Origin of the sequence: Bradyrhizobium sp. HKCCYLRH3073, assembly GCF_051167995.1 — a bacterium.
Classification (GTDB): domain Bacteria; phylum Pseudomonadota; class Alphaproteobacteria; order Rhizobiales; family Xanthobacteraceae; genus Bradyrhizobium.
Window position 1 is genome coordinate 335,700 of the sequence record NZ_JBNPUD010000003.1, and the last position, 226,659, is coordinate 562,358.

Sequence of the window (226,659 nt, forward strand, 5' to 3'; positions counted from 1 at the left end):
CATCGCGCTGGCGCAGAGCGGCAGCGGCTCCTCCGCCGGCACCGGATCGAAGAGCGGCATGCCGCCGCAGGCGCCGATCGGCCATCGCCAGGTGCGTCCCAGCGACCTGCCGAAGGCCGAGCAGACCGAAGACAATTCGATGAGCGGCATGACCAAGGAAGACCGCGACCTCGATCGCAAGATCAAGGGCATCTGCCGCGGCTGCTGAGTCCGACCAGCGGCGCGCCCGACGCGCGCCGCCTTATTGGTTCGTGAGCGTTACGCCGAGCGCTCGTGTGGGGAGTTGCGAAGCGCCGCACGCCGGGCGGCGACGGCTTCGGCGAGCTGCTCCAGCACCTCCACCGTCGTGTCCCAGCCGATACAGCCGTCGGTGATGCTCTGGCCGTAGGTCAGCGGCACGCCCGGCTTGACGTCCTGCCGTCCCGCGACGAGGTGGCTCTCGATCATCACGCCCATGATGCGCTGCTCGCCTGCGGCGAGCTGGCGGCCGACATCGGCGGCGACCAGCGGCTGGTTCTCCGGCTTCTTGCTCGAGTTGGCGTGGCTGGTGTCGATCATCAGGCGCGCCGGCAGTCCGGACTTGATCAGCTCGGCCGCGGCCTGCTCGACATGGGCGGCGTCGTAATTGGGGCCGCTGCCGCCGCGCAGGATGATGTGGCAGTCCTCGTTGCCCGTGGTCGCCGCGATGCCCGAGCGGCCGCCTTTGGTCACCGCCATGAAATGATGCGGATGGGCGGCCGACTTCACCGCATCCGCGGCGATGCGGATGTTGCCGTCGGTGCCGTTCTTGAAGCCGACCGGGCACGACAGGCCTGAGGCCAGCTCGCGGTGGATCTGGCTCTCGGTGGTGCGCGCGCCGATCGCAGCCCAGGCGACGAGGTCGGCGATGTATTGCGGGGTCGTCATGTCGAGGAATTCGCATCCCGCCGGCAGGCCGAGATTGTTGACGGCAGACAGCACGCTGCGCGCGAGCCGCAGGCCCTTGTTGATGTCGAAGGAATTGTCGAGGCCGGGATCGTTGATCAGGCCTTTCCAGCCGACGGTCGTGCGCGGCTTCTCGAAATAGACCCGCATCACGATCTCCAGGCGGTCGGCGAGGCGCTCGCGCAGGGCAGCGAGGCGGCCGGCGTAGTCGATCGCGGCGGCGGGATCGTGGATGGAGCAGGGGCCGACGATGACCAGCAGGCGGTCGTCGCTGCCGGTCAGGATGGCGTGGATCGCATTGCGCGCGGCCATCACCACACGGGTGGCAGTGAGGGTGCGGGGGATTTCACCCATCACCTCCGCCGGCAGGCTCAATTCCTTGATTTCCTTGATACGAAGATCGTCTGTGGTGCTCAGCACGGCGGGCTCCTGGGTCTCTTGGGTGGGCACCTGCCGGCAATAAAAAAGCCGCCAGGTCTGGCGGCTCGTTCGGATATCTTGCTGCAATGTGTCAGATTGAGCGCGATCCTCCCGCCGCCAGCGAGCTGTCGTAGCTAAAGTACCAATAGTAGCTGGTGGCGGCGTTGATCATGGTCGCTCTATAGCGGCCGCGCGGCCGCTTGTCATCTCGAAAATCGCAACCCTCGGACTCAGGCGTTGCGGGCGGCGAGCGCCATGCCGATCATCGACAGCCCGCCGAACAGCAGGTTGATGCCGACCAGCAGACCGATCGCCCACATCGCCGTGCCGGGCAGGCCCGAAATGATGATTCCGGCGATCGCGATGTCGACGACGCCCGAGATTGCCAGCCACGACCAGCGTCCGGACAGCTCGCGGCGGTGCTCCAGCGCATACATGATGGTGGCGACGCCCTCGGCGAGGAAATAGACGCCGATCACGATCGTCAGCGTCACCGTCCCCTGGACCGGCTGCGCCACCAGGATGATTCCGGCGACGATGGCGAGCACCGCCGACAACAGCGACCACCAGAAGCCGGGCATGCCGCGGGCCCAGAAGGTGAGCGCGAGCCCGGCGATGCCCGAGATCAGGAACATCCAGCCGAGGAAGATCGTGACCGCGAGGCTCGCCAGCGGGGTGAGGATCATCGCCAGCAGGCCGAGCACAGCGAGCAGGATGCCCTCGATCAGGAAGGCCTTCCAATGCGCGCGCATGGCCGCCCCCATTTGCGACCTCATGCGTTCGAGCTCGGGCGGAATCGTATCCTGGGGAAGGGTCATGATCGTCACTCCGGGCAAGGTCACGCGCTCAACGCCGCGGCCGCCTGCCCACGCACATGGTGAGGACCTGCGGCCCGGACAAGCGCGCGATGCGTGTTTCGTTGCTCTGCCGGCCGCAGCAGGCCGGGACTAGGCCGTCGTCCGCATCCGGTTGCGGCCGAAAACATAGACCGTCGTTGTGACAATCAGAAGGGCCATGCCGACGATGATCGCGGTGAGACCGAGTGGAACCAGCACGGCGGCGACGTTGCGGTCGGGGTTGAGAAGCCAGTGCCGAATGGAGGTCAGCACGAATCCGAGCCCGACGAAGCCGGCGGCGCCGCCGAACAGCAGCAGCGCCCACATCCTGCGCAGCTGGCTCAGCCTTGCCCGCGCTACCTCGGTGCGCGGCGTGTGGTGATGGGCGACCCGGCGCACCAGCCGCACGGCAAGGCCGATCGAGGAGAACCCGATCAGCACGCTGACGCCGCCGAGCCAGAGGCGCGCGGCGGCGTCGAGGGTCGACGCCCGCTGCAGCAGCAGCAACGGATAGTCGAAGGCCGCATGCAGCATCACCGGAGCGGCCAGCACCAGTGCCCAGCTCGACAGCCGCGCCCCTTCGCGATTGTGGCGGTTGGCGCCGAGCGCCGTACTGGTGCGGGCGATCGCGAGATAGGCACCGGCAATGATGCCGAGCGCACCATGAAACGGCACGGTGAGCACGCTGCGCAGCACCGCCAGCGAGCGCCACATCTCGGCATGCTGGACGAGATAAGCCAGGTTCTCGTAAGCCGCGAAGCCGAGCCCAACGGCGGCGCCGTAGAACACCGTGTCCATGGCATTGCCGACCTGCCGGCGCCGCGACCAGAGCGCGGCGATCACCGCGACCTTGGCGAGCTCTTCCGGCAAGGCGACGCCGAACAGAGCCCGGACCGCTTGCGCGATCCAGGGATTCTCCAGCGTCAGCCCGACATGCTGGAACGGGATCCGGACGATGCCGAGCAGCAGCACGCTGGCGGCACCCAGCAGGAAGGCGGTCCAGATCTTGAGCGGGGGGCCTGAATTGTCACCCGCGGCGACCACCAGCCAGAGGATCAGCAGCGCGGGCGCGATCGCGGCGGTGCCGATCACGGTCGCGAGGGCTTCGAGCAGGTTCATTTGCGATGGCAAGTAAGCCATGGTCTCCGATCATCCAATGCGGCGGGGCCGAACCGGCCGCCACCACCCGCACGGGGGATGGATTTGACATCGGTCCGTGGCCGCACGGCAAGATCTACATGTCGGCAGAATGAGCCGCCCTTCAAGGGAAAGAACCCCGTCCGGATGCTCGATTGGGGAGGGACCGCTGTGCGGCCGCAGTCCGCGGCCGCACGGCAGGGCTCAACGGGGCCGGGGTCCTCTTGGCGTCGCCGTATCGCTGTCGCGCGCCGGCGCCTCCTGGCGCGGCTCGCCCGGGGTCCAGGCGTCGGTGCGGGAGGGGCTCGGCGCCTGGGCGGTCGTCGGCGTTTCCACGCAGCTCAAGCGCGGCGTCGGGTCGGCTACGCGCCGGCACTCCAGACCCTCAGCAAAAGCGGTCTGGCTGATGGCGCACGCAACCAGGACAATCGAAAGAACAACTCTCATGGTGCCCCTCGGAGCAGGCTCGGCTCGCCCGTGATGCAGGCTCGACTCGGTCGTATTGGCCGATCATCTCCAGCTTGGTCGCAAAAGCGTGCATTTGTTTGACCATTCTCGCCGTCATTCAAAAAAAACTTCCGAAAATCGCTTGCATTATCGGAAGGTTGCAAGTCGTGCGCGAGTTCTGGCCGGCGAAATGAATGCGCGGTTGCGCTCGCTCTCGAACGGCGCCAAGTGCGCGGCCGGCGCCGAGCCGCTGCCGGACCATTTGCCCCCAGCTTGCGCGGCATGAACGGTCGGCCGGGCTTGATGTGGCGGATGGATCATGGTCGGTTGCCGCGATGAATTCGCCGCCTTGGTCAGCTTCCGACAGAGCCTGTGGTCCACGCTATCGCCGTGGCTGGGTCGACGACGCCGTAGCGGCCATCGAGGCCGACCAGTGCCGGACCGCCGACACGCATCTGATCCGGCTGATCGTGCCCGCGCTCGCCGGCATCGACATCTACCTGAAGGACGAATCGACCCACCCGACCGGGAGCCTCAAGCATCGGCTGGCCCGATCGCTGTTTCTCTATGCGCTGTGCAACGGCCATATCCGGGAAGGCACGCCGGTGGTCGAGGCCTCCTCCGGGTCGACAGCGGTCTCGGAGGCCTATTTCGCGCAGATGATCGGCGTGCCGTTCTACGCGGTGATGCCGCGCACCACCTCGGAAGAGAAGATCGCCGCGATCACGCATTACGGCGGCAATTGCCACCTCATCGACGACGGCCGGTTTCTCTATGCCGAGGCGGCCGCGCTCGCAGGCCGGCTCGGTGGCCATTACATGGACCAGTTCACCTTCGCCGAGCGCGCCACCGATTGGCGCGGCAACAACAACATCGCCGAGTCGATCTTCAACCAGTTGCAGGGCGAGCGCTGTCCGCTGCCGGAATGGATCGTGATGGGCGCAGGGACCGGCGGCACGTCGGCGACGATGGGCCGCTATCTGCGCTACCGCCGCCACCCGACGCGGCTGTGCGTCGCCGATGTCGAGCATTCGGCCTTCTTCGACGCCTTCTGCAACGGCGACAGCGCCCGGACTTGCGAACGGCCGTCATTGATCGAAGGCGTCGGCCGTCCGCGCTGCGAGCCGTCCTTCGTGCCTGGCGTGGTGGACCGGATGATGAAGGTGCCGGATGCCGCGTCCGTGGCGGCCATGAACGTGCTGACGCGGCGGCTGCGGCGGCCGGTCGGCGGCTCGACCGGAACCAACTTTCTGGCGCTGTGCCGGCTGGCGGCGGAGATGCGGCAGCAGGGACAGACGGGGTCGCTGGTCACGCTGATCTGCGATTCCGGGGAGCGCTACCGCCAGACCTATTACGAGCCGCAATGGCTGTCCGCGCGCGGTCTCGACCCCGCGCCGTACGAGGCCGATCTGTCCGCCTTTCTTGATAGCGGGGCGCCGCTACGGCTCGATATTGCCGATGCGGGGAATCCGCTGTCCGCCTGAATGCCTCCGCGCGCGTCGCGATGAGAGCCGCGGCGAGCGGTGTCCGGATGCCCGGCAATGTGCGCGATCCCTGATCTGGATCAACGAAGAAGGCGCCGGATTGCGCTTTGGTCCGACCCCGAGCAGGGCTCCAAGGGCGCGCCGGAACGCAGGTTCGGGACGCGGGCAGGGGAAGGACGGATCAGGTGATGAACTACGACAGCTATTTCGACCGTGCCCTCGACCAGTTGCACCAGGAGCGGCGCTATCGCGTCTTTGCCGATCTGGAGCGCCTCGCCGGCCGCTTCCCGCGCGCGATCTGGCATTCGCCGGAGGGGCCGAAGGATGTCGTGATCTGGTGCTCCAATGACTATCTCGGCATGGGCCAGCATCCGAAGGTGATCGGCGCCATGGTCGACGTCGCCGCGCGCATGGGCACCGGCGCCGGCGGCACCCGCAACATCGCCGGCACCAACCATCCGCTGATCGAACTCGAGCGCGAGCTCGCCGATCTCCACGGCAAGCAAGCGGCGCTGGTGTTCACCTCGGGCTACGTCTCCAACGAGACCGGCATCTCGACCATCGCAAAACTGCTGCCGAACTGTCTGCTGCTGTCGGACGCGCTCAACCACAATTCGATGATCGAGGGCGTCCGCAAGGCCGGGAGCGAGAAGCAGGTCTGGCGGCACAACGACCTCGCCCATCTCGAAGAGCTGCTGCGGGCGGCCGATCCCGACCGTCCCAAGCTGATCGTCTGCGAGAGCCTGTATTCGATGGACGGTGACGTCGCGCCGTTGCACCGGATCTGCGATCTCGCCGAGCGTTATGGCGCGCTCACTTACGTCGACGAGGTCCATGCGGTCGGCATGTACGGCCCGCGCGGCGGCGGCATCGCCGAGCGCGACGGCGCGATGGCCCGCATCGACATCCTCGAGGGCACGCTCGCCAAGGCCTTTGGCTGCCTCGGCGGCTACATCGCTGCCAATGCCAATCTGATCGATGCCGTCCGCTCCTATGCGCCGGGCTTCATCTTCACCACCGCCTTGCCGCCGCCGGTTTGCGCCGCGGCGACCGCCGCGATCCGCCACCTCAAGACCTCGCAGTGGGAGCGTGACCGGCACCAGGATCGGGCGGCGCGGCTCAAGGCCGTACTGAACGCCTCGGGGCTGCCGGTCATGCCGTCCGACACCCACATCGTGCCGGTGCATGTCGGCGATCCCGAGAAGTGCAAGATGGCGTCCGACCTGCTCCTGTCCGAGCACGGCATCTACATCCAGCCGATCAACTATCCGACCGTGCCGCGCGGCCTGGAGCGGCTGCGGATCACGCCATCGCCCTACCATGATGACGGCCTGATCGACGCCCTGGCCGAGGCGCTGGTCGACGTCTGGGACCGGCTCGGCCTTGCACGGGCGCCGCAGGCGCTGGCCGCGGAGTGAGCCCGTTCCGCTGACCTGTCACATCGGCCTGTCAGTTTGATCTGCCGCAACGCCGCCCGCGCCCGCGCGGGCGTAGTCTTTTGCGTTCAGGGAAAATGCCGGTTCGGCAAGGCCCGGCCGGCGCACAGGCGAGGGCGGCCATGGCAAGGATCATCGAAGCGCTGCTGCAGGAGCACGAGAATCTCGAGAAGCTTCTCTCGGTGCTCGAGCACGAACTGGAGCTGTTCGATCACAATCGGCGGCCGGACTACGACATTCTGCAGAGCATCATCGCCTATTTCGAGGACTATCCGCAGCGCTGTCATCATCCCAAGGAGGAGATGATCTTCGGCAAGCTGCGCGAGCGCGATCCAGCCGCGGCCGCGGCCTATGGCGACGTCGACGACGAGCACGAGACCGAGGCGCGGCGGCTGCGCGGCTTTGCCGACGCCGTGAACGCGGTGCTGTCGGACCAGGAGATCCTGCGCGAACGCTTCCACGCCGCCGTGCATGAGTTCATCGACAGCCAGCGCGAGCATCTGCGCAAGGAGGAGACCCTGCTGTTTCCCGCGGCGCTGCGTACCCTCCAGGCGGAGGATTGGGCCGACATCGACGCCCGCATGTCCGACCGCAAGGACCCGCTGTTCGACGGCGACGTCGCCGAGAAATTCCACAATCTCGAGCGGACCATCCTGCGCTGGGAACAGGAGGCGGAGCAGGCGCGCGCCACGGCCGGCTGATGGCATTTTGCCCAATTGCGCCCCGCGAGCCGTGGACTATAGTTTCAGCTCGGGGGCAGGCATTCGTCTCGGAGTTGGCTATGACCGCTTTGAACACAGGGCTCGAACCGGCCCGAGGTTCGCAGGATGCAGGTGCCGTCGACGCGACGGGCAGGCCTGCGCAGGTCCCGATGGCGCAGCAGAACGCCTTCGGCAGCCACGGCTATGACATGTATCCGCAGAAGCTCATCCGGCTGTCGGGCTGTCAGGAGCGCGCGCTCCGTCGCGAGAAGAAGCTCCCGTTGCTGCTGAGCTGACGGTGCTGCCCCGTAAGCATACGGTTGGCTGGCTTGTATTAAGACATCGTTAACCAGGCCGCGCGACCCTGTTCGCATGCTCCCCCAGGAGTGCGACGGAACCGGACGGCCGGAGCCGGCAGTCGCGACAAGAGGCCGGCGGCGTAACGCCCGCCGGCCTTTTTGCGTGGGCGGGGTGTCTTGGAATCCCCCTCGATCAGTTGCGTCGCGCCAGCGAGCGCAGGAAGCCCTGATATTCCTCGTTCAGCTCCATATCGACGGCGGGTGCGAGCCGCAGCAGCACGTTGGCGATGAACGCCTGATCGTTGCGGGGGTCCGCCAGCACCTCGCGCAGCACCGGGACGTTGTCCTCGATGTGGTGCAGGAAGGCGACGCCTTTCTCCGCCGTCTCGGTCCAGCGCGCCCGCGTCCATTTCGCCAGCGGATACATGATCTCGTGGACGAAGTTCGATTTGCGCGCCTTCTCGAAGAAGCGCAGTCCGGCGCTCCAATTTTCCTTGGCGCGCAGGGGCGGTGGGGACAGATCGCCGGTCAGCATCTTCCTGCCGGCCTGGCCGACGAAATCGTCCAGCGTGGTCGGCGCATCGATCGTGGCGCGGAAGTGCCACAGCGCGAACGAGCCGGGAAAATCCTTGCCCATGCCGTCGAGCAGGGCCGTCTCGACCTTGTCGACCGCCGCCTTGTCGCCCTTGAGCGACGCCGTCATCGCGAAGGCGAACAGCGCGTCGTTGCCGACCTCATGGACGCCGCCGTTCTTCAATTGCGCCGCCGACAATGCGGGCGTCTTGCCGTCGGCAGGCACCGTGGCCTCGCCGGCGCGTTGCGCCTTGATGAAGGCGGTGATCTCGAGCCAAGCCGTGAGGTTGGCGATGAAGGCGTCGGGATCGACATGCACGATGGCGAGATTGAGCGGCTCCTTGCGCGTTCTCAGCTCGGTCATGTCGGTCATGTCGCACTCCGCAGCAGCTCGCCGCCGAACGGTCTGTCGCCTTTGCGACATGATGGCTCGTTCGACGAAGATGCCGGGAAGGGCAGCAAGAAGGGTGCCACGGTCTTGTCGGGCTCGCGGGCACGGCGCGATCCTCGGAACGAGTCTTGCTCGGGCTGCTTCGCGTGCGATGTTCGCAACGGAAAGCATGAGGCCAGTGAATGTTCACCCGTGTCTGCAAGGCCGACACCATCGACGAAGGCGGCATGCGCCTCGTGATCGCCGATGCCCAGCTCATCATCCTGGCCTGGCCCGACGATGGCGAGCTCAAGGCGTTCCAGGGCGTCTGCCCGCACACCGCGGCGCCGATGGAGGAGGCCGGCTTCGACGGCCGCGTGCTCAGTTGCCCCGTGCACAATTGGACGTGGGATGCCCGTACCGGCGCACCGCTCCACCCTCCGGAGAGTGCGTTGGCCGCGTATCCGGTGAAGGTCGAGGACGGCGTGGTCTACATCGACACGGACGGCATCTCTCCGCTGTTTGCGGCCCGTTGAGCATGCGGGACCAGACTGGAAAGACCGGCACGGGGTGGCTTGCCCGGCCGGCGAAACGCCTCTATACGTTCGGCGCGCGGCACGGAATCACCGTCGGTGGTTCAGCCGACCTCGCAGATCATCGCCTCAAGCGGCTGATTTGCTGAAGGTTTTGCCGAAACGTGCAAGCGGCGATGGCACCGGGGCCTCGTGCCCTCTGGCATCGTGCGTATTGCTCCCTTCGTCTATCGGTCAGGACGCCACCCTTTCACGGTGGAGAGAGCGGTTCGATTCCGCTAGGGAGCGCCATTCCGCGCCGGCTTTCCTTCCATCTCCGATCTTGAAACGGACGGTTTGCGCCGAGACGTGTCGGCGCGGGGTCCTGCATCCATGAATCGCACGCCCAGTCCGTGATCCGGTCAACCGTCCATTAGGGTCCTTGCCGTACTGCAGCGGGCGAGCAGGAGCAGGATGATGGCCGCGCCCAAGAAGCGGGAAGCCCGCAAATCGATGAAGCAGCCGGCGTGGATCACGCTGGATGGCGGGTTCGCCGTGCGCCATTGCCTGGTTCAGGACATTTCCAGCGCCGGCGCCAAGCTGACCTTGCAGGACGCGGCGGCGCTGCCGGCGACCATCCGGCTCGCCTTCGCGCGCGACGCAAGAACCGGCCGGCAGTGCCAGGTGGTGTGGCGCCGCGGCGCCTCGGTCGGCGTCAAGTTCATCGGCAAATAGACCAGTATCGCTTCACTGCCGCAGACGCGCTAACAAGCGGCATGTGTCGATCTCTCATCCTGGGCGTCCTCGCGGCGTTCGCCGCCGTGACCGTGGCAGTCGCCGGCTCGCCGGGGTCATCGCTTCTTGGGCCATCGCTTCCCGGGCCGAATAAGGCTGGGCCGAATAGGGCCGCACCCCGTTCAGGCGCCGCCACCAACAATCCCTGCGCGTCATACGGTGCGAACTTCGTACGCGTCGAGGGAACCGATACCTGCGTGAAGGTCGGCGGCGCCCTGGGCGTCGAGATGGGCACCTCGGCCGGCCGCTGAGGCGCTCACGACAGCGGCGGCGCGATGTGGCGGATGAAGGCCGGGCGTTGCGCGATCTGTCCGTACCAGCGCGCGAGACTCGGCAGCTCCGGCTTGACAACACCTTCGACTCCGAACCAGCGCCGCGCATAGGCGCCGAGCGCGATGTCGGCGAGCGTGAAGCGCTCGGCCTCGACATGGCTGCGTGTGGCCAGATGCGCGTCGAGGATGCGCCACATCGCCGCGGCGTCGTCGGCCGCCTTCTGCAAGGCGGGCATGTCGCGCTGCTCCGGCGGCGTACGCACCAATCCCCAGAACAGCGGACGCTCGATCGGCTGCACCGTCGACAGCGTCCAGTCCAGCCAGCGCTCCACCGCGGCGCGGTGCCGCGGCGTCGTCGGGTAGAGCGGCGTGCCGTCGCCGTGAGCGAGGCAGAGGTAGCGCATGATCGCGTTGCTCTCCCACAGCACGAAATCACCCTCGACCAGGGTCGGGATGCGGCCGTTCGGATTCATCGCGAGATAGTCCGCTTCGTTGTTGCGGCCGTACTGCATCCCCGCGTCGATCCGGTCATGGGCGACATCGAGCTCGGCGAGACACCACAGCACCTTCTGCACGTTCACCGAATTGGGGCGGCCCCAGATCGTCAGTCTGTTGTCGGCGGACACGTTCGGCTCCTCTCTGGCGAGCGTCATCATTAGCGCATGTTACGCAAAAAGCCCCGCTCGTTGGCGGGGCTTTTCGGTCGAACGCGTCGTTCGCGGGATCAGCGGCCGAAGAACAGCCACAGCAGAATGATCACCGGAATCGGCACGCCCAACAACCACAATAGAATTCCACGACCCATCTCGGCCTCCTCGTATCCTCACCGTCAATCGGAGCGACAACGCGAGGGTGGCCTCGATGTTCCGGCCGGAATCACGCGGGCAGATGACTCACCAATGTCCGGTGTTCGGCATCGACAGCCAGGGCTCGGCGGGCGCCTTCGGCTCTCCCTTCTGCAACAGCTCGATCGAGTGCAGGTCGGGCGAGCGGACGAACGCCATGTTGCCGTCGCGCGGCGGCCGGTTGATGGTGATGCCGAGCTTCATCAGCCGGTCGCAGGTGGCGTAGATGTCGTCGACCTCATAGGCGAGATGGCCGAAGAAGCGGTCCTCGCCATAGCTCTCCTCGTCCCAATTGTAGGTGAGCTCGACCAGCGGGGCGCCGCGCGTCGGCGGCAGGCTCTTCAGCAGGTGTTCATCCTCGGGTGCGCAGAGAAACACCAGTGTGAAGCGACCCTTGTCGTTGTCGATCCGGCGCACCTCCTTGAGGCCGAGCGCATCGGAATAGAATTTGAGCGCGGCGTCGAGATTGCGCACGCGCAGCATGGTGTGGAGATAACGCATCGTTTCTTCTCTCCCTGAACTCGAAGCGGATGGTCAACGGCCGCCTGCGGACGCCGATCCATAGCAGCAATTCGTTCGCCCGTGTATCGAGCCTGATGCTGCGGCGATGCCGGCTCGCGCGGATGTGCGGTGCGCGCGGCGACGCATTCGATGGGCTGCGCGGTGTTGCGAAAGCCTCTCCGCATGCCCGCGAATCGCTGTTTTGGCAGTGATTCGCGGTGGGGATGAACGGGCGCGATGCGACCGCATGCAGGTATTTCAGCGTGTTTCGCCTGCAATGTGCGGCCAAAATCACGCAGGACCGTCGAAAATGCCTAGAAATATAGGGGAAAATGAATCGCATGCTCCGTTCGATCGCCATCGCAGCTTGACTTCTGCGCGCTCCGTTGGAATTTTGGCGCCGCTGTGGGTGCTTCGGGGCCCCTTGAAATGCAGGAGAATCCCGAAAATCGCGGGGTGATACGCCACCAGACGACTGAAGTCCCGGCTGTGCAATGCAGCCAGAAAGCCCCGACCAGTCTGCGCAGCAATGCGCTGATAGCCGCGCAGTCGTCACGTCATTCACCAGTATCAATCACAAGGAGATACGATGGCTACCCAACTTTCCAAGTCGCAACTGATCGAGAAGATTGCGACCTCGACCGAGCTGTCCAAGCGCGACGTCAAGAACGTCATGGAGACGCTCACCGACGTCGGCCACAAGGAGCTGAAGAAGAACGGCGTGTTCCTGGTGCCGGGCTTCGCCAAGTTCGTCGTCGTCAAGAAGCCCGCCGTGAAGGCGCGCAAGGGCACCAACCCCTTCACCGGCGAAGAGATGATGTTCAAGGCCAAGCCGGCCCGCAAGATCGTGCGCGCGCGCCCGGTCAAGGCCGCCAAGGACGCGGTTGCCTGATCTGACCGTCAGTCACGGTCGTGATCACGTCAAAGGCCTCCCGGAAGGGAGGCCTTTTTCGTTGCGGCTATGTGGTTGCAGCGCGGCTGAGCGTTGCGGTCGCCGAAGCGCCGCCGTCCCCGGATCGCGAAGGTTGGCACCACGGGGGCCCGAAAAACGACAGCAGCGCCAGCGCGACGGAATATCTTCGTCGCGTGGCGCCACCCTCGAGCACTGGGCCCTGAAATCCCCAGTACTGATCTGTCTCGGGGTGGCGCAGGCAGGTTCAAAGGATTTTGCGGGAAAATTGACCGGCCCGTGCGACCTCCGGCCCGCGCAGGAGCGCCGTCGCGCGTGCTGGGGAGAAGCCGGTGGATATGGCGCAGCAAGCCGTTGATCAGCAATCCGGAGAGTCCAGGCGAGGAGCTGTGGACAAGCGTTGGATCGACTGTGGATGAAGGCCCGGCGATCGCCGCAAAGCTCGGCTCTAGCGGCGCTCGCCGTTCAGATCCGCGCCGTCGTCCGCTCCTGTTTCAGGCGCTACACCGGCCGCCTCGGTCCTGGGATGACAGGACGCAAGCACGACGAATCCGCCATAGCCGATGATGTTGAACAGAAGTTCCAGCCAGGATGCCATCGCGGATTCCCCCCATGGCAGTGAACGTGTGGCGACGGTGACGGTTCCAGACGCGCGCGGCGGGGAGCCGGCCTGCAACCAACTCCCCAGCATCTGCGTTGTTTGGACGCACGGGAATTGGAGGACATTCGATCATGAGAAAGACATTGGCTGTTCTGGCGACCGCGGGCGCCGTCGCCATCACCGCACTGGCGGCACCCGCTCCGGCACAGGCGCGCGGCATCGGCCCGGGTCTCGCATTCGGCCTCGCGGCGGGAGCGCTGACCGCCGGCGCGATCGCGGCGTCGCACCCGTATTACTATGGTCCGGGCTACGGCTACTACGACTACGGCCCGCGTTACGTCTACGCGCCCGGGCCGTATGCCTATTACGGCGGACCGTACTATCATCGCCACCACCACTGGCGTCATCACTGGTAAGCGCCAGTCGTAAGGAGGAGGGCACGGATGGCGAAAGCCTCCGGGCTCTTCTCTCATCCCTGCTATTCCGCGGCCTCGCCGCGCTGTGCCTTCTTCCACGCCAAGCGGGCATATTCCTCGCGTTCGCGCGCGAACTTCTCCTGGGTCGACTTGAACCGTGCAATCCTTGCGGTGATGTCGGCGCGCTCCTTCGCGCGGCGGTCGTCCTGCGTCTCGTTCTGCCTCACGGATCCTCTCTGCTCCGGTCGCTATCCGGCGAGCCTCGCCCTGAGACGCGTGACAAACTTCCTGGCGAATCGCTGGCGCGATGTGGGTGTCCGATTGAGGCGTGATTGCGGACGCCCGGCCCCGCTGCAGGCGGGTCGCGCGTTTTGCTGGGGAGAGAAGGCGAGCACCGCCAACGTCTTCCGGTAGACACGAAACGATCCGACTCGTCTTGCTTGCAGTTGCGTCGTTCACGGCTGGTTCCGGAGGATGCGGAGTAGCGCAACGACGCAGCCGGGCCGGACATGCTCGGAGGCGGGAGCCAGCTTGCCGTGCTATGAAGGGAGGACAATGATGGTGCGAGGTTTCATGGTTCGGGGCCGCCGCTGATGATTGCATCCGATCTGCACGACGGGGTGAACCGCCTGGGAGACATGATCGCTGCGGCGCGTGTGATCGTGCCCTTCACCGGCGCTGGAATATCGACCGAGACGGGCATTCCGGATTTCCGGTCTCCCGGCGGTCTATGGACGCGCAACCGGCCGATCCATTTCGACGAATTCGTCGCCAGCCAGGAGGCGCGGGACGAGGCCTGGCGGCGGCGCTTCGCGATGCAGGAGACGTTTGCCGCGGCGCGGCCCGGCCGCGGACACCTGGCGCTTTCGTCGCTCTACCGTGCGGGGAAAATTCCGGCCGTGATCACTCAGAACATCGACAACCTGCACCAGGACTCCGGTTTCGCGCCGGATCACGTCATCGAACTGCACGGCAACACCACCTACGCGCGATGCATCGGATGCGGGCAGCGCTATGAGCTCACCTGGGTGCGCGAGCGCTTCGAGGCCGACGGGGCCGCGCCGGATTGCCCCGATTGCGCGGAGCTGGTGAAGACCGCGACGGTATCCTTTGGTCAGTCGATGCCGGAGCATGAAATGCAGCGCGCCACCGAGCTCGCGCAGCACTGTGATCTGTTCGTCGCGATCGGCTCGTCGCTGGTTGTGTGGCCGGCCGCTGGCTTTCCATTGATGGCAAAGCGGGCTGGCGCGCGACTCGTGATCATCAACCGGGAACCGACCGATCAGGACGACGTTGCCGACCTCGTTGTCCACCACGAGATCGGCGAAGTACTCGGATCGTTCGTCCGTAATTGAACGGAAATTGATGCATTTTTGTCGGCATCTCTGTTCATATGCCTCAGTGAAACCGATTTTTATCTATGCGCGGCACGAGGGAATGTTATCTTTGATTCGAGAGATTCGCGTGACTCATCGTGGGTATAGGTGGTGAGCACGTGTATGAGGGCGCCGTTGCAGGGGTGGCGGCTCACAATTCATATGTGAGGTCCGGGGTTATGGGGTCGGACGGATTTGAGTCCAAGAAGCTTGGGGTGCCGGTCGTTGGTGGTTCGACACCAACCCGGCTCGGGGCGGAATATCAAACCGGCGTCGCGCGCGACTCGGCAATCGATGCGATGACCGGTCTTGGCGAGAACCTCGTCGAAATCAGCGGCGTCATCAAATGGTTCGACGCCTCGAAGGGATACGGTTTCATCGTTCCCGACAATGGCTGGCCGGACGTGCTGCTGCACGTCACGGTGCTCAGGCGCGACGGCTACCAGACCGCCTATGAAGGGGCTCGCCTGGTGGTGGAGTGCGTGCAGCGCTCCAAGGGCTACCAGGCCTTCCGCATCGTCTCGATGGACGAGTCGACGGCGATCCATCCGGCGCAGATGCTGCCGCCGCGCACCCATGTCACGGTGACGCCGACCAGCGGGCTGGAGCGAGCCCAGGTCAAGTGGTTCAACCGCCTGCGCGGCTTCGGCTTCGTGACCTGCGGGGAAGGGAGCCCGGACATCTTCGTCCACATGGAGACCCTGCGCCGCTACGGCATGACCGAGCTGCGCCCCGGCCAATGGGTGCTGGTCCGCTACGGGCCCGGCTCCAAGGGCATGATGGCGGCCGAGATCCACCCCGAGACGGGCTCGCCGGCATTGTCCTCGCACTGAGTTGCTTGCGATCACTGCACTTGACGGCCCTGGAAAGGTGCTTTCCGGGGCCGTTTTCATGTCGGCTCCATCTTCACGGCCAGGCCGCGGTCTTGCTGCCGAGGCCGCGACCGTGTAGTGACGGGTTCGTCGAGGACAATCGTCCCTTGAGAACATCGGGGTATAGCGCAGCCTGGTAGCGCGGCAGTTTTGGGTACTGCAGGTCGTTGGTTCGAATCCAGCTGCCCCGACCATCTCCGCAGCAACGTGGCCTCGCAGGTGAGACCTGATAGCTGGCGCGAACTGCGCGACGAGGCCGATAAAAAATTCGGATGCTCCCGCAGCGGCAAAACCCGGGAGCATCCGAAGTGTGCGGGTGAATCCGGGGAAGGAACATCCGCTGGCCGCCAGCATCCTCTGAATCGGAATCTCGCGTCTTTGCGCTAGATCAAATCGGGCGTGGGCGGCGGTTCGCGCGTCGGCCGTGCCGAGGTCGCGGCAGGCGGATCAGCGCGCCAGCTCGTCCTGCGCCAGCCGGCCGTCGATGATGTGCACGCGCCGTTGCATCTGAGCGGCGAGGTTGAGGTCGTGCGTGACCGCGACCACCGTCTTGCCGCGCAGGGTGACGAGATCGCGCAGGATGCCGAACACCTGCGCGGTCGCGGCGGTGTCGAGGCTGCCGGTCGGCTCGTCGGCGAGGATGACGGGAGGATCGTTGGCGAGCGCGCGCGCCACCGCCACGCGCTGGCGCTGGCCGCCCGACAGCTTGTCCGGCGTCTTGCGCAGATGCTCGGCGAGGCCGAGCGAGCTCAGCAGCTCCTCGGCGCGCGTGGTGATGGCGCGCGGCGACAGCCGTGCCAGCGCGCGCATCGGCAGCGCGACGTTCTCGGTGATCGAGAATTCCGGCAGCAGGAAATGAAACTGGAAGACGAAGCCGAGCCGTGACAGCCGCACCTCGGCGCGCTCGTCCTCGTTCATGCCCGTCGTCGAGCGGCCGTCGATCAGCACGTCGCCCTGGCTCGGCAGGTCGAGCAGGCCGAGCAGATAGAGCAGCGAGGATTTTCCCGAGCCCGACGGTCCGGTGATGGCGATGAGCTCGCGCGGATGGATCACGAGATCGATGTCGGCGACCAGCGTCACCGGCACCTCGCCGGGCAGCACCTTCGTCACTTGCCGCGCCTCGATCAGGGGCGGGCTCACGTCGCGCCCCGGATGATGTCGACCGGATGCAACCGCGCCGCGGCGCGGGCCGGAAAGTAGCCGGCGACGGCGCTGGAGATCAGCGCGACCGCGCCCGCCAGCAGATAGTGCTTCAGCGAATACAGCACGGGCAGATGATTGTAGTCGGAGAACGGCGTCTTGAACTCGAGCGAGGCGAGCCCGCGGGTGAGCAGGTAGCCGAGCGCCCAGCCGAGAGCGGCACCGGTCAGGCCGATGAACAGCGCCTCGACGATGAAGATGGTGCGGACCGTGCGGTCGCGGAAGCCGAGCGACTTGAGGATGGCGATGTCGCGGGTCTTCTCGTGGGTGATGGTCGAGATGATGTTGTAGGTGCCGAAGCTCGCGACCAGCAGGATGGCCCCGACGATGGTGTACATCAGCACGTTGCGCAGCGTGATCGCCGCCAGCAGGTCCTCCTGCGCCTCCTGCCAGGAGACCGCCTTGTAGCCGGTCTGCTCGCCGATGCGCTCGCTGATCAGGCGCGCCTGCATCGGATCGTTGGTGCGGACGCGGATCTCGTTGATGATCCCGGTCTGGCGTTCCAGGATCTGCGCGGTGCGCAGCAGGACGTAGCCGGTGGTCTCGTCGGTGCCGCGGAAGCCGGAATGGAAAGTGCCGACGACGGTCGCATTCATGCTGACGCCCTGGGCCGAGGCGAGGGTGATGTTGGAGTTGACCCGCGCACCGATCTTGGCCGCGAGCCGGTCGCCGAGCAGGATCGCGTGCGAGGACCGGTACAACGAATTGAGGCTGCCCTGCCGCATGTGGCTCGCCAGCGTCGAGACCTGGCCCTCCGTGCGCGGATCGATGCCGATGATCGCGACCGTGAGGTTGCGGCCGGCGAAGCGCAGCACGGCCTTGGACTGCACCGACGCCGTCAGCGCGCCCGGCACCCAGCCCTGCAGCGAGGCGATGGTGGCCATCGGGTTCTTGATGCCAGGACGGCGGACCTTCGGGGTCAATCGGCGGAATTCGGCTGCCGCATAGATCAGGTCGGCCGGCTGGCGGGTCGGCTGGCGCAGCTCGTCGGTGATCGAAATGTGCGGCAGCGCGTCGACCAGCGTACGGATGAAGTCGTCCTGGGAGCCCTCCATCATCGCCGCCATCATCACCGAAAACGCCACGCCGGTCATCACGCCGGCGACCGCGACCAGCGTCTGGCGGGCGCGATGGCGCACATGGGTCCAGGCGATGCTCAGGACGAGGCTCATGGCGCCGACGTCTCGGGGGCGATCGCGCGGATCCGCTCGCCGTCCTTGATGTCGGCGGTCGCGGGCGCTGCGACCAGCTCGCCCTCGCGGGCGCCGTCGAGGATCTCGACCGCCGCGGAGCCGCGGATGCCGATCCGCACCGCACGCCGCCGCACACGGCCGCCTTCGACCACCATGAGGCTGCCGTTGACGACGGCATTGGCCGGCGCGAGCAGGGTGTCGGCCGTCTCCCGGCTGACAATGTTGGCCTCGACGCTCATGCCGACGCGCAGCGGCGTGTCGTCCGGCAAGCCGATCCGCACGCGGAACGTCTTGGCCACGGGATCGCCCGCCGGCGTGATCTGCTTCACCGTCCCGGGCAGGGCCTGGTTTCCGAACGCATCGGCGCGCAGCAGCGCCTTCTGCCCGACCTGGACACGGGGGATGTCCTCCTCGTTGACGTCGGCGACGACCCAGAGCGGCTTCTCCAGGCCGACGCGGTAGAGGATGGTGCCGGGATCGACCATGTCGCCGACCTCGCCGTCCTCCTTGAGGACGACGCCGTCCATCGGCGCCACCAGCTTGAAGTAGTCGAGGCGCTGGGTCTGGGCCGCGATCTGGGCACGGATGCGGGCGAGATCGCTTTCGGAGCGCTGGTAGGCTTGCGAGGTGGCCGCCCCGCGGGCCAGCAACTGCGACTGTCGCTCGAACTCGTGGCGCTGGAATTCCTCCTGTGCACGCAGATCGTTCAAGGTGGCCAGCGCCTCCTTGTCGTCGAGCCGCGCCAGCAAGTCGCCGGCCTTGACCGACTTGCCCTCGCAGCGGCAGCGCTCGATGATGCGGCCGCGGACCAGCGGCGTGCTCCGCGACCACGTCTCCGGCTCCACGGCGCCGGTCGCATACACGATCTCGGCCGCCGTGCCGCGGGTGATGCGGGCGGTCGCAATCAGCGGTCCACGCCCCCACCATGCGGCAAGCCCAGCCAGTGCGCCGGACAGCAGGATGATCGAGAGCAGGCCGCGCCACGGAAAACGACGCCGGCCGCGATCGACGGCCGGCGTGGCAGCAATGGCGTTGGATTGGTCCGGCGTCAGCATGTCCATGATCGAACGGACCCTGCGACGGGAGAAAGGCTATACTTAGCCCGTAGTGCCCGTCGCCACGCGGGGCGGAGCCATCTTGAAGTGCTGCTTGGCATAGGCGACGATCTGGCGATCGGTCGGGTGATCGGCGGCTTCGACGCCGACGATGCGCTTTCCGACCGCAGGATGCTTCTCGTGCAGGTACTTGGCAAGCTCGGTCTTGGCGCCGGCCGGGCCGATGATCAGGATCTCGCCGGCGTCATCGAGCGCGTGCGCGACCTCTTCGAGGAAATTCTTGTCGGGCGCCGCGTGGCCGCTGCCGATCTCGTTGGCCTTGTGGTGCAGATGCTTGGTCTGCAGGTGCGGATGCAGCGTCAGCTCGTCGGCACCGGTCAGTCCGATGTGGAACACCTTGGCCTCGCTGTGATCGAGCCACACGACGGCATGGAAATGGGTCGGCATGATCTGGTCCTTGTCAGCAAATCACCGCTTGCGCAGCCTCGCGCGTTCGCAAGCGAACGCGCGCCGCGGGAAGCGGCTCCGTTGGTGATGCAAACCTTAGCGAGCCCGATCGGGCCCGGCTTGATGCAGGTCAACGGAGGCGGGGCGCGACCACGCGCCCCCAATGGCGCGAAGTCTACTTCGGCGCGGGCGGCTTCGGCAGCGGCTTGTCCTGCCGCTTCGACCAGGAGATGTAGTAGGCGACGGTTGTCATGATCGCGATGCCCGCCGCGCTGACCAGGATCTGCGCCAGCAGCGAGCCCGAGCTCAGCATCAGGGTGAAGTGGCCGATGAAGGACAGGAACACGCCGACGCAGAACACCGCCAGCGACTGTTGGCCGCAGACGATGAGGGGATCGAACGCCTTCCACTCCAGGCCCGGCCATTCCTTCGGCACGAACCGGATGACCAAAATGACGATCACCACGAAATGCAGGAAGCGGTACGGCGCGAGATTGGTCTTGTCGTTCGGGTTGAAGGCCGCATAGAGCCAGTTCGGAAACATCGATCCGAGCTCAGGGAAGCGGCCGGCCATCGTCATGACCAGTGCGAGCACCATGTAGGCGATGCAGAAATAGAGCGTGGCCGGCGCCATGATGATGCCCATCGAGCGGCGGGCGCCGCCGAGCGCGCACCAGGAGCCGAACACGAACAGCACCTGCCAGCAATACGGATTGAAGTACCAGGTGCCAGCCGGATAGGCCGCGAAATTCCAGCCCATCTGTCGCGCCACGAGCCACAGCACGATCGAGGCGATCATGGTCAGGTCGGGCTGGCGCAGCATCATCCACAGCACCGGCGGGAAGAAGCCCATCAGCACGATGTAGAGCGGCAGCACGTCGAGATTGACCGGCTTGAACTTCAGGATCAGTCCCTGCGCCAGCGTGTCGCTGGCGTGGTCGACGAGGCCCGCGACGTTGAACTCGTCAATGATCTCGGAGACGCCGAACCGCGTCGCCAGATAGCTGATGGCCACGATATAGATCACGAACAGCACGATGTGGGCGACGTAGAGCTGCCACACCCGCTTGAACAGCCGGGTGGCGCCGACGATGAAGCCGCGGTCGATCATCATGCGCGCATAGACGAACGAGGCAGTATAGCCGGAGATGAAGACGAACAGGTCGGCGGCGTCGCTGAAGCCGTAATTCCGCGTGGTGATCCAGTTCACCACATTGTCCGGGATGTGATCGAGAAAGATCGCCCAGTTGGCGATTCCGCGAAACAGGTCGAGCCGCAGGTCGCGCCCGCGCTCGGGCAGCGTGGCATTGATTTTCATGGCCGCTTCAACGCACTGTTTTGAATGGAAAACGTTCGGGGAGCAGAGGCGCCGTGGCAGTCGACCGAGATTGTCACGGGACGGCAGAATGACTATACGGAGCACGATAGACGGTCACGTCCTGGATGGGAATCACCGTTCCGTGCTGGATCTTGCCTGTACCCCATCCCTGCCGTTTCCGCCAAACGCATGACGACCTCAGCTTCCAGGGGCTCTTCCAGCCATGACCGCACGCATTTTCAAGCCCGCCAAGAACGCGATGCAATCGGGCAAGGCCAAGACCAGGGACTGGCAGTTGGATTATGAGCCGGAGCAGCCGCGTTCGGTCGAGCCGCTGATGGGCTGGACGTCCTCCTCGGACATGAAGCAGCAGGTCACCTTGCGCTTCGATACCAGGGACGAGGCGATCGCCTATTGCGAGCGCAAGGGCATTCCCTACCAGGTGATCGAGCCGAAGGAGCCGGTGAAGCGGCAGATCGCCTATGCCGACAATTTCTCGTTCCGCCGCGGCGAGCCTTGGACACACTGATTTGGACGCATTGAGGGGCCGGCTCGGCCGTCATCCGTTCAACCTGTTTGAGGCGGCCCGCCGGGGATGGGCAGCGGCGCGTCCTTGGACAGGCCGAGCACCGGGAAGCTCCTGATGGCCCGGACGCCGGACAGGGCGGCGAACTGGCGGAGCTGGCGGCTCATGCCTTCGACCCCGGTCGACACGCATTTCAGCAGAAAATCCGCATCTCCCGACAGCCGCCAGCATTGCTGGACCCAGGGCAACGTCACGATCGCGGCCTCGAACGATTCCAGCGCCGTCTGGTGCTGGCTGTCGAGCTGAATCGACACGAACGCGACCACCTCATAGCCCAGCGACCGTTCATCGATGCTGGCGCGGATGGACTTGATCACGCCGCTGCTGCGCAGCGTCCGCACCCGGCGCAGGCAGTTCGGATGCGAGATCCCCACCCGGTCGGCGAGCTCGTTGATGCGGATCCGGCCGTCGGCCTGGAGCTCCGCCAGGATCCTGCGATCGATCGCGTCGAGCTCCGGGCTGCCAGCCATCGGCGCGGCCCGTTCAGCCGGTCGGGTGATCAGGCCGGCCACCGCCGGCCTGATCAGGCCCGGCGGTGCGCGGCATGACGCCCGAGAGCACGAGCTTCTCGTGGGCCGCGATGATCGCCTCTCTGGTGAGCCGTCCGCCGGGACGGTACCAGCTGCACAGCCCGGTCAGGAGCGCGATGATGGCAAAGGTCGCGACCTGGATGTCGTCGACGTCGAACACGCCTTGCGCCACACCGTCGCTGAGGATGTCGGCCAGCCGGCGCTCATAGGCGCCGCGCAGCGCCACCACCGCCTCATAGTTGCGGGGATCAAGGCTGCGCAGCTCCGAATTGGCGATGAAGACCTCGCGCTTCCGGGTCATGTGATAGCTGACGTGGAAGGCGACGAACGCCCTCAGGCGTTCGACTGGACCCTGGGTGTCGCGCAGCGCCTGGTCGAGCTCGCGCAGGAGGTCGTTGATGTGGTCCTGGATCAGCTCCGCCAGCAGCTCCTGCTTGGTGCTGATGTGATTGTAGAGCGAGCCTGGCTGGATGCCGACCTCGGCGGCGAGCTGGCGCAGGCTCATGGCCTCATAGCCGTGCTGGAAGATCAGCCGCAGGCCCGCCTTGCGGATCGCCTCCATCGTCGTCGGACCATGTGACCCGATCGTGCGCGCCATCTCGTCCTCGCTGGACCGTCCCGGTGCCGATGGCGGCGGATCCGCCACGGTAGGGGGTCCCGTAGTGAAGTCTGAAAATTCCGTGGTCTCAAGCAAATGCTGCTCGCCCCGGACCCTACAACAATCCGCTTGAGAATAGAATTTAAAAACGTATGATCGTTTAATTCGAGAAGGACCGATGGCCGCAAACCGGGCCGTCGGCGGGCAGGGAGGACAGCATGCGGGCAAAGATGGTACACCCGGGCTCGCAGCGGCCTGAACGGCCGCGACCGCTCTGACGCGTGCTCCCACGGCTTCCCCCTCCAGCCCCGCAACGAAGACGCCGGTCATGACGCTTCACTCCACGATCGATCCATCGTCCTCCGATTTCGCCCGCAATGCCGACGCCATGCGCGCGCTGGTCGCCGACCTCAGAACGAAGCTGGGGCAGGTCGCCGAGGGCGGCGGCGAGGCCTCGCGCAAGCGGCATTTGTCGCGCGGCAAGATGCTGGCGCGCCAGCGCGTCGACCTGCTGCTCGACCCCGGAACGGCGTTCCTGGAGCTGTCGCCATTGGCCGCGCACGGGCTCTATGGCGGCGACGTCCATTCGGCGAGCATCGTGACCGGCATCGGCCGCATCGCGGGGCGCGAATGCGTCGTCGTCGCCAACGACGCCACCATCAAGGGCGGCACCTACTACCCGATGACGGTGAAGAAGCATCTGCGCGCCCAGGACATCGCGCGGCAGAACAATCTGCCCTGCGTCTACATGGTCGATTCCGGCGGCGCGTTCCTGCCGCTGCAGGACGAGATCTTCCCGGACGAGCGGCATTTCGGCCGGATCTTCTACAACCAGGCGCAGATGTCGGCGCAGGGCATTCCGCAGATCGCGATCGTGATGGGCTCGTGCACCGCCGGCGGCGCCTATGTGCCGGCGATGTCGGACGAGAGCATCATCGTGCGCAACCAGGGCACGATCTTCCTCGGCGGTCCGCCGCTGGTGAAGGCGGCGACCGGCGAGGTCGTCAGCGCCGAGGAGCTCGGCGGTGCCGACGTGCATTCGCGACAGTCGGGCGTGACCGATCACTACGCGCAGAACGATGCCCATGCGATCGGCATCGCCCGCCGCATCATCGGCACCCTGAAGCCGCCGGGCGCGCGCACCGTGCTCAACATGCGCGAGGTGCGCGAGCCGCGCTATGCCGCGGAAGAAATCTACGGCGTCGTGCCGGTCGACGGCCGCAAGCCGTTCGACGTGCGCGACATCATCGCGCGGGTGGTCGACGGCTCGGAGTTCGACGAGTTCAAGAAGCTCTACGGTCAGACGCTGGTGTGCGGCTTCGCCCACATCTGGGGCCATCCGGTCGGCATCATCGCCAACAACGGCATCCTGTTCAGCGAGAGCTCGCTGAAGGGCGCGCACTTCATCGAGCTGTGCTGCCAGCGCAACATTCCGCTGGTGTTCCTGCAGAACATCACCGGCTTCATGGTCGGCAAGAAATACGAGGCCGGCGGCATCGCCCGCGACGGCGCCAAGCTGGTGACGGCGGTCGCGACCGCGTCGGTGCCGAAGTTCACCGTCGTGATCGGCGGCTCCTACGGCGCCGGCAATTACGGCATGTGCGGCCGCGCCTATGCGCCGCGTTTCCTGTGGATGTGGCCGAATGCCCGCATCTCGGTGATGGGCGGCGAGCAGGCGGCGATGGTGCTGAGCCAGGTCCGCCGCGACGGCATCGAGGCCAAGGGCGAGAGCTGGCCGGCGGAAGAGGAAGAGAAATTCCGCAGCCCCATCCGCGCGCAATACGAGGCGCAGGGCAATCCGTACTACGCGACCGCGCGGCTGTGGGACGACGGCGTGATCGATCCCGCCGATACCCGCCTCGTGCTCGGACTTGGATTGTCTGCCGCCGCCAATGCCCCGGTCGAGCCGACCAAGTTCGGCCTGTTCAGGATGTGATCATGGCTCGTCCCGGATTGTATCGTCGTTTTCGCAAGCTCCTGATCGCCAACCGCGGCGAGATCGCCGTGCGCGTCATCCGCACGGCGCGCGCCATGGGATTGAAGACCGTCGCGGTCTATTCGGAGGCCGACCGCAACGCGCTGCACGTCGCCCTGGCCGACGAAGCGGTGCTGCTCGGCCCTGCGCGCGCCCGCGACTCCTATCTCAACATCGAGCGGCTGATCGAGGCCGCCAAGCAGACCGGTGCCGAGGCCGTTCATCCCGGCTATGGCTTCCTGTCCGAGAGTGCCGAGTTCGCACAGGCCTGTCTCGATGCGGGGCTGGTGTTCGTCGGGCCGACCGCGGCGATGATCACGGCGATGGGGTCGAAGTCCGGCTCGAAGTTTCTGATGGAGCAGGCGGGCGTGCCGCTGGTGCCCGGCTATCACGGCGAGGCGCAGGATGACGCCACGCTCGCCAATGAAGCCGCGCGGATCGGCTTTCCCGTGCTGATCAAGGCGTCCGCCGGCGGCGGCGGCCGCGGCATGCGCGTGGTTCACGCGGCCGGCGACCTCACTGATGCCGTCACCAGCGCCAAGCGCGAGGCCAAGGCGGCGTTCGGCGACGACCGCGTGCTGATCGAGAAGTTCGTCGAGAGCCCACGTCACATCGAGGTGCAGATCGTCGGCGACAGCCACGGCAATCTGGTCTCGCTGTTCGAGCGCGAATGCACCCTGCAGCGCCGGCACCAGAAGGTGGTCGAGGAGGCGCCGTCGCCGACGTTGACGCCGGCGCAACGGGACACGGTGTGCGCTGCGGCGCGTCGCGCGGCGGGCGCGGTGAACTATGTCGGCGCCGGCACCATCGAGTTCGTCTCCGACGGCCGCGACGTGTTCTTCATCGAGATGAACACGCGTCTGCAGGTCGAGCATCCCGTCACCGAGTTGATCACCGGGGTCGATCTCGTCGAATGGCAGTTGCGCGTCGCCTTCGGCGAAGAGCTGCCGCTGACGCAGGACCAGATCCGGTTGCATGGCCATGCCATCGAGGCGCGCGTCTACGCGGAGAATCCCGCCAAGAACTTCATGCCCTCAGTCGGCACGATCAAGACCTGGCGGCTTCCCGCTGAAACCGGCGGCCTGCGCATCGATGCCGGCTATCGCGAGGGCGATGCGGTCTCGCCCTATTACGACGCGATGCTCGCCAAGATGATCGCCTGGGCGCCGACCCGCGAGGTCGCGATCGAGCGGCTCAACCGCGGCCTTGACGACACCGACGTCCGAGGCATCGTCAGCAACATCCCGTTCCTGTCGTCGCTGCTGACGCATCCCGACGTCGTGGCGAACGCGATCGACACCGGTTTCATCGAGCGCCATCTGACGCATTTGACCCAGTCAGGAGCGGTGGCCGGCGACCTCGAGCTCTGTGCCGCGGTTGGGGCCATTCTCATCGGCGAGCAGATCGCGGCTGCGAAGGAGCAAGGCTCGCCGTGGCGCGCATCCGGCTGGATGCCGGTGGGACTGCGACAGCGCGTGTTCTCGTTCCGCCAAAGCGCGGGTAATGAACCGCGGACCGCCACGCTGGCCTATGGTTCCGGCGTACAGCGCCTGTCGATCGAGGGGCGTGAGACCTCGTTCTCGGCTATTCCGACTGATGACGGCGGCTTCGACCTTGTGTGCGACGGCGTCAAATCCCATGTGGTGGCCGTCATCGAGGGCCATGAGCTGTACCTGCGGACCCGCAACGGTCGTTTCGATCTGCATTGGATCGATCCGTTCGGCGGAGACGACGAGGAGCAGGCCGGCGAGGACAAGATCGTGGCGCCGTTGCCGGGGACCGTCGTGGCGCTGCTTGCGCAGGAAGGCGCCGTCCTGGAGAAGGGTGCGGCGATCCTGACGCTCGAAGTCATGAAGATGGAGCAGACCCTGCGGGCGCCGTTCGCAGGCCGGCTCACGGCGATCAAGTGCAAGGTCGGCGACATCGTGCAGGAAGGCGTCGAGCTGGCGGACCTCGAACCGTCCGCCTGATCCTCGAACCGGAGAGGTCGGCATGAGCGAGAGCGTGCGCATCATCGAAATGGGCCCGCGCGACGGCCTGCAGAACGAGAAGACGTTGGTCGGCGTGGCCGATCGCATCGCCTTTGTCCGCGCGCTGGTGAACGCCGGCCTGGCCACCGTCGAGGTCGGCGCCTTCGTCTCGCCCAAGGCGATCCCGCAGATGGTGGGATCGGATGAGGTGATGCGCAGCGTGTCTGCGCTGCCCGGCGAATTCCATGTGCTGGTGCCCAATGTGAAGGGCTATGAGGCCGCGCGCGCTGCGGGCGCCAGGGTGATTTCCGTGTTCACGGCGGCCTCTGAGAGCTTCTCCCGCGCCAACATCAACTGTTCAATCGCGGAGTCGCTGGAGCGCTTCAAGCCGGTGATCGCCCACGCCAGGACCGACGGCGTCAAGGTGCGCGGCTACGTCTCCTGCGCGCTCGGCTGTCCCTATGAAGGCGAGATCAAGCCGCAGGCGGTAGCCGGCGTGGCGAAGGCGCTGTGGGACCTGGGCTGCTACGAGGTCTCGCTGGGCGACACGATCGGCGTCGGCACGCCGCTCAAGGCCAAGCAGATGCTGCGCGCCGTCTGCGACGATGTGCCGGTGATGCATCTTGCGATGCATTTCCACGACACCTACGGCCAGGCGCTGGCCAATCTCTATGCGGGTATGGAGGAGGGCGTCCGCGTCATCGATGCCGCCGCCGGCGGCCTCGGCGGCTGCCCGTTCGCTCCGGGCGCGACGGGAAATGTCGCGACCGAGGACGTCGTCTACATGCTTGAAGGCATGGGCATCCGCACCGGCGTCGACATGACGAAACTGCTGGCCGCCACCAACGAAATCAGCCGGCTGCTCGGCCGGCCCCCGGTCAGCCGCGTTGCCGGCGCGCTGAATGCGAAGAACAGGCGAGCAGCGAATGGCGAATAGCGAACGGGGGCTGAACCTATCGCCAATCCCTATTCGCTACGTCCTAGTCGCCATTCGTCGCTGCGTCAGCGGCTGAGATCCGGCCCCATCACGAGATCCGGCAGCGCCGTCGAGATCTGCGGCACGAAGCAGAGCAGCAGCACGGCGGCCATCATCAGCAGGACGAACGGCAGCGTGCCCCAGATCACCTCGCGCAGCGGGATGTCCGGCGCGACGTTCCTGATGACGAAGATGTTGAGACCCACCGGCGGGTGAATCAGGCCCATCTCCATCACGATCGTCATCACCACGCCGAACCAGATGATGTCGAAGTTTGCTGCCCGCAACGGCGGCAGGATGATCGGCGCCGTCATCAGGATGATCGATACCGGCGGCAGGAAGAAGCCGAGCACGACCACCATCAGCAGGATCGCGAACAACAGTTCCCAGCGCGGCAGGTGCATCGCCACGATGGACTCCGCCACCGACTGCGAGATGTGCAGGTAGCTCATCACGTAGGAGTACAGCAGCGACATGCCGATGATCAGCATCAGCATGGTCGATTCGCGCAGCGTCGCCTTCATGATGGGCGCGAGATCGGCCGGGCTCCACACGCGGTAGATGATCGCGATCAGCACGAGCGCGAGGATGCCGCCGAGACCGGCTGTTTCCGATGGCGTGGCGAGGCCGCCATAGAGCGCGACCATGACGCCGGTCAGGAGCAGCACGAACGGAATCACGCGTGGCAGCACGGAGAAGCGCTGCGCCATCGTAAAATCGTCCTTGGTCAGGATGTCCGACCACGCGCCCGACTTCTCATAGACGGCTTTCGCGCGCGCATATTCCTGCCGGAAGCGCACCACCGAATAGACGCCGAACAGGGTCACCAGCAGCAGCCCGGGGCCGATACCGGCCAGGAACAGCCGTCCCAGCGATTTCTCCGCCGCGATCGCGAATAGGATCATCGTAATCGAGGGCGGAAGCAGAATGCCGAGCGTGCCGCCGGCGGCGATGATGCCTGCGGCGAAGCCGCCGGAATAGCCGCGCTTGCGCATCTCGGGAATTCCGGCCGAGCCGATCGCCGAGCAGGTCGCGGGGGACGATCCCGCCATCGCCGCGAACAGCGCGCAGGCGAACACATTGGCGACGCCCAATCCGCCGGGCACGCGATGCAGCCACGCATGCAGCGCCGAGTAGAGGTCCTGGCCTGCGCGGGAGCGGCCGATCGCCGCGCCCTTGAGGATGAACAGCGGGATCGACAGCAGCGTGATCGACGCCATTTCCTCGTAGACGTTCTGCGTCACCGTATCGAGCGACGCGGTCGGCATGTAGATGGCCATGAACACGACGGCGACGGCGCCGAGCGCGAACGCGATCGGCATGCCCGCGAACATCGCAAACAGAGTCGAGAGTCCGTAGGCAACCCCAATTCCGAACACGCTCATCGACGCGCTCCGGTCAGCGGAGCCACGATCTGCAGCAGCATCTGCAGGCACAGCAGGGTCATTCCCGCGGCCATCAGGCCGTAGGGAATCGCCAGCGGCGGCGACCACATCGAATTCGAGACCTGACCATCGACCCAGGCCTCATGTGTCAGGGTCCAGGATTTCCAGGTGAAGAAGGCACAAAACAAAAAGCTCGCGACGTCGACCAGCCAGAGCCTGATCTTGTTGGCGAGCGGCGACATCAGCCCAACGAAGGCTTCGATGCTGACGTGGCCGCGATGCTCCTGCACATAGGCTGCAGTCATGAAGGTTGCGCCGACGAGCAAGAACACGGCGGCTTCGTCCTGCCAGTAGTTGGCGGCCTTGAACAGTGCACGGCCCGCCACGCTGTAGCTCAGGATGAGGCAGGCAGCGACCAGTGCGAACGCGGCCAGAACGACGATGATGCGATTGAGCAGCGAGACAACACGCTGGAGCGGCGCCAGCGGACCGCTGGCGCCGATGGCTGTCGTGGCCTCGGTATCGATAACGGGCGCGTGCATCAATCAGGCCGCGACGTCGGAGGCGAGCTTGAGGAGCTTGGCGCAGTTCGCGGACCTGCCGCCATAGTCCTTCCAGGCCGTGTCACGGGCAATGTCGCGCCATTTGTTAACGGTCTCGACATCGAGCTCCGTAACCTTGGCGCCGGCCTTTTCGTAGACCTTGGCAACTTCGATGTCGTCGTCCTGCGCGCCCTTGCGCCCGAACGCCTCCATCTCCGCGCCGACCGCGAGGATGATGTCCTGTTGGTTCTTCGGCAGCTTGTCGAACGAGGCCTTGGACATCATCAGCGGCTCGAGCATGAACCAGTACGACGCCTTGGCTCCGGAGGTGAGGGCCTTCGACACCTCTTCCAGCCGGAACGAGATCAGGCTGGTCGACGAGGTAATGCCGGCATCGCAGGCACCGGTCTGCATTGCGGTGTAGATTTCATTCGACGGAACCGACAGCACCGAGGCGCCGGCGGTCTGCAGCACCATGTCCATCTCGCGCGAGCCGCCGCGCACCTTCATGCCCTTGGCATCCTCGGGCGCCACCAGCGGCCGCGATCGGCTGGCGACCCCGCCCGCCTGCCAGACCCAGGTGAGCAGGATGATGCCCTTGTCGGCCAGAAAATCGCTCAGCGTCTTGCCGACCGGCTCGTTCTTCCAGCGCATCCCCTGGTCGTAGGTCGTGACCAGACCCGGCATCAGCCCGATGTTGGTCTCGGGCACCTCGCCGCCGGCGTAAGGCATCGGATAAAGGCTGATGTCGAGCGCGCCCTTCCGCATGGCCGAGAATTGCGCGACGGTCTTGATGAGCGAGGAGTTCGGATAGATCTCGGTCGCGATCTCGCCGCCGGAGCGCTTCGCAACCTCCTCGGAGAACACCCGGCAGAGCCGGTCGCGGAAATCGCCCTTGTCGATGGTGCCGCCGGGAAACTGGTGAGAGATCTTCAGCGTCGTTGCTGCATGGGCCGTGCCGGTTCCAAAACGCAGAATGGCCGGCGCAGCGAGCGCGGATGCGATGACATGACGGCGTGTGAGCATGAGATTTCCCCTGGACAACTTCTGGTTGGGTTCCCGACCCGGGTTCGTTGGCGTGAGTTATACCAACCAATCTACCGGACTTACCTCTAGCCGAACTAGGCAGTTCGTTCGAGGCCAAATGCATGGGAAGCGACATATTGCTGCGGCGCACGTACCGGCCTGTGAATCCCTTGCCCGGGTTGTACTAACATGATCTTGCCGGGCAAAATTGTGTCCTCGATTCCGGAACGGGACGCATTCGAGTCAAATTTGATCGAACAAAAATTCTCGCCCGCGCTCGTAACAATCGCCTTCATCGGAACGTCGATATCCAGGAACGGCGCGTCCGTCGCCGTCGAACCCCGTCATACGAAGGAGCGATCATCATGACCAATCGTAGCCGCCTCATCCTCGGAATCTCCGCCGCCGCCCTCGCGTTCAACGTGGCCGTCGCGCCGGTGGCCTTCGCGGAGGACAAGATGAGCAAGGACGATGGGATGAAAAAGGGCGCGATGTCCCACGACGGCATGAAGAAGGATTCGATGGCCAAGGACGGCATGAAGAAGGACGATGCCATGTCCAAGGACGGGATGAAGAAGGACGACGGCATGATGAAGAAGAACTAAGTCGTCTCGCCCGGCATCGTGCGATGGGACGACCGTATCAGTCCCATCGCCGATGAAGTGAGGAGCCGCGCGATGCCGGACGCGACGGCACGCAGGTCTCGTGGCGGCGGCGTTGCTGCTTACTTCTTCTTTCCGCGGGCCTTGCGCGCGGCGTAGCGCGCATCGCGCTTCGCCTTCTGCTCGGCCTCCATCTCGGCCAGGCGAGCGGCTTCGTCTTCCGCCTCGCGCGCGAGCCGGGCAATCTCGGCAGCTTTGGCCTCTTCCTCGAGGCGCTTCTGCTCCGCCTTGGCGGCCTCGCGCTCCAATCGCTGCTGCTCGCGGCGGGCGGCGGCAGCTTCGCGCTCCTGCCGTCGCTTCACGACTTCGGGATCGTCCGGTCCCGGCTGCGATTTGAACTTCTGCACGATGCTCTGGCGGGCCTGCTGCGCGGCCTTCTGCCGATCGGCAAATCCAGGTTCCTTGAATCCTCTCATGGAGACGTCGTCACTTCGCTATTTGGGTGTTCGATCAGGGTGTGGTCGGTCAGGGGCTGCACGCGCCGCCAGGCAATTCTTCCACGAGATCGTGAACACGAGCGGAGGCCGACGCGAGCCCGTGTGTATAGGATCGCATGCGTCGATGACAAATGCTTTATCGCCGCTCCTCCACATCCGACCTGCCTAGCGCTTGCATGGCGCTCGCCGGAGGCTATGTAAGCACCCCCGTCGCTGACGCAGGTCGGCCGGCTGTGAGTCGCTTCACGCCTCGCGGGCACCAGCGCACCGCCCGGGTGCGACGTCCAACGGAGTTGACCAGCATGATCTCTGTTCGCCGCGGGCGCATGGCGCTCGGCCTCGCGCTCGTCGCTCTCGTGGTCAGCGCATGCGTGATGACCGCGGTCCTCGCCCGCCCGCGGCCCGTTTCGGCCGGTGTGCTGGGTTCCGAATGGGAATGCGGGCAGCTGTTCTGGGTGACGAGCTGCACCCGTATCGAATCGATCTCTCCGGCATCTCGCCAGCAGCAGCAACCGCACGGTGAGGCCGCTGGCCTGCGTGCCGCCTAGGCGCACCGGCGATGAGTAAGCAGGGGCCGGATAGACGCGGTGCCATGGCGGCACTGGTGTTCGCGGCGCTCGTCGTGGCCTTCGGCGTGTGGCTGGCCCGCAGCCTGACCTCGGCAAGCCAGATGCAGGATTGCCTGATGTCGGGACGAACCAACTGCAATGTGATCGTGCCCGACCGGTGACCGCCGATCAGCTCGTACCGGATCAGCAAGACCGCGCCAGCAAGGTTGCATGATCGGAGCGGCGAATCAGCCGGCATCTCGGTTAACCTGACGGCAGCAGGTCGACCTGGCCGCAAAATAGTCGGGATTTTACCCGTTTGTCGCGGAAACTATGGTGCGCCCGGACCATACGCGCCAAAGCCGGCGATCCGGGATCATCAATCCGCATCACACCTCGCGTGCGCGGCAACCGGCGGGCGATCAAGGGTAGGGGAGAATGACGTTGTCCAACCAGAGCACACGGTGGCTGCCCGCGATCGCAATCCTGACCGCAGTCGTGATCCCCGCCCAAGCCTGGGCGCAAACCCAGGACCAGGCTGGTCCCGGCGCCGGGCATTCGCCCCAGGCCCGCCCGCCCGGTGTCATTCGCCAGGCGCCGGCCCAGGGTGGGCAGCCGGGCGGCCAGCCCCATGTCCAGATTCCGCGGCAAGTCGGTCCCATGGCCGGCCAGCCGCAGGGAGCACAGCCGGGCGCACCGCCGCGGGCTGCCATTGTCCCTCAGGGACGTCAGCCTGCGCCGGTGGCGCAGCAGGGACGTCCGCCGGGAGCCGGTCAGGGCTACGCAGCGGGTCACGGCCCGGGCCCTGGTCCGGCGATGGTCGGGCGGGGACCGGATGCGCGTTATACGCACGGCCGGGTCGCGGTGCGCGACTATGGTGGGCAGTCTTATCGCGGCCGGGTCGGCTGGGAGGGCGGCCGATGGCGGCACGAGGTTCACAATGGCCGTCCGGGCTGGTGGTGGGACGTTGGTGGCGTCTGGTACTATTATCCCGAGCCCATGGAAGGACCGCCGACCTACGTGTCGGAGGACTATGCTGACGATGTGGTCTATGCGCCGTCGGCGGCCTACGAGGCGCCCCCGCCGGTCGCCTACGAGCCGGCGCCGCCTCCGGCCGAAGTCGATCCGGGTGCCAGCGCGCTCGGGGGCGCGATCATCGGCGGGGTGCTCGGCGGTATCCTCACCGGCAAGGCGGGCGGTGCCGCGGCGGGCGCCGTGCTTGGTGGTGCCACCGGGGCGATCGCCGGCGCTACGGCTGCGGCGCGACCGGGCTATTATCTGTCGCAGGGCAATTGCTACTATCGATATCCGTCGGGAGAGTATGTCGCGGTCGATCCGCGCTCCTGCTACTGAGCCGCCGCCGGCGGTCGGAGCGCTGCGCTGAGCTTGGTTGGCCGCTGCGGAGTTGTGGCCGAATCTCCGCAAAGCTCCGGAGCAGGAGTGGGAGCGAATCTTGATAGACTCCGCTTCATCGTTCGAGAGGTGAGAGCTCCTGGGCCATGACCAAGGCGTCCAAGCTGGTTGCCGCCAAGGGCGGAAGGGTTCTCCTGGTCCGGCGCCGGGCCGACGGTCGCTGGATGTTTCCGGGTGGCCGCAAACGCGCGCAGGAGACGGCGAAGGACTGCCTGAAGCGCGAGATCAAGGAGGAGCTTCCCAAGCTCAAGCTCGGCCGGCTGCGGCTATGGAAGGAAGTCACCGCCAAGAACAAGCGCTCGGGTCGCAAGATGAGCGATGCCATCTTCATCGCCAAGTATGCCAAAGGGCGCCTGGAGATCGGAGACAAGAAGGAGATCGACCGCGCGGTGTGGCAAAAGCCCTACGGACTCAGCCTGACGCCGACGTCGCGCTACATCCGCGACCAGCTGTTTCCACGAAAGCCGGACTGAACCGTCGCGGGCTGGGAACATCCCGGCCGCCTGGGCGTTATCTGCCCATGCCTTACGATAACACAGACAGACAGCCTCGCGTCCTCACGCCGGAAGAGCGTCGAGCGCGCGACGCCAGCCGCAGGGCTGATGCCGAACAAGCCATGCGCGAGCATGAGGCGGCCCAGCGCGCCTTTTACGCCAACCGCGAGCGGCTCCGGGCCGAGCGTCTGGCCCGGGAGGCCGCCGCCAAGTCGGGCTGACGGGAGTTCCTGTCAGCTCGCCTTGCGGCTCCGGAATGCGTTCGCCATCCGCAGAAACGCTTGATCCAGCAACGCATACATGTCGCCCGTGATGTCGCAATCGAACATCGCGCGGCGCATGCACGTCATCCATTCGTCGCGCTCGGCGTCGCCGATCGGATACGGACGGTGCGCGGACATGATGCAGCGATGTTCGGCCCGCTCGAAATAAAGCGCCGGCCCGCCCAGCCAGCCACTGAGAAATTCGAACAGCAACTGCTTGATCGGACCAAGATCGGCGTCGTGCATCGCGCGGATGCGGCTGGCGCCGGGCTCCTGGTCCATGATGGTGTAAAAGCGCTCCGCCAGACGGCGCACGCCGGCCTCGCCGCCTACGAGCTCATAGGGCGTCGCCTCGTTCACAACTGCTTCTGCTTCGTTAGCCGAATTCGCTGCCGTCATCGCATCTCGTTTCCGCTCGCCCCTCTGCAGCCAACAAGCGGCAGAGGTATGGCGCCTTGATCTGGATCAAGCGGGAAAACGCGCGTGCGTTCGGGCTAGCGGATGCTGGCTTTGACGAGGCGCTGCCGGTCGGTGTCGGCGGCGATCTGGCGCAGCGTCTGTCGGAGCAGAGCGAGATCGACCGGCTTGGAGAACGGCGGATAGACGTTCAGGCCGAGGATCTTGCCGGCGCGGACCGTGACGTCGCGGGTCTGATCGTCGGAGCCGCTGATGATCAGCACCGGCGTGCGGGACTTGATGTCCGCCAACAGCTGCAACACCTCGGTGCCGGAGCGCTCACCGAGATTGAGGTCGAGCGTGATGCATTCGAAGTTGCGCCGGCGCAGCACGTTCATCGCGCCGTCGACCGAGTTCACGCCGGTCGTCGCAAAGCCCGCCTGCACGGCGATCTTGCGCAGGATCGACAGATGAACGTCGGCATCTTCGATCACGAGAAGTTCGTTCAGCATGGTCCCCGCGCGGCTGGTGTGTCGGCTACAGATGGACCTGCGGAACTTAAGAGGGGGTTTCTGATTTCCTCGTAAACATCGGGTCCCGTAGAACAACGGAAAATCTGCACGCTATCCGCCATTGCCGGCGCCCGCGCGGAACAGCTCAGAACGGCCGACGGCTCGGCATGGCTTTGGAGGAGCCCCGCAGATCGGTCATCTCTGTCGAATCGGCCGGAGGCAGGCGCCCGCCCGGCCGGCGCCAGTGCTCGACGTGCAGAAGGATGCCGGCCACCAGCAGCGGCGCGACGGCGGCCACCGCCAGCAGCGGCGACAGCGGCTTGGGCGTGATCATCTCCATCGTCATCTCGCAGACCATCCAGATGGCTGCGGACGCCAGCACGAAGTCGCGGGAGGGGATGCGGAGCCAGTACAGGAAGCCGGTGATGATCGCGGCCGGCGCAATGATCGGGCCGATCATGTAGAAGTTCAGCTCGGGCGGCGTCACGGCGTCCAGGACCATCGATGCCAGCAGCCACAGGCTGAGGAACATCACAACGCCGTCGACGTATCTCATGGCTAACCTCCGCCGCGACATTTTGGCGCAATCTTTGTCCGGTTTATGGCTGTTCCGTCAAGGGCCATGGCGTCCCGGGCCGATTTGCAGCCCGATCCGGTGGATTATCGCCCGCGGCCAGGGATGCCGACCAGTTCCTGGTTCCACGACCATCCCCTGCTCAATCCGCCGAAAATCCGAACGGAACCGACGACGTCCTGAAATCGTCCGGCAGGATCTCGCGCCCGATCGGCGGCGCCGAGCGTGCCGCGCATTTCGGCCGGTGGCAGACCCGGCAGGCGACCCCGATCGGGGTCGGCGCGTCGGCATCCGGGCCATGGCCGTCGCGGGTATAGATCAGCTGCCCCGCATGCTCGGCGGCGCAGCCGACCGCAATCGCCCGCTCGACGCGCACCGCGCCATAGGAGCCGCCGCCGGCGGTCACCGTGCGGGCGATCGAGAAGAACCGGCGGCCGTCGGGCAGCTCCAGCCATTGGGTCACGATCTGGCGCGGCGTCTTGAAGATGCCGTGCACCGACCACAGCGGGCAGGCCCCGCCATGGCGGGCGAACGGGAAGCCGGCGCCGTCGAGCAGCTTTGACACGTTGCCGGCGGGATCGACCCGGATCAGGAAGAACGGGATCCGCTCCGCGCCCGGCTTCTGCAGGGTGGTGACGCGATGCGCCGTCTGCTCGAAGCTGGTGCCGAACTGCCGCGCCAGCGCCTCGAGATCGTAGGCCCTGGCATCGACGGCTTTGGCGAAGATCGAATAGGGCATGATGATCGCAGCCGCCGCGTAGGCCGCGAGCGCGCGGCGCGCCAGCAGCTCGGCGGTCTTGCTGGCGAACTTGCCGTCCTCCAGTGCCGCTCCGATTTCGGTGTCGAGCTCGAGATAAGCGAGCTGCCGGGCGAGCTCGAATTTCAGGCTCGCGCTGTCCAGCGAGTCCTCGATCAGCAACTGCCGGCGGTGCAGGTCGAGCCGCCTCAGCGAGCCGAGCATCACGTTCGGCGGCATGTAGCGGACCTGGAGATTATGCCGGGCGCGAAAGCGCTCGATGAAGCCGGCCGGCCCGGCGGAGACCTGCGGAGCCCCCGTCGGCGCCCCCTGGAAGATGGCCTGCGCCAGCCGCTCGGCGGCATCGTCGAGCTGGGCAAAGTTGTTGCGGCGGGCGGCGAGGAAGCGGCGGACATCGGCGACGGGATCGTTGGCGTCGAAGCCGTCATTGCCAACGCGCGGCGCGCTGCCGGCCGGCACCGGAGCGCGCTGCTCGGCCAGCGCGAGCTGCTCCTCGCGATACGCCGTGTAGAGCCGCAGGAACGCTTCGGTCATGCCGGGATAGCTGACGGCGAGATCGCTGATCTCCAGCGCGGGGATGTCGATGTCGGAGAACATCGGGTCCTTGAGGACCGACTGCATCCGTGCGGTGTGGTCGGCCCCGCCGTCGCCGGCGAGATCGGCGAGGTCGATCTTGTAGGTCCGCGCCAGACGCAGCAGCATGTCGGCGGTGACCGGCCTCTGGTTCCGCTCCAGGAGCGCCACGTAAGGCGCTGAAATTTCGAGGTCCGCGGCCATGTCGGCCTGGGTCAGGCCGAGCTCGCGCCGCAGGCGGCGCAGGCGCGGGCCCATGAAGATCGATCGTGCCGTGGCGGTGGTCATGGCCATATCCCGGTCTTGTAATCTCCTTACAGCTATACACGAGAACTTTGTAAAGTGTGACAAGTTTTCCGCGCAATGTCTGGGTCCGCCGCCCCAGGCTGCTTACAACAGGTCCCAGGTTGTCCTTAACCAAGGGATCACGGACATGAACTTCCAACCGCGTGGACTGAACGACCAGGCCCTCCAGGGCCCCGCGTCCTACCAGGCCGAGGTCGAGGCGGCGCGCGCGCTGCTCGAGACCCAGCCGACCTGGAACGGCGTCACCGCCGAGGCCGTGGCGCGCATGCGCCTGCAGAACCGCTTCAAGACCGGTCTCGACGTTGCCCGCTACACCGCGGCCGTGATGCGCGCCGACATGGCCGCCTATGACGAGGACAGCACCAAGTACACCCAGTCGCTCGGCTGCTGGCACGGCTTCATCGCGCAGCAGAAGCTGATCTCGATCAAGAAGCACTTCGGCAAGACCGACCGCCGCTACCTCTATCTCTCCGGCTGGATGATCGCGGCGCTGCGCTCGGAGTTCGGCCCGCTGCCGGACCAGTCGATGCACGAGAAGACCTCGGTGCCCGCGCTGATCGAGGAGCTCTACACCTTCCTGCGCCAGGCCGACTCGCGCGAGCTCAACGATCTCTTCCGCACGCTGGACGCGGCCCGCAAGGCCGGCGACAAGGCGAAGGAGAGCGAGATCATCGCCAAGATCGACGGCTTCCAGACCCACGTCGTCCCTGTTATCGCCGACATCGACGCCGGCTTCGGCAATGCGGAAGCGACCTATCTGCTCGCCAAGAAGATGATCGAGGCGGGCGCCTGCGCGCTGCAGATCGAGAACCAGGTCTCCGACGAGAAGCAGTGCGGCCATCAGGACGGCAAGGTCACGGTGCCGCATGACGTCTTCCTGGCCAAGATCCGCGCCTGCCGCCACGCCTTCCTGGAGCTCGGCGTCGAGGACGGCATCATCGTCACCCGCACCGACTCGCTCGGCGCCGGCCTGACGCAGCAGATCGCCTTCTCGAGCCAGCCGGGCGATCTCGGCGACCAGTACAACAGCTTCCTCGACTGCGAGGAGGTGACGCCCGCGACCGCGCGCAGCGGCGACGTCATCATCAACCGCGACGGCAAGATGATGCGCCCGAAGCGGCTGCCCTCCAACCTCTACCAGTTCCGTCCCGGCACCGGCGAGGACCGCTGCGTGCTCGACTGCATCACCTCGCTGCAGAACGGCGCGGACCTGCTGTGGATCGAGACCGAGAAGCCGCATATCGAGCAGATCGCCAAGATGGTCGACCGCATCCGCAAGGTGATCCCGAACGCCAAGCTCGCCTACAACAATTCGCCGTCGTTCAACTGGACCCTCAACTTCCGTTGGCAGGTCTATGATGCGATGAAGGAGGCGGGCCAGGACGTCAGCAAGTACAACCGCGCCGAGCTGATGAAGGCGGAGTACGACGACACCCCGCTGGCGAAGGAAGCCGACGAGCGCATCCGCACCTTCCAGGCGGACTCGGCCAAGCGCGCCGGCATTTTCCACCACCTGATCACGCTGCCGACCTACCACACCGCCGCGCTGTCGACGGACAACCTCGCCCGCGAGTATTTCGGCGAGCAGGGCATGCTGGGCTACGTCAAGAACGTCCAGCGCGCCGAGATCCGCCAGGGCATCGCCTGCGTCAAGCACCAGAACATGGCCGGCTCCGACATCGGCGACGACCACAAGGAGTACTTCGCCGGCGAGAAGGCGCTGAAGGCCGGCGGCGCGCACAACACGATGAACCAGTTCGGCTGATTTCCGCCGGGTGAATCGCTGAACTGACAGGACCCGTCTGGAGCTGACAGCTTCAGGCGGGTCTCGCTTTTTGGGGACGCGCCTTGTAGCTGTCGCCGATCGTGAGCCTGGAAGCTTGAGGTCGCCTCTCTCCACGCCGTCATGGCCGGGCTTGTCCCGGCCATCCACGTCGTTCGGCGGACGTGGATCGACGTGGATGCCCGGGCCTTCGCCGCGCCGAAGCGGCTTCGGCCGCGCAGGCGGGACAAGCCCGGGCATGACGAGCAACAAATTGGTGCCGGACCGTCTGGCTGAGGACGTCATTCTCCTACGCGACCCTCTCGCCCCGTCGCGCGGTGCCCTCAGCGCTCCGCCAGCGCCAGCCGCGCACCAAGCAACGCAAAGCCGCCGGCAAAGGCGCGGCGCAGCCAGGTCCTGACGCGGGGGCGGCTGACGACGCGGTCGCGCACGGCGGCGGCGAACAGGCCGTAGAGCACGAACACCGCGAACGTCATCGCCATGAACGCGGCCGACAGCTCCAGCATCAGCGCCAGCGGATGGGCGGCATCGGCGGCGATGAACTGCGGCAGGAAGGCCAGGAAGAAGATCGACAGCTTTGGATTGAGGATGTTGATCAGGAATCCCGTCAGCACCACCCGCCAGGCCGAGCGCGCATCCGCATCGTCCTTGCCCTCGACCGACAGCGCGCCGCGCTCGCGAAGCGTCTGCCACGCCATGTAAAGCAGATAGGCGACGCCGCAATATTTCAGCGCCGCAAATGCCAGCGCGCTGGTGTGCAGGACAGCCGCGAGCCCGACGATCGCGGCCAGCATCGCCGGCAGGATGCCGAGCGTGCAGCCGAACGCGGCGGCGATGCTCATCCGCGAGCCCTTCGTCAGCGCCACTGCGAGCGTGTAGAGCACGCCGGTGCCAGGCGAGGCGACCACGATCAGCGAGGTCAGCAGGAAGGCAGTGGACATCGGCGGGCTCCCAGGGTCGCGGTTGTTCAGGCAAAGGGCAGTCGGCGCATCTCAAATCGGCCTCCATCATTCCACGGCGCAGCGGCGGACGATAGAAGGGCACGGGACACGGGTCGGTGACGACCGGGCGCGCCATCGTGTGCGTCGTCGTCGAGGGCGCGCAGCGGGTCATGCGGGCAGGGGGCGCGTTCATTCGTCATCGCGACGCCTGTCGCGCCCGAACTGTTGCGGTCGTTTCGCCCCCCAGCAAACAGAGGGCGCGGGGAATGCCGGGCTGCAGGCCGCAACCCATGGCCCGCCTGCAGAAGAAAAAGCAGGCGGCAGTCACCACAGGTTCAGCCGGATCAACCCGGCATTCCCCGCGCGATGGTCTTCACGCTTATACGCGATCTCCCCGGTGTCCGGCTTGATAGCCACCGTCGCCCGTGGGGGTCATCATCCCCCAGGACTTGGCGCCAGCTTCGGGGCGCCAGGACCACGCGATTTCACGTCCGCAAGGAGCCGTTCGTCCGCGCACTATCCAAGCGCGCTGCGATTCACCTGCGGCCACCGCATCCCGCGCCCAACGTCCGTGACGATCGCGATCCGCCCCTCTCGAGGAGCACGGGACGGGGACAGTCAATCATGAGTTTCGGAAAAAGGGAAGAGGAATATTTTTGCGCCGATGACTGGACAGGGGTGATCGTCTTGAGCGGCCTGCTGAAATAAGTTTCGCCGCGCATCCTCACGGCTCATGCTGCCGGCAAGCGCAGCGCCGTCGCGCCATGATCCGGTTTCTGCGCCGTGAGGACCTCCCGGACACTGCAACCTGTGCGGGTACTGAACGCATCGCCCTGCCAACGACCTGCTTGATGCCGGGGACGGCAACGGCTGTGTCCTGCCCGCAACGTGGTCGGTTTTTGATAGTTCCACCATTCCCCTCGAGGTTGCGGCTATTGTTCCCCAGATCGGCCCCTGCTACCGCTACTCAACGACAGTTGGGGATGCCGTGGGGGCTCAAATGAAGTGTTTGCGTTGGCCTGCCGGCTGGCTGGCCATCCTGGGAGTCGCGTGTCTTGGCGGGTGTGCTGCGCCGCTTGCGGTCAACAATGTAACCGACATCAGGTCGACGACGGGCAGCCGAGGGATCGACGTCTACGAGGCGAAGCGCCGGACCGATCCGAGCGTGCCCGAGTTCGCGGGCGACCAGCTCGTGGAAGTGCGGACGTTTCACAATCCCGGCGGGGGAGGCGAGGTCGAGATGGCCGGAGCGTCCTGCTCACTGGAAGCCTCCGGCTTCACGGCGACCATGACGAGCCCCGCGAAGGTGCGCGTACCGCTCTATCGCGGACAGTCGAGCACGCTGGCCGTGTCCTGCCAAAAGCCTGGCTATCAGAAGCGGATGATCACGGTCGCGCCGATCGATGCGACGCGCCAGGCTCGTCTGGCCAGCGGCATCAATGGCGGCATCCTCGGTGCGGTCATCGTGGCAGGTATCGATGCCGCCGCCGACAACACGAAGAACGACTGGCGCTATCCCGTCGCGAAGGTCGTGCTGGAGGCCGATCCCCCGGGGTAGGTGGTGGACGGATCTTTTGGCATGGCGGTGAATGCGGTTGCGGTGACCGTGCACTTAGCTCGTTCGATCGATCGCCTGTCGAGATCAAAGGTTCGAGGGGACGCTAGTGCCGGCCACAATTGCAGAACGGTCGGTGAGCGCACGCTACGGCGGACTGCCGGTGGCACAGAGGCCATCAACCGCGGGAAATTTGAGCTGAGAGCTCGTTAAGGATTTCAACGTCGGAGTCGAATGTCATGAGAGCTCTCGCGCTGATCCCACTGATCGCCTGCCTCGCTGGCTGCGGGATGGTCGACGCCGTCCAGAACGGGCTGGCCTACAGCCGCGCCGTCGAAGCCGACCTCCTCGCCGAAACCGGCGTCAAGCCCGCCGTCGGCTTCAACTGGAACAACGGCACCCTGACGTCGGTGATGGTGACCTTTCCGAAGCTCTACACCGACAAGCCGCTGCCAGAGCTGGCGGAGAAGGTCCGGGCCGCAGTGCTCAAGGAGTTCAAGCAGAGCCCGCGGCAGCTGGTGCTTGGGTTCGCGGTCAGTGGGTGAGGGCAGCGCGGCTGCTCCAACTGACGTCCACGGAATTTCGTGCGCCGTCACCGTAACTCCGCAAGCTCCAGCTTGGCGCGTTCGGACGCGAAGACCTCCATCGGCGTTTGAAAGCCGAGATAGGCCCTCGGGATTACGGTGACAGTGCTGGACTGCACCCCTCAAGTGAGACACGATAATCTCAGTGACAATGGGTAAATTCATCGCATCGTGTTTTGCTTGAACGCGGCTTCGAACTCAAGGGGAGATCGATAGCCGAGGGCCGAATGCAAGCGCTCCTTATTGTAGATCTCGGCGATGAAGCTGTTGATCCGGCGCCGGGCGTCGTTGACGTCGGCAAAGCTCTTGCCGTTGATCTCCTCGGCCTTGAGCGTCTTCATGAAGCTTTCGGCCTTGGCGTTGTCGAACGGGTTGCCGGGACTGCTCATGCTGATCTTGATGTCGCGCTTGGCCAGCCGCTCCCGATAGGCGATCGAGGAGTATTGCACGCCGCGGTCTGAGTGGTGGATCAGGCTGCCGGGCTTGGGGTTCCGAGATTGAAGCGCTTTGTCGAGAGCCGCGATCGCGAGGGAGGCGTCGAGGGTGTTGTCGAATGCCCAGCCGACCGCCTTGCGGGAGAAGCCGTCGAGAATGACGGCGAGATAGGCGAACGTCTTGGCGAGATGGACGTAGGTGATGTCAGCGACCCAGATCTGATCCGGAGCCGATGGCGCTAGGCCACGGATCAGGTTGGGGACGACGATCACGTCAGTCGGCCTTGCAGTCGGCGGCTTCAGGAAGGGCGTCTTGCGCTGCGCGAGAAGATTATCCTGACGCATGAGGCGCAGGACTTTCTTGCCATTGACGACCATTCCCAGACGCCGAAGAGCGGCGGTCACCCGTCGATAGCCGTAGAACGGATGCTTCAGGCAGATGCGCTGGAGCTGGTCGCGCAACTCGCACTCGGCTTCGGCGCGGCTACGTCGATTGAGATGCCGGTAATAAGTCGCTCGAGGCAGCCTTGCCAAAGCGCAGAGGCGCTGCACATGAGCGCTGGAGTCGGCTGTCTCCGCGGTCATGCTTTTGATGACTTCGATGATGCGGATACGGGTTTGCCTTGCGCTGCCGGCCGCTCCAGTGCGCGCAAGGCTTGCCGAAAAAAATCGAGGTCCATCTGCTGACGGCCGACCAGCCCTTCGAGCTCGGCAATGCGAGCATTGGCCCGTGCCAGTGCGGACCGCTTATCGTCATAGGTCGCCACAGATTTGAGCTTCCGGGGACCAGGCTTCGGTCCCGGCTTGCGGTTCAACCCGTCCGGCCCTTGCGCCCTCCAGGCCTTGATCCAGTCATGAAGGATCTTGCGCGATATCCCAAGGTCCCGAGCCACAGGCAGAACGCCTTCGCCTCGTTCGACACGCTTGATCGCCTTCAGTTTATAAGCCGTCGGAAACCGACGGGTCTTCCCTCTTGCTGCCACAGGTCATCCTCGGAATGCCTGTCACTGAGATTATCGTGTCTCACTTGAGGGGTGCAGTCCAGCACTGTCACCGTAATCTCCTAGGCTTCAGTGCAGAAGTGAATAGAGGCCGTCGGGAGGTTACCTTTAGGCGGGCAACGCCCTAGGTGATAATTGAGGTGGCCTTGATGGCCACCTGCGAATAGATGAACGCCGGGATCATCGCAACCGTCGCACATGAACTGTCTCTCCCTCGTCTACATTGATGATCGTGAAATCACACACGACCACATCTGAGGGCGCAAGCCACAAAGCAGAATCCACTGTGTCTGCAGGATCAACCTTCCACATGCTGCCGTCTTCGAGCTTTAGGATTTGCCCGTCAGCAAGCACTTCCTCTATCCAATGACCGTCCTCGCAGGCGAATGCGTGACCAAGCGTCCCGGCGAGTAGGAACAATGCAGTTGGGTAGATGCGTATCATAGACGCTCCCTTTCCTCACCAGTTCCGGTCCAAATGGTTAGCCTAGACGGCTTTGAAGATCGCAAATGAAGTTTGCTCAATTGCGTCGGTCAGGCAATCGGTCAGTCGTGAACGGCACGGCACCCGATTAACTTGATGATCCGATAATGCTCTTGCGCTGCAGGTCGTCGAAAATTGCAGCAACTGAGCTGGAAGCGTTTGCGCCGTCGCCGACGAAGAGAAGACCGCCGGCATTGACCTGACCATTGCCGACCCAGAGAGTCCGGCCGGTGCTTGCCTCCAGAAGCCGGGCCGTAAACGTGGTCTGACGTCTGTAGCGGTAGGTCGGAGTGGCGGTGGCGACCATCGTGCCAGACGTTGTGCCATTCATGGATATGGTCGAGGTGTTGCCGAACGTATTGACGGTCCCGCTCGCGCTGGATGTTCCGGAGTATTGGCCCGAGAAGATCGTCCCGGCGTATTGTTGCTGCACACCGCTATCGCCCACGCCGATGACCAGGACGCCTTCGATGGCGTCGCGCGCAAGGCCCTGTTGGACTTCGGCGTTGGTGTAGGTCCGTGTTGGAGGAAACAGCATCAGCGCGTCGTCAGCGACTACGCCGCGTTTCCGGGCCTCCTCAGCGATGTTGGCCTGAATGCTTGATACGAGGGGGCCGGGTCCGGAGACATAAGCGACCATGCGGCCGATCGGTTTTGTCGGCAGTTGTCGGTCTGCATATCCCTGCATTGACGTCGTGATGCAGCCCGACAAGGCAATGGCGGCCAACACAACGCCGACGACTGTTCTTGCCCAACTCATCGAAGCGCCCCGCAAAAAAATCTGCAACGCCCGATTGTGCCTTGGATTCAGTAAGCACGCCAGCAGGCATGTGGACAAACTGGTCGTCCAAGCGATCCGGCAACAATGATCGACGATCTCTCGTAGGTAGAGCAGTATTGATCTGATCTTGGTGAGCGCGCCGGGACTCGAACCCGGGACCCCATGATTAAAAGTCACGTGCTCTACCGGCTGAGCTACGCGCTCGCTCCCAAGGAAGCGGTGTGACGGCTGGACCGTCACTGTCCGGATCGTCGACAGGATACCATCAGAACGCTTGCGGCGTGGCCGTGGTTCACTGCGGGCTGCGGGAACGGGGGTGAACCCCTGGCCCGTGGGCCGCATGCTGTCGTGCGGGGTGTGTAGGGGGTGGGTGCGGTCGGGTCAATAGGGCGGAAGGGGCAAACCACAGCGGGGTGGGATCATGGCGGACGCGTCAGCGGCCCGACCGAACGCAATTTGAGGCACGTCATGCCCGGGCTTGTCCCGGGCATCCACGTTTGGCGTCTTGCGCTGCCATTCCGACGTGGATGGCCGGGACATGCCCGGCCATGACGGTGTGTGGGGGGAGCAGCCGGGTAAAAAGCGACGTCCGCGCGCCCGCCGGTCTCGGACCTACACCTTCTCCGCCACCTTCGTCGCCGCCGCGCTCAGCGGCGCCGGCTGCATGCCCGGACCCGCCAGCTCCGGCACCCAGACCGGGCGCAGGCCGATCAGCTCGGCGGTGCGGACGGTGGCGTGGCGCCAGAACTCGAAGGAGTTGATGCGGGACATCTCCAGCAGCGCGATCGCGACCGCGGACAGGAACGGCAGGCTCTCCAGGATCAGGACGGCGGCGAAGATGTAGAGCTCGGTGATCTGCAACGTGTTGGTCACGATCAGGATGGTGGCGCCGATCAGGAGCAGAGCGCCGATCACGGCCTCCCAGAATGCCTGGAACTCGATCGACATCCTGGAGAGACCGCCCTTGGACGTGCGGGCGAAGGCGAGGTGCTCGGTGATCAGGCCCTGCGCCACGGCGCGGCTGACCGTCCATTGCACGCTCATCGCGGCGATCATCGCGCCCAGCATCTGCCACGGCTTCACCGCCACCCGCAGCCGGTAGAGGATCAGGAAGTGGGCGAGCGAGACCACGAAGGCGGCGAGGATCGGGATGGTCAGGATCTTGTCGGGGATGGCGATGCCGGCGAAGGCCACGATCGGCGTCCAGATCAGGTTGAGGATCGCGACGACGACGCCGAGGCTCTCGGCGCCCAGCCAGTTGAGCCAGCCGAGCGAGAACTCGCGCTTCTGGTCCGCCGTCAGCCGGCTCCTGCCGGGCAGGAAGCGCTGCCAGTGCTTCTTGACGATCTGGAAGCCGCCATAGGCCCAGCGATGGCGCTGCTTCTTGAACGCCTCGTAGGTGTCGGGCAGCAGGCCCGAGCCGTAGCGGGTGGCGGTGTAGTGGGTCTGCCAGCCGAGCTCCTGGATGGCGAGGCCGAGATCGGTGTCCTCGCAGATCGTGTCGCTCGACCACCCCCCGGCCATGTCCATCGCCGCGCGCCGGATCAGGCACATCGTGCCGTGCACGATGATCGCGTTCTCCTCGTTGCGCTGGACCATGCCGATGTCGAAGAAGCCGGCATATTCGCCGTTCATGATGTAGTGCATCAGCGACAGGTCTTCGTCGCGATGCTCCTGCGGCGCCTGCACCAGGCCGACGGTGGGGTCGGCGAAGGCCGGCACGAGGTCGGAGAGCCAGTCCGGCGTCACGACGTAGTCGGCGTCGATGATGCCGATGATCTCGGCATCGACGGCGGTGCGCTCCATCGCGATGCGCAAGGCGCCGGCCTTGAAGCCCTTGACCTTCTCGGCATTGATGAACTTGAAACGCTCGCCGAGCATGCGGCAGTGATCCTGGATCGGCTGCCAGAACGCCGGATCGGGCGTGTTGTTGATGATGCAGACGACCTCGTAGTTCGGGTAGTCGAGCCGCGCCAGCGCATCCAAGGTCTGCTTCATCATCTCGACCGGCTCGAAATAGGCCGGCACGTGGATCGAGACCTTCGGGCAATAGCCTTGGGGCATGGCGGCGCGGTCGCGCGCGACCTTGTCGCGGGTCAGGAGACGGCGCGGCTCGCGGCCGAAGGCGATCGCGGCGATCTCCTCGATGCGGGCCATCGCGATCAGGATCAGGGGAACCAGCAGGATCAGGCCCAAGGTCAGCGCGAAGGTCGAGCCCCAGACGAAATAGTGCACGTTCCAATAGGCGAAGACGGTGGAGACCCAGGCGCCGACGCCGTGCGCCGTGATGGCGAGCATCATCGCCTGCAGCACGGTCGGCTGGCGCAGCCGCACGATCGGCAAGGACAGGAGCACGCCGACCAGCAGCGCGATGGTCGCGAGCTTCCAATAGTCGGGATTCACGATCGGGCCGGTCCAGGCGAATTTCGCCTCGCGCGAGGCGTTCAGCACGCCCCAATACGGGCCGACGCCGCCCTCGAAATATTTCCAGGGCTGATCGATCGCCTCGACGATGTTGTACTCCATGCCGATCGAGGCGGCCTGGGCGAGGAAATTGCGCAACACCTTGGCCTGCCGGAGCGGGCCCGGCACGGCGGGGCCGCGGCCGTCGCCGCTGCGGCTGTAGCCCTGGCTCGGCCAGCCGAACTCGGCGATCATGATGCGCTTGCCGGTGAACTGCTTCTTCAGGAGCTGATAGCGATCCACCGCCTGGTCGACGGCCTGGTCGTCGGTGAAGAACTCCCAATAGGGCAGGACGTGCGCGGCGATGAAGTCGACATTGGCGGCGAGCTCGGGGTTGTCGCGCCAGGTGTTCCAGACGTCGCCGGTGGTGACGGGCACGTTGACCGACTTCTTCACGCGCTTGATCTTCTCGATCAGCTCATCGACCTTCTGGGTCGCCGTGAGGATGGTCTCGTTGCCGACCACGATGCCGATGACGTTGCTGTTGCGGCGGGCGAGGGTGATGGCCGACTGGATCTCGCGCTCGTTGCGGTCCGGATCCTTGTCGATCCAGGCGCCGAGCATCACCTTCAACCCCGCCTCCGCCGCCAGCGGCGGTACGATCTCGAGGCCGCCGGTCGACGAGTAGAGCCGGATGGCCCGCGTCATGGTGGCGAGCTTCTTCATGTCGGCGCGGATGCGTTCCGGCGAGGCCACGGTGTTGGCGCCGGGGGCCCCGGTACCTTCATGCGGATCGTAGGAGACGCTCTGCAGCAGGCCGGTGAAACTGGGGGCCTCCTGCTTGTCCTGCAGCAGTCCCCAGAGGGCGGCGTGCACGGCGGTGACGAGGAGCAGGACGGCGACGACGGCACGCATGGGAGGGGCAACCATTCCTAGGATCAAGTCAGCGGTGAAGCGGAGCGGTCGATCGCCGTTCCATCTCGGGTATGCGATGCTACCGGGATCGTGTTCACGCGTGCGTTCGACGGCGAACGGCGAAGGCGATCAGTCTCACGCCGTCACAGCCGAAGGCCGCGACGTCATACGTCATCCCAACAGAGCCCAATCCTGCTGAACGCTGCCTGAACCGGGGCGAGGCTCAGGCGCTCGTCGACGACCTCGATCATATCTCGGCCGTATCCTGCCACGCGATCGGAGCGCTGTCATGCCGCACGCCGCGCATGGCGCCCGGTCGGCGGGATCGTGCGTCCTGCCTGCCGTCAGGCGCCGGTCACTTCGCCGGAGGCTGCGGGGGCGCCGGCGAGGCCGGGGGGGCGGGCTGCTGCGCCGGCGCCGGCGAAGCCTGCGCGGCCGGGGTCGAGGCCGGGCCCGGCGCAGGCGCCGCAGCCACCTGCGGCTTGGCATCCGGATTGATCCAGCAGCCATGGACGTGGTTGTTCAGCGAGTTCGGCACCTTCGGATCGATCTGCGGGATGAAACGCGTCAGGCAGCGGAAGGCGGCCTGGACGTGGCCACCGGGGCAGCCGAAGCGGTCATAGAGATCGAGGTGGCGGAAGGCGGTATCGAGGTCGTCATTGTACATCAGCTGGACGACGCGGCGGCCGAGCCAGACGCATTCGGGATTGCCGGCCGGCCCGCCAGAGAGCGCCTGGGACGCTTCGGTGAATTCGTCGGCCTTGCGCTGGTTCTCCTTCGACACGTCGGCCGGATTGGCCGCCTGCGGCTTTTGGTCCTGGGGATGGTCGCTGCCGCTCTGGGCGAGCGCGCCGGGGGCGCCGATGAGCAGCACGAGGCCCAGAGCCGCCGACAGGCGCGAAACCGAAAACTTGGAGTGGAGCACGCGTCGACCCATAAATTCCCCGATTGTTGCCTTCGTGCCGTCCCCTGACGGACGCAGTGTTGATGCCGATCAAATCAGCCCCGATTGCGGCGGGAGATTGATTCCGACTGTCGCAGAGCGTTCCTAACGGGCGCTTGCGCAGGGGTCCAGAACCTGGGTTGCGACGGCCGGGGTCAACCGGGATTCCCAATGACCGGAATCTCGGATTTTGTCCAGCAACGTACCAACTTTCTCGCGTCATCGTAAAAGGGTGATTTGGAGCGGGTACGCCCGGTGCGCCGTCGGGCCCGATCGCCTACTTGGCAGATCGCCGCCGACCGGGTAATCGACACCACCCTGCCTGGAGAACGGAACTGAAATCCCTCCCTACGCCGCTGGCGCTTCTGCTCATATCCTTGGGTGTCATCGCCGCCGCGTGGTGGTGGCTGGCCAAGCCGATCACGCTCGCGCGCGCGCCGATCGAGCCGGCCTCGAAGCTGCAGTGCGTATCCTATGCGCCGTTCCGCGGCCAGCAGAGCCCGCTCGATCCGACCACGCATATCGACGCCGAGCAGATCGAGCAGGACCTGGTGCAGCTCGCCAAGATCTCCGAATGCGTGCGCACCTATTCGATCGAGAACGGCCTCGACCAGGTGCCGGGAATCGCCGCCCGGGTCGGCATCAAGGTGATCCAGGGCATCTGGCTCGGCTCAAACAAGCTGAAGAACCAGCAGCAGATCGGCATCGCGGTCGACCTGATCAAGCGCTATCCCGGCGTCATCACGGCGGTCGTGGTCGGCAACGAGGTGCTGCTGCGCGGCGAGATGACGACCGCCGACCTCGCCGCCACCATCCGCAGCGTCAAGGCGCAGGTCACGGTTCCTGTGACCTATGCCGACGTCTGGGAGTTCTGGCTGCGCAACCGCGAGCTCTACGACATCGTCGACTTCGTCACGGTTCATATCCTCCCGTATTGGGAGGACATCCCGGTGCGCGCGAAATTCGCCGCCTCCCATGTCGACGCCATCCGCCAGCAGGTCGGCGTCGCCTTTCCGGGCAAGGAGATCCTGATCGGCGAGACCGGCTGGCCGAGCGAGGGGCGCATGCGCGAGGGCGCGCTGCCGTCGCGCGCCAACCAGGCCCGCGTGGTCTCGGAGATCCTCTCGCTCGCCAAGCGCGAGAATTTCCGCGTCAACCTGATCGAGGCCTATGACCAGCCCTGGAAGCGCAAGCTCGAAGGCACCGTCGGCGGCTATTGGGGCCTGATCAGCGACGACACGCGCGCGCTGAAATATCCGCCGGGCCAGCCCGTCAGCAACTATCCGCTGTGGAAGCTGCAGATGGGCGGCGGCATGATCCTGTCCTTCGCGGTGTTCCTCGCCGGCTGGCTGACGGTACGGCGCCGGCCCTGGCCGCCGCACATCTCGGCCTGGATCGGCGTCGGCATTTCCGCGACCACGGCCGGCGTGCTGTTCGGCATGGCCGCCGACAAGATGTTCTACGAGAGCCTCGGTGTCGGCGGCTGGCTGCAATGGGGCGCGCTGCTCGCCGCCGGCGTGCTGGCGCCGATCCTGGCCGCCAATGCGGCGATGGCCGGGCGGCCGCTGCCGACCTTCCTCGACCTGCTCGGACCGAATGACGGCCGCAAGCAGCTGAAGATCACCTACCTGCTGGCCCTGGTCCTGGTCGTGACCGTGCTGATCGCGGCCGAGACGGCGCTCGGCTTCGTGTTCGACCCGCGCTACCGCGATTTTCCGTTCGCCAGCCTGACCATGGCGGTGGTGCCATTCGCGATGCTGCTCGGCAACCGTCCGACGCAGGGCCCGCGGCCGATCGCCGAGGCATGCTTCGCCGGACTGCTGGCGATCTCCTCGGTCTACGTGATCTACAACGAGGGCCGCGACAACTGGCAGGCGATGTGGACCTGCGCGATGTATCTGCTGCTGGCGTTCACGCTGTGGCGGGCGCGGGCCGCGCAAAGCCGAGGATGAGCAGGCCGATCGCCAGCCCCGACAGCACGATGTTGTAGAGCACGATGCCGAGGCCGGCGGCGATCAGCCCGCCGGTCAAGAGCACGATCGACGGCCGCATCACGTGCAGCACCGCGATCACCAGCGCGGTGGCGCCAAACACCGAATTCTTGAACAGCGGGGTCGCAACCGCCCGGCTCTTGCAGGCCAGCGTCTGCAGGCCGGCGTCGCAGGCGAGCGCGACGCTCGACAGCTCGATCGCCAGATAGCGCAGATAGAGGGCATAGCCGACGGTGACGAAGCCGACGATCAGGAGCCATTGCACCTGATAGGGCGAGAGGCGGAACGGGGTCTTTTTCATGCGCCGGACTATGCTGCGGAAAGGACGTGCGGACAAGCCGCAAAGCCGGTTCGCGGACTGCTTTCACAATCCGTCCCAACCGGCTTTGACCGCTCGCTGATTTGAGACTCAGGAGCGGCGGAAGAACGACGACAGCGCCGACGGCTGCTCGGGCTTGGGCGCCTCGGCCGGCGGCGGCGACGGCGCGGCTGCCGTGGGCGGCGGCTCCTCGCGCTTGCCGTGGCGCTGCTGCTGGGCCTGCGGCTGATAGGTGCGCCGGCGCTGCACCGGCTTCGGGGCGGCGGCCGCGGGAGCGCCCGGCTTGGCCGCCTCCGGCTCCTCGCGGACCGCGAGGCGCTGGCCGTCATAGACGGTGGTCTCGCAGGCGCGCTGGCTCTCGGCGAGCACCGCGCAGATCTTCGCCGCCGTCGCCGCGTCACTCAACGGACCGGCGCCGAGCCGCAGCTGCATGCCCGGACCGCCTCGGCCTTCCTTGAGAATGACGATCGGCCTGAGCGAGGCGAGGTCGGCATGGGTTCTTACGAGGTCCCGCCACAGCGCCCGCAAGCCGCCGAGCGAGTTGGCCGCGCCGAGATCGACGGCAAATTCGGTCTTCTGGACCGCCGTGACCGCGGCGTCGGTGCTGTCACTGCCCTTGGCGCCGGCGGCCTCGGCGGGTTCAGCTCTTGCGAGCTTGTCGGTCTCGGCCGGCTTGCCGGCCGGGTCCGGTGCGCCAGCGGGCAGCGGCTTGGAACCAGCTGCTGCGACCGCAGGGGCGGGCGAGGCAGATGGTGTCGGGGACGGGGCCGCAGACACAGGCGATGACGAAGCTCCCGAGGCCGGCTCCTGCTTCGTCTTGTCGGCGCTCGCGGCAGCCGACGGAGCCACCGGCTGAGCCGGATTGGGTCCGGCCGCTCCGCTGGGAATCGGCATGAACGGGGACGCGTTCGCGAATGCCGGCAGGGGGCTCGGCGCCACGGAACTCGACGGAACCGCAGCCGGGGCGAGGGATTCCACGGCTGCGATCTGCGGCACGGGCCCGGCCCTGCTGGCGGGATTCGGGGACGCCTGGGCGCTCTGCTTGGCCAGCGCGCCGGTCACCGAGTCCAATCCCTGCTCGAGCACGGTCACGCGCGCGTACAGCCGGTCCCGGTCGGTGTTGAGCGTCTCGATGGCCGCGCCGAGCTGGCGCGCCTCGCCCTGGGTCTCACGGGCCAGCGACTGCAGCAGTTGCGCCTGGCGCGACAGGTCGGCCGCAGAAACACGGTCCTGCCGCCATCCCTGTGCGGCCTGATTGGTGAAAACGGCCAGGCCGACGGCGCCGACGGCGCCAGCCCCCCACCAGCCGAGCCGCCACAGCGCGCGGCGATCGAACTCGTTCTCGTCGGCAAACAGTCCAGACAGAGTCGTGCCCGTCTTCTCAGCTGCATTTGCGCCGGCGGATTTGCGGGAGTCCTTAGCCATGAACCTGCCTTAATCGAATCACGAAGCGAACATTAACAGGAAAACCACCAGGGGCTTCAGCCGGTGCGGTTTGCCCCGCGCAGAAAACGCATTATGACAGCGCGACCTATGCGCTCCCTTCATCCCAGGTGTTTCATGACCGCTCGATCCAGTCTGACCATCGTGCTTGCGGCAGGCGAGGGCACCCGGATGCGCACGAGCGTGCCCAAGGTGTTGCATCCCGTCGCCGGCGAATCACTGCTGGCGCACGTCCTGGCGGCGGCGCCGCATGGGGATGGCGCCCGCGTCGCGGTGGTGGTGGGGCCGGGGCACGAGGCGGTCGAGAAGGAAGCCCGGCGCCTGCGCCCGGATGCGGATATCTTCGTCCAGCGCGACCGGCTGGGGACGGCGCATGCGGTGCTGGCGGCGCGGCAGGCGATCGCGCGCGGCGCCGACGATCTGCTGGTCGCGTTCGGCGACACGCCGCTGATCACGGCCGAGACGTTCGCGCGGCTGCGGGCGGCGCTCGCCGAAGGCGCGGCACTCGCCGTGCTCGGCTTCCGCGCCGCCGATCCGACCGGCTATGGACGCCTGCTGCTCGACGGATCGAAGCTGGTCGCGATCCGCGAGCAGGCCGATGCGAGCGAAGCGGAGCGGGCGATCACGCTGTGCAATGCCGGGGTGATGGCGATGGACGGCCGTCGCGCGCTGGGGATCCTCGACAGGATCGGCAATGCCAACAGCAAGGGCGAGTACTATCTGGTCGATGCGGTGGCGATCGCGCGCGAGCAGGGGCTCGATGCGGTCGTGATCGAAACCTCCGAGGACGAGGTGCGCGGCATCAACACCAAGGCGCAACTCGCCGAGGCCGAGGCGGTGATGCAGACCCGGCTGCGCCGCGCGGCGATGGATGCGGGCGTGACGCTGATCGCGCCGGAGACCGTCTATCTCGCCGCGGATACGACGTTCGGCAAGGACGTGACCATCGAGCCGTTCGTCGTGATCGGCCCCGGCGTGTCGATCGGCGACGGCGCGGTGGTGCATTCATTTTCGCACATCGTGCAGTCCAAGCTCGGCCGCAACAGCCTGCTCGGGCCGTTCGCGCGGCTGCGGCCCGGAACGTCGCTCGGCGACGGCGCCAAGATCGGCAATTTCGTCGAGGCCAAGGCTGCGGTGCTGGAGCCGGGCGTGAAGGTCAATCACCTGTCCTATATCGGCGACGCCCATGTCGGCGCCAATGCCAACATCGGCGCCGGCACCATCACCTGCAATTATGACGGCTTCAACAAGCACAAGACGAACATCGGCGAGGGCGCCTTCATCGGCACCAACACTTCGCTGGTGGCGCCGATCAACATCGGCGCGCGCGCCTATATCGGCTCGGGCTCGGTGATCACGCGCGACGTGCCCGACGATGCGCTGGCGCTGGAGCGCAGTCCGCAGACGACGCGCGAAGGCGCCGCGGCGCGATTCCGGAATGCCAAGCAACGCCACAAAAAATAGGCGCGAGCCGGGGCAGGGCAGCTTGGATTTCGGTCAACTGCTGTTCGATCTCGTAGGTGCGATTCTGACTGCGATCGTACGGCTAGCCATGTTTTCTGGCCGCGTCGTTTACGCCACGCTTGGTACAACTCCCCCTTTGGAGATCATGTTGCTGACCGGGCTCGGCATATGGGCCCTGATCGGTGCGATCGCCGCTTGGGTCTTTCTATAGGCGCCACGCGCTTGTTCACTCTTCGTCGTCCTGGAACTCGGCGAACATCGCGCGCGTCAGGCGCCAGCCGCGGCGGGTGGCGTGCTTGACCGGCTCGTTCTTGCTCTGATGCTTGATCGGCATCGGCTTCAGCTCGTGACTCAGCGTCGGCGGCGGCCAGTGCGCCAGATGGCTCCCGGACGCCGGATGTGACAGGCTGAGCGAGCTGGTTCCCTTTGGATCAGTTGGGCGGCGGTAAAAGGCCATGGGTCATCTCCGACGCGATAGTCTTGTGCGAAAGCGTTGACCGCACGTTAAGCCCGCTCCGAACCGACCTCCGTGTCGAACCGGAGCTGCCGGCCTGCCGCGTGGTTAAGCCTTGCGTGAAGTCTTGCACTTAACCCTGTCGCAATCCGCAATAATTATTGAATCCTGAAAGCGCGCGGTTTTCGTTAAGACAATGCCACGCTTTTGAATCTCTCTCGACGATTTGGGGACTAGCGCTGATGTGCGGAATCATCGGGATCCTGGGACGCGGGCCGGTTGCCGAGCATCTCGTCGATTCCCTGAAACGTCTCGAATATCGCGGCTACGATTCCGCGGGTGTCGCCACGCTCGAGGGCGATCATCTGGACCGGCGACGCGCCGAGGGCAAGCTGAAGAACCTCGAGAAGCGGCTCGAGCAGCAGCCGCTGAAGGGGCACGCCGGCATCGGTCATACCCGCTGGGCCACCCACGGCAAGCCGACCGAGAGCAACGCGCATCCGCACGCAACTGACAATGTTGCCGTGGTGCATAACGGCATCATCGAGAATTTTCGCGAACTACGCGCCGAGCTCGAAAAGCAGGGCGCCAGGTTCGCATCCGAGACCGACACCGAGACCGTCGTCCATCTGGTCAATTCCTATCTGCTGAAGGGCCACACGCCGCAGCAGGCGGTCGCTGCGTCGCTGCCGCAGTTGAAGGGCGCCTTCGCGCTGGCCTTCCTGTTCAAGGGCCACGGCAATCTCCTGATCGGCGCCCGCAAGGGCTCGCCGCTGGCGCTCGGCTATGGCGACGGCGAGATGTTCCTGGGCTCGGACGCGATCGCGCTGGCGCCGTTCACCGACACGATCAGCTATCTCGACGACGGCGACTGGGTCGAGATCACCCGCGATTCCGGCATCATTCACGACGCCTCGGGCGCGGTGGTGAAGCGCGAGGTGCTGAAATCCGGCGCGTCGTCGTTCCTGGTCGACAAGGCCAATTATCGCCACTTCATGGCCAAGGAGATCCACGAGCAGCCGGAGGTCGTCGGCCACACCCTGGCGCGCTACGTCGACATGGGCACCGAGCGCGTGATGCTGCCGGCGCGGCTGCCGTTCGACTTCAAGGACATCCAGCGCATCTCGATCACCGCCTGCGGCACCGCGAGCTACGCCGGATTCGTCGCCAAATACTGGTTCGAGCGCTTCGCGCGGGTGCCGGTCGAGCTCGACGTCGCCTCCGAGTTCCGCTACCGCGAGGCGCCGCTTCGCAAGGGCGATCTCGCCATCTTCATCTCGCAGTCCGGCGAGACCGCCGACACCCTGGCCGCGCTGCGCTACGCCAAATCGCAGGGCGTGCATACGCTCTCCGTCGTCAACGTGCCGACCTCGACGATCGCGCGCGAGAGCGAGATCGTGATGCCGACGCTGGCCGGTCCCGAGATCGGCGTCGCCTCGACCAAGGCCTTCACCTGCCAGTTGATGGTGCTGGCGGCGCTCGCCATCGCCGCCGGCCGCGGCCGCGGCGAGCTGTCCGAGGCCGACGAGACCAAGCTGGTCCACGGCCTGGTCGAGGTGCCGCGTCTGATCGCGGCGGCGCTGACCACCGAGCCGCAGATCGAGAAGCTCGCCCGCGAGATCGCCAAGTCAAAGGACGTGCTCTATCTCGGCCGCGGCACCTCCTATCCGCTGGCGCTGGAAGGCGCGCTGAAGCTGAAGGAGATCTCCTACATCCATGCCGAGGGCTACGCCGCCGGCGAGCTCAAGCATGGGCCGATCGCGCTGATCGACGAGACCATGCCGGTCGTCGTCATCGCGCCGTATGACCGCGTGTTCGAAAAGACCGTGTCGAACATGCAGGAGGTCGCCGCGCGCGGTGGCAACATCATCCTGATGACCGATGCCAAGGGCGCCGAGGAGGCGACGGTGGACTCGCTGGTCACGATCACCATGCCGGACATGGCCGCGACCTTCACGCCGATCGTCTACGCCATCCCGGTCCAGCTGCTGGCCTATCACACGGCCGTGGTGATGGGCACCGACGTCGACCAGCCGCGCAACTTGGCGAAGTCGGTCACGGTGGAGTAGATACGCCGCCGCTTGCCGCGTCCAAGCGATGCTCTCGCGTCGCCTTGAGAACCAGTTGGGCGTGAGTTGCGACGCGGCCTCTGCACATTCGCTGTCATCCCGGCGAACGCCGGGATCCATAACCACCTCACTTCGTGGCTGGCAGCTCCAGCGAGGCCCAAACCACCTCCCGGGACGACGGCCGAGTTTGCCTGTGCTGTGGCGCAACTGATTGACAGGGATTCCGATGGCACTCGACACTTGGCTGCTGTTCCTGCTCACGAGCATCGGAATCTCCCTGACGCCCGGACCCAACGGCCTGCTCGCCCTGACGCACGGGGCGCTGCATGGCGGTCGCAGGACATTGTTCACGATCGCGGGCGGCCTGATCGGCTTCATCCTCGTCATCGCGCTGTGCATGTTCGGCATCGGCGCGCTGGTGCAAGCGTCGATCACCTGGCTCGTGGTCCTGAAGTGGGTCGGCGGACTCTATCTCGCCTGGCTCGGGATCAAGCTCTGGTTCGCGCCGCCGGTGGGCGTCGATCTGGCCGGCCAGACCGTGGCGGCGCGCCCGCACGCGCTGTTCCGCCAGGGCTTCCTGACCGCGGCCACCAACCCGAAATGCCTGCTGTTCTTCAGCGCCCTGCTGCCACAGTTCATCGACCCCGATCGCAGCCTGGCGGTGCAGTTCGCCGTCGTGGCCGTCACCTATACGGTGACCGAGTTCGTCACCGAATACGCCATTGCCAGCGCGGCGGCCCAGGTTCGTCCGTGGCTCGCCCGGGTCGGGCGGCGCTTCAACCAGGTCTGTGGCGGCATCTTCGTGGCGGTCGGCCTGGCCCTGCCGCTGCGTAGCGCCTAGGCGCGGCGGGTTTGCCCTTTTGAGTGGCTCCTCGCCGCCGCAGGGATCGAAATCGACGGCTTGCGCGCTGACTTGGGGCCCGACTGCCGGGCCACAGGTCAGCGGCAAAGCGCGCCTGTGTCGGAAAGAGGGCCTTTGCCCTTCAAAAATCTGCTAAGACCCCTAGGTGAGATTTGATCCGACCCGGAAGTTCGCATGAGTTCCCGCGACGACCTGCCGCCTGAGACCGATCCCTTGGCCGATGCTCCGGCCGAGACGCCCCACCATGGGCTGATGTTCAGGTTTCGCAACTATTTCCTGACCGGCCTCGTCGTCGCCGGACCCGTTGCCATCACGCTCTACATCACCTGGTGGTTCGTGACCTGGGTGGACGGGCTGGTCCGGCCGTTCGTGCCGCTGGTCTATCGTCCGGAAACCTATCTGCCGTTCGGCGTGCCCGGCTCCGGCCTGATCGTGGCCGTGATCGGACTGACGCTGCTCGGCTTCCTGACGGCCAACCTGATCGGCCGCACCCTGGTCGACCTCGGCGAGCGGCTGCTCGGCCGCATCCCGGCGGTGCGGGCGATCTATCGCGGCCTCAAGCAGGTGTTCGAGACGCTGTTCTCGGGCAAGGGTTCGAGCCTGCGCCGTGTCGGCCTGGTCGAGTTTCCGTCGCCCGGCATGTGGTCGATCGTGCTGATCTCGCAGCCGCCGAGCGCGGAGATTTCGAGCCGGCTGCCCGGTGACGACGAGCAGATCTCGGTGTTCTTGCCGTGCGCGCCGAACCCCACCACCGGCTTTTTCTTCTATCTGCCGCGGAGCAAGATCATCGAGGTGGACATGAGCGCCGAGGACGCGGCGACGCTGATCATGTCCTGCGGCGTGGTGCAGCCGGGATCGGACCAGCAGAAAAAAGTCGCGGCGCTGGCCAACATGGCCAACGCCGCGCGCCTCGCCAACGCACCCGCGCAGCCATCGCCGCACCGCGAGCCCGAGCCGGCCAAGGCCGACTAGGCTGAAGGGCCGACTGGCGCGAAAGGCCAGCCACTGCGGAAGAGCTAGGCCGCATCCTGCGGAACGAACACGCGCAGGCGATGTCCATCCGGATCGAGCGCGACGAACGTCGTTCCGAAATCCATCCGCGTCGGCGCCTGCGCGATCGAAAGTCCGCGCGCCTTCCAGTCGTCGTGCAGCCTTTGGACCTCGCCGGCATCGCCGACCGCGAACGCGACCTCGCCGAAGCCTGCTGCGCCGGCCGCTGGCGGCTCGACCGTGTGCCGCGACCACAGGCCCAGCATGACGCCCTCGCGCAGCGGCAGCATGGCGAACGTCGGCGATTGTTCGATCACGGGCCGGCCAAGCAGATCCGCATAGAAGGCCGCGCTGCTCGGCGGGTTGTCGACGTAGAGGATCAGGAAATTGAACTCGGGCATCGTCTTTTCTCCGGTGGCGGCGCCGGCTGCGGCGCGTCAGCCACACGACTAGCCGAGCTCCCTGCCAGATTCTGTCAGCAGCCTTCGCGAGCACGGTCGGCGGCGGTCCGGTCCGCCCAGCGGGCAAACGTGCGCATCGCGGCACTTTGCACTGCATGATGATGCGAGGAAGGCACAGCCACGGATGTCGTCGTTCCTACAACCAGCGGGCGGTGGTGTTTCGAATGGTCACCATGGAAACATCGGGCAAACAAAAGTATGACGTTGGGGAAGCGCGTATGAGGCCTGTGAGTAGAACGACGTTGTTGTGCGTGGTCGCGCTGTCCGTAGCGTCGCTGCAACTGACCGGGCCGGCGGCAGCCCAGACCACCTATACGCGCATTCAGGCATTTGGCGACAGCTACGCCGATACGGGCAATCTCTGGACCTTCACCGGCGGGGCCGGCAAGCTGCCGCTCTATCCCACCGGCCGCTTCAGCGGCGGCACCAATTTCGTCGACACGACATCGGCGCTGCTCGGCATTCCCCAGCTCAACTACGCGATCGGCGGCGCCATGGCCGGCAACACCAACGTAGTGGCGCCCGGCATTCCCGGCTTCTTCCAGGAGTGGAGCGGACTGACCGGCTTCTCCGGCAGGGTCTCATCGACCGACCTCGTCGAAATTTCCGTCGGCGGCAATGACGCACGAGCCTACTACCGCGCCGGTGGCTCGCTCGCTGGAGCGCCGACGGCCGCGGCCGTCACGGCTCAGCAGGCCATGGCCGGCATCAACGCGCTGGTCGGGGACGGCGCGCGCAGCATCGTGTTCACGGCCGGCGATGTCAGCACCTTGCCGGAGGCCGTCGGCAACGCCAATGCTTCAGCCGGCAAGGCCTACAGCACGACCTACAACAGCCTGATGCAGCAGTCGCTCGCCGGCGTCGCGCGTTCGGGCGTACGTGTCGAGTATGTCGACACCGGACTGGTGGGGACGCTGATCCAGGCCAATCCGTCGCGCTATGGCTTCACCAATGTCGGCGCCTGTCCGATCGCCTGCATCGGCAATCCTGCGCTGCAGAACCAATACCTGTTCTATGTCGATGGCGTGCACCTGACGTCACACGGCTTCGAGGTGCTGGGCCAATATATCGTCAACCGCCTCAACGCGCCGCTGACCTTCGCGCCGCAAGGCGAGGTGGGGTCGATCACGGCGATGGGCTTCGCCTCGACCCTGTTCGGCAAGCTCGACATGTTCCGCGAGACCGCGGGCTTTGCTCCATCGACGATGAACGCCTATGGGGCAATGGGCCGCCCGCCCCACACCAAGGCGCCGCCGCTCGCGTCGGTCAGTCCATGGTCGTTCTACATGCAGGGCAATGGCGGCGTCAGCGACCGCCAGGGCAGCGCCGCCTCGAACGGCTTCAATCTCGACAGCATCGGCGGCACGATTGGCGTCGAGTACCGGCTGTCGGCGAACGCCATGATCGGCACCGCCTTCGACTACTCCAACCCGAAGGCGAGGCTGTTCAACAGCGCCGGCACCACGGATGCCAACTCCTATCAGTTCGGCCTCTACGGCGCCTGGGCCAGCAGCAACCTGTTTGCGGAAGCGCTCGCGACGATCGGCCATCAGGACTATCGCAACACGCGGCCGGGCGTCGTCGACACCATCACCTCCAATCCCGGCGGCACGACCTTCGTCGCGGCCGGCAAGGCCGGTTACCTGTTCGATGCCGGCACGGCAAAGCTCGGCCCGATCGGCGGGCTGACCTATGCCCGCGCCCGTGTCGACGGCTTCACCGAGACCGGCGATCCTGCGCTCACGCTCGCGGTCGGCTCGCAGACCGCCGAGACCCTGATCGGCAGCGTCGGCGTGCAGCTGCGCACCCCGTTCCAGGTGCAGGGCAACGTCATCAATCCGTACCTGAACCTGACGCTCGATGACGACATCATCGGCAACGGCCGCCTGATTCAGTACAGCGCGACGTCGGCGCCCGTCATCGTCAACAACTGGACCGTTCCGAACGGCACCTCGCACGACGTCTACGGCCGGGTGAGCGCCGGCGTCGTGGCGCCGTTCTGGAGCAATGTGGCGCTGACGGCGACCGTGTCGCGCACCATCGGACGCACGGGTGGCGACGATTTCTTCGGCAGCGGAGGATTGAAGATCGCGTTCTGAGGTCTGCCGCGGCGGCCAGCGTTCTCGGGGGCTCTGAGGGGAGCGTTGAAGTTGCGGCCAAGGCGAGGGCAGCCCGGAAGGGCTGCCCTTCGTTTTCGTGCCTTCAATTTTGTCACGGGGTGCGCATAGTCTTCGAGACTATCGTTGGAACCGGAGCCGTCCTCATGCCCCCCAGCATTGCCGTCATCGCACCGGGCGCAATGGGCGGCGCGATCGCTGCCCGTCTCGTGGAGCACGGCTGCAACGTCCTGACGTCGCTCGAGGGGCGCAGCGCGGCGACGCGGGCGAGAGCGGCCGCATCCGGCATGATCGGCGCCAGCGATGCCGAGATCGCCAATGCGGACATCATCCTGTCGATCGTGCCGCCGGGCGAGGCCGTGGCGCTGGCGGAGCAGCTCGCGACGGTCATCAACCGGAATTCGAGGAAGCCCATCATCGTCGACTGCAATGCCGTCAACGTCGAGACCATCCGGAAGATCGAGGACATCGTGCTGTCGTCGGGCGCGCGCCTGTTGGATGCCGCCATCATCGGCCTGCCGCCGAAGCCCGGCACGAAGGGACCGGCCTTCTATGTGAGCGGCGAGGCGTCCGCCGATGTCTCCGTGCTGGGCCAACTCGGGCTCGATCTGCGACGGATCGAAGGACCCATCGGCGCGGCTTCGGCGCTGAAGATGTCCTATGCCGGCATCAACAAGGGGCTGACCGGGCTCGGCGCCGCGATGGTGCTGGCCGCCACCCGCGCCGGCGCAGCGGACGCGCTGCGCGATGAGCTGGCTCTGAGCCAGCCGCACGTGCAGGCGCGGCTCGGCAATGCGCTGCCGGACATGCTGCCGAAGGCCTATCGCTGGGTTGCCGAAATGCGCGAGATCGCGGGCTTCCTGGGAGAGGATCATCCGGCGGCGCTGATCTACGAAGGTTTCGCGCGGCTGTTCGAGCACATCGCGGCGGACGTGCAGGGGGAGGGGGCAGAGGCGGCGCAACTGGTGGCCTTCGCCGAGAGCTGCAAGGCGAAGAAGTAGCCGGAACCTCTCCCCGCGTCATTGCGAGCGCAGCGAAGCAATCCAGAATCCCGCGACGACTCTGGATTGCTTCGCTGCGTTCGCAATCACGGCGTTGGTCTATCCCGCGGTCAACAGCGGGATCGCTTCATCCCGTTCGTACAGATACAACAAACAGCGCAGCGCGTCGCTGCGCGGACCCTTCAGCTTCGGATCCTCTTTCAGGATGCGCAGCGCCTCGTCGCGCGCCTTGGTGATCAACTGGGCGTGCACCTCGGGCCGCGCGATGCGATAGCCGGGCAGGCCGCTCTGGCGGATGCCGAGCACGTCGCCTTCGCCGCGCAGCTTGAGATCCTCCTCGGCGATGCGGAAGCCGTCGGTGGTCTCGCGGATCACCGCGAGCCGCGCCTTCGACATCGGCCCGAGCGGCTCGTGATAGAGCAGGATGCAGGTCGAGGCCTCGGAGCCGCGGCCGATGCGGCCGCGCAGCTGGTGCAATTGTGCGAGGCCGAAGCGCTCGGCATTCTCGATCACCATGATGCTGGCGGCCGGCACGTCGACGCCGACCTCGACCACCGTGGTGGCGACCAGCAGGCGCAGCTCATGCGCCGCGAAGCGGCCCATGACCTCGTCCTTCTCGCTGCCCTTCATCTTGCCGTGGACGAGGCCGACCTTGTCGCCGAAGCGCTCGCGCAGGCTCTCGAAGCGATCCGTCGCGTTGGTGAGATGATCGATGCCCTCGGCCTCGGATTCCTCGACCAGCGGGCAGATCCAGTACACCAGCTTGCCGGCATCGAGCGCGCGGCCGACGGCGTCGATGACCTCGCCGAGCCTGGTATCGGCCACCGCGCGGGTGTCGATCGGCTGGCGGCCGGCCGGCTTCTCGCGCAGCTCGGAAATGTCCATGTCGCCGAAATAGGTCAGCACCAGGGTGCGCGGGATCGGCGTCGCCGACAGCACGAGCACGTCGACGGCCTCGCCCTTCGAGGTCAGCGCCAGCCGCTCGCGTACGCCGAAGCGATGCTGCTCGTCGACGATGGCGAGCGCCAGCGACTGGAAGACCACGTCGTCCTGGATCAGCGCGTGGGTGCCGATGAGGATGTCGATCTCGCCGGCTTCGAGCCGGGCGAGGATGTCGCGGCGCTCCTTGCCCTTCTCGCGTCCGGTGAGGATGACCACGTTCATGCCGGCGCGCGCGGCGAGCGGGGCGATGGTCTTGGCATGCTGGCGCGCCAGGATCTCGGTCGGCGCCATCAGCGCCGCCTGCTTGCCGGCCTCGGCGACGGCGGCTGCGGCCAGCAGCGCCACCACCGTCTTGCCGGAGCCGACGTCGCCCTGCAGCAGCCGCAGCATCCGCACCGGCTTTTCGAGATCGGCGGCAATCGCGGCCATCGCCTCGGCTTGCGAGTTCGTCAGCGCATAAGGCAGGGCGTCGATGATCCTGCGGCGCAGGCGGCCGTCGCCGGCATGACGGTTGCCCGCGGGCCGGCGCAGCTGCGCCCGCACCAGCGCCAGCGCCAATTGCCCGGCGAGCAGCTCGTCGAAGGCGAGGCGCGACCAGAACGGGTTCTCCGGCAGGATGTCGGTCAATTCCTGCGGGACGTGCACCCGCGTCAGCGCCTCCCTCAAGGACGGGAAGTTGCAGCGGCTGAGCACCTCCGGGCTGATCCATTCCGGCAGGTCCGGCAGCTTGGTCAGCGCGGCGGCGATCGCCCGCCGCAGCGAGCCCAGCGCGAGGCCTTCGGTCAGCGGATAGACCGGGTCGATTCCTGACAGTTTTGCAAACCCCGCCTCATCGAGGATGCGGTCGGGATGCACGATCTGCGGCACGCCGTCGTACATCTGCACCGTGCCGGAGACGTAGCGCTTGGCGCCGACCGGCAGGATCTTCTCGATGTAGTCGCCCTTGGGGCGGAAGAACGTCAGCACGACGTCGCCGGTCTCGTCGCTGGCGTAAACGAGGTATGGCGCGCGCGCGTTGCGCGAGGGACGGTGGCGGTCGACCGTGACCTCCAGCGTCACGATCGTGCCGACCTCGACGTCGCGGACCTTCGGCCGGTTACGGCGGTCGATCACGCTGGCCGGCAGATGCAGCAGCAGGTCGACCAGCCGCGGCGTCTCGCTGCAGCCGAGCAGGTAGCGCAGCAGCTTGTCCTGCTTCGGCCCGACCCCGGAGAGGGCGGTGACCGGCGCAAACAGGGGATTGAGGATGCTGGGGCGCATGGAGCGAACACTTAAAGCGGTTTGGGAGCCGGGATAGCCGCGAATGCCGAGACATCCACGTCTTTTTCTCAGTTTTCAGGTGCCGGGCATGCCGGTTCTGCAGTCCCGAGGGCTGACAGGGACGCCGCGCACCGCTATATCAACCGCGCCCGGCACCGTCCGGGCTTTTGGCGTTGTACTGCAGGATGCCGCGATGACTGGAACGACCCGATCGAGCCAAGGCCTTGACGACCGCCGCAAGCGGCTCCTGTTCCGCTGCTGGCATCGCGGCACCCGCGAGATGGATCTGATCCTCGGCCGCTTTGCCGACGCCGAGATCGGCAGCCTCAGCGAGAGCGAGCTGGCCGAGCTCGAGCAACTGCTCGAAGTCCCCGACCCGGACTTTTATGCCGCGGTCACCGGCGCCCGACCGCTGCCGCCGGAGCAGACCCCGGCGCTGTTCGCTCGCATCAAGGCGTTCCGCGCGGTGGACGCCGACTGATGAAGAGCCCGGTCAAGTCGCCTGCCGAGCATCTCGCGCCGGGGCGCGCGCTGACGCTCGCCAACGTCGCCGAGGGCGCCGAAGGCCTCGTCGTCTCCGACCTCGCGCGTGCCATTGCCGCCAAGCCGAAGCCGTCGGCGGTGAGCCTCGCCGTGGTCTGCCGCGACGGCGCACGCATGCAGCAGCTGGCGCGGGCGCTCGACTTCTTCGCGCCCGATCTTCCTGTCATGCAGTTCCCCGCCTGGGACTGCCAGCCCTATGACCGCGTCTCGCCGCATGGCGGCATCCTGGCCCAGCGCGTCACGACATTGGCGCGGCTGTCGCGCCTCGCCGGCAGCGACAAGCCGCTGATCGTGCTGACCACCGTGAATGCCATCGTCCAGCGCGTGCCGTCGCGCGACACCATGGCCGGGCAGGCACTGTCGGTCGCGCCCGGCCATGTCGTGCCGATGGACTCTGTCGTCGCCTGGTTGGAGCACAACGGCTACCACCGCTCGTCGACCGTGCGCGAGAGCGGCGAATATGCCGTGCGCGGCGGCATCCTCGACCTGTTCCCGGCGGGCCTCGACCAGCCGGTGCGCTTCGACTTCTTCGGCGACAGCCTGGAATCGATCCGCACCTTCGACGCCGAGACGCAGCGAACCCTGCTCGACATGCGCTCGCTCGATCTGGTGCCCGTCTCCGAATTCCAACTGGTCACCGACACCATCCGCCGCTTCCGCATGGGCTATGTCGCCGAGTTCGGCGCGCCCGAGCGCGACGATGCGCTGTACGAGGCCGTCAGCGAGGGCCGGCGCTATCCCGGCATGGAGCACTGGCTGCCGCTGTTCCACGACAAGATGGAGACCTTGTTCGACTACCTGCCGAACACGCCGGTCGTGATCGAGCCGCAGGGCGAGGATGCCGCGCGCGAGCGCTTCAAGCAGATCATCGATTATTACGACGCGCGTCGCGAGGCCATGGAGCATCCCGGCGGCGGCGCGATCTACAAGCCGCTGACGGTCGACCGCCTGTATCTGACGTCGTCCGAATGGGCTGAGCGGCTCGCAGCCGTTCCGCTGGCGCGGGTGACGCCCTTCGCCGTGCCGGAAGGCACCGGAGTCGTCGATATCGGCGCGCGGCAGGGCCGCAGCTTCGCACCCGAGCGCAACGACGCCGCGGTCAACGTGTTCGAGGCCGTCGTCGCCCATGTCCAGGCGTTGCAGTCTATGCGCAAGAAGGTCGTCATCGCGCTGTGGAGCGAAGGCTCGCGCGACCGCATGGCCAGCATGTTGAAGGATCACAAGCTGATCCACGTCACCAGCGTCAACACCTGGCGCATGGTGCAGGCGACGCCGCGCAACGAGACCATGCTCGCGGTGCTCGGCCTCGAGACCGGCTTCGAGACCGATCAGATCGCGGTCATCTCCGAGCAGGACATTCTCGGCGACCGCCTGGTGCGGCCGCGCCGGGCGAGCCGCAAGCTCGACAATTTCATCTCCGAGGTCACGAGCCTCGGCGTCGGAGACATCGTCGTCCATGTCGATCACGGCATCGGCCGCTTCGTCGGTCTGCAGACGCTCGAAGTCGCCGGCGCGCCGCATGACTGTCTCGAGCTGCGCTACGCCGGCGAGACCAAGCTGTACCTGCCGGTCGAGAACATCGAGCTGTTGTCGCGCTACGGCTCCGACCAGACCAGCGTCGAGCTCGACAAGCTCGGCGGCTCCGGCTGGCAGACCCGCAAGGCCAAGCTCAAGAACCGAATCCGCGAAATGGCCGGCGAGCTGATCAAGATCGCCGCCGAGCGCATGCTGCACGAGGCGCCGAAGCTGCCGGTGCAGGCCGGCCTCTACGACGAGTTCTGCGCGCGCTTCCCCTATGACGAAACCGAGGACCAGCTCGCCGCGATCCAGGCGACGCTTGCGGACCTCGAAGCGGGACGACCGATGGATCGGCTGGTCTGCGGCGACGTCGGTTTCGGCAAGACCGAGGTGGCGCTGCGCGCGGCGTTCGCGGTCGCGCTCGACGGCAAGCAGGTCGCCGTGGTGGTGCCGACCACGCTGCTGGCGCGCCAGCATGCGAAAACCTTCACCGAGCGCTTCAAGGGCTTTCCGGTCAACGTCGCTCAGGCCTCGCGCCTCGTCTCGACCAAGGAGCTCAACCAAGTCAAGAAGGGGCTCGCCGACGGCTCGGTCGACATCGTCGTCGGCACCCATGCGCTGCTCGGCAAGTCGATCAAGTTCCGCGATCTCGGCCTCGTCATCGTCGACGAGGAGCAGCATTTCGGAGTCGGCCACAAGGAGCGGCTGAAGCAGCTGCGCGCCGAGGTGCATGTGCTGACGCTGTCGGCAACCCCGATCCCGCGGACCTTGCAACTTGCTTTGACGGGCGTGCGCGAGCTGTCGATCATCGCCTCGCCGCCAGTCGATCGTCTCGCGGTTCGCACCTTCGTCGCGCCGCATGACCCCGTGATGATCCGCGAGGCTCTGCTGCGCGAGCGCTATCGCGGCGGCCAGGCGTTTTACGTCGTGCCGCGCATCGACGATCTCGCCGAGGTCAAGGAGTTCCTCGACAAGACCGTGCCGGAGATGAAGGTCGCGGTCGCCCATGGCCAGATGGCGCCGACCGTGATCGAGGACATCATGTCGGCGTTCTACGACGGCAAGTTCGACGTCCTGCTGTCGACCACCATCGTCGAGTCCGGCCTCGACATTCCTCGCGCCAACACACTGATCGTGCACCGCGCCGACATGTTCGGCCTTGCCCAGCTCTATCAGCTGCGCGGCCGCGTCGGCCGCTCCAAGCTGCGCGCCTATGCGTTGTTCACCCTACCGTCGACCCACAAGATCAGCCCGCAGGCCGAGAAGCGCCTGGGTGTGCTGCAGTCGCTGGAGACGCTCGGCGCCGGCTTCCAGCTCGCCAGCCACGACCTCGACATCCGCGGCGCCGGCAATCTCCTGGGCGACGAGCAGTCCGGCCACATCAGGGAGGTCGGCTTCGAGCTCTATCAGTCGATGCTGGAGGAAGCGATCGAGAACCTCAAGGCCGGGATCACCGAGCCGACCGTCGACCGCTGGTCGCCGCAGATCACCATCGGCATGCCCGTGCTGATTCCCGAGGACTACGTCTCCGACCTCTCCGTGCGGCTGTCGCTGTACCGAAGGCTCGCCGATCTCGAGACCGACGACGAGATCGAGAATTTTGCCGCCGAGCTGCGCGACCGTTTCGGCAAGCTGCCGGACGAGACGCGCTATCTCTTCAAGGTCGCGGCAATCAAGAACTACTGTCGCCGCGCCAATGTCGAGAAGGTCGACGCCGGCCCGAAGGGCGCCGTCATCGCCTTCCGCGACAACAGCTTTGCCTATCCCGAGCGCCTGGTGGCCTTCATCAAGCGCCACGGCCAGGCCGCCAAGGTGCGCCCCGACATGAAGGTCGTGTTCCTGCAGGTCTGGGAGACGCCGGAGGAGCGGCTGGCCGGCACGACGGATATCCTCAAGGAGCTGGCCGAGCTCGCGGAGAAGAAGAAGGCGGCGTGAATCGCGGCCGGCTGTGCATCAGCGAAGTTGCCAGCCGAAATGCAGGGCAAGGCTGGCGATCAGGAAGACCGAGACGATTGCAACAACGCTGACCCAATCGGTCTCGTCGCGTGATTGCCGGTTGTGCATGACGCATGCTCCGCTTGCTGAGATGCCCCCGAGTCGAGCTTGGATCGCACCACACGAGTGGGGCAAATACGCGATCTCAACATGCACGTGTTTGGATGAGATCGTGGCCGAAGGAACGAACGTCCGGCGTGGAACACGAGATCTCGTAGGGTGGGCAAAGCGGCCGCCGTCAGGCGGCAGCGTGCCCACCGTCGGCCGGCATACTAAGCGGTGAGACGGTGGGCACGGCGCCATCTAATAGATCGCATGTAGCGAGACCGTGCATGCGCCTTTGCCCACCCTACGCAGCACGACTCTTGGTTCGAACCAGCGCAGTGATGACGCAAAACATGTAGTTTATTACGACGCCGCGCGCTGCGCCTCGCCATAGACCCGGGCCAGCAGGGTGCGCGCGGTGTCAGTCGGCTGCAGCGCGGCGACGGTGATCGACGGCTCGGTGCGGGTGTCGCGCTTGCCGTGCGAGGTGTGGCGCATCACGCTGGAGAGGCGGCGGGCGATGGCATGGGCGGAGCGGAGGTCGGTCTCGGCGAAGACGACCACGACGGAGCCGTTGTCCTCGTGGGTGCCGAAATCCATCCGCCGCATCAGGCGGCTGATGATGCGGGCGCCGTCATATTGCGCGCGCGGGTTGACAGGGTCGAAGGCGAACCGAGCTACCGCGAGGCTGCCGCCGCTCTTCTGCGTCTGGCTGACCGCGGTGGCGAAGTCGCGCGCGAAGGCGTTGCGGGTGAGCAGGCCGGTCTGCGGGTCGAGCATGCCGCCGGCTTCGATGGCGCGCAGCGTGCGGTTGAGGCGGGCTTCGAAGGCGTGCAGGCGGATCAACGGCAGCGCGCTGGCCGCGATGTGCGCGGGAGCGCCGGCGATGATCTCGAGATTGGCGAGTTCCTGCAGCGGCGCCGGCTGGTTGGCAGTGACGACAACGGCAAGGTTGCGGAAGCGGGTGTCCTCGGCGAGCACCGCGAGGAACGCGTCGACCACGCGCGGCGAAAACCCTTCGCCGAGCACGATGCCGTCGATGTCGCGGCTCGACAGATGCTTGGCGGCGGCTTCGATGCTCAGCGCGCCGACGACCGCCATGCGTTCGCCGAGCGCGACCGACAGGCCGGGCAGGGAGCTGCCGCGGCCGAGCAGCAGCACGGTCGCGTCATCCAGGGGATCTGTTTCCGGCAGGGTGGCGCCGGGTGCCTTCTTCTCATCGAGACGGCGCAGCACGGTGGTGTGCAGCGTGCGGACACGCAGCGCCGCGCGCAGCCGCGCCAGCAGCCGCTCGTGATTGTCGCTGCCATGCAAGGGAATGGCGTGGTCGGGCAGGACAGCGCCACCGGGCGCGATGGCGATCAGCGGCACGTAGGGCTTGCGCGCACCGACATGACGCGAGACCGCCGCCAGCTCGGTTGCATCAGCATCCTCGACGACGGCGACGACCGCGGCCGGCTGAACCCGGGACATCGTGCTGATCGCATCAGCCCAGCGCGTCTCGACGGAGGGGAGAATTTGCGCCACCGCGAGGGCCGCACTCAGCGAAGGCCGCGTGGACGAGGAGACGATGAGAAGCGGGCCTTGTGGGGACATCCAGGAAACTCAGGATACGCTGGGCGATACGTCGCGATCCTAGGTCCCTCCCGTTAACGCAGCGTCAACACTGTTCCAAACATGACGGTTCCTTAGTGGTCCGGACAGCAGGATCAGCCGCCCGGGCCGGCGCGGTCGCGGAAGGCCTCGACCATCAGCGGATTGAGTCCGAGCTCGGCGAGCGCTTCCCGCGCGCGCGCATTGTCCATCGCGCGGCCCGCGAGGCGGTGACCGCTGAGACGGTCGGGCAGAGCGGTCAGCAGCGCGCCCTGGCCGAGCCGCCGCGACCATTCGTGCAGGTCCTGCGCAAGGAAGCGGTAGCCGCCAACGGCCATCACGCCGGCCGGCGGCGCCGTGATCGAGATCGTGTCCTGGGCACGGTCGAGGCGCACCGCATACTCGGTGTCGACGTAGTCGCGCGGCGCTGCCGGCATCAGCGAGTCGCTCGGCGGCGGCGGAGGGGCGTAGGCGGCGAGCACGACCATCGGCCCCCGCAGCCCGAGCGTGCCCTTCGGCGTCACCAGGATCTCGCCGGCGATCGACGAGCCCGGCTGTTCGCGCGGCGCGCCCTGGCGGCCCGGTTTGACCGGGCCGGGACTGCCATCGGCCGCGGTGCGGCGCACGGCGAACAATCCGGCTTCGCCGAACAGATAGACGTCGGTCATCTCGATGTCGCGCGTCTTCCACGATGCGCTCGACGCCACCTGCTCGGGCGCGCGCCACATGCCGAGCACGTAACGCAGGTTCGGCAGCCGCGAGGCGAGGTCGCCCTCGTCGAGACGCAAGGCGAGTTGGGCCGGCGCGATCAGCGTATCGCAGGCCAGCTCCGCGAGCTGCTGTTCCAGCGCGTCGGCGTCGAACGGGTGGTGCAGCGCAAGGGTGCCGCCGGACAACAGCCAGGTCACGACCGAAGCGGCAAGGCCGGCGAATGACGACGGCAGGAAGGCCGACATCATGTTCACGCCCTGCGGCAGATCGCTCTCGAGCGAGACGGCGAGCCCCCCGGCGATCAGGCTCAAATGGGTGCGCGGGACGGCGCGGAAGCCGTCGGCGGTCACGTCGAACGAGACGATCGCGGCCTTGCGGCCGTCCGGCATCAGCCCGCGCGTCGAGCGCGAAGGTTTCGCGATCGACTGGTCGAGCGAATACATCCCCTCGGGCAGGTCGGAGCCGAAGCCGCAGACGTGGCGGATCGAGAACGCCTCCGCCGCCGCATTCATCGCGAGATCGGAGTGAATCACGCCGTCGATCTTCGACATCGTGACGATGGCGCGCGCGCTGGTGCGGTTCAGCGCCGCCACGAGCTCCGACTGACGCCACAGCAGTGGGAACACGGCGACGACGAGGCCGGCGCGATGCGCGGCCAACACCGTCAGCACGAACTCGATCGTGTTGGGCAGCTGGACCGCGATCACCGAATGGGCGGGCAGGCCGGCGTCGATGAAATGCGCCGCCAGCGCCGAGATCACGCGATCGGCTTCGGCATAGGTCAGGCGCATCGGCGGCCGCCCGGTGACGCGCTGCTTGTTGATGGGATCGACCAGCGCGACCGCATCCGGCTTGCGCGCCAGGATGCGTTGAAACAACGCGTCGAGCGTCGGCGACGTATTGGCCTGATTCACCTGTTGCCCCGTACTTTCACGGACCCGGCCACGACCAATTGCCCCGATTGGTCACTTCCGTGCCGGCTCCGGCCGCTGCCACCAGCTCTCCGGGAGCGCTCCCGTCAAAGCCGTCCTCTTTGGCCGTTCTATACGATTCCACCGCGCGATCCATTCCTCGGCGGCATTGAGCACTGGAATAGCGTAGAACCCCGCCATAAGAGTACGGTCCAATGCGCGAACCGTCGAGATAAATTCCGGCCTGTCGCGGGCGCGCAACAGCGCCGCGATCATGGCGTCGATCGCCGGGTCCCTGGCCCCCATGTAGTTGCGGGTTCCGGTGCGGTCGGCGGCCTCGCTGCCCCAGTAGAACGCCTGCTCGTTGCCGGGGGATAGCGACTGGTCCCAGCGGTTCTGGATCATGTCGAACTCGAAGCTCAGGCGGCGCTGGTCGAACTGCACGGGATCGACCACCCTGATCGAGGCATTGATGCCGGCCCGCTTGAGACTGCCGGCGTAAGCCAGTGCGATGCGCTCCTGATCGCGCGTCGTGACCAGGATCTCGAAGGCGAGGGGGGCCCGCGTGGTCCGATGCCGCAATACCGTCCCGTCGAGGCCATATCCGGCCTCGTTAAGCAGATCGAGCGCCGCCTTCAGCGTTGCGCGGTCGCGGCCGGATCCGTCGGTGATCGGCAACCGGTAGCTGCCGTCCATGATGTCGGCGGGGATCTGCGTGGCGTAGGGCTTCAACAGCTCAAGCTCGGTCGCGTCGGCCGGACGTCCATAGGCGGACAGCTCCGAGCCGGCGAAATAGCCGCCGCTGCGGCGGTACAGCCCGAAGAAGTAGTTGCGGTTGATCCATTCGAAATCGAACAGCAACGTCAGCGCACGGCGCACCTTCACGTCGGCGAACACCGGCCGCCGCGTGTTGAACACCAGGAACTGCGAGGGCTGCGGCATCCCCGAGGTGAAGCTGTCGCGGATGACCTCGCCATTGCGTGCGGCCGGGAAGTCATAGCCGTCGTGCCAGCGCAGCGGCTCGGTCTCGACGCGGAAGTCGTACAGCCCGCGCTTGAAGGCTTCGAACTGTCCGTTGGACTCGCGGTAGTAGTCGAGCCTGACCTCGTCGAAGTTCCACAATCCGCGGTTGACCGGCAGGTCGCGTCCCCAATAGTCCGGATTGCGGGTGAGGGTGACACTGGATCCCGGCTGCACCGCGGTGACCCGATATGGGCCTGACCCGAGCGGCGCGGTCATCGTCGTGTCCTCGAAGCTCGGCACGTCCGTCGCGTGTTTCGCCAGAATCGGCATCAGGCCGAGGATCAGCGGCAGCTCGCGGTCTTCCGTTCCACCGAAATCGAACCGGATGGTCAGCGGGTCGAGCACGTCGGCCCTGGCCACCTTGCCGTAGAACTGCCGGTGGTTGGGGCGGCCGTGATCGCGCAGCAGCGCAAAGGAGAACGCCACGTCCTCGGCGAGCACGGGGCTGCCGTCGGAGAAGCGGGCACGCGGGTCGAGCCGGAAGGTGACATAGGTCCTGTTCTCGTCGGTCTCGACGGATTTCGCGAGCAGGCCATACAGCGTGAACGGCTCGTCGTTGCCGCGGGTGAGCAGGCTCTCGACCACATAGCTGCGGATTTGCTGCACCGCGAGACCGCGGACGATGAACGGATTCAGGCTATCGAAGGTGCCGAGCAGTCCCCAGACCAGACGGCCGCCCTTGGGCGCGTCGGGATTCGCATAGGGCATGTGGTCGAAGTCGGCCGGCAAGGCCGGGAGACCGTGCATGGCGATCGCCGCAGTCTCTGCCGCGTTCGCCGTGGGGGTGTAGACCGCGGGCAACAATGCCAGGACCACGGCGACCCATCCCGCGGCCGCGCTGAACATGCGCTGCAGCATCAGGATCGGGGCGCAAGCATTTGATTCGGAACAGGTCACAAGGGGCTTTTACCACAGGCTCGCCAGCGCTAGACCGCGGCTTCGACATGGTCTCGCGGCATTGATTCTTCCGCGCACCGCGTTAAGAAGGCGGGCGATTGAGTTAGGGCGGCAACGCCTGTCACTTAACCGCCTCATTTCCTGAGGAGACAGCCGCTTCAACGGCTTGGTGTGGCGCCTTTGGCGGTCTCGGGCGCTGCCGTTCAGAAAGGGTTTTCCGCAATGAATTTCCGTGACTTGGCCTCGTCGGTTGGGCCGCGTGGGCGGCTTGTCGCGCTGCTCGCGGTCACCGCGCTGGCCGTTTCCTTCGCTCCTTCGGTTGCGCAGGCTCAAGCGCCGAAGGCGAAGGCTCCGGCTGCCGCTCCCAAGGCTCCCGCGCCGGCCGCCCAGGCCCCTGCCATTCCTCCCGCCGGCGGCCAGCCTCAGGCCCAGGCTCAGCAGGAGATGCCGCAGCTGATCTACGCGCCGTGGACCAAGTTCTGCCTGAAGGGGCAGGATGCCAACGCCAAGCAGGTCTGCTTCATCGGCAAGGACGGCCGCATCGAATCCGGTCAGCCTGTGGTTGCAGCCGTCATCATCGAGCCCGAAGGCGAGCCGAAGAAGATCCTGCGTGTGACCTTGCCGCTCGGCATGCAGCTCCAGCCCGGAACCCGCATCGTCATCGACAACAACCAGTTCATGGAAGGAAAGTACGTCATCTGCTTCCAGAACGGCTGCATGTCGGACTACGAAGCGACGCCCGAATTCGTGAACAGCCTCAAGAAGGGCCAGACCCTCTACGTCCAGGCGATCAACTCGAACGGCACCGCGCTGACGCTGCCGCTGCCGCTGCAGGAAGGCAACAGCAGCTTCGCCAAGGCCTATGATGGTCCGCCGACCGACCCGAAGCAGTTCGAAGAGACCCAGAAGAAGCTGCAGGAAGAGCTGCAGAAGCGCGCCGAGGAGCAGCGCAAGAAGCTCGAGCAGACCCAGCCAGGCCAGCCGCAGGCGAAGCAGTAACGCTGGCCGGGCCCGTCCCGCATGATCAAAGGCGCTCCATTCGGAGCGCCTTTTTCATTCTGCGAGCTGATGCGAGGGGGAACTTGCGAGCCTGGACCGAACGATGAGGGGCTTGCGCCGACGGCGCTCAGGCGAAGCTCTCTGGTCGAGCAGGTCAGTTCATCAGCGGATTGCGCGGACGATAGCCGCCCGATTTGTCCTTGATGAAGATCTCCGCAACCTGGGAATGGCGGATCGGCTCGCCGGACTCGTCGGGAACCAGGTTCTGCTCGGAAACATAGGCGACGTATTCGGATTCCGCGTTCTCGGCCAGCAGGTGATAGAATGGCTGGTCCTTATGCGGACGGACCTCCTCGGGAATCGACAGCCACCATTCCTCGGTGTTGTTGAACTCCGGATCGATGTCGAAAATCACGCCCCGGAACGAGAACACCCGATGCCGGACGATCTGGCCGATCTGAAACTTGGCAGTTCGTGCTTTGATCATCCCAGTCGAATAGACCAGGACGGGGAGCGATGCTAGTGCCCCGCGGGCGGATTTAATCTAGACCAATCCGAGTCGCGTCAAGCCGCGACGCCCCCGCATTCCAGGCCCTTCCCAGGCTCCCTCAGGGGGCCATCTTCCGAGCCCATGTTCGACATTCTCAATCTGGCCCTGCCTTATTTCGGCGTCGTTTTCATAGGCTTCGCCTGCGGTAAGTGGAGGAGGCTGCCCGAAGCCGGGCTCGCCTGGATGAATTTCTTCCTGCTCTACGTCTCGCTGCCCGCCTTGATGTTCAACCTCATCGCGCGGACGCCGTTCACCGAGCTGAGCAACCCTCCCTTCCTGGTTGCAACGACGCTCGCCACCATGCTCACCTTCGCCCTGGCGCTCGTGCTCGGCAAGGCCATCGGGCGCCTGTCGCTCCGCGAGGCGACCATGGCCGGGCTCGCGGGTGGCTACGGCAATATCGGCTATATGGGGCCTGGGCTGGCGCTGGCCGTGCTCGGGACCAAGGCGGCGGCGCCGACCGCGCTGATCTTCTGCTGCGACAGCATCTTCCTGTTCTCGATCGTGCCGCTGCTCGTCGAGCTGACCGAGCGCGATCATGCCTCGGTGGTGCACGCGATGCGCACCGTGCTGCGCCAGATCCTGCAGAACCCGCTGATCATGGCCACCGCCGGCGGCATCCTGGCGGCCGCGTTCCAGTTGCATCCGCCGACCGTTCTCGACCGCACCCTGCAGTTCCTGCAGAACGCCGCTGCGCCGACGGCGCTGTTCGCGCTCGGCGTGACCGTGGCGCTGCGCCCGTTCGAGCGGCTGCCCTGGGAGGTGCCGGTCCTGGCCGTGGTGAAGCTCGTCGTTCACCCGCTGCTGTCGTTCGGGCTGATGCTGCTGTTCGGGCCGTTCGCGCAGCCCTGGGCGGCGACCGCGGTGCTGATGGCGGCGCTGCCGCCGGCGCTCAATGTATTCGTGATCGCGCGCCAGCATGACAGCTGGATCGAGCCGGCCTCATCGGCGGTGCTGATCGGCACCTTCGCCTCGGTGATCACCCTGACCAGCGTGATGTGGCTGATCCAGACTGGCCGGCTGGCGTTTCCCTGACGGTGCTCAACCGGCCCTGCGCGTGGCTCTCCATGACGGCGCCAGGCCCTCGCGCATCGCGAGCCGTCGCAGCGGACCGATGCCGCTCATGAGGTGCATGCCGACGGCGCGCAGCGACTGCATCGGCAGAAGATCGCTGAGCAGCGAGCGGTTGGCGACGTCGATGGCGAAGGTGCGGCTCAGGATATCGGCGCGGCGCGCCGCACCATAGCGCGCGAGCACCTGCGGCGCACCGATATCCTCGCCGGCCGCATTGGCCTTGCGCACGACATCTGCGATGTCGATGCCGTCGCGCAGGCCGAGGTTCAGTCCCTGCGCACCGATCGGCGGCACCACATGCGCGGCCTCGCCGACCAGGGCGATCCGGTTTTGCGCGTAGCTCAAGGGCCGCTCGATCGCGAGCGGAAACACATGGCGGCCCGGCTCGACGCGCACCCGGCCGAAGATCGAGTGCGACTGCCGCTCGGCGGCGGCGGACAGGGCGTCGTCGTCGAGCGCGAACAGCCGGTCGGCCTCCTTCGGGGCCGCGACCCAGACAACGCTGCAGCGGTCGCCCGGCAGCGGCACGAACACGCAGGGTCCCTGCGGCGTGTGGAATTCCGTCGACACGTTGTGATGCGGCCGTGCATGGGTGATGTTGAAGGTCAGCGCCGACTGCTGCAGCGTGCGCCGGCTCACGCCGATGCCGGCGGCCTCGCGGCACAGCGAATGCCGGCCATCGGCGCCGACCACGAGCCGCGCCGTCAGCACGCGGCCCGATGCGCTGGTGACGGTCACCGCATCGGCATCGCTGCGCACGCTGTCCGCATCCTCGGCGATCCGCACCAGGCCGTCGATCTCGCCGGCGCGTTGTTCCAGCGCGTCGACCAGGACGGCATTGGCGATGTTGTAGCCGAACATTTCGAGACCGATCTCGTCGGCGACGAAGCGGACCTCCGGGGCTCGGATCAGCCGGCCGGTATCGTCGACAAGCCGCATCGCCTTGAGACCGGCGGCGCGGTCACGGCACGCCGACCAGACACCGATCTCGTCGAGAAAGTCGACCGAGCCGCCGAGCAGGGCGGTGGTGCGGTTGTCGGCATACGGCGCCTGGCGGGCCACGAGCGCCGTCCGCGCCCCGGTCTGCGACAGGGCAATGGCGGCGGCGAGCCCGGCGGGTCCGCCGCCGACGACGATGACATCAAAGCTGGCGTCTGTGTTGCTCATCCGGGAACATTTGACGTTCCGGCAGGGCTTTTTCAAGGGTATTGCGTGAGCCTGCGCGGCGCATCGCCGCAACGGCGGATATGCAATCGGCTCCGATTCCTGATAGCACTGGCGCCGCATGGATCAGTTGAGACCAGAGAGCAGGGTCGCCGCAACGCCGGCGCATCGCGTCGCGGCGTTCTCGGTGCACGTCTTCACCGCGCTCGGTGCGGGCGTCGCGCTGCTGGCGATGCTCGAGGCCGTGCGCGAGCATTGGACTGCGATGTTCTGGTGGCTCGGCGCCGCGCTCGTCATCGACGGCATCGACGGGCCTCTGGCGCGCCGGCTCGACGTCGTCCATGTGCAGCCGGACTGGTCGGGCGACGTGCTCGATCTGGTGGTGGACTTCACGACCTACGTGTTCGTGCCGGCCTATGCCATCACCGCCAGCGGGATGCTGCTGCCGCTCGCCGCGCCGGTCATCGGCGTCGGCATTGCCGTCACCGGCGCGCTGTATTTCGCAGATCGCCGCATGAAGAGCCACGACAATCATTTTCGCGGGTTTCCGGGACTCTGGAACATCGCGGCATTCTACCTGTTCCTGCTGCATCCCTCGCCATCGTTGGCGACCCTCGGTCTCGCGGTCCTGATCGCGCTGACCTTCGTCCCATTCCATGTCATCCACCCGGTGCGCGTCGAGCGGCTGCGCTGGCTGACGCTGCCGCTGGTCGCGCTCTGGGGCGTCCTGGTCATCGACGTGCTGGGAAACAACTTCGCCGTGGGCTCGATCGTGACGGCCTTGTTGTGCGCGATCGCCCTCTACATCGTCGCGAGCGACTCCGCGATCCGCCTGCTGAGATCCTTGAAAGCATGATCGACCTTCTGACCAGTCCCGAAGCGTGGGCCGCGCTGCTCACTCTGACCGCCCTCGAGATCGTTCTCGGCATCGACAACGTCATATTCCTGTCGGTGATCACCTCGCGCATCCCGCAGCCGCAGGCGACACGCGCCCGCCAGATCGGGCTGGCGTTGGCCCTGATCTTCCGCATCCTGCTGCTCAGCGTGCTGGTCTGGCTGATCGGGCTGACGCAGCCGGTGTTCACGATCGGCGGCGTGGGCTTCTCCTGGCGCGACATCATCCTGATCGCCGGCGGCCTGTTCCTGATCGCCAAGGCCACGCACGAGATCCATGCCGAGGTCGAGGCGCGCGAGGAGGAGGAGGGGTCGCAGGGCGGCGGCGCCAACAAGTTCTTCTGGGTGATCCTGCAGATCATCGTCATCGATCTCGTGTTCTCGCTGGACTCGATCATTACCGCGATCGGCATGGCCCAGGATCTCGAGATCATGATCGCCGCCGTCATCATCGCCATGGTCATCATGTACGTGTCCTCGGGACCGGTGGCGCGTTTCGTGGCGAACCATCCGACCACCAAGATGCTGGCGCTCGCCTTCCTGGTGCTGATCGGCGTCGCGCTGGTCGCCGACGGCTTCAAGTTCCACATCCCGCGCGGCTACATCTACTTCGCGATCGTCTTTGCGTTGGCGGTCGAGGCCTTCAACGTGATGGCGTCGCGCAACCGCAGGAAGCGCAACGCCTGACCGGTGCCGAGTTGACAAGGCCGCCGTGATCGCCTTCGCTTTTGCCGCCGGCAGCGCCGGGTGCGCGGCCGGAGGTCGGCTCCTTCAACGGAGCCGGATGTCCGATGAGAATCAGGTAAGTGTCGAAGGTTCTTTCGCCGGATTCCCGGACGCGGCGATGGAGAGTCCGAAGGGGAGATGGCGGGATGGTCAAGGCGGTGCGCGTGCACAAGGTGGGAGGCCCCGAGGCGCTGGTCTATGAGCCGGTCGATCTCGCCGCGCCCGGCCCCGGCGAGGTCCGCATCCGCCAGCACGCGATCGGCCTCAACTTCATTGACGTGTACTATCGCACCGGACTGTACAAGGCGCCCGGCCTGCCGTTCATCGCCGGCAACGAGGCGGCAGGCGAGGTGATCGCCGTGGGGCCCGGCGTCACGCATTTCCATCCCGGCGACCGCGTCGCGTATTATGAGAACCTCGGCGGCTATGCCACCGAGCGCAACATCGCCTGGCAGCGCCTGGTCAAGCTGCCCGACCATATCACCTATGAGCAGGGCGCGGTGCTGATGCTCAAGGGGCTGACGGTCTGGTATCTGCTGCACAAGACCTTCAAGGTCGAGCCGCACCATCGCGTGCTGATCCACGCCGCCGCCGGCGGCATCGGCCTCCTGGCCTGCCAGTGGGCGCGCGCGCTCGGCGCGCACGTCATCGGCACCGTCGGCTCCAAGGCGAAGGCGGATCTCGCGCTGGCCAATGGCTGCGACCACGTCATCCTCTACAACGAGGAGGACTTCGTCGCGCGGGTCAAGCAGATCAGCCGCGGCGAATTGTGCGACGTGGTCTATGACGGCGTCGGCAAGTCGACCTTCCCCGGCTCGTTGTCCTGCCTGAAGCAGCGCGGCCTGTTCGTCAGCTTCGGCAACGCCTCGGGTCCGGTGCCGCCGTTCTCGATCGCCGAACTCAACAGTCATGGCTCTCTGTTCGCGACCCGGCCGAAGCTCAACGACTATATCGGCAAGCGGTCCGAACTGCTGGAGGGCGCCGATACGCTGTTCTCGGCGGTGATCAGCGGCAAGCTGCACGTGCCGATCAATCACGCCTATGCGCTGAAGGATGCGGGTCGGGCGCATGCCGACCTCGAAAGCCGCGCCACGACCGGGGCCTCGATCCTCAAGCCTTAACAGCCGGCCTTAACAGCCGCGCGACCGAGCCCTGTCGCTACACCTCGCCCCGGATCGAAGCGTCGCCGGCTGCCGCGCGACTCCAGAGCACCGCATCGGTCTGCGCTGCCGTCGACGCCTCGATCCGCGCCGGCGCGAGGCTGTCTTGCCCGTCCCGCCAAGCGCGCTCGCGCTCGGGGTCGTCGAGCGCCAGAACGAGACCCTGGTTGAGCTCATACAGGCCAGAGGCGAGCCCCGCAGCGTCGAGCGCCGCCCTGAGCGAATCCTGCACCAGCGCGCGCAGCGCGAGGTGTGGTGCCGAGACCGGCACGTCGACCTCGCGGCCGGCCATGGCCTGTGCGCAGGCGCGCCGGTCGAACGAGGCATGCCCGCGGCAGGCGAGCGGACGCGCGGGATGGATGATGCAGCCGCCGCGTACGAGGAATGGGCAGGGCTGACGCAACTTCATCCGCGCGGTGTCGCTCAATCCGTGCGTCGCGCGGTTGGCGAGCTTGATCCGGCGCGACAGCGAGCCGAGCGCCTTAGCCGGCATGCGCTGGTCGATCTGCCGGACATAGCGCGCGAGCAGGAAGATCTCCGGTGCCGTCGCGGTCACGCGCAATGCGCAACAGGAGGGGCAGCCCTTGGCGCAGGCGAGGGCGGGCAGATGCGCCGTCTGGGCATCGATATTGGCTTCGAACAGATCGAAAGCGCGGTCGGCGAGCGTCTCAGCGCAGTTCTGCGATGCCCTGCACGCTGCCAGCAGCGAGCTGAACGCCCGCTTCAGTTCGGTGAAAGCCGCATCGCTCAATGCTGTCCTCCAAAGACCCGACGATCAAAACGCCGGACGGTCAAAACGCCAGCGACCGCGGCGCACCCGGCGCACCGCGGTCGACAGGGGCAGGGCAGAGAGGACGCTCACTGCCACACCCAGCCCGAAAGCCGATGTCAGGCAATGCCCTTGAGGATCGCCTCGAAACAGGGGCGGGGGATGCGGAAGAAGCCGCGGCCGCCGGCGAAGGTCTGATAATGCGGACGCGCCATGTCGAGCAGGCGCTCATACCATTCATTGGCGGTCAGGCTGGCGGGCTTCTCGCCGATCGAGTTGATGTCCGAGTTCGGGAAGAAGCGAACGTGGATCAGCACCTCTTCGGTCGCGGCCAGGGCGATGTGGCTGCTGCTGTCGTCGACCGGCAACGCCCGAGCCAGATTGTCTCTCGCCATTCTTGCATCTCCTTCTATCGTGCCGACCTCGTTGTCGGCGGATGATCATCAGCTTGGTCCCGGCAAGCCTCTCTCCTCCGAGCTGATCACATCCCGTACAACGCTATATCAGGACAGATATAACGTAAGTCATCGGATCGCAGGTGTTTGGCGCGATCAGGATCGTTGTTCGGGGGGCCGGCTGTCCTTGATCCAAGTCAAATGGCGGCGAGCCCGACCTCGGTGTTTGTGCCTCATCTGTAGGCAGCCGGCACGCAGGCTTCGCACGTGGCACGGAGCCTGCGTCTTGAACGGCATTCGATCAGGCGACGCAGCGCGCGGCGCCGACCTTGGTCAGGATACCGTCCAGCGTGTCGATCATCGCCGCGATCTCATCGCGAGTCACATTGAGGGCCGGCATGAAGCGTAGCGCATCCGGACGCGGCGCGTTCAGCAGCAGGCCGAGCTCGAAGGCGTGCGCAACGATCGCCGGCGCGATCGGCCTGATCACGTCGAGCGCAAGCAGCAGACCACGGCCGCGCACTTCGCCCAGGCCGTGCCTTGCCGAGATGCGCTGCAACTCGCTCTCCAGATAGATCCCGTTGTCCGCGACAGCCTTCAGAAACTCCGGCTTCTCGATCACATCGAGCACGGCGAGTCCCGCCGCACACATCAGCGGATTGCCGTTGAAGGTGCCGCCCTGATCGCCATGCTCGAAGCAAGACGCCTCGTCGGTCGCCAGCAGGGCGGCGAGCGGAACGCCGCCGCCGATGCCCTTGCCCAGGGTCATGATGTCCGGGAGGACGTCGGAATGCTCATAGCCGAACAGTTTTCCGGTGCGGCCCATGCCGGTCTGGATCTCGTCGACGATCAGCAGCAGCCCGTGCCTGGTGGTCAGCGCCCGCAACTGCTGCAGGAACTCGTCGGTCGCGGGCCACACGCCGGCCTCGCCCTGGATCGGCTCCAGCATGATCGCCACCGTCTTGTCGGAGATCAGGGCCTCGACCGAGGCGATGTCGTTCAGCCGTGCCTTTGGAAAGCCCGGGACCTTGGGCTCGAACAGCGGCTCGAACGCCTTCTTGCCCGAAGCCGACATCGTCGCCAGCGTGCGGCCGTGGAAGCCGCCCTCGAAGGTGATGATCTCGTATGCGCCGTTCTTGCGCAGAGCGCCGTATTTGCGGGCGAGCTTGATGGCGCCTTCATTGGCTTCGGCGCCCGAATTGGTGAAGAACACCTGGTCGAAGCACGAGCGGTCGACCAGCGCCTTAGCGAATTGGAGGCTGGTGTCGTTGAAATAGGCCGGGCTCGGCGTGATCAGGCGTGCCGCCTGGTGGGCGAGCGCGCTGGCCAGCTCCGGCGGCGCGTGGCCGAGCGAGTTCACGGCCCAGCCCTGGACGAAGTCGAGGTAGCGCTTGCCGCCGTCGTCCCATAACCAGGAACCCTTGCCCTGAACGAAGACGGTGCGCGGGCGCGCCGTGATCTCCATCAGAGCGTCGTAGGGATGGGAGGCGGTCAGCATGTGCAATCTCCTATGCTCAGGGGGAAACGGGGGCCAAAAAGGGAGAAGGCCGCTCCTTTGCGGGAGCGGCCTTCTCGAAAACCTGGAGCTGATGAGCTAGCTGATCAGCAACGTCTTCGGACATGGCGCGCCCCGGCATCGTCACGGCGGTGACGACGGCAAACGGCGGCGCGGCGGTTGGTCCGGTTGAAGATCATGCGGCGGCCATACAGGCAAATCGCAACCGGTGTCAAGATGCCGGCCTGCAGACTGCAACAAGGGCCGCCGTTCCAGGAAGCGGCGAGGGAAGCGCCGGCCGGTGCGAAGCCCGCTCGATCCGATCTCGGGTCTCGCGCTTTAGTGACAACTTTACCAAACATTTAGCGGCTGTGTTTACCCTCCCGGGGCAGCTTGAAAATGCAAGCGCTCAGGACGAGCGATGTCGAACCCCCATCTCACGATCGCCGAAGAAGTGCAGGCGGCCATAGCCACCGGCTCAGCCGACCGCTGCTCCGGCGTGGCCGAGCGGGTCGCCTCCCTGTTCGTCGCCTCTGCCGGCAGCCTGGATATCGAGCAGCACGCGCTGTTTGCCGACGTCTTCGAGCGTCTCGTCAATACCATCGAGCTGCGTGCGCTGGCCGACGTCGGGGCCCGGATCGCACTCGCCGAACTCAGCGCCCAGCTCGCCCCGATCCCGCAGGCGCCGGCCGGCGTGATCCGGCGGCTGGCCCATCATGACGACATCGCCGTCGCGGGGCCGGTGCTTTCGGAATCGCCGCGGCTGAGCAGCGAGGATCTGATCGAGATCGCGCAGACGCGCAGCGAGAAGCACCTGATGGCGATCGCCGGGCGCTGGTGGCTGCAGGAGATCGTGACCGACGCGCTGCTCGCGCGACGCTATCCGAGCGTGAGCCGGCAACTCATGAAGAACCCCGGGGCGCGGGTGTCACCCGCCGGATTTGCCGCCATCGTGGCGCAAGCGGCGGGAGACGCGGAGCTCACGGTCGCGGCCGGCATCCGCGCCGATCTGCCGGCAGCCTTGCGCAGGACCCTGTTGCAGCGCGCGACGGAGGCGGTGAGGGTGCGCCTGCTCGCGTCGGCGCCGCCGCATCTCTACGAGGAAATTCGCAGCGCCATTTCATCGGCCACGCTCGACGCCGAGCGCGAAATGTCGCGCAATCGCGACGCGGGCAGTTCCAAGGTGGCAGTCGGCCAGCTGAAGCAGGGCGGCAAACTGACCGAAGCCGCGCTGCTGGAATTTGCCCGCCAGCGGCGTTACGGCGAGACGATCGCGGCTATCGCGGAGCTCGCGAAATGCAGCATCGAGCTGGTGCGGCCGCTGATGCAGAGCCTGCGCAGCGACGGCATTCTCGTGCCGTGCAAGGCCGCTGGACTGAGCTGGGTCACGGTTGCCGCGATCCTCGATAGCCGGTTCGTTTCAGGCGCAACGCCCCCCGACGAGCTGACCAAGCTCAAGAACAAATATCTCGAACTGAAGCAGGACGAGGCGCTTCGCCTGCTGAAGCTCTGGTCGGTTCGTACCACGGGCTCCTCGCACTGAGGACGGCTCGCCCGGGGCCGCAAAGGCGCTTGGGCGACCTGCTGCGGTGCAGCAAGACAACCGAGGGGCGTTCGGCCATATCCACGCACCTTTGATCTTTTAAAATCAGGGGTTGTATCGTATCCTCTCCGCTGCCTGCGGGAGATGCCCCGGTCAGACCGGTCAGGAATGACTCCCGTCGAGGAGATCGTGATGGGTGTCGAGCTTCGTCCGCTGGGCGTGACCTGCAACATCATGTGCCAGTATTGCTACCAGAACCCGCTCCGGGACAGCGGCAGCCTGCGCCCGCGCTATGACATCGATGCGATGCTGGCCGCCCTCGCAGAGGACGATGAGCCGTTCACGTTGTTCGGCGGCGAGCCGCTGCTGCTGCCGCTGCCGGATCTCGAGAGGCTGTGGGCATTCGGACTGGCGCGCTTTGGCCGCAACCGGATCCAGACCAATGGCACGCTCATCACAGACCGCCACATGGAGCTGTTCGCGACCTATGCGGTTCATGTCGGCATTTCCATCGACGGCCCTGACGCTTTGAATGATGTCCGCTGGGCCGGGTCCCTCGACAGGACGCGGGACCTCACCAAGAGCGTCGATTGTGCGATCGCCGGACTGTGCGAGCGGGGCCTGCGTCCGAGCCTGATCATCACGATGCATCGGGGCAATGGCCTGCCGCAGCACTGGCCCTCGATGGACAGCTGGCTGCTGGAGATGCAGGCGAGGGGGGTGCGAAATGTCAGGCTGCATGCACTCGAGGTCGACTCGCCCGCCGTGCAGGCGCATTGGGCGATGACCGATCCCGAAACCATCGCGGCGTTTCTGCACTTCTATCGATTCGAGCGCGAGCACCTCACCTCGATGCGCTTCGACATCTTCGACGAGATGCGGGCGCTTCTTCGTGGGCTGGACGACCAGACCGGCTGTGTCTGGCACGGTTGTGATCCGTATACGACCGGCGCGGTGCACGGCATCGAGGGATTTGGCGAGCGCAGCAATTGCGGCCGCACCAACAAGCGCGGGATCGACTTCATCAAGACCGAGGCTGCCGGCTATGAGCGCAGCATTGCCCTGTGGTTCACCCCGCAGCCGGCCGGCGGCTGCCGCGACTGCCGCTTCTTCGCGATGTGCAAGGGCCAATGCCCGGGAACCTCGATCGACGGCGATTGGCGCAACCGCAGTGCGCAATGCGCGCTCTGGACCGCGCTGTTTGTCCAGATCGAGGAAGACCTGCTCGCTGCAGGCGAAACGCCGTTGTCCTGCGATCCTCGTCGCGCCGAGATCGAGCACAGGCTCATCAAGTCGATGATGGACGGCCGGGTCCCGTTGCTGACGGAGATCATGGACGATTTGAGTGGATCGCCGCCTGTGGCGGTTTGAGATCCAGGACGTTTGCGAAAGAGAATTTGGCCGATCAAATGTCCGAGCATGCCGCGATCCTCCCTCCGATCCGCCCGCCATTCGTTCGCATCGGCTGGGTCTCGGAGGCTGCGAGAAAGGTGTGGGAGCCGCGCTTCGAGCTGATCAGGACGGAATGGAAAGTGTTGCGTTGGCGGGCGGTCGCGGCCGGTTTGAGCCGGGCATCGATCAGCACCGTCAACCCCGAAGCTCTCGACGAGATGGCGCTGCAGGTCGAACGCGCAGGGCTCGCGCTCATACCAGTCCGACTAGCGGTCGAGGCGGTCCCGAAATTGTCGTCGTCGCAGACGCGGGCAAGACTGCCGCTCGAAGTCACCATCGCTGTCGTCCGTGCTCGCGACACGGATGAGTTCGAAGCCGACTGGCAGCGCGATCCGGCACGCACATTGCGGGACTGGGCAGGGTGTCCCCATTGTTGCGCCGAGGCGCTGCGCCGCCGCGAGCGCCGGCCGCTGGATCCGGTCTGGGCGAGCGCGCTGTTCGAGAGAACCGAAGCGTCGGGACATCGGCGGATCGAGTTGCCGTCGCGGCCGGCGACGAACATGCTCTGGCGGTCAATTGATCTCTGCATCATCCCGCACTGGCCTTGCCGGCTCGATTGCCCGGCAAGCGCCGCGCTCGCGGCGAACATGCTCGCATTCGGCCGAGCGCATTGCGGGCAGACGACGGAGTGGCTGCTCGATGTCCTGACGTGGCCGGCCGAGTGGTCGATGATGCACGGCATCGCCGAGCTGCACGCGCCGGTCTGCCGGATCACGGCATCGACCTCCTACAGCAGCGCACGCCGCGAAATTATCTATCATGGCGCGACCTGGCCCGTTGAAGGCGCGAGCGGCTTGCGCTTCCCGTATCGGGCACCATCGCGCGAACGCTGGACGGGGTCGAAGAGCTTTCGTGGGGGAACGCTGACGACAGGGTAGGCGGTCCTACTTCCCTAGCCCGAGTGAAATACAATCTCCGCGAGTTGTGATGTATCTACTGCCGCAAAAGTGTTATATGCTCCGCTTTGCGTTGATTGACCACCTACATTGCCAAGAGCGATTATCGGGAGACTCCAAGATGTCTTACATGGACAAGAAGATTCAAATCACTGCGGACCTTGTGAAAGTGAAGGCTGCGGCGGCCCAGCTGAAGAGCCAGGCCAATGCCGCGGACGAGCTCCAGAAGGATCCGCAGGGATATCTCGCCCAAGTCGGCATCGAGATCGATTCGAACACGGCCGATCTGATCAAGGATCGCCTGTCGGGCCAGAAGGCGACCGCCGCGCCTGCTTCGGTCATTCACGTCGACGTCTGACCGCGATCTCAAGCCGGCCGGACAATGTCTGCATTGCCCGGCCGGAAACGTGCTGCAGCTCCGACCTCCGTCAAAGTCAGTTCCTGCCCCTGGGAGCAGCTGGACATGCATTCGCGTGACCGGGTGACGAAACCGACTGAGCTTGTCTTCAATATCAGTTACCGCTGTCCGCTGAAGTGCAGCCATTGCTGCTTTTCGTCGGATATGACTCAGCTCGACGTGCTGCCGCAGGACCTGATGATCGCAGCGATCGATGATGCAGCCGTCGCTCACGACATGACGCGGATCAATCTGGTCGGCGGCGATCCATTCCTCCAGCCCGAATTGATGCGCGCTGCGGCATCCCGCGCCAGGTCGTTCGGCCTCTCCACGTCCGCGACCACCAGCGCCTATTGGGCGACATCCGAAGCGAAGGCCGAGCGGATCCTGACTCCACTGGTTGAAGCAGGTCTCGAACGGATCATCATCTCTTTCGACGACATGCATGCCGAATTCTTGGACGGGCGCAATATCGCGCATGCCTACCGGGCTGCCCGTTCGCTCGGATTGGACGTGCTGATTGCCGTCGTGACATCGCCGGGCAGCGTGATCGACCAGTCCCGGATCTTCGATCTTCTCGGTGTCGACCCTGACTCGGATCCGCAGCTGTCGGTGTACGAGACGGCGATCAACTCCACGGGACGCGCCGTCGACGATGTCAGCGCGTCCGACCTCGACGCAAGGCGGCATTCGCCACAGGTCTATCGCGGACCATGTCCCTCGGTGCTGAGGCATTTCTCCGTGGCCCCGAGCGGGAACGTTCTGCCCTGCTGCGGCGTGCTGCCGTTTCATGCCGCGATGAGCGTCGGTGATCTGAACGAGACGCCGATGTCCGAGGCGATGTCCCGCGCCTACATGGACCCGGTGTGGAAGTGGATCGCCTTCGAAGGTCCGGTCGCTCTGCTCTGCGAAATCACGGCGGAGACCGAACGACCGCTCGCGGCCAGTGATTTCGACGGCATCTGCACGGCGTGCGACCGTCTGTTCTCAAATCCCGAGCTGCTGCAATTGCTCGACAGCCATTTGCCGCGGAAGCTGCCAACGTTGACGCTGCTCGAGCACATGTTCGAGGCAGTGGGTGTATTTCATTCGGTGCCCCCGCCGTCGTCCGACCTGTCCGCCAAGTTCTGACAGCCCAAGTTCTGAGAGCCATTGCCATGACCATATCCGTTGCGCTGGTTGCAGCGCCGTTCCTGGCCTTGACGCGGCCCGCGCTGGGGATCAGCACGCTCCAGGCGGCCCTCGAGGACCGCGGGATCGACGCACGGCAGTACTATCTCGGTTTTGCGTTTGCCGAGTTGATCGGCGCCGACACCTTCCAGTTCATCGCGGAGCAGGTTCAGACCAGCCTGCTGATCGGTGAATGGGTGTTCGCCGCGACCTTCGAAAACGCTCCTGATCCTGTCGCGGAAGCCCGGCACCGGGAGCGAATGGAAGCCTATTGCGGCAAGCATTGGCCCGCGGTCGTCGCGGCGCGCGATGCGGCGGAGAGGTTCGTCGACCGGTCGGCTCGTCTGCTGATCGCAGACGGCGCCCGCATCGTCGGCTTCTCGTCGACGTTCCAGCAGAATTGCGCGTCTCTCGGCATCGCGCATCGCATCAGGCAGCTCGCGCCGGACACGATCATATGCTTCGGCGGCGCCAACTGCGAGGGGCCGATGGGCGAGGCGCTGCTCGAACGCTTCCCGCAAATCGACTATGTGTTTCGCGGCGAGTCCGACCGGACCTTTCCGGATTTCGTCGAGCGCTTCCTTGCAGGCACCTTGCCTTACAGTGAAAGCACCGACGTGCTGGGCCGCGTGGGCACGAATGGGAGGATCGCGGAGACTCCGCTGCAGAATCTTGACGAGCTTCCCGTCCCTGACTTCACCGACTATTTCGCGGAGCTGAGGCAGGCGTCGTTCTGCGATGATCTGCTCCCCGCGCTGCCGTTCGAGAGCTCGCGCGGCTGCTGGTGGGGCATGAAGCACCACTGCACATTCTGCGGCCTGAACGGCGCGACGATGGCGTTTCGCACCAAGTCGGCCGAGCGCGTGCTGGCCGAGCTCGCAACACTATCCGCGCGCTGGAGCGTCAAGCGCTTCGAGGCGACCGACAACATTCTGAACTTGAAGCATGTCGACGCCGTGTTCGGCCACCTCGCCAACACCGCGCCGTCGCCTTACCGGATCCTCTACGAGATCAAGTCGAACATGCGCCCCGAGCAGCTGCGTACGCTCGCGCGCGGCGGGGTGACCTGGGTTCAGCCGGGCATCGAGCATCTCGACAACGATGTCCTGCGCCTGATGGAAAAGGGCGTGACCGGGCTGCAGAACGTCCGCGTGCTCCGAAGCTGTGCCGAGATCGGACTTCGGCCGATCTGGAACGTGCTGTGCGGCTTCCCCGGCGAGCGGCCTGCGGCCTACGCCAAGATAGCGCGATGGTTTGCGCTGCTGGAGCATCTGCAGCCGCCGACCGGACATTGCCGGATCAGGCTCGACCGCTTCAGCCCGTATTTCAACCACGCGGCCGAGTTCGGGTTTGAAAATGTCGCTCCCGCGCTGGCCTATCAGGCGGTCTATGGCCAGCCGGAAGATGTGCTGACGCGGCTCGCTTATTTCTTCGATGGCACGGCCGCCAACACCGCCTCGGACGAGGATCTCGCCCCGCTTGGCGCTGCGATCAGGCTTTGGCGGTCTGCACATGTGGACGGCACCGCAATGCCGATACTGGCGGTGGTCGGATTGGGTCCGTTGTCGATCCTCAAGGACACGCGCCGGATCGCAACCGAGACATGGCGCATGCTCGATCCGATCGAGATCGCCGTGCTGGACGCCTTCCGAGAGCCGGTGCGCATCGACGCGACCCTCGGGCGGCTGGTCGACCAGGAGACCTCCTGGCCAGAGGTGGAGCAGAGCTTCACCGGCCTGGTCGCCCGCGGGTGCATCCTGGAAGACGAGGACTGCGCGCTGACGCTGGTCACCAGCACCGAAGCCCTCGTCATCGACGACGAATGCCGGCGCGATTTCCCCGGCGGCTGGCTGCGCCCGATCGCCAGGGACGGCTCCGGCGCGTCGTCCGCTCAGCTTCAATTCTGAATCAACAACCGTCGCGGGAGGAGACAATGATCGACTGGTCGCGGGCCGCGGCACCACAGGATGATCTGTATGACGCCTTGCTGGCCTGTCATCTCGCCAGCACGACCACGAACGCTCACCGGCCGGAGCCGTTCGTGCACCGGGTCGCCGGCCATTCGCCGCGCATCTTCGATGGCGCCGTGTCGGTTCGCTACGTGCAGCCGACCGCGCCGGGGGCGCCCGTATTCAGCAACGGTCCGCTGGAGCACCCCAACATCGATGCTGCCGTCGACTACGTGCGGCGCTGGCCGGTCGCCTTCGAACAGATGCGCATGCTCATCGATTCCTTCCATCCGTTGGCGCGTCCCGATGTTGCGGAGAGCGACTATCGCGAGGGCTATGGATCCTACAGCGGCTCGACCGACGACCGGCTGGGCACGCTGTTCGCCACCATCTTCGATCCGATCGGCCTGGCCCAGGCGTTCGTGCACGAGATGGGACACAACAAGCTTCGCGCGCTCGGCATCAATCTGGAATCCGCGGATCGGCTGGTGTTGAATCCGGCGGACGAGTTGTATGTCAGCCCCGTCATCAAGGATCGTTTGCGCCCGATGACCGCGGTGCTGCACGCGGAATATTCGTTTGCCTACATCACGGCGCTCGACATCGTGCTGATCGAGACCGAGCCGGATGAAGAGCGGCGCCAATTGCTGTTTCGCCTGCTGCGGCGCAATCTCGCCCGCATTGAGGAGGGGGTCGACGAGATCCGGCGGTACATCCGCGTCGACCGGGACGGAGAGGCGTTCGTTGCCGGCCTCTATGCCTGGATCGACGCGTTGATCGCGCGAGGCCGGCAGTTGCTCGAGACCCGCGAGGCGGCGGCGGTGCACTGAGGAGGCCGTCGTTGGACCTGTCAACGTGGCGAGCGCTGATGTCCGGCGAACGGCCCGCGCCGGATTGGCTTGCGGCCGACAACGGCTTCGCGTCCGTCTGCGGAATGCGAGAGGCTCACGCTCCCATCGCCGCGGCCGTAAGAACGGTCACGGCCGGGGCGCGCTACAACATCATCGATCTCGGATGCGGCAATGGGGCGCTGTTGGCCGCGAGTTGCGAAGGGACGCCTGATCTGCAGCCGCTCGGCATCGAGCGAGATTCACGAAAGCTCGTCCATGCGCGAGCGATGTTCGGACGAGCGGTTTCGCACTGGCCGAGTTGCGACATGTTCGCTTGCCCCGCACCTCTTGAGACGGCCGCTGATCGGAGCGTCGTTTTGATCATGCCCGGACGGTTGCTCGAAGCGGGCGCTGACAGGGCTGCCACACTGTGTCGGTGGCTTCGCAGCCACGCCGACATCATCCTCTGCTACGCCTATCCCGATTGGATCGCGCGCTACGGCAATCTTGATGAACTCGGCAGACGCGCCGGCTTTGCATCATTGGAAAGCGTAGGACCCGACCGGACGATTGCGATCGGCCGGCTTCCCTGAGTTGCCGTTGACCCGCGCTAGAACCCAGCGACCGTGCCGTGCAGGTCGTATTCGTCGGCACGCTCGATCTTGACCGTGACGATCTCGCCGACACGCAGCGGCCGCCGGCTGGACAGATAAACGGCGCCATCGATGTCCGGGGCATCGGCCTTGGTGCGGCCCTTGGCGACGCTCGGCCCGACCTCGTCGATGATCACCTGCTGACGCGTTCCGACCTTGCGCTTGAGCCTGCGCGCCGAGATCTTCTGCTGGCGGGCCATGAGCGCGTCCCAGCGCTCCTGCTTGACCTCGTCCGGGACCTGGTCGGGCAGGGCGTTGGAGGTCGCGCCGGCCACCGGCTCGTATTTGAAGCAGCCGAGCCGATCGATCTCGGCCTCATCCAGCCAATCCAGCAGGTAGGCGAAGTCGGCGTCCGTCTCGCCGGGGAAGCCGACGATGAAGGTCGAGCGCAGCGCAAGATCCGGGCAGGTCGTCCGCCAGGCCTTGATCCGGTCCAGCGTCTTGTCCTGCGCCGCCGGGCGGCGCATCGCCTTCAGGACGTTGGGGCTGGCATGCTGGAACGGGATGTCGAGATAGGGCAATATCTTACCGTCCGCCATGAGGCCGATCACCTCGTCGACATGCGGGTAGGGGTACACGTAGTGCATGCGCACCCAGGCGCCGAGCTCGCCCAGCTCGCGCGCCAGATCGAGGAAGCGAGCCCGGACGTTGCGGTCCTTCCAGGCGCTTTCGGCATATTTCAGGTCCAGCCCATAGGCCGAGGTGTCCTGCGAAATGACCAGGAGCTCCTTGACCCCGGCTGCGACCAGCCGCTCGGCCTCGCGCAGCACGTCGGCCGCGGACCGCGACACCAGATCGCCGCGAAGCTTCGGGATGATGCAGAAGGTGCAGCGGTTGTTGCAGCCTTCGGAGATCTTCAGATAGGCGTAGTGCCGGGGCGTGAGCTTGATGCCCTGCGGAGGGACCAGGTCGAGATGCGGGTTGTGCGCCGGCGGCGACGCGCGATGGACGGCGTCCAGCACGCTCTCATACTGCTGCGGGCCGGTGATCGACAGCACGCCGGGATAGGCCTGCTCGATCTGCTCCGGCTCGGCGCCCATGCAGCCGGTGACGATGACCTTGCCGTTCTCGGCCATGGCCGCGCCGATCGCCGACAGCGATTCCTGCTTGGCGCTGTCCAGGAACCCGCAGGTGTTGACGATGACGACGTCGGCGCCGTCATGCTTCCGGGCGAGCTCGTAGCCCTCGGCGCGCAGGCGCGTGATGATGCGCTCGGAATCGACCAAGGCCTTGGGACAACCGAGCGAAACAAAGCTGATCTTGGGCGCCGAACCCTGCTGCATCTTGGAACTGCCTGATGAGATAGGCGTCAGCTAGTCCGAATTGTCCAGAAAGACAAGGCTTTGAGGCGGCCACGTCCATGCTATGGGTGAGGGCCCGGACAACCTGGTGATCGATGAGCGCCGAGCAATCGCCTAAAATCGTGATCGTCGACGAAAGCCCGATCCGCGCGGCCATCCTGGAGGAAGGCTTGCGGGAGGCGGGTTTTACCGGCGTCGTGCATGTCAGCGAGATGCAGGGTCTCCTGGCGCGCATCTATGCCCTGGACCCGGACGTCATCGTCATCGACCTGGAGAACCCGAGCCGCGATGTGCTGGAGCAGATGTTCCAGGTCAGCCGCGCCGTCCGCCGGCCGATCGCGATGTTCGTGGACCAGAGCGACGCGGCCTCGATCCAGGCCTCGGTCGAGGCGGGCGTCTCCGCCTACATCGTCGATGGGCTGAAGAAGGAGCGGATCAAGCCGATCCTCGACCTCTGCATCTCGCGCTTCAATGCGTTCTCCAAGCTTCAGGACGAGCTCGAGCGCACCAAGTCCGCGCTGGAGGACCGCAAGGTGATCGACCGCGCCAAGGGCATTCTGATGAAGATGAAGGGCTTCACCGAAGAGGAAGCCTATGTGCTGTTGCGCTCCACGGCCATGCGCGAAAAGAAGAAGATCGGCGAGATCGCGCAGTCGATCCTGACCGCCTCGGAGTTGTTGAAATGACCGGCCCGCTTCGCATTGGCTTCATCCCGCTGGTCGATGCCGCCGCGCTGATCGTCGCCGTCGACAACGGCTTCACCGCGGCCGAAGGTCTCGACGTCACGCTGGTCCGAGAGGTGTCGTGGTCGAACGTGCGCGACAAGCTCAACATCGGCCTGTTCGACGCGGCGCATCTGCTGGCTCCCGTCGCCATCGCGTCGAGCCTGGGCATCGGTCACGTCAAGGTGCCGATCGTGGCTCCTTTCAATCTCGGGGTGAACGGCAACGCGATCACCGTGACGCCGGCGCTGCATGCGGCGATCATGGCCAATCTCGATGGGGATCGTTTCGACCCGATGGCGACGGCGCTGGCGCTGGCGCGCGTCGTCGCGGAACGGCGCAAGGCCGGGCGCGAGCCGCTGACGTTCGGCATGACGTTTCCGTTCTCGACCCACAACTATCAGTTGCGGTTCTGGATGGCCGCAGGTGGCGTCGACCCCGATGAGGACGTCCGCCTCGTGGTGCTGCCGCCGCCCTACATGGTGGAGAGCATCGCCAACGGTCACGTCGACGCGTTCTGCGTCGGAGCACCGTGGAACTCGATCGCAGTCGATCTCGGCATCGGCCATATTCTCCACTTCGTGTCTGACGTGCTGGTGCGCGCGGCCGAAAAGGTGCTGGCGGTCAGGCAGAGCTGGGCTGACAAGAATCCCGCCGCCCTCGCCGGCCTGATCCGCGCCTGCGCGAAGGCCGCCGATTTCATCGAGCAGAACCACGGGGATGCCGCGCGTATTCTGGCCCAGCCGGAGCGGATCGGCGTCGATGCGGAGGTGCTCCAGCGTACGCTGGACGGCCGCCTCAAGATCTCGCCGGACGGCACCTTCCGCGAAAGCTCGCGCTATCTGCTGGTGGGCCGCGAAGACGCGGGACGGCCCGAGAAGATCCAGGCGGCATGGCTCTATGCCCAGATGGTGCGGTGGGGCCAGACTCCCCTCAGTACTGAAGCCCTGGGCACTGCCATGGGCGTGTTCCGGCCGGACATCTACGACGCGGCCATGGGCACGGCCGCGGTCGGCACGGATGCCGCCATCGGCGCATTCGCCGGTCCGCCTTTCGCGGCGGACGACGTGATCGGCCATCTCGAGGCCTTCAAGATCGGCCGCTGGACGGCCTGATTCACGCACCGAATCAGGGTCTGGGCACCGTGTGCCGTCGACCAATTTTTGGGCGACGTGCCCGTATTTCGAGGCTTGAGTCGGTTAACTTGCCTTCATTGATTCGATCAGCATTCTGATTTTACACGCTTTTCCTGATTTTTCAGGCTGGCACGCAACTTGAATATTGCAGTGCAGTCAGCCGCCGCAGATGCCGCTGACTGCAATCCGTGTCGGATTTCCGCAGCAACGAAGCTGGTCGGATCTTTCATCGGAAGCAGGCCATGTCGGCCTGTCGGACGGTGCGATCCTCATCCCATTCCCGAACGCCAACCGCCGTGGCCGCTGGAGCTTCGTCCGCCATCATGAAAATCGAATCGTTGTCAGTCGACTTTAACGACGAGCAGAAGCGCTACCTCGAAGGCTTGGCTGCGGGCCTCAAGGTCACGCTGGCAGGGCGCGGCCAGGGTGGCACGCAGACGGCAAGCGAGCCGACCGGCCCGGACGCCATCCACATCAAGGCCCAGGACAAGGTGATTGCGTCGGGACGGAAGCTCGTCGACCAGGAGAAGGTCAAGCGCGAGCTCCATCCCTTCGATGCCTACGAGAGGCTGAAGGAGCAGGCGCGCAATGATGCTGCGCCATCCACGGCCGACAATTTCCGCTGGCGCTATTACGGCCTGTTTCACGTCGCGCCGGCGCAGGATTCCTATATGTGCCGGCTGCGCATTCCCAACGGCATCCTGAAGCATTGGCAACTGACGGGCCTTGCCGATCTCGCCGACCAGCTTTGCGGCCCCTACAGCCACGTCACCACGCGGGCCAACCTGCAACTGCGCGAAATCCCGCCGAGGCACGCGGTCATGCTGCTGGAAGGACTCTCGGATCTCGGTCTGACGGCGCGCGGCTCCGGCGCCGACAACATCCGCAATGTGACGGGGACGCCAACGGCCGGCATCGATCCGCAGGAATTGCTGGATACGCGGCCTTTCGCCCGCGAATGGCATTTCCACATCCTCAACGACCGCTCGCTGTACGGCCTGCCGCGCAAGTTCAACGTCGCCTTCGACGGCGCCGGACGGATCGCGGCACTGGAGGACACCAACGACATCGCGTTCTCGGCGGTCGAGGTGAAGGACGGCTTTGGCGTTGCGCCGGGCGTGTGGTTCAAGCTCGGCCTCGGCGGCATCACCGGACACAAGGATTTCGCCAAGCCGACAGGGATCATCGTCGAGCCGGAGCGGGCGACCGAGGTGGCCGACGCCATCGTGCGGCTGTTCATCGAGACCGGCGACCGCACCAATCGCCTCAAGGCGCGGCTCAAATATGTGCTCGACAGCATGGGTCACGACAAGTTCATGGAAGCCGTTGAAACAAGGCTCGGCCGCAAGCTGGCGCGCGTCCCCGACGAGGCGCTCGCGCCGCGGCCCGACGCCGATCGCATGGCCCATATCGGCGTCCACCAGCAGAAGCAGCAGGGGGTGAACTGGATCGGCGTGGTGCTGCCGTTGGGCAAGCTGACGACGGACCAGATGCGCGCGCTCGCCAAGATCGCAGCCGATCTCGGCGACGGCGAGATCCGGCTCACGGTGTGGCAGAACCTGCTGCTCTCGGGCGTTCCCGACGACAAGGTCGCTCTGGCCTGTGCGGCGATCGAGCAGATCGGGCTGTCGACAAAGGCCTCGCACATCCGCGCCGGACTGATCGCCTGCACCGGCAACGCCGGCTGCAAGTTCGCGGCATCCAACACCAAGAAGCATGCGGCCGAGATCGGCGACTGGTGCGAGAGCAGGGTGGACGTCGACACCCCGTTGAACATCCATCTCACCGGCTGTCATCATTCCTGTGCCCAGCACTACATCAGCGACATCGGCATGATCGCGGCAAAGGTGCCGGTCGGTGATGGCGACGACACGGTCGAGGGCTATCACCTGTTCGCCGGCGGCGGGTTCGGCCCGCAGGCCGACATCGGCCGCGAGGTCTATCGCGACCTCAAGGCGGCGGATGCGCCTGTAACCGTTGAGAAGCTGCTCAAGGCCTATCTCGCCCATCGCGCCTCTCCCGAGGAGACCTTCCTGTCGTTCGCACGCCGTCACGACGGCGAGGCGCTGCGCAATCTCGCCGAAGCCCAGACCTCGTCGGAGGTGTCTGCATGAACCAGATCACGCCCATGCCCAAGATCGAGATCATTCCTTCGACGGCGCCATTCTCCGAGGCGCAACGCTCATGGCTCAACGGCTTTCTGGCCGGAGCGCTCGGCTTCGACGGCGCGACAGCGTTGTCGCCGGCGCAGAACGGCGCCGTGCTTGCGCCCGCGGGCGACGGTGACGACGGCGAGGCGCCATGGCACGACCAGACCATGCCGATCGCCGAGCGCATGAAGCTCGCCGACGGCCGTCCGCTGCGCCGGCGCATGATGGCGGCCATGGCGCAGCAGGACTGCGGCCAATGCGGTTACAATTGCAGCGACTATTCGGATGCGATTGCCGATCGCAGCGAGGCGCGGCTGAATCTGTGCGTCCCCGGCGGCAAGGAAACCGCGCGGATGCTCAAGGCGCTCTACGAGGAGATCGACAGGGCTCCGGCCGCGGCCAAGCCCGCTGCGGCTGCGCCGGCCACAGTCTCCGTCGTCGTCAGCGAGCCCGGTCGCTCGCGCGACAATCCGGTCGATGCGACGTTCCTGTCGCGGCGCCTGCTCAACAAGCCGGGCTCGGAGAAGGAGACCTGGCACATCGAGTTCGATCTCGGCGAGAGCGGGCTCGACTACGTCGTCGGCGATTCCTTCGGCATCTTCGCCAAGAACGATCTCGGCCTCGTCGATCAGATCATCGCGCTGCTCGGCGCCTCGCACATGACCGAGGTGAACGGCAAGCCGCTGCGGCAGTGCCTGTTGGAGGACGTCTCGCTGGCGCCGGCGCCGGATTCGCTGTTCGAGCTGATCTCCTTCATCACCGGCGGCGCAACCCGCGAGAAGGCGCGGCAGCTGGCGCAGGGCGAGGATCCCGACGGCGACGCGGCGACGCTCGACGTGATGGCGGTGCTGCAGAAGTTCTCCGGCGTCCGGCCGCATCCGGAGGCCTTCGTCGAGGCGCTGGAGCCGCTGCAGCCGCGGCTCTACTCCATCTCGTCGTCGCACAATGCCACGCCCGGCAGGTTGTCGCTGACGGTCGACTGCGTCCGCTACGTCATCGGCAAGCGCAAGCGGCTGGGACTTGCCTCGACGTTCCTGGCCGAGCGGATCAATCCCGGCGACAAGCTGCGCGTCTATGTGCAGAAGGCGCACGGATTCGCGCTGCCCGCTGATCCGAAGACGCCGATCATCATGGTCGGTCCCGGCACCGGCGTCGCGCCGTTCCGCGCGTTCCTGCACGACCGCAGGGCGACCGGCGCGCCCGGCAAGAACTGGCTGTTCTTCGGACATCAGCGCAGCGACTGCGACTTCTTCTACGCCGACGAGCTGAACGCCATGAAGACGGCCGGCCTCCTGACGCGGTTGTCGCTGGCGTGGTCGCGCGACGGCGACAAGAAGTTCTACGTCCAGGACCGCATGCGCGAGGTCGGGCGCGAGGTCTGGACCTGGCTCGCCGACGGCGCCCATCTCTACATCTGCGGCGACGCCAAGCGCATGGCCAAGGACGTCGAGCGCGCCCTCGTCGACATCGTCGCCCAGTTCGGGGCCCGCTCGACCGACGAGGCCGTCAGCTTCGTGGCCGACCTCAAGAAGAAGGGCCGGTTCCAGCTCGACGTCTACTGAGCGGGAACCCCCGCGGAGAATATTCTCGGCCGCCACTCCGGCCGAGAATTTTTTGGTTCCTGCGGGACCCGGCGCAGGGGGCTTGTCGTTATTTCGCCGGTTGCCTTGCACCGGCTCGCGAGAACGCTTTTCTCATGGCCGGAACTTCGGGAGACCGGCCATGCGAACGATATCGACGCCCCTGCGACAGATGCCCCAGGCCCGCGCCATTCGCGAGCGCGGCGCAACCGTCGCGCTGGTTGCCTTCTACAGCGCGATGGCGCTGATTGCCGCGATCACCCTGGGCACATCCTTCACGCACCCGTTCTGATCCTCCTCACCTCTTAAACGGCGCGACCGTGATGCCGGCCGCCTCGAGCGCCTTGCGGACCTCCCGCGCAATCTCGACCGCGCCAGCGGTATCGCCGTGAATGCAGACGGTGTCGGTGCGCATCTTCATCACCTTGCCGGTCACCGAAATCACCGCGCCGTCCTGAACCATGCGCACGACGCGATCGGCGATGACCTTGGGATCGTGCAGCACGGCGCCGGGCTTGCTGCGCGACACCAGGAGTCCATCGTCGCCATAGGCGCGATCGGCGAACACCTCGTGCGCCATCGACAGGTTGGCCTTCTCGCCCGCGGTCACCAGCTTGGAGTTGGCGAGCACGACAAAGATCAGACTGGGATCGACGGCCTTGATCGCCTTGGCGATCGCGTTTGCCGTCATGTCATCCTCGCAGGCGACGTTGGACAGCGCGCCGTGGGCCTTCACATGCGTGACCTTGTGGCCGGCCGCGGTGGCGATCGCCTGCAGCGCGCCGATCTGATAGGCGACGAGGTTTTCGATCTCCGATGATTTCAATCCGGGTACCGGACGCCGGCCGAAACCATGCAGATCGCGATAGCCGGGATGCGCACCGACGCGGACACCTTTGGCCTTCGCCATCTCGACCGTGCGGCGCATGATGTCGGCATCGCCGGCATGAAAACCGCAGGCGACGTTCACCGACGTCGCCAGCTCGATCATGGCGGCATCGTTGCCCATTTCCCACGGGCCAAAGCTCTCTCCGAGGTCGCAGTTCAGGTCGACGGTGCTGGTCATGTCAGGGTCCGCTCGTTGATGGGTCCGAAACAGCGTGAGATGTGCTCAAATCAATCGGGAGTCGCTCCGGGCCAGGTGGTGGCGTCGGTTGCGCTGACCGCATGACCGGCGACATTGGCCGTCAACAGCGCATCGACATTGAAATCGCTGTTGGCGAGCTCGGTGACGCGGCCGGGCAGGCTGCGCAGCAGATCCTTGTAGCGGCGCAGTTCGGCCTGCGCCTCGGCGATGCTCACGGCCTTGAAGCGGAACGGCGTGCCGGCGGGCGTCTGCGCCAGGCGGCCGAAATCCGCCGTGATGACGGTCGCGATCTTCGGATAGCCGCCGCTGGTGCCGCGATCGGACATCAGCACGATCGGCGAACCGTTGCCAGGCACCTGGATGCTGCCGTCCACGGTGCCGTCGGAGACGATGTTGTGGCCATGGAGATGGCGGATCGGCGGTCCTTCGAGGCGATAGCCCATGCGGTCGCTGGTTGCTGACACCATCCAGTCGCTGCCGAGGAACAGCGCTTTCATCTCGTCGCTGAACTCATCGTCCTGCGGCCCCATCACGACGCGGATCACGCCGCTCATTCTCGGCACATCAATCCGCAGTTCCGGCGCGTCGCTGGCGGGGGTGACCTCGAACCTGTCGCCGGCCTGGAGCGGCCGCGGGTAGGGGCTGCCGAGCCCGGCGCGCGCATTCACCGAGAGACTGTCGAACATCGGCTCGCCGGCGATGCCGCCTTCGATGGCCAGATAAGTGAACGAGCCGCCGCGCGCAAAGCCGAGCGTGAGCTGCTCTTCGTCGTTCAGTGTCACCGACGTGTTGATCTCGATCGGCCGCTTGGCGACGTCCGCCGGCCGCTGCGCGCCGGCGAGCGCCACGCGCACCGCGCCGCCCTTCGCCGCGAACGTCGCGCCGAACGGGCCGATCTCGATCGCAGCCGCCATCGGCACATTGCCGACGAGGCTGTTGGCTGCGGCCAGCGCCAGCTTGTCCATCGCGCCGGATGGCGTCAGTCCGTAGCGCTGCGCGCCGAAACGCCCACCATCCTGGACCGAGCTTGCCGGACCGATCTGTGAGACGACGAGCGTGCTCATGCGGCGATCCGCTCTGCGATGAGCTCGCCGCCCTCCGCGGCGCGCTCCTGCTCCGCGAAGGTCTTCACGTCGACGGCGTAGAAGCTGACCTCGTCGCCGGGCTCGAGCAGGAAGGTCGGGTCGCGGTGCAGTTGAAACGTCCGCATCGCGGTGCGCCCGAGCAGGTGCCAGCCGCAGGGGCCGGCAAGGCACTGGATGCCGGTCTGGATGCCGCCGATCGCGATGATGCCTGCCGGTGTCGCCAAGCGCGGGTTCTGCCGGCGCGACATCTGCAACGTCGGATCGAGACCGGACAGATAGGACCAGCCCGGCGTGAAGCCGATCATCGCGACGCGGTAGATGCCGGCGACATGGCGGGCGACGACCTCGTCCGGCGTCAGGTTCAGCGCCTTGGCGACGTCCTCCAGGTCGATGCCATTCTCGCCGCCGTAGCAGACTGGAACCCGCCAGCGCCTGACCTCGCTGTCCGGCGCAAGCGACCCGGCCGACAGCGCCAACAGCTTTGCCCCAAGCGTGTCGTGGTCGATCACACCTGCATCGTAGTGCACCAGCAGCGAGCGATAGGTCGGCACCGTCTCGGTGATGCCCTCGATCCCGGCCGCTGCCACCGCATGGTCGAGCGCAAGCACGCGGCGATTGGCGGTCTCGTCGATGGTCCGGCTGAACTCGACGGTGACCGCGCTGTCGCCGCTGGGCAGCAGGCGAGGAGGTGGAAAAGAGTCGGCCATCTGTCCGAGAAGATCCGTGTTGCTGTTCCTCATCTAGCCGCTTTCGATCGCCAGTGGAATTGCGCTGGAGACAAAAAGTCTCGAAAATTCAATAAATTAATCGGATGCCCCGCGATAAGAAGACCTTATCGGGCCGCTGCAGGCCCCGCATGCGCTGGGCGCACTGAGCATGCCCTTGACGCGGCCTTCGTCGCTCGCAAGATGCGCCTGCTTTTTCCGCCAGCCTGTTTGGAGCGCCAGTCTCACAATGTCCCTCACTCCCGAAGCCATCGCTACCCTCTCCCAGGTCACTACGGCGACCATCACGACGGTCCTGCTGAAGAAGGGGTTGCGCAATGTCTGGCTGCGCGGCGCCAAGCCGCTGCGCCCGGGACAGAAGCGGCTGGTCGGTCCCGCCTTCACGCTGCGCTTCGTGCCGGCGCGCGAGGATCTGGCGACGCCGGAATCCTGGTCGTCGCCGATCTCGACCCGCACCGCGATCGAGGCCATGCCCGAGGGCTGCATCGCCGTGGTCGATGCGATGGGCGTCAAGGACGCCGGCATCTTCGGCGACATTCTGTGCGCCCGCATGGTCAAGCGCGGCGTCACCGCGCTGATCACCGACGGCGTGGTGCGCGACCTCGAAGGCGTGATGGGCACCGGCCTGCCGGTGTGGTGCGATGGCTACGCCGCGCCGCCGTCGGTTGCCGGCCTCACCTTCGTCGGCTGGGGCGAGGCGATCGGCTGCGGCGGCGTTGCGGTGTTTCCGAACGACGTCATCGTCGCCGACCAGGACGGCGCGGTGCTGATCCCGCAGGCGATGCTCGATCACGTGCTCGCCGAAGGCCCGGAGCAGGAGCGCATGGAAGCCTGGATCGTCGACGAGGTGAACAAGGGCGCGGTGCTGCCGGGTCTCTATCCGATGAATGCCGAGACCAAGGCGCGCTACGCGGCGTCGAAGAAGTAGGTCGCGGCCGACGCAGCGATCGATCGACTGCAAGGACTTAGGAAAGGCAGAACCATGGTGGATGTTTATCTCGCGGGCTCGCGCCCCACGCGCCGCGCGGCGGCCGAAAGTTTCACCGGTACGGTGTGGCAGGACCCGATCATCACGCCGCAGGCGCCCGCCCGCGTCGCCTCGGCGCGCGTGGCGTTCGAGCCCGGCGCGCGCACCGCCTGGCACACCCATCCGCTCGGACAGACGCTCTACGTGATTCAGGGCGTCGGTCGGGTGCAGGCCAAGGGCGGGCCGGTGCGCGAGATCAAGGCCGGCGACATCGTGTGGATTCCACCAGGCGAGAAGCATTGGCATGGCGCCGCGCCGACCACCGGCATGGTCCACGTCGCGATGCATGAATCGCTCAACGGTGAGCACGTGACGTGGATGGAGCACGTCACCGACGAGGAATATGCGACGCCGGTCGGCTGACGCCAGACTGACGACCGCTCGAGCGCGCGGTCGCAAGGCCGCGCGCGTTTCATTTGAATGAACTTCGACGGTCGTCGCCGCGCTCAGTTCACTCGCGTCCAGGTCTGGCCGCCGCAGAACATGCCGCCGAAGGCGCAGCCCTGCACGCGCAGATTGTCCGCTCCCTTCAGCGCGATGGTCGAATCGTAGGTGCTGCCGCTGTTCGGATCGAAGATGCGGCCGGTCCACTTCTTCTCCTGGGCCTTGTCGCTCGGCCGCATGTTGATCAGGATCTGCTCGCCGTTCTGCTTGGTCTTCGCATCCACGGCGTAGCCGCAGAGATTGGCGCCGCAGGGCTCGATGCGGATCTGGCCCTCCTTCTCCTCCGTCAGCCAGATGCCGACCGGCGAGTTGGGATCGCGACCGGCGGTCTGCGCCGCAGCGGGCGGAGCGGCTGCGGTGGTCACGGCAGGCGTCTGGGCTGGACGCGGCGGCGGCGGCGCGGCGGCGGGAGCCGCAGCGGCCGGCGGCGCAACAGGTGCCGTGGCATTGGCGGCTGGGGCCGCCGGAGGTGGTGGCAGCGGCGCCGGTGGCGCGGCCGCCTGAACGGGAGCAGGAGCGGCCGGTGGGCTCACCGGTGCGGCTGCCGTCGGAGCAGGCTCGGCGGGAACTGGAGCAGGGACCGCGACGGCGGGAGCAGGCGGTTGCGGGGCCGGGGTGACCGCCGCCTCGGTGGGCGCCGGAGCCGGCTTGTCCGCCGCGGCCGGCGGCCTGGCCGCCTGATCCGGATCGCGCTTGGTGCGCTTGAACTTCTTCTGCTCGGTATTGTCGTAGACGCCGGGGATCTGCACGGTGCCGCGGTCGGGATCGATGCGGATCGTCTTGCCGCCGTACTCGATGACGTACTGCGCCTCGGCGGCACTGCTGGCCAGAACCACGGCAGCAACGGCCAACAGCCTCTTCATCAGGATCTCCACGATGTCGGTTGCTGATGTGAGCGAGCTCACGCGCAATTAAGTCGCCGCTGCGGCAGCCCTGGTTCAACGCGCCCTCCGCTCAGAAATCCAGCGGCGCATTGTCGACCACCTCCTTCATCACGAAGAAGGTGCGGGTCTGCCGCACGCCGGGCAGCGAGATCAGCTGGTCGCCATGCATGCGGTTGAAGTCCTGCATGTCGCGGACGCGGATCTTGAGGAAGAAGTCGAAATCGCCGGCGACGAGATGGCAGTCGAGCACGAATTTGAGCTTGCGGATCGCGGCCTCGAAAGTGCGAAAGCTCTCCGGCGTCGAGCGGTCGAGCACGACGCCGACCAGCACCAGCGCGCTGCGCTCGACCTTCTCGGGGGCGATCTGCGCGCGCACGCTCCTGATGTAGCCCTCCTCGAACAGGCGCTGGGTGCGGCGATGGCAGGTGGCCGGACTGACATGAACGGCGGCGGCAAGCTCGGCATTGCTCATCCGGCCGTCCTTCTGCAGCAGTTGCAGGATACGGCGATCGACCCGGTCGAGATCGATACTGGAAGGTTCTTTCATTCTTGCCGTCATGGGCGGATGTTTCTCTTACAGATGTGAAAATCAGCGGACGTAAGCACGAAAACACAGGGCAATAAAGAGAGCACCTTTCTCCCCCTTTTTCGTATGTTTCGCCCGGCCCTTTCATCCACCCACGGAGAGACCCGTGCTTCGGCTCGACAAGTTCAAAAAGTATCCGCTCACCTTCGGTGCCACTCCGATCGAGCATCTGCCGCGGCTGACGGCGGCGCTCGGCGGCAAGGTGCAGATCTACGCCAAGCGCGACGACTGCAATTCCGGTCTCGCCATGGGCGGCAACAAGCTGCGCAAGCTCGAATACATCGTGCCGGACGCGATCGAGTCCAATGCCGACACCTTGGTCTCGATCGGCGGCGTGCAGTCCAACCACACCCGCATGGTGGCGGCGACCGCGGCCAAGATCGGCATGAAGTGCGTCGTCGTCCAGGAGAGCTGGGTGCCGCACGAGGACGCCGTCTATGACCGCGTCGGCAACATCCTGATGACGCGCCTGATGGGCGCCGACAGCCGCATCGTCGAGGACGGCTTCGACATCGGCATCCGCAAGAGCTGGGAGAACGCGATCCAGTCGGTGAAGGACGCCGGCGGCAAGCCCTACGGCATTCCGGCCGGCGCTTCCGTGCACAAGTTCGGCGGCCTCGGCTATGTCGGCTTCGCCGAGGAGGTGAGGGCGCAGGAAGCCGAGATGGGCATCAAGTTCGACTACATCATCGTCTGCGTCGTCACCGGCTCGACCCAGGCCGGCATGATCGTCGGCTTTGCCGCGGATGGACGCGCCGACCGCGTCATCGGCATCGATGCCTCCGGCACGCCGGAGCAGACCCGCAGCCAGGTGCGGCAGATCGTCGACAACACCGCCGAGCTGGTCGAGCTCGGCCGCAAGGTGCGCGACGACGAGATCGTGATCCTGAAGGACTACGCCTATCCGGCCTATGGCGTGCCGAGTGCCGAGACCAACGAGGCCATTCGCCTCGCCGCCCGCACCGAGGCGATGATCACCGACCCCGTCTACGAGGGCAAGTCGATGCAGGGCATGATCGACCTCGTCAAGAAGGGCTACTTCCCGGAGGGATCGAAGGTGCTCTACGCCCATCTCGGCGGCGCGCCGGCGATCAACGGCTACAGCTACACCTACCGCAACGGCTGAGGCCTGTTCGACGAACTGCGTTCGCTGCGCGGTTATGAGCAGAGCTTTCACAACACGCTCCACTGTCGTCCCGGTCTCGAGCCGGGACCCATCACCACCAGCGGGACAATTCTGCAGGCCTGCACCTTCGCACCTGCCACAAACGACGGCCTGTGAGCATGGGTCCCGGCTCGAGGCCGGGGACGACACCGTTTGTGTCGCCCGAGCGATCCGCACCTAACACTCTAGAGCATGACCTCGCTGTCTCGCGACGCATGACGTCCGAGTGATTCCATCAGTCGTGCCCCTCTCGAATAGAAGAGGGCGCAGGGAATGCCGGGTGAGGGCCTCACCCATGGCCCGCCTGCGTAAAAAATGCAGGCGGCAGGTACCACAGGTGCTGCCGATCAACCGGCATTCCCTGCGCGACGGTCTTAACGCTTATACGCAGTCTCCCTGGTGCGCCGGGCTTGTTGGCCACCATCACCACGCGGCGCCTTGAGCACCTTCGCGGCTTGATACCAGCGTCGGGGTATCAGGACCCTGCGACTTCACGTCCGCAAGCTGCCGTTCGTCCGCGTGCAAGCACGCTTTCGGCATCTCGCGGCCGTCGCCTCCCCACCTCGCGTGTCGTGACGATCGCGCGCAACGCCCCTCTTCGATGAGGCGGGATGGCGGCAGTAAAGCATGAAATTCTGAAAAACAAAAGTGGAATATTTTCTACCGGAGGACTGGACAGAGGTCTTCTCATTGAAACTACGCCGGAATATAGCGTTTAGGTGCGGGTCGTTCGGGGTAGGCTCGGCGTGCAATTCCACGGCGGGTAGACTGACGCTCCACGAGGTCCGATCTAAGGTCACAACCGGCCATCGTATATCTACTCCCGGCCCAGAGGTGACACTCAGCCCCTAGCAACAGCGAAGGGCGATCGCTAGAATTCGGTCATGAGCGACACCGCGAAGGCCACCGGTAGGGGACTGCGCTTAGGCTGGCATTGGCTTTGGTTCGTGCCGCTTTGCGTGATCGTGCTCGCGTTCGTGGAGCGGCACACGGTTAGCCACGCTTTCTTGCTCATCAAGCTCGGCTGGCATCGCTGGACGTGGGGCGCTCTGATCTCGCCGTCTGCGCTCGGCGTAATTGCGACTTCAATTATTTGGCCGCTTTACGGTCTAGCTGTTGTTGCGTTTCTCGTCACGGTGAGACAGCCATGGCGATGGGTGGTCTTGATGATCGCCGGGGTATTGCTGCTTCCGTTTGTCACCGATCTTCTCACTTGGGGATCATTCCCCTTCATCTTTGACAACACAGGGAGCGCACGATTGAGAATGATCCCCTTCCTCCCGTGGCCGAGCGGCGCTTACGGGGAATATTGATTGCGTGTCTGCTCTGCTCCGTGACAGCGACGTTGCTTCGTTTTCCGCCAAGCCTTAACTTTTTCGATCCGACGTTCTCACGGGGCACTTGCAGAGAGTCTGCCTAATTCATCGAACGCTGCATATTCAGCCTACATCCCGTCAGCTTCGTCAGAATTTACTCGAACCAATTCTTGTAGATCGCCTGGTAGCTGCCGTTCTCCGTCGAGATGTGCAGCCATTGGTCCACGAACGCCTTCAGCGCCACGTCGCGCTGCAGCCAGTAGGCCTTCTCCGAAAAGTCGAACGGCTTCTCTGGATGGACGGCGCACAAGACACCAGGATGCAGTTTCTGCTGGTAGCGCGTCTCAGAGGCGTCGGTCATCATCAGGTCGGCGTCGCCCTTGGCGATCTCGTCGAAGATGGTGACGTTGTCGGTGTGGACCCGGATGTCGGCGGCCTTGATGTTGGCGCGGGCGAAGCGCTCGTTGGTGCCGCCCGGATTGACGACGACCCGGGTGCCGGGCTTGTCGATGTCGGACAGCGTCTGGTACTTCGAGGTGTCGCTGCAACGGGCGATCGGTGTCTTGCCCTCGCGCATGATCGGCGTCGAGAAGTAGCCCTTCTTCTGACGGTCGAGCGTGATCGACACGCCGCCCATGGCGACGTCGAACTTGTCGGCCTCGAAATCCTTCATGAGCTGCGGCCAGCTCGTCGGCACGAACTCGACCTTGACGCCGAGCGCCTTGCCGAGCGACTCGGCCATGTCGACGTCGAAGCCGGAGAATTTGCCGGTCGCCTTGTCGAGATAGGTGAAGGGCTTGTAGTCGCCGGTCATGCCGACCCGCAAGCTACCGCGCTGCACGATCTCGTCGAGCCGCGAGGCCTGGTCCGCGGCCGCCGGCACGGCAAGGCTGCAGACGAGGACGAGCCCGGTCAGGACGGACAGCGGACGATCGAAGAACCCCATGATGGCGACACCTCGGCTTGAGTGGGACGAGGGTCTTCTTACAGGAAGCGGTGTCGCGGGACGAGGGGCAGGCGGCGGTCGCATCGTTCGGATCGGCTCACGGCCGCCGCCAGCGGTCGAGCCTCCTGGTCCACCAGGCAATGCCGCGCATCATTCAACGATGCGCGGCCACCGAGCGCTAGGTCCGGCCGGGTTCGACCGGAGCAAACGCACCCTTGCCGGTCATCTCGTTCTTCAGTGCCTCGAAGCGCTCTGCCGCCTCGCGCGCACGGGTGTCGACCATGTCGATGGCGGCTTCGGCCGTCATCGGGCCGCTGCTGACGGCGATCGAGGTCGGCCCGACGGTCTCATCGACATAGTAGCCGTCCTCGCCGCGCCGCGCGGTCCAGCGGAAGCGGATCGCAGAGATCGGGCCGGGACCGATCTTGGTGTAGCCGTCGGCCTGATCGAATGAGACCACCGTACCCGTGGCCTTTCTGGCTGGAGAGTTGGGAACAGGCGCGCTCGCCCGGTCGTCACGCTTCGCAGATTCCGGCTTGTCGAGGATGCTCGCTATCGTTGCGAGCGCGTGCTCCGTCGCAACACTCATGATCGCCTCTGTTCCTACTGACGCGCGCAAACGCCGACGCCAATAGCTGCAGTTGTAGCGAAGTCTGGGCGAGATGCAACATTGCGTTCAAATTTGGGCGACAAAGCGGTGGATGAAGATCCCCGCAGGACGGCGCTCGACTCAGCCGGCTCGTCTCCAAACGTGAATGGCCGGGATGGAGCCCGGCCATGATCATTCGAGCACTGAGCACAAGTATCAGCGCGAGACGGCGCCAGCCCGCGATTCAGAGCACGTCCTGATTGATCACGTTCTGCCGAATCGGCTCGCCGTCGAGCACACTGAGGATGTTGCGCGCGGTCTGCTCGCTCATGCGGTCGACCGCCTCGCGGGTGACGCCGGCGACGTGCGGGGCCATGATCACGTTGGGCAGCATATGCAGCGCGTGGCCGACCGGCGGCGGCTCCTGCTCGAACACGTCGAGGCCGGCGCCGGCGAGGCGGCCGGACGCCAGCGCGTCGTACAGCGCGGCCTCGTCGATCAGGCCGCCGCGCGCGGTGTTGATCAAATAGGCGGTCGGCTTCATCAGCCGCAGACGCGCGGCATTGAACAGGCCGATGGTCTCGGGCGTCTTCGGGCAATGGATGCTGACGAAGTCGGCGCGCGGCAGCGCGGCGTCGAGGTCGGTTACCGGCTCGCAGCCAGCGGCGGTGATGTCGGCGGCGGGCTTGTAGGGATCGTAGACCTGAACCTGCATCTCCATCGCCAGGCAGCGCTTGGCGGTGCGGGTGCCGATGCGGCCGAAGCCGATGATCAGCACGGTCTTGCCGTAGAGATCGAACGGCAGCACGCCGAGCCGCGAGCCCCAGGTGCCGTCCTTGACCATGGCATGCATCTCGTTGGCGCGCTTGGCCAAGGTCAGCATCATGAACAGCGCCTGCTCGGCGACCGACGGCGAATTCGCGGTGCCCGCGACCATCAAGGGCACCTTGTGGCGGCTCAGCGCCGGCACGTCGACCGCATCGAAGCCGACGCCGATCCTGGTCACGACCTTCATGTCGCCGGCAGCGACGAGCTCCGGCTCGCCGAAGCGCGTCGCACCGAGAGCCACACCATGCACCGGGGCATGGGAGGCGAGCAGCACGGAGAAATCCGCAGCCGAGATCATGTTGGGGAACTCGATCATCTCGACGTCGTCGCGCGCTGCGAGCAGCGCGCGTCCCTTGGCCGAGAAGGATTCCGTGACGAGGATCTTGTTCTTGTTGGTTGCCGTCCTGGTGGTCATGTCCTGCCCTTGAATCGTCCTGGTGCTCGTCAGATCACGAGCCCGGTCGCCTCGTTTAGCAGGTGCATGTTGTTGAGGTCCATTGCCATGCGCAGAGGGCTGCCATCCCGCGCGCCGGCATTGGGGTTGACTCGCCCGCAGACCGGCGTCTCGTTGAGGGTGAAGTAGACCAGCGTCTCCATGCCCATCGGCTCGGTGACGTCGAGCAGCGCCTCGAACGGCTCGATCCCAGGCTCCGCATGCGGCTTGGTCTCGGTGATGTGCTCCGGCCGGATGCCGAGCAGCAGCGGCTCATTCCGTGACACGGACTGATAGCGCGCGGCGCGCGCGGGCGGCAGCGGAAAGGCGATGCGGTCGGTGAGGCGGATGTGGAGCCGGCCATTGGCCTCCTCGAGCCGGCACGGCACGAAGTTCATCGCGGGCGAGCCGATGAAGCCGGCGACGAAGCGTGTCGCCGGATTGTGGTACAGCTCGTTCGGCGTGCCGATCTGCTCGATGCGGCCCTTGTTCATGACCACGACACGATCGGCCAGGGTCATCGCCTCGACCTGGTCGTGGGTGACGTAGACGGTCGTGGTGCGGACCTTCTGGTGCACCTTCTTGATCTCGATGCGCATCTGCACGCGCAGCTTGGCGTCGAGGTTCGACAGCGGCTCGTCGAACAGGAACACCTTGGGATTGCGCACGATGGCGCGGCCCATCGCGACGCGCTGGCGCTGGCCGCCGGAGAGCTGCTTGGGCTTGCGGTCGATGAGGTCGGCGATATCCAGCATGCGCGCGGCCTCCGCCACGCGGCTCTTGATCTCGGCCTTAGGGTAATGCTTCAGGCGCAGGCCGAACGACATGTTCTCGGCCACCGTCATGTGCGGATAGAGCGCGTAGTTCTGGAACACCATGGCGATGTCGCGGTCCTTCGGCGGCACGTCGTTGACGACGTCGCCGCCGATCGTGATGTCGCCGTCGGAGATGTCCTCGAGCCCTGCGATCATCCGCAATGTCGTCGACTTGCCGCAGCCGGACGGGCCGACCAGCACGACGAACTCGTGATCGGCGATGTCGAGATCGATGCCACGGACGGCCTCGACGTCATCGTAGCGTTTCACGACCTTGCGCAAGCTCACTTCAGCCATGTCAGATCAACTCCCGTCCTCAGCCCTTGGTCGCGCCGGCCGTGAGCCCGGCAATGTAGTAGTCCATCAGGAACGCGTAGATGATCAGCGGCGGCGCCGCGCCCAGCAGCGCCCCGGTCATGATCTGTCCCCAGTTGAAGACGTCGCCCTTGATCAGGGTGGTGACGATGCCGACCGGCAGCACCAGCTGGTCGGTCGAGGTCGTGAACACCAGCGGATACAGGAACTGCGCCCAGGAGACGGTGAAGGCGAAAATCGTCGCCGCGATCAGGCCGGGCAGGGCGACGGGAATGAAGATCCGCGTCAAGGTCTGCAGCCAGGAGGCGCCGTCGATGATGGCGGCCTCGTCGAGCTCCTTGGGGATCGAGGCGAAATAGCCGATCATGATCCAGGTGCAGAACGGCACGGTGAGCGTCGGATAGATGAAAAGCAGCACGTACCAGCGATTGATCAACTGGATGCCGGTGACGTCGCCGACCAGCGCGAACATCTTGAACAGCGGAATGAACAGCAGGCTGTCCGGGATCAGGTAGGTCAGGAACACGCCGGTCGCCAGCGTCGCCGAGCCCCAGAACTTCATCCGCGACAGCGCGAACGCGGCCGGAATGCTGATCAGCATGGTGATGATCACGACGATGATCGACACCATGGCGGAGTTGAAGAAGAAGCGCAGGAACTGGTTCGAGGTGAGCAGTCCGACATAGTTCTCCAGCGTCGGGTGGAACACCCACCAGGGGTTGGTCGCCGCCGAGATCTCCGCGCTGCCCTTCAGCGAGGTGATCAGCATGTAGAGCGGCGGCACCAGCGAGAAGATCGCGAACAGCGTCAGGAAGAAATACGACCAGCGCAGCGCCCAGGCGCGGTCGCGGCTCATCGAGCCGTATTTGACATTGCGGGTCGGGCCGGCCTTGTCGACGGTCATGGTGCTCATCAGGACTCGTTCCCCCGCTTGTTGACGTCGCGCAGGATGAAGATGGCGGCGACCGCGAGGATCGGCACCATGAACAGCGAGACGCTGGCGCCGAGCGGAATGTCGCTGCCCTCGATGCCGACGCGGAACGCCCAGGTCGCGAAGATGTGCGTCTTGTCGAGCGGGCCGCCGGCGGTGAGGATGCGGACGATGTCGAAGTTGGCGAACGTCACGATCAGCGAGAACAGCGTCGTGATGGCGATGATGTTGCGCATCATCGGCAGGGTCACGTACCAGATCCGCTGCCACCAATTGGCGCCGTCGATCGCCGCGGCTTCATAGAGCTGGTCCGGGACGGATTTCAGCGAGGCCAGGTACATGATCATGAAGAACGGTGCGCCGTACCAGACGTTGACCAGGATCACCGAGAACCGCGCCCAGGCGGCATCACCGGTCCACGGGATCGGGCCGATGCCGAAGAACGACAGCGTATAGTTGAAGGCGCTGTAGGACGGGTCGAACAGCCACAGCCAGGCCAGCGTGCTCATCGCCGGCGGAATCACCCAGGGCACCAGCAGCATGCCGCGCCATTTGCGTTGGCCCTTGGCCGGGATGTTGTGGACGAAATGCGCGACGATGAAGCCGATCAGCGCCTTGAAGACGACGGCGGTGATCGCGAAGATGCAGGATTGCTTGACGACCAGCCAGAACGTGTCGCGCTTGAACAGGAACTCGAAATTGCCGAAGCCGACGAAGCGCTGCATCGACTTGTTCAGGGTCGCCAGATGCACCGAATACAGGGCGGGATAGACGACCAGGAGCACGATCAGCAGGATCAGCGGCAGCGTCATCAGGAAAGCGGCGGTCGATTTCCGCTTCAGCGCCCTGTGCAGACCATTGCGGCGGGCCGCGCGGGGGCGGGCGACGGCGTTTTCACCGATGGCGGCATCAACCATGACAAAGGGCTCCTCGTGATGTCCCCTGCGACGGCGGGGTCCTCACTGGATGGGAAACACTGACGAGGTGAAAGGGGGCGGCCCGCCTGCCGAGGCGGACCGCCGGCGTTGCTTCGAGCATGCCTCAGCTGCGCATGAAGCCTTCGCACTCGCCTTCGGCCCAGGCGAGGGTCGATTCCATCTTCTCGCCCTGGGCGTAGCGCAGGCACATCTTGGTCATCGTCGCCTGTGCATAGATCTGCTGCGCGATCTTGGGCGGAGCAGGGGAGGCTGCGATCGACAGCGTCTGGTGATTATAGGGGTTGGGATAGTGAAACAGCGTCCCCTTTGGCGGCGCCGCCTCGGCCCACACCTTCAGCGTCGTCAGCTTCTCGTAGGCCGGCAGGTCGTAGCCACCGCTGGCCACCACCATCTTTTCGATCGAAGACGGTTTCGAGAGGTGGACGATCAGGCTCTTGGCCGCTTCCTTGTTCTTCGAGAACGCCCAGATGCCCCAGAAGTACGGCAGGAAGGGTGCGAAGCGTCCCTTCGGGCCCGCCGGGAACCCGTGCGTCCAGCATTGCTCGGCGACCTGCGGCGCATCGCGCTTGGCGACCGCCCAGGCGCTCGGCGGATTCATGATCATCGCGCCCTTGCCGGACACCAGCCATTTGTTGTTGGACGCGTCGTCCCACGCCGCGACGTCGGGCGGCAGCACGGCAATCAGCCGCTTGTAGAACTCCAGCGCCTGACGGACTTCATCGGTCTTGACCGTCACGTCACCCTTGGCGTTGACGAGATCGGCGCCGAACGCCTGGAAGAAAGCGCCGGCGGAATCGACGCTGTCGGTCGTCTCGCCGAGACCGATGCCGAACGGCACGCCGGCCTTGTGACATGCCTCCGCCGCCTTCAGGAACGTCTCGGTGGTCCAACTGTCGGCCTTCGGCGGGCTGCCGGCGGGATACAATTCCTGCACGTCGATCCCTGCGTGCTTCTTCATCAGATCGATGCGGGTGCAAGGGCCCTTGATCTGGCTGCCGACGCAGGCCGGCACCGCGAGCCATTTGCCGCCAGCCTGGCCGAGATATTTGACGGTGCCGTTGACGGAGCCATTCTCCTTGACGATCGGCTCCATGATGTCGTTGACGGGCTCGAGCTGATTGGCATAGGCCTGCGGCCACCAGGTGGGATGGGCGAGAATGTCGTGGCCCGAACCGGCCGCCGCCTCGGCAGCGATGGTGAGCTCGAGCTTCTTGCCCTGGCTGGTGATGTAGTCGATCTGGACCTCGACCTTCTCCTTGGCAGCCCATTTGTTGACGAGATCGGTCGAAGCCTGATTGGCGCCGGGAACCCAATGGTCCCAGAATCCCATCGAGAGCTTGCCGGCGGCGTAGGCGCCGCGCACATAGGGCGCGGCAATCATGACCGCCGAGGTGGCAGCGGTCGCAGCAACGAATTGTCGGCGGTTCAGCTTCCTCCGTGACATGGCGTTCCCTCCCTGGTGAGCCAAGCGTTTGGGTGCGAATCCGATTTGTTAGTTGTTGCGTCGCGTCATGCGACGCATGGATTTCGCTTGGGTGCAATCAGAGCAGAATTGCGAGCGGCTGTCGAGAAAGCAGGTGGAGCGAATCCTAGAACTAATGGCGGGCACAATCGTCGCAGGTCTCGCAACTGATTGCATCGCAACGATGAGCGCTGCAGCGCAAAGCGCGTCACGGCAGAACAGGAATCGATGTAGCTGGAGGCGTTGGATGCATCGCACTGCGTGCGACAGATGGACTTGCGCGGCGCGGCAACGATAGAATTCGTTGGAATCATGGCCGTCACGACCGGCAACGCGCGAGACGGTCGGACGTGTTGCACGGAGCATGAACTGATGATGACGAGCCCCGCCGGCATCTGGCGCCGGTCTTTCGGATGCATCGCAATAGGAGTGTCAGTGGGCCTCGTCGGCCTCGCGGGCCTGCCGCGTCAGTCTGCCGCGCAGGGCCTGTTCAGGGGCGTCGAGCAGGGCGCGCGCGAAGGCAACAAGGCGGCAGGCCCGGTCGGCGGTGTGCTCGGTGGCGCGATCGGCGGTGTCGTCGGCGTGGTCACCGGCGTGACCGGGGCGTTCACCGGCAACAACGACCAGCAGAGTGCGCAGCCCGCGGCACCGCCGGCCGAGGCCAGGAAGGCGAAGCCTTCCAAGCCGGCGAAGACGAGCAAGGTCGCCAAGGCGACGCCGATGCTGACGCAGCCAGGCGCGCCGCAACTCACGGCCGAACAGATCGTCGCCAACAGCGACAGCAATGTCGAGCGGCTGAAGACCGGGCTGAACCTGACGGAAGAGCAGGCGAAGAACTGGGGTCCGTTCGCCAATGCGATGCACGCGCTCGGCCGCAACGGCGCTGACAGGCTCGATCTGCGCATCGCGCGGTCGAAGCGCGACCCGCCGGATGACATCGTCGAGCAGATGCGCAACGAGGCTCAGTTCCTGGTCGACCGCGCCGCCGACCAGCGCGCCGTGGCCGACGCGTCGGAGCCGCTCTTCACCAGCCTCGACGACAGGCAGAAGCAGATCTTCATCGACGAGATGGTGCGGCTCAGTCGCGAGCGCGGACTGGACTAGCTCGACGGAGTTGGCGTCGCCGCGGCTGTGTCCGTTGGCAGCAGCGGCGCCTGCGGCATGCCGTGACGCATGATCACCGCGGCCGCACCGCGCTACGGTATTTTAATACCCCAAAAATGACGATTGGTCGCGTTGACGGCCTGACCGGGAGAAAGCAGGCTCCAGCGGCGTGCACATTTATCGAGCACGAGCGGGGTGCTCGCGCAACGTCCCGGCCCATCAGCGCTGCTTCTGCAACCGAACTGCGACGCATTTTGATGTACATTGCAATTGTATTACGTAGAGAGCAGGAGCCGGCAAGGCGGTCTTCGCAGGCGTGCTGATTCGCAGCAGCGATCGCACGGCAGACGATCAGCAGGCCGTTCGGCTCGATGTCTTGGAGGATGATTGTTGTCGAGAGTGCGACTGCGCCGATGGATCGAGGGCCGGTTGGGGATTGGCACCGCCAGCACCGAAAGCCGCCTCGATGAGGATGTGAAACGCTTCGTCGATGCGCTGCAAGCGGAGTTGATCGCCGCGAAGGACGAGTGCGAGCGGTACAGGCGCATCACCGAAGAGAGGGGCGTGATCATGGGCCGCCTGCGCGACGAGCGCGACGGCTACAGGCTGGAGTGGGAGGCGGCATCCGCGGAGCTTCGCCGGCTGACGCGCCCGCGTCCGGCCGTGGTCTCGGACAATGGAGCGACGCGCCCCTCCGGCAATCGCCGTGACGTGGCCTTGAGGAATTCTCCGCCTTCCGCGCTGCGGGTGCTGTGCGTTGGCACCGGCCGGGACGGCACGACGTCGCTCGCGCGGATGATGCAGGAGGTGTTCGACAACCAGGGCAACGGCGACAGGGCTGTGCACGAATGGGCGTCGAGCGAGCTCAACGAGCTGTTCTGCCAGCTCAAGGAAACCAACGATCCCAGCTTCGCGGATCAGATTCGTCAGACGATCCTCGATTGCCCCCATGCCTGCGTCGTCGGCAACGGTTATGCGGCCGTGCTGCCGATCATCGCCGAGCTCCTCGGCGACCAGGTCACGCTGGTGCATCTGCGCCGGCGCGACCGGGCGGCGTGCATCGCAAGCCTGGTTGAGAATGCGGCGCTGTCGCCGCAGAACCACCTCTACTACGCCGACTCGCCGGCCGCGCAGCGCAAGCGTCCGACCGCTGTCCACTTCGGAGAGATGTCGAAGCAGCAATGGATGGATCTGTCGCTGGCCGACAAGTTCGGCTGGTACTACGACAAGACCCACGCCTTGATCGAACGGCACAAGAGCCTGTTCCCGAACACGCTCTCCGTCGATACCGAGGACCTCAACGCGGACAGCGTGCGCCTCGCGCTGGCCCACGCGGCCGGCAGCCCCGAGGCGCCGCGCGCCTTCCACGTCAACCGGTTCGTCGATCTGCGCCATGTGCCGTCCGATCGCCGCAGCTTCGTGCAGCGGCTGCTCGGCCAGCTCGACGTCCAGAAGCTCGCTCATGACGACCTGTACGGGCTGCGGCAGGTGCTCAACGAGATGATCTATCATCTCTCGCATTTTCCCGACGCGGCGCCGGGCGCGGTGGATGAGCTGCGCTGGACGCTGACTGAGATGCACGGCCTTCTCGACAGCCGCATCCGCGACGTTCGCGAACTGATGGAGCGGGTCGGCGTGACGCCGGACGCGACAACTCCATTAAACGAACATAACGTTGCGCATCCATACAACTGAGCTCGCCCGAATAGCTGAGGGGGCTCGCCCCCTGGACCGAGAAACGCAGCCGATGAAGCGGTTTGTCGACCTGCGCCCAGCAGCAATAAGCGCATATGCGAAGCGTGGTTGCTTAGCCCGCGCCTCGTCTCCAACTACTTAATCAGGCCGCACCTCAACGAAATCTTGATCTCGGTTCGACCAGGTAAAGTTGCGTCGCCTGATAACAATGTATCTTCCGATCTCAAACTCAAACATATGAATGTTAGAGTCGTATTCTCGATCTATGCACCCCGCAGAGCCTGCGCAGTAAATTGTGTGCAGACCACTAGAGATCTTTAGGGGGTCGTGCGTGTGTCCGCACAGTGTTGCGATTACACCGAGTCTTTGAGCAGCCTGAGTGATCATGGTCCAATCAATTAGCTCTAGCGTCCTTCCACAATCAAACGGCGCAAAGTGAATCAGCCAAACGATCGATGTGTTCGAATAGCGATTTTGAATGGCCCGAGTAAGTAGTTCGGTTGCGCTCAACGTATTTGAGTACACACGACCCTGGCCATAAGCATTGAGCGGGCTTGAGGCATCGTGACGAGATTGAAGCGTGTAATCTGCATATACAAACGCAATCCGCTGCATGTTCTTGCGCTTTATCCAGTAGCCAACGCCATCCTTCGGATCAAAATGGTCCATGTAGCGGAGGAACTTGAGCTGAAAATTGGGCGAGTTGGGCGTGCCCGCGTCATTGACGTAACGATCGTGATTCCCAGGAAATAGGTGAATGGGTCTAGCAACCGACCCTATTGTCGCAGTCTGCTGGTCAATGTGAGCGCCAACCACGCTCGGAGCGGCCACAAACTTCTCTGCAACCTGTAGATCGATCACCCGCCCCGTAGTAGCCAAATCACCAGTGATGATTATCCCATCAATGATCGCTTTATATCGAAAACAAAAGCGCGCGGCGCCGTTCACAATCTTGGGTGCGTAGCTGGCCGGCTTCAGTAGTGACAGCCAGCCCTTCTCCAGTCTCTGTCGTCCCGCTTGGCTATTTGTATCAAGAAAAGTTCGAAGGTTTCGTCGATGTAATGAATGAACATTGTGGCGAGAATCCTCAACGCAAAGGTGGAGGTCCGATAGCTGGATATATCGGAATATCTCAGTCACAATTCCTCATCTGTACCTTCAACGAAGCTGGGATCTTTCATGTCATCAACGGGCGCGAGTGTGTATTGGAGGTCGCCTGTGCGACTTGTCTCGATCTTACCCCAACTGCCGGCCACTTCCCACCCAGCGTCGAATGCAGCGCGTAGCTCACAGTTAAGCAGCCGAAGAAACTCGTAGGCTTGATCAGGAATGATCTTGAATTCTTCGCAAAGAGCAACCTGAAATGACGCGGCAAATCGAGTGCCATTCGTGATCGTAGTCTGAGGATGCTCCTCATAACGGAGATATTGAGCGAGCGCACCAATAACTGCTTCTAAGGACGAGATGAATTCACGTGCCAACTCGAAATCGGCTGCGCCTGCCATTCTCAACTCAACATTCTTGCGCCCCCCTTCGCGGGCAAGATCGCTAATGTTTGTGCGCCAAATTGAAAGCAGCTTGGTGCTTGGATGGAAGGCTTTGCTCTGTAGAGATAATTGCCCCTGGCGTGGCTCCGCGTCAGTTGGTGCGCTCTGAGGTCGACTTGGCACTCGAACATCAGTCTGGCGATCTTTAATTTTCCAAACGAGGGGCAACGCACGCTTCGTGCGGCGGCGCACTGAAACTCTAAAAATACGCGAGTCGCTTTCAAGAACCCACACGCCACCGGACTTCCCACCTTTGATGCGATCGGAAATCGGCTTGAAATCTATGTCGCGCGTCAGCCGTTCGACTTGGGATAGCCCCAGTTCTTCAACATCGTTCGCCGGAAAATCGCGGAGAAGCACGTGGGTGTTCATTGGCTATTTTCTAAAATGCTGGCGGCAATGTCATCATTCTGCTCGATCGCTTCAAGCTTTCGTTTCAAGCGATCTATAGCCTTGATGAGTTGCGGCAGAGAATCATCATCGAGTTGAAAAACGAACTCCCGTTTAGAGGGATCGTCAGAATCAGTTGTAACTCTAAATTGAATTATCCTGACCCAGCCACGAAACTCAAGTTCGTCGCCGTCGCCGAAGTCGGGCCTCAAATCGAGCATGGTCCGAAAGCTGACTGCGTTCGGGAGAAGCCCGGTTCGAAGTCGCCTTACTTTTCGATACTTATTGTACCCGATATTTTCGCGCAGCAGTTGTTCTAGTCGTGGCCTCAGGCTCTCGACTATCTCGGGCTCTTCTAAATCCAACTCTTCGAGGAGATGACCCACGACGTCGGTGCCACTTGACTTGCGAAGTCCATCCACTTTCGAATACAGAAAAGACAATGCACTGAGGACATAAGGAATGTTATTCTCAAGTAGCGGAATTTGCTTCTTTAGAACTTCGACTTGAGCATCGCTTAAAGAGAATGAGCGCGGCGTCGAAGTTGCAGTCAGCAGGGCTTCGAAGTCAGCATCTGATAGAGTTGCAACAGTGGCAATTGCCTCCGCAAGAGACCCCGGCGGAGTGATAACAGGGTAAGCCATACTAGAGAGCCTTTTGCTTGAGAGCCTATAAGGAGTATTGCACGAAATGGCGGTCTGCAAGTCGTGCACACTCAGAGGTGCTCGGCCGAGAAGTTTGGTAAATGGCACCATTAAGATATTGATAAATCTAACAAATACGCCATGTCAATTTGAGCCTAAGGTCCGCTGGCTGCACGAACTTGAACTCAAGGTCTCCATCTAGTCTCTCCGAGCTTGGACCATACTTCCCGGATATATGGGAGATCGTAGGCCGGAAAAGGACCGTGGTGATATGACGCTTACGTTCCCTGGAGCGGGTTCCATCCCGCGGTCCGGATTTGTTTCGTGTGGGCAAGCGCCCGCCCTGGAGTCGGGGATTGCCCACGTCACCTACCCCAATAGGAGCCTCTGTAATGCAGAGAGGTTGTAAGGCTGAAGGAGCGATTCAGGCCGTACTTGACCTGGCGGAAGGGGTGGGATTCGAACCCACGGTACCCTTGCGGGCACGCCGGTTTTCAAGACCGGTGCCTTAAACCACTCGGCCACCCTTCCATCCGGCGTCGTCTCCGGGACGTCAGCGACGTCCACGCCACGGCGGGGCGGGATCGACGCGATCCTTGTTTAGGGTGCGGGCTTGCGGCTCGTCAACGGCGCATTCACGCCTGCCAGGACGGCCTCAGCTCAAAGCCCACGCTCACCTGAGCGCAAAGGCCATCAGGCCGGAGCACAAGACTGCGGTGCTCAGCGCTGCCAGGGCGAGAAAGCTGCCCGAGAGCAAGTCCTGATGTCGCAACGCTTGATGTCGTAGATCTTGGTGTCGCATGGGCCACCTGCTGCGGCTGCGCTACCGGTCCGATCTCACACCGGCCGGAGAAAACCAAGGGCCGGGCGACGAACGGTCTGGATGATCTTCTGGTCGAAACTTCCGGCTTCAGGGATGCTCCTGAAGTGTCGTTATTAAAGCGGACGCAAACATCGAAGCGGACGAGAGCCGACCATGGCGTCGGCTGTCCGATCCGTCCGGAATCAGGCCCGCGAGCGGACCCCTTCAAACGCATGAGCAAGGAAGATCCCGGCGCCAACCAAGCCCATCACTGCCGTCATTGCTTCGATCATAGCGAACACACCCTGTTGCGCCCCACGTGAAGCAAACGACGTGCAGCCCCGCACAGTCAAAATGATTCAGGTCCCGCGAAATGAGAACACTCCCAAGTGAGGATTTCACGCAACATATGTGTCCAAAAAGGTGCACTCGCAACACAGTGGCGCAGCGGAGTGCACGCCTGGGCGGCCATCGTCCGCGTCACAACCGCTGGAAAGCTCCGGTTAACCACGGCGGGGCCCACCCCATTTCCGCCGTGTTCGGGTTGCGTTATCCTTGTGTATTGAGTTGCGGGGATGCGACTCGGGGACAAGCCGGGACGCGGGGGCCTGATGGGATGGCTCGGCTGCGACCGGCTCATTGGTAATTGGGGTCGATGGGGATTGGTCAAACAGATCCGGTCGAGAGAGCGGTGCGCAGTGCCGTCGCCGTCCTCGCCTGCCTGATGGTCGCGAACTGCGCCTCGTCCAACAAGTTCGCCAGCAAGGTCGATCCGAAATACGGCGTATCGTCGAGCCCGCGCGTCGTCGGATTCGGCGAGCCGGTGCCGAAGGGCGGCGGCGTCTACCGCGTCGGCAAGCCCTATACCGTGGCCGGAAAGACCTATGTTCCCGAAGAGGACACCAACTACCGCGCCGAGGGCTTGGCCTCCTGGTATGGCGATGATTTTCACGGCCGGCTGACCGCCAATGGCGAGGTCTTCGACATGACGTCGCTGACGGCCGCCCATCCGACCTTGCCGCTGCCGAGCTATGCCCGCGTCACCAATCTCGCCAACGGCAAATCGCTCATCGTCCGCATCAACGATCGCGGCCCGTACCACGGCAACCGGCTGATCGACGTCTCCAACAAGGCCGCCGATCTGCTCGAGTTCAAGGGCAGCGGCATCGCCCGCGTCCGCGTCGAATATGTCGGCCGTGCGCCTCTCGAAGGGTCCGACGATACCCAGCTGATGGCGACCCTGCGCACCGGCATCCCGGCGCCGGCGCCGTCCCTGGTCCGTGTCGCCTCCGCCAAGCCGTTCGTTCCCGAGATTGGCGCAGGTCGTCCGATTCGCGGCGAAGTCCCGCTGCCCGAGGGGCGTCCCTACACACTCGGCAACACCTCCGCCGACCTGGCGTCGGTCGCGGCGACGTCGGAGATGTCGGCCTCCAGCCGGAGCCGCGGACGCAGCCTCGATAATCCGCGTGCCGTGTCCTACGATCAGGCCGGCCGTTACGTGACGCCGACCAGCGCATACGACGGCGCGGATGAGGCCCGCGAGATCCTCGGCGGCCGCGGCCTGTACTGATCACGCAATACGCTCACGGAATACGATCTCGCACGTCGAACCAGCCGTCCCTCGCCGGGGCGGTTTCGATTCGACCGAGCCGCCAAGACCTTTTGCGAAAAGACCTGTTGCGAAAAGTCCTGTTGGGAAAAGTCCTGCCGGGAGGGGCCTATCGGGCGGTGAATGGCACGCGCGCCCTGGCCGAGAAGGTCCAGACCCGGGTGTTGCCGCCGATCCCGCCATACTCGGCACCGAGGCCGACGCCGGCACCACCCTCCGTCTGGATGCCGAGCCCGCCGGTGAACCGGGCCGACCAGCCCTGCAGCAGCGGCGTCGAGGCGAGCGCGCCGGCGGCCAGCGTGTTGGCGTCCTCCTTGGTGAAGTAGTAGTCGCCGTACATGCCGAGGAACGGGGTCAGCAGCACGCCGCTGTCGAGCCAAGCGACCGGGTAAGCGGCACGCAGGCCGCCGGAGGCGCGGCCGCTGGCGAAGTCATTCGTTCCCTGCCGCGTGCCCAGCGAGTCGGTGTAGGCGTTCTGATGCTCCCACAGCGCATAGACCTTGGTCGAGGGCTCGAGCACCACGCCGGCCAATTTGTAGCTGCCGGTCAGGCCGGTCGACAGCATCCAGCGCTGACCGCTGAAATTGCCCTGGGCCGTCCCCGCGCTGCCGTCATAGCCGATGCCGGAATAGGCGACGGCGGCGTCGAAGCGCAGGGTGGGGACGATCTTCCAGCCGAGATAGGCGCCGGTGGTCCAGCCATCGCCCTTGAGCTTTCCGTTGATCTCCTGCTGGGTGTAGCTGAACGTCTCGTAGCCGCCGAGCACGCCGACCAGGAAGCTCGGCGTCGCCCGGTAGGTCAGCCCCATCATCGCGTTGAGCTGCTGGCCGTACAGCGAGACCTGGTTGGCCTGGGTGATGCCGCCATTGTTGGTCGTGCCGAAGCGATCGACACCGGTGCCGCGGACATCAGCCCACAGCAGCCACTCCTTCTGCTCGTGCCATCTCGGCGCAGCCTGCTTTTTGTCGCCCCGGTCGATGGCCGCGAAGGCATCGTCGACACGCCCGCGGCTGCGGCCGCGCGGCGGCTCCCGGCCGGGCAGCATGGAGGAATAGGCGTCGCTCCCGCCGGCCGCGGCACGGTCCGAGGTCGGCGCCGGCTCGTCCTGGTCGCGTGGATCGGCTGAGAAGTTGAAGCGCATGCGCATGTTGCCCGGCGACATGAACGGACCGCCATCACTGAAGCCGTCGGCAATCGCGTCATCGATCGCGCCGGAGATCGCCTGTCCCGAGTTCTGCGCCACCAGCTTGCTGACGGTCTGCTGCAGCGAGCGCAGCCGCACACTGTCGACGGGCACGTTGACGGTCTGGGCGAGGGCAGGCGATGTGCTCGCGGTAAACAGCGCGCTGCCGGCATAGCTTGCGGTGATCGTGTGGCTGCCGACGGCGAGCGTCGAGGTGGCGAAGGTCGCGACGCCTCCAGCCAGTGTCACCGTGCCGATCGGCGAGCCGTTGTCGTTGAAGGTGACCGTGCCGGTCGGCGTGCCGCCCGACGCTGAAACGGTGGCCGTGAACGTCACGGGCTGGCCGAACTGGCTCGGATTCTGCGACGAGGTCAGCGCGACGGTCGTGACCAGCTGGCCTACCGACAGATTGAAGGTGGCATTGGCCGAGGCACTGTTGGTGTCGGTCACGGTCACGGTATACGTGGTCATTGCCGCCGGCGCCGTCGGCGTGCCGGTGATCTGGCCATTGGTCGTGTTGAAGCTGAGGCCGGCCGGCAGGGCCGGCGAAACGGCAAAGACCAGCGCGCCCGTACCACCCGAGCCCGTCACAGGCGTGAATGGCGTCACAGCCTGGTTGATCGGCAGCGAGCTGGACGGCACGGCCGTCGTCGCCGTCACCGCACCATTGATGGTCAGGCTGAATGTGTTGGTCGCGGTCGCGTTGGCGGCGTCGGTCACGGTCACGGTGAAGGTCGTCGCGGCAATGGTCACCGTGGGCGTTCCGGAAATGCTGCCGTTCGCCGTATTGAGAGACAGTCCGGCCGGGAGCGCCGGCGCGACGGAATAGGTGAGCGGCGCGGTGCCGCCGCCGCCCGTGACCGGCGTGAACGGCGTGACGGCGTGGTTCGCGGTCAGCGTCGTCGACGCGATCGCCTGGGTCGCGCTGACGGCGCCGTTGACCGCCAGGCTGAACGTATTGGTCGCCGTGGCACTGTTGGCGTCGGTCACCGTGACCGTATAGGTCGTGGCGCCGCTGGTCGCCGTCGGCGTGCCCGTGATCGCGCCCGACGACGTATTGAAGGTGAGGCCTGCGGGCAGCGCCGGCGCGATGCCATAGCTCAGCGGCGACGTGCCCCCGGCTCCGGTCACCGGCGTGAAGGACGCCACCGGTGTATTCACGGTCAGGCCTTTGGACGCGATGGCCTGCGTCGCGGTCACCGCGCCATTGATCGTGAGGCTGAACGTGTTGCTGGCGCTGGCGCTGTTGGCGTCGCTCACCGTGACCGTATAGGTGGCGGCGGTGCTGATCGCGGTCGGTGTGCCCGTAATGGCACCCGTCGAGGTGTTGAAGCTGAGGCCGGCGGGCAGCGCCGGTGCGATGCCATAGGTGAGCGGCGAGGTGCCGCCGCCCCCGGTCACCGGGGTGAAGGATGTCGCGGCGACATTCACGGTCAGGGACTTCGCCGCGATCGACTGCGTCGCGCTGACGGCGCCGTTGACGGTCAGGCTGAAGGTGTTGGTCGCGGTCCCGTTGTTGGTGTCGGTGACGGTCACGGTGTAGGTCGCCGTCGCCGCGCTGGTCGAGGGCGTGCCCGAGATCGCACCGGTGGATGGGCTGATGCTCAGCCCGGCCGGCAGGCTCGGCGAGATCGTGTAGCCCAGGGGCGCCGTGCCGCCGCCGCCGGTGACCGGCGTGAAGGCGGTGATCGCCTGGTTGGCGGTGAAGGTCCGCGAGGCGACCGCCTGCGTCGCGGTCACCGCGCTGTTCACCGTGAGGCTGAACGTGTTGCTGGCCGTGGCGCTGTTGGCGTCGGTCACCGTGACCGTGTAGGTGGTCGCGCCGCTGGTCACGGTTGGCGTGCCCGTGATCGCGCCGCTCGAGGTGTTGAGCGTCAGGCCCGTCGGCAGACCGGGGGCAACGGCGTAGGAGAGCGGTGGCGTGCCGCCCGATCCGGTGACCGGCGTGAACGACGTTGCCGCAGCGTTCTGCGTCAGCGTCTTGGAGGCGATCGCCTGCGTCGCGCTCACGGGACCATTGACGGTCAGCTGGAAGGTGTTGGTGGCGGTCCCGTTGTTGGCATCCGTCACGGTCACCGTATAGGTGGTCGTGCTGCTGGTCACGGTCGGCGTGCCGCTGACCTGGCCGGTGCTGGTGTTGAAGCTGAGACCGGTCGGCAAGGTCGGCGCGATCGCATAGGCCCGCGGCGTCGTGCCGCCGCCGCCGGTGACCGGCGTGAATGGCGTGATGGCCGTGTTCACGGTGACGGTGGCCGAGCTCACCGACTGCGTCGCGGTGACGGCGGTGTTCACCGTGAGGCTGAAGGTATTGCTGGCCGTGGCGCTGTTGGCGTCGGTGACGGTGACCGTATAGGTGGTTGCACCGCTGCTCACGGTCGGCGTGCCCGTGATCGCGCCGGTGTTGGTGTCGAGCGAGAGGCCCGAGGGCAGCGTCGGCGACACGCCGTAGGTGAGCGGCGGGGTGCCGTTGCCGCCGGTCACGGGCGTGAAGGAGGTCGCCGCCGCATTCTGCGTCAATATCTTCGATGCGACCGACTGGGTCGCGGTCACGGCCGCGTTGACGGCGAGACTGAACGTGTTCGAGGCCGTCGCGCTGTTCGCGTCCGTGACGGTGACGGTGTACGTCGTCGATCCGCTCGTGGCCGTCGGCGTGCCCGTGATCGCGCCGGTCGACGCATTGAGCGAGAGACCGGAGGGCAGCGACGGCAAGATGCTATAGGTGTAGGGCGTCGTGCCGCCGCCGCCGGTGACCGGTGTGAACGAGGTCGTCGCGTGATTCTGCGTCAGCGTCTTCGAGGCGACCGCCTGCGTCGCCGTGACGGCGCCGTTGACCGTCAGGCTGAACGTGTTGCTGGCGGTGGCGCTGTTGGCATCGGTGACGGTGACCGTATAGGTGGTCGCGGTGCTGGTGATCGTGGGCGTGCCGGTGATCGCACCCGTGGACGTGTTGAACGAAAGACCGGTCGGCAGCGACGGCGCGATGCCATAGCTGAGCGGCGCGGTGCCGCCGGATCCGATGACCGGCGTGAACGAGGTCGTCGCGGTGTTGACGGTCAGCGCTTTCGACGCGATGGACTGTGTCGCGGTGGGGCCGGGCAGGTTGACGGTAATGGTCCAAGAGGTGAGCGCCGTTCCGGAGCCTGAGCAGGTTACGAGAAAGTCGCTACAGTCTGACGCATAAAACAGCGTGATCGTATCCTGACCGCCGCCCGTCAGGCTGTTCAGAGTGATGTTGATCTGAGCCTGACCGGTATTCGCACTCTGCCCATTGTCGTTTCCACTGCTTGGATGCAGGGTGTAATTGGCCTTGCTCGTGGTCGGGCTGTAGTCGGAATAGGCACTCGAGCTCGTGCCGGCGATGGGCAGCTGGGTGTTCGCATTCGTGCCGGATACGGAGTACAAGCCGTAGACAACGGCATCGTCTCCGGTGTTGGGAGTGCCCACCACGGTGAGACACAGGTGATAGACCTGTGACACGGAATTGAACGTGATCGTGGCCCCGGTGGTCGAATTGACGGTCAGATCGCAGACCGCCTGCGCCGATGAGATCGACGCGCCCATGGCCGCGAGAACGACAAAGGTCGTCACCGCCAACGTTCTTACGTTGCTGACGGCCGACGACCAGCGAGTCAGAAATCGCTGGAACGACGTCTTCCACGCGCCAATCATGACCGAGAAAAGGTGCACCTTGCCCCTGCGCTTCCCCGAGACCGCGGGTCGACCCCGGCCGCGGTCCCAAATATTTTGCGACTGCAATAAAGATTACCGAAAACTTACCGTTGATTAAGCTTTGTTTGCCCTGTGCCGCAAGCCAGTGATGCACGGAACCGCTGCACGCGCGCCGCCTTTCTCGAAGCCAGTTGCGCGCCCGCAACACTGCGACCTTTCCGCGTGCTGATTCGGCGCAGGTCTCGCGAAACGCCCCCACATCCCCTGCGGGTTCATGCTTGACTGTTCCCGTTGGATGCGTGACACTTTCGAATTGCACACGACGAATACTGGACGCGTCGGTTGTCCACGTTCGTCGTGACGCGCTTTCTTTTCTCGTTGAATTGCACAAAATCATTTGGAGGAACGCATGCCGGTTACGCCTGTGCTCGGGCAAATCATGCCATTTGCTGGAAACCAGCCACCGAGGGGGTGGGCGTTCTGCAACGGTGCGCTGTTGGCGATCCAGACGAACCAGGCATTGTTCTCCCTGCTCGGCACCTATTACGGCGGCAATGGTGTCACGACATTCGCACTTCCGGATCTCCGCGGACGGGCTATCCTCGGCTCGACCGGCGGCAGCGGCCAGTTTCCCGCTGGCACGGTCAGCGGCGAGACCACGGTCACGCTCACGACGGCGCAGATGCCGACCCATAATCACTCGATCCAGGCGTCCAGCAACGATGGTACTGGGCGTGGAGCGTCGGCGGCCAACAACGTGTTCGCGACCAACAAGCTCCCGCCAGACAATCCCAAGCTGATCTTCACCACCGCCGGGACGAACGCGGTGCCGCTGTCGCTCAGCACCAACATCGTCGATATCGGCGGCGGGCAGCCCCACAACAACATGCAGCCCTATCTGGTGATCAATTATCTGATCGCCCTGAATGGGGTTTACCCTTCGCGCAACTGAGACGGCTCGGCGCTCACGTTTCTCACCATCGTCGCAATCCGCCGCATCGCGCCCGCTTCGCGGCGCCCACCGCACTTAAAAGGATGTCGGGATGTCAGACCCATTTCTCGGCGAGATCAGGCTGTTTGGCTTTCCGCGCATACCGGATGGCTGGCTCGCCTGCGACGGAAGCGCATTGTCCATCGCCAACTATGATGCGCTCTATGCGGTCATCGGGACGACGTTTGGTGGCGACGGGGTCCAGACCTTCAATCTGCCGGACCTGCGCGGCCGCGTTCCGATCGGGCAGGGCACGCCGCCCGGCGGCGCATCCTATGTGCTGGGGCAACTGGACGGTGAGGACGAGCACACCTTGATCACGACCGAGATGCCCACGCACAGCCACGCTTTGTTGGCGTCGACCACCGTCGCCGACACGGCACAGCCGGGGACCAGTACCCTCCTGGGAACCGCGACAGCGGGCAATCTCTACGCGCCCAGTGCTGACGCCGGGACCTACGAAGTGATGGCGGCCTGCGTCGGGCCGTCGGGGCAGGGCGTCGCTCACAACAACATCATGCCGACCGTCGTCGGCAATTACTGCATCTGCATCAACGGCATCTTCCCGTCGCCGGGCTGACGCCTTCGCGTTCGATCGGCTCTATTGCGCATTCCTCAGGAGAGACGTCGTGTCAGACCCCTTCGTCGGCGAAATCCAGGCCTTTCCGTTCACCTTTGCAGCCGACGGCTTCAACAGCGCGTGGCTGCCGTGCTTCGGCCAGTTGCTTCCGATCCAGCGGTATACGCCGTTGTTCGCGCTGATCGGCACCTATTACGGCGGCAACGGCACCACCAATTTCGCCCTGCCGAATCTGAGCGGCGCGATCACCAACGGGCAGGGCGACGGCCCCGGTCTGCAGCCGCGCGTCATCGGTGAGGCGATGGGGACCAGCACCGCCTTTCTGACCACGGCCGAGATGCCCGCGCATGCCCACACGCTGCAGCTCGGCAGCAAGGCGGCCGCGAATGCCACGCCAGGGCCGGGGACGGGCGTGGGCATCGTGGCGATCGATCCCAGCTTCAACGGGTTCCTTGCGCCGCCGGGCAATACGACGCTGGCGGTCAATGCGGTCACACCGAACGGGCAGAGCATTCCGCACGACAACATGCAGCCGACCCAGGCGCTGATCTGGTGCATCTGCTATGCGGGCATCTTCCCGTCATTCAACAACTCCTGAGCCGAGCAGGCTCGGGGTGACGCTCGGGATCGACGTCGTCTCACCGGACGTTCGCTTGCGGCTGCGGTCGGCCGAGACGGCCGACGAGCCGTTCCTGCGTGACCTCTTTGGTTCCGTCAAAGGTGCGCAGCTCGCCGCGGCCGGTCTGCCGCCGGCGATGCTCGATCTCGTGCTGGCGCAGCAGTATCGCGCCCAGCTCGCAAGCCATGCGGCGCAGTGTCCGGCGGCGCAGTCGCTGATCATTCTCCGCGACGCCGCGCCGGTCGGGCGGCTGCTGCTCGACCGCGCGGCGTCACAATGGCACGTGGTGGATCTCGCGCTGCTGCCTGGCGCGCGCAACGCGGGTGTCGGGCGCGAGATCATGCAGGCGGTCGCCACCGCCGCACGGGAGCACGGCGCCGCGGTGCTTTCGCTCGCGGTCGCAACCACGAATGACGACGCGATAAGGTTCTACGTGCGGCTGGGCTTCCGCGACGTGGCGGACAACGCGACAGCGTCGCATCGCATGATGGAGCTGCCGCTCGCGCGCTAACGAGCCGGAGCCACCTCGCGCAGAAACGCGATCAGCGCCGCGTTCACCTCGGCGGCGCATTCCTGCTGGATCCAGTGGCCGGCGCCGTCGATGATCAGCTTGCGCCGGAGATCCGGTAGCACGCGCGCCATGTCCTGAACGCGCTTGGCGCCGATCAGCCCCGTCACCACCGCGTCCGCGCTGCCCGCGATGAACAGCGACGGCTGGCGGATCTGGGCGTCCTGCCATGGCGCGGTCAGCTCCCAGTTGCGGTCGATGTTGCGATACCAGTTCAGGCCACCGCGAAAGCCGGAGGTGCGATAGGCTGCGATGAACTCGGCGAGATCTGCCTCGCTCAGCCACGGCGGGAGAGGCAGATCGGGCATTACGTCGCCGAGAAAGCCCTTGTCCGGCGCGACGAACAGCGACTGCGGGTCGGAGAAGCCGCGCGCCAGCATTGTGCGCATCGTCAGCGCGACGTCGCGCTCCAGCTCGGCTTCAGCAACGCCCGGCGCCTGAAAATACTGCCAGTAGAAATTCTCGATGCCGCCGGTGCGGAACGTCTCGAGGGGACGGCTGCGGCCGCGAAACGGCGGCGGGACGCTCAACCCGGCGACAGCCGTGAACATGTCCGGCCGGAACAGCGCCGCATGCCAGGCGACCGGCGCGCCCCAGTCGTGACCGATGATGACGGCGTTGTCCTCGCCGAGCGCCCGGACCAGCGCCACCATGTCGCCGACGGTGTCGAAGATGGAGTAGGCGGCCATGTCTGCTGGCGCCTGCGAGCGGCCGAACCCGCGCATGTCGGGCGCGACCACCCGATAGCCCGCAGCGGCAAGAGCAGGGATCTGGTGCCGCCACGAATAGGACAGTTCCGGCCAGCCGTGGCACAGCACCACGAGCGGGCCTTCGCCCTGCTCGCGCACGAACAGCTCGATTCCGTTGGCCTTGACGATCCGCGTCGATGACACCGTCTCCACCCTCGATCGCTCGCTTTTGATTGGCCGGCTTGATTGCCGGCCCTGGACGTATCGCACCGCGCGATGAGCCGTGCAAATCCCGGGACAGCGAACGGATCCGCGGATTGCCGAGTTGTTTGCACCCCCCGCAACTGCTAGAATCTCAGTGCGCTCCAGAGCTTAGCCGATGAATGTCATGACCTTACCGCCGCGTCGCTCCGGTTTCACGTCCGGACGGGTGACGCGTGCGCTCATCGCCTTGGCCGCGGCGTTCGCCGTCGGCTGGAGCGGCGTGCTCTACGCCGCCAACCAGAGCGTCCAGGGCGCGCGCAAGGAGGATGGCGGCTTCGACGGCGATGCGCCGACCGCGATCCTAGTGGAGGCCAACAGCGGCAGCGTGCTGTTCGAGAAGAATGCGGACGAGCTGCGGGCGCCTTCCAGCATGATGAAGCTGATGACCGCCGAGGTGGTCTTCAACGCGGTCAAGGACGGCACGATCAAGCTCAACGACGAATACCGCATCAGCGAGAACGCCTGGCGCCGGGGCGGGGCGCCCTCCGGCACCTCGACGATGTTCGCCGCGCTCAACAGCAAGGTGTCGGTGAGCGACCTCCTGCACGGCGCGATCATCCAGAGCGGCAACGACGCCTGCATTGCGCTCGCCGAGGGCATGGCCGGCAACGAGAAGATCTTCGCCGCCGACTACATGACCAAGCGGGCGCGCGAGCTCGGCCTCACCAGATCGACCTTCGCCAATTCCAACGGGCTGCCGGATCCCGGCAACAAGATGACGGTGCGCGAGCTCGCCATGCTCGCCCGGCACATCATCCTGGATTTCCCGGAGTTCTATAAGATCTTCGGCGAGAAGGAATTCACCTGGAACAAGATCCGGCAGCAGAACCGCAACCCGCTGCTGAACGCGATGGAGGGCGCCGACGGCCTCAAGACCGGCTACACCAAGGAAGGCGGCTACGGCATGGTCGGCTCGGCCGTGCAGAACGGCACCCGGCTGATCGTGGTCGTCAATGGCCTGGAGGACTCCGAGGACCGCGCCACCGAGGCCAAGAAGATGCTGGAATGGGGCTTCCGCAATTTCGAGACCCGCACCCTGTTCGCGGCGGAGCAGCCGATCGGCTACGCCAAGGTGTTCGGCGGCGAGAGCCGCTCGGTCAAGCTGTCGAGCCCGGTGCCGGTCAAGGTCATGGTGCAGAAGAACGGCGGCGACAAGCTGATCGCCCGCATCATCTACAGTGGCCCGGTCAGGGCTCCCATCGAGCCCGGGCAGAAGGTCGGGGTTGTCAGGGTCTGGCGCGGCCCCAATATCGCCATGGAGGCCCCTGTCTATGCTGCGGAGGCGGTGGGCAGGGGATCCACGATGCGGCGTGCGATCGATGGGGTCAGCGAGCTCGTGATCGGGATGTTCCGCGCCGGGGCCGAGAAGCTCTAGAGACATGGCGGATTCAGCTTTGAAACGTGGTCCGGGCCGCGGCCGATTCGTCACCTTCGAGGGTGGCGAGGGCGCCGGAAAATCCACGCAGATCAAGATGTTGGCGGACCGTCTGCAGAAGGAGGGTGTGCGCGTCGTCCTGACTCGCGAGCCCGGGGGATCGCCGGGCGCGGAGATCATGCGCCACCTCGTGCTGTCGGGCATGGGCAAGCTGCTGGGGCCGGAGGCCGAGACGCTGCTGTTCGCCGCCGCACGCGACGACCATGTGCGCAACGTGATTCTCCCGGCGCTGAACCAGGGAAGCTGGGTGTTGTGCGATCGCTTCTTCGATTCGACCCGGGCCTACCAGGGCAGCCAGGGCAAGGTCGCGCCTGATGTGCTCAATGCGATGCAGCGGGTCACGATCGGCGACCTCAAGCCGGACCTCACGCTGATCCTCGACGTGCCCGTCGAGGTCGGCCTGCAGCGAGCCGCGGCGCGGCGCGGCAGCGGCGCGCCGGACCGGTTCGAAGGCGAGGACATCAAGTTCCACAAGGGGCTGCGCGACGCCTTTCACAAGATCGCCGCCGAGGATCCCCGGCGCTGCGTGCTGGTCGACGCCACGGCGAGCGCGGATACGGTCTCGCAACTCGTTTGGGACGCCGTGCGCGAGCGGCTGTTCGCGGAAGTGGCGGCCGCCTCATGAGCGCACGCAAGGTCGAGCCGGAGATCGCGGTCCGCCATCCCCGCGAGACCAGCGCCTTGTTCGGCCATCGCGAGGCCGAGGCCGCGCTGCTGTCAGCCTATCGCAGCGGCCGGATGGCGCATGCCTGGCTGATCGGCGGCCCGCAAGGCATCGGCAAGGCCACCTTGGCCTACCGCATGGCGCGCTTCGTGCTGACCCACCGTGATCCTGCGTCGGACGCGGTACGTACCGCCGGCTCGCTGTACGTGGACCCGGATGATCACGTGGCCCGGCTGATCGCCTCCGAGGCCCATGGCGGGCTGCTCACCTTGGAGCGCTCGGCCAACGACAAGGGCGTGCTGCGCACCGTCATCACCGTGGACGAAACCCGCGAGACGATCTCGTTCTTCGGCTCGACGGCGGCGGTCGAGGGCTGGCGGGTGTGCATCGTCGACACCGTCGACGAGCTCAATCCCAACGCCGCCAACGCGCTGCTGAAGATCCTCGAGGAGCCGCCGCAGCAGTCGCTGTTCCTGCTGGTCAGCCACGCGCCGGCGCGGGTGCTGGCCACCATCAAATCGCGCTGCCGCCGGCTGGCGCTGCGGGCCTTGGCGACCGACGACGTCATCAGCGCCGCGGCCGAGGCCACCGGCATGAACGGAGCCGAGCCGGCGCTGCGCGAGGCGGCCAGGGCCTCCGAGGGCAGCGTCGCGCGCACCCTGATGCTGCTGGGCGGCGACGGGCTGCAGCTGCAGACCCGGACCGCGGCGCTGCTCGCGAGCCTGCCGCGAATCGACGCCGGCGAGCTGCATGCCCTGGGTGATGCGCTCGGCACCAGCGACCGCGTCGCGCTGGCGAGCTTCCTCGACAGCATCGAGCGCTGGGTGGCGGAGCGGCTGCGCGCCGGCGATGCCAACGCGGAACTGCCGCGCCTTGCACGGCTGGCGGAGGTATGGGAAAAGATCGTCCGCGCCGCGCGCGACACCGAATCCTATAATCTGGAACGAAAACCGCTGGTTTTCTCGGTGTTCGGGATGCTTGCCGAAGCCACGCGGTAACCGCGCGACCATCATCCCGGGATCATCAGGATCAATCCGTCGACCGACGTCGTCAAAGAGGAATCTGCCGTGGCCAAGGCCAGCAAGACAACCGTGAAAAAGGGCAAGCCCGCGAGCAAGAGCGGCGCGAGGAAGGCTGCCCACAACGCGCCCGCGAAGGGCAAGGTCAGCGCGGCCAAGGCGAAGGCGGCGAAGGACAAGGACGCCAAGAAAAAGACCGCCACATCCAAGACGGCCCCCGCGAAAGCCAAGAGCAAAGCTCCGGCGGCGACCGCGGCCAAGAAAGCTTCGAAGAGCGCCGCCAAGAAAGCGGTCAAGAAAGCTGTGAAGGCGCCAGCCAGGAAGGCCGTGGCAAAGCCCGCCACACCGCCGGCCAAGAAGACCGCCGCCAAGCCTGCGGCAGCAACGAAAAAGCCTGCGGCAGCGAGGAAGCCCGCCGCTCCGAAACAGCCGGCCGCACCGAAGAAGGTCGCGCCGGCCATCGTTGAAGCGCCGAAGCCGCCGCGCGCCGCCAAGCCGAAGGCGCCGCGCAAGCCGAAGGTCGAGGCCGCTGTCGTCGTCGAAATCGACGAGATCGTAGCGCAGGTCGCCGCACCTCCGGTCGACAAGAACACCTTCTACGTCACGACGGCGATCGCCTATCCCAACGGCAACCCACATATCGGCCACGCCTATGAGGCGATCGCGACCGACGCCATCGCACGCTTTGCGCGGCTCGACGGCAAGGACGTCTTCTTCCTCACCGGCACCGACGAGCACGGCCTGAAGATGGTGCAGACCGCGCAGAACGAGGGCCTGACGCCGTCGGAGCTCGCGACCCGCAATGCCGGCCGCTTCCGCGAGATGGACGAGCGGCTGAACGTCTCGTTCGACCGCTTCATCCGCACCACCGAGCCCGCGCATCACAACTCGGTGCAGGCGATCTGGACTCGCATGCGCGAGAACGGCGACATCTACGCCGACACCTATGCGGGGTGGTACTCGGTGCGCGACGAGGCCTATTACGCCGAGGACGAGACCGTCGTCGGCGAGGACAATGTCCGCCGCGGACCGCAGGGCACGCCGGTGGAGTGGGTCGAGGAGAAGAGCTATTTCTTCCGCCTGTCGGCCTACCAGGACAGACTGCTCGCGCTCTATGAGAGCCAGCCGGATTTCATCGGGCCGGACGCGCGGCGCAACGAGATCATCAGCTTCGTCAAGGGCGGGCTGAAGGACCTCTCGATCTCGCGCACCACGTTCGACTGGGGCGTCCGCGTGCCCCACGACGACGAGCACGTGATGTATGTGTGGGTCGACGCGCTCACCAATTACATCACCGGCGTCGGCTTTCCCGACGAGAGCGATCCGAACTGGAAGTATTGGCCGGCCGACGTCCACGTCATCGGCAAGGACATCATCCGCTTCCATGCGGTGTACTGGCCGGCGTTCCTGCTGTCGGCCGGCGTCCCCGTGCCGAAGCGGGTCTATGCCCACGGCTTCCTGTTCAACAGGGGCGAGAAGATGTCGAAGTCGGTCGGCAACGTCGTCGATCCGTTCAATCTCGCCGACCAGTATGGCGTCGACCAGCTCCGCTACTTCTTCCTGCGCGAGGTGCCATTCGGCCAGGACGGCAACTACAATCACGAGGCGATCGTCGCGCGCATCAACGCCGATCTCGCCAACGACCTCGGCAATCTCGCGCAGCGCTCGCTGTCGATGATCTCGAAACAGCTCGGCGGCGTGCTGCCGGAGCCCGGCGAGTTCTCGGCCAATGACAAGGCGATCCTGGCCGAGGCCGACGCGATGATCGGCGCGGCGCGCAAAGCCATGGCGACGCAGCAGATACACCAATGGCTCAACGCCGTGTGGTCGGTCGTGGCCGAGGCCAACCGCTATTTCGCGGGCGAGGCGCCCTGGGCGCTGGCGAAGACCGATCCGAAGCGGCAGCACACCGTGCTCTACGTCACCGCCGAGGTGATCCGTCAGGTCGCGATCCTGACCCAGCCGGTGATGCCCGCGGCCTCGGCAAAGCTGCTCGACAGCCTCGGCATTCCCGAGGACGAGCGAACGTTCGCGCGGCTTGGCGGACAGCTCCGGATTGCTGCGGGCACGCAGCTGCCAGCGCCACAGGCGGTGTTCCCGCGCTACATCGAGCCGACGGCCGCGTGATGCTGGTCGACAGCCATTGCCATCTCGACTTTCCGGATTTCGCCGAGGATCTGGATGGCATCGTCACGCGCGCCGCGGCCGCCGGCGTCGGTCGCATGGTGACGATCTCGACGCGAGTGCGGCGCTTGCCCGAGCTGCTCGCCATCGCCGAGCGCTTCGACAACGTCTACTGCTCGGTCGGCACCCATCCGCACAATGCCGACGAGGAGGATGGTATTCCGGCCGAGGAACTGATTGCCCTGACCCGCCATCCGAAGGTGGTCGCGCTCGGCGAGGCCGGGCTCGACAATTTCTACGATCACGGCTCGAAGGACGCCCAGGAGCGCGGGTTCCGCGCGCATATCGCCGCCGCCCGTGACACTGGCCTGCCGCTGGTGATCCACACCCGCGAGGCCGACGAGCAGTGCAGCCGCATCCTCGAGGAGGAGATGGCGCGCGGACCTTTCAACGCCGTGCTGCATTGCTACACCGGCGGACGCGAGCTGGCGATGAAGGCGATCGATCTCGGACTGCACATCTCGTTCACGGGCATCGTGACGTTCAAGAAGTCCGAGGCCTTGCGCGCGCTCGCCGCCGAGGTGCCGGCCGACCGCATCATGGTCGAGACCGACGCGCCATATCTCGCGCCCGGCAAGTTCCGCGGCAAGCGCAACGAGCCGGCCTATGTCGTCGAGACCGCGAAGGTTCTGGCGGAGACCCGCGGCGTCTCGCTCGAGGAATTCTCGCAGCAGACCACCGAGACCTTCTTCAAGCTGTTCTCGAAGGTGCCGCGGCCAAGGGAGGCTGCATGACGCTGACGCTGACCATTCTCGGCTGCGGCTCCTCGGCCGGCGTGCCGCGCCCGGCGCTGGGGTGGGGCGCCTGCGATCCCAACAACCCGAAGAACCGCCGCAGGCGCTGCTCGCTGCTGGTGGAGCGCCGCGCCGCGCACGGCGTGACGCGCGTCGTGATCGACACCTCGCCGGATCTACGCGAACAACTGATCGATACCAATGTCGACCACATCGACGCGGTGTTCCTGACGCATGAGCACGCCGACCAGACCCACGGCATCGACGACCTGCGCTCGGTGGTCATGCATCAGCGGCGGCGGATTCCGGTCTATTTGAACCAGTCGACCGCCAAGGACATCATGCACCGGTTCTCCTATTGCTTCATCTCGCCACCGGGAAGCGACTATCCGCCGATCCTGACCCAGCACGCGATCGAGGCCGGCGAGACCCAGGCGGTGGAAGGCAAGGGCGGCGAGCTGAGGCTGACCGCGTTCCTCGTCCAGCACGGCAACATCCCCGCGCTCGGCTACCGCATCGGCAATGCCGCCTACACGCCTGACCTCAACGACATCCCAGAGGAGAGCTGGGGCGCACTGGAGGATCTCGACCTCTGGATTGTCGACGGCCTGCGCCCGGCGTCACACCCGAGCCATTTCTCGGTCAACGACGCGCTGGCCTGGATCGAGCGCTTCAAGCCCCGACGCGCCGTCATCACCAACATGACCGCCGATCTCGACTACGAGGTGCTGCGCCAGAGCCTGCCGGCCGGTGTGGTGCCGGCGTATGATGGCATGCGGCTGGAGGTCGGCTGATTGTTCGTTGGCCGGCTAAGGCCGTCATTGCGTGGAGCCGAAGGCGACGAAGCAATCCAGAGTTATAGCAATGACTCTGGATTGCTTCGCTTCGCTCGCAATGACGGGCAGGGGCGGGCGTCCGCAAGGGCCACGAAGCTGTAGCAGCCTGCGGCCGAATACATGGAGATGCTACCATGCTGTCGCTGTTCTTCGAGGTCGAGGTCAAGCCCGGCCATCTCGACCAGTATCTGCAGCTCGCTGCCGCGCTGCGGCCCGAGCTCGACGCCCTCGGCGGCTGCCTGTTCCTCGACCGCTTCAGGAGCCTGTCGCGCGACAACCTGATTCTGTCCTACCAGATCTGGCAGGACGAGGGCGCCATGACCGCCTGGCGCGTGCACGCCCATCACCACGACATCCAGACGCTCGGCCGCGACAAGGTTTTCTCCGACTATCGCCTGCGCGTCGCCGAGCTGGTGCACGAGGTCAGGCCGGGGCAGGCGGCTTGGCAGCCGGAGCGGCGGGGGACGTACAACGATCCGAAACGGCGTGCGCCGACCTATGTGCTGGCGGTGGAGACGGCTGCGCCGCAGCTGAGCATCGCGACGGATCTGCCGGTCGCGACCTTCTCCAGCGTCTATCGCAAGGGCCGCTTCGCGCATCTGATCGACTTGCCGGACGAGGCGAGCGGCGTGGCGCTGAGTGTGCGCCTGCTCGCCGACCCCGGCGCCGACAACATCCGCGTCGTCGAAGTCAGCAGAGACTACGGCATGTACGATCGCCGCGAAGCGCCGCAGTATTATCCGGAGAAGAGCAGGGGCGACGCGGCGGCAAACTGACCTTCTACGCCCGAGCGAGGAAAGACCATCGTCATCGCGGTGCTCATGAATGCGCCCTCGCCCCTTGTGGGAGAGGGCTCAAAGGTGCTGACTACGTCCTCACTCGGGTGAGGGGTTCGTGCCGCACATTCCGCTCTGAGTTCGTGGCAACCCCTCACCCGGTTTCGATGCTTTGCATCGAAACCACCCTCTCCCACAAGGGGAGAGGGTGCACCGCGCGTGTCGATGCAGCTCATCAGTTCATTGGCCGCGCGTAGGGCGGATTAGCGCAGCGTAATCCGCCATAGCCTCCAGCACTGGCGCGGCGGGTTACGCCTGCGGCTAACCCGCCCTACTCAGAGGCACCTACGCCGAGATCGCCTTCGCCGAATTCACCTCGTTGCGCAGCAAAAACTTCTGGATCTTGCCGGTGGACGTCTTCGGGATCGGGCCGAACACGACGACCTTCGGCGTCTTGAAGCCGGACATGTGGCTGCGGCAATAGGCGATGATCTCGGCTTCGGTGGCTTCAGCACCGTCCTTGAGCTCGATGAAGGCACAGGGCACCTCGCCCCATTTCGGATCGGGCTTGGCGACGACGGCGGCAAACAAAACGGCGGGGTGCTTGTAGAGGATGTCCTCCACCTCGACCGAGGAGATGTTCTCGCCGCCGGAGATGATGATGTCCTTGGAGCGGTCCTTGATGATGACGTAGCCGTGCTCGTCGAGCACGCCGAGGTCGCCGGTATGGAACCAGCCGCCGGCGAAGGCTTCCTGCGTGGCCTTCTCGTTCTTGAGATAGCCCTTCATCACGATGTTGCCGCGGAACATGACCTCGCCGATGGTCTCGCCATCGCGCGGCACCTCCTGCATCGTCTCGGGATTGAGCACCGTGACGGCTTCCTGCAACGGATAAGGCACGCCCTGCCGACGCTTCAGCCGCGCGCGCTCCGGCGGCGGCAGGTCATCCCAGCCGGGCTGCTCGGCGCAGACGGAGGCGGGGCCGTAGACCTCGGTGAGGCCGTAGACATGCGTCAGCTTGATGCCGATGCTCTCGGCGCCTTCGAGCACGGCGACCGGCGGCGCGGCGCCGGCGATCAGGCCGACCACCGGCTTCTCTCGCCTGCCCTTGGGAGCGTCGGGTGCGTTGATCAGCACGTTGTACACGATCGGCGCGCCGCACATGTGGGTGACGCCGTGGGTCTTGATCAATTCGAAGATCTTCGTCGGTTCGACTTTGCGCAGGCAGACATTGACGCCGGCCGCGGCCGCCATGGTCCAGGGGAAGCACCAGCCGTTGCAGTGGAACATCGGCAGGGTCCAGAGATAGACCGGGTGCTGGCCGAGGCCGCCGGCGAGAATGTTGCTGACGGCATTCAGATAGGCGCCGCGGTGATGCGTCACGACGCCCTTGGGATTGCCCGTGGTGCCCGAGGTGTAGCTCATCGCGATCGCGTCCCACTCATCAGTGGGACGGCGCGGCTCGAAACTCGGATCACCGGATGCGACCGCGGCTTCGTACTCGATCTCGCCGATGCGGCTGCCGCCGGCATAGGAGGCGTCATCGACGTCGATCACGAACGGCTTGGCGCCGCTCATCAGCTTCAGCGCCTCGCTGATCACGGCAGAGAATTCGGGATCGACCAGGATGATCCTGGCCTGGCCGTGATCGAGCTGAAACGCGATCGAGGATGCATCGAGGCGGATGTTGAGGGTATTGAGCACGGCGCCGGCCATCGGCACGGCGAAATGCGCCTCGTTCATCGCCGGGATGTTCGGCAGCATCGCCGCCACGGTGTCGCCCACACCGATGCCGTGGCCGACCAGATAGGACGCGAAGCGCCGGCAGCGCTCATAGGTCTGGCGCCAGGTGAAGCTGCGGCCTTCATAGACCGTGCTGACATGGTCGGGATAGACAGCCGCGCTGCGCGCCAGGAAGCTGAGCGGGGTCAGCGGCACGTAGTTGGCCGGCGTCTTGTCCAGGCCGAGCTTGTACTGGTTCGTGCTCATCACCACCCTCCCTCGTCATCTGAAGAGTTTACAGGAACCCGATCGAAATCCACGGAAAAATCGCGACCACGATCAGACCGATGAGAAGCGCCAGCAGGTAGCCCCAGATCGGCCGGATGCCCTCGGCGGGATCAACCCGGCCGATCGCGCAGGCCGCGTAATATCCGACCCCGAACGGCGGCGCGAACAGACCAATGCCCATCGCCAGGATGATCACCATGGCATAGTGCACCTCGTGCACGCCGACGGCGCGGGCGATGGGAAACAGCAGCGGGCCGAACAGCACGATCGCCGGAATGCCCTCGAGCACGCTGCCCAGGATCGTGAAGGCGACGATCGAGACCGCGATGAACGTCGCCGGGCCGCCCGGCAGCCCGGTCATCGCGGCCGCCAGCGCGCGCGAGAAGCCGGACTGCGTCAGGCCCCAGGCCATGCCGGTGGCGGTGCCGATGATCAGCAGGATGGCGCCGGACAGCGCCGCCGTCTCGATCAGCATCGGCATCAGCCGGCGCCAGTCGAAGCGGCGATAGACCAGGAGGCCCGCCAGCACGCCATAGACGATGCCGATGGTCGAGACCTCCGTCGCCGTCGCGACGCCCTCGACGACGGCCGCGCGGATCACGAAGGGCAGGGCCAGGGCAGGGAGCGAGACGATGAAGGCCTTGCCGATCTCGGCTCCGGTGGCGCGGCGGACGCCGCTCATGTCCTCGTTGCGGTAGCGCCACCACACCAGCGTGCACAGCGTGATCGCCAGCACCACGCCCGGCAGCAGGCCGCCGGTGAACAGCGCCGCGATCGACACGCCGGTGACGGAGCCGATGGTGATCAGCACCAGGCTCGGCGGAATGGTCTCGGTTTGCGCGCCGGTGGCGGCGAGCAGGGCGACGAGATCGCCGGGCCTGGCGCCGCGCGCCTTCATCTCCGGAAACAGCACCGGCGCGACCGCGGCCATATCGGCGGCCTTGGCGCCGGAAATGCCCGAGACCAGGTACATTGCGCCGACCAGCACGTAATGCAGCCCGCCGCGGACGTGACCCAAGAGGCTTGCCAGGAACGCGACCATGGCGCGGGCCATGCCGGTCATCTCGATCAGCAATCCGAGAAAGACGAACAGCGGCACCGACAGCAGGATGAGGTGGCTCATGCCCTCGTCCATACGCCCGACCAGCACCATCAGCGGCGTGCGCGTCGTCAGCGCGAGATAGCCGAAGATCGCGAGCCCGAAAGCGAACGCGATCGGCACGCCGGCGAAGACGCACAAGCCGACCACGCCGACGAAGAAGATCACGAGGTTGATGTTGCCGAGCGGCTTCAGCAGCGGCTGCGCCACCCAGAACAGCGCGATGATGGCTACGACGGAGACGACGGCCAGCAGCATCGTCCTGACGCTGGCCGTGCGGGCGAGACGGATGAGGGCGAACAGCGCCATCAGTCCGACGCCGACCGGCAGTGCGGCGGCGCGCCAGATGTTTTCGATCTGCAGCGCCGGCGTGGTGATGAAGCTTTCCTCGTAGGCGTACTCCCAGGACGGCCAGGCGATCATGACCAGGAACGCCAGCGCCGCGCTCGTCGCGACCAGATCGAGATAGGCGCGCAAGCCGGGGCTGGCGCGCGCCACCATTGCCGTCATCCGCATGTGCTCGCCGCGGCGGAACGCCACCGCGGCGCCGAGCATTGCGAGCCACAGGAACAGGATCGAGGCCAGCTCGTCCGACCAGATCAGCGGCTGGTGCAGGACGTAGCGCGCCACGACGCCCGCGAACAGGATGACGATCTCGGCCACGACGAGCAGCGCGGCGGGGATCTCGACGAGGAGGCCGAGCAGGGCCTCCAGGCCGTCGAGCCAGGACCGGCGGCGAGGGGTCTCGATGATCACCTCGCTGATCGCAATTTCCGTGAACTCGGCATGCGCCATGACGTCACCCGAACGCGCCCTACGCCATTCTTGTTTTGAGCATGATCTTTTCGGAAAACCGGTCTCCACTTTTCCGGATCATGCTCGGGGCTACGACAGCTTGCCGACGGCCTTTTCGAGCAGCGCCCAGGCCTCGTCGCCGTATTTGCCCTTCCACTCGGCATAGAAGCCGGCGGTGCGCAGCTTGTCGCGGAACGGCGCGACGGTCGGCTGATTGAAGGTCAGGCCCTTCGACGCGAGCTCTGCCTGCAGGCCGGCATTGAGCTTGGCGACGTCCTCGCGCTCCTTCACGGCGGCCGCGTTGATGTGCTTGGCGACGATCGTGCGCATGTCGGCCGGCACGGCCTCCCAGGCACGGCGGTTCGCCAGGAACCAGAAGCCGTCCCACATGTGATTGGTCAGCGAGCAGTACTTCTGCACCTCGTAGAGCTTGGCGGTGGAGATGATCGCCAGCGGGTTTTCCTGGCCCTCGACCACCTTGGTCTGCAGCGCCGAATAGACCTCGCTGAAATTGATCGAGGCGGGCGCCGCCTCGAATGCCTTGAACATCGAGGTCCACAGCGGTGACACCGGCACGCGGATCTTGAAGCCCTTGAGGTCATCCGGACCGTTGATCGGCTTGGTCGACGACGTCGTCTGGCGGAAGCCGTTGTCCCAGATCTTGTCCATGACCACCAGGCCGGCCTTGTTGATCTGGCCGCGCACATAGGCGCCGAGATCGCCGTCCATGGCCTTCCAGACCGTGTCGTAGTCCGGGAACGCGAAGCCGATGCCATTGATCGACGCGGCTGGCACCAAGGTCGCGAGGATCAGGCCCGAGAGCGTGAAGAACTCGACGCCGCCGGAGCGGATCTGGCTCAGCATGTCCGTGTCGGAACCGAGCTGGTTGTTCGGGAATATCTGCAGGTCGAACTTGCCGTTGGTCTCGGCCTTGATCGCCGCCGCCATCTCCTTGGCGCGGACGTTGAGCGGATGGGAGTCGGGGAGGTTGTTGGCGTATTTGTACGTGAACTCGGCGCTCTCAGCGCGCGCCACATGCGGCGCTGCGACGGTGCCAATTCCACCCAGTACGGCTGACGCCGCGGAGGCCTTCAACAGCGCGCGTCGTGACAGGCTCATTCTCGTTTCTCCCTGGAGAAGCTTCTTCTCGTTGCATCGCGCCGCCGCAAGCATCGCCGGACGAATCCTGCGACATCAGCGACGTCGCCTGCGCTTATTGCAGCGATGGGCCGCAGCAGCAATATCGGCGTTCGCAGCAGGCCCCATGCGCAGCGCGAGTCTCGGCGATGGCGAGCGCCCATCAGCTTGGGCTGGCCGGGGGGTCTGAAGGGCCCGCGGCTGCCGTAAATTCGAGGATTCGGCGCCAAGCCATTGAACTCCCTCAGCATATAAATATTCCATAATATACCTTATGCGAATTGGCTATGGGCGGTTGCCTGACGGTGGAAGCCGCACATCGGCCCGCCCAGCGCACGTCGGCGCCTGTGCGAAATCGCCCCCGCCTCGTCACGGCGCAGTCTTCGTTTGGTCAAAGCCCAGAGGTCAAAACCGCATCCTTCAGGATTGGGCACGGGCGTATCGTGAATGGGATCCGAAGACATGCCAGTTCAGTCGACGTCGAAGGAAGTTGATCCGGGTGATGTCGCGCTGCCGCCTGACGACGCTGTCTGCGAGGAGATCTATCAGCGGGTGCTGGCCGAGGTGCGCGCACGTATCGATCAGCGGATCGCCGCCATCGAGGCCCAGGCCGCCGCAGATGCTGTCGAGGCTGCCGAACCCGCTGCAGGCATCGAGCACCTGGAAACGCCTCCTCCGGCCCGGCGCCGGCCCGTATTGCGGGCCATGATCACGCTGATGGCGTCAGCCGGGCTCATCGGCGCGGCCATCACCCTGGCGCGGGACCATACCGAGACCATCACCTCCGTCACCGATCGGATCGAAGCGGCGGTTCAATCCATCCGGCGCGAGAACGCTCAGACGGCGAATCCAGCCGTGACGCTGGAGACGGCGGCGAACGGATCGAGTGTGGCCGAGACGGCCCCTGCCTCACCATCACCATCCGTATCACCATCCGTTTCGCCAACACCGGAGACGTCACCGTCAGCATCATCAACGCGCTCCAGCGATCCATCCTCCGCGATGGCGGAGGCAACGTCGGAGCGTGACATGCCGCCCGCTCCCGACCGGGACGTTATGCCACTGATCGAGAAGATCGCGCATGATGTCGCCGAACTGCAGAGCGGGTTCCAGGAGTTCAAGTCCAGCCAGGAGCAAGCCAACCGCGATCAGGCCAGGGCGATCGAACAGCTGCAGGCAAGCCAGGACCAGCTGGTGCGCGCGGTCCGGGGGGCGAAGACCGAGGCCACGACGGTTGGCGCAGCCGTTCGCCTCCCACCCCGGCCGCCTCAGGCCCGCCCGCCTCGCTTCTAAGAAGTTGCTCGGTTCTCCCGGACGCGCAGGCATGTGCGGACTTTGCGATCAGCGAAATCGCCAGGCCCAGTGCGCGTCGCCCCGGTCTCGCCGCTCGACGATGTCGATCCTCATGAATCGGTCGTGCGCGAGCGCCGTGCCGACCCAGAGTTCGCTCCAGGCCTCGAACACGGCTGGCGGGAGGTTGTCCCGCTCGGACATCAGACGCCAGGACGTCTGGCGTACGAGGATCGAGTCGCGATCCGGCGACAGCTCTGCGTCGTCGCCTTGGCCGCGGGCCAGTCGCGCGAACGCCTTGGCGAACCCTGCGGCGCCAGGCTCGACGCCGCCAAGAAGCGCTGCGACCTCGTCGAACGTATGCATGCCGATCAGCCTCGCCGCGGCGCCGGCCAGATGGCCGCCTTCCTCCGGGCCGAGCACGGCCACCGTCTCCGGCACGATCGAGGTGATATACTCCATCGCATAGTTGCGGAGCACCTTGGGGAGCCGTTCTTCGGGCCAGGCATTCTCCGCGAGCTTGGGAGCGCGGGCCGGATCGAAAGCCGGGCAACGCTCGCCCGGCGAGAACTGAAGACGTTCGTCCGGCGCGAGATCGTGATCCCATTCCTTGTAGTAGCCTTCGAGGCCGGGCTGGCCGTCGACGGTCTGCCCGGTGCAGACGAAGCCGAGCCTGGGATTGCCGAGGACGACGCCATTGTTGGCGTGCCATCCGCGCAGCATCGCGCGCGACACCTCGGAGGGAATGCCGCAGATCGCCGTCCCCGACCAGATCCAGCGCGGCGGCGGATAGCGCACCCACGCCTTGCGGTCGTTTTCGTAGACGTATTCGACCTTCACGCCGCCGACCTGATTGGACAGGTAATGGTACTGCGCACACGCGACCGCATGCGGCAGACCGTCGAGACCGAGCTTCTTCAACCCCGGAAGGAAGCGAGCCAGTTGCTGCCGCCGAAACGTCCGGAACACGATCTCCGCAGCGCGCTGCGGACCCGCCCGCGACGACAACATCAGGATGAGGCCGGTCAGGTAGGAGTGATAGATCAGCTCGACGGCGCGACAGGCAGCAACGTCGGCAACGGGTGCGTGGCCATCCCCCTTCAATTGGCTCCCCTTCCCCACGCTCTCCGCTCAACCCTCACAGATAGTTCGCAGCGGCCTCGGCCTCGAAGCGGTCCGGCGGGCCTTCCCAGACGATCTTGGCATGATCCAGCACGTAGACGCGGTCGGCGTGCGGGAGCGCGAAGGTGACGTTCTGCTCGCCGAGCAGCACCGTGATCTTGGTGGTCTCGCGCAGTCGGTCGAGCGCCTTCGAGAGCGTCTCCAGGATGACCGGCGCGAGCCCGAGCGTCGGCTCGTCGAGGATCAGGAGCTTCGGCTTCATCATCAGCGCCCGCGCGATCGCCAGCATCTGCTGCTCGCCGCCGGACAGCGTGCGCGCCAGCTGCGGCTGCCGCGACTTGAGGATCGGAAACAGCCCGAAAAGCCATTCGAGCCGCTCGGCACGCTCGGTGTCGGCCAGCGCATTGCCGCCGAGCTCGAGATTTTCGCGCACGCTCATGTCGCCGAACAACTCGCGCGTCTCCGGACATTGCACGATGCCTGAGCGGGCGATCTGCGCCGCCGTGCTGCCGGCAAGGCTGCGCCCTGCCCACTTCACCTCGCCCGAATATGGCACCAGGCCCGAGATGGCGTTGAACAGCGTCGTCTTGCCGGCGCCGTTGAGGCCGACGACCGAGACGAACTCGCCCTCATGGACGTGCAGCGACACGTCCTGGAGCGCCTGCGCCTTGCCGTAGAGCACGCCGACCTTGTCGACCTGCAGCGCCGGCGTGACGTCCTTGAAGCTCGCCTCCGGCCGCGCGGTCGACACCAGCGCGCCGCCGAGATAGACGCGCCGGACCGTCTCGTCCTGCATCACCTCGGTCGCCCTGCCCTCGGCGATCTTCTCGCCGAGATACATCGCCAGCACGCGGTCGACCAGCGCCGACACGCTCTTGACGTTGTGGTCGACCAGCAGCACGGCGTGGCCGTCGTCGCGGAATTCGCGGATGAGCTCGGAGAAGTCGGCGACCTCGGACGCCGTGAGGCCGGCGAAAGGCTCGTCCACCAGCACCAGCTTCGGGCTGCGCGCCACCGCCTTCGCAAGCTCGAGCCGGCGCAGATCGGCAAACGCCAGTGTCGGCGGCCGCCGGTCGATGACGCCGCCGAGGCCGACGCGCTCCGCAATGGCCCGTGCGCGCGCATCGACGTCCTTGTCGGCGAACAGCCGCGTCAGCTTGTCCGGCAGCAGCGCGACCTTGATGTTCTCCAGCACTGTCTGGCGCGCCAGCGGTCGCGAATGCTGGAACACCAACCCGACGCCCATGCGCGCGATGCGATGCGACGGCAGGCCCGCGAGCTCGACGCCGTCGAGCTTGACCGAGCCCGCGGTCGGCCGCTCGACGCCCATGACGGTCTTCATCGCGGTCGATTTGCCCGAGCCGTTCGGCCCGATCAGGCCGAGGATCTCACCGGGCCGGATCGAGAAGCTCAAATTCTTGACGGCGACGAGGCCGCCGAACCGTTTGGTGAGGCCGTTGACCTCGAGCATCGGAGCGCCGCTCATGGCTTGCGTCATGCCTTGGCCCCTCCCCTGATCATGCCGAGGAAGCCGTCGGGGAAGAACAGGATGACCACGAGCGCAATCACGGAGACGATGAGGGTCGCGAGCTCGCCGAGCGGCCGCAGCAGCTCGCCCATGCCGATCAGGAAGATCGCGCCGATCGCGGCGCCGATGACGGTGCGCCGGCCGCCGAGCACCGCGGCGATGATGATCTGCACGCCGACGCCGACATCGACAAAGGTCGAGACCGAGGCCGTGCCCATGTAGAACACCATCAGCGCGCCGGCGAGCCCGGAGAAGAACGCGCTGACGACGAAGGCGGCGAGCTTGTGCTTGGTGACATTGAAGCCGAGCGCGCCGGCCTGGATCTTGTCTTGGCCACTCGCCTGCAGGATCAGCCCGATGGCGCTGCGCGACAAGCCGAACAGGATCGCTCCGCTCACCAGCATGAAGCCGAGCGCGATCCAGTAGTTGGTCCTGGCATCGATCGAGATCACGTCCGGCACGGCGAGGCCGATCTCGCCGCCGGTCAGCCCTGCGGCAACGACGATGAAGTTCTGCAACATCAGCACGGCCACCAGCGTGGTCAGGCCGAAATAAGGCCCGCTGACGCGCAGCGCCGGCAGCGCCAGCACGACGCCGCCGACGACCGCCGCCAGTGCGCCGGCGGCGATGCACAGCCAGATCGACAGGCCCGGCGAGAAGTGCGCATCGAGAATGCCGGCCGTATAGGCGCCGACGCCGATCAGGAAGGTCGGTCCGAAATTGACCTCGCCGGCGAAGCCGAACAGCAGGTCCCAGGACATCGCGAACACCGCCGTGTAGTACGCGACCGTCAGCAGCCCGAGGACGTAGCCTGAGACGTAGGTCGGCAGGACCAGAGCCACGATCACGGTCAGGAGCGCGATCCAGAACAGCCGCGACGTAACGAATGCAGGCATGCTCACCTCCGTCCGAACAGCCCTTGCGGGCGCAGATACATGACGATGACGAGCAGCAGCAGCGCCGGGATCGTCCGGTAGGCCGGCGAGATCAGATAGGCCGTTCCGGTCTCGAGATAGCCGACGACATAGGCCGCGATCAGCGAGCCTGACACGCTGCCGAGGCCGCCGAGCACGACGATCGAGAACGCGCTCGCCGTCAGCGGTCCGACGCTGTAGGAGCTGACGCCCAGGAACATGCCGAGCAGGATGCCGGCAACGCCCGCCAGCAAGCCGTAGATCGCCCAGACGGTGAGATAGATCGACGACAGCTCGATGCCGAGCAAGGTGACGCCGCGCGGGTTCATCGACGCCGCCATCACGGCCTTGCCGCGCCTGGTGCGGTTGACCAGGAACCACAGCAGCCCGATCGCGACCCAGCAGATCACGGCGGTGAAATACTCGTTCTTCGGCGTACGCACGCCGAACACCGTGGTCACGCCCTCGACGATGGGCAGCACGGTCTTGGCGTTGTTGGTGAACAGATACGCGATCGCCTCCTGGATGATGATGCCCCACAGCAGCGTCGCGGTCAGGATGAAGATCTCCTTCTCGGATTCGGCGATGATCTTCGATCGCTGGATCGGCCTGACTGCGATGAAGTAGGTGGCGAACGCCAGGATGAAGCCGGCGATGACGCCGATCAGCGCCCCCGTGTAGGGCCCGACGCCGAGCTCGCTGGCGGCGGCCCAGGCGGCGACCGCGGCGCCGACCATGATGGCGCCGTGAGAAAGGTTGAGAACGCCGGAGACACCGAAGATGAGCGTGAAGCCGGTTGCGCCCAGGGCATACAGCGCGCTGATGGCAAAGCCATCGATCAAGATCTGCCAGAAAAGCATTGAAAATCGATCCGCAACGTCAGACTGAGGCACCAAGAAAATGGGCCGCTCCTTGAAGGAGCGGCCCCGCGATGCGTCAGTTGCTGGCCGCCTTGAGCTTGATGAAGGACGGCCAGGTTGCGGTGCCGGAGGCGAGCTCCTTGGGCCAGACATTGACCTGCTTGCCGTTCTGCCACTGCAGCATCAGTCCGGTGATGTAGCCCTTGCCGGTCCGCAGCGCGTGCGGGTTCGGATCGCCCTTCGGCTTGAAGGCGATGCGGCCAATCGTGCCGACATAGTCGGTCGCTTCCATCGCCTCGACCATCTTGTCGGGATCGGTGCCGCCGGCCCGATGGATCGCGTCCGCGATCATGTAGACTTCGTCGTAGGAGGTGTAGCCGGCATAGGATGGGAAGTTTCCGAACTTCTTCTGATAGGCATCCACGAACGGCAGTGTCTTCGGCGTCACCGCGACGCCCGGCCCCGATACGGCATTGTACATGACGCCCTCGACGGCGCCGTTGGTGTCCTTCCAGAAGGTCGAGTTGGTCGCCTGCGAGGAGATGCCGAACATCGGGATCGGCACCTGCTGGCTCTTCCACTGCACGGTCGGCTGGGTGCCGACATGCGAGATGCCGGTGATCATGACGTCCGGCTTCAGGCCTTCGATCTTGTTGAAGATCGGTGTGAAGTCGGTGGTATCAGGCGACATGCGGATATGGTCGACGACCTTCAGCCCGATCTCCGGCAGGCACTTCTCGTAGCCGGCGTCGAGCGGCGTCGTCCACGCCGCATCCTCGCTCATGATCACCGCGGTCTTCATCTTGTAGGGCTCGACCAGCAGGTCCTTGGCGGCGTCGCAGACGAGGCCGGCCAGCGAGGTCGAGGTCAGATAGCCATGGAAGGTGTATTTGAGCTGGTCGTAGTTCTTGGCGATGTTCTGGGTGATGACGTCGGAAGCGGCGCCGGGCGTGATCATCAGCGTCTTGAGGCGCCCTGCCCACGGCTCCAGGGCGAGCACGACCTCGGAGATGTAGCTCGCAATGACGGCGTTGACCTTGTCCTCGCTGACGGCCCGCTGGAAGGCACGCACCGATTCCGCCGAGGAGGAGTGATTGTCGTAGACGACGATCTCGATCTTGCGCCCGTCGACACCGCCCTTGGCATTGATCTCCTCGGCGGCCAGTTGAGCGGCGGGGGCGATCGACGAGCCGGCGACGGCCTGGGCTTCGGCGATGACGCCGATCTTGATGGGATCGGCGGCCATGGCGGCCGAGGAGACGAGCGCAGTTGCGCAGCTCGCAAGCAAGATGGACTTGAGCGAAATCATGAAACCTCCCGAATCCTTATGCCTCTGACGGGCAGGCCCAACTTTGGTCTCCGATATGCCAGTGGGCAAGGGAACATCCGGCAACGTGCTCTGCGTTCAGCGCATTGTGATAGCGCGCCGCGCTCATGGCTGATGGAACATCGTACAAGACTGCCTCGTTCCTGCGCGCCGCCCAGACACATCCGCTGCATTGCAGCAACGGATATTCCGAGTCGCAGAAGGCCCACGTCCTTACGACCAGGCGGTGCCGGTGCCCTCGATCTATATGAAGCTTCTCGTCTGAAGCGGCGACCTCAACTCAGCCAAACTGGCGCAAGTGTCCAAGCATCTCGTGCACGTCGTAGGTCATGACGGCGAGCAGCGCCGCGAGCGCGAGATACGTCCCGGCATATTCGAGCTTCGTCTGCAGTGTCGTGCCATAATAAGCAACGTTCTCGGGCGCGCCGGGATCGTAGCGCCAGGCCTTCATCAGTTGCGGGGCTGCGAGGATGGCGATGATGAACAGCATCGGGCTCGGCCGATAGAGCATCAAGGCCAGCAGCAAGGGAACGCCGAGCAGCCAGATGCGCGGGCTCAGCACGCTGGTGATGCGGCCGCCGTCCAGCGGCGAGATCGGCAGCAGGTTGAACAGGTTCAGGAACAGGCCGGAATAGGCGATCGCGAGCAGCAGATTGCTGTCTTCCGATCTTGCCAACAAATAGACCGCGAGCGCCGCGGCGGTCCCGACCAGCGGACCGGCGAGTGCCACATAGGCCTCCGTCTCGACGTCGACCGGCTGCTCCTTGAGCGCGATCCAGGCGCCGACGAACGGGATGAAGGCGGGAGCGCCGACGTCGAGACCGCGCTGGCGCGCGGCGACGTAGTGCCCCATCTCATGGGCAAACAGCAGCGCAATGAAGCCGGCCGCGTAGCGCCAGCCCCAGATGCCGGCATAGACGACCAGCGACAGCAGCATCGTGCCGCCGCTCACGGCGAGCTTCCCCCATTTCAGGCCGGAGAACAGGATCAGCAGGAGTGCCTTCACGCGGGCCCGCCCGCGTTGTCGCCGCGCGGCTTGCGGCGCAGGAAGTTCATGACCGCGGCCCCGGCGCCGACGACGGCGAAGATGATGATCTTGGCGAACTTCAGGACGAACGCACCGGCCAGCGCCAGCAGCCCGAGCTTCTTCGCGGCAACGCCGCCGACCAGCGCCAGCAAGCCATATTCGGCGATCCGATCTGTGCCGGCGCTGAAATCCTCATAGCGCTTGCCGGCATTGTAGGAGAGATCGGACAGCAGTTCGTGCGCGACAGCCTTGTCGCCCGCGATCCGCTCCGAGCCGGACAGCAGGTTCAGGCTGAAATAGCCGTCACGCCCGAGCGCGTAGGTGTTGTAGTTGACGTTCTTCGGCGCGTCGTCGGGCTGACCCTTCTCCTTGGCGAGCAGCGACCAGACGAGACGATGCGTCGTGGCATCGTAGGCCGGCGGCTCGACCCAGCCGACCACGGCCATTTCCGGAAATCCGCGCGCCGCACGGTCCTTGTTCGCCTCTTCGGCGCCGGCGCGGAGGTTGCTCAGGAGATCGTCCGCGTTCCAGCTCTTGGCGTCGTCGTCTTTGATGTAGCCTTCCTTGACGTGCTTGATGACCACCATCCAGTCGTCGTTCTGGCGCCTGCCGACGACCAGCCCGACGAAGGTCGCGTCGTTGACGACGTTGCCGAGCGCGCGAAGGACCCGCAGGCCTTCGTTCTTCGGGACGTAGAAGTAGTCGGCCGGAAGCTTCAGCGTGCCCTGGTCGATCAGCACGATGTCGCTTGGTCCGTCGGTGCCCGCTTGGCTCGCTGCCTGCCAAGCGGCCATCAGTTCAGCCTTGCGCGTGGCCTCATCCAAGGGCACGGCCTGCGCGTGAGCAGACAGAACGACGAACGCTGCGCACAACACTGCGCGCGCAATGACAATCAAGCTTTGCACCGGCCCCAATCCCCCAAAAACATCGGTCGGATAGTACCTCGAAGGCTCGGCAGCGCGCAACCAAAGGCCGATTGAGGCCTCTCGAAGCGATCGACTGGCGCTGCAGCGAGGGAGAGATGGTCCGAAAAGGCCCCCTCCTCGTCACGACGCTGTCTTGCTTTCGGCCAAAGCGGCGGGTCGAGTCACGTTTGAAAATTCAAAGAGAACATCGGCGTCGGCGGCGGGCCAAGGGTTTGGGGATCAGCAATGCAGTCCACACAGAACGTGCAACAGATTGATCAGAGCGAGATCGGCCTCGCCCCTGAGAAGCCCGAGAAGGCAGGCTACGATCAACTGTACCGGCGGGTCCTGCGCGAGGTGCTGACCCGGATCGATACGCGGCTCGCGGCGATCGAGAAGCCCGGCATGGCGGCGGATGCCGCGGCGGCAGCGAGCACGAGCGGGGCGGCAGACGCCGGGGCCAGCCGCTGGGCGCGGGTGAAGGCCCCCCTCGGCAGGCTGCGCGGGCGCAACGCCGTGGGTCTCGCGCTGCTGGTCGTGCTGGTCGGCGGCTCGGTCGCCTGGTCGCAGCGCGACGTCGGCACGTCACTGATGGACCGCTGGATGCCGGGCGCCAGCGAAGCGACGCAGGACGAGGCGACGGCTCAGCAGGGCAGCGAGGATGCCATGATGTCGAATGCCTCGCTGAGGGGAGCGGAAGACACCACCGGCTCCCGCGAGCCCGCGACGTTGATGCAGAGGATGGCGCGCGACATCGCCGATCTGCAGCAGGGCATCGAACAGATCAAGTCCACACAGGATCAGGCCAGCCGCGATCACACCCGCGCCATCGAGCAGCTACAGGCCGGCCAGGATCAGCTGATGCGACTGGTGTCACGAATGTCAAACCAGGCGGTGCAGGCACGCGGCACGGTCCCCCCAGGCCTGCCCCAGCAGATCATCGTCACGCCGCAGCAGCGGACCACGACGGGAATGGCCCGGCCGCAGCCGGCGCAGCCGCAGGGTTCGACGTTCGGGACACTCTTTACCCGCAACACCTCGGGCATTCAGCCGCCGATGCCGCGTTGATGGTGTGATCGGCAGCGGCCATCGGTAGCGGCCTTTCCGCTGCCGATGCGCCCATTTGCCGACCGGTCCTTACGAGCAGGTGTGAACGCGCCCGTCGTAGCCGCGATAGGTGCCCTTCTCCGCATCGTAGGTGCGGAAGCTCTTGCAACTGACACCACCCCTCTTCGCTTCCCGCTTCGCTTCGCTCTCGGGCTTGCTGCGGGCGCGGAGCTTGCGCTTGGCCGGCTTGGCGTCGTCCTCGGTGTGATGAGCATGCGCGTTCGCTTTGCCGTGCCGTTCGGGTTTGGCCGACGGGGCTGCGGTATCCTGCTTCACGGCCGCCGTCTGCGGTACCGCCGCTGAAGGCGCCGCGGCCGGCGGCTCGGATGTCTTGGGCTCGGCCGGCGCTACCGCAGGCTTCGCCTCGGCAGCGGTGGCCGGCTGTTCCGCCGGCGCAGCGGCCGCCGGCTTGCTCTCCGCCGCCTTCTCCTCGGCCTTGCCTTCGAGCTTCTCCGGTACGGGCGCGTCCTTGGCGACGGCGGCGGGCTGAACGGCCGGAGCGGGCTCTGCCGGTTTCGACTCGGTCACGGCCGGCTTCTGGCCGACGTCGGTGGCGGAGTTCGGTTCGACCTTGGTCTCGGATTTGGCCTCGGCCGGCTTGCTCTCGGCCGCAACATCCGTCGCGGTTTTTTCGGTCGATACTTTGTCCGCCGGCTGCGGGCTGGCGCTGTCAGTGGACTGAACGGGCTTGGTGTCCACAGCGGCCGGCTCGGCGGGCTTCTCGGCCGTCTTCTCAGGCTCGGCCGCAGCCGCCGGCTTGCCGGCGGCGTCCGAGGGCTGCTCTGCGGGCTTGTCGGCCGTCGGCGCGGCAGACTGCTCCGTGGCGGGCTTGGCCGCATCGTTCGCGGCTCCCTGGGCCCAGGCGCTGGAGCCAGCGATCACTCCGAGGACGCACAACAGAACGCCCGCGCGGACGGCTGGCGGACAGACAACGGAAACTTGCATGCTGGAAAACTCGCTTGAGGGGCCGGCAGATTGCCGGTTTAAGTCATCTGCAGCCAGCTTTCGCCACGAAAACCGCGTGCGCGCAAAAGAGTCGCACAAGGTGTGCTTTCCGCATCATGGATTTGCAATCGCGGCGTGAAGTCCGGCGCGCCGACACTCAATGCGTCGGGTGCCGAGGGCACATTGGCCGCCTGAATGGCGTGGACTGGGTCCGGCTGGACCCCCCGGGTGACGTCGCGGCGCTTCACGCGCTCACGGCGTTGCGGCTGATCACGTGATGGTAGTACGACGCGCTGAGCTTGGGCGTGCGCACCTGGGTGTCGAAGTCGACGTAATAGATGCCGAAACGCTGCTTGTAGCCGAACACCCACTCGAAATTGTCCAGCAGGCTCCACAGGAAGTAGCCCTTCACGGGCACGCCCTCGGACGTTGCGCGCTGCAGCTGGGCGAGATAATTGCGCAGATACATCACGCGGTCGAGGTCGTGGACCTTGCCGTCGGCGGTCAGCTTGTCGTCCGATGAGGTGCCGTTCTCGGTGATGTAGATGGTCTGGAGATTCCAGATCTTGGCGGCGAGCTTCGGCACCCAATAGGCCGTCTCCGGACCGACCTGCAGCCAGGGGGAGCTCATATGCGGGAACGAGGACGGCATCGGCAGCACGTCGAAGCCGGCCGCGCGGTCCGACGCGACGACATAGGCTTGCGGCGCGTAGATGTTGAGGCCGACGAAATCGACCGGCGCTGAAATGATCTTCAGTTCGTCGGCGGTGAATTTCGGCGCATCCTTGCCGGACCACGCCAGGAAACCGTCCGTGTAGCGCCCCTCGAGGATGACGTTGAGGAAGCCCGCATTCAATTCGCGCGTCGCGATCTCGGCGGCGCGGATGTTCTCCGGCGTGTCGATCGCCGGCAGGCAGGCCGTGATGTTCTCGGCCATGCCGACGCGCATGCCGGTTTGCCCGCCGGCGCGGATGGCCTGGACGGCGAGACCGTGCGCCAGCGCCACGTGATGGCGCGCCTGGTTGACCTGCTGCTGCGGCAGCTTCAGCCCGGGCGCGTCGACGCCGAGGCCATAGCCGAACGGGATGAAGCGGCCGCATTCGTTGATCGTGAAGATGGTCTCCACACGGTCGCCGAGATGCTGCGCGACGTAGCCCGCATAATGCGCAAAGGCCCTGGCCGTGTCGGCCGAGAGCCAGCCGCCGACCCGGTCCTGCAGCGCCTGCGGCAGATCCCAATGATACAGCGTTGCGTACGGCGTGATGCCGTTGGCCAGGAGCTCGTCGACGAGGCGGTTGTAGAAGTCGAGGCCCTTCGGATTGGGCGTCAGCCCGCCGTCGGGAAACAGCCGGGGCCAGGCGATCGAGAACCGATAGGCCCGGCAGCCGAGCTCCTTGATCAGCCGCACGTCGCCCTTGTAGCGGTTGTAGTGATCACAGGCGACGTCGCCGGTGCTGCCGTCCTCGATGTTGCCCTGCAGATGCGTGAACACATCCCAGATCGACGGTCCGCGGCCATCGGCCGTGGCCCCGCCCTCGATCTGATACGACGACGTCGCCGTCCCCCACACGAAATCGGCGGGAAACCGCCGCCCGGCATCCTCCTTCACCGCGCTCTCCTCCGCCTGCGCCGGGCCATTGGCCGCCCCAAGGGCCGCCAGCCCGGCCAGCTTTGCAAGATCACGGCGGGAGACGTCGTTCGGCATTGATGAACCTCAAACCTCTGTCGCTTTCGCGCCCGATCGGGACAACGTAGGCCCTACGAACCATATCTGGGCCCCGATTTGAACAGCCCGGGATGGCGGCAATGGAGCGACCCCGATCACATCTGCGTCCCGCGCCGTCGCGTCAACGGCCGAGGACGCAACGCTCGGCATTTTGACCGCCGCACGGCTGCGGCGGCCGTTGAACACGGCGGCACGCACCGAGGGAGCCACCTCGGCTCGACAGCGGTGCCCGATTACGCCTATGGTTGAGTCATGACGGATCACGATCACCATCACGACCATCCGCACGATCACTCGGACCTGTCCGAGACCGATCTGCGCGTTCGCGCGCTCGAAAGCATCCTGACCGAGAAGGGGTATATCGATCCTGCTGCGCTCGACGTGCTCATCGAGACCTATGAGAGCAAGGTCGGTCCCCGCAACGGCGCCCAGGTCGTGGCGCGGGCCTGGACCGATCCCGCCTATCGGGCGCGCCTTCTTGCCGAGGCCACGCCGGCGATCGGTGAGCTCGGCTATGCCGGCCGCCAGGGCGAGCACATCGTGGCGGTCGAGAACACGCCGGATCTGCACAACATGGTCGTGTGCACGCTGTGCTCCTGCTACCCGTGGCCCGTGCTCGGCCTGCCGCCGGTCTGGTACAAATCGGCGCCCTATCGCGCCAAGGCGGTGAAGGATCCGCGCGGCGTCCTGAAGGATTTCGGCTTCGAGCTGCCGCCGACGACGAAGATCCGGGTGTGGGATTCGACCGCCGAGGTCCGCTATTTCGTGCTGCCGATGCGTCCCGCGGGGACCGACGGCTGGAGCGCGGAGCAGCTCGCCGAACTCGTCACGCGCGACAGCATGATCGGCACCGGGCTGCCGAAGCAACCGCATGAGGTCGGTAGCTGATGGATGGCGCGCATGACATGGGCGGCGTCGCCGGCTTCGGTCCGGTCCGCCCCGAGCCGAACGAGCCGGTGTTTCACGCCGAATGGGAGCGTCGCGCGTTCGCCATGACGCTGGCCATGGCGACCCCCGGCGGCTGGAACATCGACATGTCGCGCTTCGCGCGCGAGAACCGTTCGCCGGACGATTACCTCGGCATGAGCTACTACCAGATCTGGCTCGCGGGCATCGAACGGCTGATGCAGGAGCGGCATCTGGTCGACGCCGATGAGATCGCCGCCGGCAAGGTGCTGCATCCGGCCAGGCCCGTCGCCAGGATCCTCACTGCAGATGCCGTCGCGGCGACCCTGCGTCGCGGCGGTCCGACCGAACGCGCGGAAACCAAGCCGGCGCGGTTCGCCGTCGGCGACCGCGTGCGCGCCAAGGACATCCATCCGGCGACGCACACGCGGCTGCCGCGCTACGTGCGCGGCCATCTCGGCCGCATCGAGGCGGTCAGAGGCGTGCACGTGTTTCCCGACAGCAACGCCCATGGCGGCGGCGAAGACCCGCAATGGCTCTACACGGTGTCGTTCAGCGGCGCCGAGCTGTGGGCCGACGCGCCCGATCCGCTGCTGGAGGTGACGGTCGACGCCTTCGAGCCCTATCTGGAGCCAGCCCGATGACACCGGACCGTGAGGCGGCGGTCGCGGCGACGCGCGCCCTGCCCGGCATTCCCGTCGATGACAGTGGGCCCGTGTTTCGCGAGCCGTGGGAAGCGCACGCCTTCGCGATGGCCGTCACGCTGCACGCCCGCGGCCTCTTCACCTGGCCCGAATGGGCGGCTGCGCTCGCCGAGGAGATTTCGCGCGCGCAAGCGTCTGGTGATCCCGATTGCGGCGATACCTATTACCGGCACTGGCTGGCGACGCTCGAGCGGCTCGTCGCCGAGAAGGGCGTCACCTCCGCGGACGCGCTGACGCGTTACCGCGATGCCTGGGATCACGCTGCCGATCGCACCCCGCATGGCAGGCCGATCGAGCTCAAGCCCGAGGATTTCGTCGGTTGAGCCCTTCGTGCGCGTCGTAAGAATGCTTAATGCCCGGTGAGCGGGCGATCCTGCTTTTGGTGGGCCGGTCTTAACGGCCGGCTATTCATGCCGCGAACAGCCGTATTCGTTCGAAATTGAACATTCATCAGTGCGTCCGTAGCGTCCCGCATCTTCTTTGCTGAAGTTGAGGGGGACGTCGAAATGCCCGCGCCAGAGTTCGCCACCATCGTCGACACGCTCGCCGGCGTGCGCCAGGACTATCACGAGAAGCTCAAATCGATTCCGCAATACGAGGCCTTCCTGCTGATCGAAAGCTCGACCGAGAAGGCCGCGGGCGCCCTGCACGGCACCGAGGCGTCGGGCTCCTCCATCGCCACCGACGTGATCGACTCGCTGCAATATGCGCGCAACCGGTTCGAGCAGCACATGGCCTCGATCCCGGAATATCGCGTGCTGGTGGCGATCGACCGCGTGATCAAGGAGATCTCGCAGCATCTCGGCCTCACGCCGGCTGATGAGGCGCCTGCCGCAGAGAGCCCCGCCGCGGCCGCCGAGCAGCCCGCCGAAGCTGCTGAGGCAATGGCGAGCGCCGAAACCGACGCCTCCGCCGAAGAGACCGCGCCCGTCGAGCCGGCCCAGCCCGAAATGGCCGAAGACGAAACGGCTTCAGCCGAGGACGAGCCGGTCGAAGCCGGGGCCCCGACCCTGCGTGTCGTCGATACTCCGGCGAAGTCGCCATCGATCGTGCCCGCCGATCAGGATGATGCCGCGGAGGACGACGACATCGTGGTGCTGAACGCACCCGCCTGGGAGAAGAGCGGCAAGGACGCCAAGGACGAGATCACTGCGCGTCTCGTTGCGCAGGCGGCCTCCGCTGCCGCCAACCAGGCCGATGACGGCCACGACGTCGCCGATGCCGATCTCGTCATCGTCAGCCAGCGCGAGCCGTCGGACACCGAAGCCGCCTGAGCGCTCGCCTGTCGCGCAACTCTCCGCGGGGCCCGAGGGCCCCGCTTCCGATTCAGGATGGCCCGCCCGCCGCGATGTATTCGCGCCATCCCTTGGCGCGCAGCTCGCAGGCGGGACACTGCCCGCAGCCATGGCCCCAATCGTGCCGCGCCCCCCGCTCGCCGAGATAGCAGGTGTGCGACTGGTCGCGGATCAGGTCGACGAGGCCGGTGCCGCCGAGATCGTGCGCCAATTGCCAGGTCGCGGCCTTCGACAGCCACATCAGCGGCGTGTGCAGCTCGAACGCGCGCGCCATGCCCAGGCTCAGCGCGTTCTGCAGCGCCTTGATGGTTTCGTCGCGGCAGTCCGGATAGCCCGAATAGTCCGTCTCGCACATGCCGCCGACGATGTGGCGGATGCCGCGGCGATAGGCGAGCGCCGCCGCGAAGGTCAGGAACACCAGGTTGCGGCCCGGCACGAAGGTGTTGGGCAGGCCGTCGGCGCCCATCTCGATTGCGACGTCGCGCGTCAGCGCCGTCTCGGAGATCGCAGCCAGCGTTGGAATGTCCAGCGTCTGGCTGTCACCGAGCTTGGCCGCCCAGTCGGGACGCAGGCGCGCGATACCCTCGACCAGCCGGTCGCGACAGGCGAGCTCGATCGCATGGCGCTGGCCGTAGGCGAATCCGATCGTCTCGACGCGCGCGAAGCGGTCGAGCGCCCAGGCCAGGCACGTCGTGGAATCCTGCCCGCCCGAGAACAGCACCAGGGCCGTTGTGTCCTGCTCATTCATGGCTCCCGCTTAGCATCATCGATGGGTCGGGCCAACCTGCGGAGCGATCCCGCGTCATGGCCTTTTTGCTGGGAGCCGCGCGCCGCTTGGGGCATACAGGACAGGATCGAACGATGCTGTCAGGACCTGCCCATGATCCCTTCCCGCGACATCTCCCGCCTGATCGAGATCATGGCGGCGCTGCGCACGCCGGTCACCGGCTGTCCGTGGGACGTCGAGCAGACCTTCCAGACGATCGCGCCCTACACCATCGAGGAAGCCTATGAGGTGGCCGACGCGATCACGCGCGACGACATCGACGATCTGCGCGAGGAGCTCGGCGATCTCCTGCTGCAGGTGGTCTATCACGCCCGCATCGCCGAGGAGCAAGGCGCGTTCGCGTTCGGCGACGTCGTCGAGGGCATCACGAGGAAGATGATCCGCCGCCATCCGCATGTGTTCCCGGACAAGGACGGCAACGTCACCCAGCCCACCAAGGGCACCTGGGACCGCATCAAGGCCGAGGAGAAGGCCGAGCGCGCCGCGCGCCGCCCGCCCGAGGAGCGGACGAGCAAGTCCTCGCTGCTGGCAGGGATCAAGGCCGGACAGCCGGCGCTGGTGCGCGCGATGGAGCTGCAGCGCAAGGCCGCGACCGTCGGCTTCGACTGGAACGATCCGCGTGCCGTGTTGCAGAAGATCCGCGAGGAGGCCGACGAGATCGAGGCCGCCCTCGACAACAGAGATGCGACCGAGCTGACCGAAGAGACCGGCGATCTCCTGTTCGCGCTGGTCAATCTCGCCCGCCATGCCGATGTCGATCCGGAGACCGCGTTGCGCGGCACCAACGCCAAGTTCGAGCGCCGCTTCGCGCACATCGAACAGGCGCTGACGGCCAAGGGCCGCAGCCTCGAAGAAGCCTCGCTCGACGAGATGGACGAATTGTGGAACGAGGCGAAGCGACTGGAGAAGGAGCGTCCCCCGTCTCCGAAGCCGTGATCAGCCGCCCTTGCGCGACAGCACGGCCTTCGCGATCTCGACGAAGCGCTGCGCGGCGGGCGACAATCCGAAATCGGCGCGGCTCAAGAGCGAGACGTGCCGATGGATCGTCGGCTGCGACAGGGGGATGGCAACGAGCGTCGGAAATTGTGCCTTCGGCAGCATGTGCGCGGGCAGGATGCTCAGGCCTGCGCCCTCCGCCGTGAGCGCCAGCGCGGTGGTGATCAGCGACACCTCCCAGGCCGGCTTCAGCGCCCGCCCCGTCTGCGCCAGCGCCTCGTCGATCTGACTGCGGATCCGCGTGCCGTGACGCATCGTGATCAGCTCGGAGCTCATGATGCCGTCCCACGTCAGGCGGCGGTGCTTCTCGAACCGGCCGTCCTTGATGCCGATGGCCGACAGCGGACTCTGCATCAGTGTGTCGATCCGGACCTCCGGCACGCCCTCGTCCTCGACGCTGCCGAGGCCGAACTCCGCCTGCCCGGCCATCACGATCGCGAGCAGCTCGTCAGGCGCGACATCACGCAGGTCGATCCTCACCTCGGGATGGCGCGACCGGAAGGTCGCGAACACGCGTGGTAGCAGCGCCGACGCCACGCCCGCTGAGACCGCGATGGAAATCCGGCCGGCCTTGATCTCGGCAAGGTCGCGCATCCGCTGCGACAGCCCCTGCGCTCCCGCCAGGATGCGCTCCGCAGCGGTGATCGCCTCGCGGCAGGCCGCCGTCGGATGCAGCGCCCGCGTCGTGCGCTCGAACAGCTTGAGCTGAAAGTTCTCCTCGATCTGCCGGATCAAGAGGCTGATCGCCGACTGCGTGACGCGCAGCTCGGCGGCCGCCCTGGTGATGCTGCCGAGCCGATACACCAGGACCAGGGCCTCCAGTTGCCGCAGGGTCGGGGGCATTAGCTTTCCTCATGAATGAATGAGAATTTTGTGGCTAATCGAAAGAGTTTGATCATGCAACATATTTGCAAACAGCCGGAGCGGCGAAGCGGCCCGGCAACAACAAGCACATGGGGAGGGACATTTGACGCAGGCGATCAATCTCACGCGCTACGTCGACGAGCGGCCGCTGTCGGGATTCCAGATCCGGGTGATCTGCCTGTGCGCGCTGGTCGTCGGGCTCGACGGCTTCGATGCCCAGGCGCTCGGCTTCGTCGCCCCTGCCCTCAGCAAGGATTTGCATCTGGCGCCGGGCGCGTTGGGGCCCGTGTTCGGTGCGTCCCTGTTCGGCGTGATGATCGGCTCGCTGGTGTTCGGCGCGCTGGCCGACTATCTCGGACGCAAATGGCTGGTGGTGGCCGGCGTTCTCGTGTTCGCGCTAGGCTCGCTGGCGACCACCCAGGCCACGAGCGTCTCCGACCTTGTCATCATTCGGTTCCTCACCGGCCTCGGGCTCGGCGGCGTGCTGCCCAACACCATCGCGCTGACTGGAGAGTATTCCCCGCAGCGTCGCCGGACCTTGCTGATCATGCTGATGTTCATGACGGTGTCGCTGGGGTCGGCGATCGGCGGAGCGGTCGCGGCCAAGCTCATCACCGCCTATGGCTGGCAGATCATCTTTCTCATCGGCGGCGCTCTGCCGCTCATCCTCTGTCCGGTCCTGATCGTCTGGCTCCCGGAATCGCTCTCGCTGATGGCGCTCGATCCGCGCAGGAGCGAACGCGTGCGCACGTTGCTGGCGCGCATCGATCCCACGGCCCAGCTTCCGGCCGATGCGCGGTTCACGATCGTCGAGGAGAGCGGCAAGGGCTTCCTGCTGCCGCAGTTGTTCACCAAGCGGCGCCTGCTCCCGACCCTGCTGCTGTGGGTGATGTTCTTCATGAACATGATGGACATCTATTTCCTCAACAGCTGGCTGCCGACGCTCACACATGGTGTCGGGCTTGACGTCCAGGCGGCGATCGCCGTCGGCATCGCCTTCCAGCTCGGCGGCATGCTTGGCACCGTCGGGCTCGGCCTGCTGATCGAAAAGTTCGGCTTCGATCGCGTCCTGTTCGCGACCTACGTCGCCGGCTTCCTCTCGATCATCACCATCGGCATCGCCGGCGCCTCGTTGCCGATCCTGGTGCCCGCGGTCTTCATCGCCGGCGTCGCCGTGATCGGCGGACAGATCGGCTGCAACGCCTACGCGGCGCGGATCTATCCGACCTACATCCGTGGCACCGGCATCGGCTGGGCGCTCGGCATCGGCCGCTTCGGCTCGATCCTCGGCGTCACGCTCGGCGGGCTGATGCTCGCGGCGAAATGGGACGTGTCGTCGCTGTTTCAGGCGAGCGCGGTGCCGCAGCTGTTTTCGGCACTGGTGATCCTCGGCCTTGCCGTCCTTGGCATGCGCGGCAGTCTTCCGAGCGCCGGCGACGCGCAGCGGGACACGCTTTCGACAGCCGAGCGTGCCTAGGTTCAAATTAAAAAGAGAACTGACATGAAGACGATTCAAACCCAGGTGCTCATCGTGGGTGCCGGCCCGGTCGGGCTGACCGCCGCCATGGACCTTGCCTCGCGCGGCATCGACGTCGTCGTCGCCGAGATCAGGCGCGCCGGAGAGCCGCCCAACGTGAAGTGCAACCACGTTTCCGCGCGGTCCATGGAGGTGTTCCGCCGCCTTGGTATCGTCCAACACGTGCGCGAAGGCGGCCTGCCGGCCGACTTTCCCAACGACTGCGCCTATCGCACCGCGGTCGTCGGCCGCGAGCTGACCCGCATTCCGATTCCGTCCCGCCAGGATCGCTATACGGCGACCGGTGGACCCGACACCGATTGGCCGACGCCCGAGCCGCCCCATCGCATCAACCAGATCTATCTCGAGCCCATCCTGTTCGCTTGCGCCGAGGCGCAACGCGGCATCACGATTCTCAACCGCGTCGAGGTCGATCGGTTCGACCAGGATGAAGACGGCGTGGTCGCGCGGGCGCGCGATCTCGACACCGGCCAGGACATCACCATTTCGGCCGATTATCTGATCGGCTGCGATGGCGGCCGCTCCGCGGTGCGCAAGCTGATCGGCGCACGGCTCGGCGGCACCGATGTCGTACAGCGGGTGCAGTCGACCTACATCCGTGCCCCCGCGCTGAAGGACCTGATCACCCAGAAGCCGGCCTGGATGACGATGTCGCTCAACCCGCGGCGCTGCGGCACTACCGTCTCCATCGACGGCCGCGACAACTGGCTGATCCACAACCACCTCGCGGCCGAGGAAGTCGAATTCGACAGTGTCGATCGCGACTGGGCGCTGCGCACCATTCTCGGCGTCGACGACCGTTTCCAGTATGAGATCATCAGCAAGGAGGACTGGATCGGACGCCGCCTGGTGGCGGACCGCTTCCGCGATCGCCGCACCTTCATCTGTGGCGATGCCGCGCATCTGTGGATTCCCTATGCCGGCTACGGCATGAATGCGGGGATCGCCGATGCGGTCGACCTGTGTTGGATGCTCGCCGGCGTGCTGCACGGCTGGGCTGCCCCCGCCCTGCTGGACGCCTATGAGGCGGAGCGTCAGCCGATTACCGAGCAGGTGTCGCACTTCGCGATGAACCATGCGCTCGCCGTGATGAGCCAGCGGCGCGCCGTGCCTGCCGAGGTCGAAATGGAGGGCCCCGTCGGCGACGCGGCGCGTAGCAAGGTCGGCAAGGCCGCCTACGATCTCAACGTGCAGCAATATTGCTGCGCCGGCTTGAACTTCGGCTACTACTATGACCGGTCACCGGCCATTTCGTACGATGGCGAGACGCCGCCGCCCTACGGCATGGGCCATTTCACTGCGTCCACGGTGCCGGGCGCACGCGCCCCTCATGTGTGGCTCGCCGATGGCCGATCGCTGCTGGATGCGCTCGGCCCGGCCTACACGCTGGTCCGGTTCGATCCGGCCGTCGATGTCACGGCGCTCGTCGAGGCCGCAGCTCGGCATGGCGTTCCCCTAACTGTGGTCGACGTCGACCGGGCCGCGGCCGGCTATGGCTTTGCCGAAAGCCTGCTGCTGGTGCGGCCGGATTCCCACATCGCCTGGCGTGGCATGGCCGCACCGAAAGAGCCCGACGACCTGTTGGGCCGCCTGCGCGGCCTCACAACCCAGCCTGAGGCCGTGCGCCGTGACAATGCCGTCGTCGCCTGATCCTTGCCACCGCGCCATGACCCGCCACACCACCGCGCACTACTTCCTCGAGGCGCTCGTCGAGATCGGCGTCGACTACATCTTTGCCAATCTCGGCACCGATCATGTCTCGCTGATCGAGGAACTTGCGCGCTGGGACAGCGAAGGCCGACGGCACCCAGAGGTGATCCTGTGCCCCCACGAGGTGGTCGCGGTGCACATGGCGATGGGCTATGCGAGTGCGACCGGCCGCGGCCAGGCCGTGTTCGTCCACGTCGATGCCGGCACGGCGAACGCGTGCATGGCCATTCAGAATGCCTTTCGCTACCGGCTTCCTGTGCTGCTGTTCGCGGGGCGGGCTCCGTTCGCGCTGCATGGCGAGCTGCCGGGAGGACGTGACACCTACGTCCACTTCGTGCAGGAGAGTTTCGATCAGGGCAGCGTCATCAGGCCCTATGTCAAATGGGAATACACGCTGCCGTCGGGCGTCGTCGTCAAGGAGGCGGTGGCCCGCGCCGCCGCATTCATGCACAGTGATCCGCCCGGCCCGGTCTACATGATGCTGCCGCGGGAAACCCTGGCCGAGACCTGGGACGAGCAGGCGATGCCGGCCTACCCGGCCGCGCGCTATGGCAGCGTCAAAGCGGGAGGCATCGAGCCGGAACGGGCGCAGGCGATCGCGGACGCGCTGATGAAGGCGGACAATCCGATCGCGCTGACCGCCTATCTCGGCCGCAGCGCCGAGGCGGTTTCCGTCATGGAGCGGCTGGCGCTGGTGTGCGGCATCCGCGTCGCCGAGTTCAATCCCGTCACGATGAACATCTGCCAGGACTCCCCCTGCTTTGCGGGCGCCGACCCCGCCGCGCTCATCGCAGGCGCCGACCTCGGACTGCTCATCGACATCGACGTGCCCTTCATTCCACAGATGCTGAAGGCGGCCGATCGGCTGCGCTGGATCCAGATCGACATCGACGCCCTGAAGGCGGACATCCCGATGTGGGGATTTGCCACCGACCTTCGCATTCAGGGCGATTCGGCCGTCATTCTCCGCCAAGTCCTGGAGATCGTCGTCGCCCGTGCCGACGATGCGTATCTGAGAAAAGTGCGCGATCGGATCGCGAGCTGGCAGCCGGCCCGCGAGGCGGCACAGGCGAAACGCACCGCCGCGGCGGGCCAGAAGGGCTGGACCGGCGCGATCAACCCGGCCTATCTGTTCGCGCGGCTGCAGGCGCATCTGTCGGAGGACGACATCGTCGTCAACGAGGCGGTCCGCAATGCGCCGCTCCTGCAGCAGCAGCTTCGCCGCACCAGGCCGATGACCTATGTGGGCCTCGCTGGCGGCGGCCTCGGCTTCAGCGGCGGCATGGCGCTCGGGCTCAAGCTCGCCGATCCCTCGACGCGCGTGGTGCAGATCGTCGGCGACGGCGCCTACCATTTCGCCGCACCGGATTCCGTCTACGCCGTAGCGCAGCAATACCAGCTCCCGATCCTGACCGTGATCCTCGACAACAACGGATGGCAGGCGGTGAAGGCGTCGGTTCAGCGCGTCTATCCCGATGGCACGGCCCAGCGGACGGACTCGTTTCTGTCCCGGCTCTGCACCGGCCGTCAGGACGAGCAGCGCCGTCTCGCCGACATCGCCAGCGCATTTGGGGCCCATGGCGAGCGGGTCGACGATCCCGATGCCCTCGATGCGGCGATCGAGCGCTGCGTCGCAGCCGTCGATGGCGGTCGCGCCGCGGTGCTGCATGTGGACATCACGCCGCTTTAGTTCGATCGGGCGCGACCAAACGGCGCGGTCTGCCCCGGCGCGGCGATCAGTTCTCTTTGCCTACATCGAGCTCGTCCCTGCTGACGGGGCCACTCTGGAAGTGGTCCTTGCCTGAAGATGTCGACAACTATGGAACGACACGGAGAAGGCCAGTTGAACATGAGGTATGAAATGAATCATGCCGAGCTTCGGGACAGACCCGGTAAATCTTCCAATCTGGCGAGGGACGCTTCCAGATCAGCGATCGCGCTCCCATATCGCGCGCCTGCCACGCTCCGTGCCCTCACTAGGTGCGCCCGTGCTTCCTCCAGACGCTTTACATGCAAGCAGGCCCGCACACGTGCAGCATGTATCGGAAACTTATGCCCTCCATAGCGATTGGCGCGTTCGAAAAACCGCATTGCGAGATCCAGATCAGATCTACAACGAGCAGTTAAGGTACCTAGCATCGTCCAGAACTCCGCTTCATCAACACCGAAGAGCACGTCGTGGCCGAATGCGTCTTGCCCGAAAAAACGCCGTCGCGCATCAGTCAAGATGTTTGCGAGTTGGTTTGGAGCTTCGAGGTCAGTCTCAAACTTAGATAACAGGTTAACATCGAACCACTCTTCATCCACGATGGACCTGCAAGCAATCCAAGCCTTGAAATTGTGGGCATGGTCGAAGCCCTGACGCAATGACTCCGAAAGAAACGAGAGCGCGTCATTCACAATGGTCAATCCCCTGCTTCGATCCTGCGAATATGCAGCAGTCGACGCCTCGCCTATGATGTACGCCACTCGGCTCAACGCAGGACGAAATCCGAAATCGATGCCCTTCCAAAATGCGTCTATCGACTTGGTATATTGAAATGTCTGCCGATAGAAGATTGGACGATATTTTGCAGACGCGCCGTATTCTAGAAGTTCGGGGCCCTCCAAACTCTGGCCTATAGCGGCTATCCGTTCATCATACTCCGCAACCGACCTCAGCGGGAGCAATCTTGCCTTCGAGTATTCCACGAGCAAAGACTGCAGCAACGCCGACGAGGATCTGACGAGAGACAGGCTACGTTTCGCGCAGCGTTCAGCTTCGCTGAACGAACTCTCTTGGTGTGATTGAAGTCGCTGCAAGCGGCCTCGCCACCTGACGACGGCTGACTTCACTATTAAGATATAGGCCAAGGCGTCCTGATCCTCAGCTGAAGCACTAACTGAATCGAGCTTGTCGTTCAGAGCCTTTGCCAATGTGAGCTTCTTTTGCGTATCGAATACGCTGTACTCATCCCTTAAGAAAAGCAGCATAAGCGAAACCGCGACGGGCACCTTTCGCGCGTCTGCTATCTTTCTCAGCAGAGCGGTGCTCGCCTGCAGACCCTTCTCCCATCGAGACGAAGAATAGTCGTTCTCCAACGACGTCGTCTTGAGTTCAAGTCGCGCCAACTCCACCCATTGCACGGCAGTTTCGACCAACGGGTTGAGCGCAATATCGCCTAGAACACGCTCTGCCTCCCGGAGAAGACTGCGCCCCTCTTTTGGTCCGCTCAGGGTCGCCTCATTCATCAGGTCATAGATTCGACCGACCCTGACATCTTGCGCCAACTCGTGGTGGTCGAACCTGAATGGACTGCTCTGAAACAAGTCATCTACGAATCTAGCGACGTGACGAGCTTTGTTCATGACCATCTGGAAGAGGATCGCCGGCGGGTATTCGCTCGGTTTTTCCTGATCGATCAGGTGATGGTGCTTTCGGCAAAGCAGCATCAAGTTGTTTTCAGAATCGAGATCGACGTGCGGAAACGATGCTTTGAATTCGGATCGACTGCCATCATTCACCGGCAGGATGTGGCAGAGTTCGCCGATCATCTCGATGTGCCCATTGGACCATCTTGCAGCGATTTCCCCACAAGCACCGTATTCACAGTGACCAATCGATCTCATAAAGATCGAGGTTCGGACACTCTGTCGGATTTTTTCTCTTGAGGCCATACGCGCAACCCGCATGTCGCTCGACAAAATAATCTCATTTGAACGAAAGGCACTTCTGAACGGCGTGGCCGTCGGCCGCTATTGATACAAATCAATATTATGATTGACACGTTTTAGTTGTAAGTTTTTTGTCTGTAAAGTCATCCGCGTCTGTGAGCCGAGATGGCTGTTAGAGCCGTTGAATCAGCTGCATCTGTTTGATTTTGCTGCGCGATGAAGCTGATGGTGGCCCACTAAGCGGCCGCCGGAGACGCTCAAAGAATATAGCGAATAAGCGCTCAAATCAGTTGATTTGGATGGTTGCGCACTCGATCGAGTGGCAATCGATAGTGGTTGGATACCTTTACTATTCTACGCAACCCGGGGCACGCCGTGATAGCGCTCCACCACGATGTCGCGCTTGGTGGCGTCGACGCGCACGGTCATGTCGTAATGGCCCTCGTGCAGCTCCTTGGCCAGCACCTCGGCATTGCGGTGCAGCCAGGAGATGCCGGCGCCGTCGGCGGCGTCGATGGTGAGGTCCAACGTGGTGCGCGCCGCCGCGAGCCGGTCCTCGATAGTCTGCAGCAGCGCGTCGACGCCCTCCCCGGTTTCGGCCGAGACCAGCAGGCAAGGCCGCTCCGGCGGACGCCGCGCGGCGATGTTGGCGAGGTTCTCGCGCGCAGCCGCGTCGAGCTGATCGATCTTGTTCCAGACCTCGATGATGGTGTCGGTGGCTTCGGGATCGATGCCGAGCTGGCTCAGCACCAGTTCGACATCGTGCTGCTGCGCCTCGGCATCCTCGTGCGACATGTCGCGGACGTGCAGGATCACGTCGGCCTCCAGCACCTCCTCGAGCGTGGCGCGGAAGGCGGCGACGAGCTGCGTCGGCAGGTTGGAGATGAAGCCCACGGTGTCCGACAGCATTGCCTTGCCGCCATGCGGCAGCGTGATCGCGCGCAAGGTCGGATCGAGCGTCGCGAACAGCATGTCGGCGGCCTGGACGTCGGCGCGCGTCAGGCGATTGAACAGCGTCGACTTGCCGGCATTGGTGTAGCCGACCAGCGCCACGACGCGATACGGCACGCGCTGGCGTCCGGCGCGATGCAGCCGCCGCGTCGCCTGGACCTTCTTCAGCTCGTTCTCGAGCCGCGTGATGCGGTCGCCGATCAGCCGGCGGTCGGCCTCGATCTGGGTCTCGCCGGGACCGCCCATGAAGCCGAAGCCGCCGCGCTGGCGTTCGAGATGGGTCCAGGACCGCACCAGACGGCTGCGCTGATAGTTGAGATGCGCGAGCTCGACCTGCAGCGCGCCCTCCTTCGTCTTGGCGCGGCGGCCGAAGATCTCGAGGATCAGGCCGGTGCGATCGAGCACCTTGGTGTTCCAGGCCTTCTCCAGGTTGCGCTGCTGGATCGGCGAGAGCGCGCAATCCATCACCACCAGCTCGACGCCATGGCCGGCGATCACGCCGGCAATCTCTTCGACCTTGCCCTTGCCGAGATAGGTCGCGGGGCGAATCTGCCCGATCGGCGCGAGAATGGCCTCGGCCACGGTCAGCTCGATGGCCCGCGCGAGGCCGGCGGCCTCGTCGATCCGCGCCTCGAAATCACGCATGTCGGATTGGCCTGCTTGCGCGCCATCGTCGCCGCGGCGCGCTCGCAAGTAGGGGCCGACCACGATGACGAGCCCGGTCCCCTTGTTGTCATCCGGCCTCGACAGGCCGATGGTCCCTTCGCGATCGCGGGGTTCCAATCAGGTCACTCTCACGTCAGGTCAGACTCACGCAGACGCGTCCTCGCCACCCTCGAACAGCTGGATCGGCGCTCCCGGCATGATGGTGGAGATCGCATGCTTGTAGACGAGCTGCGAGTGACCGTCGCGCCGGAGCAGCAGGCAGAAATTGTCGAACCATGTGACAATCCCCTGCAGTTTCACGCCATTGACCAGGAAGATCGTGAGCGGCGTCTTGGTTTTGCGGACATGGTTGAGAAAGGTGTCTTGTAGGTTTTGTGCGCGGTCGGCCGCCATTGTTGTTATCTCGCAGTCTTGTGCTTTTTCTTATTGAACCTTCGATGACCCGATCGCAGGCCCCGGATTCATCGAGGTGACCCATGGTCCATTGAGATCCCCCTCGAGGGACCACGGGATGCCGGATTAGAAGACAGGCGAGCATATTAGGCAAGCCGCTTGCAGGGAAGCCGGTTCCAAAAGACCCGGATTCATCCGTAAAATTCCGGAACTCGCCGAATTTTCCAATGTAAATTCGTCCAGTCGGCAAGTTTGGCCGAGCCGAAGGCCTCAGCCGACGCCGAGCGCCTTCAGCTTGCGATGCAGGGCAGACCGCTCCATGCCCACGAACTCGGCGGTGCGCGAGATATTGCCGGAAAAGCGGCTGATCTGGGCGATCAGATAGTCCCGCTCGAACACCTCGCGTGCCTCGCGCAACGGCAGTCCCATGATGTGCTCGCCATTGTTGCTGGTCGGCATCGCCGGCACCATCGATCCCACATCCGGCGGCAGCATGTCCGCGGTGATGATCACCTCCGGTCCACCGGCGGCCAGAATCATCACGCGCTCGACGTTGTTGCGGAGCTGGCGGACGTTGCCGGGCCACACATGCGACTGCAGCACGGCCATGGCGTCCTGCCCGATCTGCCGCTTCGGCAGGCCGGTCGTGACCGAGATCTGGTCCATGAAATAGTCGATCAGCTCGGGAATGTCCTCGCGGCGCTCCGACAGCGGCGGAACCCGGATCGGCACCACCGACAGACGGTGATACAGATCCTCGCGGAAACGGCCGGCGGCAATCTCCTCCTCGAGATTCCGAGCGGTCGAGGAGATGATGCGCACGTCGACGTGCACCTTGGTGGTGCCGCCGGCGCGCTGGAACGTCTGGTCGACCAGCACGCGCAGGATCTTGTTCTGCGTTTCGCGCGGCATGTCGGCGATCTCGTCGACGAACAGCGTGCCGCCGTGGGCCTCTTCGAGCGCGCCGGTCTTGCGCGCCTGCTCGCCATTGGACTGCTCGATGCCGAACAGCTCCTCCTCCATCCGCTCCGGCGTGATCGCGGCGGCGTTGATGACGACGAACGGGCCTTCGGAGCGCGGCGACTGCGCGTGCAGCGACCGCGCGGCGAGCTCCTTGCCCGAGCCGGGAGGGCCGACGATCAGGATCCGGCTGTTGGCCTTGGCGGCGCGCTCGATGGTCTGGCGCAGCTGGTTCATCGATGGCGAGCGACCGGTCATGGTGCTCGCGGTCGGCGCCAGCTGCTTCAGCTCGCGCACCTCGCGCTTGAGCCGCGAATTCTCCAGCGCACGCGTCGCGACCAGAATCAGGCGGTCGGACTTGAACGGCTTCTCGATGAAGTCATAGGCGCCGCGCTTGATCGCGGCGACCGCCGTTTCGATGTTGCCGTGGCCGGAGATCATCACCACCGGCAGGTCGGGGTGGTCCTTCTTGATCTGCTCGAGCAGCTGCAGACCGTCCAGCTTGGAGCCTTGCAGCCAGATGTCCAGGAACACCAGGTTGGGACGGCGGCTCGTGATCTCCGCGAGCGCCGAATCGCTGTCGCGCGCGGTTCGCGTCGTGAAGCCTTCGTCGTCCAGGATGCCGGCGACCAGCTCCCGGATATCGGCTTCATCGTCGACAATCAGAATATCACTCGCCATGGGTCACGCCTGTCTCGTCAGCTGCCGGTCGCGGCTTGGATTTTTGGTTCATCATTGGTCGTTTGAACCGTGTCGGCGGTTTCGCCGCCGGCCTCGGTCTTCTGCGCATTGTCAGACGCCGCCGCCTGCTCCTTCGCGCCCGTCTTGGCGGCCTGGCCGGAGACGGCAAAGCGCAGCCGCATCCAGGCGCCACGCTGGCCGGGACGAAAATCGGATGCGTCCTTCAGCTCGAGCTTGCCGCCATGGTCTTCCAGCACGCGGCCGACGATCGCGAGCCCGAGGCCGGTGCCCTTGGCGCGCGTCGTGACGTAGGGCTCGAGCAGCCGCTGCCGCGCCACCTTCGGCAGGCCGATGCCGTTGTCGATGACGTCGATCAGCACGTCCTCACCCTCGCGCGAGGCGACGACATCGATTCGGCCCTTGCCGAGCTCCGCCTCGGGCACCACCTCGATCGCCTCGGTGGCGTTCTTGATGATGTTGGTCAGCGCCTGCGAGATCAGGCGGCGATCGAACTGCGCGCGCAAGGGGTCCTGCTTGATCTCGGTCTCGATGTCGATCTCGGGATGCGCGACCTTCATCAGGAACACGGCCTGCCGCACGGTGTCGGCGACGTCCTCGCCTTCCATCACCGGCTTCGGCATCCGCGCGAACCGCGAGAACTCGTCGACCATTCGCCTGATGTCGTCGACCTGCCGCACGATCGTCTCGGTACATTGCTCAAATACCGCCTTGTCCTCGGTGATGACCTTGCCGAATTTGCGGCGGATGCGTTCAGCCGAGAGTTGAATCGGCGTCAGCGGATTCTTGATCTCGTGTGCGATGCGGCGCGCGACGTCGCCCCAGGCCGAGGTGCGCTGCGCCGACACCAGCTCGGTGATGTCGTCGAGCGTGATGATGTAGCTGTCGCGGGCCTGGTTGGTCTGCTCGGCGGTGACGCGCACCGACAGATTGCGCTCGTGGCCGTCGCGCTGGATCGTGATCTGACCCTGCACCAGCCGCTGCTTGCCCTCGCGCGCCGTCTTCATCATGTCGTCGAGCTCGGGCAGCACGTCGGAGAGCGGATGATCCAGCACCTCCTGCTCGGCATGTCCGATCAGCTTCTCGGCCGAGCGGTTGAGGATGCCGACGCTGCCCGAGGCATCGACGCCGATGATGCCGGCGGAGGCCGACGACAGAACCGCCTCGATGAAGCGGCGCCGGCTGTCGATCAGGTCGCTGGCGCTGACCAGCTCGTCGCGCTGGGTGCGCAGCTCCTGCGTCATCTTGTTGAAGGTCTGGCCGAGCTGGGCGAGATCGCCTTCCGAGCGATGCACCGGCACCTGGACGTTGAGATCGCCGGTCGACACGGTGTTCGCCGCATTCATCAATTGCCGGATCGGCGCCACCAGCCAGTTGGCGAAGTTCAGCCCGATCAGCACCGAGGCCATCAGGATGGTCAGCGCGATCACCGCGAACATCAGCGCGAACGCGATCTGGATGCCGAAGCGGCGCGCCTCGACCTGGGCGTATTCGGCGACCGACAGCTCGGTCTGCTTGAGCTGCTCGACGACCTGCGGATCGAGCGGGCGCGCGACATAGAGGAACGTGTCGTTGAACGCGCGCAGTCGGATCACCGCGGCGACGTAGTTCGACTCCGGCAGGACCGCGATCTCGGGCTCCTCCTCCCGGACATTGTTGAGGAACTCGGGTGCCGGCGGCGAATAGGCGAGCTGGACCCCGCCGGTCTCGGCCCAGACGATCGGGTTGGTGTTCTTGTCGATGATCATCGCGCCCGGCAGGTTGCGCGAGGCGGCGCTGGTGGTGAGCAGCTCGCGGAAGCTGGCGCGATCCTGGTCGAACAGCGGCCTGGCGCGCGCGATGTCGGTGGCCATGCCAATGATGTCGCCGCGGATGAACTGCGCATGCTCCTGCATGTAGGCGCGCGCGATGGTCAGCGAGTTCTGGATCGCGACCTTGGCCGGTCCGGAGAACAGCCGGTCGAGGCCGCGGTCGATGGTGACGTTGGCCGCGACCGCGACCAGCACCGCCGGCAGCACCGCGATCACCGAGAACAGGCTGACGATCTGGACGTGCAGCCGCGCCGCCGCCCGGCCGCGCCGGCGGGCCTGCACCACCTGCCAGACCTCGCGAATGATGATCCCGACCAGGACCAGGATCGTTCCGGCGTCGATCAGGTAGAAGGTCTTGACGACGTCCGTCGTGGGCTCGACCGGGGTCAGCCCGACCAGCACGATGAAGGTGAGGAAGGCCGACAGCAGCGCCAGCGCCACCGCCACCGGCGCCAGCCAGGTGCGCCAGGTCCAGCGCCGGCCCTCGGTGGACGACGAATCGAAGGGGGTGGCCGATGTCTCTGCGCTGGTCATTCCGGCAAGGTGGGTGATGCTGAACGCGGCACGTCCGGGAATCGGACTGATGCATTCCTACCACGCTGTTGCCAAATTGCGACAAATCCGCGGCGCGGGAGCGCGTCGCGGATTTGTCTACATTAATTCTTACCTGAGGCGGGCTTGAGTCCGCTTCAAAGGTATCAAATAACCGTCAACCGCCGCTGCGATACACCTGGATGTCGAGGTCGCGAATCTTCTTGCGCAGCGTGTTGCGATTGAGGCCGAGCAGATCGGCGGCGCGGATCTGGTTGCCGCGCGTCGCCGCCAGCGCCGCCGTCAGCAGCGGGATCTCGATCTCCTTGAGGATGCGGTGGTACAGCCCCGGCGGCGGCACGCCGTTGGGAAAGCCCTGGAAGTGCGAGGACAGATAGGCCTCCACGGCGCCGCCGAGATTGTCGATCGAGGTCGGCGTGTTGGAGCCGGTGGTCACCGCCGGCGGCGCCAGCTCGCCGTCGATCACCGATGACGTGATGACGTCCTGCGGATACAGCGCCGCCAGACGCCGGGCGAGGTTCTCCAGCTCGCGGACATTGCCCGGCCAGCGGTGCTGCTTCAGCCGCTCCAGCGCGGCGGCATCGAGCTTCTTCGGCGGCAGCCCGTCCTTCTCGGCCAGCGCGAAGAAGTGCCGGACCAGATCCGGCAGGTCCTCAATGCGCTCGCGCAATGGCGGCAGCCGCAGCGGCACGACGTTGAGGCGGAAGAACAGGTCTTCCCGGAACAGCCCCTGCTGGATCAGGATGCGCAGATCCTTGTTGGAGGCCGCGACGATGCGCACGTCGGTCTTGATCGGGGTGCGGCCGCCGACTGTGGTGTACTCGCCCTGCTGCAGCACGCGCAAAAGCCGCGTCTGGGCCTCCATCGGCATGTCGCCGATTTCGTCGAGGAACAAGGTGCCGCCCTCGGCCTGCTCGAAGCGGCCCGAGGCGCGGGTGTTGGCGCCGGTGAAGGCGCCGCGCTCATGGCCGAACAACTCGGACTCGATGAGGTCGCGCGGGATCGCCGCCATGTTGACCGCGACGAACGGGCCGTTGCGGCGCTTGCCGTAGTCGTGCAGCGCGCGCGCCACCAGCTCCTTGCCGGTGCCGCTCTCGCCAGAGATCATCACGGTCAGATCGGTCTGCATCAGCCGCGCCAGCACGCGGTAGATGTCCTGCATCGCCGGCGAGCGGCCGACCAGCGGGATCGATTCGAACTCGCCGTCGTCGGGCTGGCTCGCCGCCCGCTCCTTCGGCTCGGCCAGGGCGCGGCCGACGATCGCGATCAGCTCCTTCAGGTCGAACGGCTTCGGCAGATACTCATAGGCGCCGCGCTCCGAGGCCTTGATCGCGGTCATGAAGGTGTTCTGCGCGCTCATCACGATGACCGGCAGGTTCGGCCGCATCTTCTTGATGCGCGGCAAGAGGTCGAACGCGTTCTCGTCCGGCATCACCACGTCGGTGATGACGAGATCGCCCTCGCCCTGGCTCACCCAGCGCCACAAGGTGGCGGCATTGCCGGTCAGCCGCACCTCATAGCCGGCGCGTGACAGCGCCTGGTTCAGGACCGTGCGGATGGCCGTATCGTCATCGGCAACGAGAATGCTACCTGCAGGCATAGGTGGTCCTCAATTTGATCCCTGTGAGGCATGCAACGGCGTCCCCGAAACGTCATCGCGATTGCTTTGGTCTGGTTGTTTGGTTGCGCTGTACATCGGCATCAGCACCCGGAAGGTCGTCTTGCGCGGCTGCGACTCGCACTCGATGATCCCGCCATGGTCGCCGACGATCTTCGCGACCAATGCAAGTCCGAGGCCGCTTCCGGTCGGCTTGGTGGTCACGAACGGATCGAACAGGTTGGGCATCAGGTCTTCCGGCACGCCGGGGCCGTTGTCCCTGACGCAGAACTCCAGCGGCAGCGACACCCGCGACTTCTTGCCGGGCACCGACAGTCGCACGCCCGGGCGGAACGCGGTGGTGAGCTGGATCTCCGCATCCGAGCCGAGGTCGACGACCGCTTCGGCGGCATTCTTGACCAGGTTGAGAAACACCTGGATCAACTGGTCCTGGTTGGCGAGCACCGGCGGCAGCGACGGATCGTAATCCTCGACGAAGCGGATGTTGCGGGCAAAGCCGGATTGCGCCAGCCGCTTCACGTGGTCGAGCACGGAGTGGATGTTCACCGGCCCGCGCGCCACCGGGCGGTCGTCGCCGAACACCTCCATGCGGTCGACCAAAGTCACGATGCGGTCGGCCTCGTCGCAGATCAGCCGGGTCAGCATGCGGTCCTCCGAGGAGGCCTGCTGCTCCAGGAGCTGCGCGGCGCCGCGGATGCCCGACAGCGGATTCTTGATCTCGTGCGCCAGCATCGCGGCCAGCGCGATCACCGAGCGCGCGGCGCTGCGATGGGTAAGCTGGCGGTCCATCTTGTCGGCGATGGTGCGCTCCTGCAGCATCACCACGATGTGGCCGGGCCGCTCCGGCAGCGGCGCGACGTGGAGGTCGACGAGGCGATCGGCGCCGGTGCGCGGCGTGCCCAGATCGACCTTGTACTCGTTGACCGGCGCGCTCGTCGTGCGGACCTGGTCGATCAGCGCCAGGAGCGGGCTGCCAAACGGCACCAGCTTCTTCAGCGACTGCCGCTGCAAAAACTGCGTCGAGGAATCGAAGAACGATTCCGCCGCCATGTTGGCGTCCATGATCATGCCGTCCGGGCCGATGACGAGAACCGGATTGGGCAAGGCGTTGAGGATGGCGTCGCCATCCGACGGAAGTCGCTTGCGCTGTTCTGCGGCTGAGCTCATGCGGCTGCACTCCAGGCAAAATCGTCGAAAGCGTCACGCAGCGCCCGATGCACCAAAGACGGCTGCTCGGACGTGAGGATACGGTCGCGCCAGGCCTTCAGTTTTTCGGCCGGCGCGCGGGCGTGCTCGGCGGCGACGTCGAGCCCCCAGCTGAGATGCTTGCGGGCGTGGCGCAGGCCGACACGCTCGCCGTAATGGCGGCAGATCTCGTCATAGAGCGCCGTGAGCAGTGCGAGCTGCTGCGCCAGCTCCGGCGCGCCCTCCTCCGCCCCGCCATTGAGCTGGCGGCCGATCTGACCGGGCAGCCAGGGGGCGCCTTGCGCGCCGCGCCCGATCATCACGGCATCCGCGCCGGAGGCGTCGAGCGCCTCGCGCGCGTCTTCGTAGGTGGTGATGTCGCCGTTGACGACGACCGGCAGATCGACGGCGTCCTTCACCGCGCGCACCGCGCTCCAGTCGGCCTCGCCCTTGTAGAACTGCTGCCGGGTGCGGCCATGCACCGTGATCAGCTGCACGCCCGCGGCCTGCGCGCGGCGCGCCAGCTCCGGCGCGTTCAGGCTGCGCTCGTCCCAGCCGAGCCGCATCTTCAGGGTCACGGGCACATCGACGGCCTCGACCGTCGCCTCGATCAAGGTCAGCGCATGATCGAGATCGCGCATCAGGGCCGAGCCGGACTGGCCGCCGGTGACATGCCGCGCCGGGCAACCCATGTTGATGTCGATGATATCGGTGCCGCCGTCCTCGGCGACCCTGGCGCCCTCCGCCATCCAATGCGCCTGGCAGCCGGCGAGCTGCACGACATGTGGCCCGATGCCGCTGGCCTCGCAGCGCAACCGGGATATCCACCGCCCGCGCACGAGATCGTCGCTCGCGGTCATCTCGGACACCACCAGACCGGCGCCGAGCTCGGCCGCGAGTCGGCGGAACGGCGCGTCGGTGATGCCCGACATCGGCGCCAGAATGGCCCGGTTGGCGAGCGAAACGTCGCCTATCTTCAAGGCTTTGGCTGGTGGTTTGGCCGGACCGGTCACGAACGACTCTTAAAGCTCTTTGGACGCATCATCGCGTCTGCGCTGCACTCTCAAGCACAAATCTTGGGCAGTCAAGCGCCATGCCTACACTTTAGCCAAAACGATCAGTATTTCAAGTGCAGTGCAGCAAAATATGCTTGTTCGGCAGTCATGGTAAACCCTTGAGCCGCCGGATTTTTGCATGGCTCCACGGCGGTTCGCAGCAGCGGATCGGCCTTCAAGTGCCTCACGGCGCCTTACGAACGCGTCGCGGTCGCAGTCGCCGCTCAAGTCATGTGTGATCCTGCTCGCTTAACATCCTCTGCAGATGTAAGAAGCCGGCAAATCTCCTCACCCTGGTCTTTCATCAGCATCGATATCCTGTTCCCATGACGACTTCTCAGCGGACTGCAGCCATCCTCGTCGCGGCCGGACGCGGCCTGCGCGCCGGCGCCGGTGGTCCGAAGCAGTACCGCACGATTGGCGGCCGTACCGTCATCCATCGCGCGCTCGCCGCCTTCGCCGATCATCCCGAGGTGGCGGTGGTCCAGCCGGTGGTGAATCCCGATGACATCGACATCTTCAATGCTGCCGTATCAGGCCTGCGCCACGAGGTCCCCGCACATGGTGGCGCAACGCGCCAGGCCTCGGTGCTGGCAGGCCTGGAAGCGCTGGCGCCGCACAAGCCCGACATCGTGCTGATCCACGATGCCGCGCGTCCGTTCGTCACGCCGGCCGTGATCTCGCGCGCGATTGTCGCGGCCGGCAAGACCGGTGCGGCGATTCCCGTCGTGCCGGTGACCGACACCATCAAGGAGGTCGGAACGGGCGGCGACATCACCGCGACGCCGGAGCGCGCGAATCTGCGCATCGCGCAGACGCCACAGACCTTCAAGTTCGAGACGATCCTCGAGGCGCATCGCCGCGCCGCGCGCGAGGGCCTCACCGAGTTCACAGATGATGCGGCGATTGCGGAATGGGCGGGATTGACCGTCGCGACCTTTGAGGGCGATGTTGCCAACATGAAGCTCACCACACCGGAAGATTTCGTGCGCGAGGAAGCGCGCCTCGCTGCCACCCTTGGCGACATCAGGACCGGCACCGGCTACGATGTGCACGCCTTCGGCGAAGGCGACCATGTCTGGCTGTGCGGCCTGCGTGTGCCGCATAGCAAGGGCTTCCTGGCCCACTCCGACGGCGACGTCGGTTTGCACGCTCTGGTTGATGCAATTTTGGGCGCCCTGGCCGATGGCGACATCGGCTCGCACTTTCCGCCCTCCGACATGAAGTGGAAGGGCGCCTCCTCCGATCAGTTTCTCAAATACGCCATCGAGCGCGTCACGGCGCGCGGCGGCCGCGTCGCCAATCTCGAGGTCACGATGATCTGCGAGCGGCCGAAGATCGGCCCGCTGCGTGACCAGATGCGCGCCCGCATCGCCGAGATCACCGGCGTCGACCTCTCGCGCATCGCCGTGAAGGCCACCACCAGCGAGCGGCTCGGCTTCACCGGCCGCGAGGAAGGCATCGCCGCCACGGCAAGCGCGACGATCCGGCTGCCGTGGAATGTTTGACGGGAGTCCCGGCGAGCAAGTGATGGAAGCAGTCGATGCCCGAAGAAGACATCGACTGCTGAGTTGAGACACGAGATCAAACTGATCTCTGGACCTTGGAATCGAGTTGTCACCGCGAGCGCGGTGCGCTCCCTCGCCCCGTCAGGGCGAAGCGAAGCTTCGCTAGGGTGGGGAGAGGCGAAGCTCGCGGCGCCACCTCGAACTTTTCGAACGCCATCGCTTTGGTGGTGCTTCCTGAGGTCTCGATCGGCATCGAGGAAACGCTGCAGATGGCGAGCGAACGTCAAATCGGCTCCACCAGCGCGCTGGCCCGCTCGCTGCTCGACCTCTGCCGGTCGCGCAAGCTGATGATCGCGACCGCCGAGTCCTGCACCGGCGGCTTGGTCGCCGCCGCGCTGACGGAGATCCCCGGCTCGTCCGACGTCATCGACCGCGGCTTCGTCACCTACTCCAACGAGGCCAAGCGCGCGATGCTCGGCGTCGAAGCCTCGACCTTGCAGACCTTCGGCGCCGTCTCCAAGGAGACCGCGATCCAGATGGCCGTCGGCGCCCTCGAACGCGCCGACGTCGACCTCGCGGTCGCCATCACCGGCATCGCCGGCCCCGGCGGTGCCACCCCCGGCAAGCCCGTCGGCCTCGTCCACTTCGCCGTCGCCGCCCGCGACGGCCGCATCACTCACCGCGAGCACCGCTTCGGTGCCATCGGCCGCAGCACCGTCCGGACACGTTCGGTGATCGAGGCGCTGCGGATGTTGATGGAACTGGCAAGACCGCAGGTCCCCGCCAAGCCGAAACGCGCGGCCGCGACGCGTCTGAGACCGCGCGTGGCTCGGGCGCCGCGGCTGCATCCGGTGAAGCGTCCGCCGAGGCGGCCGCGGACTTAGTTGGACATAGTGCGCCCGCTCCCGCTGCGCCGTCATCGCGAGCGCAGCGACGCGATCCAGTGTATCTCCACAACATCGAGATTGCTTTGGCGCAACGGCCCCTCGCAAATGACGCACACCTGACCTGCCCTGCGCCCGACAAACATCAACGGCCCGCTTGCCTGCCCTCGCGAGGTGGAGACGACGCTGCCGCCTTTGCCTCGGTCGTCATCCCCGCGAAAGCGGGGATCCATAACCACAGGATGTCGTGTAGCGGAACGTCCGTGGATCTCGTCCCACCACATCCGCCGCGGCGTGAATCCCGGGTCGGCGCCTGCGCGGCGCTCTGCGCCGCTCCGGCTTGCCCGGGGCGACACCGGTGCTTGAAACTCGCGGTGACAGTTCAGCCAGCAATGCTCATGCACGCCAGAACGGCCGTCGGCACAGCCGCCGCGCTTCATCGCGTGTCATGCCGTAGTCCTCCAGCACTTCATCGGCGAGCCAGGGGAGCTCCCTGGCGAAGCGGCGGCGCTCGCGCAAGCGCGCCAACCAGAGCCGAAGCACCGATTTTGGCACGGGCCCAGAGCTGCCGTGACCAACAATCGGTTGCGGCAAGTAGTAGACGTTGGCCCCAAGATTCGGCGAAGCAGGAAGTCGCGCGGCGTGATCGCGACCGCGCTCGAAGATCCGCGGCGCATGCGCGACACCACGCAATCCACGCGTCCCGATGGCGCTGACACTCTGCTCGTCGGTCGTGCTCGGCATGGCGGGCTCCCTTGAAAAGAAAGAACCTGCCGGCAATAAAAAAGCCGCCAGGTTCCTGGCGGCTGTTCGGATCAAAGACTGCACATCATCAGATTGCGCGTGATCCTCCCGCCGCCCGCAAGCTACGGTGCGTCCAACGACCAAAACGATGGGTGGCGACGGTGATCATGGCTGGTCTATAGCTGATAGATCTGAAGTTGTCATCTGCCAATCCGGTGAAAGATCAGCGCCCGCGCTGTCCAAAGTGTCAGGACGGAAAAGCGCCCACCGTCTGCGCTAGCTGCCGCGCCAACGATCCCGGCAACGCCTGATCGAAGATGCTGCTCAGCGTGCGGTAGTACCAGATCGTCCCATCCTTTCCGCCGGTGAAGCGCTGCCACACCGCGTCGCCGACCTCATCAAGATCGCGCGCGATCGCCTCGGCATTGTCGACCTTGTCGGCGAGCGACACCAGCAGCGATGACGCCGGCTTGAGCGGCAGCTTGGCGAGATAGGCTTCCTTCCGCGGGCGCCATGCGGGCTTCGGATCGACCCAGGAATCCGTGCAGTCCGCGACGATCTCTGCGACGCCATCACCGAATCGCCGCCGGATCTCGTCCAGCGTGGCCTGTCCGCCCTGATCCTCGGCGGCGTCGTGCAGCAGGCCGGCGATGGCCTGCACCTCGCTGCCGCCCGCCGACAGCACGCGGCTGGAGACGCTGAGCAAGTGCGCGATGTAGGGCACCATGCTGCCCTTGCGCAATTGGGTCCGGTGCAACTTCGCCGCATAGACCAGCGCGTCGTCATAGAGATGAGAGAGTGACATCAGCCTGCTTTCCTCTTCAGATTGTCCCTTGAGCATCACGATAGCCGACCCGTCGGGCAAATCAGCCCTCTCGCGGTCTGTGCCCGGCCGGGTGCTGAATCCTTCCAGCCGCCGAAATCGCATTCCACCCCGTGCGCCACGCGACGAATTTCCCGAGTGCTTTCAATGTCCGACTCACTGTCCAGTCCTCACCGTGAAAATAATCTTCTTTCGCTTTTCCGGAATCCGTGTTTCCCTCCGCTCATCCCGCCTCGACACGAGGGGCGTATCGCGATCGTCACGACACGCGAGGTGGGGAGGCGATGGCCGCTGATTGCCGCAGCGCGTCTTTGGACGTGCGGACGAACGGCAGTGGGCGGACGTGAAGTCGCAGCGTCCTGACACCCCGAAGCTGGTGTCACGCCGGTGGTGATGATGACCCGCCGGTCACGGGGGCAAGACAGCCGGTCCCCGGGGAGACTGCGTATAAGCGTGAAGACCGTCGCGCGGGGAATGCCGGGATGTCTCGGCTGCACCTGTGGTACCTGCCGCCTGCATTTTTTTCCGCAGGCGGGCCATGGGGGCGGCGAGCTCCCGGCATTCCCTGCGCCCTCGTGATTTCAGAGGGTCCATCGACAGGCACAGCCCGGGCGCGATCGCGCCGCGGAGGATGCGGCTGCCTGTCCGCTCGATGCCGTCCCCATCATCCGGATCGCCGACGATTATCGCACGCGCCGCCACGGCCTAAAGGTTTTGGTTAATTTTGTCCTGCTACGTCTCGCGCATTCTTCTCTGACAGTGGATTCGGGACCCCATGGCTTTCTTCTCCGGCAAGTCGGCTGATCGCACGCATAACCTCCTGATGACGGAGCTGTTCGAACGCCATCGCGACGCCATCCTGGTGATGTCCGACGGCAAGATCATCGCCTGCAACGAGACCGCGGTCCGCTTCGGCGGCTTCCGCAGCAAGCAGGACCTGCTGTCGCGTTCGCCGGCGACCATGGCGCCGGAGTTCCAGCCCAGCGGCAAGCGTTCCGCCGATGTCGTGAAGGAGATGGATGCCAAGGCCAGGCGCGAGGGCCACGCGACGTTCGAGTGGACCACCAAGCGCGCCGACGGCAGCCCGGCGCTGGTGCAGATCACGCTGGTGCCGACCCAGGTCGAGGGCCAGACCTATGTCATCAGCTTCCGCCGCGATCTCTCCGACCTCATTGCCGCGCGCGAGGAGAAGAAGCGCGCGCTCGACCGGATCGCCAAGGATTTCGAGACCTCGGTCGGCGCCATCGCCAATGCGATCTCCGGCGCCTCGCGCGAGGTCGAGACCACGGCGGCCTCGCTGACCACGACCGCGGATCAGGCCGCGCAACGCGTGGCGCTGGTGGCATCGGCGTCCAACTCCGCCTCCTCCAACGTGCAGTCGGTGGCTGGCGCGACCGAGGAGCTTTCGACCTCGGTCAGCGAGATCAACCGCCAGGTCGCAACCTCCTCCACCATCGCCGCCGAGGCCGTCGAGGCGTCCTCGCGCACCAACGACCTCGTCAACAGCCTGGCGGACGCTGCGGCCAAGATCGGCGCCGTCACCGACATGATCAACGCGATCGCGAGCCAGACCAACCTGCTGGCGCTGAACGCGACCATCGAGGCCGCCCGCGCCGGCGATGCCGGCCGCGGCTTTGCCGTGGTCGCCTCGGAGGTGAAGAGCCTGTCGAGCCAGACCGCGAAAGCGACCGACGAGATCAGCGCCCACATCAGCGCGATGCAGCGCGCCACCAGCGATACGGTCGCGGCGATCCAGGGCATCGGCGGCACCATCGGCCAGATCAGCGAGATCGCCAAGACGATCGCGACCGCGGTCGACCAGCAGGGCCATGCGACGCAGGAGATCGCCCGCTCGGTCAGCCAGGCCGCCAGCGGCACCCGCGAGGTCGCCACCAACATCGGCTCCGTCAGCCAGACGGTGGAATCGGCCGGCGGCGCCGCGCGGCAGATGCTGGGTGCAGCCGGCCAGCTCGCCAAGCATGCCGACGAGCTGCGCGGCAAGGTGAAGGACTTTTTGACCGCCGTGCAGGCGGCGTAGGTTCGATCGCAGCAGTTGACGCCGGCGATCAGGACGGCTCCGCGACCATGTCGCGGAGCAGCTGTTTGAAGACGTGGATAGGAAGGAACTTGCACGCTGCCGTCTCTGCGGTGAGAGGCACGCGGCCAACCGCGCCCTCCGCTGTCGTCCCGGGCAAGCCGGAGCGGCGCGGAGCGCCGTGGAGGCGCCGACCCGGGACCCATACCCCGCAGCAGATGTGGTGAAACGAGATCGGAGTGGCGCGCGTGCGGCCACACGGCCCTCTGTGGCTATGGGTCCCCGCGTTCGCGGGGACGACAGCGGAGAGTGGAGCGCCGTCAGTGGTTGATCATTGGCGTGATCAAAAAAGCGCTACGTCGACGACACCGCGGGCTTGCGGCCGTAGATCGCGTCGGCGCGCTTCTCGAACGCCGCCGACATGCGCGCGAAGATCGTGTCGAACATCGAGCCCATCAGCATCGCCAGCATGCGGCTCTTGAACTCGTAGGCGATGAAGAACGTCACCTCGCAGGCGCCCTGCTCGCGTGACTCGAAGCTCCAGCGGTTCTCCAGGCTTGAGAACGGTCCGCTCACATATTCGACCAGGATCTTGCGCCCGGCGCGGTCGAGCGTGACGCGGCTGGTGAAGGTCTCCTTGACCAGCTTGAACGAGACCGTCATGTCGGCGACGACGACCTCGGTGCCGTCAGGCTTCGGATTGCGCTGGCGCACCACCAGCTTCTCGCACAGCGGCACGAACTCCGGATAGCGCTCGACATCGGCGACGAGGTCGAACATCTGGTCGGCCGTGTGCGCGACGCGGCGCTTGTTGGAAAATCTCGGCATCTGGTCTCGATCAGCGCGCGAGCGCGTCGCGCGCGGCCTTCAGTCTGGCGAAATCCTCGCCGGCATGGTGCGAGGAGCGCGTGAGCGGGCTCGCCGACACCATCAGGAAGCCCTTGGTGTAGGCGACGGTCTCATAGCCGGAGAATTCCTCCGGCGTGACGAAGCGCATCACGGCGTGATGCTTCCTGGTCGGCTGCAGATACTGGCCGATGGTGAGGAAATCGACCTCGGCCGAACGCAGGTCGTCCATCACCTGCAGCACCTCGTGGCGCTCCTCGCCGAGGCCGACCATGATGCCGGACTTGGTGAAGATGGTGGGATCGATCTCCTTGACCCGCTGCAGCAGCCGGATCGAGTGGAAGTAGCGCGCGCCGGGGCGGACCGAGAGGTAGCGCGACGGCACGGTCTCGAGATTGTGGTTGAAGACGTCGGGCTTGGCCGCGACGACCTGCTCCAGCGCTCCCTCTTTGCGCAGGAAGTCGGGGGTGAGCACCTCGATCGTGGTGGTCAGGCATTTCGCGCGGATGGCGCGGATGGTCGCGGCGATATGGGCGGCGCCGCCGTCGGCGAGATCGTCGCGATCGACCGAGGTGACCACGACATGGGTCAGGCCGAGCTTGAAGGTCGCCTCCGCGACGTGCTCTGGCTCGCCGGCGTCGAGCGCCTGGGGCATGCCGGTCTTGACGTTGCAGAAGGCGCAGGCCCGCGTGCAGGTGTCGCCCATGATCATGAAGGTGGCGTGCTTCTTGTCCCAGCACTCGCCGATGTTCGGGCAGCCGGCCTCCTCGCATACGGTGACGAGGCCGTTCTCGCGCACGATGTTGCGGGTGTCGGCATAGCCGCGGGTGGTCGGCGCCTTGACCCGGATCCAAGCCGGCTTGGCCGGCGAGATGGAATCCGGCCGGTTCGCCTTTTCGGGGTGGCGGGGGCGCAGCGGCGTGTTCGCGTTGATGTCGACGATGGTGACCATGGGATTCGCACAAACCTCTGTTGCGCCCTAGCTATTCCGTGCCGCGGCGCACCGCAACCGGCTGGCCGAGGATACCAGGGCATGGCAGATATGGGCAGCGCGGAACAGCGCTCACCACGGCGGATTTCCTCGAGAATGGCGCAAAAACCGGCAAAAGCCCCCGGAGTTTCACGGCTCCGGCGCAATGCGGCGGCCAAGCGGCTGACGCGGGCGTTCTTCGCCCGCGAGGTGCTCGCGGTGGCGCCGGAGCTGATCGGGGCGACGTTTCTGGTCGACGGCGTCGGCGGGATCATCGTCGAGGTCGAGGCGTATCACCACACCGATCCGGCGGCACATTCCTTCCGGGGACCGACACCGCGCAACCAGGTGATGTTCGGCCCGCCCGGCTTCGCCTATGTCTACCGCTCGTACGGCATTCATTGGTGCGTGAACTTCGTCTGCGAGGCCGAGGGCTCGGCCAGCGCTGTGCTGATCCGGGCGATCGAGCCGACGATGAGGATGGAGGAGATGCAGCGGCGGCGTGGGCTCGAGGACGTCCGTGCACTGTGCTCGGGGCCAGGCAAGCTGACGGAGGCGATGGGCATCACGATCGCGCATAACGCGCTGCCGCTCGATGCTCCGCCGATCGAGCTGTTCGCGCGGACAGGCGATGTCGAGGTCGTCACCGGCATCCGCATCGGCATCACCAAGGCCGTCGAGCTGCCGTGGCGTTTCGGCCTGAAGGGCTCGCGGTTCCTGAGCAAGCCATTTCCGCCGTTATCGCGAGGAACGTAAGCGACGAAGCGATCCAGGGGGCTTCGCTGGGACTCTGGATTGCTTCGCTTCGCTCGCAATGACGGAGGAGAGAGCGTCGTGTCAGACGCCCTGCAGCCGCGACAGCGCCTCTTGGAACTTGGCCTTGCGCGCCAGCGCCGCCTCGCGCTTCTCCTTCTCTTCCTCGACCAGCTCCTCGGGTGCGTTGGCGACGAACTTCTCGTTGCCGAGCTTCTTGTCGACGCGCTCGATGTCGGCCTCGGCCTTGGCGATCTCCTTGCCCAGGCGGGTGCGCTCGGCGGCGAGATCGACCACGCCCTTGAGCGGAAGCGCGGCGACCTCGCCGCGCACGACGAGCTGGGCGGAGCCGTCAGGCGCGGCGTCGGCGAAGCTGATGTCGGAGAGCCGCGCGAGGCGCTTGATGACCTCGGTCCAGCGCGGTGCGCGCTCCCTCGTCTCGGCGGAGGCCCCGACCAGCGCGAGCGGCATCAGAGTCGCCGGCGGAATGTTCATCTCGGCGCGGACCGAGCGGATCGCGGTAACGAGATCGACCACCCAGCCGATCTCGGCCTCGGCCGCCTCGTCCTTGAAGCTGGCGGCGTCGAACGAGACCAGCAGCGGCGGCACCAGGGGATCGCCGAAGCTGGCCGCGGACAGCGCGGCGATCTCGGCCACCGTCGGCCTGTCGGTGCGGTGCGGCCAGGGTGACAGGGTCAGCAGACTGTCGCGCTTGGCGGTGGACTCCCACAGCGCCTCGGTGATGAAGGGCATGAAGGGATGCAGGAGCTTGAGGATCTCGTCGCGCGCCCAGGCCACCATCGCGCGGGTCTCGGCCTTGGCGGGCCCGTCCTCGCCGAGCAGGGTCGGCTTGGAGAGCTCGACATACCAGTCGCAATAGACGTCCCAGACGAAACGGTAGATCGCGTTGGCCGCGTCGTTGAAGCGATAGGCCTCGAGCGCCTCGGTGACCTCGCGCGTCGCCGCGGCCGCCTCATGCGCGATCCAGCGGTTCAGGGTCTCCTTCGCGGAGCCCGGGTCGAAGCCCTCGGGCACCGTGCAGCCGTTCATCTCGGCGAAGCGGCTGGCGTTCCAAAGCTTGTTGGCGAACTTGCGGTAGCCGTCGACGCGCTGGGTCGACAGCTTGATGTCGCGGCCTTGGGCTGCCATCGCCGCCAGGGTGAAGCGCAGCGCGTCGGCGCCGTGCTCGTCGATCAGCGCGAGGGGATCGATGACGTTGCCCTTCGACTTCGACATCTTGGCGCCCTTCTCGTCGCGGACGAGCGCATGGATGTAGACGGTCGAGAACGGCACCTCCTTCATGAAGTGGATGCCCATCATCATCATGCGGGCGACCCAGAAGAAGATGATGTCGAAGCCGGTGACCAGCACGTTGGTCGGGTAGTAGCGCTTCACCTCCGGTGTATCGTCGGGCCAGCCGAGCGTGGAGAACGGCCACAGCGCCGAGGAGAACCAGGTGTCGAGCACGTCCTCGTCACGCGTGATGAAGCCTTCGCGCTTGTTGCGGTCGAGCGCCATCTCGCGCCCCTGCTCCGCCGTGATGACCTCCTGCTCGACGTAGTAGCCGATGGCGTGGCCGACGGCCTCCTCCTCGGTTTCGGCGACGAAGACCTTGCCGTCAGGGCCGTACCAGGCGGGAATCTGATGGCCCCACCACAACTGGCGCGAGATGCACCAGGGCTGGATGTTCTCCATCCAGTCGAAATAGGTCTTCTCCCAGTTGCGCGGCACGAACGTCGTCGCGCCCGACCTGACCGCCGCGATCGCCGGCTGCGCCAGGGTCTTGGCGTCGACATACCACTGATCGGTCAGATAGGGCTCGATCACGACGCCGGAGCGGTCGCCATGCGGCACCATGTGCGTGTTCGGCTCGACCCGCTCGAGGAAGCCGAAGGATTCCAGCCGCTCCAGGATCTTCTTGCGCGCAGCAAAACGCTCGATGCCGTGGAACTCCCTGGCAAACTCCTCGGAGCCCTCGGGAAGGCCGCGCAGATAGTCCTCGTTGTCGACCAGCGCAATGCAGCCTTCGCGATCAAGAATGCTGATCTGCGGCAGGCCGTGGCGGCGGCCGACCTCGAAATCGTTGAAGTCGTGCGCCGGCGTGATCTTGACCGCGCCGGTGCCCTTCTCCGGATCCGAGTAAGTGTCGGCGACGATCGGGATCTCGCGCCCGACCAGCGGCAGGATCACGCGCTTGCCGACGAGATGCTGGTAGCGCTCGTCATCCGGATGCACGGCGACTGCGCTGTCGCCGAGCATGGTTTCGGGACGCGTGGTCGCGACGACGATGAAACTCGTGGGATCCTCGGGGCTGAACGTCTTGCCTTCGATCGGATAGCGCAGGTACCAGAGGTTGCCCTTGACCTCGATCTGCTGGACCTCGAGGTCCGAGATCGCCGTCAGCAGCTTCGGGTCCCAGTTGACCAGCCGCTTGTCCTTGTAGATCAGGCCGGCGCGATGCAGCTCGACGAACACCTTGACGACGGCCTTGGACAGGCCCTCGTCCATCGTGAAGCGCTCGCGGCCCCAGTCGCAGGAGGCGCCGAGACGCTTCAACTGGTTGATGATGGTGCCGCCGCTCTCGTCCTTCCACTGCCAGACGCGCGCGAGGAACTTCTCGCGGCCCATCTCGCGGCGACCGGGCTGCTGGCGCTCCATCAGTTGGCGCTCGACCACCATCTGCGTGGCGATGCCGGCATGGTCGGTGCCGGGCTGCCACAGCACGTCGCGGCCGCGCATGCGCTCGAACCGGCACAGGATGTCCTGAAGCGTGTTGTTGAGCGCGTGCCCCATGTGCAGCGATCCGGTCACGTTCGGCGGCGGGATCACGATGGTGAAAGGATCGGCATCGCGGCGATCGGGGCGACCGGCGGAGAACGCCCGGGCATCCTCCCAGACCAGGGACATGCGACCTTCGAGATCGGTGGGCTGATAATTCTTATCGATCATGGCATTTCCAGCGGCGTGGGGCCGGCTGTCCAATTCGGGATGTCGCGGAACTCGTCCGGGCCTTTTGTGACATGACCTGAAAAAGCTCACGCAAGCTGTTGGTGCTTGGGCTGTTTTCGGACTGATGTCCGACCGCGGACCGTGCTCCCGGAGGAGCCCTCTCGATCCGTCCGGCAGGGATCAGCTTGACAGGGCTAGAAAGCCGCCGCGGCGCGCCAAGTCAACAGCAGCGGCGAACATTGACGGAAAGGGCCTACCGCCCGCCGCGGCTCGCTCCAGAACGGAACGCGAGTTCGTGCCCCCTCTCGGCGTCAGCGGCCGCGCGAGACGCGCTCGATCTCGGCCTTGACGATGCGCTCCACCAGGGCCGGAAGATTGTCATCCAACCACGATTTCAGCATCGGACGCAGCATCTCCTTGACGAGGTCCTCAAGCGTCCGGGCGTTGTTGCTCAGCACGGTGTTGGCCAGCGCATTGAATGCCGATTCGACGGCGTTGACCGTGGACGGCGCCAGGATCGGCTGTTTCGGCGTGGCCTGCTCGAAAGACGACTCGAAGCTCGCGGCCTTCTGGTTGAGCCGCCCGGACTCGATGAACTCGATATCGTTCTGCGGATCCACCTTTCGGAAGGATGCCGCGGCGGGGGCTGGCGCTGGAGCGGGAGTCGGTGGGGCCACTGCCATGTCGTCCGTCAACTCAAGTACTTCAGGTTCTGGATCCGGCTCGGGTTCGGCCGGCCGGACCTCTGCCGCCGGAGTCGTTTCATCCAAACCCGCCAGCAATGCGTCAATGTCATCCTGACTGTTGGGCGCCGCAGCCGCCGCGGGCGGCGGCGCAGGTGGTGGTGGCGCGGGCTTGGCGGGGGCCGCAGCAGCGATCTTCGAAGGCGGGATGTCGTTCATCACCGGCTTCGCGGCCGGGGCCGCCGGCTTCTCGGCCTTCACCGGCTCCGGCGCGGCAGCCTTGTCCGCCGCCGGCGGCTTGCCCTCGTCGTCGGCAATGATACGCCGGATCGACGCCAGAATCTCCTCCATGGAGGGTTCTTGGACCTTCGCAGGCTGCGTCATTTCCGACTCCAAATCAGCAACGCCGCCCTACGTATCGGCGCGGCGCAAAAGTCCCGGGCGCCGGATCCAAGAGGCTTGGACTTCTCAACGGACATGCCAACTTGTCTCCGGACAAGGCCTGATCGATGCAAAACAACAGAACGATACTGCCCATGTCGGAGACTATTCTTGGAAGAACTTCCGACGCAGTCCGAATCGTTCGGCGGCCATTTTGAGGCTATGTCATGGCAACAAATGAATGCAAGCAACGCCGGCCGCGAACCCGGTGGAGCACGGAGGTCGCCTGTCAAGCGTCGCCCATTCGTCACAACCACAGCATGTGCCACAAAAAAATCCCCCGGCCAAGGACCGAGGGATCAGGGTCGATATTAAGAATATACTAACGACCATCCGGCGTCCGTACACCCGCCCAGTTATCCCGGACCTGCTGGTAGTGAACGCTGGGATCGTAGGTGGTCGTCGGCAGGTTCAGCACCTGCGGCGACAGCCGCCCGACGGTCTGAAGTACCGAGTAGGATGCGACCACACGATCGTGCTGTGCGTTCACCAGCGAGTTCCGCGCATTGACCAGCGCCTGCTGAGCGTTGAGGACATCCAGCGTGGTCCGCTGGCCCGCCTTGGCTTCCTCGCGCACGCCGTTCAAGGCGATCTCGGAGGCCGCCACCTGGGCCTGCGCCGACTGCACCTGAGCCTTGCCCGCGAGCAGCTTGCCCCAGGCAGATACCACGTCGGAGCGAGCCTGATCACGCGTCTGCTCCAGGACCAGACGCTGCTGTGCCAGCGACTCCTTGGACTGCCGGATCAGCGAATATTCCGCCCCTCCGTTGTAGATCGGAACGTTCAGCGAGGCGACAGCCGACGCGCTGAACCCACGATAGGATTGCAGGCTCGACTCATAGCCCTGCTGAGCCTGAGCCTGGACGTTTACGGACGGCAGCAGCGCACCTTCCTTGATCTTCGTGTCAAGATACTGGACGTCGATGCCGTACATCGCCGCGGTCACGCTCGGGTTTTCCGTCAGGGCCGTTTCGACCGACTGCTGGAGGCTCGGCGGCAAGTAACGATCAACAGGAGAGCCCGGCGCCAGATTCTGGGGATCGTTGCCGATGATTCGGCGGAAGTTCGAGCGGGTCGCCGTCAGCTGGGCCTCTGCTGTGAGCTGCTGCGTGCGGCCGGCGGCGAGCTGAGCCTCGGATTGCGCGACGTCGGTGCGGGTGACCTCGCCGACGTTGAACCGATCCCGAGTCTGCTTGAGCGTCTGCTCCAGCACTCGCGTGTTGCTGCGCTGGACCTCGACGATCGCCGCATCGCGCAGATAGTCCATATAGATCGTGGCCGCGGCTAGCAGCACCTGCTGCTCGAGAATGCGGAGAGCCTCGCGTTGCGCCGAGACGTTCGCCTCGGCCTTGCGCACGCCGTTTGCCGTCTGCTGACCGTTGTAGAGATTCTGGTTGACCGTCAGGCTGACGCTTCGCGGCCTTTGCACGCCGTGCGCGGCCGGCGTCGCGGGTGCCGCTTGCAAATCCGTATACTGAATGCCCGCCGTCGCAGTCAGATTGACCTTCGGCCGATACCCCGAGAGTGCCTGCGGAACGCCTTCGTCGACCGCACGAGCCTGGGCCCGCGACGCGTTCAGTTGCGGGTTGTTCTGATAGGCGCGCACCAGCGCAGCCTCGATCGTGTCGGCCAGCGCAGGCGTCGGGCCTGCACAAGCCATCACGAGGACCACAGCCGCCGCTGCGGTGACGAGCTTCACCCCAAACATCCCTGTTCCATTCATTTGTTACCGGCTCGAACGCCAGAGCCGGGCCGTAACCTGTTGAAGAGACTCCCGCGCACCTCGCACCTTATTCCCCATGCAAGCGCAACGGAACCACCCAAGCCTGGAACCCGTATCGAAAACTGTCAACGTGCAGCATCCAGGCCACACTTCTGATTTAAAACAGAATTTTGCCCGCCCGCAGCCGCGAAGACAACGCACCAAGCCGTACTGCGCGACGGGATGCCGGCAGTTCAGAGGGGTCGCCAAGAACTTCGTCTGACGACTTAAAAAACGAACTCGGGGACCCGTTCGAGGCCGGAAATGACCGGCGCCGCGGCATCGAACAGAACCCTGCTGCCGATATCACCATGCGATCGCGTACAGATCATGGCGCGGGCGGGTCGCGAGGTGGCGAAGACGCCGACCAGGCGGCCGCCCTCTTTCAATTGACGGCAAAGACCGTCAACAGCGACCTCGGTCGCTCCATTGAGGAGAATCACGTCGAAGCGGCCGTCCGCCGGATCACCCTCCGCAGCCGGCGCGACTCGAATCGTAACCGGGCAGCCATCGACGGCGGCAAGCAGATGCTTGGCGCGACCTTCGACCGCCGAATCGACCTCGGTCGCCGTCACGCTGCCCGCAAGCCGGGCGGCCAACGCAGCGAGATAGCCCGTCGCACATCCGACCACCAGCACGCTGTCGGTCGGCTTGATCTCGGCAGCCTGCAGCAGTTTTCCCGTCAGCATCGGTTTGATCAGATACCGCTTGGTCGAAGCGGATTCGGAGACGTCGAGATCCAGGTCGAGATAGGCCAGCGCCTGCCGATCTGTGGGAACGTAGGCTTCCCGCGGCACGGTCAACAACGCATCCAGCACGCGGTGATCGGTGACGTCGTTGGTCCGGACCTGACCATCGACCATTTTCTGGCGCGCCGTCGCGAATGAAGACATGAGCAGACCTGCAAGCAAAGCGGATGGACCGCGGACGATCTGCGCAATCTTTTGGTACAAGGACCTCGAAAAGGCAACATGCGGGTTTCAACGGAGCCGCTGGGACACCGCCTGTGAGGACGCCGACCGCCGGCTACTCGATCACCACGGCCAGTCGCCCGAGCAACTGCACGATCTCGTCAATATGTTCAGAATCACCGCGCGTCATCATGTCGGCCAACCGCGTGAGACATTCGTCGTCGCTGAGACGCTCGACCTGGTCGGGAATCAACGAGGGCGCGGAGACTTCTTCAGCGAATGGGATGACGGTGTTTGGCATCTACGACACTCCATGACCGCGGGGGACTGGCCGGTTCCAGCAAACTATCGGGGCCGGTTTGCTCCCCTCCAAGTGAATTTCCTGTCATCGAACTGTGGGCGGCCGCTGCCCAGCAAGCGTTCAAAGTCAATCTAACCATATGAAATTTCGGTATTTTATTCCTGAGCCCGCAATCGTCGCAAAGATGCGATTTCGTTCTATGCAAGGCGAAACGGCTTTGTTATACGCAGCCGCATTCGCGAACATTGCTTCGCCTGTTCCTCGGTAGCTCAGCGGTAGAGCATTCGACTGTTAATCGAATGGTCGCTGGTTCGAATCCAGCCCGGGGAGCCATTCTGGCCATGCCGAATGGTTCTTTATCCTCCCAATCCTTCTTTCTTGTGACGCGGGACATCCGCCGATTGGCGGCGAACGTTCGCCGATCTTCACTGTCTTCCCTTGACCGCGCATGGGGCGTCGGGCAAGCGGGGGCACTCCTTCTGCAGTGACGACCAGCGATGCCGATTTCCGATCATCTGAGAGCCGTCCGCAGCAAGATCGGCCATGATCTGTTGGCGACCACGGCGGTTTCCATCTCCGTGTTCGACGACCAGGGCCGCATTCTGCTCGGGCGCGACGCGGAGACGGGCCTCTGGACGTTGCCCGGCGGCGCCATCGATCCGAATGAGCATCCGGCCGACGCCGCCACCCGCGAATGCTTTGAGGAGACCGGCCTCGTGGTCCGCCCGAAACGTCTGCTCGGGGTGTTCGGCGGCCCGGAGTTCCTCATCCGCTATCCCAACGGTGATCTGACCTACTATACGGTCATCGCCTTCGAAGCCGTCATCGAAGGCGGCGCGCTTGCGCCTGACGGCGAGGAGATCGCGAGCCTCCGATTCGTCGATCGTGGGGAATGGGACCAGCTCCCGGTGTCGCCATCGAGCCGGATCATCTCGCGTCAGGCGCTCCAGCACGACCCGGTCCCCTACTTCGCTGCCGCGAGCTGGCGGCCCGAGAGCTGAACCGGACTCGAGTCCTTGGATCCTGTCGCCGCAATTCTCATGCTGATGGCCGGTCTGCTTCATGCGAGCTGGCATGCCATCGTCAAGACCGGCAGCAGCCTCTCCCTTCTGGCTGGCATGGGTCTGGTGAGCAGCGCCCTGATCCTGCCCTTCATGTTTCTCGTTCCCGTTCCGGCGCTCTCGACCTGGCCGCTCATCGTGGCCTCGCTGGTCTTGCACGCGGGCTACAAGGCGAGCCTCGCAATGGCCTACCGTTCAGCCGAGCTTGGACGTACCTACCCGATCGCGCGTGGCACCGTTCCGCTGTTCGCAACGCTATTTGCCTCGCTGGGTCTGCAGCAACTGCCACGGAGCGGGCAGTTGATCGGAATTGCCGTCATCGTCCTCGGAATCACCGGCCTGGCGCGCGACCGCATCCACGGTCCGATCGACCGCCGCGCGTTCTGGGCTGCGGTCTGCGCCGCCGCACTGGTCGCCGGCTATTCGGTCGTCGATGCGGCAGGCACTCGGCAGACCGAAGGCTGGGCTTCGTTCACGGTCTGGATGATCGTGCTCGACAGTGTCGTGTTCTTTCTCGTCGCAATGATGTTGCGAGGACCTGCGCTGGTGTTGGAGATCCGAGACGCCCGCACTCCGGTGCTGATCGCAGGCACCCTGGGGCTGACGTCATTCGTGGTATTCCTTTGGGCCTTGAGCCGCAATCCGATCGCCAATGTGGTCGCGTTTCGCGAATGCAGCGTCCTGTTTGCGACGCTGATCGGCGTGCTGTTCCTGAAAGAGCGTGCAACGCCGCAACGGCTTTGCTGCGCGGCGCTGATCGCAGTCGGGCTGGTCATCGTCGCCTTGCTCAAGCCGGATTGAGATTCGTCAAACAGCCGGAGCCATCGACCCGGACATCATAGTTCCATCTTCATCGCATGATGCACAACAGAAGATCTGCCTGCGGTCCGGACAGGGAAGTTCCGTAAAACTCCTGGTTGCAGAATCGCAGCAACTAATTCAGTGTTAACTACTTTGCCATTTTTGAGCCTCAGCCTATTGTCCTTGTAGCGTGAGAGTCCTTCAGTCCCGCTGATACTGAGGTGGCCCATGCCTACTGTCCTCATTATTGACGATGATTGTGCCACGCGCGCTGCGCTGGAAACATTATTGAAGAAGAAGCGGTTCTGCGTGTTTCTCGCGCCGGATGGTCCGACCGGCATTCGATTGATCGGCAGCGTGTCCTTCGATGCCGTCGTGATCGACATGTTCATGCCGGGCATGGACGGCATCGCAACCATTCGCGAGCTCATCAAGCTCGATCCCACGGTCCCGTTCATCGCAATCTCCGGCTACGCGTTCACCGATAAGAAACTGGGAGCTCCAGACTTCCTCGGAATGGCAATCAAGCTCGGAGCAACGGCAGCGTTGCAGAAGCCGTTCGACATCCTCGATCTGCTCGAAGCGGTCGATCGTGCGATCGAGGTGCGGCAACGACTTCTGACCGAGGCGCGGCGCGTGGCTCCTCATCCACGTCTGTCAGGAAGGGCTCATGATGAACATCCTGGTCGTTGATGACGAAGTCGGCGTTTGCTGTGTCATCCAGCATCTTCTGGTTCGCGAGGGCTACGCGGTCACGGCCGTCACCGACGGTCGGCTGGCCATGGATGCCGTGTCCCGCGACGATTTCGCTGCGGCCCTGATCGATCTCAACCTGGCCGACATGGACGGCAACGACGTCATCCGGGCTGCGCGCGCGGCCCGGCCCACGATGCCGATCGTGATGATGTCGGGCATGGTGCTCGAGTCAGGACAGGGGGCGCCTGACTTGCTCTCCCCCTCGCCCAAAGTGGTCGGCCTTCATCGTTTGGCGAAGCCGTTCAAGCCGAAAGACCTGTCGCAGCTGATGCGTGACATTCTGGCGCAGGACACCGAGCTTCTCGCCGTGGCGGTCTGACTGCCAGCGATTCTGCTGCTTGCGTCGAGCCGGGCGTTTGGAGCGGGTCGCCTCTCTGGCCTTTGCCGGCAAGGCAGCCTGCGACGCGCGGCAGACGTTCTGGATCTCTTGCTCACGGTCGGCTACGGGCGGACTCGTGATCGCTGCACGGTATCACCTGCCGCGCGGGCAGACGGGTCGACGGACGACGAGAAGCCTTGGGATGTGAGCCCGTTCACACTGGAACGGCGCGGACCGCGGTATCTTTTGGAACGAAGGGCACCGGTAACCAATTAGGTCCTTCGTGCCCGATCGTTAGAATTTGAGCGATCCGCTCAATTTGAACAAAGTGGAATTTTGCCATCGTGGCTCGCAGTTTGTGCGAGGGCGAGATGAGCGAAGCCGAATACGAGTTGTTGATGGATGTTGTGAGAACCGCTATTGCGCCCGAGACCGAGACCGATTCCATGGCCCGTTTGTTCGCGATTCTGCATTTCCCCGCGGCAGCCAACGACAACCAGGGCGCCTGGCCGCTGATCCCGTTTCCGGACGGCTGGTTCGCGGCCTGTTGACGCGCGATCTTCTGTCGTCATGCAAGCCAGTGGATCGGCACGTCTTTGCCGGAACACTGCTGCGGTCTTCATTTTCTGAGATGGCGACGGCGGAGGCCGCCGCCCCTCAGATCGCCGGCGCTACTTCTTGACTGCGAACACCCAGACGACGCCGCCTTGCGGGACGTTGTCCTCCAGACCGATGTTGCCTTTCGAGAGCGCATCCTGGATGCGTTGCGCATCGACGCCCCAGCCGGACTGCACGGCGATGTACTGCGTGCCATCGACCTCATAGGCGACGGGCATGCCCATGATCCCCGAGTTCGTCTTCTGCTCCCACAGCAGCTCGCCGGTCTTGGCATGGAACGCCCGGAACATCCGGTCGTTGGTGCCGCCGACCAGAACGAGATCGCCCGCCGTCGCGGTCACCGACCCGAACAGCTGGGATTTCGGGAAATTGTGCGACCACACCTTCTTGCCTGTCGCGGGATCCCAGGCCTGCAGCTCCCCGAAATGGTCGGCACCGGGCCGCACCGTGAGCCCGATGTCCTCGGCCTTGGTGCCGAGCCAGAGCTGGCCGGGAACGAGCGGCAGCTTTTCCCCGGTGAAGCCGCCGCAGAAATTCTCGTTCGCCGGCACGTAGACGAAGCGCGTCTTCTGGCTGTAGGCCGCGGACGGCCAGTCCTTGCCGCCCCACAACGAGGGACAGAAGTCGACACGCTTGCCGAGCGTGGGCTTGTGCGCGGGATCAACGATCGGCCGTCCCGTCTCGGGCTCGATGCCCTTCCAGACATCGGTGTGGACGAAGTTCCAGCCATTGACGTAGTTGATGCGCTCCGGCGTGCGCTCGAGCACCCAGAAGATGGCGTCGCGTCCGGGATGGATCAGGCTCTTGAAGCTGCGGCCGTCGCGCTGCAGGTCGACTAGCATCGGCGCATCGACCTCGTCCCAGTCCCACGAGTCGTTCTGATGATACTGGAAATGCGTCTTGATCTTTCCGGTCGCAGGATCCAGCGCGATCACCGAGCTGGTGTAGAGATTGTCGCCGGGGTGCAGGCCCCCTGGCCAGGGCGCGGCGTTGCCGACGCCCCAATACACCGTCTTGGTGTCCTTGTCGTAGGTGCCGGTCATCCAGGCCGAGCCGCCGCCGTTCTTCCAGTCGTCGCCGCTCCAGGTGTCATGCCCGGGCTCGCCTTCGGCCGGGATCGTGAAGGTGCGCCAAAGCTCCTTGCCGTCCTCGGCGTCATAAGCGGCAACGTAGCCGCGGACGCCGAACTCGCCGCCGGAGCCGCCGACCATCACCTTGCCGTCGACGATCAGCGGCATCAGCGTGAGATATTGTCCCTTCCTGTAGTCCTGGACCTTCTTGTCCCACAGCACCTTGCCGGTCTTGGCGTCGAGCGCGACAAGATGATCGTCCGTCGTGGCGAGGTAGAGCTTGTCCTGCCAGAGGCCGACGCCACGATTGGTCGGATGCAGCTGGAACAGATCCTCGGGGAGCTCGCGCTTGTAGCGCCAGTACTGATCGCCGGTCTTGGCATTCAGCGCGATGACCTGCCCCATCGGCGTCGTGATGAACATGACGCCGTTGTTGACCAGCGGCGGCGCCTCGTGCCCCTCGACCACGCCGGTGGCAAAGGTCCAGACCGGCACCATGTCCTTGACGTTCGCGGTGTTGATCTGGTCGAGCGGACTATACCCCTGGCCATCATAGGTCCGGCGGTAGAGTATCCAGTTGCCCGGTTCGGGATTTTCGAGCCGCGCGGGCGTAACGGGACTATAGTTGTCGATCGGGCCGGCCACGGCTGCCGGTGCGGCGAGACAGGTGAACGCCACGGTGCTCGATAGCAGCCATTGCTTGATCGCGGTGGACGTGATGGACATGGACAAACCTCCCCTGCTTCGTTTTTCGATTCACTTGTTGTCGTGACGGGTGTCGAGACGATGCGAGTTCCGATAGGGACATGGGATCTCATCAGCCCTGTTGGCCACCTACCTTCCCAATGAAGGGCCCGGCGATCAGGAGCGTGCCGTCCTTGATCGCGAGGGGAAGCGCGGCAAGCCGCCGCGGCGCGGGGCCGAACACGACCTGCGCCCCGCGCCTCGGGTCGTACTCGGAATTGTGGCACATGCATTTGAAGACATCGTCGTTGCCCTCGGTCGCCTTGATCCAGGCCGTGACCGGGCATCCCGCATGCGAGCAGATGGCCGAGTAGGCCACGATGCCTTCGGCCGCGCGCTGACGCGTGTCGTCGTCGAGTTCGTTTGGATCGAGCCTGACGAGCACCACCTCGTTCAATCGCGATCCGTCACGCACGATCGCATTCGCTGGATCCTTCGGCCACGCGTGAACCGGTGGCTCGCCGAGCTTCAAGTCGTCAGGCGTGATCGTCTGCCCTTCGCGCTCCCCTTCCGAGAACACGATCAGGTCGCCTTTCTGCGGCCGCTTCTCCTTGCGAGGATCATCGTCGTCGGCCGCTGCGCTGGCGACTGTTGCGCATGCGGCAAGCGTGCCGAAAACCACCGAGCGGCGTGTCGGGTGATCATCCATGACAGATCTTTGCGTGTGAAGTTGTGTGCTTGAGTCGTGGGAATGCTGCTCTAAAGTCCGGTGTCCCGCAGCGCACCCTGACATAGAACAATTAGAACAACACAACCTGACGAAATCAAGGCGCGTTGCGCGATTTCGCCGCGATGTTTTCAATTATCGTCGCTGCTGCGCGTCATTGCCGATGCAACAGTTCGGCGAAAGCTGCTGGTGATCGGCAGCCGCCGCATCGCCTGCTCCGTCTGGAATTTTCGACCACGCGAGATGTGGACCAGGGTCGGGATGAGAACGGCGCGACAACACCCCTACGCGCTGCCGAGCCCGATGCCGACCAGTTCGAAACGCGGCTCGGCGGATCGAACGTCCGGCTGGCTGAGGGCCCGGATCGATGGAGTCGGCTTCGCGACGAGAGTGGTTGCCTAAGCGACCGATTGCCTATATTGCTCCGCCCACAGGGGCCACGTGGCGGAGTGGTTACGCAGCGGTCTGCAAAACCGTTTACACCAGTTCAATTCTGGTCGTGGCCTCCACTCAATCAAGATCAAGCGGGTTGGACCACCCATTGGCCGCGGCCGGCGCTAGATGGGCAGATCGTCGATGCCGCCGGGATAGCTGACCTGCGCGCGCGGCCAGGTCAGAATTGCCCCTCGTTCACCGGTCGAGACGCCGCCCCGATCCGAGCCGGACCTGCCGGCCAGCCGCGGCGCGTAATCCCTGAACTGCACCACATTGGATTTTTCTGCTTCCTGCATGGCTCTGATCCTCGTTCCATGCTGCAATGCAAGAAGCGTACCCCCGGTTCCTAAACCCGGCGTTTACGGCCGCGCCAATCCGGCTTGCGGGCCTTTGGGCGGGGCGTGAGCTCCGGTTGCTCTTTTTCCACCTCCCGATACCGCGCCAGCATGCGCTCGAAGCTGGCGTCGAGGGTCGTGGCGATCTCCGGCCGGCGTTCCAGCGCGGCCATCAGCATCCCCGCCGCCTCGATGGTCGACAGCCCGTCGCGGCGCGGCTCGCGGCGCAGCCGGCCGTAGCGCGACGGCTGCCGCGGCCCGAGGATCACGCGCTGGCACTTCAGCATCCACGGATTGCGCCACCACAGCGCCTTGGCTTGGCTCCAGGTGCCGTCGAGCAGGATCACGCCCTCGATCGACTTGAGGATGGCGCGCTGGTTGTCGGCCACCTCGCCCTTGCGGGTCAGCGCGACCACCTCGGTCTCAGGATCGAGCTCGGCCGCCTTGGCCGAGCCGAGATAGAGAATGGCCCAGCGCGCGGGATCGGCAACCGGCCGTCCCAGCGCCCTGGCGAGGCTCGGCCAGGACAGCCCGACCTTGACCACCGCGTTCTTGAAATGCTGGGCGGCGAGCCGCGCGGTGCCGAGCGCGCGGTCCTGCTCCTGCGGGTGCTGCAGGATCAGGAGCCCCAGCCGGCTTTCCAGCGGCGTGACGCTGTCGCAGATGCACAGCGGCAGCGGCTTCTGGCAGCGCGGGCAGTCGGGCGGCGCCTCGGTGGCAAGCTGAGGATGGTTATGTGTCTCTGGCATGCCGCGCCTATACGCGCCCGCGGACAGCGCCACAACGGCTCATTCGGCAGGAGCTGCGAGCGGCTCCGGCGCCGAGCGGCGGCGCAGCCGGTCGATCAGCAGATAGATCACCGGCGTGGTGTAGAGGGTAAGGATCTGCGACACCAGCAGCCCGCCGATGATGGTGATGCCGAGCGGGCGGCGCAGCTCGGTGCCGGGACCGGTCGCGATCACCAGCGGCAGGCCGGCGAACAGCGCGGCGAGGGTCGTCATCAGGATCGGGCGGAACCGCACCCGGCAGGCCTCGAAGATCGCATCGGCCGATGACATGCCGCGCTGCCGCTCGGCTTCGAGCGCGAAATCGACCAGCATGATGCCGTTCTTCTTGACGATGCCGATCAGCAGGATGATGCCGACGAAGGCGATCACCGTCAGCGGCGTGTTGGTGACCTGCAAGGCGAGCAGCGCGCCGAGCCCGGCCGACGGCAGCGTCGAAATGATCGTCAGCGGGTGCGCCAGGCTCTCATAGAGCACGCCGAGCACGATATACATCGCGGCCAGTGCGAACAGGATCAAGAGCGGCTGGCGGCCGCTGCTCTTGTTGAAGTCCCCGGCATTGCCGTCGAAGCTGCCGCGGATGCCCTCCGGCATGTGCAGCTCGTCGACGGCGCGCTGGATGTTGGCGGTCGCGGTCTGCAAGGGCACGTCCGGCAGCAGGTTGAACGAGACGGTGGTCGAAGGGAACGATTGTGAATGATACACCGCCAGCGGTGACAGGCCGCGCTCGGCCTTGACCAGCGCCGACAACGGCACCTGCGCGTCCCCTGCCCCGGCCACATAGATGCGGTCGAGATTGGAGGGATCGGTCTGGAACTTCGGGTCGATCTCCAGCACGACCATGTATTGGTTGCGCTGGCTGTAGACGATCGAGATCTGGCGTTGCGCGAAGGCGTTGTTGAGCGCGTTGTCGATATCCTGGACGCGGACGCCGAGGCTCGCCGCCGTTTGTCGGTCGATCCGCAGCGCAAGCTGCAGGCCACCGGGATCGCGGTCGCTTGAAATGTCGGTGATGCCGTCGACCGACTCCAGGCGCTTGGCGACAATCGGCGCCCATTTCTGCAGAAGGTCGAGATCGGGACTGCTCAACGTGTACTGGTAGTCGGAATCGCTCTGGCGGCCGCCGGTGCGAACGTCCTGCGCGGCGAACATGAAGAGCCGAATGCCGGGGACCATCTCGAGGCTCCGCCTGAGGCGGTTGATCACGAGCTCAGTCGAGACGCCCTCGCGCTCCGCCGGGGGCTTGAGGTTGATGAACATGGTGCCGCGGTTGGACGTCGCGCCGCCCGGCCCGCCGCCACCCCCGACCGTCGAGCCGATGCCGGCCACGGCGGGATCGGCCATCACGATGTCGGCAAGCCGCTGCTGCAGGCCCAGCATGGACTGGAACGAAATGTCGGCCGAGGCGCGCGTCGCACCGATGACGAAGCCGGAATCGTCGGTCGGGAAATAGCCCTTGGGCACCTTGATGTAGAGCGTCACCGTGAGCGCGATGGTGGCGAAGAACACGATCAGGGTGAGAAACGGATAAACCAGCACGCCGCGCAGCGTCCAGGCATAGAAGCGGACCATGCCGGACAGCGCGCCTTCGACGATACGGTCGAACCAGGTGGCACGATCGGACAGCGTCTCCTTGATGTAATGCGCGCAGATCATCGGCGTCACCGTCAGCGACACCAATGTCGACACGACGATCGCGAAGGTCAGCGTCAGCGAGAACTCACGCAGGAGACGGCCGACGACGCCGTCCATAAAGATCAAGGGCACGAAGGCTGCAATCAGAGAAAGGCTGATCGACAACACGGTAAAGCCGATCTGGCGGGCGCCATCGAGCGCGGCGCGCATCGGCGACAGGCCATGCTCGAGATTGCGGTACATGTTCTCGATCATGACGATGGCGTCGTCGACGACGAAGCCGACGGAGATCGCGAGCGCCATCAGTGACAGATTGTCGATCGAGAAGCCTGCGAGCCACATCGCCGCGCAGGTACCGGCAAGCGCCAGCGGCACCGAGACGCCGGCCGCGACCGTCGGCACCAGACGGCGAAGGAACAGGAACACGACGATCATCACCAGCACGGCGGTCGCGAGCAAGGTCCACTGCATGTCATCGACCGAGGCGCGAATGGTCCCGGTGCGGTCGACCAGCGTGGCGATCTCGATCCCCGCCGGCAGCCATTGCTTGAGCTCCGGGATCAGCGCCTTCACCCGGTCGACCGTCTCGATCACGTTGGCATCGCCCTGCTTGGCGATCTGGATCAGCACCGCCGGCTGCTTGTTGAACCAGGCGATCGAACGCACGTTGCGCACGGAATCCTCAACGTCGGCGACATCCGACAGCCGTACGAAGCTGCCATTGCTGCTCTTGATCAGGATGTCGCGGAATTCGGCCGCGCTGCGCATCTGCCGGTTGATGGCGATGGTCTCGCTCTGGCGGCCGCCCTCGAAGATGCCGACAGGCCCGATCGGATTGGCATTGATGATCGCCGTCCGGACATCGTCGGTCGAGATGCCGGCATTGGCGAGCGAGACCGGATTGAGCGCGATGCGCACGGCGGGTTGATCGGCGCCGCTGACCGTCACGTTACCGACGCCGGGTACCTGGAACAGCCGCTGCGCGAGCACGGTGTCGGCGACGTCATACATCGCGCTCGTCGTCATCGTCTTCGAGGTCAGCGCCAGAACGAATACGGGAGCCGCGGCCGTGTTCGCCTTGCGGAACCGCGGCAGCGCCGGAAGGTCGCTCGGAAGGTCCGACAGCGAGGCATTGATGGCCGCCTGCACGTCGCGCGCGGCCTTGTCGATGTCGCGGCCGATCGAGAATTGGATCTGGATGTTGGTGGTGCCGAGCGAACTCGTCGAGGTGATCTGGTTGACGCCCGCGATCTCGCCGAGCCGCCGCTCCAGCGGCGCCGCGACCGTCCCCGCCATGACGGAGGGGTCCGCGCCGGGGCGCGACGCGCTGACGAAGATCGCCGGGAAATCGACGTTCGGCACCGGCGCGACCGGAAGGAAGATGTAGGCGACGATCCCGACCAGGAACAGGCCGATCGAGAGCAGCGTGGTGCCGACCGGCCGGCGAATGAACGGCTCGGAGATCGAGGCCATCACTGGACGCCTTCGGTCGCACCTGCGAGCGGCGGCGACGGCAGGTTCGGCGCCGGCGGCAACGCGCGCTCGAAGCGACGATTGATGCGGTCGAGCGCGAGATAGATGACCGGCGTCGTGTACAGGGTCAGCAATTGGCTGAGCAGCAGGCCGCCGATGATGGAGATGCCGAGCGGAAAGCGCAGCTCCGAGCCGGTGCCGCTCTCGATCGCCAGCGGCAGCGCACCGAACAGCGCGGCCAGGGTCGTCATCATGATCGGGCGGAAGCGCAGGAGACACGCCTGCACGATGGCGTCGTAAGGCGTGCGGTTCTCGTGACGCTCCGCCTCGAGCGCGAAGTCGATCATCATGATCGCGTTCTTCTTGACGATGCCCATCAGGAGGATGATGCCGATCAAGCCGATGACCGAGAGATCCTGGCCGAACAGCATCAGGGCCAGGATGGCGCCGACGCCCGCCGACGGCAAGGTCGACAGGATCGTGATCGGATGGATGTAGCTCTCATAGAGCACGCCGAGCACGATGTAGATCGTGACCACGGCCGCCAGCAGCAGCCACGGCTGGCCGGCCAGCGACTTGGCGAATTCGGCGGCATCACCCGAGTACACGCCGATGATGCTGCCGGGCATGCCGATGCGGTTCTCGGTCGCATGGAGCGCGTCGACCGCCTCGCTCAGGGCCATGCCGGGCGCGAGATTGAAGCTCAGCGACACCGCCGGAAACTGCGCCTGGTGCGAGATCGCCAGCGGCGCGGTGGTGCGCTTCAGGCTTGCCACCGCCGAGAGCGGCACTTGGCCGCCGGCGCCAGGCAGATAGAGCTTCGACAGGATCGAGGGATCGCGCTGATACATCGGCAGCGCCTCCAGCACGACGCGGTACTGGTTGGCCTGGCCATAGATCGTCGAGATCTGCCGCTGCGCAAAGGCGTCATTGAGCGTGTCGGTGACGCCCTGCAGGCTGACGCCGAGCTGGCCGGCGCGCTGGCGGTCGATGGTCAGCTCCGCGCGCAGGCCGCCCTCCTGGGCTTCGGAGGAGACGTCGCGGAACAGAGGGTCGCGACGCATTTCTCCGACAAGCTGCCTCGCCCATTTCGATACCTCGGCGGCATCGGCACCGGTCAGCGTGTATTGGTACTGCGAACGGCTCGCCTGGGTCGAGATCTGCACGTCCTGGACCGGCTGGAAGTACACGGTCATGCCGGGAACGCCCGAGGTCTTCTGCTTCAGCCGGTCGATCACCTCGGCGACGCCATCCTGCCGGTCGCCGAGCGGCTTCAAGGTCATGACGAGACGGCCGACATTGGTGGTCGGGTTGACCGATCCGGCGCCGATCACCGAGACGACGCCGACGACGTCGGGATCGGCCCGGATCGCGGCGGCGACATCCGCCTGGCGCTTCTTCATTTCGGCGAACGACACGTCAGGGCCGGCTTCGGTCACCGCCGTGATCGAGCCGGTATCCTGCAGCGGCAGGAAGCCCTTGGGCGCGACGACGTAGAGCGCCAAGGTCGCCGCCAAGGTCGCGAAGGTCACGACGAGCGTCTCGGTCTGGCGGTCGAGCACCCAGAGCAGGCTGCGGTGATAGACCGCCACCGTGCGGTCGATGAAGCGGCTAATGGCGTTCAGTCCCGGCAGCACCCATTCCTCGCTGGCATGCTTCAACAGCCGCGAGCACATCATCGGCGTCAAGGTCAGCGAGACCACCGCCGACGTCACCACTGCGATCGTCAAGGTCAAAGCGAACTCGCGGAACATGCGGCCGACAAGCCCCGACATGAACAGCAGCGGAATGAACACCGCGATCAGCGACACGGTCAGCGAGATCACTGTGAAGCCGATCTCGCGCGCACCGCGCAACGAAGCATTCATCGCGCTCTCGCCATTCTCCATGTGGCGCACGATGTTCTCGATCATCACGATGGCGTCATCGACGACGAAGCCGGTGCCGATGGTGAGTGCCATCAGCGAGAGATTGTCGAGACTGAAGCCGGCAAAGTACATCACGCCGAAGCTCGTGATCAGCGACAGCGGCAGCGCGACGCCGGCTATGATCGTGGCCCGCAGCGAGCGCAGAAACAGCAGCACGACCAGCGTCACCAGCACCACGCTGAGCACCAGCGTGAACTGCACGTCGTGCACCGAGGCGCGGATGGTCACGGTGCGATCGCTGACGATGGCGAGCTTCACGCCGGCGGGAAGCGTGCGCTGCAGCTTCGGGATCTCGGCACGGATCTGCTTGACGACCTCGATGACGTTGGCACCCGGCTGGCGCTGGATGTCGAGGATGACCGCAGGGACACCCTGGTACCAGCCGCCGGTCCGATCGTTCTCCAAACCATCGATAATCGTCGCGACATCGCCGATCGTGACCGGCGAGCCGTTGCGGTAGGCAATGATGATCGGCTTATAGGCGTCGGCGGCCGCGATCTGGTCGTTGGCCGTGATCAGATAGGCCTGCTGCGCCCCGTCGAGCGATCCCTTGGGACCGGAGACGTTGGCGCCTGCGATGGCGGCGCGCAGGTCCTCCATCGAGATGCCATAGGCGGCGAGCCGCGCCAGGTCGGCCTGCACGCGCACCGCGGGCTTGAGTCCGCCGAGCACCGAGACACGGCCGACGCCCGAGACCTGGCTCAGCCGCTGGGCCATGATCGTGTCCGCCATGTCGCTCATCGCGCGCAGGGAGATCGTGTCCGAGGTCAGCGCGAGCGTCATGACCGGTGCGTCGGCCGGATTGACCTTGGCGTAGGTCGGCGGATAGGGCAGCGACTTCGGCAAGACGCCGGCGGCGGCATTGATTGCCGCCTGGACGTCCTGCGTGGCGCCATCGATGTCGCGTCCGAGATCGAACTGCAGCGATATCTGGCTGACGCCGAACGAGCTCGTCGAGTTCATCGCCGAGAGCGACGGGATCTGCCCAAGCTGGCGCTCCAGCGGCGCCGTGATCAGCGAGGCGATCACATCGGGGCTGGCGCCCGGCAGTTGCGTCGTCACCTGGACGGTCGGGAAGTCGACCTGCGGCAGCGCCGAGACCGGCAGCGCGAGATAGCCGAGCAGGCCGCCGATGAGCAGCGCGACGCCGAGCAGCGAGGTCGCGATAGGACGGCGGATGAAGGGTTCGGAGACGCTCATCGCGACTGCTCGTCACTCTTGCGGTCGCGTCATGGCTGCGCCTTCATGCCGCGACCTGCTTCACTCCCTCCCTGGGGCGCTGCACCGGCATCGGTCTGGCCCGCGGCCTGAGGCCTGCGACGCCGCTCGCCGTCCTTCGGCGCGCCGTCAGGCGGCGCTCCGCCCTCCTTCGCCTGGTCCTTGCCTTGATCCTTTGCTTGCGGATTGCGGCCGCGTTTGCGAGGCGCCAGATCGGCCTGCGGCGTCTGCTCGGCGCGCCCCACCACCACTTTGACGCCCTCGGCGAGGTTGGCAAAACCTGTCGTCACCACACGGTCCGAGGGGCTCAAGCCGCTCGCGATCACGGCCTCGCTCTCATTCTGCTGCACGACCGCCACCGGATGTGCAGAGACGATGTCACCCTCGCCAATCACGTAGCTGAACGTACCTGCCGGCCCGCGCTGTACGGCCGACGTCGGCACCGTGATCGCCTGCGACAGGGTCTCGACCTTGAGCCGGACATTGACGAACTGTCCCGGCCAGAGCTGGAATTTGCCGTTGGGGAATTCGGCTTTCAGCTTCAGCGTGCCCGTCGTCTGATCGACCTGGTTGTCGATCCCCCGCAACGTGCCGGTGTCGATGATGGTGACGCCGTCATTGCCGAACACGTCGACGGCGAGCGGTCCCTTGGCGGCGGCCGCATTGACGCGCATGATCTGCTGCTGGGGGAGGCTGAACTGAACCGCAATCGGCTGCAGCTGCGTGATGACGACGAGGCCGGTCGCATCAGAGGCATGAACGATGTTGCCCTGATCGACCTGCCGCAGACCGGCGCGGCCGGAGAGCGGCGCCACGATCTTGGTATAGCTCAAGGTCGTCGCCGCATTGTCGATCGCGGCCTGATCCGCCTTGATCAGCGCCTGCTGCTGCGCCACCACCGCGCGCTGCGTGTCGGCCTGCTGCTTGGAGCCGGCATTGCTGGCGGCGAGCTGCTCGTAGCGGACGAGGTCGAGCTTCTGGTTGGCGAGCTGCGCCTCATCCTGCGCCTTCTTGGCGACGGCCTGGTCGTACTGCGCCTGATAGATCGCCGGATCGATCTCGGCGAGCACGTCGCCCTTCTTGACGTCCTGCCCTTCGACGAAATTGACCGCGATCAGCTTGCCGTCGACCTGTGAGCGCACCGTGACGGTATTGAGCGCGCGGACGGAGCCGACACCGTCGAGATAGACCGGCACGTCCTTGACGGCAGGCGAGGCGGCCAGGACCGGAACGGGAAGGTCGGGCCGCGCGAAGCGGTTGTTGGCCTGCTGCTTCTGCTGCATCGCCGACCAGCCGATATAGCCGAGGCCGCCCAGGATCAGCAGCGTGATCGTGATCGACACCAGCCGCCGCGCCACGCTGGACCGCGCGCGCTTCACTGCCCCTGCTCCCTTCTCGTCCGGTTTAAAGAGCATCGGCCGACTTCTCCATGCGCGGCTCCCAGCCGCCGCCGAGCGCCTGATAGAGGCTCACGAACGCCTGCAGGCGCGCCAGTTGCGCCTGCCATAGCGCGTCCTCGGCCTGGAACAGCGTCAATTGCGTATTCAAGACTGTCACGATGTCGGCAGTTCCCGCGCGCAGTTGCTGCTCGGACAATTCGAACGCACGACGCGAGGCGGTAACGACCTGGCGCTGCAGTTGAAGCCTGATCGTGGTCTGCTTGATCGAGAACAGCGCATTGTCGACGTCGGTGAAGGCCTGGATCACGGTCTTGCGGTAGGTCTGCAGCAGCTCATCCTGGCGCGCTTTGGCATTCTCGAAATTGCCGAGAATCCGGCCGCCGTCGAAGATCGGCTGGGTCAGGCTGCCGGCCAGGCTGAAGAACGCCGCATGCGGCTGAAACAGCGAGGTCAGCGCTGCACTCTGATAGCCGCCATTTCCGGTCAACTGGATGCTCGGAAAGAATTGCGCCCGTGCGCTGCCGACATTGGCGGTGGCTGACGCCAATTGGGCCTCCTGCCGGCGGATGTCGGGACGCTGCGTCAGGATCTCCGACGGCAGACCAGGCGTGACCCGCGGAGTCCTGATCTGGTCGAGCGAGCCGCCGCTGACCCGAATGCCTTCGGGCGATCGCGCGACCAGCACAGCAAGCGCATTGACGTTCTGATCGAGCGTCTGGCGCAGCGGCGGCACCGCCGCCTTCTGATTGGCGAGCACGCTCTCCTGCTGCGCGACGTCGAGATCATTGCCGGTGCCCGCCTTCTGCCGTTCGCGGATGGCATCGAGCACACGCGTGGCGCTAGCGATGTTGCGCTCGGCGGTGCGAATGCGATCCTGTGCGGCCAGGACCTGGAAATAGGCATTTGCAACGGTGGCGAGCGTCGTCAACTGCGTGACGTCGCGGTCGAAGCGGTTGGCCACCGCGGTTTCCTCGGCCGCCTGCAGCGCGTCACGATTCTGGCCGAAGAAGTCGAGCTGGTAGCTCGCAGAAAGCGAGGCCTGGTAATTGACGACCTCACGGCCGCCATTGGTGAGCCCGCTGGAGCTCGACCCAGACGTGCGCGAATAGGTCTCCTGCCCCGTGCTCGACAGGCTCGGCAGCAGCGCTGCGCCGGCCTGCCGCGCCAGCGCATCGGCCTGCCTGAACCTGGCCACAGCAGCGGCAATATCGAGGTTGACGCTCTGCGCCTCCTCCATCAACTGGGTCAGCTCGCGTGATCCGAAGCCGCGCCACCAATCGAGCGGCGGTGGCGCCGCCAATTCGGAACCGGACGCCGCCTTGTACCGCCGGGGCATGTCGAGGGCCGGGTCGGGAATATCCTGCGTCAGCAGGCAGCCGGCCGAGCTTACCGCCAAGCCGATCGCGGCGATCCAGCGGACGAAATGCCGCAGGCCCGCCGGAGCGCGGCGATTCTCCCGCTTCCCGGCAACGATCCGCGGGTCAGCGGACGCGCGGCAAGGCTCGTCGACGGCGATCGGCACGGTGGACACTGGCGTGATGCTTCCCTGTAGTCTTGGGGAATCATTCTAGCCGCAGCCCACGGCGCCGGACAGCCCTGCAGCCCACGTCCCCCCCAGCAGCGATGGTGCCGATAAAGTCCGCCGAATCGACAGATCTCCCGTAAATCAGCGGAGTTTCGTGCAGGCCTGGCCAGGGGCCATCGGCTGCCGCCTTACCAAGATTTCATCTGCCGAATGCCGTTTTGCGCGGGGTGTGACGCGGCGAGCGCGCCCGTGAAACCCTTTGGCGGGGACTCCGTAACTTGCACGTGAACTTCAGGGGGCATTCATGCGAGTTGCGGTGGTCGGAACGGGTATTGCGGGTAACGCCGCGGCCTGGTCCCTGGCGAAGCGTTATCCGATCACCGTCTACGAGCGCGATCTCCGTCCGGGCGGCCACAGCCACACCGTGACGATCGACTATGACGGCGCTCCGGTCTCCGTCGACATCGGCTTCATCGTCTACAACGAGCTGAACTATCCTGAGCTCACCGCCTTGTTCGATCATCTGGGGGTCGAGACGGTCGACAGCAGCATGAGCTTTGCCGTCACCGCGGATGCCGGTCGCTTCGAATGGAAAGGTGGCGGCAACACCTGGCTCGACACCGCCAAGGGGCTGTTCGCGCAGCCGAGCAACCTGCTGTCGACATCCTATCTCTGGATGCTCAGGGACATCCTGAGCTTCAATGAACAGAGTACAGCGGACTTCAAGGCCGGCCGCCTGCATGGCCTGACGCTCGGGGACTATTTCCGGCGCAACCATTTCGCGCCGCGACTGCTCACCGACTATCTGGCGCCGATGGGGGCCGCAATCTGGTCGGCCCCGGCATCCGAGATGCTGGACTTTCCGGCCGAGAACTTCGTCGCGTTCTTCAGCAATCACAGGTTGCTGCAATATGACCGCCCGGTCTGGCGCACCGTCAAGGGCGGCAGCCGCCGCTACGTGGAGAAGCTCACGTCAAGCTTCCGCAATCAGATCAGACTCGGCAGCGCCGTGACCCGCATCGAACGCACCGCCCACGGCGTCATCGTTCAAGATAGCAGCGGGCGTCGGGACAGCTACGATCATGTGGTGATTGCCGCTCACAGCGACCAGGCTTTGTCGATGCTCGCCGACGCGGACGAGCGGGAGCGCGGCATCCTCGGTGCGATCAAATATTCGCCCAACACGATCTATCTGCACCGTGACAGCAGGCTGATGCCGAAGCGCCGCCGCGCCTGGGCTTCGTGGAATTTCCTGCGCTGGCAGCGTGAGGGCGTTCCCATGAACGATGTCGCCGTCACCTATTGGATGAACAACCTGCAGGACATCGACGACGCCAGGCCGCTGTTCGTCAGCCTCAACCCACCCTTCGCTCCGGCTCCGGAGCTGACCTTTGGCAAATATATCTGTGAGCACCCACAATATACGGCTGCCGCCTTTGCGGCGCAGAAGCGTCTGGCAGCGATTCAGGGGCAGCGCCATACTTGGTTCTGCGGGGCCTGGACCGGCTATGGCTTCCATGAGGACGGGCTGCGCTCGGGTCTCGCCGTGGCAGAGGCGCTCGGCGCGAGCGTGCCATGGCGCGGGTTTCCAACCGAGCTCGCCGAGGCTGCGGAATAGGCGCGATATGGGCATGGATCACTCGGGACCGGATGATCGAACGGAAGCGGCCGCGCTCTATGTCGGAGATGTCATGCATGCCCGCATGCGGCCGACCACGCATCGATTCCAGTATCGCGTGATGAGCCTGCTGATCGATCTCGGCCGGCTCGACCAGGCGGACCGGCAGACACCGCTGTTCGGGGTCAACCGGCGCGCGCTCTACAGCTTCCACGAGGCCGACCAGGGTCCGCGCGACGGCTCGTCGCTGCTGGCCTATGCGCAGACCTGTGCGGCGGATCAGGGGATCGATCTCAGCGGCGGACGCGTGCTGCTGCTGTGCTATCCGCGGCTGCTCGGCTACGTGTTCAATCCGCTGTCGGTCTATTTCTGTTATCGCAGCAACGGCACCCTGGCGCTGATGATCTACGAGGTCCGCAACACCTTCGGCGAGATCAAGCCCTATGTGCTGCCGGTCAGGCCCAATGAGCTGTCCGCGGCAGGGCTGCGCCAGACGCAGGACAAGACCTTCTACGTCTCGCCGTTCATCGACATGGCGATGCGCTACCATTTCCGCATCATGCCGCCGGGCGACAAGGTCAAGTTGCGGATTCTGGAAACTGGCGCCGACGGGCCCCTGCTCGCTGCAACCTTCTCCGGCCGTCGTCGCGGGCTGACGTCCGGCTCCCTACTCGCTGCCTTCGTCTCGCTCCCGCTGGTGACTGTCAAAATCTTCGCCGCGATCCATTGGGAGGCACTGCGGCTGTGGGCCAAAGGCGTCCGGCTCGTGCCGCGCGGCGAAATCATTGCAGGCCCTGGAACCAATACCGGCTTGGCGGGGAACGGCAGCCACGCTTATATATCACGACGCTGACCGGAAACGGCCGGCTCGCTCTGCGTCCGTGATTCCCTGCCCGCACAGGTGCCACACCGGCCAGCCGACGGGGACGTGGGCTGGAGCCGTTTGCGTGAGTGGACCTGCCATGCCGGACGTCATCCCAGTCACCCCTGATACCATCGACAAGGTGCTTGCCGATCTTCCCCGCCTGCCCCGCCTTGCCCTCGGCTTCGGATCGCGGTTGCGAAAAGGCACGCTCGACGTGACCCTGCCGGACGGACGGGTGATCCGGCTCGGCGGCGTTGAGCCCGGGCCGGCCGCCGCAATGATCCTGGCCAATTACGGCTTCGCATCGCGCCTTCTCAATGGCGGCGACATCGGCATCGCCGAAGCCTATCTGAACGGCGACTGGGATACGCCGGACCTGACGCAGTTTCTCTATCTGTTCTGCGTCAACCAGCACCTGCTGCAGTCGATGCTGGAAGACAAGCCGCTGATCCGGTTTGCCCAGCTGGTCCGGCACTGGTTCAACCGCAACACCAAACGTCAGGCGAAGCGCAACATCTACGCCCATTACGACATCGGGAATTCGTTCTACTCGGCCTGGCTCGATCCGAGCATGACCTATTCCTCGGCCTTGTTCGAGGAGCACACCACCGACCTCACCGCTGCGCAGACCAACAAGTACAAGCGGCTGGCCGAGGCGATCGATCTCAAGCCCGGGCAGAAGCTGCTCGAGATCGGCTGCGGCTGGGGCGGCTTTGCCGAATATGCCGCCAAGACGTTCGGCACCAAGGTCGTTGGGCTGACGATCAGCCAGCAGCAACGCGATTTTGCACAGCGCCGCATCCATCAGGCCGGGCTCGCCGAGAAAGTCGAGATCCGCCTGCAGGACTATCGCGACGAGCGCGACCGCTACGACCGTATCGCCTCGATCGAGATGATCGAGGCGGTCGGCGAGCAGTTCTGGCCGAAGTATTTCTCGCAACTGCGAGACCGTCTGCTGCCGGGCGGACTGGCCGGTGTCCAGGCCATTACCATCCAGGACAGCCTGTTCCAGCACTATCGCCGCGAGGTCGACTTCATCCAGCGCTACGTTTTCCCGGGGGGCATGTTGCCAACACCGCAGATCCTGAAGTCGCTCGGCGACCGCTTTGGCATACCCGTCATCCGCGAGCGCATCTTCGGGGAAGATTATGCCAGGACGCTGGCGATCTGGCGAAATAACTTCCGAGAGGCTTGGCCTGACCTCACGCCCGCCGGATTCGACGAGCGCTTCAGGCGGCTCTGGGAATATTATCTGTCCTACTGCGAAGCAGGTTTCCTCTCTGGGAACATCGATGTTCGCCAGGTGGTCTTTGCGAAATCAGGGGGCTGATCCAGCCGGCTTACGCTCCCCTGGATATCAGGCTAGGGTCCTCTTAAGTGTGCTCGAGGAAACTCCTACGGTATCTGCAAAATGACCATTCATAACGACGTCGTCGCGGCGATCGGCAATACGCCGCTGATCAAGCTCAAGCGCGCCTCGGAGGCGACGGGCTGCACCATTCTCGGCAAGGCCGAGTTCATGAACCCGGGCCAGTCGGTCAAGGACCGTGCCGGCAAGTGGATGATCCTGGAGGCCGAGAGACGTGGCGATCTCAAGCCGGGCGGCCTCGTGGTGGAGGCCACTGCCGGCAACACCGGCATCGGTCTGGCCGTGGTCGCCAGCGCGCGCGGTTATCGCACGCTGATCGTGATTCCGGAGACGCAGAGCCAGGAAAAGAAGGACATGCTACGGCTGTGCGGCGCGGAGCTGGTCGAGGTGCCGGCGTTGCCGTTCAGCAATCCCAACAACTATCAGCATGTCGGCCGCAGGCTCGCCGACGAACTGCGCAAGACCGAGCCGAACGGCGTGCTGTTCGCCGACCAGTGGAACAACCTCGACAACGCCAAGGCGCATTATGAGTCCACGGGACCCGAGATCTGGGAGCAGACCAACGGCAAGGTCGACGGCTTCATCTGCGCGGTCGGCACCGGCGGCACGATTGCCGGCACCAGCCGCTATTTGAAGGACAGGAACAAGGATATCGTCACCGCCTGCGCCGATCCGCACGGCTTCGCCATGTACGAATGGTTCAAGAACGGCGTCGTCAAGTCGACGCCCGGCGACTCCATCACCGAAGGCATCGGCATCGGTCGCGTGACGCCCGTGATCGAGACCGCCAAGGTCGACGACGCGTTCCTGGTGTCCGACGAGGATGCCGTCAACACGATCTACGACCTCGTGCAGCATGAAGGCCTGTGCCTGGGCGGCTCGACCGGCGTCAACGTCGCCGGCGCGGTGCAGCTCGCCCGGAAGCTCGGCCCCGGCCACACCATCGTGACCATCCTGTGCGACTCCGGCACGCGCTATCAGTCGAAGCTGTACAATCCAGAGTTCATGCGTTCGAAGAACCTGCCGGTGCCGGCTTGGCTCGAGAAGCGCAGCGGGATCAAGCCGCCGTTCATGTAGGACGCGAAAGACGAGTAGCGAACGAGAAACGACCTCTATTCGCTATTCGCATCTCCCAATTCGCCCCATCAATGCCGCAGGATCTGGCTCAGGAACAGTTTGCTGCGCGCATGCTGCGGATTGGCGAAGAACTCCTGCGGCGTGTTCGATTCGATGATCTGGCCGGCGTCCATGAACACGACGCGGTTGGCGACCTCGCGCGCGAAGCCCATCTCGTGGGTCACGACCAGCATGGTCATGCCCTCCTTCGCGAGATCGACCATGGTGTCGAGCACCTCCTTCACCATCTCCGGATCGAGCGCCGAGGTCGGCTCGTCGAACAGCATGACCTTGGGGTTCATCGTCAGCGCGCGCGCGATGGCGACACGCTGCTGCTGACCGCCCGACATCTGGCCCGGGTATTTCTGCGCCTGATGCGGGATCTTGACCCGCTCCAGGAACTTCATCGCGGTCGCCTCGGCTTCCTTCTGCGGGATGTTGCGCACCCAGATCGGCGCCAGGGTGCAGTTCTCCAGCACGGTCAGGTGCGGAAACAGGTTGAAGCTCTGGAACACCATGCCGACCTCGCGGCGAACCTCGTCCACGCGCTTGAGGTTCGGACCGAGGTCGATGCCGTCGACATTGATCTCGCCCTCCTGGAATTCCTCGAGCGCGTTGATGCAGCGGATCAAGGTCGACTTGCCTGAGCCCGAAGGCCCGCAGATCACGATGCGCTCACCCTTCCCGACCGAGAGATTGATGTCGCGCAAGACGTGGAATTCGCCGTACCACTTGTTGAGGGCGGAAATGCTGACGATCGAATTTGCAGTCATGGATATCTCGATGATCTCTGGCTCAATGGCGCCGGTGCGCGTTGACGCGGCGCTCGACCAGCAGGGAGTAGCGTGACATGCCGAAGCAGAAGGCGAAGTAGATCAGCCCCGTGAAGGCAAAGCCGGTGAAGGCCGTGGTCGGCGTCGCCCAGACCGGATCGGCAAACGAGGCCTTGAGGCTGCCAAGCAGGTCGAACAGCGCCACGATGGACACCAGCGAGGTGTCCTTGAACAGCGAGATGAAGCTGTTGACGATGCCGGGGATCACGTGGCGCAGCGCCTGCGGCAGCACGATGAAGCTCGTCGTCTTCCACCAGGACAGGCCGAGCGCGCTCGACGCCTCCGCCTGGCCGCGCGGAATGGCCTGCAGGCCGCCGCGGATCACCTCGGCCATGTAGGCGCCGGAGAACAGCGCAACGCCGATCAGCGCCCGTACCAGGCCATCGACCCTGGCATTGCCGGGCAGGAACAGCGGCAGCATGTAGGTGGCGAAGAACAGCACGGTGATCAGCGGCACGCCGCGGACCAGCTCGATGAAGGCGATCGAAAAGATGCGGATCAGTGGAATGGTCGAGCGGCGGCCGAGCGCAAGCGCAATGCCGATCGGCATCGACGCAACGATGCCGATCACCGAGACGACCAGCGTCACCAGCATTCCGCCCCACAGCCTTGTGTCGACGATGGGAAGGCCGCCGCGATCGAGGCCCATGATCGCAATGACGACGGCAATGCCAGCGAAGGTCGCGGCCGTGGCGATGACGCTGCGCAGCGCCCTGCTCCCGCCGCCGACGATGAACACCAGCGCGGTGACAATGATCGCCGAGAGCGCGAGATCATTCCACACGGGCTGGTGAGATTGCTGCAGCTCGTTGCGGATCCAGACCAGTGGCCAGATCACGAGCGATGCGAGCGTTCCGATCAGAACGACCAGCTTGCCGAGCAGCCACAGCAGCATGCCGACCACCGGCACGTTGTCGCCGGCGCGCATCAGCGCGTTGCCGGCCGTATCGATGCTCTCGACGAACACCTGGAGGGCGCCTGTGGTCCAGCTCACGCCGAAGCCCTCCAGCCCACCGCCATAGAGCAGGAAGAACGCGACCACCGGCAGCGCGAAGAAGAACAGGCCCGCGTTCAATCCTTTGGCAGGCAGGCGCGGAATCAGCAGCGGCACCAGCAGCACCACCGCCAGCACATAGGTCAGATTGACGCGCCAGCGGTCGGCCTCCGGGTAGAAGCCGTACATGAACTGGCCGAACTTCGCCGAAATGTAGGGCCAACAGGCGCCGACCGGATGGCCGGCGTTCTGCGCCAGGCATGCTTCGCGGTCCTTGCCGACCCACACCGCGTCGACCAGCAGGAACTTGACCGCCGGGATCACGGTGAACCAGATCAACAGCGCGCTCACCAAAGTGAGCAGGATATTGGTCGGCGAGTTCAACAGCCTCGTGCGGACGAAGCCGACGAAACCCGTCGTCTTGATGGGCGCCGGGCGTTCTCCGGCCATGTCCTGACGGATGAAGGTTGAGGCCGTGATGTCGGTCATGCGCCAAGTCTCTTCATGCGCCAAGTCTCTTCCCAAGCCGCCAGCTGTAGAAGCTCATCATCGCGCTCGTGATCAGCGACAGCGCCAGATAGACGCCCATCGTGATTCCGATGATCTCGATGGCCTGACCCGTCTGGCTCATCGTCGTGCCCGCGAACACCGACACGAGATCGGGATAACCGATAGCGACCGCGAGCGAGGAGTTCTTGGTCAGGTTCAAATACTGGTTCGTCAGCGGCGGCAGGATGACGCGAAGCGCCTGCGGCACGACGATCAGGCGCAGCACGGTGCCTCGGCTCAGTCCAAGCGAGAGCCCCGCTTCCATCTGTCCCTTGTGGACCGAGAGAATGCCGGCGCGCACGACCTCGGCGATGAACGACGCCGTGTACATGGTCAGCGCCAGGGTCAGCGCGACGAGCTCTGGAATGATGCGCGAACCGCCGGCGAAGTTGAATCCCTTGAGCGCCGGTACCTCGAACGAAATCGGCACGCCGAACACGAGCGCTGCAATCAGCGGCAGGCCGATCAGCAGCCCCAGCACCCAGGGCCAGATCCGCATCACATGGCCGCGGAGGAACAGCTCGCGCCGCGCATAATAATGCAGACCGACCGAGACCACGATCGCCACACCGAGCGCGATCACGAACGGCATGAAGCCGGGCTCCTCAATCGGGCGCGGAACGATGAAGCCGCGGTTGTTGAGAAAGAAGGTCGAGAAAAGAGAGATGCTCTGTCGTGGTCCGGGCAGAGCCGCCAACACCGCAAGATACCAGAACAGGATCTGAAACAGCAGCGGCAGGTTGCGGATCAGCTCGACATAGGCGCCGGAGACTCGCGACAGCAATGCGTTCGGTGACAAGCGGCCAAGCGCAACCAGAAAGCCAAGGATGGTCGCCAGCACGATACCTATGACGGAGACCAGCAGCGTGTTCAGCACGCCGACGATCAGCACGCGACTGTAGCTGTCGGAGCCGGAGTAGCTGATCAGGGTCTGGTTGACGTCGAAGCCGGCCGTGTTGTTGAGGAAACCGAAGCCCGACGTGATGCGCTGGGCGGCGAGGTTGCTGCGTGCGTTGGCCACGATCTCGTAGCCAACCCACACCAGGACTGCGACGAACAGGATCTGCAGGATGATGCCGTTCCATCCTGCCTTGCCACCCAGCATGCGCTTCAGCCGAAGCCCATATTGCGCAGGCGGTAACCTCGCTTCGATACTCATTCGCCGCAGCCCCGCTATCGTGCAGTGATCAGCGGATCGGCGGCGCGTACTGCAGGCCGCCCTTGTTCCAGAGCTGGTTCAGACCGCGCGCGATCTGCAGCTTGGAGCCCGTGCCGACGTTGCGGTCATACATCTCGCCGTAGTTTCCGACCGCTTTCACGATCCGGGAGAACCAGTCCTTGGTGAGGCCGAGCTGCTCGCCGAGATTGCCATCGGTGCCGAAGGCGCGCTTGAAATCAGGCTTGTCCGACTTGGCCATCTCGTCCACGTTCGCCTGGGTGACGCCCATTTCCTCGGCCGTGATCAGCCCGAACAACGTCCACTTCACGATGTCGAACCACTGGTCGTCGCCGTGGCGCACCATTGGGCCGAGCGGTTCCTTCGAGATCACCTCGGGCAGCACAACATGGTCGGCCGGATTGGAGAGCTTCAGGCGCTCGGCATAGAGGCCGGAGACGTCGGTGGTGAACACGTCGCAGCGGCCGGATTCATAGGCTTTCACGGTCTCGTCGGCGCCGGCGAACGCGATCACCTCGTACTTCATCTTGTTGGCCTTGAAGTAGTCGGCGAGGTTTTGCTCGGTCGTGGTGCCAGTCTGCACGCAGACCGAAGCGCTGTTCAGCTCCAGCGCCGAGTTGACCTTGAGGGCCTTCTTCACCATGAAGCCCTGGCCGTCATAATAGGTAATTCCGGCGAAGTTCGCGCCGAGCGAGGTGTCACGCGACAGGGTCCAGGTGGTGTTGCGCGACAGCACGTCGACTTCGCCCGATTGCAGCGCGGTGAAGCGATCCTTGGCGGAGAGCGGCACGAACTTGACCTTGGTCGGATCGTTGAAGATCGCGGCGGCAATGGCGCGGCAGACGTCGACGTCGAGCCCGGTCCAGTTGCCCTTGTCGTCCGGGTTCGAGAAACCGGGCAGGCCCTGGCTGACGCCGCAGGCGAGCATGCCGCGATCCTTGACGGTCTTGAGCGTTTCGGCCTGGGCGCCGACGCTCGCCAGCATCGGGGCGAGAGCAAGAGTGAGAGCCAGAGTGACGCGTTTCATAAATACAGCCTTTCGCGGTCGTCCTTGGGGAGCGATGAAATCTCAGCGCGAAGATGGGGCCGACCTGAATCCGCCTTTGCAAACGCCATACCAAGAATATGGCGCACGCAATGCACAACGGAGCCGTGCATGCGAGATGAAGCGGGAATCGCGGCAAGCCCCTCAACGTGCAGCGATCGAATTGCGCCGGCATCACAGAACGACTGGCGGTCCGGGTCAAGGGGTTGACGGGCCTGTTCTGCATTCTGTTATTAACGACCGCAGTGCGGCCTGATTTTCAGCTTTCCCGGCAGGTTCAAAGAGAAAAGACACGCGAATGGCATTATCGAACGACCCCGCTGCGGCGGTGCGACAAAACGTCGAGACACGGCTGGTCACGGCGGGGCGGGACACGAAAGCGCAGCACGGATTCGTGAATCCTCCAGTCGTTCATGGGTCGACGGTCCTGTATCCAACGGCTGAAGATCTGCATGCACACCGCGGCGAATTCCAATATGGCCGCCACGGCACGCCGACCACGAAGGCGTTGCAGCAGGCGCTGATGGCGTTGGAGGGCCCGCAATGCGCCGGCGTCGGCATCGCGCCGTCAGGTCTCGGGGCGATCTCGACGACCCTGCTGTCGGTGCTCAAGGCCGGCGACCACGTGCTGGTCTGCGACAGCATCTATCGCCCGACCCGCAATTTCTGCAACGGCATGCTGGCGCGCTACGGCGTCGAGACGACCTATTTCGACCCATTGATCGGCACAGGAATTGAGCAACTGCTCAAACCAAATACACGCGCGGTAGTGGTCGAGGCGCCCGGCTCGCAGTCGTTCGAAATGCCGGACATCCCCGCCATTGCGGCGGTTGCGCATGCGCATGGCGCACTCGTCATCGACGACAACACCTGGGCGACGCCGCTCTACCACCGCTCCCTCGATCAGGGCGTCGACGTCAGCATGCAGGCGGCCACCAAATATATCGGCGGCCACTCCGACATCATGTTCGGGACGATTTCGGCCAATGCGAAGGCGTGGCCGCTGATCTCCGAGGGCATCCGCCTGCTCGGCGTCTGCGCCGGGCCGGACGACGTCTTCCTGGCGCTGCGCGGCGTGCGGACGCTCGGCGTGCGGCTGGCGCAGCATCATCGGTCCGGCCTGGAGATGGCACGCTGGCTCGCCGCCCGCCCCGAGGTGATCGAGGTCCTGCATCCTGCGCTGGAGAGCCATCCGGGGCATGCGATCTGGAAGCGGGACTTCACCGGCGCCTCCGGCCTGTTCAGCATCGTGCTGCAACCAAAGCCGCAAGCCGCGGTCGATGCGATGCTCGACACGCTGACACTGTTCGGAATGGGCTATTCCTGGGGCGGCTTCGAGAGCCTGGCGATTCCGTTCGACTGCGCGAGCTATCGCACGGCCACCACCTGGGCGCCCGGCGGCCCCACGCTGCGTCTGCATATCGGCCTGGAGAATGTGGAGGATCTCAAGGAGGACCTCGACCGAGGCTTTGCGGCGTTCAACGCCGCTTAAGCACAACTTCAGCGGCCTGGAACGCCCTGCGATCAGGCAGGCAGGGCCGACAATTTGGCGTTGATCCGCTGCCGATTGGGCGTAGCCTTCGCGGCAGAGGGCAGCGGACACGAACGGGAATCATGGTTCTGCTCGATCTGATGGGCGGCGTGGCGTTGCTGCTGTGGGGCCTTCACATGGTCCACAGCGGCATTCTTCGCGCCTTCGGCCCGGATCTCCGGCTGCTGCTATCGCGGGGGCTGCGTAACCGCTTCAGCGCCCTCGCCGCCGGGCTCGGCCTGACCGCTCTGCTCCAGAGCAGCACGGCGACCGCGCTGATCACGACCTCCTTCGCGGCGGAAGGCCTGGTCGGCCTGATCCCGGCGCTGGCGATCATGCTCGGCGCCAATATCGGCACCACGCTGATCGTGCAGGTCCTGTCGTTCAACGTGGCGGCGATCGCCCCCATCCTGTTCGTGCTCGGCCTGGTGGCGTTCCGCAGCGGGCCGCGATCGCGCATCAAGGACCTGGGGCGGGTGTCGATTGGCCTCGGCCTGATGCTGCTGTCGCTGCACATCCTGATCGACACCCTGGCGCCCGCTGAAGAAGCGCCGGCGATGCGCGTGTTCATGCAGGCGATCACGGCCGATGTCACGCTGTGCATCATCTTCGGCGCCGTCGTCACCTGGATCGTGCATTCCAGCGTCGCCAGCGTGCTGCTGGTGATGTCGCTGGCCTATGCGCACTTCATCACGGCCGATGCCGCGTTGGCGCTCGTGCTTGGCGCCAATCTCGGCAGCGCCGTCAATCCGGTGTTCGAGGGCGCGCGCCGTGACAACCCGGCGAGCTATCGCCTGCCCGTCGGCAATCTCCTCAACCGTGTCATCGGAGTCGCGCTGATCGCGCCGTTCCTGCATCCGCTCGCAGCGCAATTGCAGCAATTTCAGCCCGATCTGTCGAAGCTGACGGCCCAGTTCCACATGGCTTTCAATCTCGGCACGGCCGTGGTGTTCATCGGCCTGCTCGGCGTCATGGAGAAGCTGCTCGTCAGCCTGTTCCCCGACCGCCCGGCGGAGGTCGATCCGGCCAAGCCGCGCTATCTCGACGAGACCGCGCTGGAGACACCGTCGCTGGCGCTTGCGGACGCCGCGCGCGAGGCGCTGCGAATGGGCGATCTGGTCGAGACCATGTTGCGCAATGTCATGACCGCGATGATGACCAACGACCGTGGCCTCGTGGATCAGGTGTCACGCGCGGACAATGTCGTCGACCGGCTCGACGAAGCCATCAAGCTCTACATCACCAAGCTGACGCGGGGCAGCCTGGACGACCGTGAGGGCAAGCGCGCGATGGAGATCATCTCCTTCGCGATCAACCTCGAACACATCGGCGACATCATCGACAAGAACCTGAGCGAGCTCGCGACCAAGAAGATCAAGCGCAGGTTCCAGTTCTCTGCGGAGGGCGCCGACGAGCTGCAGGCCTTTCACCGCCAGATCATGGAGGCGCTCCGCGTCGCGTTCGGCATCTTCATGTCCGGCGATGCGCAGCAAGCCCACCAACTGCTCGATCAGAAAGCCGAGCTCCGCAACGCAGAGCTCGGCGCGACCGAGCGGCACCTCGAACGTCTGCGCGAGGGCCGCTCGGAGACGCTCGAAACCACCTCACTGCATCTCGACGTGCTGCGTGACCTCAGGCGTATCCACTCCCACATCTGCTCGGTCGCCTATCCCGTGCTCGATGCCGCCGGCGAGGTTGCGACTCGCCGCAGCGAGGCGACTGGCAGTGTGGCGACCGTGGCCCTGCCCCCGTCCTCGGCCCAGCCGCTGCCGCGCTGAGCGCAGGACGGCCCCGCGAACGGGTGACGGCACATCCGCCCTGCGAACCTGAAGACCGCTCCGGTCAATTGCTCAGCGTCTGCGATTCCCGCTGGCGGTTCTTGAAGATCAGCATTACGTTGCGGACGTAAATGATATTCGACAGCAGTTGGCCGAAGATGATCACCGGCTCGCGCTTCACGAGACCGTAGATCAGCGTCATCAGCCCTCCCCCGATCGAGAAGAACCAGAAGGCGATCGGCACCACGCTCTTGCCCGCGCGCTCGCTGGCGATCCACTGCACAAGGAAGCGCGCGGCGAAGGCCAGCTGGGCGGCAAGGCCGAACACCAGCCAGAAATCGAATTTGGCGACGAAGATGTCATAGAGATAGTTGCTGAACGCCTGCCCGAATTGAATCAGCATGATTTCACCTCGATCGCAACCGGCGTCGGCTTCTTGCGGCGGATCAGCCACCACACGCCGGCGAGATCCATGATCCCGATCCACAGCCGGTCGAAGAACCCGTAGTTCGACACGCCCGAATGCCGGGGACGATCGATCACGTCGATATAGGCGATGTCGTAGCCCTCGCGCCGCACCAGGGCGGGAAGGAAGCGGTGCAGACCATCGAAATACGGCATCATCAGGAACACGTCGCGACGGACCGCCTTGAGGCCGCAGCCGGTATCGCGGGTGCCGTCATGCAGCACCGCATTGCGGATCTTGTTGGCCAGCCGCGACTGTAGCTTCTTGAAGCTGGTATCCTTGCGGCCGACGCGCTGCCCTGCGACGAGGCCGACGCCTGCACCGCCCTTTTCGAGCGCGGCAATGAGGTCGGGCAAGAACGCGGGATTGTTCTGGCCATCACCATCCAGCGTGGCCACCATGGCGCCATGGGCCGCGCGGATGCCGCTACGAACCGCAGCCGATTGGCCGGTCGATTTCTCATGCCGCAGCACACGCAGGTTCGGCCGCCGTGCCATTTCCTCGGCGAGCCGCTGCGCGGTGTCATCGGTCGAGCCATCGTTGACGTAGATGATCTCGTAGGACCACAGACCATCGAGCGCCGCCGCGATCTCGGTGATCAGCGGAACGATATTGCCGGCCTCGTTGCGCACGGGAACGACGATGGAGACGGCAACGGGGGTTTCGGTCGACAAGATGAGAACTCGTAATGGCGTGACTGGACCGGTTGCTGCCCCGGGCGCTGCGGCGGAGGCTTCTTATGGGGCTTGGGGCCGCCTATCAACCCCTTTAGCGCGGTACGATTTGGCCGTCCTTGCCCAGGCGGAAACCCAGCCGCCGGGCTGCGAACCAGTAGCGGACCAGCATGGCGCAGGCCAATCCGACCACGGCGCCGGCGACCACATCGCTTGGATGATGGGCCAGCAGCACCAGCCGGCTCAGGGCGATCACGACGGCATAGATGAACGCGGGAACGCGCCATCGCGGCCAGACGGCGGCAACGGCGAAGGCCAGCGCAAAGGCCGTCACCGCATGCGCGGAGGGCATGCTGAAATAGGCAGGTGTGCCGTTGAACGGGTCGAAGTTGAAGGCATTCGCCTTGCCGCCGACGAAGGGGCGGCCGCGGCCGATGATGTATTTCAGCACCTGAGCCACGAGCACCGAGCCCAGCACCGCGAAGAAGGCGTACTGAACGTGGGTGGCGAAATTCAGCAGGCGGCTGCGCGTGGCCTCGGGCCATAGCGGCGCGATCAGGATCGTCACGATGACGCCGACTGCCAGCAGACCCAGCACGTATTCATCCTGGCCGAACTCGGTGACGATGCGCCATGGCCACATGCTGGGGGTGCCGCGGGCGGGCATCAACCCGATCTCATAGGCATCGAAGGCAACCATCAGGATCACGATCGCGCCCAAACCGATGCCAATCAGCAGGAGAAGTTCGCGCCACAGACGCTGCCGGCTTGCTGCATCGGGCGCCGTCTGAGGCCGGCGCACCAGCCGTCCCAGCGAGAATTTGCCGACCAGCGCGAGCTGCGAGACATAGCCTGAGGAAGACGGAGAGGTGTCGGGCGCCGACATCTATTCGGTGCCCTCCGAGCGATAGATCGCGATCGAGACCGGGCGGCCCTGCGAGATGTTGTAGCCGTCGATCCGCTTGGCGACGTTGTAGCGCAGCCCGATCGCCTCGGCGCGCTGCACGAACGCCCGCTCGGTGCGCTGCTCGACAAGCGCGAAGCGGCACGTGCCCTGGTTGAGGAAGTCGGCCGCCCCCGAGCCGTCGGTGAGCTGGGTCGAGGTTCCCGTCATGAACACCAGGCTCGGCTCGTGGAAACCTGCCGCTGCCGCCTTTGGCCCGACGCAGACCACGTTGCGCAGCGCGCGCGCAATCTCCGCGCTGGGAAACAGCGGCGTCAGCGCCGGCAGCACGGCGCCATACACCACGAACGCCAGGAACATCGCCGCCACGCCGGCATTCAAGAGCGAGCGCTCGGCACGGCCGTCGTCATAGAGCCACCAGGCGAACAGGCCGAAGATCAGCGACGCCGCCACGAATGGCCAGGCCAGGAACACCGGCTGGTGCGTCACGATGATGGCGCCGATCACGGCCACCACCGAGGTGATGGCGGGAATCGCGAACCACCAGGCGGCGCCGCGGCGCAGCCACGAGCGCGACAGCACCCGCCGCTCCAGCGCGCCCACGGTCAGGATGGCGATCGCCGGATACAGCGGCAGCACGTAGTGCGGCAGCTTGGTCAGCACCGCCTCGAAAACGATCCAGGACGGTACCAGCCAGGCCAGGAGGAACTGCGCTCCGGGCTCGCGCCGCGCGCGCCACACGGCGGG

Annotated in this window: 203 protein-coding genes and 6 tRNA genes (2 of these 209 running past the window's edge); 99 read left to right on the plus strand and 110 right to left on the minus strand. The window is 65.4% G+C overall.

The annotated features are described in order from the left end of the window. A protein-coding gene (locus ACQR1X_RS09225) for a hypothetical protein (RefSeq protein WP_315800091.1) crosses the window boundary here: on the plus strand, positions 1-208 show its 3' portion. It extends 50 nt beyond the left edge of the window; the window shows 208 of its 258 coding nt (coding positions 51-258); the start codon falls outside the window, past its left edge; its stop codon occupies positions 206-208. A 50-nt stretch (positions 209-258) separates the two neighbouring features. On the opposite strand, the gene ACQR1X_RS09230 is transcribed toward ACQR1X_RS09225, so the two are convergent. The 3 genes from ACQR1X_RS09230 to ACQR1X_RS09240 all read right to left on the minus strand — a co-directional run bounded on the left by ACQR1X_RS09230 (position 259) and on the right by ACQR1X_RS09240 (position 3,320). Beyond that, entirely contained in the window at positions 259-1,344 is a 1,086-nt protein-coding gene (locus tag ACQR1X_RS09230; RefSeq protein ID WP_316178876.1) for a 3-deoxy-7-phosphoheptulonate synthase, read from the minus strand. 230 nt (positions 1,345-1,574) lie between these two features. Next, positions 1,575-2,162 carry an HdeD family acid-resistance protein gene (locus ACQR1X_RS09235; protein WP_316178874.1) on the minus strand — a complete coding sequence of 196 codons (588 nt, stop codon included), beginning with the start codon at positions 2,160-2,162 and terminating at the stop codon, positions 1,575-1,577. Positions 2,163-2,291: 129 nt separating this feature from the next. Beyond that, entirely contained in the window at positions 2,292-3,320 is a 1,029-nt protein-coding gene (locus tag ACQR1X_RS09240; protein WP_315800088.1) for a PrsW family glutamic-type intramembrane protease, read from the minus strand. Positions 3,321-4,099: 779 nt separating this feature from the next. Between ACQR1X_RS09240 and ACQR1X_RS09245 the strand changes: the two genes are divergently transcribed. From ACQR1X_RS09245 to ACQR1X_RS09260, 4 genes are all read left to right on the plus strand, one after another. Continuing rightward, a complete protein-coding gene (locus ACQR1X_RS09245) occupies positions 4,100-5,248 on the plus strand; it encodes a PLP-dependent cysteine synthase family protein (RefSeq protein WP_434898685.1) in 1,149 nt (382 codons plus the stop codon). A 188-nt stretch (positions 5,249-5,436) separates the two neighbouring features. Further along, positions 5,437-6,666: a 5-aminolevulinate synthase gene (gene hemA, locus ACQR1X_RS09250; RefSeq protein ID WP_434898686.1), complete on the plus strand. Its 1,230-nt coding sequence runs from the start codon at positions 5,437-5,439 to the stop codon at positions 6,664-6,666. A 140-nt stretch (positions 6,667-6,806) separates the two neighbouring features. Further along, complete coding sequence (locus tag ACQR1X_RS09255) at positions 6,807-7,385, plus strand: hemerythrin domain-containing protein (RefSeq protein ID WP_315800085.1); 579 nt, start codon at positions 6,807-6,809, stop codon at positions 7,383-7,385. Between the two features lie 80 nt (positions 7,386-7,465). Further along, on the plus strand, positions 7,466-7,681 hold the full coding sequence (locus ACQR1X_RS09260) for a hypothetical protein (RefSeq protein ID WP_315800084.1): 216 nt from the start codon (positions 7,466-7,468) through the stop codon (positions 7,679-7,681). 196 nt (positions 7,682-7,877) lie between these two features. Here ACQR1X_RS09260 and ACQR1X_RS09265 read toward each other — a convergent pair whose 3' ends face one another. Continuing rightward, complete coding sequence (locus ACQR1X_RS09265) at positions 7,878-8,630, minus strand: hypothetical protein (RefSeq protein ID WP_434883108.1); 753 nt, start codon at positions 8,628-8,630, stop codon at positions 7,878-7,880. A 200-nt stretch (positions 8,631-8,830) separates the two neighbouring features. On the opposite strand from ACQR1X_RS09265, the gene ACQR1X_RS09270 reads away from it, so the two are divergent. The 3 genes from ACQR1X_RS09270 (at position 8,831) to ACQR1X_RS09280 (ending at position 9,874) form a co-directional block, all read left to right on the plus strand. Then, the gene (locus ACQR1X_RS09270) at positions 8,831-9,163 is read left to right on the plus strand and encodes a Rieske 2Fe-2S domain-containing protein (protein ID WP_315800082.1); all 333 of its coding nucleotides are present in this window, start codon (positions 8,831-8,833) and stop codon (positions 9,161-9,163) included. Between the two features lie 213 nt (positions 9,164-9,376). Next, positions 9,377-9,451, plus strand: a tRNA-Glu gene (locus tag ACQR1X_RS09275). 165 nt (positions 9,452-9,616) lie between these two features. Beyond that, a complete protein-coding gene (locus ACQR1X_RS09280) occupies positions 9,617-9,874 on the plus strand; it encodes a PilZ domain-containing protein (protein WP_315712079.1) in 258 nt (85 codons plus the stop codon). Positions 9,875-10,190: 316 nt separating this feature from the next. On the opposite strand, the gene ACQR1X_RS09285 is transcribed toward ACQR1X_RS09280, so the two are convergent. Together ACQR1X_RS09285 and ACQR1X_RS09290 are read right to left on the minus strand one after the other, a co-directional pair. Further along, positions 10,191-10,832 (minus strand): glutathione S-transferase family protein, encoded by a 642-nt coding sequence (locus ACQR1X_RS09285; RefSeq protein ID WP_316178865.1) that lies wholly within the window; start codon positions 10,830-10,832, stop codon positions 10,191-10,193. Between the two features lie 267 nt (positions 10,833-11,099). Then, positions 11,100-11,552, minus strand: coding sequence for a VOC family protein (locus ACQR1X_RS09290; protein WP_012044102.1), 453 nt, complete (start codon positions 11,550-11,552; stop codon positions 11,100-11,102). Between the two features lie 589 nt (positions 11,553-12,141). Between ACQR1X_RS09290 and ACQR1X_RS09295 the strand changes: the two genes are divergently transcribed. Continuing rightward, positions 12,142-12,444, plus strand: a complete 303-nt coding sequence (locus tag ACQR1X_RS09295) for an HU family DNA-binding protein (protein ID WP_172109121.1) — start codon at positions 12,142-12,144, stop codon at positions 12,442-12,444. A gap of 466 nt (positions 12,445-12,910) precedes the next feature. Here ACQR1X_RS09295 and ACQR1X_RS09300 read toward each other — a convergent pair whose 3' ends face one another. Beyond that, complete coding sequence (locus tag ACQR1X_RS09300; RefSeq protein WP_315800080.1) at positions 12,911-13,060, minus strand: hypothetical protein; 150 nt, start codon at positions 13,058-13,060, stop codon at positions 12,911-12,913. Between the two features lie 134 nt (positions 13,061-13,194). Between ACQR1X_RS09300 and ACQR1X_RS09305 the strand changes: the two genes are divergently transcribed. Next, positions 13,195-13,479, plus strand: coding sequence for a hypothetical protein (locus ACQR1X_RS09305; RefSeq protein ID WP_316178863.1), 285 nt, complete (start codon positions 13,195-13,197; stop codon positions 13,477-13,479). A 62-nt stretch (positions 13,480-13,541) separates the two neighbouring features. On the opposite strand, the gene ACQR1X_RS09310 is transcribed toward ACQR1X_RS09305, so the two are convergent. After that, complete coding sequence (locus tag ACQR1X_RS09310) at positions 13,542-13,706, minus strand: hypothetical protein (RefSeq protein ID WP_315712073.1); 165 nt, start codon at positions 13,704-13,706, stop codon at positions 13,542-13,544. 366 nt (positions 13,707-14,072) lie between these two features. On the opposite strand from ACQR1X_RS09310, the gene ACQR1X_RS09315 reads away from it, so the two are divergent. From ACQR1X_RS09315 to ACQR1X_RS09325, 3 genes are all read left to right on the plus strand, one after another. Continuing rightward, the gene (locus tag ACQR1X_RS09315; RefSeq protein ID WP_434898687.1) at positions 14,073-14,834 is read left to right on the plus strand and encodes an SIR2 family NAD-dependent protein deacylase; all 762 of its coding nucleotides are present in this window, start codon (positions 14,073-14,075) and stop codon (positions 14,832-14,834) included. A gap of 200 nt (positions 14,835-15,034) precedes the next feature. Then, positions 15,035-15,688, plus strand: a complete 654-nt coding sequence (locus ACQR1X_RS09320; protein WP_315800077.1) for a cold-shock protein — start codon at positions 15,035-15,037, stop codon at positions 15,686-15,688. Positions 15,689-15,844: 156 nt separating this feature from the next. After that, a tRNA-Pro gene (locus tag ACQR1X_RS09325) sits at positions 15,845-15,921 on the plus strand. 253 nt (positions 15,922-16,174) lie between these two features. Here ACQR1X_RS09325 and ACQR1X_RS09330 read toward each other — a convergent pair. From ACQR1X_RS09330 to ACQR1X_RS09350, 5 genes are all read right to left on the minus strand, one after another. Beyond that, positions 16,175-16,867, minus strand: coding sequence for an ABC transporter ATP-binding protein (locus tag ACQR1X_RS09330; protein ID WP_315800071.1), 693 nt, complete (start codon positions 16,865-16,867; stop codon positions 16,175-16,177). Next, positions 16,864-18,099: an ABC transporter permease gene (locus tag ACQR1X_RS09335; protein ID WP_434898688.1), complete on the minus strand. Its 1,236-nt coding sequence runs from the start codon at positions 18,097-18,099 to the stop codon at positions 16,864-16,866. Before ACQR1X_RS09335 ends, ACQR1X_RS09330 begins: the two co-directional genes overlap by 4 nt. Further along, on the minus strand, positions 18,096-19,175 hold the full coding sequence (locus ACQR1X_RS09340; protein ID WP_434898689.1) for an efflux RND transporter periplasmic adaptor subunit: 1,080 nt from the start codon (positions 19,173-19,175) through the stop codon (positions 18,096-18,098). Before ACQR1X_RS09340 ends, ACQR1X_RS09335 begins: the two co-directional genes overlap by 4 nt. A 42-nt stretch (positions 19,176-19,217) precedes the next feature. Further along, positions 19,218-19,622: a translational machinery protein gene (locus ACQR1X_RS09345; protein WP_315800068.1), complete on the minus strand. Its 405-nt coding sequence runs from the start codon at positions 19,620-19,622 to the stop codon at positions 19,218-19,220. A 175-nt stretch (positions 19,623-19,797) separates the two neighbouring features. After that, on the minus strand, positions 19,798-20,940 hold the full coding sequence (locus tag ACQR1X_RS09350) for an OpgC domain-containing protein (protein WP_316178857.1): 1,143 nt from the start codon (positions 20,938-20,940) through the stop codon (positions 19,798-19,800). Between the two features lie 223 nt (positions 20,941-21,163). On the opposite strand from ACQR1X_RS09350, the gene ACQR1X_RS09355 reads away from it, so the two are divergent. Further along, entirely contained in the window at positions 21,164-21,469 is a 306-nt protein-coding gene (locus tag ACQR1X_RS09355; protein ID WP_315800066.1) for an ETC complex I subunit, read from the plus strand. 38 nt (positions 21,470-21,507) lie between these two features. Here ACQR1X_RS09355 and ACQR1X_RS09360 read toward each other — a convergent pair whose 3' ends face one another. Continuing rightward, entirely contained in the window at positions 21,508-21,996 is a 489-nt protein-coding gene (locus tag ACQR1X_RS09360; RefSeq protein WP_434898812.1) for an Lrp/AsnC family transcriptional regulator, read from the minus strand. 13 nt (positions 21,997-22,009) lie between these two features. Further along, positions 22,010-22,654: a TetR/AcrR family transcriptional regulator gene (locus tag ACQR1X_RS09365; protein ID WP_434898690.1), complete on the minus strand. Its 645-nt coding sequence runs from the start codon at positions 22,652-22,654 to the stop codon at positions 22,010-22,012. A 328-nt stretch (positions 22,655-22,982) separates the two neighbouring features. Here ACQR1X_RS09365 and ACQR1X_RS09370 point away from each other — a divergent pair, with 328 nt between their 5' ends. The 3 genes from ACQR1X_RS09370 to ACQR1X_RS09380 are packed head-to-tail and all read left to right on the plus strand — an operon-like array spanning position 22,983 to position 27,536. Beyond that, positions 22,983-24,590, plus strand: a complete 1,608-nt coding sequence (locus tag ACQR1X_RS09370) for a carboxyl transferase domain-containing protein (protein ID WP_434895150.1) — start codon at positions 22,983-22,985, stop codon at positions 24,588-24,590. A gap of 2 nt (positions 24,591-24,592) precedes the next feature. After that, positions 24,593-26,599 carry an acetyl/propionyl/methylcrotonyl-CoA carboxylase subunit alpha gene (locus ACQR1X_RS09375; protein WP_434895149.1) on the plus strand — a complete coding sequence of 669 codons (2,007 nt, stop codon included), beginning with the start codon at positions 24,593-24,595 and terminating at the stop codon, positions 26,597-26,599. Positions 26,600-26,621: 22 nt separating this feature from the next. Beyond that, positions 26,622-27,536, plus strand: a complete 915-nt coding sequence (locus ACQR1X_RS09380) for a hydroxymethylglutaryl-CoA lyase (protein ID WP_315800062.1) — start codon at positions 26,622-26,624, stop codon at positions 27,534-27,536. Between the two features lie 65 nt (positions 27,537-27,601). Here ACQR1X_RS09380 and ACQR1X_RS09385 read toward each other — a convergent pair whose 3' ends face one another. The 3 genes from ACQR1X_RS09385 to ACQR1X_RS09395 are packed head-to-tail and all read right to left on the minus strand — an operon-like array spanning position 27,602 to position 30,528. After that, entirely contained in the window at positions 27,602-28,960 is a 1,359-nt protein-coding gene (locus tag ACQR1X_RS09385) for a TRAP transporter large permease (RefSeq protein WP_315800061.1), read from the minus strand. After that, positions 28,957-29,502: a TRAP transporter small permease gene (locus ACQR1X_RS09390; protein ID WP_315751628.1), complete on the minus strand. Its 546-nt coding sequence runs from the start codon at positions 29,500-29,502 to the stop codon at positions 28,957-28,959. The genes ACQR1X_RS09385 and ACQR1X_RS09390 overlap by 4 nt, the downstream gene beginning before the upstream one ends. A 3-nt stretch (positions 29,503-29,505) precedes the next feature. After that, the gene (locus tag ACQR1X_RS09395; protein WP_316178848.1) at positions 29,506-30,528 is read right to left on the minus strand and encodes a TRAP transporter substrate-binding protein; all 1,023 of its coding nucleotides are present in this window, start codon (positions 30,526-30,528) and stop codon (positions 29,506-29,508) included. Positions 30,529-30,893: 365 nt separating this feature from the next. Here ACQR1X_RS09395 and ACQR1X_RS09400 point away from each other — a divergent pair, with 365 nt between their 5' ends. Then, positions 30,894-31,133 carry a pentapeptide MXKDX repeat protein gene (locus tag ACQR1X_RS09400; protein ID WP_316178846.1) on the plus strand — a complete coding sequence of 80 codons (240 nt, stop codon included), beginning with the start codon at positions 30,894-30,896 and terminating at the stop codon, positions 31,131-31,133. Between the two features lie 119 nt (positions 31,134-31,252). On the opposite strand, the gene ACQR1X_RS09405 is transcribed toward ACQR1X_RS09400, so the two are convergent. Beyond that, positions 31,253-31,606 carry a DUF6481 family protein gene (locus ACQR1X_RS09405; protein WP_315800057.1) on the minus strand — a complete coding sequence of 118 codons (354 nt, stop codon included), beginning with the start codon at positions 31,604-31,606 and terminating at the stop codon, positions 31,253-31,255. A gap of 323 nt (positions 31,607-31,929) precedes the next feature. Between ACQR1X_RS09405 and ACQR1X_RS09410 the strand changes: the two genes are divergently transcribed. The 5 genes from ACQR1X_RS09410 (at position 31,930) to ACQR1X_RS09430 (ending at position 34,303) form a co-directional block, all read left to right on the plus strand. Beyond that, positions 31,930-32,175, plus strand: a complete 246-nt coding sequence (locus ACQR1X_RS09410) for a hypothetical protein (protein ID WP_315800056.1) — start codon at positions 31,930-31,932, stop codon at positions 32,173-32,175. Between the two features lie 44 nt (positions 32,176-32,219). Continuing rightward, positions 32,220-32,357, plus strand: coding sequence for a hypothetical protein (locus ACQR1X_RS09415; RefSeq protein ID WP_315800055.1), 138 nt, complete (start codon positions 32,220-32,222; stop codon positions 32,355-32,357). 256 nt (positions 32,358-32,613) lie between these two features. Beyond that, a complete protein-coding gene (locus ACQR1X_RS09420; protein WP_410051397.1) occupies positions 32,614-33,528 on the plus strand; it encodes a hypothetical protein in 915 nt (304 codons plus the stop codon). 146 nt (positions 33,529-33,674) lie between these two features. After that, positions 33,675-34,061, plus strand: a complete 387-nt coding sequence (locus tag ACQR1X_RS09425) for an NUDIX hydrolase (RefSeq protein ID WP_434898691.1) — start codon at positions 33,675-33,677, stop codon at positions 34,059-34,061. A 47-nt stretch (positions 34,062-34,108) separates the two neighbouring features. Continuing rightward, entirely contained in the window at positions 34,109-34,303 is a 195-nt protein-coding gene (locus tag ACQR1X_RS09430; protein ID WP_315800052.1) for a hypothetical protein, read from the plus strand. Between the two features lie 12 nt (positions 34,304-34,315). Here the strand turns inward: ACQR1X_RS09430 and ACQR1X_RS09435 are convergent, their stop codons facing one another. From ACQR1X_RS09435 to ACQR1X_RS09450, 4 genes are all read right to left on the minus strand, one after another. Beyond that, entirely contained in the window at positions 34,316-34,744 is a 429-nt protein-coding gene (locus tag ACQR1X_RS09435; protein ID WP_316164804.1) for a group II truncated hemoglobin, read from the minus strand. A 95-nt stretch (positions 34,745-34,839) separates the two neighbouring features. Then, on the minus strand, positions 34,840-35,253 hold the full coding sequence (locus ACQR1X_RS09440; RefSeq protein WP_315800050.1) for a response regulator: 414 nt from the start codon (positions 35,251-35,253) through the stop codon (positions 34,840-34,842). A 145-nt stretch (positions 35,254-35,398) separates the two neighbouring features. Further along, complete coding sequence (locus ACQR1X_RS09445) at positions 35,399-35,809, minus strand: hypothetical protein (RefSeq protein ID WP_434898692.1); 411 nt, start codon at positions 35,807-35,809, stop codon at positions 35,399-35,401. Between the two features lie 160 nt (positions 35,810-35,969). Beyond that, positions 35,970-37,445: a helix-turn-helix domain-containing protein gene (locus tag ACQR1X_RS09450; RefSeq protein ID WP_315826916.1), complete on the minus strand. Its 1,476-nt coding sequence runs from the start codon at positions 37,443-37,445 to the stop codon at positions 35,970-35,972. A gap of 145 nt (positions 37,446-37,590) precedes the next feature. Here ACQR1X_RS09450 and ACQR1X_RS09455 point away from each other — a divergent pair, with 145 nt between their 5' ends. Beyond that, the gene (locus ACQR1X_RS09455; RefSeq protein WP_434898693.1) at positions 37,591-39,228 is read left to right on the plus strand and encodes an isocitrate lyase; all 1,638 of its coding nucleotides are present in this window, start codon (positions 37,591-37,593) and stop codon (positions 39,226-39,228) included. 341 nt (positions 39,229-39,569) lie between these two features. On the opposite strand, the gene ACQR1X_RS09460 is transcribed toward ACQR1X_RS09455, so the two are convergent. Continuing rightward, complete coding sequence (locus tag ACQR1X_RS09460; protein ID WP_434898694.1) at positions 39,570-40,187, minus strand: LysE family translocator; 618 nt, start codon at positions 40,185-40,187, stop codon at positions 39,570-39,572. A 1,000-nt stretch (positions 40,188-41,187) separates the two neighbouring features. Here ACQR1X_RS09460 and ACQR1X_RS09465 point away from each other — a divergent pair. Next, positions 41,188-41,745, plus strand: coding sequence for a hypothetical protein (locus ACQR1X_RS09465; RefSeq protein WP_434845974.1), 558 nt, complete (start codon positions 41,188-41,190; stop codon positions 41,743-41,745). 236 nt (positions 41,746-41,981) lie between these two features. Beyond that, positions 41,982-42,287, plus strand: a complete 306-nt coding sequence (locus ACQR1X_RS09470) for a hypothetical protein (protein WP_315800044.1) — start codon at positions 41,982-41,984, stop codon at positions 42,285-42,287. 200 nt (positions 42,288-42,487) lie between these two features. Here ACQR1X_RS09470 and ACQR1X_RS09475 read toward each other — a convergent pair whose 3' ends face one another. The 7 genes from ACQR1X_RS09475 to ACQR1X_RS09505 all read right to left on the minus strand — a co-directional run bounded on the left by ACQR1X_RS09475 (position 42,488) and on the right by ACQR1X_RS09505 (position 49,280). Then, positions 42,488-43,345, minus strand: coding sequence for an IS3 family transposase (locus tag ACQR1X_RS09475; protein WP_315800043.1), 858 nt, complete (start codon positions 43,343-43,345; stop codon positions 42,488-42,490). Further along, a complete protein-coding gene (locus ACQR1X_RS09480; RefSeq protein ID WP_315800042.1) occupies positions 43,342-43,743 on the minus strand; it encodes a helix-turn-helix domain-containing protein in 402 nt (133 codons plus the stop codon). The genes ACQR1X_RS09475 and ACQR1X_RS09480 overlap by 4 nt, the downstream gene beginning before the upstream one ends. Positions 43,744-43,941: 198 nt before the next feature. Next, positions 43,942-44,205, minus strand: coding sequence for a hypothetical protein (locus ACQR1X_RS09485; protein WP_434898695.1), 264 nt, complete (start codon positions 44,203-44,205; stop codon positions 43,942-43,944). A 127-nt stretch (positions 44,206-44,332) separates the two neighbouring features. Beyond that, on the minus strand, positions 44,333-44,971 hold the full coding sequence (locus tag ACQR1X_RS09490) for a hypothetical protein (protein WP_315800041.1): 639 nt from the start codon (positions 44,969-44,971) through the stop codon (positions 44,333-44,335). Between the two features lie 182 nt (positions 44,972-45,153). After that, a tRNA-Lys gene (locus ACQR1X_RS09495) sits at positions 45,154-45,229 on the minus strand. A gap of 408 nt (positions 45,230-45,637) precedes the next feature. Further along, positions 45,638-48,343 carry a glycosyltransferase gene (locus ACQR1X_RS09500; protein WP_434898696.1) on the minus strand — a complete coding sequence of 902 codons (2,706 nt, stop codon included), beginning with the start codon at positions 48,341-48,343 and terminating at the stop codon, positions 45,638-45,640. Positions 48,344-48,698: 355 nt separating this feature from the next. Continuing rightward, a complete protein-coding gene (locus tag ACQR1X_RS09505; protein WP_434898697.1) occupies positions 48,699-49,280 on the minus strand; it encodes a beta-1-3, beta-1-6-glucan biosynthesis protein in 582 nt (193 codons plus the stop codon). Between the two features lie 377 nt (positions 49,281-49,657). Here ACQR1X_RS09505 and ACQR1X_RS09510 point away from each other — a divergent pair, with 377 nt between their 5' ends. Further along, a complete protein-coding gene (locus ACQR1X_RS09510; RefSeq protein ID WP_434898813.1) occupies positions 49,658-51,238 on the plus strand; it encodes a beta-(1-6) glucans synthase in 1,581 nt (526 codons plus the stop codon). Here ACQR1X_RS09510 and ACQR1X_RS09515 read toward each other — a convergent pair. Beyond that, positions 51,198-51,578 carry a hypothetical protein gene (locus tag ACQR1X_RS09515; protein WP_315800038.1) on the minus strand — a complete coding sequence of 127 codons (381 nt, stop codon included), beginning with the start codon at positions 51,576-51,578 and terminating at the stop codon, positions 51,198-51,200. The two genes, ACQR1X_RS09510 and ACQR1X_RS09515, sit on opposite strands and share 41 nt — an antisense overlap. 108 nt (positions 51,579-51,686) lie before the next feature. Then, positions 51,687-53,021, minus strand: coding sequence for a hypothetical protein (locus tag ACQR1X_RS09520; protein WP_434898698.1), 1,335 nt, complete (start codon positions 53,019-53,021; stop codon positions 51,687-51,689). Positions 53,022-53,156: 135 nt separating this feature from the next. Here ACQR1X_RS09520 and glmU point away from each other — a divergent pair, with 135 nt between their 5' ends. Together glmU and ACQR1X_RS09530 are read left to right on the plus strand one after the other, a co-directional pair. Continuing rightward, positions 53,157-54,503, plus strand: coding sequence for a bifunctional UDP-N-acetylglucosamine diphosphorylase/glucosamine-1-phosphate N-acetyltransferase GlmU (glmU, locus tag ACQR1X_RS09525; protein WP_434886094.1), 1,347 nt, complete (start codon positions 53,157-53,159; stop codon positions 54,501-54,503). Then, the gene (locus tag ACQR1X_RS09530; protein WP_434848625.1) at positions 54,478-54,714 is read left to right on the plus strand and encodes a hypothetical protein; all 237 of its coding nucleotides are present in this window, start codon (positions 54,478-54,480) and stop codon (positions 54,712-54,714) included. Before glmU ends, ACQR1X_RS09530 begins: the two co-directional genes overlap by 26 nt. A gap of 15 nt (positions 54,715-54,729) precedes the next feature. On the opposite strand, the gene ACQR1X_RS09535 is transcribed toward ACQR1X_RS09530, so the two are convergent. Beyond that, positions 54,730-54,960 (minus strand): hypothetical protein, encoded by a 231-nt coding sequence (locus tag ACQR1X_RS09535; RefSeq protein WP_315800034.1) that lies wholly within the window; start codon positions 54,958-54,960, stop codon positions 54,730-54,732. 239 nt (positions 54,961-55,199) lie between these two features. On the opposite strand from ACQR1X_RS09535, the gene glmS reads away from it, so the two are divergent. The 3 genes from glmS (at position 55,200) to ACQR1X_RS09550 (ending at position 58,860) form a co-directional block, all read left to right on the plus strand. Beyond that, on the plus strand, positions 55,200-57,026 hold the full coding sequence (glmS, locus tag ACQR1X_RS09540; protein WP_316215776.1) for a glutamine--fructose-6-phosphate transaminase (isomerizing): 1,827 nt from the start codon (positions 55,200-55,202) through the stop codon (positions 57,024-57,026). Between the two features lie 226 nt (positions 57,027-57,252). Beyond that, a complete protein-coding gene (locus ACQR1X_RS09545; protein WP_315800032.1) occupies positions 57,253-57,867 on the plus strand; it encodes a LysE family translocator in 615 nt (204 codons plus the stop codon). 195 nt (positions 57,868-58,062) lie between these two features. Next, on the plus strand, positions 58,063-58,860 hold the full coding sequence (locus tag ACQR1X_RS09550; RefSeq protein ID WP_315712018.1) for a DUF502 domain-containing protein: 798 nt from the start codon (positions 58,063-58,065) through the stop codon (positions 58,858-58,860). A gap of 44 nt (positions 58,861-58,904) precedes the next feature. Here ACQR1X_RS09550 and ACQR1X_RS09555 read toward each other — a convergent pair whose 3' ends face one another. Then, complete coding sequence (locus ACQR1X_RS09555) at positions 58,905-59,279, minus strand: VOC family protein (RefSeq protein WP_315800031.1); 375 nt, start codon at positions 59,277-59,279, stop codon at positions 58,905-58,907. 278 nt (positions 59,280-59,557) lie between these two features. On the opposite strand from ACQR1X_RS09555, the gene ACQR1X_RS09560 reads away from it, so the two are divergent. Both ACQR1X_RS09560 and ACQR1X_RS09565 read left to right on the plus strand, forming a co-directional pair. Then, a complete protein-coding gene (locus tag ACQR1X_RS09560; RefSeq protein ID WP_434898699.1) occupies positions 59,558-61,438 on the plus strand; it encodes an autotransporter domain-containing protein in 1,881 nt (626 codons plus the stop codon). 164 nt (positions 61,439-61,602) lie between these two features. Then, a complete protein-coding gene (locus tag ACQR1X_RS09565) occupies positions 61,603-62,457 on the plus strand; it encodes a DUF1932 domain-containing protein (RefSeq protein ID WP_434898700.1) in 855 nt (284 codons plus the stop codon). A gap of 99 nt (positions 62,458-62,556) precedes the next feature. Here the strand turns inward: ACQR1X_RS09565 and recG are convergent, their stop codons facing one another. Continuing rightward, positions 62,557-64,659, minus strand: coding sequence for an ATP-dependent DNA helicase RecG (recG, locus tag ACQR1X_RS09570; RefSeq protein ID WP_434898701.1), 2,103 nt, complete (start codon positions 64,657-64,659; stop codon positions 62,557-62,559). Positions 64,660-64,852: 193 nt separating this feature from the next. On the opposite strand from recG, the gene ACQR1X_RS09575 reads away from it, so the two are divergent. Both ACQR1X_RS09575 and mfd read left to right on the plus strand, forming a co-directional pair. Further along, a complete protein-coding gene (locus tag ACQR1X_RS09575; protein WP_315800027.1) occupies positions 64,853-65,140 on the plus strand; it encodes a succinate dehydrogenase assembly factor 2 in 288 nt (95 codons plus the stop codon). Next, a complete protein-coding gene (gene mfd, locus ACQR1X_RS09580) occupies positions 65,140-68,655 on the plus strand; it encodes a transcription-repair coupling factor (RefSeq protein ID WP_434898702.1) in 3,516 nt (1,171 codons plus the stop codon). Before ACQR1X_RS09575 ends, mfd begins: the two co-directional genes overlap by 1 nt. 468 nt (positions 68,656-69,123) lie before the next feature. Here the strand turns inward: mfd and ACQR1X_RS09585 are convergent, their stop codons facing one another. The 3 genes from ACQR1X_RS09585 to ACQR1X_RS09595 form a co-directional block, all read right to left on the minus strand. Continuing rightward, positions 69,124-70,356 carry a GGDEF domain-containing protein gene (locus tag ACQR1X_RS09585; RefSeq protein ID WP_434895140.1) on the minus strand — a complete coding sequence of 411 codons (1,233 nt, stop codon included), beginning with the start codon at positions 70,354-70,356 and terminating at the stop codon, positions 69,124-69,126. Positions 70,357-70,469: 113 nt separating this feature from the next. Further along, a complete protein-coding gene (locus ACQR1X_RS09590; protein WP_316236509.1) occupies positions 70,470-71,978 on the minus strand; it encodes a class I adenylate-forming enzyme family protein in 1,509 nt (502 codons plus the stop codon). A gap of 51 nt (positions 71,979-72,029) precedes the next feature. Beyond that, entirely contained in the window at positions 72,030-73,856 is a 1,827-nt protein-coding gene (locus ACQR1X_RS09595; RefSeq protein WP_434895139.1) for an extracellular solute-binding protein, read from the minus strand. 261 nt (positions 73,857-74,117) lie between these two features. Here ACQR1X_RS09595 and ACQR1X_RS09600 point away from each other — a divergent pair, with 261 nt between their 5' ends. Further along, the gene (locus ACQR1X_RS09600) at positions 74,118-74,894 is read left to right on the plus strand and encodes an invasion associated locus B family protein (RefSeq protein WP_315800022.1); all 777 of its coding nucleotides are present in this window, start codon (positions 74,118-74,120) and stop codon (positions 74,892-74,894) included. 154 nt (positions 74,895-75,048) lie between these two features. Here ACQR1X_RS09600 and hspQ read toward each other — a convergent pair whose 3' ends face one another. After that, the gene (gene hspQ / locus ACQR1X_RS09605; protein WP_315711998.1) at positions 75,049-75,381 is read right to left on the minus strand and encodes a heat shock protein HspQ; all 333 of its coding nucleotides are present in this window, start codon (positions 75,379-75,381) and stop codon (positions 75,049-75,051) included. Positions 75,382-75,525: 144 nt separating this feature from the next. Between hspQ and ACQR1X_RS09610 the strand changes: the two genes are divergently transcribed. Next, positions 75,526-76,479: an AEC family transporter gene (locus ACQR1X_RS09610; protein WP_434898703.1), complete on the plus strand. Its 954-nt coding sequence runs from the start codon at positions 75,526-75,528 to the stop codon at positions 76,477-76,479. A 6-nt stretch (positions 76,480-76,485) separates the two neighbouring features. Here ACQR1X_RS09610 and ACQR1X_RS09615 read toward each other — a convergent pair whose 3' ends face one another. After that, on the minus strand, positions 76,486-77,685 hold the full coding sequence (locus tag ACQR1X_RS09615) for a UbiH/UbiF family hydroxylase (protein ID WP_315800020.1): 1,200 nt from the start codon (positions 77,683-77,685) through the stop codon (positions 76,486-76,488). A 118-nt stretch (positions 77,686-77,803) separates the two neighbouring features. Here ACQR1X_RS09615 and pcsA point away from each other — a divergent pair, with 118 nt between their 5' ends. The 3 genes from pcsA (at position 77,804) to ACQR1X_RS09630 (ending at position 80,423) form a co-directional block, all read left to right on the plus strand. After that, positions 77,804-78,538 carry a phosphatidylcholine synthase gene (pcsA, locus tag ACQR1X_RS09620; RefSeq protein ID WP_434889323.1) on the plus strand — a complete coding sequence of 245 codons (735 nt, stop codon included), beginning with the start codon at positions 77,804-77,806 and terminating at the stop codon, positions 78,536-78,538. Further along, positions 78,535-79,263 carry a TerC family protein gene (locus tag ACQR1X_RS09625; protein WP_315800018.1) on the plus strand — a complete coding sequence of 243 codons (729 nt, stop codon included), beginning with the start codon at positions 78,535-78,537 and terminating at the stop codon, positions 79,261-79,263. Before pcsA ends, ACQR1X_RS09625 begins: the two co-directional genes overlap by 4 nt. 185 nt (positions 79,264-79,448) lie before the next feature. Beyond that, positions 79,449-80,423 carry a quinone oxidoreductase family protein gene (locus tag ACQR1X_RS09630; protein ID WP_315800017.1) on the plus strand — a complete coding sequence of 325 codons (975 nt, stop codon included), beginning with the start codon at positions 79,449-79,451 and terminating at the stop codon, positions 80,421-80,423. Positions 80,424-80,460: 37 nt separating this feature from the next. On the opposite strand, the gene ACQR1X_RS09635 is transcribed toward ACQR1X_RS09630, so the two are convergent. The 3 genes from ACQR1X_RS09635 to ACQR1X_RS09645 form a co-directional block, all read right to left on the minus strand. Further along, the gene (locus ACQR1X_RS09635) at positions 80,461-81,213 is read right to left on the minus strand and encodes a YkgJ family cysteine cluster protein (RefSeq protein ID WP_316236504.1); all 753 of its coding nucleotides are present in this window, start codon (positions 81,211-81,213) and stop codon (positions 80,461-80,463) included. Positions 81,214-81,350: 137 nt separating this feature from the next. Next, positions 81,351-81,626 carry a hypothetical protein gene (locus ACQR1X_RS09640; protein ID WP_434898704.1) on the minus strand — a complete coding sequence of 92 codons (276 nt, stop codon included), beginning with the start codon at positions 81,624-81,626 and terminating at the stop codon, positions 81,351-81,353. Between the two features lie 301 nt (positions 81,627-81,927). Continuing rightward, positions 81,928-83,124: an acetylornithine transaminase gene (locus tag ACQR1X_RS09645; protein ID WP_434898705.1), complete on the minus strand. Its 1,197-nt coding sequence runs from the start codon at positions 83,122-83,124 to the stop codon at positions 81,928-81,930. Positions 83,125-83,542: 418 nt separating this feature from the next. Between ACQR1X_RS09645 and ACQR1X_RS09650 the strand changes: the two genes are divergently transcribed. From ACQR1X_RS09650 to ACQR1X_RS09685, 8 genes are all read left to right on the plus strand, one after another. Then, positions 83,543-84,664 (plus strand): DUF2336 domain-containing protein, encoded by a 1,122-nt coding sequence (locus ACQR1X_RS09650; RefSeq protein ID WP_316178795.1) that lies wholly within the window; start codon positions 83,543-83,545, stop codon positions 84,662-84,664. A 168-nt stretch (positions 84,665-84,832) separates the two neighbouring features. Continuing rightward, positions 84,833-86,035 carry a radical SAM protein gene (locus ACQR1X_RS09655; RefSeq protein ID WP_434898706.1) on the plus strand — a complete coding sequence of 401 codons (1,203 nt, stop codon included), beginning with the start codon at positions 84,833-84,835 and terminating at the stop codon, positions 86,033-86,035. 38 nt (positions 86,036-86,073) lie between these two features. Beyond that, positions 86,074-86,994 (plus strand): hypothetical protein, encoded by a 921-nt coding sequence (locus ACQR1X_RS09660; RefSeq protein WP_434898707.1) that lies wholly within the window; start codon positions 86,074-86,076, stop codon positions 86,992-86,994. A gap of 139 nt (positions 86,995-87,133) precedes the next feature. Continuing rightward, positions 87,134-87,370 carry a hypothetical protein gene (locus tag ACQR1X_RS09665; RefSeq protein ID WP_434898708.1) on the plus strand — a complete coding sequence of 79 codons (237 nt, stop codon included), beginning with the start codon at positions 87,134-87,136 and terminating at the stop codon, positions 87,368-87,370. 105 nt (positions 87,371-87,475) lie between these two features. Beyond that, the gene (locus ACQR1X_RS09670; protein ID WP_434898709.1) at positions 87,476-88,540 is read left to right on the plus strand and encodes a radical SAM/SPASM domain-containing protein; all 1,065 of its coding nucleotides are present in this window, start codon (positions 87,476-87,478) and stop codon (positions 88,538-88,540) included. Between the two features lie 26 nt (positions 88,541-88,566). Continuing rightward, entirely contained in the window at positions 88,567-90,486 is a 1,920-nt protein-coding gene (locus tag ACQR1X_RS09675; RefSeq protein WP_434898710.1) for a RiPP maturation radical SAM C-methyltransferase, read from the plus strand. Between the two features lie 26 nt (positions 90,487-90,512). Then, on the plus strand, positions 90,513-91,358 hold the full coding sequence (locus tag ACQR1X_RS09680; protein WP_316178789.1) for an aKG-HExxH-type peptide beta-hydroxylase: 846 nt from the start codon (positions 90,513-90,515) through the stop codon (positions 91,356-91,358). Between the two features lie 11 nt (positions 91,359-91,369). Then, the gene (locus tag ACQR1X_RS09685; RefSeq protein WP_316215791.1) at positions 91,370-91,951 is read left to right on the plus strand and encodes a hypothetical protein; all 582 of its coding nucleotides are present in this window, start codon (positions 91,370-91,372) and stop codon (positions 91,949-91,951) included. 17 nt (positions 91,952-91,968) lie between these two features. Here the strand turns inward: ACQR1X_RS09685 and rimO are convergent, their stop codons facing one another. Beyond that, positions 91,969-93,294, minus strand: a complete 1,326-nt coding sequence (gene rimO, locus ACQR1X_RS09690) for a 30S ribosomal protein S12 methylthiotransferase RimO (protein WP_315800005.1) — start codon at positions 93,292-93,294, stop codon at positions 91,969-91,971. A 113-nt stretch (positions 93,295-93,407) separates the two neighbouring features. Between rimO and ACQR1X_RS09695 the strand changes: the two genes are divergently transcribed. The 5 genes from ACQR1X_RS09695 to ACQR1X_RS09715 all read left to right on the plus strand — a co-directional run bounded on the left by ACQR1X_RS09695 (position 93,408) and on the right by ACQR1X_RS09715 (position 99,192). Beyond that, positions 93,408-93,998: an ANTAR domain-containing response regulator gene (locus ACQR1X_RS09695; protein ID WP_315800004.1), complete on the plus strand. Its 591-nt coding sequence runs from the start codon at positions 93,408-93,410 to the stop codon at positions 93,996-93,998. Next, positions 93,995-95,149 carry a CmpA/NrtA family ABC transporter substrate-binding protein gene (locus tag ACQR1X_RS09700; protein ID WP_434883067.1) on the plus strand — a complete coding sequence of 385 codons (1,155 nt, stop codon included), beginning with the start codon at positions 93,995-93,997 and terminating at the stop codon, positions 95,147-95,149. Before ACQR1X_RS09695 ends, ACQR1X_RS09700 begins: the two co-directional genes overlap by 4 nt. A 344-nt stretch (positions 95,150-95,493) precedes the next feature. Further along, the gene (locus ACQR1X_RS09705; protein ID WP_434898711.1) at positions 95,494-97,284 is read left to right on the plus strand and encodes a NirA family protein; all 1,791 of its coding nucleotides are present in this window, start codon (positions 95,494-95,496) and stop codon (positions 97,282-97,284) included. Next, a complete protein-coding gene (locus ACQR1X_RS09710; protein WP_434898712.1) occupies positions 97,281-98,882 on the plus strand; it encodes a sulfite reductase subunit alpha in 1,602 nt (533 codons plus the stop codon). The genes ACQR1X_RS09705 and ACQR1X_RS09710 overlap by 4 nt, the downstream gene beginning before the upstream one ends. Before the next feature lie 160 nt (positions 98,883-99,042). After that, positions 99,043-99,192 (plus strand): hypothetical protein, encoded by a 150-nt coding sequence (locus ACQR1X_RS09715; protein ID WP_315711980.1) that lies wholly within the window; start codon positions 99,043-99,045, stop codon positions 99,190-99,192. A 6-nt stretch (positions 99,193-99,198) separates the two neighbouring features. Here the strand turns inward: ACQR1X_RS09715 and ACQR1X_RS09720 are convergent, their stop codons facing one another. From ACQR1X_RS09720 to pxpB, 3 genes are read right to left on the minus strand one after another with little or no spacing between them, the layout of a single operon-like run. Beyond that, complete coding sequence (locus tag ACQR1X_RS09720; protein WP_434898713.1) at positions 99,199-99,966, minus strand: LamB/YcsF family protein; 768 nt, start codon at positions 99,964-99,966, stop codon at positions 99,199-99,201. A gap of 50 nt (positions 99,967-100,016) precedes the next feature. Continuing rightward, on the minus strand, positions 100,017-101,051 hold the full coding sequence (locus ACQR1X_RS09725) for a biotin-dependent carboxyltransferase family protein (protein ID WP_434898714.1): 1,035 nt from the start codon (positions 101,049-101,051) through the stop codon (positions 100,017-100,019). Continuing rightward, positions 101,048-101,779 carry a 5-oxoprolinase subunit PxpB gene (gene pxpB / locus ACQR1X_RS09730; RefSeq protein ID WP_434898715.1) on the minus strand — a complete coding sequence of 244 codons (732 nt, stop codon included), beginning with the start codon at positions 101,777-101,779 and terminating at the stop codon, positions 101,048-101,050. Before pxpB ends, ACQR1X_RS09725 begins: the two co-directional genes overlap by 4 nt. A gap of 247 nt (positions 101,780-102,026) precedes the next feature. On the opposite strand from pxpB, the gene ACQR1X_RS09735 reads away from it, so the two are divergent. Both ACQR1X_RS09735 and ACQR1X_RS09740 read left to right on the plus strand, forming a co-directional pair. Then, positions 102,027-102,725: a ribonuclease activity regulator RraA gene (locus ACQR1X_RS09735; protein ID WP_006613956.1), complete on the plus strand. Its 699-nt coding sequence runs from the start codon at positions 102,027-102,029 to the stop codon at positions 102,723-102,725. 54 nt (positions 102,726-102,779) lie between these two features. Next, entirely contained in the window at positions 102,780-103,187 is a 408-nt protein-coding gene (locus tag ACQR1X_RS09740) for a (R)-mandelonitrile lyase (protein WP_434898716.1), read from the plus strand. Between the two features lie 83 nt (positions 103,188-103,270). Here the strand turns inward: ACQR1X_RS09740 and ACQR1X_RS09745 are convergent, their stop codons facing one another. Both ACQR1X_RS09745 and ACQR1X_RS09750 read right to left on the minus strand, forming a co-directional pair. Beyond that, complete coding sequence (locus ACQR1X_RS09745) at positions 103,271-104,131, minus strand: DUF2147 domain-containing protein (protein WP_434898717.1); 861 nt, start codon at positions 104,129-104,131, stop codon at positions 103,271-103,273. A gap of 91 nt (positions 104,132-104,222) precedes the next feature. After that, positions 104,223-104,699 carry an Lrp/AsnC family transcriptional regulator gene (locus ACQR1X_RS09750; protein ID WP_434898718.1) on the minus strand — a complete coding sequence of 159 codons (477 nt, stop codon included), beginning with the start codon at positions 104,697-104,699 and terminating at the stop codon, positions 104,223-104,225. A 145-nt stretch (positions 104,700-104,844) separates the two neighbouring features. Here ACQR1X_RS09750 and ACQR1X_RS09755 point away from each other — a divergent pair, with 145 nt between their 5' ends. Beyond that, positions 104,845-105,864 carry a 1-aminocyclopropane-1-carboxylate deaminase gene (locus tag ACQR1X_RS09755; RefSeq protein WP_434898719.1) on the plus strand — a complete coding sequence of 340 codons (1,020 nt, stop codon included), beginning with the start codon at positions 104,845-104,847 and terminating at the stop codon, positions 105,862-105,864. 923 nt (positions 105,865-106,787) lie between these two features. Continuing rightward, positions 106,788-107,216, plus strand: coding sequence for a hypothetical protein (locus ACQR1X_RS09760; protein ID WP_434898720.1), 429 nt, complete (start codon positions 106,788-106,790; stop codon positions 107,214-107,216). Positions 107,217-107,373: 157 nt separating this feature from the next. On the opposite strand, the gene ACQR1X_RS09765 is transcribed toward ACQR1X_RS09760, so the two are convergent. The 7 genes from ACQR1X_RS09765 to ACQR1X_RS09795 form a co-directional block, all read right to left on the minus strand. Beyond that, a complete protein-coding gene (locus ACQR1X_RS09765; protein ID WP_315799993.1) occupies positions 107,374-108,165 on the minus strand; it encodes a transporter substrate-binding domain-containing protein in 792 nt (263 codons plus the stop codon). 178 nt (positions 108,166-108,343) lie between these two features. After that, complete coding sequence (locus ACQR1X_RS09770) at positions 108,344-108,754, minus strand: hypothetical protein (protein WP_316178771.1); 411 nt, start codon at positions 108,752-108,754, stop codon at positions 108,344-108,346. Between the two features lie 244 nt (positions 108,755-108,998). Next, positions 108,999-109,997, minus strand: coding sequence for a hydroxyacid dehydrogenase (locus ACQR1X_RS09775; protein WP_434898721.1), 999 nt, complete (start codon positions 109,995-109,997; stop codon positions 108,999-109,001). Between the two features lie 29 nt (positions 109,998-110,026). Beyond that, complete coding sequence (locus ACQR1X_RS09780; protein WP_315799990.1) at positions 110,027-111,127, minus strand: ABC transporter ATP-binding protein; 1,101 nt, start codon at positions 111,125-111,127, stop codon at positions 110,027-110,029. A 19-nt stretch (positions 111,128-111,146) separates the two neighbouring features. Next, a complete protein-coding gene (locus ACQR1X_RS09785) occupies positions 111,147-112,058 on the minus strand; it encodes a carbohydrate ABC transporter permease (RefSeq protein ID WP_315799989.1) in 912 nt (303 codons plus the stop codon). Next, the gene (locus ACQR1X_RS09790) at positions 112,058-112,993 is read right to left on the minus strand and encodes a carbohydrate ABC transporter permease (RefSeq protein ID WP_315799988.1); all 936 of its coding nucleotides are present in this window, start codon (positions 112,991-112,993) and stop codon (positions 112,058-112,060) included. The genes ACQR1X_RS09785 and ACQR1X_RS09790 overlap by 1 nt, the downstream gene beginning before the upstream one ends. 124 nt (positions 112,994-113,117) lie before the next feature. Continuing rightward, positions 113,118-114,458: an ABC transporter substrate-binding protein gene (locus ACQR1X_RS09795; protein ID WP_434898722.1), complete on the minus strand. Its 1,341-nt coding sequence runs from the start codon at positions 114,456-114,458 to the stop codon at positions 113,118-113,120. A 477-nt stretch (positions 114,459-114,935) separates the two neighbouring features. Between ACQR1X_RS09795 and ACQR1X_RS09800 the strand changes: the two genes are divergently transcribed. Together ACQR1X_RS09800 and ACQR1X_RS09805 are read left to right on the plus strand one after the other, a co-directional pair. Further along, entirely contained in the window at positions 114,936-115,580 is a 645-nt protein-coding gene (locus ACQR1X_RS09800; protein WP_434848011.1) for a Spy/CpxP family protein refolding chaperone, read from the plus strand. Between the two features lie 399 nt (positions 115,581-115,979). Then, positions 115,980-117,275, plus strand: coding sequence for a hypothetical protein (locus ACQR1X_RS09805; RefSeq protein WP_434898814.1), 1,296 nt, complete (start codon positions 115,980-115,982; stop codon positions 117,273-117,275). Positions 117,276-117,413: 138 nt separating this feature from the next. Here the strand turns inward: ACQR1X_RS09805 and ACQR1X_RS09810 are convergent, their stop codons facing one another. The 4 genes from ACQR1X_RS09810 to ACQR1X_RS09825 form a co-directional block, all read right to left on the minus strand. Then, the gene (locus tag ACQR1X_RS09810; RefSeq protein ID WP_434898723.1) at positions 117,414-118,415 is read right to left on the minus strand and encodes a metallophosphoesterase; all 1,002 of its coding nucleotides are present in this window, start codon (positions 118,413-118,415) and stop codon (positions 117,414-117,416) included. After that, on the minus strand, positions 118,412-119,194 hold the full coding sequence (locus tag ACQR1X_RS09815; protein WP_434898724.1) for a hypothetical protein: 783 nt from the start codon (positions 119,192-119,194) through the stop codon (positions 118,412-118,414). Before ACQR1X_RS09815 ends, ACQR1X_RS09810 begins: the two co-directional genes overlap by 4 nt. Next, entirely contained in the window at positions 119,191-119,856 is a 666-nt protein-coding gene (locus tag ACQR1X_RS09820) for a hypothetical protein (RefSeq protein ID WP_434898725.1), read from the minus strand. The genes ACQR1X_RS09815 and ACQR1X_RS09820 overlap by 4 nt, the downstream gene beginning before the upstream one ends. Before the next feature lie 441 nt (positions 119,857-120,297). Then, a tRNA-Ser gene (locus tag ACQR1X_RS09825) sits at positions 120,298-120,387 on the minus strand. A 926-nt stretch (positions 120,388-121,313) separates the two neighbouring features. Between ACQR1X_RS09825 and ACQR1X_RS09830 the strand changes: the two genes are divergently transcribed. After that, positions 121,314-122,228, plus strand: a complete 915-nt coding sequence (locus ACQR1X_RS09830; protein ID WP_315799985.1) for a septal ring lytic transglycosylase RlpA family protein — start codon at positions 121,314-121,316, stop codon at positions 122,226-122,228. Between the two features lie 148 nt (positions 122,229-122,376). Here the strand turns inward: ACQR1X_RS09830 and ACQR1X_RS09835 are convergent, their stop codons facing one another. Then, the gene (locus tag ACQR1X_RS09835) at positions 122,377-127,038 is read right to left on the minus strand and encodes a putative Ig domain-containing protein (protein WP_434898726.1); all 4,662 of its coding nucleotides are present in this window, start codon (positions 127,036-127,038) and stop codon (positions 122,377-122,379) included. Positions 127,039-127,528: 490 nt separating this feature from the next. On the opposite strand from ACQR1X_RS09835, the gene ACQR1X_RS09840 reads away from it, so the two are divergent. The 4 genes from ACQR1X_RS09840 to ACQR1X_RS09855 all read left to right on the plus strand — a co-directional run bounded on the left by ACQR1X_RS09840 (position 127,529) and on the right by ACQR1X_RS09855 (position 129,820). Continuing rightward, a complete protein-coding gene (locus ACQR1X_RS09840) occupies positions 127,529-128,071 on the plus strand; it encodes a phage tail protein (protein ID WP_434898727.1) in 543 nt (180 codons plus the stop codon). 91 nt (positions 128,072-128,162) lie between these two features. Beyond that, positions 128,163-128,690 (plus strand): phage tail protein, encoded by a 528-nt coding sequence (locus ACQR1X_RS09845; RefSeq protein WP_316236489.1) that lies wholly within the window; start codon positions 128,163-128,165, stop codon positions 128,688-128,690. A 49-nt stretch (positions 128,691-128,739) separates the two neighbouring features. Next, positions 128,740-129,288 (plus strand): phage tail protein, encoded by a 549-nt coding sequence (locus ACQR1X_RS09850; protein WP_316215806.1) that lies wholly within the window; start codon positions 128,740-128,742, stop codon positions 129,286-129,288. A gap of 16 nt (positions 129,289-129,304) precedes the next feature. Next, entirely contained in the window at positions 129,305-129,820 is a 516-nt protein-coding gene (locus ACQR1X_RS09855; RefSeq protein ID WP_434898728.1) for a GNAT family N-acetyltransferase, read from the plus strand. Here ACQR1X_RS09855 and ACQR1X_RS09860 read toward each other — a convergent pair. Beyond that, positions 129,817-130,770, minus strand: a complete 954-nt coding sequence (locus tag ACQR1X_RS09860; RefSeq protein WP_434898729.1) for an alpha/beta fold hydrolase — start codon at positions 130,768-130,770, stop codon at positions 129,817-129,819. The two genes, ACQR1X_RS09855 and ACQR1X_RS09860, sit on opposite strands and share 4 nt — an antisense overlap. Before the next feature lie 175 nt (positions 130,771-130,945). Between ACQR1X_RS09860 and ACQR1X_RS09865 the strand changes: the two genes are divergently transcribed. The 7 genes from ACQR1X_RS09865 (at position 130,946) to ACQR1X_RS09895 (ending at position 138,478) form a co-directional block, all read left to right on the plus strand. Continuing rightward, positions 130,946-132,205 (plus strand): D-alanyl-D-alanine carboxypeptidase family protein, encoded by a 1,260-nt coding sequence (locus tag ACQR1X_RS09865; RefSeq protein WP_316178747.1) that lies wholly within the window; start codon positions 130,946-130,948, stop codon positions 132,203-132,205. A 4-nt stretch (positions 132,206-132,209) separates the two neighbouring features. Then, positions 132,210-132,890, plus strand: coding sequence for a dTMP kinase (tmk, locus tag ACQR1X_RS09870; RefSeq protein ID WP_315799977.1), 681 nt, complete (start codon positions 132,210-132,212; stop codon positions 132,888-132,890). Continuing rightward, entirely contained in the window at positions 132,887-133,927 is a 1,041-nt protein-coding gene (locus ACQR1X_RS09875; RefSeq protein WP_316178745.1) for a DNA polymerase III subunit delta', read from the plus strand. The genes tmk and ACQR1X_RS09875 overlap by 4 nt, the downstream gene beginning before the upstream one ends. A gap of 69 nt (positions 133,928-133,996) precedes the next feature. Next, positions 133,997-136,075 carry a methionine--tRNA ligase gene (gene metG, locus ACQR1X_RS09880; RefSeq protein ID WP_434898730.1) on the plus strand — a complete coding sequence of 693 codons (2,079 nt, stop codon included), beginning with the start codon at positions 133,997-133,999 and terminating at the stop codon, positions 136,073-136,075. Then, a complete protein-coding gene (locus ACQR1X_RS09885; protein ID WP_434883052.1) occupies positions 136,075-136,866 on the plus strand; it encodes a TatD family hydrolase in 792 nt (263 codons plus the stop codon). Before metG ends, ACQR1X_RS09885 begins: the two co-directional genes overlap by 1 nt. Next, positions 136,863-137,660, plus strand: coding sequence for an MBL fold metallo-hydrolase (locus ACQR1X_RS09890; protein WP_316178740.1), 798 nt, complete (start codon positions 136,863-136,865; stop codon positions 137,658-137,660). The genes ACQR1X_RS09885 and ACQR1X_RS09890 overlap by 4 nt, the downstream gene beginning before the upstream one ends. Positions 137,661-137,836: 176 nt before the next feature. Beyond that, positions 137,837-138,478, plus strand: a complete 642-nt coding sequence (locus tag ACQR1X_RS09895; RefSeq protein WP_434898731.1) for an antibiotic biosynthesis monooxygenase family protein — start codon at positions 137,837-137,839, stop codon at positions 138,476-138,478. 345 nt (positions 138,479-138,823) lie between these two features. On the opposite strand, the gene ACQR1X_RS09900 is transcribed toward ACQR1X_RS09895, so the two are convergent. The 3 genes from ACQR1X_RS09900 to ACQR1X_RS09910 form a co-directional block, all read right to left on the minus strand. Beyond that, a complete protein-coding gene (locus tag ACQR1X_RS09900) occupies positions 138,824-140,467 on the minus strand; it encodes an acyl-CoA synthetase (RefSeq protein ID WP_434898732.1) in 1,644 nt (547 codons plus the stop codon). Positions 140,468-140,495: 28 nt separating this feature from the next. After that, positions 140,496-142,382: a TRAP transporter large permease gene (locus ACQR1X_RS09905; protein ID WP_315799970.1), complete on the minus strand. Its 1,887-nt coding sequence runs from the start codon at positions 142,380-142,382 to the stop codon at positions 140,496-140,498. A 90-nt stretch (positions 142,383-142,472) separates the two neighbouring features. Then, complete coding sequence (locus ACQR1X_RS09910; RefSeq protein WP_316236482.1) at positions 142,473-143,501, minus strand: TRAP transporter substrate-binding protein; 1,029 nt, start codon at positions 143,499-143,501, stop codon at positions 142,473-142,475. Positions 143,502-143,981: 480 nt separating this feature from the next. Between ACQR1X_RS09910 and ACQR1X_RS09915 the strand changes: the two genes are divergently transcribed. Continuing rightward, positions 143,982-144,812 carry a hypothetical protein gene (locus tag ACQR1X_RS09915; protein ID WP_434898733.1) on the plus strand — a complete coding sequence of 277 codons (831 nt, stop codon included), beginning with the start codon at positions 143,982-143,984 and terminating at the stop codon, positions 144,810-144,812. Between the two features lie 48 nt (positions 144,813-144,860). On the opposite strand, the gene ACQR1X_RS09920 is transcribed toward ACQR1X_RS09915, so the two are convergent. The 7 genes from ACQR1X_RS09920 to ACQR1X_RS09950 form a co-directional block, all read right to left on the minus strand. Beyond that, entirely contained in the window at positions 144,861-145,913 is a 1,053-nt protein-coding gene (locus ACQR1X_RS09920; RefSeq protein WP_434886124.1) for a hypothetical protein, read from the minus strand. 34 nt (positions 145,914-145,947) lie between these two features. Further along, positions 145,948-147,417: an ATP-binding cassette domain-containing protein gene (locus tag ACQR1X_RS09925; protein WP_434898815.1), complete on the minus strand. Its 1,470-nt coding sequence runs from the start codon at positions 147,415-147,417 to the stop codon at positions 145,948-145,950. Between the two features lie 8 nt (positions 147,418-147,425). Beyond that, on the minus strand, positions 147,426-148,355 hold the full coding sequence (locus tag ACQR1X_RS09930; protein ID WP_434872803.1) for a branched-chain amino acid ABC transporter permease: 930 nt from the start codon (positions 148,353-148,355) through the stop codon (positions 147,426-147,428). Positions 148,356-148,357: 2 nt separating this feature from the next. Further along, positions 148,358-149,233, minus strand: a complete 876-nt coding sequence (locus ACQR1X_RS09935; RefSeq protein ID WP_316215818.1) for a branched-chain amino acid ABC transporter permease — start codon at positions 149,231-149,233, stop codon at positions 148,358-148,360. Between the two features lie 76 nt (positions 149,234-149,309). Further along, positions 149,310-150,542, minus strand: coding sequence for an ABC transporter substrate-binding protein (locus ACQR1X_RS09940; protein WP_316215819.1), 1,233 nt, complete (start codon positions 150,540-150,542; stop codon positions 149,310-149,312). A 298-nt stretch (positions 150,543-150,840) separates the two neighbouring features. Then, positions 150,841-151,566, minus strand: coding sequence for a site-2 protease family protein (locus tag ACQR1X_RS09945; protein WP_434898734.1), 726 nt, complete (start codon positions 151,564-151,566; stop codon positions 150,841-150,843). After that, the gene (locus ACQR1X_RS09950) at positions 151,563-152,381 is read right to left on the minus strand and encodes a DUF2167 domain-containing protein (protein ID WP_434898735.1); all 819 of its coding nucleotides are present in this window, start codon (positions 152,379-152,381) and stop codon (positions 151,563-151,565) included. The genes ACQR1X_RS09945 and ACQR1X_RS09950 overlap by 4 nt, the downstream gene beginning before the upstream one ends. A 357-nt stretch (positions 152,382-152,738) precedes the next feature. Here ACQR1X_RS09950 and ACQR1X_RS09955 point away from each other — a divergent pair, with 357 nt between their 5' ends. Next, positions 152,739-153,560 carry a hypothetical protein gene (locus ACQR1X_RS09955; protein WP_434898736.1) on the plus strand — a complete coding sequence of 274 codons (822 nt, stop codon included), beginning with the start codon at positions 152,739-152,741 and terminating at the stop codon, positions 153,558-153,560. A gap of 69 nt (positions 153,561-153,629) precedes the next feature. On the opposite strand, the gene ACQR1X_RS09960 is transcribed toward ACQR1X_RS09955, so the two are convergent. Both ACQR1X_RS09960 and ACQR1X_RS09965 read right to left on the minus strand, forming a co-directional pair. After that, positions 153,630-154,544, minus strand: coding sequence for a hypothetical protein (locus ACQR1X_RS09960; RefSeq protein WP_315799960.1), 915 nt, complete (start codon positions 154,542-154,544; stop codon positions 153,630-153,632). A gap of 244 nt (positions 154,545-154,788) precedes the next feature. Continuing rightward, positions 154,789-156,249 carry a GH1 family beta-glucosidase gene (locus ACQR1X_RS09965; RefSeq protein ID WP_434898737.1) on the minus strand — a complete coding sequence of 487 codons (1,461 nt, stop codon included), beginning with the start codon at positions 156,247-156,249 and terminating at the stop codon, positions 154,789-154,791. A gap of 273 nt (positions 156,250-156,522) precedes the next feature. Here ACQR1X_RS09965 and nthA point away from each other — a divergent pair, with 273 nt between their 5' ends. The 4 genes from nthA (at position 156,523) to ACQR1X_RS09985 (ending at position 159,154) form a co-directional block, all read left to right on the plus strand. Beyond that, on the plus strand, positions 156,523-157,158 hold the full coding sequence (gene nthA / locus ACQR1X_RS09970) for a nitrile hydratase subunit alpha (RefSeq protein ID WP_315799958.1): 636 nt from the start codon (positions 156,523-156,525) through the stop codon (positions 157,156-157,158). Continuing rightward, entirely contained in the window at positions 157,158-157,820 is a 663-nt protein-coding gene (gene nthB / locus ACQR1X_RS09975) for a nitrile hydratase subunit beta (protein ID WP_434898738.1), read from the plus strand. The genes nthA and nthB overlap by 1 nt, the downstream gene beginning before the upstream one ends. Next, positions 157,817-158,203 carry a nitrile hydratase accessory protein gene (locus ACQR1X_RS09980; protein ID WP_315799956.1) on the plus strand — a complete coding sequence of 129 codons (387 nt, stop codon included), beginning with the start codon at positions 157,817-157,819 and terminating at the stop codon, positions 158,201-158,203. The genes nthB and ACQR1X_RS09980 overlap by 4 nt, the downstream gene beginning before the upstream one ends. A 183-nt stretch (positions 158,204-158,386) precedes the next feature. Beyond that, on the plus strand, positions 158,387-159,154 hold the full coding sequence (locus ACQR1X_RS09985) for a hypothetical protein (protein WP_316178719.1): 768 nt from the start codon (positions 158,387-158,389) through the stop codon (positions 159,152-159,154). 52 nt (positions 159,155-159,206) lie between these two features. Here ACQR1X_RS09985 and queC read toward each other — a convergent pair whose 3' ends face one another. Next, positions 159,207-159,923, minus strand: a complete 717-nt coding sequence (gene queC, locus ACQR1X_RS09990) for a 7-cyano-7-deazaguanine synthase QueC (protein ID WP_434898739.1) — start codon at positions 159,921-159,923, stop codon at positions 159,207-159,209. A gap of 132 nt (positions 159,924-160,055) precedes the next feature. On the opposite strand from queC, the gene mazG reads away from it, so the two are divergent. After that, complete coding sequence (mazG, locus tag ACQR1X_RS09995; protein ID WP_434839889.1) at positions 160,056-160,898, plus strand: nucleoside triphosphate pyrophosphohydrolase; 843 nt, start codon at positions 160,056-160,058, stop codon at positions 160,896-160,898. Here mazG and ACQR1X_RS10000 read toward each other — a convergent pair whose 3' ends face one another. After that, positions 160,899-161,801, minus strand: coding sequence for a LysR family transcriptional regulator (locus tag ACQR1X_RS10000; RefSeq protein ID WP_315799952.1), 903 nt, complete (start codon positions 161,799-161,801; stop codon positions 160,899-160,901). It lies immediately after the preceding gene. A 124-nt stretch (positions 161,802-161,925) separates the two neighbouring features. Here ACQR1X_RS10000 and ACQR1X_RS10005 point away from each other — a divergent pair, with 124 nt between their 5' ends. Genes ACQR1X_RS10005 through ACQR1X_RS10015 form a run of 3 tightly spaced genes read left to right on the plus strand, consistent with a single transcriptional unit; the run spans position 161,926 to position 166,759 of the window. Beyond that, positions 161,926-163,299 carry an MFS transporter gene (locus ACQR1X_RS10005; RefSeq protein ID WP_434898740.1) on the plus strand — a complete coding sequence of 458 codons (1,374 nt, stop codon included), beginning with the start codon at positions 161,926-161,928 and terminating at the stop codon, positions 163,297-163,299. A 24-nt stretch (positions 163,300-163,323) separates the two neighbouring features. Then, entirely contained in the window at positions 163,324-165,009 is a 1,686-nt protein-coding gene (locus tag ACQR1X_RS10010; protein ID WP_434898741.1) for an FAD-dependent oxidoreductase, read from the plus strand. A gap of 16 nt (positions 165,010-165,025) precedes the next feature. Then, positions 165,026-166,759, plus strand: coding sequence for a thiamine pyrophosphate-requiring protein (locus ACQR1X_RS10015; protein WP_434898742.1), 1,734 nt, complete (start codon positions 165,026-165,028; stop codon positions 166,757-166,759). A 176-nt stretch (positions 166,760-166,935) separates the two neighbouring features. On the opposite strand, the gene ACQR1X_RS10020 is transcribed toward ACQR1X_RS10015, so the two are convergent. The 8 genes from ACQR1X_RS10020 to dusB all read right to left on the minus strand — a co-directional run bounded on the left by ACQR1X_RS10020 (position 166,936) and on the right by dusB (position 178,538). Continuing rightward, positions 166,936-168,603, minus strand: a complete 1,668-nt coding sequence (locus tag ACQR1X_RS10020) for an HNH endonuclease signature motif containing protein (protein ID WP_316178708.1) — start codon at positions 168,601-168,603, stop codon at positions 166,936-166,938. Positions 168,604-169,077: 474 nt separating this feature from the next. After that, positions 169,078-170,457, minus strand: coding sequence for a GTPase HflX (gene hflX, locus ACQR1X_RS10025; RefSeq protein WP_434898743.1), 1,380 nt, complete (start codon positions 170,455-170,457; stop codon positions 169,078-169,080). Between the two features lie 27 nt (positions 170,458-170,484). After that, positions 170,485-170,733: an RNA chaperone Hfq gene (gene hfq / locus ACQR1X_RS10030; protein ID WP_006613906.1), complete on the minus strand. Its 249-nt coding sequence runs from the start codon at positions 170,731-170,733 to the stop codon at positions 170,485-170,487. 270 nt (positions 170,734-171,003) lie between these two features. Further along, entirely contained in the window at positions 171,004-172,374 is a 1,371-nt protein-coding gene (locus ACQR1X_RS10035) for a sigma-54-dependent transcriptional regulator (protein ID WP_315799946.1), read from the minus strand. Positions 172,375-172,391: 17 nt separating this feature from the next. Continuing rightward, complete coding sequence (locus ACQR1X_RS10040) at positions 172,392-174,737, minus strand: ATP-binding protein (RefSeq protein WP_434889351.1); 2,346 nt, start codon at positions 174,735-174,737, stop codon at positions 172,392-172,394. A 175-nt stretch (positions 174,738-174,912) separates the two neighbouring features. After that, positions 174,913-176,355, minus strand: a complete 1,443-nt coding sequence (ntrC, locus tag ACQR1X_RS10045; protein ID WP_434889352.1) for a nitrogen regulation protein NR(I) — start codon at positions 176,353-176,355, stop codon at positions 174,913-174,915. A 9-nt stretch (positions 176,356-176,364) separates the two neighbouring features. Then, complete coding sequence (locus ACQR1X_RS10050) at positions 176,365-177,540, minus strand: two-component system sensor histidine kinase NtrB (RefSeq protein WP_315799943.1); 1,176 nt, start codon at positions 177,538-177,540, stop codon at positions 176,365-176,367. After that, positions 177,537-178,538, minus strand: a complete 1,002-nt coding sequence (gene dusB / locus ACQR1X_RS10055) for a tRNA dihydrouridine synthase DusB (protein ID WP_434898744.1) — start codon at positions 178,536-178,538, stop codon at positions 177,537-177,539. The genes ACQR1X_RS10050 and dusB overlap by 4 nt, the downstream gene beginning before the upstream one ends. A 401-nt stretch (positions 178,539-178,939) precedes the next feature. Between dusB and ACQR1X_RS10060 the strand changes: the two genes are divergently transcribed. Further along, positions 178,940-180,121 (plus strand): bifunctional 2-C-methyl-D-erythritol 4-phosphate cytidylyltransferase/2-C-methyl-D-erythritol 2,4-cyclodiphosphate synthase, encoded by a 1,182-nt coding sequence (locus tag ACQR1X_RS10060; protein WP_434898745.1) that lies wholly within the window; start codon positions 178,940-178,942, stop codon positions 180,119-180,121. 269 nt (positions 180,122-180,390) lie between these two features. Continuing rightward, positions 180,391-181,005, plus strand: a complete 615-nt coding sequence (locus ACQR1X_RS10065; protein ID WP_315799941.1) for a CinA family protein — start codon at positions 180,391-180,393, stop codon at positions 181,003-181,005. Positions 181,006-181,401: 396 nt separating this feature from the next. Here ACQR1X_RS10065 and ACQR1X_RS10070 read toward each other — a convergent pair whose 3' ends face one another. Further along, entirely contained in the window at positions 181,402-181,749 is a 348-nt protein-coding gene (locus tag ACQR1X_RS10070; RefSeq protein ID WP_315799940.1) for a DUF1127 domain-containing protein, read from the minus strand. A gap of 247 nt (positions 181,750-181,996) precedes the next feature. Next, positions 181,997-182,554 carry an HD domain-containing protein gene (locus ACQR1X_RS10075; protein WP_434846847.1) on the minus strand — a complete coding sequence of 186 codons (558 nt, stop codon included), beginning with the start codon at positions 182,552-182,554 and terminating at the stop codon, positions 181,997-181,999. A 793-nt stretch (positions 182,555-183,347) separates the two neighbouring features. Between ACQR1X_RS10075 and ACQR1X_RS10080 the strand changes: the two genes are divergently transcribed. Beyond that, positions 183,348-184,610, plus strand: a complete 1,263-nt coding sequence (locus tag ACQR1X_RS10080; RefSeq protein ID WP_315799938.1) for a methyl-accepting chemotaxis protein — start codon at positions 183,348-183,350, stop codon at positions 184,608-184,610. 351 nt (positions 184,611-184,961) lie between these two features. On the opposite strand, the gene ACQR1X_RS10085 is transcribed toward ACQR1X_RS10080, so the two are convergent. Next, the gene (locus tag ACQR1X_RS10085) at positions 184,962-185,435 is read right to left on the minus strand and encodes a type II toxin-antitoxin system RatA family toxin (protein WP_316236459.1); all 474 of its coding nucleotides are present in this window, start codon (positions 185,433-185,435) and stop codon (positions 184,962-184,964) included. A 10-nt stretch (positions 185,436-185,445) separates the two neighbouring features. Continuing rightward, positions 185,446-186,405, minus strand: a complete 960-nt coding sequence (gene lipA, locus ACQR1X_RS10090) for a lipoyl synthase (RefSeq protein ID WP_434898746.1) — start codon at positions 186,403-186,405, stop codon at positions 185,446-185,448. A gap of 135 nt (positions 186,406-186,540) precedes the next feature. Between lipA and ACQR1X_RS10095 the strand changes: the two genes are divergently transcribed. Continuing rightward, positions 186,541-187,179: a DNA-3-methyladenine glycosylase gene (locus tag ACQR1X_RS10095; protein ID WP_434898747.1), complete on the plus strand. Its 639-nt coding sequence runs from the start codon at positions 186,541-186,543 to the stop codon at positions 187,177-187,179. An 81-nt stretch (positions 187,180-187,260) separates the two neighbouring features. Here the strand turns inward: ACQR1X_RS10095 and ACQR1X_RS10100 are convergent, their stop codons facing one another. The 5 genes from ACQR1X_RS10100 to ACQR1X_RS10120 form a co-directional block, all read right to left on the minus strand. After that, on the minus strand, positions 187,261-190,125 hold the full coding sequence (locus ACQR1X_RS10100) for a valine--tRNA ligase (protein ID WP_434898748.1): 2,865 nt from the start codon (positions 190,123-190,125) through the stop codon (positions 187,261-187,263). 311 nt (positions 190,126-190,436) lie between these two features. Beyond that, entirely contained in the window at positions 190,437-191,192 is a 756-nt protein-coding gene (locus ACQR1X_RS10105) for a PopZ family protein (protein WP_315799933.1), read from the minus strand. Between the two features lie 379 nt (positions 191,193-191,571). After that, positions 191,572-192,957 (minus strand): TolC family outer membrane protein, encoded by a 1,386-nt coding sequence (locus ACQR1X_RS10110; RefSeq protein WP_316236457.1) that lies wholly within the window; start codon positions 192,955-192,957, stop codon positions 191,572-191,574. A 281-nt stretch (positions 192,958-193,238) separates the two neighbouring features. After that, the gene (locus ACQR1X_RS10115; protein ID WP_434898749.1) at positions 193,239-193,904 is read right to left on the minus strand and encodes a protein-L-isoaspartate O-methyltransferase family protein; all 666 of its coding nucleotides are present in this window, start codon (positions 193,902-193,904) and stop codon (positions 193,239-193,241) included. A gap of 133 nt (positions 193,905-194,037) precedes the next feature. Next, positions 194,038-194,223, minus strand: coding sequence for a hypothetical protein (locus tag ACQR1X_RS10120; protein ID WP_315799930.1), 186 nt, complete (start codon positions 194,221-194,223; stop codon positions 194,038-194,040). Positions 194,224-194,481: 258 nt separating this feature from the next. On the opposite strand from ACQR1X_RS10120, the gene ACQR1X_RS10125 reads away from it, so the two are divergent. The 6 genes from ACQR1X_RS10125 (at position 194,482) to ACQR1X_RS10150 (ending at position 197,711) form a co-directional block, all read left to right on the plus strand. Beyond that, positions 194,482-194,556 (plus strand) — tRNA-Asn (locus ACQR1X_RS10125). A gap of 164 nt (positions 194,557-194,720) precedes the next feature. Next, a complete protein-coding gene (locus tag ACQR1X_RS10130; RefSeq protein WP_315799929.1) occupies positions 194,721-195,224 on the plus strand; it encodes an NUDIX domain-containing protein in 504 nt (167 codons plus the stop codon). Between the two features lie 15 nt (positions 195,225-195,239). Then, entirely contained in the window at positions 195,240-196,085 is an 846-nt protein-coding gene (locus tag ACQR1X_RS10135) for an EamA family transporter (protein WP_434839881.1), read from the plus strand. Positions 196,086-196,313: 228 nt separating this feature from the next. After that, the gene (locus ACQR1X_RS10140; protein ID WP_315799927.1) at positions 196,314-196,778 is read left to right on the plus strand and encodes a response regulator; all 465 of its coding nucleotides are present in this window, start codon (positions 196,314-196,316) and stop codon (positions 196,776-196,778) included. After that, positions 196,756-197,160: a response regulator gene (locus ACQR1X_RS10145; protein ID WP_315799926.1), complete on the plus strand. Its 405-nt coding sequence runs from the start codon at positions 196,756-196,758 to the stop codon at positions 197,158-197,160. Before ACQR1X_RS10140 ends, ACQR1X_RS10145 begins: the two co-directional genes overlap by 23 nt. A 371-nt stretch (positions 197,161-197,531) precedes the next feature. Continuing rightward, the gene (locus tag ACQR1X_RS10150) at positions 197,532-197,711 is read left to right on the plus strand and encodes a hypothetical protein (RefSeq protein WP_316178689.1); all 180 of its coding nucleotides are present in this window, start codon (positions 197,532-197,534) and stop codon (positions 197,709-197,711) included. A gap of 120 nt (positions 197,712-197,831) precedes the next feature. Here ACQR1X_RS10150 and ACQR1X_RS10155 read toward each other — a convergent pair whose 3' ends face one another. Together ACQR1X_RS10155 and ACQR1X_RS10160 are read right to left on the minus strand one after the other, a co-directional pair. Then, positions 197,832-199,574: a methanol/ethanol family PQQ-dependent dehydrogenase gene (locus ACQR1X_RS10155; RefSeq protein ID WP_434898750.1), complete on the minus strand. Its 1,743-nt coding sequence runs from the start codon at positions 199,572-199,574 to the stop codon at positions 197,832-197,834. Positions 199,575-199,665: 91 nt separating this feature from the next. Beyond that, a complete protein-coding gene (locus ACQR1X_RS10160) occupies positions 199,666-200,241 on the minus strand; it encodes a ubiquinol-cytochrome c reductase iron-sulfur subunit (protein WP_316178685.1) in 576 nt (191 codons plus the stop codon). A gap of 453 nt (positions 200,242-200,694) precedes the next feature. Between ACQR1X_RS10160 and ACQR1X_RS10165 the strand changes: the two genes are divergently transcribed. After that, a tRNA-Cys gene (locus ACQR1X_RS10165) sits at positions 200,695-200,768 on the plus strand. A 48-nt stretch (positions 200,769-200,816) separates the two neighbouring features. On the opposite strand, the gene ACQR1X_RS10170 is transcribed toward ACQR1X_RS10165, so the two are convergent. The 6 genes from ACQR1X_RS10170 to ACQR1X_RS10195 are packed head-to-tail and all read right to left on the minus strand — an operon-like array spanning position 200,817 to position 210,999. Then, entirely contained in the window at positions 200,817-200,990 is a 174-nt protein-coding gene (locus tag ACQR1X_RS10170; RefSeq protein ID WP_434898751.1) for a hypothetical protein, read from the minus strand. Positions 200,991-201,040: 50 nt separating this feature from the next. Continuing rightward, positions 201,041-201,778: a tRNA-uridine aminocarboxypropyltransferase gene (locus ACQR1X_RS10175; RefSeq protein WP_434898752.1), complete on the minus strand. Its 738-nt coding sequence runs from the start codon at positions 201,776-201,778 to the stop codon at positions 201,041-201,043. 39 nt (positions 201,779-201,817) lie between these two features. Next, positions 201,818-204,922, minus strand: a complete 3,105-nt coding sequence (locus tag ACQR1X_RS10180; protein WP_434898753.1) for an efflux RND transporter permease subunit — start codon at positions 204,920-204,922, stop codon at positions 201,818-201,820. Beyond that, positions 204,922-208,050: an efflux RND transporter permease subunit gene (locus ACQR1X_RS10185; protein WP_434898754.1), complete on the minus strand. Its 3,129-nt coding sequence runs from the start codon at positions 208,048-208,050 to the stop codon at positions 204,922-204,924. Before ACQR1X_RS10185 ends, ACQR1X_RS10180 begins: the two co-directional genes overlap by 1 nt. A gap of 29 nt (positions 208,051-208,079) precedes the next feature. Beyond that, on the minus strand, positions 208,080-209,483 hold the full coding sequence (locus tag ACQR1X_RS10190; RefSeq protein WP_434898755.1) for an efflux RND transporter periplasmic adaptor subunit: 1,404 nt from the start codon (positions 209,481-209,483) through the stop codon (positions 208,080-208,082). Further along, positions 209,473-210,999 carry an efflux transporter outer membrane subunit gene (locus ACQR1X_RS10195; RefSeq protein ID WP_434898756.1) on the minus strand — a complete coding sequence of 509 codons (1,527 nt, stop codon included), beginning with the start codon at positions 210,997-210,999 and terminating at the stop codon, positions 209,473-209,475. Before ACQR1X_RS10195 ends, ACQR1X_RS10190 begins: the two co-directional genes overlap by 11 nt. A gap of 298 nt (positions 211,000-211,297) precedes the next feature. Between ACQR1X_RS10195 and ACQR1X_RS10200 the strand changes: the two genes are divergently transcribed. The 4 genes from ACQR1X_RS10200 to ACQR1X_RS10215 all read left to right on the plus strand — a co-directional run bounded on the left by ACQR1X_RS10200 (position 211,298) and on the right by ACQR1X_RS10215 (position 215,922). Beyond that, entirely contained in the window at positions 211,298-212,611 is a 1,314-nt protein-coding gene (locus tag ACQR1X_RS10200) for an NAD(P)/FAD-dependent oxidoreductase (RefSeq protein WP_434898757.1), read from the plus strand. A gap of 7 nt (positions 212,612-212,618) precedes the next feature. Further along, positions 212,619-213,464, plus strand: coding sequence for a DUF1365 domain-containing protein (locus tag ACQR1X_RS10205; RefSeq protein ID WP_434898758.1), 846 nt, complete (start codon positions 212,619-212,621; stop codon positions 213,462-213,464). Positions 213,465-213,573: 109 nt separating this feature from the next. After that, positions 213,574-214,806, plus strand: coding sequence for a cyclopropane-fatty-acyl-phospholipid synthase family protein (locus tag ACQR1X_RS10210; protein WP_316236701.1), 1,233 nt, complete (start codon positions 213,574-213,576; stop codon positions 214,804-214,806). An 81-nt stretch (positions 214,807-214,887) separates the two neighbouring features. Then, complete coding sequence (locus ACQR1X_RS10215) at positions 214,888-215,922, plus strand: cysteine synthase A (protein ID WP_316178672.1); 1,035 nt, start codon at positions 214,888-214,890, stop codon at positions 215,920-215,922. Positions 215,923-215,990: 68 nt separating this feature from the next. Here ACQR1X_RS10215 and ACQR1X_RS10220 read toward each other — a convergent pair whose 3' ends face one another. Genes ACQR1X_RS10220 through ACQR1X_RS10235 form a run of 4 tightly spaced genes read right to left on the minus strand, consistent with a single transcriptional unit; the run spans position 215,991 to position 220,541 of the window. Then, positions 215,991-216,734 carry an amino acid ABC transporter ATP-binding protein gene (locus ACQR1X_RS10220; protein WP_315799914.1) on the minus strand — a complete coding sequence of 248 codons (744 nt, stop codon included), beginning with the start codon at positions 216,732-216,734 and terminating at the stop codon, positions 215,991-215,993. Positions 216,735-216,756: 22 nt separating this feature from the next. Then, positions 216,757-218,277: an amino acid ABC transporter permease gene (locus ACQR1X_RS10225; RefSeq protein ID WP_315799913.1), complete on the minus strand. Its 1,521-nt coding sequence runs from the start codon at positions 218,275-218,277 to the stop codon at positions 216,757-216,759. Positions 218,278-218,290: 13 nt separating this feature from the next. Then, positions 218,291-219,496 carry an amino acid ABC transporter permease gene (locus tag ACQR1X_RS10230; protein ID WP_315799912.1) on the minus strand — a complete coding sequence of 402 codons (1,206 nt, stop codon included), beginning with the start codon at positions 219,494-219,496 and terminating at the stop codon, positions 218,291-218,293. Positions 219,497-219,524: 28 nt separating this feature from the next. Further along, positions 219,525-220,541 carry an amino acid ABC transporter substrate-binding protein gene (locus ACQR1X_RS10235; RefSeq protein ID WP_434898759.1) on the minus strand — a complete coding sequence of 339 codons (1,017 nt, stop codon included), beginning with the start codon at positions 220,539-220,541 and terminating at the stop codon, positions 219,525-219,527. A 316-nt stretch (positions 220,542-220,857) separates the two neighbouring features. On the opposite strand from ACQR1X_RS10235, the gene metC reads away from it, so the two are divergent. Then, complete coding sequence (gene metC, locus ACQR1X_RS10240) at positions 220,858-222,051, plus strand: cystathionine beta-lyase (RefSeq protein ID WP_316178668.1); 1,194 nt, start codon at positions 220,858-220,860, stop codon at positions 222,049-222,051. A gap of 122 nt (positions 222,052-222,173) precedes the next feature. Further along, on the plus strand, positions 222,174-223,868 hold the full coding sequence (locus ACQR1X_RS10245; RefSeq protein ID WP_434898760.1) for a Na/Pi cotransporter family protein: 1,695 nt from the start codon (positions 222,174-222,176) through the stop codon (positions 223,866-223,868). A 64-nt stretch (positions 223,869-223,932) separates the two neighbouring features. Here the strand turns inward: ACQR1X_RS10245 and ACQR1X_RS10250 are convergent, their stop codons facing one another. From ACQR1X_RS10250 to ACQR1X_RS10265, 4 genes are all read right to left on the minus strand, one after another. Then, positions 223,933-224,271 (minus strand): lipid-A-disaccharide synthase N-terminal domain-containing protein, encoded by a 339-nt coding sequence (locus ACQR1X_RS10250; RefSeq protein WP_315799908.1) that lies wholly within the window; start codon positions 224,269-224,271, stop codon positions 223,933-223,935. Further along, positions 224,265-225,008: a glycosyltransferase family 2 protein gene (locus ACQR1X_RS10255; RefSeq protein ID WP_434898761.1), complete on the minus strand. Its 744-nt coding sequence runs from the start codon at positions 225,006-225,008 to the stop codon at positions 224,265-224,267. The genes ACQR1X_RS10250 and ACQR1X_RS10255 overlap by 7 nt, the downstream gene beginning before the upstream one ends. 94 nt (positions 225,009-225,102) lie before the next feature. Next, positions 225,103-225,894 (minus strand): phosphatase PAP2 family protein, encoded by a 792-nt coding sequence (locus tag ACQR1X_RS10260; protein ID WP_315799906.1) that lies wholly within the window; start codon positions 225,892-225,894, stop codon positions 225,103-225,105. Continuing rightward, positions 225,895-226,659, minus strand: the 3' portion of a protein-coding gene (locus tag ACQR1X_RS10265; RefSeq protein WP_434898762.1) for an ArnT family glycosyltransferase. The gene runs 978 nt beyond the window's last position; 765 of the gene's 1,743 nt are visible here — the last part of the coding sequence; the start codon falls outside the window, past its right edge; it ends in the stop codon at positions 225,895-225,897.

Bases quoted from the DNA above. Each gene is read 5' to 3' on its own strand.
- ACQR1X_RS09680 (WP_316178789.1), top strand. From the start codon at position 90,513: ATGATCGACTGGTCGCGGGCCGCGGCACCACAGGATGATCTGTATGAC.
- ntrC (WP_434889352.1), bottom strand. From the start codon at position 176,355: ATGCCTGCAGGTAGCATTCTCGTTGCCGATGACGATACGGCCATCCGC.
- ACQR1X_RS09960 (WP_315799960.1), bottom strand. From the start codon at position 154,544: ATGCAAGTTTCCGTTGTCTGTCCGCCAGCCGTCCGCGCGGGCGTTCTG.
- ACQR1X_RS09675 (WP_434898710.1), top strand. From the start codon at position 88,567: ATGACCATATCCGTTGCGCTGGTTGCAGCGCCGTTCCTGGCCTTGACG.
- ACQR1X_RS09400 (WP_316178846.1), top strand. From the start codon at position 30,894: ATGACCAATCGTAGCCGCCTCATCCTCGGAATCTCCGCCGCCGCCCTC.
- ACQR1X_RS09375 (WP_434895149.1), top strand. From the start codon at position 24,593: ATGGCTCGTCCCGGATTGTATCGTCGTTTTCGCAAGCTCCTGATCGCC.
- ACQR1X_RS09245 (WP_434898685.1), top strand. From the start codon at position 4,100: ATGAATTCGCCGCCTTGGTCAGCTTCCGACAGAGCCTGTGGTCCACGC.
- ACQR1X_RS10065 (WP_315799941.1), top strand. From the start codon at position 180,391: ATGGCGAGCGAACGTCAAATCGGCTCCACCAGCGCGCTGGCCCGCTCG.
- ACQR1X_RS10150 (WP_316178689.1), top strand. From the start codon at position 197,532: ATGAGCGAAGCCGAATACGAGTTGTTGATGGATGTTGTGAGAACCGCT.
- ACQR1X_RS10160 (WP_316178685.1), bottom strand. From the start codon at position 200,241: ATGGATGATCACCCGACACGCCGCTCGGTGGTTTTCGGCACGCTTGCC.
- ACQR1X_RS09780 (WP_315799990.1), bottom strand. From the start codon at position 111,127: ATGGCTGAAGTGAGCTTGCGCAAGGTCGTGAAACGCTACGATGACGTC.
- ACQR1X_RS09795 (WP_434898722.1), bottom strand. From the start codon at position 114,458: ATGTCACGGAGGAAGCTGAACCGCCGACAATTCGTTGCTGCGACCGCT.
- ACQR1X_RS09415 (WP_315800055.1), top strand. From the start codon at position 32,220: ATGGCGGCACTGGTGTTCGCGGCGCTCGTCGTGGCCTTCGGCGTGTGG.
- ACQR1X_RS10035 (WP_315799946.1), bottom strand. From the start codon at position 172,374: ATGGCGAGTGATATTCTGATTGTCGACGATGAAGCCGATATCCGGGAG.
- ACQR1X_RS10245 (WP_434898760.1), top strand. From the start codon at position 222,174: ATGGTTCTGCTCGATCTGATGGGCGGCGTGGCGTTGCTGCTGTGGGGC.
- ACQR1X_RS10010 (WP_434898741.1), top strand. From the start codon at position 163,324: ATGAAGACGATTCAAACCCAGGTGCTCATCGTGGGTGCCGGCCCGGTC.
- mazG (WP_434839889.1), top strand. From the start codon at position 160,056: ATGATCCCTTCCCGCGACATCTCCCGCCTGATCGAGATCATGGCGGCG.
- ACQR1X_RS09315 (WP_434898687.1), top strand. From the start codon at position 14,073: ATGATTGCATCCGATCTGCACGACGGGGTGAACCGCCTGGGAGACATG.
- ACQR1X_RS09350 (WP_316178857.1), bottom strand. From the start codon at position 20,940: ATGAAAATCAATGCCACGCTGCCCGAGCGCGGGCGCGACCTGCGGCTC.
- ACQR1X_RS09615 (WP_315800020.1), bottom strand. From the start codon at position 77,685: ATGAGCAACACAGACGCCAGCTTTGATGTCATCGTCGTCGGCGGCGGA.
- ACQR1X_RS09650 (WP_316178795.1), top strand. From the start codon at position 83,543: ATGTCGAACCCCCATCTCACGATCGCCGAAGAAGTGCAGGCGGCCATA.
- ACQR1X_RS09485 (WP_434898695.1), bottom strand. From the start codon at position 44,205: ATGATACGCATCTACCCAACTGCATTGTTCCTACTCGCCGGGACGCTT.
- ACQR1X_RS10080 (WP_315799938.1), top strand. From the start codon at position 183,348: ATGGCTTTCTTCTCCGGCAAGTCGGCTGATCGCACGCATAACCTCCTG.
- ACQR1X_RS09445 (WP_434898692.1), bottom strand. From the start codon at position 35,809: ATGAGATACGTCGACGGCGTTGTGATGTTCCTCAGCCTGTGGCTGCTG.
- ACQR1X_RS09380 (WP_315800062.1), top strand. From the start codon at position 26,622: ATGAGCGAGAGCGTGCGCATCATCGAAATGGGCCCGCGCGACGGCCTG.
- ACQR1X_RS09655 (WP_434898706.1), top strand. From the start codon at position 84,833: ATGACTCCCGTCGAGGAGATCGTGATGGGTGTCGAGCTTCGTCCGCTG.
- ACQR1X_RS10235 (WP_434898759.1), bottom strand. From the start codon at position 220,541: ATGAAACGCGTCACTCTGGCTCTCACTCTTGCTCTCGCCCCGATGCTG.
- ACQR1X_RS09700 (WP_434883067.1), top strand. From the start codon at position 93,995: ATGACCGGCCCGCTTCGCATTGGCTTCATCCCGCTGGTCGATGCCGCC.
- ACQR1X_RS09785 (WP_315799989.1), bottom strand. From the start codon at position 112,058: ATGAGCACCATGACCGTCGACAAGGCCGGCCCGACCCGCAATGTCAAA.
- ACQR1X_RS09340 (WP_434898689.1), bottom strand. From the start codon at position 19,175: ATGCTGACGCCGGACCAATCCAACGCCATTGCTGCCACGCCGGCCGTC.
- ACQR1X_RS09660 (WP_434898707.1), top strand. From the start codon at position 86,074: ATGTCCGAGCATGCCGCGATCCTCCCTCCGATCCGCCCGCCATTCGTT.
- ACQR1X_RS10120 (WP_315799930.1), bottom strand. From the start codon at position 194,223: ATGCCAAACACCGTCATCCCATTCGCTGAAGAAGTCTCCGCGCCCTCG.
- ACQR1X_RS09770 (WP_316178771.1), bottom strand. From the start codon at position 108,754: ATGAGTGTTGCGACGGAGCACGCGCTCGCAACGATAGCGAGCATCCTC.
- ACQR1X_RS10140 (WP_315799927.1), top strand. From the start codon at position 196,314: ATGCCTACTGTCCTCATTATTGACGATGATTGTGCCACGCGCGCTGCG.
- ACQR1X_RS10000 (WP_315799952.1), bottom strand. From the start codon at position 161,801: ATGCCCCCGACCCTGCGGCAACTGGAGGCCCTGGTCCTGGTGTATCGG.
- ACQR1X_RS09705 (WP_434898711.1), top strand. From the start codon at position 95,494: ATGAAAATCGAATCGTTGTCAGTCGACTTTAACGACGAGCAGAAGCGC.
- ACQR1X_RS09440 (WP_315800050.1), bottom strand. From the start codon at position 35,253: ATGCTGAACGAACTTCTCGTGATCGAAGATGCCGACGTTCATCTGTCG.
- ACQR1X_RS10060 (WP_434898745.1), top strand. From the start codon at position 178,940: ATGACGACTTCTCAGCGGACTGCAGCCATCCTCGTCGCGGCCGGACGC.
- ACQR1X_RS09335 (WP_434898688.1), bottom strand. From the start codon at position 18,099: ATGAGCCTCGTCCTGAGCATCGCCTGGACCCATGTGCGCCATCGCGCC.
- ACQR1X_RS09560 (WP_434898699.1), top strand. From the start codon at position 59,558: ATGAGGCCTGTGAGTAGAACGACGTTGTTGTGCGTGGTCGCGCTGTCC.
- ACQR1X_RS09450 (WP_315826916.1), bottom strand. From the start codon at position 37,445: ATGACCACCGCCACGGCACGATCGATCTTCATGGGCCCGCGCCTGCGC.
- ACQR1X_RS09815 (WP_434898724.1), bottom strand. From the start codon at position 119,194: ATGAACACCCACGTGCTTCTCCGCGATTTTCCGGCGAACGATGTTGAA.
- ACQR1X_RS09575 (WP_315800027.1), top strand. From the start codon at position 64,853: ATGACTGGAACGACCCGATCGAGCCAAGGCCTTGACGACCGCCGCAAG.
- ACQR1X_RS09900 (WP_434898732.1), bottom strand. From the start codon at position 140,467: ATGAGCACGAACCAGTACAAGCTCGGCCTGGACAAGACGCCGGCCAAC.
- ACQR1X_RS09740 (WP_434898716.1), top strand. From the start codon at position 102,780: ATGGTGGATGTTTATCTCGCGGGCTCGCGCCCCACGCGCCGCGCGGCG.
- ACQR1X_RS09845 (WP_316236489.1), top strand. From the start codon at position 128,163: ATGTCAGACCCATTTCTCGGCGAGATCAGGCTGTTTGGCTTTCCGCGC.
- ACQR1X_RS10175 (WP_434898752.1), bottom strand. From the start codon at position 201,778: ATGCCAGAGACACATAACCATCCTCAGCTTGCCACCGAGGCGCCGCCC.
- ACQR1X_RS09280 (WP_315712079.1), top strand. From the start codon at position 9,617: ATGGCCGCGCCCAAGAAGCGGGAAGCCCGCAAATCGATGAAGCAGCCG.
- ACQR1X_RS09735 (WP_006613956.1), top strand. From the start codon at position 102,027: ATGTCCCTCACTCCCGAAGCCATCGCTACCCTCTCCCAGGTCACTACG.
- ACQR1X_RS09715 (WP_315711980.1), top strand. From the start codon at position 99,043: ATGCGAACGATATCGACGCCCCTGCGACAGATGCCCCAGGCCCGCGCC.
- nthA (WP_315799958.1), top strand. From the start codon at position 156,523: ATGACGGATCACGATCACCATCACGACCATCCGCACGATCACTCGGAC.
- ACQR1X_RS09980 (WP_315799956.1), top strand. From the start codon at position 157,817: ATGACACCGGACCGTGAGGCGGCGGTCGCGGCGACGCGCGCCCTGCCC.
- ACQR1X_RS09840 (WP_434898727.1), top strand. From the start codon at position 127,529: ATGCCGGTTACGCCTGTGCTCGGGCAAATCATGCCATTTGCTGGAAAC.
- ACQR1X_RS10075 (WP_434846847.1), bottom strand. From the start codon at position 182,554: ATGTCACTCTCTCATCTCTATGACGACGCGCTGGTCTATGCGGCGAAG.
- ACQR1X_RS09320 (WP_315800077.1), top strand. From the start codon at position 15,035: ATGGGGTCGGACGGATTTGAGTCCAAGAAGCTTGGGGTGCCGGTCGTT.
- ACQR1X_RS09760 (WP_434898720.1), top strand. From the start codon at position 106,788: ATGAGCGACACCGCGAAGGCCACCGGTAGGGGACTGCGCTTAGGCTGG.
- ACQR1X_RS09235 (WP_316178874.1), bottom strand. From the start codon at position 2,162: ATGACCCTTCCCCAGGATACGATTCCGCCCGAGCTCGAACGCATGAGG.
- tmk (WP_315799977.1), top strand. From the start codon at position 132,210: ATGGCGGATTCAGCTTTGAAACGTGGTCCGGGCCGCGGCCGATTCGTC.
- ACQR1X_RS09410 (WP_315800056.1), top strand. From the start codon at position 31,930: ATGATCTCTGTTCGCCGCGGGCGCATGGCGCTCGGCCTCGCGCTCGTC.
- ACQR1X_RS09455 (WP_434898693.1), top strand. From the start codon at position 37,591: ATGAACTTCCAACCGCGTGGACTGAACGACCAGGCCCTCCAGGGCCCC.
- ACQR1X_RS09550 (WP_315712018.1), top strand. From the start codon at position 58,063: ATGAGTTCCCGCGACGACCTGCCGCCTGAGACCGATCCCTTGGCCGAT.
- ACQR1X_RS10015 (WP_434898742.1), top strand. From the start codon at position 165,026: ATGACCCGCCACACCACCGCGCACTACTTCCTCGAGGCGCTCGTCGAG.
- ACQR1X_RS10110 (WP_316236457.1), bottom strand. From the start codon at position 192,957: ATGTTTGGGGTGAAGCTCGTCACCGCAGCGGCGGCTGTGGTCCTCGTG.
- ACQR1X_RS09915 (WP_434898733.1), top strand. From the start codon at position 143,982: ATGCCAGTTCAGTCGACGTCGAAGGAAGTTGATCCGGGTGATGTCGCG.
- ACQR1X_RS09500 (WP_434898696.1), bottom strand. From the start codon at position 48,343: ATGCGTGCCGTCGTCGCCGTCCTGCTCCTCGTCACCGCCGTGCACGCC.
- ACQR1X_RS10105 (WP_315799933.1), bottom strand. From the start codon at position 191,192: ATGACGCAGCCTGCGAAGGTCCAAGAACCCTCCATGGAGGAGATTCTG.
- rimO (WP_315800005.1), bottom strand. From the start codon at position 93,294: ATGCAGCAGGGTTCGGCGCCCAAGATCAGCTTTGTTTCGCTCGGTTGT.
- ACQR1X_RS09555 (WP_315800031.1), bottom strand. From the start codon at position 59,279: ATGCCCGAGTTCAATTTCCTGATCCTCTACGTCGACAACCCGCCGAGC.
- ACQR1X_RS09475 (WP_315800043.1), bottom strand. From the start codon at position 43,345: ATGACCGCGGAGACAGCCGACTCCAGCGCTCATGTGCAGCGCCTCTGC.
- ACQR1X_RS09955 (WP_434898736.1), top strand. From the start codon at position 152,739: ATGCAGTCCACACAGAACGTGCAACAGATTGATCAGAGCGAGATCGGC.
- ACQR1X_RS09830 (WP_315799985.1), top strand. From the start codon at position 121,314: ATGGGGATTGGTCAAACAGATCCGGTCGAGAGAGCGGTGCGCAGTGCC.
- ACQR1X_RS09950 (WP_434898735.1), bottom strand. From the start codon at position 152,381: ATGGCCGCTTGGCAGGCAGCGAGCCAAGCGGGCACCGACGGACCAAGC.
- ACQR1X_RS10260 (WP_315799906.1), bottom strand. From the start codon at position 225,894: ATGTCGGCGCCCGACACCTCTCCGTCTTCCTCAGGCTATGTCTCGCAG.
- ACQR1X_RS09670 (WP_434898709.1), top strand. From the start codon at position 87,476: ATGCATTCGCGTGACCGGGTGACGAAACCGACTGAGCTTGTCTTCAAT.
- ACQR1X_RS09790 (WP_315799988.1), bottom strand. From the start codon at position 112,993: ATGGTTGATGCCGCCATCGGTGAAAACGCCGTCGCCCGCCCCCGCGCG.
- ACQR1X_RS09890 (WP_316178740.1), top strand. From the start codon at position 136,863: ATGACGCTGACGCTGACCATTCTCGGCTGCGGCTCCTCGGCCGGCGTG.
- ACQR1X_RS09585 (WP_434895140.1), bottom strand. From the start codon at position 70,356: ATGTCCCCACAAGGCCCGCTTCTCATCGTCTCCTCGTCCACGCGGCCT.
- ACQR1X_RS09595 (WP_434895139.1), bottom strand. From the start codon at position 73,856: ATGCTGCAGCGCATGTTCAGCGCGGCCGCGGGATGGGTCGCCGTGGTC.
- ACQR1X_RS10100 (WP_434898748.1), bottom strand. From the start codon at position 190,125: ATGATCGATAAGAATTATCAGCCCACCGATCTCGAAGGTCGCATGTCC.
- ACQR1X_RS09750 (WP_434898718.1), bottom strand. From the start codon at position 104,699: ATGAAAGAACCTTCCAGTATCGATCTCGACCGGGTCGATCGCCGTATC.
- ACQR1X_RS09985 (WP_316178719.1), top strand. From the start codon at position 158,387: ATGCCCGCGCCAGAGTTCGCCACCATCGTCGACACGCTCGCCGGCGTG.
- ACQR1X_RS09420 (WP_410051397.1), top strand. From the start codon at position 32,614: ATGACGTTGTCCAACCAGAGCACACGGTGGCTGCCCGCGATCGCAATC.
- ACQR1X_RS09765 (WP_315799993.1), bottom strand. From the start codon at position 108,165: ATGGGGTTCTTCGATCGTCCGCTGTCCGTCCTGACCGGGCTCGTCCTC.
- pcsA (WP_434889323.1), top strand. From the start codon at position 77,804: ATGGATCAGTTGAGACCAGAGAGCAGGGTCGCCGCAACGCCGGCGCAT.
- ACQR1X_RS09345 (WP_315800068.1), bottom strand. From the start codon at position 19,622: ATGCCGACCCATTTCCATGCCGTCGTGTGGCTCGATCACAGCGAGGCC.
- ACQR1X_RS09425 (WP_434898691.1), top strand. From the start codon at position 33,675: ATGACCAAGGCGTCCAAGCTGGTTGCCGCCAAGGGCGGAAGGGTTCTC.
- pxpB (WP_434898715.1), bottom strand. From the start codon at position 101,779: ATGGCCGACTCTTTTCCACCTCCTCGCCTGCTGCCCAGCGGCGACAGC.
- ACQR1X_RS10205 (WP_434898758.1), top strand. From the start codon at position 212,619: ATGGGCATGGATCACTCGGGACCGGATGATCGAACGGAAGCGGCCGCG.
- hfq (WP_006613906.1), bottom strand. From the start codon at position 170,733: ATGGCGGCCGACCGCGCACAAAACCTACAAGACACCTTTCTCAACCAT.
- ACQR1X_RS09695 (WP_315800004.1), top strand. From the start codon at position 93,408: ATGAGCGCCGAGCAATCGCCTAAAATCGTGATCGTCGACGAAAGCCCG.
- ACQR1X_RS09910 (WP_316236482.1), bottom strand. From the start codon at position 143,501: ATGAGCCTGTCACGACGCGCGCTGTTGAAGGCCTCCGCGGCGTCAGCC.
- ACQR1X_RS09260 (WP_315800084.1), top strand. From the start codon at position 7,466: ATGACCGCTTTGAACACAGGGCTCGAACCGGCCCGAGGTTCGCAGGAT.
- ACQR1X_RS09565 (WP_434898700.1), top strand. From the start codon at position 61,603: ATGCCCCCCAGCATTGCCGTCATCGCACCGGGCGCAATGGGCGGCGCG.
- ACQR1X_RS09930 (WP_434872803.1), bottom strand. From the start codon at position 148,355: ATGCCTGCATTCGTTACGTCGCGGCTGTTCTGGATCGCGCTCCTGACC.
- ACQR1X_RS10040 (WP_434889351.1), bottom strand. From the start codon at position 174,737: ATGACCAGCGCAGAGACATCGGCCACCCCCTTCGATTCGTCGTCCACC.
- ACQR1X_RS09865 (WP_316178747.1), top strand. From the start codon at position 130,946: ATGAATGTCATGACCTTACCGCCGCGTCGCTCCGGTTTCACGTCCGGA.
- recG (WP_434898701.1), bottom strand. From the start codon at position 64,659: ATGCGCCCCAGCATCCTCAATCCCCTGTTTGCGCCGGTCACCGCCCTC.
- ACQR1X_RS09745 (WP_434898717.1), bottom strand. From the start codon at position 104,131: ATGAAGAGGCTGTTGGCCGTTGCTGCCGTGGTTCTGGCCAGCAGTGCC.
- ACQR1X_RS09925 (WP_434898815.1), bottom strand. From the start codon at position 147,417: ATGAGCGGCGCTCCGATGCTCGAGGTCAACGGCCTCACCAAACGGTTC.
- ACQR1X_RS09725 (WP_434898714.1), bottom strand. From the start codon at position 101,051: ATGAGCACGCTCGTCGTCTCACAGATCGGTCCGGCAAGCTCGGTCCAG.
- ACQR1X_RS09270 (WP_315800082.1), top strand. From the start codon at position 8,831: ATGTTCACCCGTGTCTGCAAGGCCGACACCATCGACGAAGGCGGCATG.
- ACQR1X_RS09265 (WP_434883108.1), bottom strand. From the start codon at position 8,630: ATGACCGACATGACCGAGCTGAGAACGCGCAAGGAGCCGCTCAATCTC.
- ACQR1X_RS10020 (WP_316178708.1), bottom strand. From the start codon at position 168,603: ATGATCGGCGAACTCTGCCACATCCTGCCGGTGAATGATGGCAGTCGA.
- queC (WP_434898739.1), bottom strand. From the start codon at position 159,923: ATGAATGAGCAGGACACAACGGCCCTGGTGCTGTTCTCGGGCGGGCAG.
- ACQR1X_RS10225 (WP_315799913.1), bottom strand. From the start codon at position 218,277: ATGACCGACATCACGGCCTCAACCTTCATCCGTCAGGACATGGCCGGA.
- ACQR1X_RS09875 (WP_316178745.1), top strand. From the start codon at position 132,887: ATGAGCGCACGCAAGGTCGAGCCGGAGATCGCGGTCCGCCATCCCCGC.
- ACQR1X_RS09365 (WP_434898690.1), bottom strand. From the start codon at position 22,654: ATGGCGCGCACGATCGGGTCACATGGTCCGACGACGATGGAGGCGATC.
- ACQR1X_RS09430 (WP_315800052.1), top strand. From the start codon at position 34,109: ATGCCTTACGATAACACAGACAGACAGCCTCGCGTCCTCACGCCGGAA.
- ACQR1X_RS09775 (WP_434898721.1), bottom strand. From the start codon at position 109,997: ATGACCACCAGGACGGCAACCAACAAGAACAAGATCCTCGTCACGGAA.
- ACQR1X_RS09935 (WP_316215818.1), bottom strand. From the start codon at position 149,233: ATGCTTTTCTGGCAGATCTTGATCGATGGCTTTGCCATCAGCGCGCTG.
- ACQR1X_RS10180 (WP_434898753.1), bottom strand. From the start codon at position 204,922: ATGGCCTCGATCTCCGAGCCGTTCATTCGCCGGCCGGTCGGCACCACG.
- ACQR1X_RS10095 (WP_434898747.1), top strand. From the start codon at position 186,541: ATGGCGCAAAAACCGGCAAAAGCCCCCGGAGTTTCACGGCTCCGGCGC.
- ACQR1X_RS09255 (WP_315800085.1), top strand. From the start codon at position 6,807: ATGGCAAGGATCATCGAAGCGCTGCTGCAGGAGCACGAGAATCTCGAG.
- ACQR1X_RS09435 (WP_316164804.1), bottom strand. From the start codon at position 34,744: ATGACGGCAGCGAATTCGGCTAACGAAGCAGAAGCAGTTGTGAACGAG.
- ACQR1X_RS09965 (WP_434898737.1), bottom strand. From the start codon at position 156,249: ATGCCGAACGACGTCTCCCGCCGTGATCTTGCAAAGCTGGCCGGGCTG.
- ACQR1X_RS09545 (WP_315800032.1), top strand. From the start codon at position 57,253: ATGGCACTCGACACTTGGCTGCTGTTCCTGCTCACGAGCATCGGAATC.
- ACQR1X_RS09710 (WP_434898712.1), top strand. From the start codon at position 97,281: ATGAACCAGATCACGCCCATGCCCAAGATCGAGATCATTCCTTCGACG.
- hemA (WP_434898686.1), top strand. From the start codon at position 5,437: ATGAACTACGACAGCTATTTCGACCGTGCCCTCGACCAGTTGCACCAG.
- ACQR1X_RS10155 (WP_434898750.1), bottom strand. From the start codon at position 199,574: ATGTCCATCACGTCCACCGCGATCAAGCAATGGCTGCTATCGAGCACC.
- ACQR1X_RS09905 (WP_315799970.1), bottom strand. From the start codon at position 142,382: ATGGCGCATGCCGAGTTCACGGAAATTGCGATCAGCGAGGTGATCATC.
- ACQR1X_RS10115 (WP_434898749.1), bottom strand. From the start codon at position 193,904: ATGTCTTCATTCGCGACGGCGCGCCAGAAAATGGTCGATGGTCAGGTC.
- ACQR1X_RS10200 (WP_434898757.1), top strand. From the start codon at position 211,298: ATGCGAGTTGCGGTGGTCGGAACGGGTATTGCGGGTAACGCCGCGGCC.
- ACQR1X_RS09610 (WP_434898703.1), top strand. From the start codon at position 75,526: ATGTTCGACATTCTCAATCTGGCCCTGCCTTATTTCGGCGTCGTTTTC.
- ACQR1X_RS09720 (WP_434898713.1), bottom strand. From the start codon at position 99,966: ATGACCAGCACCGTCGACCTGAACTGCGACCTCGGAGAGAGCTTTGGC.
- ACQR1X_RS09470 (WP_315800044.1), top strand. From the start codon at position 41,982: ATGAGAGCTCTCGCGCTGATCCCACTGATCGCCTGCCTCGCTGGCTGC.
- glmU (WP_434886094.1), top strand. From the start codon at position 53,157: ATGACCGCTCGATCCAGTCTGACCATCGTGCTTGCGGCAGGCGAGGGC.
- mfd (WP_434898702.1), top strand. From the start codon at position 65,140: ATGAAGAGCCCGGTCAAGTCGCCTGCCGAGCATCTCGCGCCGGGGCGC.
- ACQR1X_RS10250 (WP_315799908.1), bottom strand. From the start codon at position 224,271: ATGCTGATTCAATTCGGGCAGGCGTTCAGCAACTATCTCTATGACATC.
- glmS (WP_316215776.1), top strand. From the start codon at position 55,200: ATGTGCGGAATCATCGGGATCCTGGGACGCGGGCCGGTTGCCGAGCAT.
- ACQR1X_RS09895 (WP_434898731.1), top strand. From the start codon at position 137,837: ATGCTGTCGCTGTTCTTCGAGGTCGAGGTCAAGCCCGGCCATCTCGAC.
- ACQR1X_RS09640 (WP_434898704.1), bottom strand. From the start codon at position 81,626: ATGGCGAGAGACAATCTGGCTCGGGCGTTGCCGGTCGACGACAGCAGC.
- ACQR1X_RS09305 (WP_316178863.1), top strand. From the start codon at position 13,195: ATGAGAAAGACATTGGCTGTTCTGGCGACCGCGGGCGCCGTCGCCATC.
- ACQR1X_RS09505 (WP_434898697.1), bottom strand. From the start codon at position 49,280: ATGGGTCGACGCGTGCTCCACTCCAAGTTTTCGGTTTCGCGCCTGTCG.
- ACQR1X_RS09625 (WP_315800018.1), top strand. From the start codon at position 78,535: ATGATCGACCTTCTGACCAGTCCCGAAGCGTGGGCCGCGCTGCTCACT.
- ACQR1X_RS09665 (WP_434898708.1), top strand. From the start codon at position 87,134: ATGTCTTACATGGACAAGAAGATTCAAATCACTGCGGACCTTGTGAAA.
- ACQR1X_RS09460 (WP_434898694.1), bottom strand. From the start codon at position 40,187: ATGTCCACTGCCTTCCTGCTGACCTCGCTGATCGTGGTCGCCTCGCCT.
- lipA (WP_434898746.1), bottom strand. From the start codon at position 186,405: ATGGTCACCATCGTCGACATCAACGCGAACACGCCGCTGCGCCCCCGC.
- hspQ (WP_315711998.1), bottom strand. From the start codon at position 75,381: ATGATCAAAGCACGAACTGCCAAGTTTCAGATCGGCCAGATCGTCCGG.
- ACQR1X_RS09290 (WP_012044102.1), bottom strand. From the start codon at position 11,552: ATGCGTTATCTCCACACCATGCTGCGCGTGCGCAATCTCGACGCCGCG.
- ACQR1X_RS10085 (WP_316236459.1), bottom strand. From the start codon at position 185,435: ATGCCGAGATTTTCCAACAAGCGCCGCGTCGCGCACACGGCCGACCAG.
- ACQR1X_RS09405 (WP_315800057.1), bottom strand. From the start codon at position 31,606: ATGAGAGGATTCAAGGAACCTGGATTTGCCGATCGGCAGAAGGCCGCG.
- ACQR1X_RS09820 (WP_434898725.1), bottom strand. From the start codon at position 119,856: ATGGCTTACCCTGTTATCACTCCGCCGGGGTCTCTTGCGGAGGCAATT.
- ACQR1X_RS10190 (WP_434898755.1), bottom strand. From the start codon at position 209,483: ATGCTCTTTAAACCGGACGAGAAGGGAGCAGGGGCAGTGAAGCGCGCG.
- ACQR1X_RS09390 (WP_315751628.1), bottom strand. From the start codon at position 29,502: ATGCACGCGCCCGTTATCGATACCGAGGCCACGACAGCCATCGGCGCC.
- ACQR1X_RS09600 (WP_315800022.1), top strand. From the start codon at position 74,118: ATGAATTTCCGTGACTTGGCCTCGTCGGTTGGGCCGCGTGGGCGGCTT.
- ACQR1X_RS09395 (WP_316178848.1), bottom strand. From the start codon at position 30,528: ATGCTCACACGCCGTCATGTCATCGCATCCGCGCTCGCTGCGCCGGCC.
- ACQR1X_RS10210 (WP_316236701.1), top strand. From the start codon at position 213,574: ATGCCGGACGTCATCCCAGTCACCCCTGATACCATCGACAAGGTGCTT.
- metC (WP_316178668.1), top strand. From the start codon at position 220,858: ATGGCATTATCGAACGACCCCGCTGCGGCGGTGCGACAAAACGTCGAG.
- nthB (WP_434898738.1), top strand. From the start codon at position 157,158: ATGGATGGCGCGCATGACATGGGCGGCGTCGCCGGCTTCGGTCCGGTC.
- ACQR1X_RS10145 (WP_315799926.1), top strand. From the start codon at position 196,756: ATGATGAACATCCTGGTCGTTGATGACGAAGTCGGCGTTTGCTGTGTC.
- ACQR1X_RS09300 (WP_315800080.1), bottom strand. From the start codon at position 13,060: ATGGCATCCTGGCTGGAACTTCTGTTCAACATCATCGGCTATGGCGGA.
- ACQR1X_RS10130 (WP_315799929.1), top strand. From the start codon at position 194,721: ATGCCGATTTCCGATCATCTGAGAGCCGTCCGCAGCAAGATCGGCCAT.
- ACQR1X_RS09520 (WP_434898698.1), bottom strand. From the start codon at position 53,021: ATGGCTAAGGACTCCCGCAAATCCGCCGGCGCAAATGCAGCTGAGAAG.
- ACQR1X_RS09360 (WP_434898812.1), bottom strand. From the start codon at position 21,996: ATGGCTGGCAGCCCGGAGCTCGACGCGATCGATCGCAGGATCCTGGCG.
- ACQR1X_RS09355 (WP_315800066.1), top strand. From the start codon at position 21,164: ATGACCGCACGCATTTTCAAGCCCGCCAAGAACGCGATGCAATCGGGC.
- ACQR1X_RS09530 (WP_434848625.1), top strand. From the start codon at position 54,478: ATGCCAAGCAACGCCACAAAAAATAGGCGCGAGCCGGGGCAGGGCAGC.
- ACQR1X_RS10215 (WP_316178672.1), top strand. From the start codon at position 214,888: ATGACCATTCATAACGACGTCGTCGCGGCGATCGGCAATACGCCGCTG.
- ACQR1X_RS09465 (WP_434845974.1), top strand. From the start codon at position 41,188: ATGAAGTGTTTGCGTTGGCCTGCCGGCTGGCTGGCCATCCTGGGAGTC.
- ACQR1X_RS09940 (WP_316215819.1), bottom strand. From the start codon at position 150,542: ATGATTTCGCTCAAGTCCATCTTGCTTGCGAGCTGCGCAACTGCGCTC.
- ACQR1X_RS10220 (WP_315799914.1), bottom strand. From the start codon at position 216,734: ATGACTGCAAATTCGATCGTCAGCATTTCCGCCCTCAACAAGTGGTAC.
- ACQR1X_RS09645 (WP_434898705.1), bottom strand. From the start codon at position 83,124: ATGCTGACCGCCTCCCATCCCTACGACGCTCTGATGGAGATCACGGCG.
- ACQR1X_RS10070 (WP_315799940.1), bottom strand. From the start codon at position 181,749: ATGCCGAGCACGACCGACGAGCAGAGTGTCAGCGCCATCGGGACGCGT.
- ACQR1X_RS09240 (WP_315800088.1), bottom strand. From the start codon at position 3,320: ATGGCTTACTTGCCATCGCAAATGAACCTGCTCGAAGCCCTCGCGACC.
- ACQR1X_RS09370 (WP_434895150.1), top strand. From the start codon at position 22,983: ATGACGCTTCACTCCACGATCGATCCATCGTCCTCCGATTTCGCCCGC.
- ACQR1X_RS10050 (WP_315799943.1), bottom strand. From the start codon at position 177,540: ATGAGCTCAGCCGCAGAACAGCGCAAGCGACTTCCGTCGGATGGCGAC.
- ACQR1X_RS09515 (WP_315800038.1), bottom strand. From the start codon at position 51,578: ATGAAAAAGACCCCGTTCCGCCTCTCGCCCTATCAGGTGCAATGGCTC.
- ACQR1X_RS09535 (WP_315800034.1), bottom strand. From the start codon at position 54,960: ATGGCCTTTTACCGCCGCCCAACTGATCCAAAGGGAACCAGCTCGCTC.
- ACQR1X_RS10170 (WP_434898751.1), bottom strand. From the start codon at position 200,990: ATGCAGGAAGCAGAAAAATCCAATGTGGTGCAGTTCAGGGATTACGCG.
- ACQR1X_RS09385 (WP_315800061.1), bottom strand. From the start codon at position 28,960: ATGAGCGTGTTCGGAATTGGGGTTGCCTACGGACTCTCGACTCTGTTT.
- ACQR1X_RS10185 (WP_434898754.1), bottom strand. From the start codon at position 208,050: ATGAGCGTCTCCGAACCCTTCATCCGCCGTCCTATCGCGACCTCGCTG.
- ACQR1X_RS09885 (WP_434883052.1), top strand. From the start codon at position 136,075: ATGCTGGTCGACAGCCATTGCCATCTCGACTTTCCGGATTTCGCCGAG.
- ACQR1X_RS09630 (WP_315800017.1), top strand. From the start codon at position 79,449: ATGGTCAAGGCGGTGCGCGTGCACAAGGTGGGAGGCCCCGAGGCGCTG.
- ACQR1X_RS10230 (WP_315799912.1), bottom strand. From the start codon at position 219,496: ATGAGTATCGAAGCGAGGTTACCGCCTGCGCAATATGGGCTTCGGCTG.
- ACQR1X_RS09295 (WP_172109121.1), top strand. From the start codon at position 12,142: ATGGCTACCCAACTTTCCAAGTCGCAACTGATCGAGAAGATTGCGACC.